The sequence below is a fragment of the Neobacillus sp. PS2-9 genome, from assembly GCF_030915525.1.
In the GTDB taxonomy this organism is placed as follows: Bacteria; Bacillota; Bacilli; order Bacillales; family Cytobacillaceae; genus Neobacillus.
This window is the reverse complement of sequence record NZ_CP133269.1, coordinates 25001-255686: the sequence shown is the minus strand read 5'-3', so window position 1 is coordinate 255686 and position 230686 is coordinate 25001. Positions and strand designations below refer to the sequence as shown.

At 41.6% G+C, this 230686-nt stretch carries 216 protein-coding genes, 5 tRNA genes, 1 rRNA gene and 1 pseudogene (2 of these 223 cut by a window edge); 48 read left to right on the top strand and 175 right to left on the bottom strand.

The genetic code is table 11. The annotated features are described in order from the left end of the window. Both RCG25_RS01255 and RCG25_RS01250 read right to left on the bottom strand, forming a co-directional pair. Nucleotides 1–16: the 5' portion of a hypothetical protein gene (locus RCG25_RS01255; protein ID WP_308081876.1), read on the bottom strand. 164 nt of this gene lie to the left of the window's left edge; 16 of the gene's 180 nt are visible here — the first part of the coding sequence; it begins with the start codon at nucleotides 14–16; its stop codon lies beyond the left edge, outside the window. 83 nt (nucleotides 17–99) lie between these two features. After that, nucleotides 100–426 carry a YflT domain-containing protein gene (locus RCG25_RS01250; RefSeq protein ID WP_308081875.1) on the bottom strand — a complete coding sequence of 109 codons (327 nt, stop codon included), beginning with the start codon at nucleotides 424–426 and terminating at the stop codon, nucleotides 100–102. Nucleotides 427–822: 396 nt separating this feature from the next. Here RCG25_RS01250 and RCG25_RS01245 point away from each other — a divergent pair, with 396 nt between their 5' ends. After that, on the top strand, nucleotides 823–1176 hold the full coding sequence (locus RCG25_RS01245) for an IDEAL domain-containing protein (RefSeq protein WP_308081874.1): 354 nt from the start codon (nucleotides 823–825) through the stop codon (nucleotides 1174–1176). Between the two features lie 96 nt (nucleotides 1177–1272). Then, nucleotides 1273–1527: a GlsB/YeaQ/YmgE family stress response membrane protein gene (locus RCG25_RS01240; RefSeq protein WP_308081873.1), complete on the top strand. Its 255-nt coding sequence runs from the start codon at nucleotides 1273–1275 to the stop codon at nucleotides 1525–1527. A gap of 99 nt (nucleotides 1528–1626) precedes the next feature. On the opposite strand, the gene RCG25_RS01235 is transcribed toward RCG25_RS01240, so the two are convergent. The 12 genes from RCG25_RS01235 to RCG25_RS01180 all read right to left on the bottom strand — a co-directional run bounded on the left by RCG25_RS01235 (nucleotide 1627) and on the right by RCG25_RS01180 (nucleotide 10385). Further along, on the bottom strand, nucleotides 1627–2133 hold the full coding sequence (locus tag RCG25_RS01235) for a DoxX family protein (RefSeq protein WP_308081872.1): 507 nt from the start codon (nucleotides 2131–2133) through the stop codon (nucleotides 1627–1629). Nucleotides 2134–2514: 381 nt separating this feature from the next. Next, a complete protein-coding gene (locus RCG25_RS01230) occupies nucleotides 2515–2736 on the bottom strand; it encodes a hypothetical protein (protein WP_308081871.1) in 222 nt (73 codons plus the stop codon). 97 nt (nucleotides 2737–2833) lie between these two features. Then, entirely contained in the window at nucleotides 2834–4357 is a 1524-nt protein-coding gene (cls, locus tag RCG25_RS01225) for a cardiolipin synthase (protein WP_308081870.1), read from the bottom strand. Between the two features lie 78 nt (nucleotides 4358–4435). Next, nucleotides 4436–5035 (bottom strand): PP2C family serine/threonine-protein phosphatase, encoded by a 600-nt coding sequence (locus RCG25_RS01220; protein WP_308081869.1) that lies wholly within the window; start codon nucleotides 5033–5035, stop codon nucleotides 4436–4438. Beyond that, nucleotides 5028–5822 (bottom strand): RNA polymerase sigma factor SigB, encoded by a 795-nt coding sequence (gene sigB, locus RCG25_RS01215; RefSeq protein ID WP_308081867.1) that lies wholly within the window; start codon nucleotides 5820–5822, stop codon nucleotides 5028–5030. Before sigB ends, RCG25_RS01220 begins: the two co-directional genes overlap by 8 nt. Continuing rightward, nucleotides 5788–6270 (bottom strand): anti-sigma B factor RsbW, encoded by a 483-nt coding sequence (gene rsbW, locus RCG25_RS01210; protein WP_308081866.1) that lies wholly within the window; start codon nucleotides 6268–6270, stop codon nucleotides 5788–5790. The genes sigB and rsbW overlap by 35 nt, the downstream gene beginning before the upstream one ends. 60 nt (nucleotides 6271–6330) lie before the next feature. Continuing rightward, nucleotides 6331–6645, bottom strand: a complete 315-nt coding sequence (locus RCG25_RS01205; RefSeq protein WP_308081864.1) for an anti-sigma factor antagonist — start codon at nucleotides 6643–6645, stop codon at nucleotides 6331–6333. A gap of 54 nt (nucleotides 6646–6699) precedes the next feature. After that, nucleotides 6700–7707: a PP2C family protein-serine/threonine phosphatase gene (locus RCG25_RS01200; protein WP_308081862.1), complete on the bottom strand. Its 1008-nt coding sequence runs from the start codon at nucleotides 7705–7707 to the stop codon at nucleotides 6700–6702. Between the two features lie 14 nt (nucleotides 7708–7721). Next, a complete protein-coding gene (locus RCG25_RS01195) occupies nucleotides 7722–8123 on the bottom strand; it encodes an anti-sigma regulatory factor (RefSeq protein ID WP_308081861.1) in 402 nt (133 codons plus the stop codon). A 3-nt stretch (nucleotides 8124–8126) separates the two neighbouring features. Beyond that, entirely contained in the window at nucleotides 8127–8489 is a 363-nt protein-coding gene (locus RCG25_RS01190; protein WP_308081860.1) for an STAS domain-containing protein, read from the bottom strand. 3 nt (nucleotides 8490–8492) lie between these two features. Beyond that, a complete protein-coding gene (locus RCG25_RS01185; RefSeq protein ID WP_308081859.1) occupies nucleotides 8493–9320 on the bottom strand; it encodes an STAS domain-containing protein in 828 nt (275 codons plus the stop codon). A 126-nt stretch (nucleotides 9321–9446) separates the two neighbouring features. Next, the gene (locus RCG25_RS01180) at nucleotides 9447–10385 is read right to left on the bottom strand and encodes a magnesium transporter CorA family protein (protein ID WP_308081858.1); all 939 of its coding nucleotides are present in this window, start codon (nucleotides 10383–10385) and stop codon (nucleotides 9447–9449) included. Nucleotides 10386–10548: 163 nt separating this feature from the next. Between RCG25_RS01180 and RCG25_RS01175 the strand changes: the two genes are divergently transcribed. Continuing rightward, on the top strand, nucleotides 10549–10815 hold the full coding sequence (locus tag RCG25_RS01175) for a hypothetical protein (RefSeq protein WP_308081857.1): 267 nt from the start codon (nucleotides 10549–10551) through the stop codon (nucleotides 10813–10815). A gap of 185 nt (nucleotides 10816–11000) precedes the next feature. Next, nucleotides 11001–11585, top strand: a complete 585-nt coding sequence (locus tag RCG25_RS01170) for a hypothetical protein (RefSeq protein WP_308081856.1) — start codon at nucleotides 11001–11003, stop codon at nucleotides 11583–11585. 748 nt (nucleotides 11586–12333) lie between these two features. Here RCG25_RS01170 and RCG25_RS01165 read toward each other — a convergent pair. Next, nucleotides 12334–13620 carry a hemolysin family protein gene (locus RCG25_RS01165; protein ID WP_308081855.1) on the bottom strand — a complete coding sequence of 429 codons (1287 nt, stop codon included), beginning with the start codon at nucleotides 13618–13620 and terminating at the stop codon, nucleotides 12334–12336. Between the two features lie 72 nt (nucleotides 13621–13692). Next, nucleotides 13693–15189, bottom strand: coding sequence for a mechanosensitive ion channel (locus RCG25_RS01160; RefSeq protein ID WP_308081854.1), 1497 nt, complete (start codon nucleotides 15187–15189; stop codon nucleotides 13693–13695). 220 nt (nucleotides 15190–15409) lie between these two features. Here RCG25_RS01160 and RCG25_RS01155 point away from each other — a divergent pair, with 220 nt between their 5' ends. Together RCG25_RS01155 and RCG25_RS01150 are read left to right on the top strand one after the other, a co-directional pair. Beyond that, nucleotides 15410–15718 (top strand): hypothetical protein, encoded by a 309-nt coding sequence (locus RCG25_RS01155; protein WP_308081853.1) that lies wholly within the window; start codon nucleotides 15410–15412, stop codon nucleotides 15716–15718. Between the two features lie 91 nt (nucleotides 15719–15809). After that, nucleotides 15810–15980, top strand: coding sequence for a CsbD family protein (locus RCG25_RS01150; RefSeq protein ID WP_308081852.1), 171 nt, complete (start codon nucleotides 15810–15812; stop codon nucleotides 15978–15980). A 347-nt stretch (nucleotides 15981–16327) separates the two neighbouring features. Here RCG25_RS01150 and nuoN read toward each other — a convergent pair whose 3' ends face one another. The 13 genes and pseudogenes from nuoN to RCG25_RS01080 form a co-directional block, all read right to left on the bottom strand. After that, entirely contained in the window at nucleotides 16328–17815 is a 1488-nt protein-coding gene (gene nuoN, locus RCG25_RS01145; protein WP_308081851.1) for an NADH-quinone oxidoreductase subunit NuoN, read from the bottom strand. 6 nt (nucleotides 17816–17821) lie between these two features. Beyond that, nucleotides 17822–19330, bottom strand: coding sequence for an NADH-quinone oxidoreductase subunit M (locus RCG25_RS01140; RefSeq protein WP_308081850.1), 1509 nt, complete (start codon nucleotides 19328–19330; stop codon nucleotides 17822–17824). Further along, entirely contained in the window at nucleotides 19327–21198 is a 1872-nt protein-coding gene (nuoL, locus tag RCG25_RS01135; RefSeq protein WP_308081849.1) for an NADH-quinone oxidoreductase subunit L, read from the bottom strand. The genes RCG25_RS01140 and nuoL overlap by 4 nt, the downstream gene beginning before the upstream one ends. 166 nt (nucleotides 21199–21364) lie before the next feature. Further along, nucleotides 21365–21679: an NADH-quinone oxidoreductase subunit NuoK gene (gene nuoK, locus RCG25_RS01130; RefSeq protein WP_308081848.1), complete on the bottom strand. Its 315-nt coding sequence runs from the start codon at nucleotides 21677–21679 to the stop codon at nucleotides 21365–21367. Then, the gene (locus RCG25_RS01125) at nucleotides 21676–22194 is read right to left on the bottom strand and encodes an NADH-quinone oxidoreductase subunit J (protein ID WP_308081847.1); all 519 of its coding nucleotides are present in this window, start codon (nucleotides 22192–22194) and stop codon (nucleotides 21676–21678) included. Before RCG25_RS01125 ends, nuoK begins: the two co-directional genes overlap by 4 nt. Beyond that, a complete protein-coding gene (nuoI, locus tag RCG25_RS01120) occupies nucleotides 22191–22610 on the bottom strand; it encodes an NADH-quinone oxidoreductase subunit NuoI (RefSeq protein ID WP_308081846.1) in 420 nt (139 codons plus the stop codon). The genes RCG25_RS01125 and nuoI overlap by 4 nt, the downstream gene beginning before the upstream one ends. Before the next feature lie 67 nt (nucleotides 22611–22677). After that, the gene (gene nuoH / locus RCG25_RS01115) at nucleotides 22678–23682 is read right to left on the bottom strand and encodes an NADH-quinone oxidoreductase subunit NuoH (protein WP_308081845.1); all 1005 of its coding nucleotides are present in this window, start codon (nucleotides 23680–23682) and stop codon (nucleotides 22678–22680) included. Further along, nucleotides 23682–24782: an NADH-quinone oxidoreductase subunit D gene (locus tag RCG25_RS01110; RefSeq protein ID WP_308081844.1), complete on the bottom strand. Its 1101-nt coding sequence runs from the start codon at nucleotides 24780–24782 to the stop codon at nucleotides 23682–23684. Before RCG25_RS01110 ends, nuoH begins: the two co-directional genes overlap by 1 nt. Nucleotides 24783–24785: 3 nt before the next feature. Next, nucleotides 24786–26196, bottom strand: a pseudogene (locus tag RCG25_RS26035) (NADH-quinone oxidoreductase subunit C). A 3-nt stretch (nucleotides 26197–26199) separates the two neighbouring features. Continuing rightward, a complete protein-coding gene (locus RCG25_RS01095; RefSeq protein WP_308081841.1) occupies nucleotides 26200–26712 on the bottom strand; it encodes a NuoB/complex I 20 kDa subunit family protein in 513 nt (170 codons plus the stop codon). Then, entirely contained in the window at nucleotides 26703–27077 is a 375-nt protein-coding gene (locus RCG25_RS01090) for an NADH-quinone oxidoreductase subunit A (protein ID WP_308081840.1), read from the bottom strand. The genes RCG25_RS01095 and RCG25_RS01090 overlap by 10 nt, the downstream gene beginning before the upstream one ends. A gap of 581 nt (nucleotides 27078–27658) precedes the next feature. Then, nucleotides 27659–29080 carry an aldehyde dehydrogenase family protein gene (locus RCG25_RS01085; protein ID WP_308081839.1) on the bottom strand — a complete coding sequence of 474 codons (1422 nt, stop codon included), beginning with the start codon at nucleotides 29078–29080 and terminating at the stop codon, nucleotides 27659–27661. A gap of 16 nt (nucleotides 29081–29096) precedes the next feature. Beyond that, entirely contained in the window at nucleotides 29097–30425 is a 1329-nt protein-coding gene (locus tag RCG25_RS01080; RefSeq protein ID WP_308081838.1) for an aminotransferase family protein, read from the bottom strand. Between the two features lie 192 nt (nucleotides 30426–30617). Between RCG25_RS01080 and RCG25_RS01075 the strand changes: the two genes are divergently transcribed. Beyond that, complete coding sequence (locus RCG25_RS01075) at nucleotides 30618–32021, top strand: sigma-54 interaction domain-containing protein (protein ID WP_308081836.1); 1404 nt, start codon at nucleotides 30618–30620, stop codon at nucleotides 32019–32021. Between the two features lie 347 nt (nucleotides 32022–32368). Here RCG25_RS01075 and RCG25_RS01070 read toward each other — a convergent pair whose 3' ends face one another. Both RCG25_RS01070 and RCG25_RS01065 read right to left on the bottom strand, forming a co-directional pair. Beyond that, nucleotides 32369–33088, bottom strand: a complete 720-nt coding sequence (locus tag RCG25_RS01070; protein ID WP_308081835.1) for a GntR family transcriptional regulator — start codon at nucleotides 33086–33088, stop codon at nucleotides 32369–32371. Nucleotides 33089–33225: 137 nt separating this feature from the next. After that, the gene (locus RCG25_RS01065; protein WP_308081833.1) at nucleotides 33226–34062 is read right to left on the bottom strand and encodes a sugar phosphate isomerase/epimerase family protein; all 837 of its coding nucleotides are present in this window, start codon (nucleotides 34060–34062) and stop codon (nucleotides 33226–33228) included. A gap of 212 nt (nucleotides 34063–34274) precedes the next feature. Between RCG25_RS01065 and RCG25_RS01060 the strand changes: the two genes are divergently transcribed. Further along, on the top strand, nucleotides 34275–35261 hold the full coding sequence (locus tag RCG25_RS01060) for an SIS domain-containing protein (protein ID WP_308081832.1): 987 nt from the start codon (nucleotides 34275–34277) through the stop codon (nucleotides 35259–35261). Between the two features lie 93 nt (nucleotides 35262–35354). Here RCG25_RS01060 and RCG25_RS01055 read toward each other — a convergent pair whose 3' ends face one another. The 41 genes from RCG25_RS01055 to RCG25_RS00850 all read right to left on the bottom strand — a co-directional run bounded on the left by RCG25_RS01055 (nucleotide 35355) and on the right by RCG25_RS00850 (nucleotide 73855). Continuing rightward, a complete protein-coding gene (locus RCG25_RS01055) occupies nucleotides 35355–36191 on the bottom strand; it encodes a PfkB family carbohydrate kinase (protein ID WP_308084073.1) in 837 nt (278 codons plus the stop codon). Nucleotides 36192–36260: 69 nt separating this feature from the next. Then, a complete protein-coding gene (locus RCG25_RS01050; RefSeq protein ID WP_308081831.1) occupies nucleotides 36261–37274 on the bottom strand; it encodes an SIS domain-containing protein in 1014 nt (337 codons plus the stop codon). A 109-nt stretch (nucleotides 37275–37383) separates the two neighbouring features. Next, nucleotides 37384–38295 (bottom strand): carbohydrate ABC transporter permease, encoded by a 912-nt coding sequence (locus tag RCG25_RS01045; RefSeq protein WP_374121055.1) that lies wholly within the window; start codon nucleotides 38293–38295, stop codon nucleotides 37384–37386. A gap of 11 nt (nucleotides 38296–38306) precedes the next feature. Continuing rightward, entirely contained in the window at nucleotides 38307–39182 is an 876-nt protein-coding gene (locus tag RCG25_RS01040; protein ID WP_308081830.1) for a carbohydrate ABC transporter permease, read from the bottom strand. Between the two features lie 98 nt (nucleotides 39183–39280). Next, complete coding sequence (locus RCG25_RS01035) at nucleotides 39281–40558, bottom strand: ABC transporter substrate-binding protein (protein ID WP_374121024.1); 1278 nt, start codon at nucleotides 40556–40558, stop codon at nucleotides 39281–39283. 424 nt (nucleotides 40559–40982) lie between these two features. Then, nucleotides 40983–41390: a F0F1 ATP synthase subunit epsilon gene (locus RCG25_RS01030; protein ID WP_308081828.1), complete on the bottom strand. Its 408-nt coding sequence runs from the start codon at nucleotides 41388–41390 to the stop codon at nucleotides 40983–40985. 21 nt (nucleotides 41391–41411) lie between these two features. Beyond that, nucleotides 41412–42833, bottom strand: a complete 1422-nt coding sequence (gene atpD / locus RCG25_RS01025) for a F0F1 ATP synthase subunit beta (protein WP_308081827.1) — start codon at nucleotides 42831–42833, stop codon at nucleotides 41412–41414. Nucleotides 42834–42966: 133 nt separating this feature from the next. Further along, on the bottom strand, nucleotides 42967–43824 hold the full coding sequence (gene atpG, locus RCG25_RS01020) for an ATP synthase F1 subunit gamma (RefSeq protein WP_308081826.1): 858 nt from the start codon (nucleotides 43822–43824) through the stop codon (nucleotides 42967–42969). 62 nt (nucleotides 43825–43886) lie between these two features. After that, nucleotides 43887–45395 (bottom strand): F0F1 ATP synthase subunit alpha, encoded by a 1509-nt coding sequence (atpA, locus tag RCG25_RS01015; RefSeq protein ID WP_308081825.1) that lies wholly within the window; start codon nucleotides 45393–45395, stop codon nucleotides 43887–43889. A gap of 24 nt (nucleotides 45396–45419) precedes the next feature. Then, nucleotides 45420–45956, bottom strand: a complete 537-nt coding sequence (locus tag RCG25_RS01010) for a F0F1 ATP synthase subunit delta (protein ID WP_308081824.1) — start codon at nucleotides 45954–45956, stop codon at nucleotides 45420–45422. After that, on the bottom strand, nucleotides 45953–46483 hold the full coding sequence (locus RCG25_RS01005; protein WP_308081823.1) for a F0F1 ATP synthase subunit B: 531 nt from the start codon (nucleotides 46481–46483) through the stop codon (nucleotides 45953–45955). Before RCG25_RS01005 ends, RCG25_RS01010 begins: the two co-directional genes overlap by 4 nt. A gap of 115 nt (nucleotides 46484–46598) precedes the next feature. Continuing rightward, nucleotides 46599–46823 carry a F0F1 ATP synthase subunit C gene (atpE, locus tag RCG25_RS01000; RefSeq protein WP_308081822.1) on the bottom strand — a complete coding sequence of 75 codons (225 nt, stop codon included), beginning with the start codon at nucleotides 46821–46823 and terminating at the stop codon, nucleotides 46599–46601. 72 nt (nucleotides 46824–46895) lie between these two features. Further along, entirely contained in the window at nucleotides 46896–47609 is a 714-nt protein-coding gene (atpB, locus tag RCG25_RS00995) for a F0F1 ATP synthase subunit A (protein ID WP_308081821.1), read from the bottom strand. 22 nt (nucleotides 47610–47631) lie between these two features. Then, entirely contained in the window at nucleotides 47632–48006 is a 375-nt protein-coding gene (locus RCG25_RS00990; protein ID WP_308081820.1) for an ATP synthase subunit I, read from the bottom strand. Between the two features lie 2 nt (nucleotides 48007–48008). Next, nucleotides 48009–48233 (bottom strand): AtpZ/AtpI family protein, encoded by a 225-nt coding sequence (locus RCG25_RS00985; protein ID WP_308081819.1) that lies wholly within the window; start codon nucleotides 48231–48233, stop codon nucleotides 48009–48011. A gap of 356 nt (nucleotides 48234–48589) precedes the next feature. Continuing rightward, nucleotides 48590–50812, bottom strand: a complete 2223-nt coding sequence (locus RCG25_RS00980; RefSeq protein ID WP_308081818.1) for a S8 family serine peptidase — start codon at nucleotides 50810–50812, stop codon at nucleotides 48590–48592. Next, entirely contained in the window at nucleotides 50812–51825 is a 1014-nt protein-coding gene (locus RCG25_RS00975) for a nuclease-related domain-containing protein (RefSeq protein WP_308081817.1), read from the bottom strand. Before RCG25_RS00975 ends, RCG25_RS00980 begins: the two co-directional genes overlap by 1 nt. A 364-nt stretch (nucleotides 51826–52189) precedes the next feature. After that, nucleotides 52190–52819: a uracil phosphoribosyltransferase gene (gene upp, locus RCG25_RS00970; protein WP_308081816.1), complete on the bottom strand. Its 630-nt coding sequence runs from the start codon at nucleotides 52817–52819 to the stop codon at nucleotides 52190–52192. Nucleotides 52820–53142: 323 nt separating this feature from the next. Next, the gene (gene glyA / locus RCG25_RS00965) at nucleotides 53143–54384 is read right to left on the bottom strand and encodes a serine hydroxymethyltransferase (RefSeq protein ID WP_308081815.1); all 1242 of its coding nucleotides are present in this window, start codon (nucleotides 54382–54384) and stop codon (nucleotides 53143–53145) included. A gap of 187 nt (nucleotides 54385–54571) precedes the next feature. Then, nucleotides 54572–55138 carry a TIGR01440 family protein gene (locus RCG25_RS00960; RefSeq protein WP_308081814.1) on the bottom strand — a complete coding sequence of 189 codons (567 nt, stop codon included), beginning with the start codon at nucleotides 55136–55138 and terminating at the stop codon, nucleotides 54572–54574. Between the two features lie 93 nt (nucleotides 55139–55231). After that, complete coding sequence (rpiB, locus tag RCG25_RS00955) at nucleotides 55232–55678, bottom strand: ribose 5-phosphate isomerase B (protein WP_308081813.1); 447 nt, start codon at nucleotides 55676–55678, stop codon at nucleotides 55232–55234. A 297-nt stretch (nucleotides 55679–55975) separates the two neighbouring features. After that, nucleotides 55976–56422 (bottom strand): low molecular weight protein arginine phosphatase, encoded by a 447-nt coding sequence (locus RCG25_RS00950; RefSeq protein ID WP_308081812.1) that lies wholly within the window; start codon nucleotides 56420–56422, stop codon nucleotides 55976–55978. A gap of 54 nt (nucleotides 56423–56476) precedes the next feature. Next, nucleotides 56477–57958 (bottom strand): C39 family peptidase, encoded by a 1482-nt coding sequence (locus RCG25_RS26030; RefSeq protein WP_374121023.1) that lies wholly within the window; start codon nucleotides 57956–57958, stop codon nucleotides 56477–56479. Nucleotides 57959–58089: 131 nt separating this feature from the next. Beyond that, entirely contained in the window at nucleotides 58090–58647 is a 558-nt protein-coding gene (locus tag RCG25_RS00935; protein WP_308081811.1) for a manganese efflux pump MntP, read from the bottom strand. 124 nt (nucleotides 58648–58771) lie between these two features. Continuing rightward, entirely contained in the window at nucleotides 58772–59815 is a 1044-nt protein-coding gene (locus tag RCG25_RS00930) for an L-threonylcarbamoyladenylate synthase (protein WP_308081810.1), read from the bottom strand. 184 nt (nucleotides 59816–59999) lie between these two features. Beyond that, nucleotides 60000–60446, bottom strand: coding sequence for a GNAT family N-acetyltransferase (locus tag RCG25_RS00925; RefSeq protein WP_308081809.1), 447 nt, complete (start codon nucleotides 60444–60446; stop codon nucleotides 60000–60002). Nucleotides 60447–60734: 288 nt separating this feature from the next. Further along, nucleotides 60735–61556, bottom strand: a complete 822-nt coding sequence (gene spoIIR / locus RCG25_RS00920; RefSeq protein ID WP_308081808.1) for a stage II sporulation protein R — start codon at nucleotides 61554–61556, stop codon at nucleotides 60735–60737. Between the two features lie 49 nt (nucleotides 61557–61605). Next, a complete protein-coding gene (locus RCG25_RS00915) occupies nucleotides 61606–61773 on the bottom strand; it encodes a hypothetical protein (RefSeq protein WP_308081807.1) in 168 nt (55 codons plus the stop codon). Nucleotides 61774–62121: 348 nt separating this feature from the next. Next, nucleotides 62122–62985 (bottom strand): peptide chain release factor N(5)-glutamine methyltransferase, encoded by an 864-nt coding sequence (gene prmC / locus RCG25_RS00910; RefSeq protein ID WP_308081806.1) that lies wholly within the window; start codon nucleotides 62983–62985, stop codon nucleotides 62122–62124. Beyond that, the gene (gene prfA / locus RCG25_RS00905; RefSeq protein ID WP_308081805.1) at nucleotides 62978–64051 is read right to left on the bottom strand and encodes a peptide chain release factor 1; all 1074 of its coding nucleotides are present in this window, start codon (nucleotides 64049–64051) and stop codon (nucleotides 62978–62980) included. The genes prmC and prfA overlap by 8 nt, the downstream gene beginning before the upstream one ends. A 121-nt stretch (nucleotides 64052–64172) precedes the next feature. Continuing rightward, complete coding sequence (locus tag RCG25_RS00900) at nucleotides 64173–64640, bottom strand: GNAT family N-acetyltransferase (RefSeq protein WP_308081804.1); 468 nt, start codon at nucleotides 64638–64640, stop codon at nucleotides 64173–64175. A 93-nt stretch (nucleotides 64641–64733) separates the two neighbouring features. Then, the gene (locus RCG25_RS00895; protein WP_308081803.1) at nucleotides 64734–65324 is read right to left on the bottom strand and encodes a hypothetical protein; all 591 of its coding nucleotides are present in this window, start codon (nucleotides 65322–65324) and stop codon (nucleotides 64734–64736) included. A gap of 75 nt (nucleotides 65325–65399) precedes the next feature. Then, a complete protein-coding gene (locus tag RCG25_RS00890; protein WP_308081802.1) occupies nucleotides 65400–65777 on the bottom strand; it encodes a FixH family protein in 378 nt (125 codons plus the stop codon). A gap of 108 nt (nucleotides 65778–65885) precedes the next feature. Continuing rightward, the gene (locus RCG25_RS00885) at nucleotides 65886–66503 is read right to left on the bottom strand and encodes a thymidine kinase (RefSeq protein WP_308081801.1); all 618 of its coding nucleotides are present in this window, start codon (nucleotides 66501–66503) and stop codon (nucleotides 65886–65888) included. A gap of 221 nt (nucleotides 66504–66724) precedes the next feature. Further along, entirely contained in the window at nucleotides 66725–66937 is a 213-nt protein-coding gene (rpmE, locus tag RCG25_RS00880) for a 50S ribosomal protein L31 (RefSeq protein WP_308081800.1), read from the bottom strand. Between the two features lie 313 nt (nucleotides 66938–67250). Further along, nucleotides 67251–68516, bottom strand: coding sequence for a transcription termination factor Rho (gene rho, locus RCG25_RS00875; RefSeq protein WP_308081799.1), 1266 nt, complete (start codon nucleotides 68514–68516; stop codon nucleotides 67251–67253). A 428-nt stretch (nucleotides 68517–68944) separates the two neighbouring features. Continuing rightward, nucleotides 68945–69907 (bottom strand): class II fructose-bisphosphatase, encoded by a 963-nt coding sequence (gene glpX, locus RCG25_RS00870; RefSeq protein WP_308081798.1) that lies wholly within the window; start codon nucleotides 69905–69907, stop codon nucleotides 68945–68947. Between the two features lie 86 nt (nucleotides 69908–69993). Next, nucleotides 69994–71280, bottom strand: coding sequence for a UDP-N-acetylglucosamine 1-carboxyvinyltransferase (locus RCG25_RS00865; RefSeq protein ID WP_308081797.1), 1287 nt, complete (start codon nucleotides 71278–71280; stop codon nucleotides 69994–69996). A gap of 272 nt (nucleotides 71281–71552) precedes the next feature. After that, nucleotides 71553–72203: a fructose-6-phosphate aldolase gene (gene fsa / locus RCG25_RS00860; protein ID WP_308081796.1), complete on the bottom strand. Its 651-nt coding sequence runs from the start codon at nucleotides 72201–72203 to the stop codon at nucleotides 71553–71555. Nucleotides 72204–72337: 134 nt separating this feature from the next. Continuing rightward, the gene (locus RCG25_RS00855) at nucleotides 72338–73195 is read right to left on the bottom strand and encodes a class II fructose-bisphosphate aldolase (protein ID WP_308081795.1); all 858 of its coding nucleotides are present in this window, start codon (nucleotides 73193–73195) and stop codon (nucleotides 72338–72340) included. 288 nt (nucleotides 73196–73483) lie between these two features. Next, nucleotides 73484–73855: a response regulator gene (locus RCG25_RS00850; protein WP_308081794.1), complete on the bottom strand. Its 372-nt coding sequence runs from the start codon at nucleotides 73853–73855 to the stop codon at nucleotides 73484–73486. 192 nt (nucleotides 73856–74047) lie between these two features. On the opposite strand from RCG25_RS00850, the gene RCG25_RS00845 reads away from it, so the two are divergent. Then, a complete protein-coding gene (locus tag RCG25_RS00845; protein WP_308081792.1) occupies nucleotides 74048–74581 on the top strand; it encodes a DUF2529 domain-containing protein in 534 nt (177 codons plus the stop codon). A gap of 225 nt (nucleotides 74582–74806) precedes the next feature. Here RCG25_RS00845 and RCG25_RS00840 read toward each other — a convergent pair whose 3' ends face one another. From RCG25_RS00840 to RCG25_RS00795, 10 genes are all read right to left on the bottom strand, one after another. Beyond that, on the bottom strand, nucleotides 74807–76402 hold the full coding sequence (locus tag RCG25_RS00840; RefSeq protein WP_308081791.1) for a CTP synthase: 1596 nt from the start codon (nucleotides 76400–76402) through the stop codon (nucleotides 74807–74809). A 297-nt stretch (nucleotides 76403–76699) separates the two neighbouring features. Further along, complete coding sequence (gene rpoE / locus RCG25_RS00835; RefSeq protein WP_308081790.1) at nucleotides 76700–77263, bottom strand: DNA-directed RNA polymerase subunit delta; 564 nt, start codon at nucleotides 77261–77263, stop codon at nucleotides 76700–76702. 175 nt (nucleotides 77264–77438) lie between these two features. Further along, entirely contained in the window at nucleotides 77439–77636 is a 198-nt protein-coding gene (locus tag RCG25_RS00830; RefSeq protein WP_308081789.1) for a hypothetical protein, read from the bottom strand. A 318-nt stretch (nucleotides 77637–77954) separates the two neighbouring features. Next, entirely contained in the window at nucleotides 77955–81203 is a 3249-nt protein-coding gene (gene icmF / locus RCG25_RS00825; protein ID WP_308081788.1) for a fused isobutyryl-CoA mutase/GTPase IcmF, read from the bottom strand. Between the two features lie 32 nt (nucleotides 81204–81235). Beyond that, on the bottom strand, nucleotides 81236–81907 hold the full coding sequence (locus RCG25_RS00820) for a TetR/AcrR family transcriptional regulator (protein WP_308084071.1): 672 nt from the start codon (nucleotides 81905–81907) through the stop codon (nucleotides 81236–81238). Between the two features lie 142 nt (nucleotides 81908–82049). Next, nucleotides 82050–83189 (bottom strand): acyl-CoA dehydrogenase, encoded by a 1140-nt coding sequence (locus RCG25_RS00815; protein ID WP_308081787.1) that lies wholly within the window; start codon nucleotides 83187–83189, stop codon nucleotides 82050–82052. Nucleotides 83190–83338: 149 nt separating this feature from the next. After that, nucleotides 83339–84469, bottom strand: coding sequence for an acyl-CoA dehydrogenase (locus tag RCG25_RS00810; RefSeq protein ID WP_308081786.1), 1131 nt, complete (start codon nucleotides 84467–84469; stop codon nucleotides 83339–83341). Between the two features lie 112 nt (nucleotides 84470–84581). After that, complete coding sequence (locus RCG25_RS00805; protein WP_308081785.1) at nucleotides 84582–85433, bottom strand: 3-hydroxybutyryl-CoA dehydrogenase; 852 nt, start codon at nucleotides 85431–85433, stop codon at nucleotides 84582–84584. A gap of 231 nt (nucleotides 85434–85664) precedes the next feature. Beyond that, on the bottom strand, nucleotides 85665–86852 hold the full coding sequence (locus tag RCG25_RS00800) for an acetyl-CoA C-acetyltransferase (protein ID WP_308081784.1): 1188 nt from the start codon (nucleotides 86850–86852) through the stop codon (nucleotides 85665–85667). Between the two features lie 293 nt (nucleotides 86853–87145). Then, nucleotides 87146–89257, bottom strand: a complete 2112-nt coding sequence (locus tag RCG25_RS00795; RefSeq protein ID WP_308084070.1) for a heterodisulfide reductase-related iron-sulfur binding cluster — start codon at nucleotides 89255–89257, stop codon at nucleotides 87146–87148. A gap of 178 nt (nucleotides 89258–89435) precedes the next feature. Between RCG25_RS00795 and cls (RCG25_RS00790) the strand changes: the two genes are divergently transcribed. Further along, nucleotides 89436–90638: a cardiolipin synthase gene (gene cls, locus RCG25_RS00790; RefSeq protein WP_308081783.1), complete on the top strand. Its 1203-nt coding sequence runs from the start codon at nucleotides 89436–89438 to the stop codon at nucleotides 90636–90638. A 72-nt stretch (nucleotides 90639–90710) separates the two neighbouring features. After that, nucleotides 90711–91667 (top strand): UV DNA damage repair endonuclease UvsE, encoded by a 957-nt coding sequence (uvsE, locus tag RCG25_RS00785; protein ID WP_308081782.1) that lies wholly within the window; start codon nucleotides 90711–90713, stop codon nucleotides 91665–91667. 56 nt (nucleotides 91668–91723) lie between these two features. Here the strand turns inward: uvsE and RCG25_RS00780 are convergent, their stop codons facing one another. The 5 genes from RCG25_RS00780 to speE form a co-directional block, all read right to left on the bottom strand. Further along, nucleotides 91724–91903, bottom strand: a complete 180-nt coding sequence (locus RCG25_RS00780) for an H-type small acid-soluble spore protein (protein ID WP_308081781.1) — start codon at nucleotides 91901–91903, stop codon at nucleotides 91724–91726. Nucleotides 91904–92213: 310 nt separating this feature from the next. Then, nucleotides 92214–93884, bottom strand: a complete 1671-nt coding sequence (gene argS / locus RCG25_RS00775; RefSeq protein ID WP_308081780.1) for an arginine--tRNA ligase — start codon at nucleotides 93882–93884, stop codon at nucleotides 92214–92216. After that, nucleotides 93881–94288 (bottom strand): YwiB family protein, encoded by a 408-nt coding sequence (locus tag RCG25_RS00770; protein ID WP_308081779.1) that lies wholly within the window; start codon nucleotides 94286–94288, stop codon nucleotides 93881–93883. Before RCG25_RS00770 ends, argS begins: the two co-directional genes overlap by 4 nt. 211 nt (nucleotides 94289–94499) lie before the next feature. After that, nucleotides 94500–95372 (bottom strand): agmatinase, encoded by an 873-nt coding sequence (gene speB, locus RCG25_RS00765; protein WP_308081778.1) that lies wholly within the window; start codon nucleotides 95370–95372, stop codon nucleotides 94500–94502. A gap of 83 nt (nucleotides 95373–95455) precedes the next feature. Then, nucleotides 95456–96283 (bottom strand): spermidine synthase, encoded by an 828-nt coding sequence (gene speE, locus RCG25_RS00760; RefSeq protein WP_308081777.1) that lies wholly within the window; start codon nucleotides 96281–96283, stop codon nucleotides 95456–95458. Between the two features lie 348 nt (nucleotides 96284–96631). Here speE and RCG25_RS00755 point away from each other — a divergent pair, with 348 nt between their 5' ends. Continuing rightward, nucleotides 96632–98692 (top strand): transglycosylase domain-containing protein, encoded by a 2061-nt coding sequence (locus RCG25_RS00755; protein WP_308081776.1) that lies wholly within the window; start codon nucleotides 96632–96634, stop codon nucleotides 98690–98692. A 281-nt stretch (nucleotides 98693–98973) separates the two neighbouring features. On the opposite strand, the gene RCG25_RS00750 is transcribed toward RCG25_RS00755, so the two are convergent. Continuing rightward, nucleotides 98974–99486: a YwhD family protein gene (locus tag RCG25_RS00750; protein WP_308081775.1), complete on the bottom strand. Its 513-nt coding sequence runs from the start codon at nucleotides 99484–99486 to the stop codon at nucleotides 98974–98976. A 14-nt stretch (nucleotides 99487–99500) separates the two neighbouring features. Beyond that, nucleotides 99501–100151 carry a site-2 protease family protein gene (locus RCG25_RS00745; RefSeq protein WP_308084069.1) on the bottom strand — a complete coding sequence of 217 codons (651 nt, stop codon included), beginning with the start codon at nucleotides 100149–100151 and terminating at the stop codon, nucleotides 99501–99503. Nucleotides 100152–100340: 189 nt separating this feature from the next. On the opposite strand from RCG25_RS00745, the gene RCG25_RS00740 reads away from it, so the two are divergent. After that, on the top strand, nucleotides 100341–100526 hold the full coding sequence (locus RCG25_RS00740; RefSeq protein ID WP_308081774.1) for a 2-hydroxymuconate tautomerase: 186 nt from the start codon (nucleotides 100341–100343) through the stop codon (nucleotides 100524–100526). A 35-nt stretch (nucleotides 100527–100561) separates the two neighbouring features. On the opposite strand, the gene RCG25_RS00735 is transcribed toward RCG25_RS00740, so the two are convergent. The 3 genes from RCG25_RS00735 to RCG25_RS00725 all read right to left on the bottom strand — a co-directional run bounded on the left by RCG25_RS00735 (nucleotide 100562) and on the right by RCG25_RS00725 (nucleotide 102802). Beyond that, the gene (locus tag RCG25_RS00735; RefSeq protein WP_308084068.1) at nucleotides 100562–101065 is read right to left on the bottom strand and encodes a YwgA family protein; all 504 of its coding nucleotides are present in this window, start codon (nucleotides 101063–101065) and stop codon (nucleotides 100562–100564) included. Nucleotides 101066–101140: 75 nt separating this feature from the next. Next, complete coding sequence (locus RCG25_RS00730) at nucleotides 101141–102439, bottom strand: HD domain-containing protein (RefSeq protein WP_308081773.1); 1299 nt, start codon at nucleotides 102437–102439, stop codon at nucleotides 101141–101143. A gap of 141 nt (nucleotides 102440–102580) precedes the next feature. Beyond that, nucleotides 102581–102802: a YuzB family protein gene (locus RCG25_RS00725; protein ID WP_307283366.1), complete on the bottom strand. Its 222-nt coding sequence runs from the start codon at nucleotides 102800–102802 to the stop codon at nucleotides 102581–102583. Between the two features lie 278 nt (nucleotides 102803–103080). Here RCG25_RS00725 and RCG25_RS00720 point away from each other — a divergent pair, with 278 nt between their 5' ends. Continuing rightward, nucleotides 103081–103824 carry an RsfA family transcriptional regulator gene (locus RCG25_RS00720; protein WP_308081772.1) on the top strand — a complete coding sequence of 248 codons (744 nt, stop codon included), beginning with the start codon at nucleotides 103081–103083 and terminating at the stop codon, nucleotides 103822–103824. Nucleotides 103825–103992: 168 nt separating this feature from the next. Here RCG25_RS00720 and RCG25_RS00715 read toward each other — a convergent pair whose 3' ends face one another. After that, nucleotides 103993–104823 carry an octanoyl-[GcvH]:protein N-octanoyltransferase gene (locus tag RCG25_RS00715; RefSeq protein WP_308081771.1) on the bottom strand — a complete coding sequence of 277 codons (831 nt, stop codon included), beginning with the start codon at nucleotides 104821–104823 and terminating at the stop codon, nucleotides 103993–103995. Between the two features lie 272 nt (nucleotides 104824–105095). Further along, nucleotides 105096–106067 (bottom strand): phosphate acetyltransferase, encoded by a 972-nt coding sequence (gene pta, locus RCG25_RS00710; protein ID WP_308081770.1) that lies wholly within the window; start codon nucleotides 106065–106067, stop codon nucleotides 105096–105098. A gap of 261 nt (nucleotides 106068–106328) precedes the next feature. Between pta and hemQ the strand changes: the two genes are divergently transcribed. Then, nucleotides 106329–107072: a hydrogen peroxide-dependent heme synthase gene (gene hemQ, locus RCG25_RS00705; RefSeq protein WP_308081769.1), complete on the top strand. Its 744-nt coding sequence runs from the start codon at nucleotides 106329–106331 to the stop codon at nucleotides 107070–107072. Nucleotides 107073–107306: 234 nt separating this feature from the next. Further along, the gene (gene gerQ / locus RCG25_RS00700) at nucleotides 107307–107786 is read left to right on the top strand and encodes a spore coat protein GerQ (RefSeq protein WP_308081768.1); all 480 of its coding nucleotides are present in this window, start codon (nucleotides 107307–107309) and stop codon (nucleotides 107784–107786) included. Nucleotides 107787–107839: 53 nt separating this feature from the next. On the opposite strand, the gene RCG25_RS00695 is transcribed toward gerQ, so the two are convergent. From RCG25_RS00695 to fdhD, 13 genes are all read right to left on the bottom strand, one after another. Then, complete coding sequence (locus RCG25_RS00695) at nucleotides 107840–108211, bottom strand: DUF423 domain-containing protein (RefSeq protein ID WP_308081767.1); 372 nt, start codon at nucleotides 108209–108211, stop codon at nucleotides 107840–107842. Between the two features lie 18 nt (nucleotides 108212–108229). Continuing rightward, nucleotides 108230–108580, bottom strand: coding sequence for a YwdI family protein (locus RCG25_RS00690; RefSeq protein ID WP_308081766.1), 351 nt, complete (start codon nucleotides 108578–108580; stop codon nucleotides 108230–108232). Between the two features lie 308 nt (nucleotides 108581–108888). Further along, on the bottom strand, nucleotides 108889–109908 hold the full coding sequence (locus RCG25_RS00685; protein WP_308081765.1) for a thiazole biosynthesis adenylyltransferase ThiF: 1020 nt from the start codon (nucleotides 109906–109908) through the stop codon (nucleotides 108889–108891). A gap of 6 nt (nucleotides 109909–109914) precedes the next feature. Next, nucleotides 109915–110151 (bottom strand): molybdopterin converting factor subunit 1, encoded by a 237-nt coding sequence (gene moaD / locus RCG25_RS00680; protein ID WP_308081764.1) that lies wholly within the window; start codon nucleotides 110149–110151, stop codon nucleotides 109915–109917. After that, on the bottom strand, nucleotides 110144–110611 hold the full coding sequence (locus RCG25_RS00675; RefSeq protein WP_308081763.1) for a molybdenum cofactor biosynthesis protein MoaE: 468 nt from the start codon (nucleotides 110609–110611) through the stop codon (nucleotides 110144–110146). Before RCG25_RS00675 ends, moaD begins: the two co-directional genes overlap by 8 nt. Next, nucleotides 110612–112546, bottom strand: coding sequence for a molybdopterin biosynthesis protein (locus RCG25_RS00670; RefSeq protein WP_308081762.1), 1935 nt, complete (start codon nucleotides 112544–112546; stop codon nucleotides 110612–110614). Between the two features lie 12 nt (nucleotides 112547–112558). After that, nucleotides 112559–113791 carry a molybdopterin molybdotransferase MoeA gene (glp, locus tag RCG25_RS00665; RefSeq protein ID WP_308081761.1) on the bottom strand — a complete coding sequence of 411 codons (1233 nt, stop codon included), beginning with the start codon at nucleotides 113789–113791 and terminating at the stop codon, nucleotides 112559–112561. Between the two features lie 27 nt (nucleotides 113792–113818). Next, entirely contained in the window at nucleotides 113819–114415 is a 597-nt protein-coding gene (locus RCG25_RS00660) for a molybdenum cofactor guanylyltransferase (RefSeq protein WP_308081760.1), read from the bottom strand. Between the two features lie 199 nt (nucleotides 114416–114614). Then, nucleotides 114615–115424: a formate dehydrogenase accessory protein FdhE gene (locus tag RCG25_RS00655; protein ID WP_308081759.1), complete on the bottom strand. Its 810-nt coding sequence runs from the start codon at nucleotides 115422–115424 to the stop codon at nucleotides 114615–114617. 269 nt (nucleotides 115425–115693) lie between these two features. Next, nucleotides 115694–116404, bottom strand: coding sequence for a formate dehydrogenase subunit gamma (locus RCG25_RS00650; RefSeq protein WP_308081758.1), 711 nt, complete (start codon nucleotides 116402–116404; stop codon nucleotides 115694–115696). Next, nucleotides 116397–117224, bottom strand: a complete 828-nt coding sequence (locus RCG25_RS00645) for a 4Fe-4S dicluster domain-containing protein (RefSeq protein ID WP_308081757.1) — start codon at nucleotides 117222–117224, stop codon at nucleotides 116397–116399. The genes RCG25_RS00650 and RCG25_RS00645 overlap by 8 nt, the downstream gene beginning before the upstream one ends. Beyond that, complete coding sequence (fdnG, locus tag RCG25_RS00640) at nucleotides 117224–120202, bottom strand: formate dehydrogenase-N subunit alpha (RefSeq protein ID WP_308084067.1); 2979 nt, start codon at nucleotides 120200–120202, stop codon at nucleotides 117224–117226. The genes RCG25_RS00645 and fdnG overlap by 1 nt, the downstream gene beginning before the upstream one ends. A gap of 84 nt (nucleotides 120203–120286) precedes the next feature. After that, nucleotides 120287–121066, bottom strand: a complete 780-nt coding sequence (gene fdhD / locus RCG25_RS00635; protein ID WP_308081756.1) for a formate dehydrogenase accessory sulfurtransferase FdhD — start codon at nucleotides 121064–121066, stop codon at nucleotides 120287–120289. A gap of 492 nt (nucleotides 121067–121558) precedes the next feature. On the opposite strand from fdhD, the gene pdxK reads away from it, so the two are divergent. The 3 genes from pdxK to bshB2 all read left to right on the top strand — a co-directional run bounded on the left by pdxK (nucleotide 121559) and on the right by bshB2 (nucleotide 123761). After that, on the top strand, nucleotides 121559–122395 hold the full coding sequence (gene pdxK, locus RCG25_RS00630) for a pyridoxine/pyridoxal/pyridoxamine kinase (RefSeq protein WP_308081755.1): 837 nt from the start codon (nucleotides 121559–121561) through the stop codon (nucleotides 122393–122395). Nucleotides 122396–122703: 308 nt separating this feature from the next. Beyond that, nucleotides 122704–123051 (top strand): YojF family protein, encoded by a 348-nt coding sequence (locus tag RCG25_RS00625; RefSeq protein ID WP_308081754.1) that lies wholly within the window; start codon nucleotides 122704–122706, stop codon nucleotides 123049–123051. A 38-nt stretch (nucleotides 123052–123089) separates the two neighbouring features. Then, a complete protein-coding gene (gene bshB2, locus RCG25_RS00620; protein WP_308081752.1) occupies nucleotides 123090–123761 on the top strand; it encodes a bacillithiol biosynthesis deacetylase BshB2 in 672 nt (223 codons plus the stop codon). A 786-nt stretch (nucleotides 123762–124547) separates the two neighbouring features. Here bshB2 and RCG25_RS00615 read toward each other — a convergent pair. Next, nucleotides 124548–125291: a Crp/Fnr family transcriptional regulator gene (locus tag RCG25_RS00615; RefSeq protein WP_308081751.1), complete on the bottom strand. Its 744-nt coding sequence runs from the start codon at nucleotides 125289–125291 to the stop codon at nucleotides 124548–124550. Nucleotides 125292–125531: 240 nt separating this feature from the next. On the opposite strand from RCG25_RS00615, the gene RCG25_RS00610 reads away from it, so the two are divergent. The 7 genes from RCG25_RS00610 to RCG25_RS00580 all read left to right on the top strand — a co-directional run bounded on the left by RCG25_RS00610 (nucleotide 125532) and on the right by RCG25_RS00580 (nucleotide 132203). After that, the gene (locus tag RCG25_RS00610; protein ID WP_308081750.1) at nucleotides 125532–125978 is read left to right on the top strand and encodes a cytochrome C; all 447 of its coding nucleotides are present in this window, start codon (nucleotides 125532–125534) and stop codon (nucleotides 125976–125978) included. 21 nt (nucleotides 125979–125999) lie between these two features. Then, complete coding sequence (gene nosZ / locus RCG25_RS00605; RefSeq protein WP_308081749.1) at nucleotides 126000–127865, top strand: Sec-dependent nitrous-oxide reductase; 1866 nt, start codon at nucleotides 126000–126002, stop codon at nucleotides 127863–127865. Nucleotides 127866–127953: 88 nt separating this feature from the next. Continuing rightward, nucleotides 127954–128532 carry a hypothetical protein gene (locus RCG25_RS00600; protein WP_308081748.1) on the top strand — a complete coding sequence of 193 codons (579 nt, stop codon included), beginning with the start codon at nucleotides 127954–127956 and terminating at the stop codon, nucleotides 128530–128532. Next, a complete protein-coding gene (nosD, locus tag RCG25_RS00595) occupies nucleotides 128529–129869 on the top strand; it encodes a nitrous oxide reductase family maturation protein NosD (protein WP_308081747.1) in 1341 nt (446 codons plus the stop codon). The genes RCG25_RS00600 and nosD overlap by 4 nt, the downstream gene beginning before the upstream one ends. After that, nucleotides 129833–130630, top strand: coding sequence for an ABC transporter permease (locus RCG25_RS00590; protein ID WP_308081746.1), 798 nt, complete (start codon nucleotides 129833–129835; stop codon nucleotides 130628–130630). The genes nosD and RCG25_RS00590 overlap by 37 nt, the downstream gene beginning before the upstream one ends. Further along, nucleotides 130627–131304, top strand: a complete 678-nt coding sequence (locus RCG25_RS00585) for an ABC transporter ATP-binding protein (protein WP_308081744.1) — start codon at nucleotides 130627–130629, stop codon at nucleotides 131302–131304. The genes RCG25_RS00590 and RCG25_RS00585 overlap by 4 nt, the downstream gene beginning before the upstream one ends. Continuing rightward, the gene (locus tag RCG25_RS00580) at nucleotides 131301–132203 is read left to right on the top strand and encodes a FixH family protein (RefSeq protein WP_308081743.1); all 903 of its coding nucleotides are present in this window, start codon (nucleotides 131301–131303) and stop codon (nucleotides 132201–132203) included. Before RCG25_RS00585 ends, RCG25_RS00580 begins: the two co-directional genes overlap by 4 nt. A 427-nt stretch (nucleotides 132204–132630) precedes the next feature. On the opposite strand, the gene RCG25_RS00575 is transcribed toward RCG25_RS00580, so the two are convergent. Together RCG25_RS00575 and RCG25_RS00570 are read right to left on the bottom strand one after the other, a co-directional pair. Continuing rightward, nucleotides 132631–133494, bottom strand: a complete 864-nt coding sequence (locus RCG25_RS00575; RefSeq protein ID WP_374121022.1) for a Cof-type HAD-IIB family hydrolase — start codon at nucleotides 133492–133494, stop codon at nucleotides 132631–132633. A gap of 62 nt (nucleotides 133495–133556) precedes the next feature. Further along, entirely contained in the window at nucleotides 133557–134225 is a 669-nt protein-coding gene (locus RCG25_RS00570) for a DNA alkylation repair protein (RefSeq protein WP_308081741.1), read from the bottom strand. Between the two features lie 104 nt (nucleotides 134226–134329). On the opposite strand from RCG25_RS00570, the gene RCG25_RS00565 reads away from it, so the two are divergent. After that, nucleotides 134330–134479 carry a hypothetical protein gene (locus RCG25_RS00565; protein ID WP_308081740.1) on the top strand — a complete coding sequence of 50 codons (150 nt, stop codon included), beginning with the start codon at nucleotides 134330–134332 and terminating at the stop codon, nucleotides 134477–134479. Between the two features lie 63 nt (nucleotides 134480–134542). On the opposite strand, the gene RCG25_RS00560 is transcribed toward RCG25_RS00565, so the two are convergent. The 5 genes from RCG25_RS00560 to RCG25_RS00540 all read right to left on the bottom strand — a co-directional run bounded on the left by RCG25_RS00560 (nucleotide 134543) and on the right by RCG25_RS00540 (nucleotide 141736). Next, nucleotides 134543–135643, bottom strand: coding sequence for a PRK06851 family protein (locus RCG25_RS00560; RefSeq protein WP_308081739.1), 1101 nt, complete (start codon nucleotides 135641–135643; stop codon nucleotides 134543–134545). A gap of 338 nt (nucleotides 135644–135981) precedes the next feature. Beyond that, complete coding sequence (gene ybaK, locus RCG25_RS00555) at nucleotides 135982–136458, bottom strand: Cys-tRNA(Pro) deacylase (protein WP_308081738.1); 477 nt, start codon at nucleotides 136456–136458, stop codon at nucleotides 135982–135984. A gap of 90 nt (nucleotides 136459–136548) precedes the next feature. Then, nucleotides 136549–139014, bottom strand: coding sequence for a S8 family serine peptidase (locus tag RCG25_RS00550; RefSeq protein ID WP_308081737.1), 2466 nt, complete (start codon nucleotides 139012–139014; stop codon nucleotides 136549–136551). A 234-nt stretch (nucleotides 139015–139248) separates the two neighbouring features. Next, nucleotides 139249–139896, bottom strand: a complete 648-nt coding sequence (locus tag RCG25_RS00545; RefSeq protein WP_308081736.1) for a response regulator — start codon at nucleotides 139894–139896, stop codon at nucleotides 139249–139251. Next, nucleotides 139871–141736, bottom strand: coding sequence for a GAF domain-containing sensor histidine kinase (locus RCG25_RS00540; RefSeq protein ID WP_308081735.1), 1866 nt, complete (start codon nucleotides 141734–141736; stop codon nucleotides 139871–139873). The genes RCG25_RS00545 and RCG25_RS00540 overlap by 26 nt, the downstream gene beginning before the upstream one ends. Before the next feature lie 625 nt (nucleotides 141737–142361). Here RCG25_RS00540 and RCG25_RS00535 point away from each other — a divergent pair. After that, the gene (locus tag RCG25_RS00535; RefSeq protein WP_308081734.1) at nucleotides 142362–144170 is read left to right on the top strand and encodes a TIGR04190 family B12-binding domain/radical SAM domain protein; all 1809 of its coding nucleotides are present in this window, start codon (nucleotides 142362–142364) and stop codon (nucleotides 144168–144170) included. A 32-nt stretch (nucleotides 144171–144202) separates the two neighbouring features. On the opposite strand, the gene RCG25_RS00530 is transcribed toward RCG25_RS00535, so the two are convergent. The 15 genes from RCG25_RS00530 to RCG25_RS00460 form a co-directional block, all read right to left on the bottom strand. Beyond that, nucleotides 144203–144910: an ABC transporter ATP-binding protein gene (locus tag RCG25_RS00530; RefSeq protein WP_308081733.1), complete on the bottom strand. Its 708-nt coding sequence runs from the start codon at nucleotides 144908–144910 to the stop codon at nucleotides 144203–144205. A gap of 1 nt (nucleotide 144911) precedes the next feature. Beyond that, complete coding sequence (locus tag RCG25_RS00525; protein WP_308081732.1) at nucleotides 144912–145691, bottom strand: ABC transporter ATP-binding protein; 780 nt, start codon at nucleotides 145689–145691, stop codon at nucleotides 144912–144914. After that, on the bottom strand, nucleotides 145666–146640 hold the full coding sequence (locus tag RCG25_RS00520) for a branched-chain amino acid ABC transporter permease (RefSeq protein WP_308081731.1): 975 nt from the start codon (nucleotides 146638–146640) through the stop codon (nucleotides 145666–145668). The genes RCG25_RS00525 and RCG25_RS00520 overlap by 26 nt, the downstream gene beginning before the upstream one ends. Nucleotides 146641–146655: 15 nt before the next feature. Beyond that, nucleotides 146656–147537: a branched-chain amino acid ABC transporter permease gene (locus RCG25_RS00515; RefSeq protein ID WP_308081730.1), complete on the bottom strand. Its 882-nt coding sequence runs from the start codon at nucleotides 147535–147537 to the stop codon at nucleotides 146656–146658. Nucleotides 147538–147799: 262 nt separating this feature from the next. Next, the gene (locus tag RCG25_RS00510; protein WP_308081729.1) at nucleotides 147800–148972 is read right to left on the bottom strand and encodes an ABC transporter substrate-binding protein; all 1173 of its coding nucleotides are present in this window, start codon (nucleotides 148970–148972) and stop codon (nucleotides 147800–147802) included. Between the two features lie 318 nt (nucleotides 148973–149290). After that, nucleotides 149291–150496, bottom strand: coding sequence for an MFS transporter (locus tag RCG25_RS00505; protein WP_308081728.1), 1206 nt, complete (start codon nucleotides 150494–150496; stop codon nucleotides 149291–149293). 389 nt (nucleotides 150497–150885) lie between these two features. Next, the gene (locus RCG25_RS00500; RefSeq protein WP_308081727.1) at nucleotides 150886–152769 is read right to left on the bottom strand and encodes a metallophosphoesterase; all 1884 of its coding nucleotides are present in this window, start codon (nucleotides 152767–152769) and stop codon (nucleotides 150886–150888) included. A 182-nt stretch (nucleotides 152770–152951) separates the two neighbouring features. After that, on the bottom strand, nucleotides 152952–153995 hold the full coding sequence (locus RCG25_RS00495) for a cell wall-binding repeat-containing protein (RefSeq protein WP_308081726.1): 1044 nt from the start codon (nucleotides 153993–153995) through the stop codon (nucleotides 152952–152954). Between the two features lie 181 nt (nucleotides 153996–154176). After that, on the bottom strand, nucleotides 154177–156039 hold the full coding sequence (locus tag RCG25_RS00490; protein WP_308081725.1) for an ABC transporter ATP-binding protein: 1863 nt from the start codon (nucleotides 156037–156039) through the stop codon (nucleotides 154177–154179). 1 nt (nucleotide 156040) lies between these two features. Next, a complete protein-coding gene (locus tag RCG25_RS00485; protein WP_308081724.1) occupies nucleotides 156041–157768 on the bottom strand; it encodes an ABC transporter ATP-binding protein in 1728 nt (575 codons plus the stop codon). A 319-nt stretch (nucleotides 157769–158087) separates the two neighbouring features. Further along, nucleotides 158088–158435, bottom strand: coding sequence for an ASCH domain-containing protein (locus RCG25_RS00480; RefSeq protein ID WP_308081723.1), 348 nt, complete (start codon nucleotides 158433–158435; stop codon nucleotides 158088–158090). Between the two features lie 76 nt (nucleotides 158436–158511). After that, nucleotides 158512–159309 carry an ABC transporter permease subunit gene (locus RCG25_RS00475; RefSeq protein ID WP_308081722.1) on the bottom strand — a complete coding sequence of 266 codons (798 nt, stop codon included), beginning with the start codon at nucleotides 159307–159309 and terminating at the stop codon, nucleotides 158512–158514. Nucleotides 159310–159330: 21 nt separating this feature from the next. Continuing rightward, nucleotides 159331–160128, bottom strand: coding sequence for an ABC transporter permease subunit (locus RCG25_RS00470; RefSeq protein WP_308081721.1), 798 nt, complete (start codon nucleotides 160126–160128; stop codon nucleotides 159331–159333). A gap of 6 nt (nucleotides 160129–160134) precedes the next feature. Then, a complete protein-coding gene (locus RCG25_RS00465) occupies nucleotides 160135–161019 on the bottom strand; it encodes an ABC transporter ATP-binding protein (RefSeq protein WP_308081720.1) in 885 nt (294 codons plus the stop codon). 12 nt (nucleotides 161020–161031) lie between these two features. Then, complete coding sequence (locus RCG25_RS00460) at nucleotides 161032–161655, bottom strand: TetR/AcrR family transcriptional regulator (protein ID WP_308081719.1); 624 nt, start codon at nucleotides 161653–161655, stop codon at nucleotides 161032–161034. A gap of 195 nt (nucleotides 161656–161850) precedes the next feature. On the opposite strand from RCG25_RS00460, the gene RCG25_RS00455 reads away from it, so the two are divergent. Together RCG25_RS00455 and pepT are read left to right on the top strand one after the other, a co-directional pair. Next, nucleotides 161851–162831: a nuclease-related domain-containing protein gene (locus RCG25_RS00455; protein WP_308081718.1), complete on the top strand. Its 981-nt coding sequence runs from the start codon at nucleotides 161851–161853 to the stop codon at nucleotides 162829–162831. A 281-nt stretch (nucleotides 162832–163112) separates the two neighbouring features. Further along, nucleotides 163113–164348: a peptidase T gene (pepT, locus tag RCG25_RS00450; protein WP_308081717.1), complete on the top strand. Its 1236-nt coding sequence runs from the start codon at nucleotides 163113–163115 to the stop codon at nucleotides 164346–164348. Between the two features lie 36 nt (nucleotides 164349–164384). On the opposite strand, the gene RCG25_RS00445 is transcribed toward pepT, so the two are convergent. Next, nucleotides 164385–165338, bottom strand: coding sequence for a phosphotransferase (locus tag RCG25_RS00445; protein WP_308081716.1), 954 nt, complete (start codon nucleotides 165336–165338; stop codon nucleotides 164385–164387). 264 nt (nucleotides 165339–165602) lie between these two features. Here RCG25_RS00445 and RCG25_RS00440 point away from each other — a divergent pair, with 264 nt between their 5' ends. After that, nucleotides 165603–165728: a DUF4023 domain-containing protein gene (locus tag RCG25_RS00440; RefSeq protein ID WP_308081715.1), complete on the top strand. Its 126-nt coding sequence runs from the start codon at nucleotides 165603–165605 to the stop codon at nucleotides 165726–165728. A 55-nt stretch (nucleotides 165729–165783) separates the two neighbouring features. Here RCG25_RS00440 and RCG25_RS00435 read toward each other — a convergent pair whose 3' ends face one another. The 4 genes from RCG25_RS00435 to RCG25_RS00420 all read right to left on the bottom strand — a co-directional run bounded on the left by RCG25_RS00435 (nucleotide 165784) and on the right by RCG25_RS00420 (nucleotide 171267). Then, nucleotides 165784–166404 carry a hypothetical protein gene (locus RCG25_RS00435; RefSeq protein ID WP_308081714.1) on the bottom strand — a complete coding sequence of 207 codons (621 nt, stop codon included), beginning with the start codon at nucleotides 166402–166404 and terminating at the stop codon, nucleotides 165784–165786. A 12-nt stretch (nucleotides 166405–166416) separates the two neighbouring features. Then, the gene (locus tag RCG25_RS00430) at nucleotides 166417–167589 is read right to left on the bottom strand and encodes an Alp7A family actin-like protein (RefSeq protein ID WP_308081713.1); all 1173 of its coding nucleotides are present in this window, start codon (nucleotides 167587–167589) and stop codon (nucleotides 166417–166419) included. A gap of 392 nt (nucleotides 167590–167981) precedes the next feature. Continuing rightward, on the bottom strand, nucleotides 167982–169727 hold the full coding sequence (locus RCG25_RS00425; protein WP_308081712.1) for a L,D-transpeptidase family protein: 1746 nt from the start codon (nucleotides 169725–169727) through the stop codon (nucleotides 167982–167984). Between the two features lie 400 nt (nucleotides 169728–170127). Further along, complete coding sequence (locus RCG25_RS00420; protein WP_308081711.1) at nucleotides 170128–171267, bottom strand: 1-propanol dehydrogenase PduQ; 1140 nt, start codon at nucleotides 171265–171267, stop codon at nucleotides 170128–170130. Between the two features lie 199 nt (nucleotides 171268–171466). Here RCG25_RS00420 and rluF point away from each other — a divergent pair, with 199 nt between their 5' ends. Beyond that, nucleotides 171467–172174 carry a 23S rRNA pseudouridine(2604) synthase RluF gene (rluF, locus tag RCG25_RS00415; protein ID WP_308081710.1) on the top strand — a complete coding sequence of 236 codons (708 nt, stop codon included), beginning with the start codon at nucleotides 171467–171469 and terminating at the stop codon, nucleotides 172172–172174. A 17-nt stretch (nucleotides 172175–172191) separates the two neighbouring features. Beyond that, nucleotides 172192–172818 (top strand): hypothetical protein, encoded by a 627-nt coding sequence (locus tag RCG25_RS00410; protein ID WP_308081709.1) that lies wholly within the window; start codon nucleotides 172192–172194, stop codon nucleotides 172816–172818. Nucleotides 172819–172857: 39 nt separating this feature from the next. Here RCG25_RS00410 and RCG25_RS00405 read toward each other — a convergent pair whose 3' ends face one another. Next, complete coding sequence (locus RCG25_RS00405) at nucleotides 172858–174501, bottom strand: thiamine pyrophosphate-binding protein (protein WP_308081708.1); 1644 nt, start codon at nucleotides 174499–174501, stop codon at nucleotides 172858–172860. A 14-nt stretch (nucleotides 174502–174515) separates the two neighbouring features. Beyond that, nucleotides 174516–177320 (bottom strand): EAL domain-containing protein, encoded by a 2805-nt coding sequence (locus RCG25_RS00400; RefSeq protein ID WP_308081707.1) that lies wholly within the window; start codon nucleotides 177318–177320, stop codon nucleotides 174516–174518. A 340-nt stretch (nucleotides 177321–177660) separates the two neighbouring features. Between RCG25_RS00400 and RCG25_RS00395 the strand changes: the two genes are divergently transcribed. From RCG25_RS00395 to RCG25_RS00380, 4 genes are all read left to right on the top strand, one after another. Continuing rightward, nucleotides 177661–179034 (top strand): glycosyl hydrolase family 28-related protein, encoded by a 1374-nt coding sequence (locus tag RCG25_RS00395; protein WP_308081706.1) that lies wholly within the window; start codon nucleotides 177661–177663, stop codon nucleotides 179032–179034. Nucleotides 179035–179179: 145 nt separating this feature from the next. After that, nucleotides 179180–179896 carry a (Fe-S)-binding protein gene (locus RCG25_RS00390; RefSeq protein ID WP_308081705.1) on the top strand — a complete coding sequence of 239 codons (717 nt, stop codon included), beginning with the start codon at nucleotides 179180–179182 and terminating at the stop codon, nucleotides 179894–179896. 41 nt (nucleotides 179897–179937) lie between these two features. Next, the gene (locus RCG25_RS00385) at nucleotides 179938–181365 is read left to right on the top strand and encodes a LutB/LldF family L-lactate oxidation iron-sulfur protein (protein WP_308081704.1); all 1428 of its coding nucleotides are present in this window, start codon (nucleotides 179938–179940) and stop codon (nucleotides 181363–181365) included. Continuing rightward, on the top strand, nucleotides 181365–182081 hold the full coding sequence (locus tag RCG25_RS00380; RefSeq protein ID WP_308081703.1) for a LutC/YkgG family protein: 717 nt from the start codon (nucleotides 181365–181367) through the stop codon (nucleotides 182079–182081). The genes RCG25_RS00385 and RCG25_RS00380 overlap by 1 nt, the downstream gene beginning before the upstream one ends. A gap of 114 nt (nucleotides 182082–182195) precedes the next feature. Here the strand turns inward: RCG25_RS00380 and RCG25_RS00375 are convergent, their stop codons facing one another. Further along, nucleotides 182196–182540, bottom strand: a complete 345-nt coding sequence (locus RCG25_RS00375) for a Na-translocating system protein MpsC family protein (protein ID WP_308081702.1) — start codon at nucleotides 182538–182540, stop codon at nucleotides 182196–182198. Nucleotides 182541–182919: 379 nt separating this feature from the next. Here RCG25_RS00375 and RCG25_RS00370 point away from each other — a divergent pair, with 379 nt between their 5' ends. Continuing rightward, nucleotides 182920–183582 carry a trimeric intracellular cation channel family protein gene (locus RCG25_RS00370; protein WP_308081701.1) on the top strand — a complete coding sequence of 221 codons (663 nt, stop codon included), beginning with the start codon at nucleotides 182920–182922 and terminating at the stop codon, nucleotides 183580–183582. 262 nt (nucleotides 183583–183844) lie between these two features. Here the strand turns inward: RCG25_RS00370 and rlmH are convergent, their stop codons facing one another. From rlmH to RCG25_RS00240, 26 genes are all read right to left on the bottom strand, one after another. Further along, the gene (gene rlmH / locus RCG25_RS00365) at nucleotides 183845–184324 is read right to left on the bottom strand and encodes a 23S rRNA (pseudouridine(1915)-N(3))-methyltransferase RlmH (RefSeq protein ID WP_308081700.1); all 480 of its coding nucleotides are present in this window, start codon (nucleotides 184322–184324) and stop codon (nucleotides 183845–183847) included. A gap of 100 nt (nucleotides 184325–184424) precedes the next feature. After that, complete coding sequence (locus RCG25_RS00360; protein WP_308081699.1) at nucleotides 184425–184583, bottom strand: CxxH/CxxC protein; 159 nt, start codon at nucleotides 184581–184583, stop codon at nucleotides 184425–184427. A gap of 148 nt (nucleotides 184584–184731) precedes the next feature. Beyond that, nucleotides 184732–185979: a S1C family serine protease gene (locus RCG25_RS00355; RefSeq protein ID WP_308081698.1), complete on the bottom strand. Its 1248-nt coding sequence runs from the start codon at nucleotides 185977–185979 to the stop codon at nucleotides 184732–184734. Nucleotides 185980–186115: 136 nt separating this feature from the next. After that, nucleotides 186116–186298, bottom strand: a complete 183-nt coding sequence (locus RCG25_RS00350; protein ID WP_308081697.1) for a multidrug transporter — start codon at nucleotides 186296–186298, stop codon at nucleotides 186116–186118. A gap of 43 nt (nucleotides 186299–186341) precedes the next feature. Next, complete coding sequence (locus RCG25_RS00345; RefSeq protein WP_308081696.1) at nucleotides 186342–187136, bottom strand: MBL fold metallo-hydrolase; 795 nt, start codon at nucleotides 187134–187136, stop codon at nucleotides 186342–186344. Between the two features lie 6 nt (nucleotides 187137–187142). Continuing rightward, complete coding sequence (locus RCG25_RS00340; RefSeq protein WP_308081695.1) at nucleotides 187143–187940, bottom strand: two-component system regulatory protein YycI; 798 nt, start codon at nucleotides 187938–187940, stop codon at nucleotides 187143–187145. Then, nucleotides 187927–189249: a YycH family regulatory protein gene (locus RCG25_RS00335; protein WP_308081694.1), complete on the bottom strand. Its 1323-nt coding sequence runs from the start codon at nucleotides 189247–189249 to the stop codon at nucleotides 187927–187929. Before RCG25_RS00335 ends, RCG25_RS00340 begins: the two co-directional genes overlap by 14 nt. Further along, on the bottom strand, nucleotides 189246–191072 hold the full coding sequence (walK, locus tag RCG25_RS00330; RefSeq protein WP_308081693.1) for a cell wall metabolism sensor histidine kinase WalK: 1827 nt from the start codon (nucleotides 191070–191072) through the stop codon (nucleotides 189246–189248). Before walK ends, RCG25_RS00335 begins: the two co-directional genes overlap by 4 nt. 8 nt (nucleotides 191073–191080) lie before the next feature. Then, nucleotides 191081–191791, bottom strand: coding sequence for a response regulator YycF (gene yycF, locus RCG25_RS00325; RefSeq protein WP_308081692.1), 711 nt, complete (start codon nucleotides 191789–191791; stop codon nucleotides 191081–191083). A gap of 585 nt (nucleotides 191792–192376) precedes the next feature. Next, on the bottom strand, nucleotides 192377–193828 hold the full coding sequence (locus RCG25_RS00320) for a peptidoglycan DD-metalloendopeptidase family protein (protein WP_308081690.1): 1452 nt from the start codon (nucleotides 193826–193828) through the stop codon (nucleotides 192377–192379). A 413-nt stretch (nucleotides 193829–194241) separates the two neighbouring features. Beyond that, nucleotides 194242–194314 (bottom strand) — tRNA-Phe (locus RCG25_RS00315). A gap of 159 nt (nucleotides 194315–194473) precedes the next feature. Continuing rightward, a tRNA-Asp gene (locus tag RCG25_RS00310) sits at nucleotides 194474–194550 on the bottom strand. 65 nt (nucleotides 194551–194615) lie between these two features. Beyond that, a tRNA-Glu gene (locus tag RCG25_RS00305) sits at nucleotides 194616–194687 on the bottom strand. A gap of 18 nt (nucleotides 194688–194705) precedes the next feature. Then, a tRNA-Lys gene (locus tag RCG25_RS00300) sits at nucleotides 194706–194781 on the bottom strand. A 276-nt stretch (nucleotides 194782–195057) separates the two neighbouring features. Beyond that, nucleotides 195058–196350 carry an adenylosuccinate synthase gene (locus RCG25_RS00295; RefSeq protein ID WP_308081689.1) on the bottom strand — a complete coding sequence of 431 codons (1293 nt, stop codon included), beginning with the start codon at nucleotides 196348–196350 and terminating at the stop codon, nucleotides 195058–195060. A 205-nt stretch (nucleotides 196351–196555) separates the two neighbouring features. Further along, complete coding sequence (gene dnaB / locus RCG25_RS00290; RefSeq protein ID WP_308081688.1) at nucleotides 196556–197908, bottom strand: replicative DNA helicase; 1353 nt, start codon at nucleotides 197906–197908, stop codon at nucleotides 196556–196558. A gap of 170 nt (nucleotides 197909–198078) precedes the next feature. Next, nucleotides 198079–198528, bottom strand: coding sequence for a 50S ribosomal protein L9 (gene rplI / locus RCG25_RS00285; protein ID WP_308081687.1), 450 nt, complete (start codon nucleotides 198526–198528; stop codon nucleotides 198079–198081). Further along, nucleotides 198525–200498, bottom strand: a complete 1974-nt coding sequence (locus RCG25_RS00280) for a DHH family phosphoesterase (protein WP_308081686.1) — start codon at nucleotides 200496–200498, stop codon at nucleotides 198525–198527. Before RCG25_RS00280 ends, rplI begins: the two co-directional genes overlap by 4 nt. Before the next feature lie 25 nt (nucleotides 200499–200523). Continuing rightward, complete coding sequence (locus tag RCG25_RS00275) at nucleotides 200524–201468, bottom strand: YybS family protein (protein WP_308081684.1); 945 nt, start codon at nucleotides 201466–201468, stop codon at nucleotides 200524–200526. 118 nt (nucleotides 201469–201586) lie between these two features. Continuing rightward, nucleotides 201587–201826, bottom strand: a complete 240-nt coding sequence (gene rpsR, locus RCG25_RS00270) for a 30S ribosomal protein S18 (protein WP_024030263.1) — start codon at nucleotides 201824–201826, stop codon at nucleotides 201587–201589. A 53-nt stretch (nucleotides 201827–201879) separates the two neighbouring features. After that, a complete protein-coding gene (gene ssb / locus RCG25_RS00265; RefSeq protein WP_308081683.1) occupies nucleotides 201880–202413 on the bottom strand; it encodes a single-stranded DNA-binding protein in 534 nt (177 codons plus the stop codon). A gap of 74 nt (nucleotides 202414–202487) precedes the next feature. Further along, nucleotides 202488–202775 carry a 30S ribosomal protein S6 gene (rpsF, locus tag RCG25_RS00260; protein ID WP_307283115.1) on the bottom strand — a complete coding sequence of 96 codons (288 nt, stop codon included), beginning with the start codon at nucleotides 202773–202775 and terminating at the stop codon, nucleotides 202488–202490. A 316-nt stretch (nucleotides 202776–203091) separates the two neighbouring features. Next, nucleotides 203092–204192, bottom strand: a complete 1101-nt coding sequence (gene ychF, locus RCG25_RS00255; protein WP_308081682.1) for a redox-regulated ATPase YchF — start codon at nucleotides 204190–204192, stop codon at nucleotides 203092–203094. A 332-nt stretch (nucleotides 204193–204524) separates the two neighbouring features. Next, nucleotides 204525–206513, bottom strand: coding sequence for a molybdopterin-dependent oxidoreductase (locus RCG25_RS00250; protein ID WP_308081681.1), 1989 nt, complete (start codon nucleotides 206511–206513; stop codon nucleotides 204525–204527). Between the two features lie 50 nt (nucleotides 206514–206563). Further along, on the bottom strand, nucleotides 206564–206761 hold the full coding sequence (locus RCG25_RS00245; protein ID WP_308081680.1) for a DUF951 domain-containing protein: 198 nt from the start codon (nucleotides 206759–206761) through the stop codon (nucleotides 206564–206566). A gap of 15 nt (nucleotides 206762–206776) precedes the next feature. Then, on the bottom strand, nucleotides 206777–207661 hold the full coding sequence (locus RCG25_RS00240) for a mechanosensitive ion channel family protein (protein ID WP_308081679.1): 885 nt from the start codon (nucleotides 207659–207661) through the stop codon (nucleotides 206777–206779). Nucleotides 207662–207820: 159 nt separating this feature from the next. Here RCG25_RS00240 and yyaC point away from each other — a divergent pair, with 159 nt between their 5' ends. After that, on the top strand, nucleotides 207821–208435 hold the full coding sequence (gene yyaC / locus RCG25_RS00235) for a spore protease YyaC (RefSeq protein ID WP_308081677.1): 615 nt from the start codon (nucleotides 207821–207823) through the stop codon (nucleotides 208433–208435). Nucleotides 208436–208476: 41 nt separating this feature from the next. Here the strand turns inward: yyaC and RCG25_RS00230 are convergent, their stop codons facing one another. The 11 genes from RCG25_RS00230 to rpmH form a co-directional block, all read right to left on the bottom strand. Next, on the bottom strand, nucleotides 208477–209193 hold the full coding sequence (locus tag RCG25_RS00230) for a DUF554 domain-containing protein (RefSeq protein ID WP_308081676.1): 717 nt from the start codon (nucleotides 209191–209193) through the stop codon (nucleotides 208477–208479). Nucleotides 209194–209302: 109 nt separating this feature from the next. Then, the gene (locus RCG25_RS00225; protein WP_308081675.1) at nucleotides 209303–210157 is read right to left on the bottom strand and encodes a ParB/RepB/Spo0J family partition protein; all 855 of its coding nucleotides are present in this window, start codon (nucleotides 210155–210157) and stop codon (nucleotides 209303–209305) included. After that, nucleotides 210150–210911: a ParA family protein gene (locus RCG25_RS00220; protein WP_308081673.1), complete on the bottom strand. Its 762-nt coding sequence runs from the start codon at nucleotides 210909–210911 to the stop codon at nucleotides 210150–210152. Before RCG25_RS00220 ends, RCG25_RS00225 begins: the two co-directional genes overlap by 8 nt. Before the next feature lie 449 nt (nucleotides 210912–211360). Beyond that, a complete protein-coding gene (noc, locus tag RCG25_RS00215; protein ID WP_308081672.1) occupies nucleotides 211361–212224 on the bottom strand; it encodes a nucleoid occlusion protein in 864 nt (287 codons plus the stop codon). 138 nt (nucleotides 212225–212362) lie between these two features. Beyond that, the gene (rsmG, locus tag RCG25_RS00210; protein WP_308081671.1) at nucleotides 212363–213079 is read right to left on the bottom strand and encodes a 16S rRNA (guanine(527)-N(7))-methyltransferase RsmG; all 717 of its coding nucleotides are present in this window, start codon (nucleotides 213077–213079) and stop codon (nucleotides 212363–212365) included. A gap of 59 nt (nucleotides 213080–213138) precedes the next feature. Continuing rightward, entirely contained in the window at nucleotides 213139–215025 is a 1887-nt protein-coding gene (gene mnmG, locus RCG25_RS00205) for a tRNA uridine-5-carboxymethylaminomethyl(34) synthesis enzyme MnmG (protein WP_308081670.1), read from the bottom strand. A gap of 52 nt (nucleotides 215026–215077) precedes the next feature. Further along, nucleotides 215078–216463 (bottom strand): tRNA uridine-5-carboxymethylaminomethyl(34) synthesis GTPase MnmE, encoded by a 1386-nt coding sequence (gene mnmE, locus RCG25_RS00200; protein ID WP_308081669.1) that lies wholly within the window; start codon nucleotides 216461–216463, stop codon nucleotides 215078–215080. 380 nt (nucleotides 216464–216843) lie between these two features. After that, complete coding sequence (gene jag / locus RCG25_RS00195) at nucleotides 216844–217467, bottom strand: RNA-binding cell elongation regulator Jag/EloR (RefSeq protein WP_308081667.1); 624 nt, start codon at nucleotides 217465–217467, stop codon at nucleotides 216844–216846. Beyond that, entirely contained in the window at nucleotides 217464–218237 is a 774-nt protein-coding gene (gene spoIIIJ, locus RCG25_RS00190; RefSeq protein ID WP_308081666.1) for a YidC family membrane integrase SpoIIIJ, read from the bottom strand. Before spoIIIJ ends, jag begins: the two co-directional genes overlap by 4 nt. Before the next feature lie 59 nt (nucleotides 218238–218296). Continuing rightward, on the bottom strand, nucleotides 218297–218638 hold the full coding sequence (gene rnpA, locus RCG25_RS00185; RefSeq protein WP_308081665.1) for a ribonuclease P protein component: 342 nt from the start codon (nucleotides 218636–218638) through the stop codon (nucleotides 218297–218299). A gap of 195 nt (nucleotides 218639–218833) precedes the next feature. Further along, nucleotides 218834–218968 carry a 50S ribosomal protein L34 gene (gene rpmH, locus RCG25_RS00180; protein WP_024031040.1) on the bottom strand — a complete coding sequence of 45 codons (135 nt, stop codon included), beginning with the start codon at nucleotides 218966–218968 and terminating at the stop codon, nucleotides 218834–218836. Nucleotides 218969–219665: 697 nt separating this feature from the next. Here rpmH and dnaA point away from each other — a divergent pair. From dnaA to RCG25_RS00135, 9 genes are all read left to right on the top strand, one after another. Beyond that, complete coding sequence (gene dnaA, locus RCG25_RS00175; RefSeq protein WP_308081663.1) at nucleotides 219666–221012, top strand: chromosomal replication initiator protein DnaA; 1347 nt, start codon at nucleotides 219666–219668, stop codon at nucleotides 221010–221012. Between the two features lie 208 nt (nucleotides 221013–221220). Beyond that, entirely contained in the window at nucleotides 221221–222357 is a 1137-nt protein-coding gene (dnaN, locus tag RCG25_RS00170; RefSeq protein WP_308081662.1) for a DNA polymerase III subunit beta, read from the top strand. A gap of 152 nt (nucleotides 222358–222509) precedes the next feature. After that, on the top strand, nucleotides 222510–222725 hold the full coding sequence (gene yaaA / locus RCG25_RS00165; RefSeq protein ID WP_308081661.1) for a S4 domain-containing protein YaaA: 216 nt from the start codon (nucleotides 222510–222512) through the stop codon (nucleotides 222723–222725). Nucleotides 222726–222742: 17 nt separating this feature from the next. Then, on the top strand, nucleotides 222743–223861 hold the full coding sequence (recF, locus tag RCG25_RS00160) for a DNA replication/repair protein RecF (protein ID WP_308081660.1): 1119 nt from the start codon (nucleotides 222743–222745) through the stop codon (nucleotides 223859–223861). 8 nt (nucleotides 223862–223869) lie between these two features. Next, nucleotides 223870–224118 carry an extracellular matrix regulator RemB gene (gene remB / locus RCG25_RS00155; protein ID WP_308081659.1) on the top strand — a complete coding sequence of 83 codons (249 nt, stop codon included), beginning with the start codon at nucleotides 223870–223872 and terminating at the stop codon, nucleotides 224116–224118. 74 nt (nucleotides 224119–224192) lie between these two features. Further along, complete coding sequence (gene gyrB / locus RCG25_RS00150) at nucleotides 224193–226121, top strand: DNA topoisomerase (ATP-hydrolyzing) subunit B (RefSeq protein ID WP_374121021.1); 1929 nt, start codon at nucleotides 224193–224195, stop codon at nucleotides 226119–226121. Nucleotides 226122–226211: 90 nt separating this feature from the next. Further along, entirely contained in the window at nucleotides 226212–228734 is a 2523-nt protein-coding gene (gyrA, locus tag RCG25_RS00145) for a DNA gyrase subunit A (protein WP_308081658.1), read from the top strand. 296 nt (nucleotides 228735–229030) lie between these two features. After that, nucleotides 229031–230565, top strand: a 16S ribosomal RNA gene (locus RCG25_RS00140). 106 nt (nucleotides 230566–230671) lie between these two features. Next, a tRNA-Ile gene (locus RCG25_RS00135) sits at nucleotides 230672–230686 on the top strand; it runs 59 nt beyond the window's last position.

The following is a 230686-nucleotide window of genomic DNA, read 5'->3' as shown; positions in this document are numbered from 1 at the left end:
AATTTGAAAATTTCATCTCGTTCCTCTCCTTTTTTTTAATAAAATTGAATCGATAGGAAACAAAAGACCCACACTTTTGCTTCCTATCAAGTTTTGACTTCATGCTGATTTTGTTGCTACAACGACCACTCGGCCATGATCCATTTCTTCCTCAAAGCGCTCAGCTTCTGCTTGCGACAAGCCTAATGACTCCAGCTTCGAGCGCAACTCATCTCCTCGTGAGCGAAACACATTGGCCATACTATCAAACAAGCCTTGTTCGGCGACACCAACATCGGTAAGATCCAGATTATCCGCTAGGTTCTCAGAGCGATTTTTATCGTGTGCCAATAAATAAATCTCATCCTTCGTATAACCCTGCGTCATCAACTGTTCAATTTCCTTCTTCGCTTGTACACCATTTTCAACGACTTTCACTGTTTCCATTGTTGTTTCCTCCTTGTGATTTGATGTAGCTGCCTTTTTCATTAGCAGCTTGTCGTTCTACATGTTATATAACCGCTCCTGAAAAATTAAAACCTATTAATTTTAAGGTTTTGTAAATTTGTCTGTTGATTTCCGCTCCAGGTGCTTCGCTTTCCGTGGGTGTTTCGGCGAGCCTCCTCGGAGAAAAGCGCCTGCAGGGTCTCCCCTGAACCATACTCCCACAGGAGTCTTCGCACCTTCCGCTCCAATCAACAGAGTATAAAAATCAACAATGTTCTTTAACATAACCAATTTTAAAAATTTTGAAGGGTTAAAAATGAATTCACTGTGGGTATATAGGAAGTAGATTTTTACAGACGAGCTAAAAGCTGCAATTATTATGGAGGTGTATGAAGGATGAGGAAACTTTTATGCAAAAACTGTGGAAACGCTGAATTTTACGTCATTAATATGCACGAAACATTGTGTAAGTGTGGTTGCCGATTATCGAAGCTCAGCGATTATCGCTGGGAGGAATCAAAGAAATGGAAAGAAGTCTATCTTGAAGAACAGAAAAGGCAAACCGAATTGATCTTTAAGATTAGTTTATTAAAAAGGAAAATCGACACCTGTCTGGATGTAGGAGACAAAGAGGGCTTCAAAAAGCTTACCTCAGAACTAAAAGCCTGCCAAACCGCGTTAAAAACAGGAACGCCAAACCCAAAAGCACGATTGCGCGAGAGGGTGCAGCATAATAGAGATATTGTTTAAATGAAAAAAATCGAAAATTGTTGGTTTAAGGTCCGCTAAGGCGGGTATTTAATAAGCAGAGTTACTTACTTGAAAAAAAGAAAGGAGAGAAATAACATGGGATTTATTTGGGCATTAATTATCGGAGGAATTATTGGCTGGTTAGCCGGACTTATTTTGGGGCGTGACTTGCCAGGTGGTATCATTGGAAATATTATCGCAGGGTTCATTGGAGCATGGTTGGGATCCTTCCTACTAGGAAGTTGGGGTCCAGAAGTCGGAGGCTTCTTTATCATCCCGGCTCTGATTGGTGCAATTGTCCTTGTATTTATTGTAAGCTTTATTTTAAAAAGCATGAAACGCACTGCGTAATCTAATCATTATCGGTTCAAACAACAACATCCCCCCTACCTATATAAATATAAAGAGACTGCAAACTAGTTGCAGTCTCTCTTTTTGTTTCCACCGTCGTTAAGCAGTTTTCTTATGTTTTACAGTACCCTTGTTCATTTTTCTGAAGTAAGGTACAACCCAACGGTCTAAACCGATTTTACCAGCGTTGTAGCCAGCTGTTAAGATAATGAAGCCAAGGAAGATGTCTCTAGGGTTGTGAGATACAGTGCCAGCTAAGAAGAAGCTGAAGTTCATGACGAGACCAAAGAACATAGCGGCAGTTGTTAAGCATCCAAGGATTAAGCCTAAACCAATTAATGTTTCGCCCCAGGGAACAAGAACGTTGAAGACATCGACGTTTGGAAGAGCAAAGTGTTTCAAGAAGTCAACGTACCAGCCAAAAACGACTGCGCCATCTGGACCTTTTACCGGGTTAGCAATGGCTCCTTTTAAGAATCCAGCAGCGTCAAATCCGCCAGTTAATTTATGGAATCCTGCAGTAAACCAAGAGTAACCGAGGTATAAACGTAAGACTGTTAAGATAACAGATGCAATTTTGTTTTCTCTTAAAAATTTGTTAAACATAAATGATTCCTTCTTTCATTTTTTGTTTTGTTCTTTATAGTTACAATATATTACTTTTTGCTTAAATAACATGGATATAGTGATAAGTTCACAGTTTGTTAGAAATGTTATGACAAAGATATGAACGAACTGATTTGTTCGCTATAAAACTATGGTTTTTATAACATGCCTGTTGATTTCCGTTCCAGGCGCGAGCGGTTCGTGGGCGTTTCGGCGAGCCTCCTCGGCGAAAAGCGCCTGCGGGGTCTCCCCTGAACCGTACTCCCACAGGAGTCTTCGCGCCTTCCACTCCAATCAACAGAATATAAAAATCAAAAATGTTCTTTAACACAACCTTACAAAAAAAACGCACCTACCGGAGGTGCGTTCGTTCGTTTCCGCTTATCGTTTTTTCTTTTTAGAAGGATCGAGGGCTGCTTGTTTATTTTTATTTACCTTTTCTAAGACCACTTGCACATGGACATTTTTCTCATCCACATTGGTTACTTTAGCAACCGTCCCTTTTAGCCCCTTAATCTTGATGGCTTCTCCTTCTTCCGGCACAGTCCTGAGCAGCTGCGTTAATAATACATTTTTGTTTTCTAAAAAATGAACAGCAAACATGATCGAATCACCTATTTTCATATGGTATGGTTAGAATTCCTTCTACCTAAAAATATTAGATTCGAGTGAAATTTAGACCTCCATCCAAAAGTTTGACTTACAACACCCCCGAAAACAGCCTGGCGAAGCTTTCTTTGAATTTGACCACTGGTTTCCTTTTGTAAAATTCAACAGCGCGAATGCGGCGGCAGTCGTTAAGGTCATCTTGGAAATGGTCAACCAGTTCGGCAATTGAGTCTGTTCCTGATAAAAACAAATTGACTTCGAAATTCAAATGAAAGCTGCGCATATCGAAGTTGGCGGTTCCAATCGAGGCCAGGTCTCCATCGACAATAAGGACCTTTTTATGAAGAAAGCCCTTTTGGTAGGAATAGATTTCTATTCCTGCACGCAGCAGTTCTGGAAAATAGGATTGCGTTGCATACTGGGTAAGAAACCCATCATTCGTTTCAGGTACCATTAAGCGTACCTGGATACCTTTCCTGGCGGCAATCCGAAGAGCCGTTTGGATGGACGGGCTCGGAATAAAGTAGGGGGTGGCGATCCAAATGGATTCTTTGGCCGAGGAAATCATTGCGTAATAGTGATCACTCATATCACGTGTTTCGGGACCAGTTGCGACAACGTGCACTAATCCATCACCGTCCACCAGTTTCGGTTCCAAATAGCGTTCATTTTTAAAAAAATTCTCACCTGAGGCATAGAGCCAATCTAGCAAAAAGACGGCATGTAATGTTTGTACGGCTTCCCCTTCTAGCATGAGGTGGGTGTCGCACCAAAAGCCAAAGTGGTCGTCCTCGCCCAGGTACTCAACCCCGACGTTTAAGCCGCCGACAAAGCCGATTTTTCCATCGATGACGATGATTTTGCGGTGATTTCGAAAGTTGAATTTTTGATTGATGAATCCTGCTTGGATTGGTAAAAAGGGGTGAGTCTGAATGCCAGCCTCCTCCATGATTTTCAGGTCGGCTGTGGAAAGGGAGAAGCTGCCGACTGCATCGTACATGAGACGGACTTCTACACCGGCCCTGACCTTTTCTGTAAGGATGTCAATGAGCTCTTTCCCCAGGCGGTCATAGCGGAAAATATAGTATTCGATATGGATAAAGTCCGTTGCTTGCTGAAGTCGGCGTTTAATTTCCTCGAAGGTTTCATCTCCGTTTTTCAATACTTTCGTTCTTGTATTCTGATTCCAGTTGGTTAAGGTTACCCGCTCCAAATAGTTTGCAAATTCACGCTGGTGCTCATTCAGCCCGGACATCGTCAGTGTTGCGGCCCCACCACTAGCCATCCCCCATTTCTGTTTGTTCAGCTCCTCAAACATTTCCCGGTCGAGGCTACGTTTCCTTTTAAACAGCTCGCCTTTATGTACCAGTTGGCCGGAATAGACGTAGAAGATGTAGCCCAGTATTGGCAGGAACACTAATATATACATCCATAGCAAGGTGTTTTGGGCTGGGCGGTTTTCGAGCCACAGTGAGACCACTGTATTTACAATCATGATGGTGTAAAACGTGAGGCAGAGCGCTTTCCAGTGAAAGGGGACGTCAGTGCACAACGCCACGTAGCCAAAAATCATCATCATGAGGACATAAACAAATTCGACCCTGAGTTTTTTCATATGCGTTTCTCCCTGCATCTTTTTATCTATGAAATACCCGTTCTACAGGAAAGCGAAACAAAAAAGCCGCCCACACTATTAAAATAGCTGGCCGACTAAAAAGGTGGCGTCATCTTTTCGCTTAGTCATATGCAGTTTTAAATGGTTGGACATATCTTCAATCGATTGGAATCGGGTTAGCTCCTGTTTAATCGAAGGTAGATGAAGTCCATCCGTATGCATCATAAATTTGGAGTTTTCTTCATAGGGAAAGGTATCAATTCGATAGGTTTGCGGCTTTCCTGATAAAAAGCCAGTAACAGGAATGGGATAAATATAGAGTCCTGAAGGAAGATAGAATACAAATTGAATGTTACCCACGGAGCAGTAGGTGACTTCCTTCCGTTGAAAATGGGCCTTTAAAACCGAAACGGTGGCGCCTCTCTTCAATTTCAGTGCTTGATTACAATAGTCCATCAGCACCTCGACTTCTTCATGATGGTGCTGCTCAATCACTTTCCTTACAGCATCCGATGACTGATTCGCGTACAGCCCGCTCCCTAGACCGTCAGCCACCGAACAGATAAAGTACTCGTCCGTTGCCTTCATGAAAAAACTATCACCATTAAAGCTATTTCCTTCTTTTTGAATTTGAAAGGCACGTGCTTGAACATATGCGTTGGCTTCATGATCAAGCATGAGTAACTCCTGAATAGGCATCCTTAACTAGTGCCTTTCGTAATTTTTCAATCGCCTTTTTTTGCAGACGTGATACATGCATTTGTGATATACCCAAAAACTCACCTGTTTCCTTTTGACTCTTATTTTCGATGTAGGTCCAGTGAATAATTTCTCTTTCTCGGTCCGATAACACATGGAGGACACTTTCAAGCATCATGCGTTGGTCCACTTTTTCAAAACCTTCGTCCTTCGATCCCATCACATCGAGCGCCGTAACCGTACTTCCCTCAGATCCGGTTTCGATTGGTTGGTCAACAGAAACGGATTGATAGCTTTTCCCCATTTCCATTGCTTCTAGCACTTCTTCTTCACTCACATTCAAATAATCGGCAATTTCTGGGATTTTCGGTGAGCGTTGATACAGATTGGTCAGCTCGTCCACTACAGTTTTAAGCTTCGGCCATAATTCCTTTACGCGTCTCGGCACATGGACACTCCATGTTTTATCCCGTAAGAATCGCTTGATTTCTCCAATAACTGTTGGGATTAAAAACGATTCAAATGACCGTCCAACATCTGGTTCGTAGCGCTTAATCGCTCCTAATAACCCAATCATCCCTACCTGCATGATATCCTCATGAAAGTCTCTGCCCTTTGAAAATTTATTGGCAAGACTCCCGACAAGAGCGGTATAATTCTCCACGAGGATTTGCTGCACCTCTGGAGAGCCTGTCTGCTGCACCTCGAGAATGAGGGCATCAATTTCTTCCTTAGTTCGCTTCACGGTTTGAGATGGTTTGGTCATGATTTTCACGCTCCCCACTTACATTCTTCACCATGAAGACCGTTACCCCAGACTGATTCGATACACGGACCTCGTCCATGAGCGTTTCTATCAAAAATAGACCTAACCCTCCTTCTGCCAAATCGTCCACTGTACTTGATTTTGTGTAAGGGCCTAGTTCTTTTTTCGTTTGGATAAAATTAAAGCTTTGTCCGTAATCGGCAACCATCATTTCTAATTTATCCGGGTAAATCCCAAAGCCGACGATGATTTCCCCACCTTCATCATTTCGGTAGGCATGCTGTACAGCATTCGTTGTTGCCTCACTAATGGCAATTTTTATATCCTCGATCTCCTCGTATGTAAATCCCATACGGCTCGCGATGCCTGATAACGTTAATCGGATTACCCCCACATAATCGGGTTTCGCTGGAATCTTCATTTCGATATAATCCATCACTTGGTTCATACTCCCCCACCTTTTCATATGCAAATAATTTTTGCCGTGTTTTTTTACTATCGTCCCGTTCTAATTGGTAGCAATGGTAATAATATTGCTTAAACCGGTAATTTCAAACAACCGTTTCAGTCGGTCAGAAAGGTCAACCAGTTTCAATTCGCCTTCATTTTTCTTCAGCTGTTTGAAAAGGCCCACAAATACACCTAGGCCTGTACTATCTAAATAAGACACATCCTTCAGACTGATGACAATCGATTGATTTTTCCCTTCTGCTAGAGGTAAAAGCTCATCCCTCAGTTGCGGTGCTGTAAAGGCATCAATTTCGCCTGCAATCTTTACGACTGTATCCACATTATTATGATATTTATCTATTAGTAGATTCATTTTCTGATCACCTCAGGATTATTTATTTTTTTACATACCCGCTTCAACAAAAGTCTAAACCTTTCTTTTTAAAATAATTAAAGTAAAATCGTCACGTATTTCAAAATTCTGAATTCTCTCGAGGTCACGATAGATATTTTCCACCATTTCTTGTGCAGGCAGATGCTGATATTTACGAATAAAATCCGTGATGACAGACCGTTCGATAAAGCCCTCTTCTGTTCTTGATTCAGTGACACCATCTGATAATAAAACAATCATATCGCCAGGCTCGACTTTTTTCTCATATTGATGATAGCTGGCATTCGGGTCCACTCCGAGGACGAGACCTTTTGCGAGGATGTCCCAAAATGTATCCTTGGACGATTGATAATAAAAACCTGGTTCATGACCGGCTGATGCATATGTAAAGGTATGTTCATGTGAATCATAGATACCATATAGCATGGTAATAAACATACTTGAATCGACATTGTTTTCTACGACTCTATTTAAATTTTCGAGCACATGTTGTGGATGGACACGTGACTCTAGCAGACTGTCCATCGCATATTTAATCATCGACATGCACAGAGCAGCAGGGATGCCTTTGCCAATGACATCAGCGACCGCAATACTGATTAACTGCTTGTCTTGAACAAATCGATAATAATCACCATTCATTTGCTTGGCAGGAATACTGATAGCGCCAATATCTAACACATCTATTTGGGGAATTTTCGTTTCTAAAAGGTTATCTTGAACGCTCGCAGCAATCTCAATTTCCGATCTGATTTCAAGCTGCTGGTCACGGAGGCTTTGATGTTCCTGGTAGGCTAAACCATAGTCCATCATTACCTCTAATAGAAAGTCGCAGGAAGCGAACACTTCTTGCGGGAGGTCGGGGAAAAGCTCCTTCAATGCCGTACAATGCACATTGATAATTTCTTCAGGGGAGATTTGGTGTTCCATTGCTTTTCGACTAAACTTTTGTCCTTGATATAGTGCTGCTTCGGTTGATTCTTTCAGATAGCTGTATAGTATGCTGCGATATTTTGATTGAAACATATCTTTGAAATCCATTTCTTCACACCCTCCTAGCGAAGCCATTTCACCACCTGAATGCTCGTTCCTTCTCCCACCTTAGAAGTAATGCTGAACTCATCCATTAATCGTTTCACCCCTGGTAATCCTGCCCCTAAGCCACCCGATGTGGTAAATCCATCTTCCATTACTTTTCTTATATCATGAATGCCTGGACCTTTGTCCGAAGCAATAACCTTTAAGCCGCATTTTCCTAATTCATACATGCGGTCAATTTCGATTTCGCCTGTTCCAGCGTACAGATAAATATTGCGGGCCAGTTCCGAAATCGCTGTTGTGATCCTTGCTTGGTCAACCGAACCGAATCCAAGCTCCTTTGCAACGTTTCTCCCAAGCTGACGCGCTGCAACGATATCCCATTCAGTTATGATTTTCACACAGGATTCGTTATCCATGCTTTACTCCCCCAACTCCCGCTGTAGTGTTTCCAACCCTTTTTCTAAATCTAGTGCTGTTCTCACATCTTGAAGGTGTATCCCTAGTTCTACTAGTGTGATCGCTACAGCTGGCTGGATACCCGTCAACACCACTTTTGCGCCCATTAGATGGGACATACTGACCACATCGCCAAGCACCTTGGCAATAAAGGAATCTATCACGTCCACAGAGGTCAAATCAATGACGACACCGCCCACTCCTGTTTCATGAATCTTGGAAAGGAGATCTTCCTGAAATTGTAAAGCGGTTTGGTCATCTAGCTCCCATTGAATTGAGATGAGCAGGCAGTTATATAACTTTAAAATTGGTATTCTACCATTCATTGCTTATTCCCCCACTGAGACGATTTTCCGATTTGTCATTTCCAATGCAGCGGCAACCCCTTTTTGCAGGCTGTTTTTCGTAACGACCTGATTAAGGTTAATCCCTAAGTTAACGATGGTTTGTGCTATCTCCGGTCGAATGCCGACGATTAAACACTTAGCCCCCACCAATCGTACCGCTTCTGACGCTTGAATAATATGATGGGCCACCATCGTATCTACTACAGGCACACCCGTAATATCTATTAACACCACTTGTGCATGATGCTTCACGACACCCTGCAGTAAATTTTCCATGATCCGCTTTGCTCTATCGGTATCGATTGTGCCGACCAATGGCATAACGGTGATATTGTCAAAAATCGGAATTAGCGGCGCTGACAATTCCTGAAGAGCAATTTTTTGCAAAGAAACCGTCCTTTGCCAGGACGATGCATAGTGATTGAGCACTTCTTTGTTAATCGGCGTTACCCACTTATCATAGGCCCAGCCGAATTCAATCTGTTCCTTTTCTGAAGACTCTCCCACCATGTGAAAAAACATAATTTTGGAAAACTCCATTAAGCTGTCCATAATAAAGTTTAGATTCCAGCCTAATTGGACCAATTTTTGCGCGAAATCTCTCATTTTGTTCTTCGCTTGGTTGTCCTGATTAATTAAATCATGAACTAATATATTAATATATTCATCGCCAATATTCGTATAGACTTGGTCGGTTATGACAGTTGAAAGTTTCTGCTCATCCATCGAGCTCATTTTTTCTACCCACTCTTGTAAAAGCTGTCCCCTGTTCGCTTGAATAAACTCAATCATTCGAGTTGCGTTTTCCATCTTACCTCTCCCATCCTACCTTTTTTCCTATTATTTCTAGTTACTATTATACCAATATACTCTATACAAAAAAATCACCATAATGGACTAGACCAAAAGTACTAGTTCTTGGTCATTTATTGTCCCTCACTTGAAAAAGGAGCCTCGTTTTTTCCCTTTTAATAGATCTCCTGTCCAGCCTTTGATCTTTAAATACGCATAGAGAAGGATGGTGGAGATGACGATGAGAATGATCGATAATGGATAGCCAAAGCTCCATTCAAGTTCGGGCATATGCTTGAAGTTCATACCCCACAAGGCCCCGAAAGCCATAATCGGGGTAAACACAGTGGTGATTACGGTTAGCGTTTTCGTGATTTCATTTCCCCGATGCGAGGAGATGACTTCCTCTAAATTGATAATGGAATCTAGTTCATGTTCGTATTCCTGGAGAAGGGTCAGCGCACGTTCAATCCGTTTGCAGGTCATTGGGAAAATTTTCCCCTCGCAGGGTTCATGAAGATTCACTTCTTCGATTGCCATCTTTAGCTCTTTGACCGGAATGAGGAGACTCTTCCACACTAATAGTTCGTGCCTGCGCAAATAAACGAGCTCGAGAATGCTCGTTTCATTTCGTTTGCGGATGCTCCAGATCAGGGTTTTTAGGTCCTCTTCAAACCGGTCAATTTCAACCAGCCATGCATTCATCCATTCTGCGATGAACAGCATGAAGCCTTCGACGGCATTGGTACTTTGGCTGATTTGACTTTGGAGGAGCTGGAGATCGATGTGTTTCAGGGTGCCCCAATCAAGGTCGATCGTTACCCATTGATCGGTGGTGACATAGAAATGAAAGAATTTGACATCATGTTCCTCTTCGAAGCTTTGTTTATAGATGAGTGTGCCTTTGACTACTTTTTTTCCATCAGGGGTGATGGATACCCTGAGGCAGTTGGTTTTGTTGTTTTGAATTTGTTGCAGCCAATCGATGCTGCTTTCATGCTCAAGGATGGGGGTGAGTTGCTCAATTTCCTTTTGTTTCGCCTGAACCCAGGTCCAGTTGGTTGGTGTACGGTAGGTGATCATGGCGGTCTCCTTTTTTTATGTTTAAAGTTCCCTGTTTGGTCGGAATTGAAACTTTTATGTTTGAGGGTTGAATTAGTGGGTATACATATTTCAAATAGAATATACGAATTGGTTGATGTAAATGGATGGATTTTGGAACTACTTTTTCTAGGAGGGATTTGTAATGAAGCAAGTGTTTGGAATGAAATCAATAGTAGCTGTGGGAATTGGTGCCTCTGCTGTGTGGTTGTCGTCAAAGCCAAACCGCGTCAAAGCAGAAACGGTACTGCGGGAGTGGAAGCGCAAGTTTCTACCCACTGTTTATGAAAAAGCTGAACAGTTGCCGATTGAAAAAGGTGCACACCCACATCCTCACGATATCGAAGACAACAACATGGTAAGTGAAGGCGCGCAGTACTCCGTCCAGTTCTATAATGAAAAAATACAATAATCTTTGGGGACAGTCCCCCACTGCTTTAAAGCGGTGGGGGACTGTCCCCAAATTGAGGTGGAAATATGGTCCTCTTCTTTTTACTGGTCTATTTTGTCATTATTACGGCGGTTATTGAGATTTTTGTGGTGCTGTTTCGTTGTACGGGCTTGAAGGTGGAAATCTCGCGGTTTCAGGTGATTTCGATGATGACAGGAACAGGATTTACGACGGGTGAATCCGAGCTGATTTTAGGGCATCCGATTCGAAGGAAACTGGCTATTTTTTTAATTCTGTTTGGCGCCTTCTCTCTTGCAGTCATTATTTCATCGATCAGCCAGTTCCTTTCCGAAGGACTTCGAACGAAGGAAATCCTAGCTGTGGCCATTGCGGTGTTGCTGGTCTTTGTTGTGCTACGTATGTCTCGAATGCAGCGTCTGTTGTCCACATTGTTTAACCGTCAAATGAAACAGAATGTGGAGCTCGTTGATTTGCCGGTGCGGGATGTGTTTTTATCCTCTAAAAAGGAAGCCGTGCTCAATCTGCCTATCTATAAGGAATCGTCGCTACATAACCGCACGATTCATGATGTCATTCCAGGACATCAAGGAATGGATTTCGTGGTCCTCTTTATTCAACGAGGCGGAATGAAATTGAGGAAAGATATCTACGGGGTGGTGCTCCATGAAGGTGACCAGCTCCTATTATTTGGGGATAAAAAAGTGCTGTGGTCGGCCTTTGAGCATGATTGGCGGGTTCTTGAGGAGAAGCGGAAGGACGAGGAAATGTAGACGGAATAAAAGGCGGAGGGGCATGCGCTGGAGCTAGATTCGAACAACTGGTTCAGTTACCACACTCGGACCTTTTTATAATTTCCAAACAACAAAAAAACCAACGGCATGAGACTAGCTGACCGTTGGTTTGCACATTTATTTTCCTGTTTGTGGGACGAATTCTAAGAAGCCCTTTATTTGTTCTGGCATGTATACCTGGCTCAAGTATCTTCTTTTCAAATTATGTGTTGATCCAGCCTTGAAGTACCTTTAATATTTCCTATTTTATATGTTTTTCTGTCTTACTCGTCACTTTCGATGAATTACTCGTCAAATATATGATTTACTCGTCGATTTTCTATTTTACTCGTCTAAATTCACACTTTACTCATCAATAACTCCATTTTACTCGCCAATCACGAAACTACACCCACTCTTTCATTAAAAAGCCAGGCGTTTAGCCTGGCTCTGGTATCTTCCTTCAAAAATATGTGTAGATTCTCTCTTGAAATGCCTTTAAAATTACCTCTTTTATATGATTTCTTTCTTACTCGTCACTTTTGATGAATTACTCGTCAAATATATAATTTACTCGTCGATTTTCTATATTACTCGTCTAAATTCACACTTTACTCGTCAATAACCCCATTTTACTCGCCTACTACTAAACTACAACCATTCCTCCATAAAAACACCACAGTTATCAAGGATTGTGGTGGTACAGAATTATTTACTTTTGAAAAAAGGTCCCGGGTAAGGACCTTTTTCATCGTCTCTCAATTTTTAGATACAAAATATGATACCCATCTACCTCTTCCACGGTAAACTCATAGCCCTCAGCTTCTACAGAAGCCCCCAACTCGACATCGCCATTTTGTTGTAGAAACCATCCGCCGATTGTATCGACGCCATCTTCCGATAAATCTGTACCGAGTAGATTGTTCACCTCACCGATACCCAGCTTGGCATCGACAACAAAATTATTTCCCGGAAATTCTCTGACCTCCGCGACTTCTTCGGCGTCAAATTCATCTCTTACCTCACCGACAATTTCCTCCAGGATATCCTCGACCGTCACTAACCCAGACGTTCCTCCATATTCATCCATCAAAATCGCCATATGCGCATGTTCCGATTGCATCTTCACCAACAAATCATGAATCGGAATCGACTCAATCGCCCGGATGACCGGCTGGATAAAGGCTGATAGCGTCCAATCTTGTTCCTTCTTCAATATAGAGGAGGTTAAAAACATTTTCACATTCAACACACCTAGAATATGATCCTTGTCCCCATCCATGACCGGAAAACGAGTATATTTTTCCGTCCTTACTGTTTGGATTACTTTTTGTAGACTATCGTCGACAGACAAACAAGACATCTCAGTCCGCGGAACCATAATTTCCTTGGCTGTCCGCTCATCGAATTCAAAAATATTGTTCAAATAGGTCCACTCGTTCTCGTTGATTTCTCCACTTTTAAAGCTTTCGGACAAAAGAATCCTAAGCTCTTCCTCCGAATGCGCTAGTTCATGCTCCGAAACCGGCTTCAATCCTACCATTCTTGTAAGCATGCGTGCCGAACTATTCAATAACCAAATAAACGGATACATGAATTTGTAAAACCACATCATTGGTGTAGCAAACAGCAGCGTAATCGTCTCCGCTTTCTGGATTGCCGCCGTCTTTGGCGCCAATTCTCCTGCGACCACATGCAAGAAGGTGACGAGAGCAAAGGCGATTCCTATCGATAAAATTCGGGTAAGTGATTCATTCAAGTGGAGGGCTTCCATCAACGGGTGCAGCAGCTTTTCTACCGTTGGTTCCCCAAGCCACCCAAGTCCTAATGCTGTTACTGTAATCCCCAATTGACAGGCTGATAAATACTCATCTAAATGAGATACCACCCTTTTGGCGGCAACCGCTCCCTTCTTTCCTTCCCCAAGCAATTGCTCTATTCTCGAAGGCCGAACCTTCACAATCGCAAATTCAATCGCCACAAAGAACCCGGTCAAAGCAATCAACAAAGCAATCGATACCAACTTCATCATCATAAATTATCCCACCTTACAGAGATGGGGTCAGTCCCCCACTGCTGTAAAGCAGCGGGGGACTGACCCCAAGTTTTACTCCTCGAGTTTTTGGTCTAGTTTGCGTAGATATTTGGCTGCGAAATCTTTTCCTCCGATTCCGAAGGCTAGTCCAAAGGCGAGGGCCAGTCCACCAAGGACAAGGATGAAGGCAGCATTGACAATGCTATGTGCGACACCGAGTTGGTCTAGTGCCATAAAGATGGTAATCGCAAACACAGCGTATTTCGCTACCGCCGCTAGTGTGCGAGAGTAGGTTTGTTTCAGCACATTCTGTAAGATTCGTTCCACCAAGTGCCCCACATATAAACCAATCCCCAGGATGACAAGGGCCGCAAACAGCATTGGTAAATATGCAATGACGCCGGTCGCGAGTGTCACTAAGAAGTTTAGATGTACAATTTGCAAGGCTTCCACTGTGAATAACAGAACCACTACGATTTTTGCCAGCAACCCTACCAACTGTGATAAGGTTGTCTTCGAAGCATCCGGAGTTAATGAGCCGACGCCCATTCTATGGAATAGACTATCAAACCTTACTCGCCACAGCATTTGGGTGACGATTTTCTCCACCATTTTTCCAAGCCAAATTCCTGCTAAAATCAACAACACGGCCACAGCGATGTTTGGAATCATCGACAGTACCGCACGAAGCATGCTGATTGCTGGTTCCGAAACGCCCTTCAAATCTAATTTTTCTAAAGCCGTAATAATTGTTGGAAGTAAGATTAAGATAAACGCGATATTTCCAATAATATTTGCAAGGCTCGCTCGTCCATCTACGGATTGATCGAAGCCTAAACGCTGACTTACTTTTTCCAGCCCTACGTTCGTTAATAGGTTTGTTAACACATCACGAACAATTTTGGCAATCAACCAGCCGATGAAAACAATCAATGCGGCTGCAAATAATTTCGGAATAAACGCGAGTAACACAGATAAGGTTTGCGCAAAAGGCTTTGAGATGCCTTCCATATGCAGTGCTCCTAATACTCCTGGTAAAAATAAGAGAAGTACTAAGTAGAAAATCACCTTCGAGATGCTGTTCACTTTATTCATCGCATCAATTTCACCTTTTGCCAGCTTCCGTTTCACTAAATGACTTTCTAAATTGAAGCGGGCTGCTGCTTTTGTGAAAAGATTGGACAGCAAGAACGCGACCACCCAGGCAAACAGTAAGATAAGTGCTGCTTTTAATAGATTAGGAATTGCCGCCGTAATGGTCGATAGCATTTGAACGAATGGTGTGGCAATAAAGCTTAAGCTCAACATATTAAAGAAGATCGTCCAAACTACTACTAATAAAAGATAGTAAACTATTTTTCCAATTATCGTTTCTGATGAGTATTTTCGCTTACCAAACTTTGAGAATAGCTTATCGTCAAAGCTGGTCTTTCTTAAGGCCGCTTCTACGCCTCGGCCAATCCACTTGGCGATCAGCCAGCCCACTAATAGCACTACTAATGCCATGATTAAGTTGGGAAGGTCTTGAAAATAAGAGGACCAGCCCATCATCATTTCGTTTACGTGCATATCATCTCTCTCCTTTTCATCAACTCGAATTTGTTCTGCTATCTGTTGTATTACCCCCTCTCCTCTTATTCAAACCAACAATCTAGCAAACAAACATTTTTGTAAAAATGTATTTAATGAAGGGGAAATTTTTTAAAAAAAGATAGGTTTTGAATTTGTTTTCGCTGGGAATATAGTCACCAACACAACGAAACACACAAATTACAAGGAGGAGACTTATATGATTACCAATAGGCGAAGCAAATTATTAGCGGGTGGTTTAGCGGTTTTGTTCACATTTGGCGGCTTAGCCGGTTGTGGCGACGGCGTCGATCAAGATAATGGCATCAGTGATGGCGAACAAAAGGACGCCATCGATAAAGATACCAAGAAGGCAACCGATACCTCCTTCAAGGATGCAAAGGATAATTTAAAAGAAGCAAAAGAAGATATTGAAAAGGAATTGAAGAAAGACGGCGTTGGCGATGGTGTCGACCAGGATAATGGTGTCAGCGATGGTGAAAAGAAGGACGAGCCTGACAACCTGTAATCTAAAAGGCTATTAGATCTTAAAAAACATGTTTAATACCATACCAATATTGGTATTTAAAATACTAACCAAAAACAAGGAGGACGACACAATGAATAAGGACCAAGTAAAAGGAAATTTGGAACAGGCCAAAGGCGAAGCAAAAGAGCAGTGGGGCAAATTAACCGACGATCGTTCAACCGAAGTCGACGGTAAAGTGGATAAGGTCAAAGGAAAAGTACAAGAAGGCTACGGCGATGTGAAAGATAAAATGGAAGATTAAAACGATTGGTAAAAACATTTTAAGATACCTGAAAAGTGCCAGACTCTGTACTGTTTGATGCAGGGTCTGGCACTTTTTTGATGGTTTGGCGGAATAATGTGAGATGTTGGCGGAATTTATGTAGAAACTGGCGGAATTTATGTAGAAACTGGCGGAATCCTCCATCTAATCGGCGGAATAACCATCAAATCTGGCGGAATCCACATACCAATCTTCTAACAAGCAACCATAAAAAAAGAAGAGGTTCCCCAACCTCTTCTTCTTGATATATAACCCCTTTATTTGAGCAGGCTGCCTTCCCCAAGGCAGTCTGCCGGTCCATCCATTTCCCCCAAAAACCAAAAACCTTACATATTGTTCAAGAAGTCGAGTGCTAGGTTTGGCGCTACTCCGAACAAGACGGAGCCGACAACCGCAACCAGCAGCACAACCACAATTCCAAATGGCACACGTAGCTTGCTTTCGTCCTTAGCTGGACGGAAGAACATCTGCGTCATGACGCCAAAATAGTAGAAATAAGAAACAACTGTTGTTGCAATCATGATCGAGGCGAGCACATAATGCGGAGTTCCGAAAAACGCTCCGACAAAGATGTTTAATTTTCCAATAAAGCCCGCTGTACCCGGGAAGCCTGCTAAGGAAACGAGTAAAATTCCCATTAACACTGCAAGAACCGGTGAGCGGCGGTAAAGGCCAGCAAAATCAGCAATCTTTGTTGAACCTGATTTTTCCGTCACCACTTGAATGATAGCAAAGGCACCAAGGTTCATCAGCATGTAAGCAAGCAAGTAGAACCAGATCGAGAATACTAAGTTCGCACTCATAGTTGTTATAGCCACTAGCACATACCCTGCATGGGCGATACTGGAATAGGCGAACATTCTCTTAATATCTGACTGCTTCAAGGCTACCACGTTACCGACAACCATTGTTACCGCTGCGATCACTGCTAAGTAGTCATGCATCTTGAACAGAATGGTTTCACCACCGGCTCCACCCTCTGGTGCTGCATTGTAAAACACAGCAATCAGGATACGAATGACGATGACAAAGCCTGCTGTTTTAGAAACTACGCTTAAGAAAGCAGTAACAGGTGTTGGCGCTCCTTGGTACACGTCAGGTGCCCACATATGGAACGGAGCAGCCGCGAGCTTAAAGGATAAACCAACGAAAATCATTAAGAAGGCGAGACCAAGTAAGTAGGTCTGTTGCGGATCACCAATCGCTGCAAGAGTTTGCGCGATCTTGAAAAGGTTCGTGGTACCGGTTAACCCGTACACATAACTCATTCCGAATAACGTAATCGCAGTGGAAATTCCGCCGTTGATGACGTATTTCATCGCAGATTCGTTGGATTCTACATGGTGTTTGCGAATACCCGCTAAAATATAAGAAGAAACCGTTAATAATTCTAATCCGATGAAAAGAGTGATTAAATCACCGCTAGAAGTCATAATCATCGCACCGAGCAACGCTGCTAAGAACAGGTAGTAAAACTCGCCGTGACTGTCTTCCAATCCATCCTTTTTCTCATAGCTGACAGCTAAAAATAGCACTAGCCCTGATCCGACAAGAAGCAATAGTTTAAAGGCCTTGCCAAAGCCATCAAGAGTAAAGCTGTCTTCTAAGATCGAAGTGACATCTGTGTTCAACAACCCGGCAACTGACACGATTGCTGCAAAAACTCCGAGAATGGCGATCCAGCCAAGCACTCGTCGGTCTTGTTTTTTCGGCATAAATAAATCAAGCAATGTTAATAGTGCTGACACACCAAGGATGATGAACTCCGGTGTCATGACACTCCATTCAAATGATTTCAATGTATCAAAATCCATCCTTCATCACCCCCCTAACCCTAGCATGATTGTTTCAAGTGTAGTTTGCAACGGAGAGCTTAGAACACTTGGATACACACCAATTAATACGATTAATAATGTAAGAACAAGAACTGGAATGAATTCCACGCCTTTTAAATCAACCACACCAGTAAATTCACGGTGCGACTTGCCGTACGTCATACCTAGAACCGCACGCAGTAAGTAGGCTGCCGTCATGATAATACCAATGGTACCAACTGCCGCAATCCACGGCATTTCTTTGAAAAGACCTAAGAACGCCATAAATTCGCTGACAAATCCAGACATTCCTGGCAGTCCGAGTGATGCCATCGCACCGGCAAGCAAGAAACCTGCGGCAATCGGCATTCCCTTCGCCATTCCGCCTAGATTTCCGATTAAAGATGTATCCGTACGTTCGTACAAGACACCCACCAAGAAGAACAACAACGCGGAAATCAATCCGTGTGAAATCACTTGGAAAATTGCACCCTGAACCCCTGCCTCATTCATCGCAGCAAGGCCAATTAACACGATTCCCATGTGAGAAATGGATGAATACGCCAAAACCATTTTAAAGTCTGTTTGAATGAACGCTAGAAACGCCCCGTAGAGTAGATTGATTACTCCAAGTACAGCAATGATGGTCGCAAGTGTCTCAAACTGCTTCGGAAAAATACCCATTCCAAAACGGATTAAGCCGTACGCACCAATCTTTAACAGAATACCAGAGTGAATCATAACGACTGATGGCGGTGCCTGAACGTGCACCTTCAGCATCCAGCTGTGCAATGGGAAAATCGGTAATTTCACACCAAACGCAATTAAAAGCGCAATCAGTAAGCCAAGCTTCAAATCACCCGTTACCGGTGTATTTGGATCGGCCATCATTTGTGTTAATAATTCAATGTTCGATGTTCCTGTTTTTGCAAACAGAATCATGATCACGATCAACAGAACTGCTGAACCTAAACCGTTATAAATCAAGAAGCTGTAAGCTGCTTTTTCTTTTTCAAAATAACCCCATTTTCCGATTAAGAAGAAGGTCGGAATGAGTGTTACTTCAAAGAAGATAAAGAACAGGATTAAGTTTTCAGCGGTAAACACGCCAAGCATGCCCACTTCTAAAAGAAGGAATAGCATGAAATAACCTTTCCATTCTTTTTTTATAAAAATGGAAGCAATGGATGCGAGTGTCGCAACAACCGCTGTTAAGACAACTAATAGAAGCTGGAAGCCGCTTAATCCAAGCTCGTAGTAAACTGAGTAAATCGGCTCGGAAATCCCGTTCATGCCGCGGAATTGAATCCATGGCACCGATACGGAAAAGTCGGCTAAATCCTTACCCCATTGATAATGGAGGTAGGCCGCTAATGCCAGGATTAAAGCTGGTAAAGTCGCTAAAAATCCGACTAGTTTAATTGATTTTTCCTGCGTTTTAGGCATGAATGCTAAAACCGCGATACCTAGTAAAGGGGAGAATACTAGGACGGAAAGGACTGCATGTAAATTCATCGTAGGTACCCCCCTGTTAATGCAAAGATGACGGCTAATACTGCAAGACCGATGAAGGCCACTGCGCCATAGGTTTGAACCTGACCGGTCTGCATCTTCGAACCTGTTTGACCAAGTCCTTGGACGATTCCGACTACGCCCTTCACTAGCCCTTCTACAAGGAACACATCGATGAAGCGTAAGAAGTAGCTGATTGCTTTTGTAGCGGCTACGACAGTCAATTGATAGAACTCGTCAACGTAATATTTGTTGAAAAGAATCGTATGCAGCGTGTCACCTGTGCCACTCAACCAGTTGCGGGCTAGTGAACGCTTATAGTACATCATATAAGCAAGGAAAATTCCTGCTAAAGAAACGAGTGTTGCTGCAATCATAATCCAGACTGGACCTTCGACATGGCCGTGGTGTGCAAGTGCTTCATTGCCGTCCACTAACCAATCGCCAAGGAACGTACCGAACCATGGAGTGTTGACGTAACCAGCGACCACTGCCAAGACACCGAGAAGAATCATCGGGAATGTCATGTTGGACGGTGATTCGTGAACATGTTTTTGATCGCCACGTGCTTCCCCAGTGAAAACTAGGAAGAACAAGCGGAACATATAAAATGCAGTCATAAAGGCTGCGATTAATGCTAGCAAGAAAAGGACTGGATGTCCGCCTTCCCATGCAGCGACTAAGATTTCATCCTTGGAGAAGAATCCGGAAAATAACGGCACACCGCTGATCGCAAGTGTTCCGATTAAGAAAAGCGGTCCGGTCAGCTTCAGCTTTTTCCAAAGCCCGCCCATTTCTTCAATGTTTTGTGTGTGAACCGCGTGAATGACAGAACCTGCTGCAAGGAATAGTAACGCCTTGAAGAACGCGTGAGTCATTAAGTGGAACACACCCGCCACATAACCGGCAGACCCTAGGGCAAGCATCATGTAACCAAGCTGTGAAACGGTTGAGTACGCTAATACACGCTTAATGTCCGTTTGCACAAGACCAATGCTCGCTGCAAAGATTGCTGTAAATGCACCGATTACGGCGATGGTAAGTAGTGCTGTTTGGCTTGCTAAGAACAGTGGGAATAGTGCTGCCACTAAATATACCCCTGCGGCAACCATGGTCGCTGCGTGGATGAGGGCCGAAACAGGTGTCGGACCTTCCATTGCATCTGGTAGCCAAGTGTGAAGTGGGAACTGACCTGATTTACCGACTGCTCCGATGAAAATAAGGATCGCAGTTAACGTAATCATTGTCGGTGAAATCTTTCCAGCTTCTACTGCGGCGAAAATATCACTATATTCAAAGCTTTTCGTTTCCCAGAATAGAAGAGACATCCCGATGAATAGGCCCACGTCCCCGATACGGGTCATGATGAACGCCTTTTTCGCAGCGGCCTTCGCTTCTTCTTTGTAAAAATAAAAGCCGATTAATAGGAACGAACCGACACCGACAAGTTCCCAGAAAATATAAGTTTGCAACAGGTTTGGTGAAAGAACCAGCCCAAGCATTGCAAAGGTAAATAATCCTAAGTAGGCATAGAATACTGGAAACCGCTCGTCTCCATGCATGTACCCTTTGGAGTAGGTATGTACTAAGAAACTTACGAGCGATACGATAAACAGCATTAATGCATTTAATTGATTCACTTCAAAGCCCGCTGTTAGATGCAGATCTCCTATCGTGAGCCAGTCAAATTTCGTGACGTAAGTTGGCTCTGAAAAGCGCTCAAATAACACAAGGATTGAATAGACAAGCGACGCCAGCGTGAGCAAAATCCCCACATAACTGCTTGCCTCCTTCAACCGCTTACCGAATAGAAGAAGGATCAAAAACGATAATAGCGGGAAAAGCGGTATGAGCCATGCATTCTCCATCATTATCACTATCCCCTTTATAGAACATGGTGCCTGACACCCTCCGTGGACAAATCCCTATTTTATCTTTCTAGAATGGACATCCTTCGCTAAGCGAAAGGTGTCCTCCTAAGGCGGACAAATGGGGCGGAGTGTCTTTTTGTGGTGCCTGACACCCAAAGTGCTCTATCTAGTTTTTCATTGTGTCCATTTCGTCGATGTTGACGGTTTTCTTGCTGCGGTAGAGTGCGATAAGAATCGCTAGTCCGACCGCTGCTTCGGCTGCTGCCACGCTGATTGCGAACAGGGCAAAGATTTGGCCTGTAATCGATGGCGCCAAACCGTATTTGCTGAAGGTGACTAGGTTAATGTTCACAGCATTCAGCATCAATTCGATTGAGATCAGGACGATTACTGTATTTCTTTTCGTTAACGCACCGTATAAGCCGATGCAAAACAGAATAAGTGCTAGTGCCAGGAAGGCTGAAGCGGGAACTGAACTCATTCCTTATCCGCCTCCTTTTTCTCATTTTTCGCCAAGATAATGGAGCCGACAAGGGCTACTAATAGTAGAACCGATGTTAACTCAAATGGAATGACATATTTTGAGTAAAGTGCCTTACCAATTTGTAACGTGTTATTTTCGTGCAGCGTGGATGGTGTCTGTTCGATGTTGAAATCGTAGATGCCAATATACACTGCAAAGGCAAAACCTACAATTCCTAAGAACAAGAGTAACTTTCTCCATCTGCCTGCTTTAGGTTCACTTTCGTCATCATGCCTCGTTAACATAATGCCAAACAGCATGATGATGGTGATCGCACCAGAATAAATTAAGATTTGTACGGCAGCTACAAATTCTGCGGATAGCAGAACGTAAATACCGGCGATTGCGACGAAAGTGAAAATCAGGGCAACAACCATATGAACCACTTTCGTTAGGTTCAACAGAAGCACGCCGCCGATGATCGCAACAAGTGCGAGTCCCATAAATGCGAGGAATTCGCCTGAGAAGGTCATGCTTTATTCTCCTTCCGTATGTTTTCGTCGTTTTCATCTAACCATTCAAGGTTCTTAAATAACATATCGCGGCTGTATTCAGCGAGCTCAAAGTTATTGGTCATGATGATGGCTTCAGTTGGGCAAACCTCCGTACATAGGTCACAAAGGATGCAAATCTCAAAGTTGATGTCGTATGTGTCGATGATTTTCCCTTTTTTCGTTGGATCGGGATGCTTTTTACCTGTCAGGTCAATACAATCGGTCGGACAGATATTCATACATTGATTACACACGATACATTTTTCCGGATAAAATTTCTGAATACCACGGAAGCGATCTGGCAGTGGAATCGGCTTATTCGGATAATCGTAAGTAACCTTTTCTCGCGTTAATTGTTTTAGGGTATATTTCAAGCCTTTTGCTAATCCAAGCACGTTTTTCACCCCTTTTACCTTTTAAGAATTGTTAGTGGTGGTATTGGTGTCAGGCACCTTTCCTGATTTAGAAAAATAATGATTTGATTAAAGCCGTTAGGAATATGTTGCCTAGTGCTATTGGCAAAAGTACTTTCCAGCCAAATTCCATTAGTTTATCGACTCGGAAACGTGGGAACGTGCTTCGCAGCCAAATGTAAACAAAGACAACCACACTGAATTTAAGTGAAAACCAAACTGCTCCAGGAATAAAGCTTAGGAAGCCAATTGGCGCTAACCATCCGCCTAAAAAGATAACTGTAATCAAAGCAGACATCGCGAACAAATACACATATTCAGCGAGCATAAAGAATGCCCAGCGGAATCCGGAATATTCAACATGGTAACCGGCAACTAGTTCGTTTTCCGATTCTGGCAAGTCAAATGGTGTCCGGTTTAATTCCGCAATCGATGCAATGAAAAAGACAATAAATCCAATTGGTTGCAAGAGGATGAACCATCCGTTCTTCTGTGCTGCCACAATCTCATTTAGATTCAAGCTTCCTGATAGAAGAATAACGCCTAAGACAGACATAACAAGCGGAATCTCATAGGAAATCATCTGGGCTGAGGCACGCATACCTCCTAAGAGTGCATACTTGTTATTCGATGCCCAGCCGCCTAGCAGCATACCAAAGGTAGTCAATCCAGAAACGGCAATATAATAAAGTAATCCCACACCGATATCGGCAAACTGAAATTTGTCAGTGAACGGCATCGTTGCTAGGACCATAAAGGATGGTGCAAAAGCAATGACCGGTGCAATAATAAATAATGGCTTGTCGGCTGCCTTCGGAATAATATCCTCTTTTAATAAAAGCTTGAGGACGTCAGCGACGGTTTGTAAGAGTCCCCACTTACCGCCGACTTGGTTTGGACCATGACGGAGCTGCATGTAACCCATTACTTTTCGTTCTGCTAAAATTCCGTAAGTAACGAAGCCTAATACGATTAAAAGTAAGACAGCACCGAGTAAAAAGAAAATCCCAAAGTTAGCCCAACTAGGACTTGACTGTAGCAATTCTTCTATCATTAGCCGTCAACCTCCCCAAGGACAATATCCACTGCCCCTAAAATAGCAATCATGTTTGCAATGTTTTCGCCCTTTAAAAGTTTTGGGAGAATTTGCAGGTTATAGAAGGATGGTCTTCTAAACTTTAAGCGGTACGGTTCTTTTTTACCATCGCTCGCAATATAACAGCCAATTTCACCACGTGGTGATTCAATTCGTACAAAAGCTTCACCCTTCGGCGCCTTAATAATCTTCGGCACTTTGGCAAGAATTGCTCCCTCTGCAGGAAATTGCTCCACTGCTTGTTCGAGGATTTTCAAGGATTCGGCGATTTCAGCAAGGCGTAGATGGTACCTAGCTAAGCAATCACCGTCCTCCGATGTTGGAACATCAAAGTCAAAACGGTCATAAATGGAATATGGTTCATCCTTCCGAAGATCCCATTTCACACCGGTACTACGAAGATTCGGTCCGCTAAGTGAATATTGGATGGCTTCTTCTTTTGTATACTTTCCGACGCCTTTAACACGGTCTAAAAAGATTTCATTTCCGCTGACAAGATCGTGGAAACCAGCAAGCTGACCGCGCATATATGGCACAAAGTCTCTTACTTTTTCAATCCATCCTTCTGGAGCATCCCACTTCACTCCGCCGACACGCATATAGTTAAATGTCAGTCGAGCACCCGTAAGTTCGTTTAGCATATTAATAATCATTTCGCGGTCACGGAATGCATAGATGAACGGACTTGTAGCTCCAAGGTCAAGAATATATGTACCCCATGCAACAAGGTGACTCGCAATCCGGTTTAATTCCATCGCAATGACACGAAGAAAATCCGCACGTTCTGGCACTTCAATCCCCATCATCGTTTCAACGGCATGACAAAGGACATAATTGTTTGTCATGGATGACAAGTAGTCCATTCGGTCTGTGTATGGAATAATCTGTGTATATTGCAGGTTCTCAGCAATTTTTTCAGTCCCACGGTGTAAATATCCGATAACAGGTGTCGCTTCAACAATGATTTCCCCATCAATTTTTACAACAAGACGGAACACCCCGTGAGTACTTGGATGCTGAGGTCCTACGTTTAGTATCATTTCTTCTGTTCTGATCATTGGTTACACCTCCACATCGTAAGGCTCATAATCTTTTCGCAGTGGATAGCCAACCCAATCTTCGCCGAGTAAGATACGACGTAAATCCGGATGTCCTGTAAACTTAATTCCTAATAAATCATAGGCTTCACATTCAGGCCATTCTGCGCCTGCCCAAAGCGGCTGCAAGGACTCGATGATTGGTTCATCACGGTCAATCTTCACTTTTAACGCGACGGATTGACGGTTTTTGTATGAGAATAAGTGAACATAAATTTCCATATGTGTTTCGAAGTCTGATCCATGAAGCTCTGATAAATAATCAAACCCTAACAGCTCATTGTATTTTAAAAATTGAGCCAGTTTAAAATATGTTTCACGTTTCGCTACAAGTGTTGGAACATCCTTTGAAAGTTTATTAATATAAGAATCTTCTAAAACATCAGATCCCATATTTTCTTCAATGACTTTCAAATATTTATCTAAAAATGGCTGATTGACTGAAGGCTTCTCTTCTGCTGCAGGGGCCGCTGTCTCTGCTTTTCCGCCTGCTGCTGCCTTTGCTTTGGCTGCCGCTGCTGCTTTCGCTTTTGCTTTAGCTGCTGCAATCGCCTTTGCCTTTTCATCATCGCCGCCTGCTGCCGCGTCCGCGTCTGCCATTCCGGCTGCTTTCGCCTTTGCTGCTGCCGCTGCCTTCGCTTTGGCTGCCGCTACTGCTTTGGCTTTTGCCGCTGCTGCCGCTTTTGCTTTCGCATCATCACCAGATGGTGCGTCATCTCCAGCTGCTTCAGGTGTGCCACCTAGCTCCATGGTTTTCCTCTTTGCTGCCGCTGCCGCCTTCGCCTTCGCTACTGCAGCTGCTTTTTCTTCGCAAGGTCATCCTCATCATTTCCACCTGCTTCAGCTGTTTCCTCCGCTGGTGTTGATTCTGATGCTGGTGCAGAACCTCCCGCTAGCTCCATCGCTTTTCGCTTGGCTGCTGCTGCCGCCTTTGCTTTCGCTACTGCCGCAGCTTCTTCTTCGCAAGGTCATCCTCATCATTTCCACCTGCTTCGGCTGTTTCCTCCGCTGGTGTTGATTCTGATGCTGGTGTAGAACCTCCCGCTAGCTCCATCGCTTTTCGCTTGGCTGCTGCTGCCGCCTTTGCTTTCGCTACTGCCGCAGCTTTCTTCTTCGCCATATCATCCGCATCAGAGCTTGCTGCAGGTGCCTCACTTGACGTGGCTGCAGGGCCTTCTGCTGCCTTCGTTACTGGCGCTTCGCTTGGCGGTGCGGCCGGAATTTCCGGTATCACTGGCTCAGCTGGTGATGGGGTTGCCTCCTGCTTAGGTGCAGCTTCCCCTGCTGCTTTTGCTGCCCGTTTCGCCGCCGCAGCTGCTTTCGCCTTCGCCACAGCCTCTTTCTTTAACTGTTCAAGATCCTTTTCCCCACTCATCGGTTAAATCACCTTCTTCCCAGTCTTCGCTTCATAGCGAATCTTTTCCTTTAATTTATTGATTCCATAAATTAAAGCAGCTGGGTTTGGTGGGCATCCAGGTATGTATACATCAACAGGAACGATTTGATCGACTCCTTTTACAACTGAATACGACTTTACATACGGCCCGCCAGCTGTTGCACAAGAACCCATTGCAATAACCCACTTTGGCTCAGGCATTTGATCATACAATCGGCGTAAAATAGGCGCCATTTTCTTCGTTACTGTCCCAGACACAATCATACAATCCGATTGCCTTGGAGACGTACGGAAAAATGAACCGGAACGGTCTAAGTCATAATTCGCTCCGCCTACACCCATCATTTCAATCGCACAACAAGCCAGACCAAATGTCACCGGATAGATCGAATTACTTCGAGCCCAGGCCTTAATTTGCTCTAGCGTAGTCATAAATACACTTCTTTGTAAATCTTCCATTTCCTTAGGTGAAATGCCATCTAGTTTTAAATCCATTGTAGCACCTTCTTCTTCCAAGCATACACTAGGCCAATTAACAGCATAATCACGAAAATTAACATCTCGATTAACGCAAAAACACCTAGCTTATCATAGGCCACAGCCCATGGATATAAAAACACCGTTTCCACATCAAAAACAACAAACATAAGGGCAAAAATATAATAGCGGACATTGAACTGTACACGGGAATCGTGAAATGGCTCAACACCGCTCTCATATGTAGTTAACTTCGCATCGCTAGGTTTATGAGGACGCAAAAGTTTACCTAAATATAATGCCACCACCGGCAGCAACACCCCAAGACACAGAAACGCAAAAACAATCAGATAATTATTCTGATATACATTAAGAAGTTCCATGTCTATCCCCTCCAATGTTGTAAATTTTCATACTAATGAATATTGTAACCGAATTCATTATAGCATTGTTACAAACCCATGTCGACAAGCCATTATACTTAAAATTGGAATTCTCCCGGAGCGAAAAAAACTCTATTTAAAGCCTTGAGACCTCGCTCTCAGAAAGGCCTTAAATAGGGAAATTTTTGCACTATTTCAGCCTCAACATCCTCGAAAGATAACATACCCAGACTCTGGTTCAGTTCCAAGACCAAATTCGGCAACAACACCTATTAAACAACACATAAAGATTTTAGACTGTGAGATTTGTCATTAATTGTTCACCTTCTACTATTTAAATTTATACCTTTTAGACAAATTCAATATCTAAACAATCCTCCTCCTTCAATTTTATTCAAAAAGCTCCTTTATCATGAGTACTTACATCAGATTGTCTCTTGTGTATCGTGAGGTTGAATATTTTTCCGATCATCAAACAAAAAGCCAAATAGCCAGGCATTTAGCCTGGCTCAACTTATTGCTTTTACCCTCATGAAAAACCTGACTACTTTTCTTGTGACAAAAAAGACGTTTCCTCTTTTTCAATTTCGATTAAAAATAACTAGTTTCTTTTCCGTCATTTCTTCAATAGCATACTTCACCCCTTCACGGCCCACTCCACTTTCTTTTACCCCGCCATATGGCATGTGGTCGACACGGAAGGTCGGGATATCATTAATCAATACACCGCCGACATGAAGGTCCTCTGCTGCATTCAGTGCCGTATGTATATTGTCTGTATAAATACCAGCTTGCAAGCCATATCGGGAATCATTGACTAATTGTATCCCCTCATTCGCATCTTTTACTTTATTTATCAGAACAATGGGTGCAAACACTTCTTGGCAAGACACTTTTTGGGAAGGATCCACCTCTAATAGGACTGTTGGCAATAAGACATTGCCCTCAGCAGTACCCCCAACAGCTATTTTCGCCCCATGATACTCTGCTTCTTTGATCCAGGACAAGGTCCGTTCTACATCCTTTGGGCTTATTAAGGCAGATATATCTGTTGAAGACTCCATTGGACTGCCGACTCTCAACCGCTTAGTGGTTTCAACAAATTTTCCCACAAATTCTTCATAAAGGTCCTCAACCACGTAAATTCGCTGTAAAGAAATACAAACTTGGCCTTGGAATGAAAAAGCGCCCATTACACATCTTGAGATGATATTATCCAAATTGACGCCTTTATCGATAATGACAGCGGCATTTGATCCTAGCTCCAATGTGACTCGCTTTAATCCAGCTTTGTTTCGAATGCCAATCCCTACAGCCGGACTTCCCGTAAATGAAATTTTGCTGACCCTGTCATCTTTGACAATCATTTCTCCTATTAAAGAGCCACTTCCGGTCACCACATTCAAGGCACCTGCAGGCAATCCAGCTTCCTCGAAAACTTTAGCGATGAAATAGGCCGACAGAGGCGTTTGATTTGCCGGCTTTAGGACAACGGTATTTCCTGCCGCCAAAGCAGGACCTACTTTATGGGCTACAAGATTCATTGGAAAATTAAACGGGGTAATCGCCCCAATCACTCCTATTGGCTCTAGGACCGTATAAGCAACACGTCCTTCCCCTCCTGGTGCAGCATCAAGTGGCAAGGTTTCACCGTGAATTCGTTTCGCTTCTTCAGCGGCAAACTTATAGGTTTGAATAGTCCGCTGAACTTCTCCCATGGCAATTGTCACAGGTTTAGCTGCCTCCAATGCAATAATCTCCGCTGCTTCCATGGCCCGTTCTTCCAGCAACTTGGCCACCTTTTCTAAAATAAATGCCCGCTGGTGGCACGGCATTTTTGCCATCGTTCTTTTCGCTTGATAAGCCGCTTCAATGGCAAGATTTGTCTCATCTTCATCGGCCGCGGCAACTCTCGCAATTTCTTCTCCGCTAAATGGCGCCACAAGTGATGTATACTCCTTTGCTTCTATCCAACTTCCATTAATAAATAAATCCTGTTTCATACCCTCATCCCCCGCATTATACTGTTAAATTTTGAGCGGCTTCCACTGCTAAAAAGGCGTCTGACAAAATCGTCATCATTTGTTCTATTTCTTCTTTGTTAATAGTTAATGGAGGAGCAAATACAATCTTATCCTGGTCATCAAAGACAACCGCACGAATTACCAATCCCCTTTTAGCTGCTTCCGAAACAATCAACGGAGCTAATGGAGCGGAGAAATGCTCATTTGTTTTTTGATTTTTTACAATTTCAATCGCTCCCATTAAACCTAGTGCTCTTACCTCGCCTATTATGCTATGTTTGCTTTGCAACTGTTTAAACCCAGCTAGCATCTCAATTCCCATTTGTTTCGCATTTTCTATTAGATTTTCTCGTTCAATGATTTCAAGGTTTTTCAAAGCAACACTGCAAGCCATGGCGTGGCCGCTATACGTGTAACCATGTAATAAGGTTCCTGTTGAGAGTTCTATAAAATCCTGATGCATTTTTCTCGACATCATCACACCGCCAAGCTGGGCATAGCCGCTTGTTACGCCTTTTGCAAAACACATCATATCAGGCACAACACCATAATGCTCGATTCCAAAATACGTACCTGTCCGCCCAAAGCCCGTAATGACTTCATCTGTAATAAACAAAATATGATTTTCGTCGCAAATCTCCCTGATTTCATTGAAATACTGTTCAGGCGCGATATGTACGCCACCAGCACCCTGGACGGGTTCAGCAACAAACGCAGCAATCGTTTCCGCTCCTTCTTTTTCGATTAACTCCCGAAGAGTAACCGGTGAAAAATTATCTACATAATAAAAGTCTGGTGCTAAAGAATTGGTAAAATCCCGAAACGGCTTTAATCCGGTTGCGCTTGTTGCTCCCATCGCCACCCCATGGTAGGACCTTGTTCTTGTAATAATTTTTTTCTTGCCCGGCAGTCCTTTTAATATCCAATAATGTCTTGCAAGCTTGTATGCGGTATCATTCGATTCAGAGCCTCCAGAAGTAAAAAAAGTTGCGGATAAATCCCCAGGTGCGATTTCTGCCAGTTTAGCAGCCAACCGGATAGCTGGTTCATTGCTGTAAGTTGAAAAACAAGAATTAAAGGCTAATTGGGTCATTTGTTCCATTGCCACTTTTCCTATTTCTTTACGACCATGGCCAATATTCACATTCCATAAAGAAGACATTCCGTCTATTACTCTCTTTCCTCTGATGTCTTCCAAATATATTCCTTCACCCTTAACAAAAATAAAGCCTGGACCATCAGTCTGCTGTTGCTGAATCGGTGAAGTCGGATGAATAAAATACTTTTTATCTAATTCTTCTAATTCCCGGATATATTCTTCCATTTATTGGACTCCCTTCCCATAATAGATTCTTTACTTTTTATAATGCAAAAAGCATGCCAACTTTTTTAAGTTGAAAAACCGAGGTTTCATGCAAGTTTGATTTAATTTTTAATCATTTTTTAATTTAATTATTGATTAACGTTCCGATTTAATTGAAAATTAAATCAACATTGATAAGAGGAGGAGCTTTGTTTGAAAGAAGAATTAAAGCTAGAGCTGGATAAAATCATTGAAACATCAAACAACAACATTACTATTACTGATGAAAATGGAATTATTTTGAGGTCCAATCCGCAACATTGGACCATGTACGGATTAGAAACCGGATCCTATATCGGAAAGTCCGTCTATGATTTAGAAAAAGAGGGAATTCTTTCCCCTTCTATTAATGCGCTTGTATTAAAAGAGAAAAAAATTGTACGCATTCTGCAGCATACAAAGCTTGGAAAGGTTATCATGTCGACTGGGTATCCTGTTTTTAATCAAGAAGGGCGATTAATTAGAGCCATCAGCTACAGCCAAGACCAAACAGAAATTGTGAAATTACAGGAACAATACAATCAGCTCCAAGTAAAAATTGCCGGCTTTCAAACAGAAGTGGAGGAGCTACGTGAAAAAGACGCAAGCAAGCGACCTATTCTTTTCCGAAGCACTAGTATGCAGCAAATTTTTAAGACCCTTCCGCGGGTGGCTGGAACCGATGCTACGATTTTATTTTTAGGTGAATCCGGTGTTGGAAAAAGCACATATGCCCGACATATACATGATTTAAGCGGGCGTCAAAAGGAACCTTTTATTGAAGTAAACTGCAGTACAATCCCAGAGACATTATTTGAATCTGAGATGTTCGGATATGAACCAGGTTCCTTTACTGGGGCCCTAAAGGCAGGAAAACAAGGGTTGATTGAACAAGCGGCTCAAGGAACCTTATTTTTAGATGAAATCGGCGAGCTTCCTTTAAACATGCAAGTAAAATTACTAAAAGTTCTTCAAGAACGAAAGCTTATGCGAATCGGCGGAAAAAAGGAGCTACATGTTAATTTCAGGCTCATAACTGCTACGAATCAAGACTTAAAGCAAATGGTTGACGAAGGGAAATTCAGACTGGACTTATACTATCGATTAAATGTCATTCCCATTCACATCCCTTCATTAAAGGAAAGAAAGGATGACATCACGATTTTATTAAAACATTACCTGCAATTGCTGAATACTAAGTATAAATTGTCTAAAAAGATGCATCCTTCCACTTACGAGCTTTTAATCCATTATGAATGGCCAGGAAATGTCCGTGAGATGGAAAATTTACTTGAACGTTTAATCCTTACTATTGAGGATGATATGATTTTGCCTAATCATCTACCTTTTTACTTAATGAAAAACATAAAGGAGATTTCAAATTCCTCTTGGGAGCATGTGAAGGCGAGCATCGAAAAATTGAAATTAAAGGATGCGCTGGAAGAAGTAGAACTCCAGTTTTTATCAAGGGCTTACAAGCAATGCAAAACAACCTACGAAATGGCTGAATACTTAGGTATCAGTCAGCCTACTATTATATATAAATTAAAAAAGTATAAAGACAAGCTTTCGTTTTAATATAAAGGCATTGTTTAATTTGTTTGTTGATTTCCGTTCCAGGCGCGAGCGGTTCGCGGGCGTTCCGGGAGCCTCCTCGTCGTTCCTCCTGCGGGGTCTCCCGAGACCGCTACTCCCACAGGAGTCTTCGCGCCTTCCACTCCAATCAACAGGTTATAAAAATCAACATTGTTCTTGCCAATATAAAAAGCCGAGATTCTTATAAGAAACCTCGGCTTTCTATATTAGGTTTTATTCAACTTGCCTGTTGATTTCCGCACCAACAAACATTGTGTCAAATCAACAATGAACTAATAACAGTTAGACATCAAAGCGCTTTCAATATATCAGCCTAAAATAAAATGAAACTATTGCTTCAAGATAAATTTATAACTGTCACCTAAAATATACTGTTTTCCTCTATGCACAGGCCGGTCGTTTTCATCGATGACCGTTGTATCCATGTAAAAGAGGGGTTCTCCACTTGCGATATTAAGAAGCTGCATTTCTTCATCGCCTGCCCTGACAATCTCTAACGAAAGTTCGCTTGAACCGGATGGTTTTACGCCCAGCTTTTCTTCCAATATCCTATAGACAGAACCCTCTAAATTTTCATTCAATAAAGAGTGATATTCTTTATAGGAAAAATAGTTGTTTTCAATCATTATTGGGGAATCACCGGCATATCGTACTCTTTGGATAAATAACAGCGCGTCACCATCATCAAGCTGAAGCATTTTTTTATCCTTTGATGTTGGTTGGATAATTTCCGTTTTAATGACTTTACTGCTTGCTTCCAATCCGTTTGCTTTACAAGCATCACTAAAGCTTAAAAAATGGACAATTTTCCTTTCAATTTTCCTTTTGTTAACAAAAGTCCCCTTGCCCTGCTTTTTTACAAGATAGCCTTCTTCAACCAAGTCGACAATGGCTTTTCTTACCGTAATCCTACTAATTTTATGTTCTTCACTTAACTCTAATTCAGTTGGAATTTTATCTCCAAATTTCAGTTCACCATTTATGATTGAACTGCGAATAGACTCCTTTAACTGGATATATAAAGGAATTTGATCATCCTGTTTTAACATCTGTTTCACCTGCCCCTATTACAGTATTTTGATCGAATGATGGACCATATTCCCTAAATCACTTTAAGCAGCCATGCTTCTTTATCATCGATATTAATAAGTATATATAATTTCATTTAAGCTATCAATTTTGTTTTTTACCTATCAATCACACGTGATAAGACCTCCAACGATCTTTCAATGGCAGCATCCGGAGCTTGCACATATTGATAGGATGTATATTCCAATGTCAGGAAGCCTTTATAGCCAATTTCACTCAGTTGATCCATGTATTTCTGTAAAGGAAGCACACCATCTCCCCAGACAAGATGGCCTTCCGGTTTCCCGTCAATAAAATGAATATGAACCAAGTCATCATTTAATAGGTTATGATAATCAAGAAAATCTTCGTTTGCTAGCGCCATAGGAATGGTATCAATCATCCCTTTTAGATAAGGGCTGCCCACTTCATCTAATATTGCTTTTAACGACTTAGCATCGTTAACCAAATTTGACTCTACTCTTGTTAATGGTTCAAACGCAAGGATTACATCTAATTTAGCTACTACACTGGTTAGTCTCTCCAAAGAATCTATTGTTCTTTTCCATGCTTCAAGTCTGTCTTCATTTTCATAGCCCCACCCTGGAGTAACCAACATCATAGGCGCCTCTAATTCTTTCGCTGCTTCAGCTGATTTGATAAAGTATTGAATACTATTTTCACGGATTCTTTTCTCTTTTGCTGCAAGATTAATTGGGTACACACACTGCTCCGGTGTAAAGCACACCACCGATAAATCTCTTCTATCTATTTCTTTTTTTACCCTTCGAATATCGTGGAGACTCATTTCTTCTACATAAAAATGAGGAGAAGCACCCCATAATTCAATATTTTTAAAATCATAACGAACCATTGCGTCTAAAAAGTATTCCAATGGATAGTGCTTGTAATGAAAATTCATTCCTGTGATTTGATCTCTCGTAATCTTGGACACCCAACCGCACCCTTCCTCTTGTTTAATTAGCAAAATATTCAAAATTAATATAACATTATATTATGTTTTAAGTCAATGTAACACAAATTGAATCTTACTAATAATTAATTTAATGTTCAAAAAACATTGACAATTAATAAATGGAGGGTTAGTATAATGTTATATAATGTATTATTATATTTTAAACTAAATGTTCTAAGGAGGAAAAATGAATGGTAAATTCACAAGTAGTTGTAGACCCACAGGTTCAAACTGTATTAGATGCTCTGAAAGGCCGTACGATTAACCATGTTTATTTTGTTGCATGTGGCGGTTCTTCTGCTATTATGTATCCAAACAAGTACATTATGGATCGTGAGGCAAAAAACATTACTTCAGATGTTTACAGTTCAAATGAATTCATTCATCGCAACCCTAGAAAACTTGGCGAAAATTCACTTGTTGTCTTATGCTCAATGTCAGGTACTACTCCTGAAACCGTAAAAGCAGCAGAATTTGCTCGTCAAAAAGGAGCATTGACAGTTGGTTTTACTAACCAGCCAACTTCCCCGCTTGCCCAAGAAAGTGAATTTGTTGTGAAATACGAATGGGGCGCTGAATCCATTGCATTTAATACAAATTTAGGTTTACTTTATCAACTAACTTTTGGTGCATTAAACGTATTAGAAGGAAACGATAAGTTTGACAAGGTGGCCAACAGTTTAACCAATCTACAAGCTGTATTTGAAAAATCAGCTAAGCAATACGAAAGTCAAGCTCAACAATTCGGCCAACAATACAAAGATGAAAAAGTCATATATACAATGGCTAGTGGCGCAAACTATGGAATTGCTTATTCCTACGCCATTTGTATTCTAATGGAAATGCAATGGATCCACTCAAATGCCATACACGCCGGTGAATATTTCCACGGTCCATTCGAGATTATCGATAAAGATGTACCCTTTATTATCCTGCTTGGATTGGATGAGACTCGTCCATTAGATGAAAGAGCTTTAGATTTTTCGAAAAAATATGGTGAAAAATTGGTCGTTTTGGATGCTAAGGATCTTGATTTAACTGGCATTCACGAAGATTTACAAGGCTATCTTGCACCGCTAGTACTAAATCATATCCTCCGTAAATATGCAGAACAACTGGCAGATGCCCGTAATCATCCGTTATCAAAAAGACGATATATGTGGAAGGTCGAATATTAAACCTTTGAAAGCTCTTGAGTTTAGACTCAAGGGCTTTACTTATATACCGTAAAAAGACCAGCCCCTACGGACCGGCCTCTTCATGGAAGTAGTTTAGCTAATCGTAATCTTGCTCTCCCTCTTCTTGCCATGGCCGAATGCACCGAAGCGTCCGCATGTCTCAGATGCGGCGGCGGCCCCCTTTTGCATTGCTACCTTGGCATCACCATGCTGTACATACTCCTTTAAGAACACAGCCACAAACGTATCGCCTGCACCAAGTGTATCGACAACGTCGGTCTGGACAATTCCTTGTTCATAGACCTGATGGGAATCGGAGAACAACGATCCTTCAGAACCCCTCGTTAGAATAACATTTGGCGTCCCTGCAACATGAACCTTCCTTATAAACGCTTCACATTCTTCTTTGGTGAAATCGCCTCCAGAGAAAATTGCATATTTTATATGCGGGCAGACCCGTTCTAAATAGTCATCATCATACCTGGTTGAAAAATCGAATGAAATATCAATATGCTTTTTCAATTCTGACAGTTCTGTTTCAATATGGCTGAATACGCTTGTATGCAACAGAGAAAAATTGCTGATAAGTCCCAGCTCGGACTCAGTAAAATTTAATTTCACTTGCTTTTGAATGCCGCCCTTGTTCGACCCTACAAACTTGCGATCCCCGTGCTCATCCAACGTGACAACTGCCTCACCGGACGGACCAAACATTTTGCGCACGTGCGATACATCTATGTTCTCAAGTTTTAACGAGTTAACGATATGCTCTCCTTCCTCATCATTCCCGACAATCCCGATATATGATACGTTCTCCACGCCATACCGTTTCCAAAATACAGCTACATTCACGGCATTTCCGCCCGGAAACATCTCGCCACGATCATCATAATAATCTACTACATTATCTCCAACCGCAATTAATCTCATATTCAAATCCTCCCATTCGTTGAATAAGAGAAAGATACAATATACAATTGTATCTTTCTCACAGCTATATTAATAAGCCACTGTACGATAATATCTTCTAATCTCTAACGAGTGATTTCGTTTGTCCTCTAAATGCACGCTGAGTCTTTGCAGCTGCGTAGATGTAACAATTGGTGATAAATATTTTCTAAACTCTTTGCTAATTCCCTCTAACTCGTAATCCCCAGTATCAAGAACGGTCAATTTCTTTGTATACTTCTCTGCAAAGCGCTCAACACGTTCCATCAGCGGGCGCGTTTCATCTTCACCCTTAAATAAAATAACACTTGTATCTTTTTCGACTATTTCCAATGTACCATGGAAGAATTCCGCTGCATGGATGGATTTTGTCTTGATCCACTGCATTTCCTCTAATACACACATCGCATAGGAGTAAGCGCGGCCCCAAGTACTGCCGGAACCAACCACCAAATGATAAGGCTCATCTTTATATGCACGCGCAAACGCTTCTGCTCTAGCTTCGAACTGTTCCTTTACCTCGATTAACTTTTCAGGAAGAGCTTCTAACTGGGAAGCAAATGCTTCATAGTTAGGAAAATCTCCATTTTTATTCATCAATTTAAAAATGAGTAAATAAAGAACTAACTGATTGGAATCGCTGGCAAAATCATTTTCCGCAAAATTCACTAATGGAAAATCTACTGTATCAGCAAGCGGCTTATTGTATTCACCTGTTAAACCGATTGTAGTTGCTCCTCTATCTTTACAATATTTCGCAGCTGCTACCGTCTCCTCTGTTGTACCGGATAGAGAAGATAGAATCACAAGTGAATCCTTCGTAAATTGTTTATGATTTTGTAGCGCAAATTCCGCTGCAATCTCAGCATAAGCTGGAATCGTCGATGTCGAGTTAATCATATATTCAAATGGATAAAAGGTTGCCACTGCCCCGCCTGATCCAATTAAGAAAATATTTTTATACCCTTTTTCGTAAACCTTATCCACAACTTTCTCAATTTCCTCTCTTAGACCCACTGCTCCTCCAGTTACTTGTAGATATTTTTCTCTGCTAAAATTTAGCATTACTTCCACTCCCTATCATTTTAGTGTAATACGTTATAATACGTTATATATAGTATACGTTTATTTACTTTTACCGTCAATGAACGTAAAGGGGAAACACTCCCCCCATTTATCCCTTTACGCTTCCATCCGCCAAACCGCGAACAAAGTATTTCTGCATGAAAATAAAGATCATAATAAGCGGCAGTGCTGAAATAACCAAACCAGCCATTAAAACTCCCCAGTTTGTATTAAGCGCATCTTTAAAGACTAATAAACCTGAAGTAATTGGCTTTACCTCTTCCGTTTGAATAAAGAGAATCGAAAATAAAAACTCATTCCACGCATAATAAGCGGTTAAAATGACGCCCGTAAATATGATCGGTTTACTCATTGGTATAAATATTCTTGCAAAAACATCCAAACTTGTCGCCCCGTCCAGATATGCTGATTCTTCCAACTCTTTTGGAATCGATAAGAAAAAGGACCGTATTAATAGAACGGTTAATGGAATCCGATAAGCAGTAAACGTTAAAATCAGGGCCCAATACGTATCAAAAATTCCGATCTTTTGAACTAATTCATAAAGAGGGATTAAACTGCTTTGCGGTGAAAACATCAGGCCGGCTGAAACGAAAAGCAGCAGGAATTTTCCGCCTTTGAGTTGATAACGAGTCAAACCGAAGGCACAGGCTGCACTGATTAAAACCGTCAAAATACATGTACCTCCCGTGATAATCAAGCTGTTGACGAAGTAGCTTGAAACCCCTTGTTCCCATGCGGTCGTATAGTTTGAAAAGAGCCATTCTTTTGGAAGCCCCCAGCTGTCATTAAAAATCTCGGCTGTATTTTTGAAGGAATTAATAACCATCCAAAATAACGGATAAGCAATCGTAACAAAGTAGAGGGTCAGGAAAAGAAAGATTAGCCCGACTGTTATCGATAAGCCTGGTTTTCTTTTGGAATTCTTCAAGTTTGTATTTGGAAACTTTAAGACCTTTCCTTCTTGACTAACCATTTGAGAATCTCCATGTGATTCCATCGGCTTCATCTTTACTCCTCCCCTGTTTTTAAGAACTTATTTTGGATAAAATAGAAAATTAGTGTAATACCCAGAATCACATTGGCAATCGCTGAGGCAAATCCAGGTTCATTATCGATAAACGCCTTCTGATATAGATATGTACTAAACACCTGTGATGAGTTGCTAGGACCACCAGCAGTTAATACATACACTTCACTGAACACCAAGAATGAGCCTGTTACCGTATAGATTAATAAAACAAACGTCATTTCTTTTACCTGAGGAACCGTAATGCTAAAGAATGTCCGGATTTTCCCTGCACCATCGATGGTAGCTGCTTCATATAATTCCCCAGGAACTTTTTGAACAGCCAACACATACAACATAACGGTATAACCTATACTTTGCCATTGGGAAACGGCGATGACTGCAAAAATAGACGTTTTTGGGTTCCCAAGCCACCCTTCAGTCCATGCATCTAAACCTATCAATCTTAGAAAGCTATTTAGTAAGCCCACATCAGGATTATAAATAAAGCTAAAGAGGATCCCAATGACAGTCATCGAAATGAGAACCGGGATAAAAAAGGTTGTTCGGAAGAAGGTGGAAAATCTCCTGAATATCTTATCTTCTAATATCGCTGCAATCACTAATCCAAGCCCAACCTGGAGGATAACGGAGATAATGGCGTATAGGAGATTGTTCTTAAGAACCGTAAAGAAGACGGGATCTTTAATCAAGCGGGTATAATTATCTAGTGAAACAAAGCTTCTATCTAATGTAAATGGATTCCATTCATAAAATCCATTCATGATATTTCGAACCAAAGGATAATATACAAATAGGGCCAGCATCAATAAGGCAGGTGCCATATAAATAAGCGGGACTATTCTAGTTCTTCGCATCTATACCCCTCCCATTACCAACATCTATTAAAATGTCGGTTTAATAGGACTCTAGTATTCCTACAAACCGACGTATTAATAGAATTCATTTTACTTTATTACTTTACTTGTTTTGCTGCATCTTGCACGGCTTTCATGATTTGTTCAGGCTTCATAGTGCCGCCAATCATAGCTTGAACTCCATCGCCATAAGGCTTAAAAATACGAGTATCTAATGCGCTATCTGTCCAGATAAGCATATCTGGCTGTTCTTTGATTAAATCCATCGCTTTCACTTCTTGTTCTGTTGCGGTATTCGCATTAACCGCTCCTTCAACTGTACTTGGCATACCAGTATCCTTTGCCAATTTTTCTCCGTTAGCTTTAGAAGTTAGAAACTTCAAGAACTCAACTGCTTCTTTCGGGTGGGCAGATTTACTGTGAACCATAAATCCTTCAGGGGCCCCGATTAAGCCTCCTTGATCGCCTTTACCGCCTTCGATGGTTGGTACTTTAAAGGAATCCCATTTAAATGTTGCATCTTTCATATAAGTAATTTCCTGTGTTTCTAGGAACATAATTGCTGCTTTTCCGCCAAGGAATAAGTTTCTTGCTTCATCATGCGCAGTCGCATTTGGATTTTCATTAAAGAAAGGTCGTAATTCATCAAGCTTCTTTAAAGACTCAACATAGCTAGGATCCGTGAACTCCGCTCCCTTGTAGCTTAAATCTTTTGCTAACACATCCTGCGGTACAATTCTCTGATTTAAAGCTGTTACATAGTGAGCAGCCGCCCAAGGCGATTTATTTCCTAAAATGATAGGCGTTGCTCCGCTCTTTTTAATCGTTTTAAGAACAGTGATAAATTCATCCCATGTAGCAGGTGCTTTTAAGCCTAATTTATCAAACACATCTTTGTTGTAGAGGAATAATTTACTGTCGGTAAATAGTGGAACACCATAGGTTTTGTCATCTTTTTGGAAGAATTTCACCTGTGATGCTATTAAATTGTCTGACCAAGCTTTGTCTTCTTGGTAGTATTTTGAAAGGTCTAAAGCTACGCCATCACGGATAAACTTCTGGCCATATTCACCAGCCCATGTGAAGAACACATCTGGTGGAGTCTTGCTTCCAAGAAGCACGTTAGCTTTTTGTTTGTAATCATCGTTTAATGCTGTTACCTGTTCAACATGAATATCTGGATGCTGTTTTTCAAACTCTTTAATAACACTATTAAAATATGTTTTATACGGCTCATTTGGCCAGCGGTAGAAAAATGTAATAGTTTTCTTGCCATTTTCAGACTTAGTACTAGTGCTCTTTGAGGAACATCCTACGATTAATGACATGACCATTAAAATACTGACTGCTACAGTAAGCCAACGTTTCACATACATACCCCCAATTATTTAATCTTTCTACGTCCTATTTAAAACGCTTTCATCTTTATTTACCTTCAGAAATAACTTTTGTTTATCAATCCCCCATTCAACAAATGCGTTATGTTATATCTCTTGTTGTATTATAAGATTATATTACATAATATAACGTTTGAAGTCAATATCTAAATAAGGGGAATTTTCTAATAATTATTTTTACTACAACTCGTTTTTTCACTATGTTACTTTTGCAGAACAACGGTATTCTACGATAGTTTAGTTATAAGTTAAAATACCATAAAATCAATAATTATAATAGTTAAACTATTATTAAATTTTATCCTTAAAATCTGCAATGACGTACTTAAAACAACATAGAAAAAAACCCCTTTGGCGGATCCTAAATAATCCGCCAAAGGGGTTTGATGAATATAAGATATTATTACTTTCTACCTTCCGATACGGCGAGGCGATTGATGGCACGTTGCAGGGCAAGCTCCGCACGTCTGAAGTCAATATGCTCAGCATGCTGATCGTGCATACGCTGTTCTGCACGTTCCTTCGCTCTTATTGCACGTTCAACATCAATATCGGATGCTTTTTCAGCCGTTTGCGCCAAAATGGTTACTTGATCAGGACGGACTTCTAAAAATCCACCACTCACCGCAACCAATTCCGTTTTTCCATCCTTCTTGAGGCGAACAACCCCAATTGCAAGAGGAGCAACCAACGGAATGTGACCAGGTAAGATACCTAGCTCACCACTTTGAGCCTTTGTACTAACCATTTCCACATCTGATTCATACACCGGGCCATCGGGAGTAACAACATTGACTTTAATCGTCTTCATTTTTTACCCTCCTGGCAGGATTTAGACCTCTACGCCCATGCGTTTTGCAGCTTCAATTACTTCTTCGATGCGTCCAACAAGACGGAATGCATCTTCAGGAAGGTGATCATATTTACCGTCAAGGATATCTTTAAATCCTTTAACCGTTTCCTTAACAGGAACATATGAACCTGGCTGTCCAGTAAACTGTTCAGCTACGTGGAAGTTTTGTGATAAGAAGAACTGTAGACGACGCGCACGAAGTACAACTAACTTATCATCATCAGAAAGTTCGTCCATACCCAGGATCGCGATGATATCTTGTAATTCCCGGTAACGTTGTAACGTTTTTTGCACACGACGTGATACCTCGTAATGCTCTTCACCAACGATTTCAGGTGACAATGCACGAGAAGTTGATGCAAGAGGATCCACCGCAGGGTAGATACCCATCTCAGAAAGCTTACGCTCAAGGTTAGTCGTTGCATCCAAGTGAGCGAAAGTTGTAGCCGGAGCCGGATCCGTATAGTCATCGGCTGGTACGTAAATCGCTTGGATTGATGTAACAGAACCTACGTTAGTAGATGTGATACGCTCTTGTAATTTACCCATTTCAGTAGCAAGAGTTGGCTGGTAACCTACCGCAGATGGCATACGGCCAAGTAGGGCAGAAACCTCAGAACCAGCTTGCGTGAAACGGAAGATGTTATCCATGAAGAAAAGAACGTCTTGTCCTTGCTCATCACGGAAATATTCAGCCATAGTCAAACCAGTTAAGGCAACACGCATACGTGCACCTGGTGGCTCGTTCATTTGTCCGAATACCATCGCTGTTTGCTTAATAACGCCAGAATCCGTCATTTCGTGGTAAAGGTCGTTACCCTCACGAGTACGCTCACCTACACCAGCGAAAACGGAAATACCGCTATGCTCTTGGGCGATGTTGTTGATTAATTCCTGGATTAATACAGTTTTACCTACACCGGCACCACCGAATAGACCGATTTTACCACCTTTAATATATGGCGCAAGAAGGTCTACTACCTTAATTCCAGTTTCAAGAATTTCTACCTCAGTAGAAAGATTTTCGAAAGTTGGTGCTTCGCGGTGAATCGAATCACGACGTGCACTTGCAGGGATTTCATCAGCAAGGTCAATGTGCTCACCTAAAACGTTGAATACACGTCCAAGTGTAATATCCCCTACTGGTACGGAAATCGGTGCACCTGTATCTGCTACCTCAACTCCACGAGTTACACCGTCAGTGGAAGCCATTGCAATCGTACGAACAGTATCATCACCTAAATGAAGGGCTACTTCAAGGGTTAAGTTGATATCAACTTCTGATTCATTACGCGCTTTGGAACTAATTCTTAATGCGTTATAGATCTCAGGCAGCTGACCGTTTTCAAATTTAACGTCAACGACCGGACCCATAATTTGAACTACGCGTCCTATGTTCATCTTTTTCCCTCCTAACTTACTCTTTTGAAAATGAACGTAGTTGGAGACTGAGCATCTGTTCACTCATGAACAAATGCTGCCTTCCCGTTCATTTTCTTTTTTTGCCCGCCGTATGGGCTAATTTTTAAAAATTCTATTCTAACGCCGACGCACCGCCAACAATCTCTGTGATTTCCTGTGTAATCGCAGCTTGACGTGCACGGTTGTAGCTAAGCGTATAGTTACGAATCATTTCTTTCGCATTATCAGTTGCATTTCTCATTGCTGTCATACGGGCAGCATGCTCACTTGCTTTACTGTCTAGAAGAGCACCGTAAATCAAAGCCTCTGCATATTGAGGCAGGAGAACTTCTAAGATTTCTTCTGGAGACGGTTCAAACTCATAAGAAGCCAGCTTTGAAGAAGTTGTGATATCCGTTAGCGGAAGAAGCTTCTTCTCCGTTACTTCCTGAGAAATGGCACTTAAATAATGACTGTAATACACATATATTTCATCAAACGTACCGTCAGAGAACATTCCTACCGTACTTGAAGCGATATCTTTAATATCTGCAAAGCTCGGCTGATCGGAAACCCCTATAATTTCAAGGGCTACATTCATACCGCGCTTAACAAAAAAGTCACGAGCTACTCGACCCACTGCAATAATCGCAAATTCATCATTGGATTTATGACGGCTTTGGATTGTTTGGTGTACGCGTCGAATCACGTTACTGTTAAATGCGCCTGCAAGTCCACGGTCAGAAGTCATAACGATATAACCGGTTTTCTTAACAGCACGAGCCTGAAGCATTGGATGGTTAATTCCTTTGCTGCCGATTGCAATTGATGCCGTTACTTCCTGGATTTTTTCCATGTAAGGGACGAATGATTTCGCATTCATCACTCCACGGTTCCATTTCGCTGCCGACGTCATTTCCATTGCTTTCGTAATCTGACTCGTCTTTTTGGTTGAATTTATACGATTTTTAATGTCGCGTAAAGATGCCATTGGTTCTCACCACCCTCATTCAAAGAATGTTTAGCTAAGAGCGCCCTTAGGCGCCCCCAATATTACTCGGAAACTGCAAACGTCTTTTTAAAGTCGTTGATAGCAGAAGCGAAATCGTCATCAGAAGGAAGATCCTTCGTCTTCGTAATATGGTCTAACACTTCTTTGCGGTTGTGATCTAACCAATTTAACATTTCTGATTCAAAACGACGAATATCTTGAACAGGGATATCATCAAGGAATCCGCGTGTTAACGCATATAGGATTGCCACTTGCTTTTCAACTGAAAGCGGTCTGTTAAGATCTTGTTTTAATACCTCAACGGTACGTGCACCACGAGCAAGCTTCGCTTGTGTCGCTTTATCAAGGTCAGAACCGAACTGAGCAAATGCTTCAAGTTCACGGTATGAAGCAAGGTCAAGACGCAGTGTACCTGCAACCTTTTTCATCGCCTTGATTTGTGCAGAACCACCTACACGGGATACGGAAAGACCTGCGTTGATCGCTGGACGTACGCCAGAGAAGAATAGGTCAGACTGTAAGAAAATTTGTCCATCAGTGATGGAGATAACGTTTGTTGGGATATAAGCAGAAACGTCACCTGCTTGTGTTTCGATAAATGGTAATGCTGTGATTGAACCTGCACCTAATGTGTCGTTCAATTTCGCAGCACGCTCTAATAAACGGGAGTGCAAGTAGAATACATCCCCTGGATATGCTTCACGACCTGGAGGACGACGAAGTAATAGGGAAAGCTCACGGTATGCAGCCGCTTGTTTAGAAAGATCATCATATACGATTAAAACGTGTTTGCCAGAGTACATGAACTCTTCCGCCATCGCAACACCAGCATATGGAGCTAAGAATAGCATTGGAGCTGGTTGTGAAGCAGATGCAGATACAACGATTGTGTAATCTAATGCACCGTTCTTACGAAGCGTTTCAACCGCATTACGTACTGTTGATTCTTTTTGACCGATTGCAACATAGATACAGATCATGTTTTCGGTTCTTTGGTTCAAGATTGTATCAATCGCAACAGATGTTTTACCTGTTTGACGATCACCGATGATTAACTCACGTTGACCACGACCGATTGGAACTAACGCGTCAATCGCTTTGATACCTGTTTGTAATGGTTCATGAACGGATTTACGAGCCATAACGCCTGAAGCTACTGCTTCAACAGGGCGAGTTTTTGTCGCATTGATTGGACCCATACCATCAATTGGTTGTCCTAAAGAGTTAACAACACGTCCAATTAGCTGCTCACCAACTGGAACCTCCATGATGCGTCCTGTACGGCGAACTTCTCCGCCTTCCTTGATCTCTGTGAAAGGTCCAAGGATAATAATACCGACGTTATTTTCTTCTAGGTTTTGTGCCATACCCATAACGCCATTTGAAAATTCAACAAGTTCTCCAGCCATGACATTGTCGAGGCCATGAACACGAGCGATACCGTCACCTACGGAGATAACTGTACCAACATCACTCACTTGAATTTCTGCCTGATAGTTTTCAATCTGCTTTTTAATCAGGGCACTGATTTCTTCAGCTTTGATGCTCATGAGTTTCACCCCTATCTACGAATCTTAGCTTAACAATTTACGTTCTAAACGGTTTAACTTGCCGCGCAAGCTTCCGTCATATATACGGTTTCCGATGCGGAGCTTTACGCCACCAAGCAATTCGGAATCTACGATATTTTCAATTCTTAATGATTTCTTGCCTATTTTTGCTGCAAATGTAGTAGAAATAGCCGCGCGTTCAGCATCTGTTAGCGGACGAATGCTGAATACTTCTGCCTCAGCAATTCCCATTTCATTATTTGACAGCTCAATAAACTGGTCTACCACTTCGACGATTTCATCTTCGCGGTGACGATCAATCAAAATTAACAATGTATTTAGTACATAGGAATTGATAGATACAAAAGCGGCTTTTATAACCTCTTTTTTCTTATCAATCGTTAGTTTTGATGATTTTAGGACAGCTTTCAAATCAGCATTGTATTGTAAAACTTCTTTTACTACACGAAGTTCTTCTTCTACTGTACTTAGAATCTGCTGTTCTTTTGCAATTTGAAAAAGAGCTGACGCGTAGCGTTTTGCTACCATAGAATTGCTCATCGCTCTTCTCCTGCCTCTTTGATATATTCGCTAATAAGTTGTTCTTGATCTGCTGCAGTTAATTCTTTCTCAATTACTTTAGAAGCAATTAATACAGACAGGGAAGCAACTTGTTCGCGAATAGCTGCAACTGCTTTTTCTTTTTGCTGCTCAATTTCAAGCTTAGCAGCTTCTTTAAGACGCTCTGCTTCCGTACGTGCTGCAACTACGATCTCTTCTCGCTGGATATCGCCTTGTTTTCTAGCGTTTTCCATTAAGTTCTGTGCTTCCGTACGTGCTTCTTTTAAAAGATTTCTTTGCTCTTCTAAAAGTTTTTTCGCTTCTAAACGACTATTTTCAGCCGCATTAATTTCATTAACAATGTGTGCTTCACGTTCCTTCATGATGCCCATTAACGGACCCCATGCGAACTTTTTAAGCAATGCTAATAAAATAATAAACATTAGTAATTGGAAGAAGATATCTCCAAAATTAATATGGGAACCGCCTTCAGCAGCAGTAGCCAATACAAAATTGCTTGTTAACACCCTGGGTTCACTCCTTTCAAGAGTCGCTAAACGATGAAAGTAACAACAATTTAACTAGACATAAATGAATGGCGAAGGATGTATGTATCTTCGCCATCTGGAGTTTTAATGATAATTACTTATTTAAAACCATGAACGCGATAACTACACCGATGATCGGTAATGCTTCAACTAACGCAACCCCGATGAACATTGTAGTTTGTAGTGTACCACGTAATTCAGGTTGACGAGCAACACCTTCTACAGTACGTCCTACGATAAGACCGTTACCAATACCTGCGCCAATAGCTGATAAACCAATTGCAATCGCTGCTGCTAAAATACCAATTGAACCTGTCATTTCGTTTTTCCTCCTTAAATGTATAAAAAAGTATAGTTTATTATTTTGTTCATGAGTAATGAACGGTTTATATTAATGGTCGTGACTCACTTTATGAGCCATATAAACCATTGTTAACATTGTGAAAATGTACGCTTGAATTGAACCTACGAAAATAGAGAAACCTTGCCATACTAGTGTTAATGGTACTGCTGCAATAGTTCCAGCAATCCCTTGATGCGCTAGTCCAGCTGCTAATAGGGAAAGAAGCAATTCACCAGCAAAGATGTTACCGTATAAACGCAAACCAAGAGTTAGCGTATTCGCGAATTCCTCAATAATCTTTAATGGGAAAAGAAATTTCATTGGGCTGAAGAAGCCTTCTGCATATCCTTTTACACCTTTTAGCTTTACACCATAGAAGTGCGATAACGCAACAACCATAACCGCTAACGTTAACGTAATCGTTGGGTCAGCTGTCGGTGATTTCCACCAAAGGTTTTCGCCAACTACGATTGCAAACGGAAGACCTAACATATTTGATACAAAGATATACATCAATAGTGTAATCCCAAGAATGTGGAATCGACCACCTGTCTTCCAATCCATTGTACTGTTGATAATTCCTTTAACGAAGTCCAAAATCCACTCAAAGAAATTTTGTACGCCAGTTGGTTTCATCGCAAGTTTGCGGGTAGCAAGGACTGCAATAAGGAAAACAATCGCACTTGCAACCGTAATCATTAGAATATTGGCCCCGTTAAACCAAAGCCCCATAAACTTAAAATCCGGAGTTCCGTGTTCCATGTAAACTCACCTCGTTTCCGCTTCATTTATGTACATGCAATGCATGATAAAAATAATCTATCATAATGACAATATAGGATGTCATCAATCCTATTACTAAACCCATCACATTGAAATACTCTGGATATCTCAATGCAATTAATGCCGCTATTCCACCTACTGCCATCCTGGAAAGCGACCCAAGTGAGCGGACTTTTTTGCCCTGTGATACCTTTTTATCAAAGTCTTCGGTTTTTCTAACTAATAACCAAAGATTTAAGAAACCAAAGCATGTCCCAAGAATCAACCCTAAGAAGATTGTTTGGTATGATGTAAATCCCCAGCCGAGAACATAAATGGACAACAAGTAAAAAATCCATTTCCGCTGTCTGTTGTACATGATTCTGAAATCTGGCATAGTTATTTATCTCCTGAATAGAAATGACGGATTGAAAGAAGCATGGAATAGGTGCCTGCTGCAAGTCCTAAAAGCAGTCCAACTATTAAGAAAATTGGTTCGGTACCCCAATGCCGATCCAGCCATCTGCCTGAGAAAATACCTATTAGAATGGAACCGACTAACTGGGAGACGATCGCGGACATTAAAGCCATAGCTTGTAATGGATTGCGGTTGTTTTTTCGCATGCTTATCGCATCCTCACTATAAGAGAATGTGAACCGGATAATAGTATGCAAATAGGCGGGAAACACCGTGGATAATAGTCTATTAATCCGATGAAAACCCTATCATTTTACACCCTTTGTTAGCATACAATAGGCATCTTTTAAAGTCAATGAATTTAGTGAATTATCCCACAAACAATTTCCCAAGATTTTTCTCTCATCAAATTTTAATTTACTCTATTATTGTAGTGGATTTTTTAAACTTTTTTTGACCATTTTGTGTCTATTTTGTGAACATTGTCACAGGAGGCGGATATCCGTGATTCATGGGGTGGACAAGCCGTTCGGATTTTGACTTGCCCATTCACTCGCATATTTTACTCTTTTTCCCTCTCGATGACGATCATCCGCTCGATAAAATCTTCCTTCCCAGCCTTTTTAGCAAACACCTTCACGAGGTACGTCCCAGCTTCCGGCAGCTGCTCAACCGGAATCACTTTCCGGATTAACCCTTTTTTCACGTTTGTCTTCGTATCCAAAAAACCAACAAACCGGTAATCCTCCGGGTTAAACAAGGCAATTCCAAACTCCTCTGCTCCGCCAGGCAAATACACCTCATACCGATACTGTCCACGATGATCGCTTTCACCAAAATCAAAGCCCATCACACGTGGATATCCCGGCTCCTCTAGTACATACAAATACGGAATGTGAATCGTCGATGAACCCGCCTGCATTTGAATATAACCGTCATGGACTTTTCGTAAAAACACTTTAGGGTCGACCGTTAACTCAACCGTCACCTCTTTCGACTCCTTTGGCCCAAGCGTGAACGATAACGGGAACCTCCAGTTCAGCCCCTCCATCCTCTGCGGAATCGAAAAGGAATACCGCTGCGTTTCTGAACTCCTATTTTCCACATGCAAAGTGGCCTGATGAACATCATGATCGTCACTATATTTCCCAAACCTCATACTGCTCGGCGAAACAAGCGAGGTCGCCTTGATCGCTTCATCTACTTGAATCCGGCCGGCACCCTGTTCGTACGTGCGGTAAAACCCTAGACTCTCATCAGCAGTAGAACTCATCTTTTCGGGCTCCAACTTCACAAGCGGTTTTGCCGTGTTCATCAACGCTGCTTTAATTTGCACCGGCGTCCAGTCCGGGTGCGCCTGCTTAATTAACGCACAGGCCCCAGCCACATGCGGTGCCGCCATACTCGTTCCCTGCAAAGACAAATAGCCGCCTGGAATCGTCGAATTTATGGCTACCCCCGGGGCAACAATGTCTGGCTTAATTTCCCACGTTCCCGTCACCGGCCCCCTCGAGCTAAAGTCTGCCAGCCGGTCCCGCTCCTCTACCACCGAGATTCTCGCCGCCACACGTTGTTTCTTTATTTCTTTTTGTAAAAAAACTCCGTCACCCTTCGATAGTGAACCCACTGGTAGGGTCAGCGGAGATTCCAGATTCCCAATGAAGCTTCCGCTCATATTATTGTAGATTAACACCGCTCTAGCTCCCGCTGCACGGGCATTTTCTGCTTTCTCAGTAAAGGTCAGTGTCCCCCGCTTCATCAGGACGATTTTTCCTTGAACATTCCTTAATTCCTCTTTCCTGCCGATACCGCCGTCCACCAGATCGACTGACCGGTCTAGCGCCCATTTAGCTGAGCCCTCCATCGGCTGAATCCGATATTTATTCCGGCTTCCTTCTATTAATAATAAAGGTATTTCCATCGTGGGTGTGGAGGCTCCGACCGAAATCGCTTTGGACGCCGTTCCCGGTGAACCAACCGTCCACACATTCGGTCCAGAATTCCCGGAAGCGGCCACTGCCACTATTCCCTTGTCCACTGCGCGGTTGAGGGCCATACTAATTGGGAGGTCCGGTCCATTGATATCGTTCCCGAGCGATAGATTCATAATATCAACTTTGTCTTTAATCGCCTGATCAATGGCCGCCAGTACCTGTTCAGTCGTCCCGCCGCCTCCCGGCCCAAGTGCCCGGTACGCCACAATTTTCGCCTCCGGCGCCACGCCTTTAATTTTTCCATTAGCCGCAATGATTCCCGCGACATGGGTGCCATGGATGGTTGCTTTCCCGATAGCGAGGGTTTCCATCGGATCGCGGTCATTGTCAACGAGGTCATGCCCGCCCGCATAGTTACGCTGCAAGTCGGGATGAGTATAATCGACACCCGTATCAATGACCCCAACCGTTACCCCTTTTCCGGTAAGGCGTTCGTCTTTTGCGTCAAAATAGCTGCGAACCTCTTCTCCGCCAATTATTTTGACACTTTCCTCGGTTTCTACCTGATACTGGGTCACCTGTGAGACATTCATAATATGTTGTTGATTGGTGAGTTTGGCGATGGTTTCGGCGGGACCTTGAACAGAAAACCCGTCTATTGCCTCTTTAAAAATTCGTCTTAGCTTGATGTCCCTGTACGGACGGATGAGTTGTGCGATTTCCTGATCCGACTGCGGCCGGTCTAAAATGATAATCGCCACGCTTTGTTCATTTGTAGGTTTTGGAATAGGAGGATGAATAAGAATTCTTGGAGTTTGAAAGGCAAGGAGCAACACAAGTATGAATTTCATCAATGAAAATCCCCTTTTTTCCTATCGTTTTCATTTAACGGGGAAAGTATGCAGTCTGGAGGAAGATAGTATTGAGTGGTTCTTCCGCTGCCAGAGACCTGAAGATGTAGTGTGTGAAGTAACCCCTTAGCTACTCCGCGTTTTTCAATTAATAAAAATTCCTGAAACTGTTTTAAAGTCATTTTTTCATTTAATAGAAGGAAATAATCTCTGACTGCGGGAAAATGAGCGTCTTTTGAATAGGCTTTACAGGACGGGCAAAACCATGTAGCCGACACTCTCAACATCGGTATTCTTTTGCAGGTGGGACATTGAACCCCAGGGACGATCTCCGTCCGGCCAATACCATACATTTTGAGAATTTCGGGATAAGAGGGGATATGCTCTGCTAATAAAAGCTGTGTCAGTTTATTATAGGATTTGCTTTTTAAAACAGGAGTTTGGTATTTTGCAGCAAGCTGATTGATTTTCTCCTCTAAACACTCTGCATAAATAATATTTTTAAAAATATGTTCATTACCTGGATTTGTTTTTAAAATGGTGGAGTTTCTACTGATTACAACTAAGTATTCTAGGGGGATTGGTGGGAGCCTATGGTTAATCATCCAATGAAGCAATTGATTCCGGTGCCGCCTTGCTTGAATGAGAGGATTAGTAATGCCTTCTTCAATATCCTTATAAATTCTTGTTACACTTTGAGTATGTTGATCGAAAAACAGCGTCCCAACAATGTTCTTTATTTCAAGAACTAATCCAAACATAAGCGATAACAGGATAGTATCCATTTGGAAAGTATTTTGGTTTTTCAGACGCAAGTCATTTATTATACCAAACTCCTCCTCCGGTAAATAGGATAGGTAATAGTCAGTATTCTTTTCACCCGCATAGCCCGTTTTCCAATTAATTAAGTCTTTTTCAATCTCCTTATAGCGGTAAAAACGGGTGTCCAATCTACGTAATAGTGCCTCCCGTTGTAAAAGCTGGATCGGAACAGGTCTTTCCTTTAAAATCATGAATCTTCCTCCTTTTTATTTTTTAACAGTTACCTTTTTCTAATGAAAAACCTAAAAATCCTTTATTTTTTGTAGGTAGATTTTGTGAACGATGACTTAAGGTAGGTTTTTAGGATGAATTCGGAGTTTGTAAACACAATTTCTTGGAAAATTGGGTGGTCATTTTTGTGATTGGCTTATTTTTCGGGTTGATTGGCTCATTTTTTCTTATGATTGGCTGATTTTTCCGAAAGACTGGATCATTTTCATACAACATTGGCTCATTTTATGCGTGTATTGGATATTTTTCCAACAATAACCAAATTCTCCGCCGAAAAAACAAATAAAAAAAAGCCGAACAACGTCGACTTTTCCCCAAATATCCTTATTTCGTTCCAAACAAACGGTCACCGGCATCACCAAGGCCTGGTACGATATAGCCATGGTCATTTAATTTCTCGTCTAACGCTGCGATATAAATATCCACGTCCGGGTGCTCCATTTTTACTGCTTCCACGCCTTCAGGTGCAGCAATCAAACACATAAATTTGATATTTTTAGCGCCGCGCTTTTTCAAGGAGTTAATCGCTTCATTAGCAGAACCACCTGTTGCCAGCATTGGATCTACGACAATGAAGTCCCGTTCTTCTACGTCACTTGGAAGCTTTGCATAATATTCAACTGGCTTCAGTGTTTCTGGGTCGCGGTATAGTCCAATGTGACCTACCTTTGCCGCTGGGATTAACTTTAAGATTCCGTCAACCATTCCGATTCCGGCACGCAGGATTGGCACTAAACCAATTTTCTTCCCAGAAAGAACCTTCGATTTTGTTTGGCACACGGGTGTCTCAATATTGATATCTTCAAGCGGCATGTCCCTTGTGATTTCAAATGCCATTAAAGTTGCCACTTCATCAACCAATTCTCGGAATTCCTTTGTTCCTGTGTCTTTATCACGTATGTAAGTCAACTTATGTTGGATCAGTGGATGGTCGAAGACGTATACCTTTGCCAAAAAAATCGCCCCTTTTTATAAAATTTATCAAATACTCCGTCTCATTTTACAGAAAAAAAGTGCAATGAGCAAATAGGAAAACGGTTACTTTTAGTAGTAAGAATTTTTCGAAAAAACAATATAACTAGCTTGTTAATTTCCGCTCCAGGCACTTCGCTTTCCGTGGGTGTTTCGGCGAGCCTCCTCGGCGCAAGCGCCTGCGGGGTCTCCCCTGAACCATACTCCCACAGGAGTCTTCGTGCCTTCCGCTCCTATAACAATTTTCCTTTAAATAAGTCAAAAAAAATCGGCCCCCAATTAACTGTAGGCCGATTCTGTGATGTTTAGTATTCTGGATAGAGTGTAAATTTACTTGTTAAGGCTTCTACGCGCCCGCGTGCTTCTTCTAGTTTCGCTTCATCTTCATGATTTTTCAAAGTGAAGGCGATGATGGATGCAATTTCGTCCATATCTTCTAGACCAAAGCCTCGGCTCGTTACTGCTGCCGTACCGATGCGAATACCGCTCGTTACGAATGGGCTTTGCGGATCAAATGGAATCGTGTTTTTATTAACGGTAATACCGATTTCATCAAGTACTTTTTCAGCTACCTTACCAGTTAAGTTAAGCGACTGTACATCCACCAATAGCAAGTGGTTGTCCGTACCGCCAGACACTAACTTCAAGCCTTCTTTTTGTAAGCTATCCGCTAAGCGCTTGGCATTGGTAATGATGTTGCCAGCGTATTCTTTAAAGCTGTCCTGCAGTGCTTCACCGAAAGCAACAGCCTTCGCCGCAATTACATGCATAAGCGGACCGCCTTGAATGCCAGGGAAAATCGACTTATCAATCTTCTTGCCAAATTCCTCTTTGCAAAGAATCATTCCGCCGCGTGGACCACGCAATGTTTTGTGAGTTGTTGTCGTAACAAAATCTGCGTATGGCACTGGGTTTGGATGCAATCCTGCTGCAACAAGACCAGCTATGTGAGCCATATCAACCATGAGGTAGGCGCCCACTTCGTCGGCAATCTCACGGAACTTTGCAAAATCGATTTCACGTGGATAAGCACTTGCACCCGCCACAATCATCTTTGGCTTATGCTCAAGTGCTTTTGCACGAACATCTTCGTAATTGATGCGGTGTGTCACTTCATCAACACCATATTCCACGAAGTTATATTGAATACCGCTGAAATTGACTGGGCTGCCGTGTGTTAAGTGACCGCCGTGGGATAAATTCATGCCAAGCACTGTATCGCCCTGCTCAAGAACGGTGAAGTAAACCGCCATATTGGCCTGTGCACCAGAGTGCGGCTGCACGTTTACATATTCCGCTCCGAAGATCGCTTTCGCACGTTCACGTGCTAAATCTTCGACAACATCGACATACTCACAGCCACCATAATAGCGACGGCCTGGGTAGCCTTCTGCGTACTTATTGGTTAGAACGGAACCTTGTGCTTCCATGACTGCTTCACTTACAAAGTTTTCTGAGGCAATTAATTCGATTTTAGACCGCTGACGACCTAATTCTTGTTGGATCGCTTGAAAAACCTGTTCGTCGGCTTGAGACAAATGCTTCATGATATTTCTCCCCCTTTTATGTATGCAAGCGTAAAAAATTTGAAAATTCCTTATTTATTTTAACACGTTTTTTCTCTATGTAAAAAATAAAGTCTGGAAAGTTGAGCGCTTGCTCAAAATTTTTAAAAAAATCCCCTACTCGGACGGTAAATAGGACCTGTTGTCCGGACCTCCTGAACAGAAGCCATTATGAACAGCTTTCGTTTGCATTCGTCCGTTCGTATACTGCTCTAGCGCCACCAATAAGCTTTGGCCTCGTTTTTGCTAGCGTTACATACGCATGTCCGACATGTTTCTGCATTACCCGCACCGGCACAGCCACATGTTTCATATGCATGCCAATCAGCGTATGGCCAATGTCCATTCCTGCATCCGCCTTCACGAATTCCACTACCACCGCATCATTAAGCTGCTCGAACGCATAGGTAGCCATCGCACCGCCCGCTTTGCGGACTGGAACCACGGAAACCTCGTCGAATCCGCGCTGTTCGGCGACGGACCGTTCTACAACCAACGCCCTGTTCAGGTGTTCACAGCATTGGAACGCAAATTGAATGCCTGTTTCAGACTGCAATTTTTTTAATTGACGAAAAATCATTTCGGCTACTTCAAGGGTTCCAGAGGTACCGATTCTCTCCCCGATCACTTCGCTTGTGCTGCAGCCGATCACCAACAACTGCCCCGACTTAAACGAAGCCTGTTCCTTGAATTCTGTAACTATTGCTTCCAATTGTTTTTCCCATTCCTGAATCATTGGACCCGACCTTTCTTTTTAGAAAGTATAAGTCTTTAAAGCCATCTTGCTTTTAAGCGCAAAACTACGCTCCACTCAAGCACAGCCTATTATTTACGCCTGCTTATTTTCGTATTCTGTAATTTTGCCTACTCGATTGGAGTGACGGCCGCCTTCAAACTCACCAGTCAACCAGATTTCAGCAATATCGCGTGCAAGTCCCGGCCCGATGACGCGTTCGCCCATGGCAAGCATGTTTGTATCATTATGTGCTCGTGTCGCTTTTGCACTGAAGGTGTCATGTACAAGTGCACAACGGATGCCCTTTACTTTGTTTGCAGCAATGCTCATACCAATACCTGTTCCGCAAATCAAAATGCCGCGGTCAAACTCACCGCTTGCGACCTTTTCTGCCACAGGCAGGGCATAATCCGGGTAGTCGACAGATGTTTCGCAATCACAGCCAAAATCAACGTATTCAATCTTTAATTCCTCAAGCAAGTTGGCGATTTCCTTGCGAATATTGACTCCGCCATGATCTGATGCTAATGCTACTTTCATCTTAAAAGCCCCCCTATTTTAGTCCATCTCTTCTATTAATTTTGACATACTGCTACAGAAATATAAAGCAAAACAAAATAAAGCTCTCTTAAAAAAGAGAGCCCTTTGGAACAACTAAGGTTTTAATTTTTGCTATATTAAACTTGCCTGTTGATTTCCGCTCCAGGCACGAGCGGTTCGTGGGTGTTTCGGCGAGCCTCCTCGACGCATGCGCCTGCGGGGTCTCCCCTGAACCATACTCCCACAGGAGTCTTCGTGCCTTCCGCTCCAATCAACAGGGTGTAAAAATCAACGTTGTTATTTAACATAGCCTAATTTTTCAATTGCTTTATCAATGAGTTGGTCGAGCTCACGAAATGTTTCTTCATAGATTGGCAGGCTTCCGCCGTATGGGTCGACAACATCGTGATTATACTTTTCTCCGGTGAATTCTTTTAAAGTAAACACCTTCATAATGGCATTCGGATATTGCTGCTGAATCGCATACTTATGTGACGAGGTCATCGTCAAAATCAGATCAGCCCATTCCACCTCTGCCGTGGTCAACAAACTCGACTGGTGGTTATGCGGTATGGCGTTGTTCCCTAGCACCGTTTTTGCATGTGAGGATGCCTCATTGCCGGTGGCCGCATATATGCCAGCCGATTTGACTTCCATCCCATCGAGGTTCTTGCTTTTCAAAATGGCTTCGGCCATAGGACTTCTGCATGTATTTCCCGTACAAACAAACAAAATATGCTGCAATGTGTCTGCCCCCTTTCCTCTATTATAAAACATTTTACCAAGTTTCCAACTTACTTACCGATAGGTGATGGCTTGTTTGCCCATTTGTACCCAGCCGCGTTTGAAGGCGCTGATCGTTGCCTTGCGGTTTTTGGTTACAGATAACGGGTCATTGAAATAGATATATTGGCTGTCATAGCCTGTCACAAGAACGCTGTGTTCCTTATAGGTAATGGATACTTTTCCTGTAGGTGTATTCCACGTTTGCCAATACTGTGATGGAACAGTATCAAAATACACATTATTGATGACCCACACCGATTTCCCGTTATTTAAATGCTTATAAATCTCTTCAAAATTGGAACCGGTCAAATCAACGACGCGATCTGGCAAATATTGATTCGCCAAATCAGCAATTGGTCCGTGATAAACAGCGAGACCCGGCTTGCTAAATGTGTACATATCACCAACAAACCCTGAATACGGATTACCGAAGTATACTTGTCCATTTGTTTTCGAATAAGGTGTCGGGTCCTTTCGCACCTGGGACGCCAACGTCATTTTAGACACGCTTTTTCCCGCATCCAGCAACATCATCGCCAGCGACGTGACCTCACAGCCGCGCGGAAGTTCCGGCATTTGAGCTACAAGAGGAACATCGAGCAGTACTGAGGAGACAGAACCGCCTGTTCCCAGATAGAAGCGGTCTTTCCCACTTTGAAGCCAGCTAGATTTTCTCATAGAACCATCTGTATTGAGATAGTACCACTTTCCACCCTCATAAAGCCAACCAGTCGCCATCGACCCACTTGAACCAAGGTAGTACCATTTGCCGCCAGTATAGACCCAGCCTTTTTTCATCGCACCATTACCCGCTAAATAATACCAGCGGTTATTGTCCTTCAGCCAGCCGGTTACCATTTGACCAGAGCCAGCCAAATAATACCAAGATCCAGCGTCAAACTGCCAGCCTGTCTGCATTTGTCCGCTTTGTGCAAGCAAATACCATTTACCACTGTCATACGCCCAACCGGTGGCCATGACGCCCGAACTTTTTAGAAAGTACCACTTGTCACTCTCCAATAACCAACCCGTTTGCATGGCACCCGTTGAATTTAAATAATAGCGACTACCGTTATCGTTGATCCAACCGGTTTGCTTTTCACCATTTGGACCAAAGAAATACCATACACCAGCTTCCTGAACCCAACCTGTAGTGGCTACCGTTATTTCCATTGCATATGTATGAATCCCATCATCAACACTAATTGTCAGGAGGCTGTTTGCCGGCTGCTTTACTACACCTACCTCAAACTTCCCCTCGCTATCCGTTTGGATGGAACCAAGGAGGACTTCTTTATTTTTCACTGTAACAGTGGCATTTGGGATTGTAATCCCTTTAATCACCGTCGTCTGATCTGTTATTTTTTCCAACAGTTGAATTTGTTGCTGTTCATTTGCACTTATCCTTGTTTCTGCAAAAGCTAGATTTGGAAAAATAGCTTGAGAGATAACTCCCAATGAAATACATAGATTCATCCAAAATTTCCGCTGCAACCTGTGCCCCTCCTCAAAAAACGTCTCATCTGCTTTATTTAGTAGATTGGTATGTTAAAAATTTACCAACTTCTATTCTACCATAATTGAGCCGCAATTTTGAAAGAGTTACCTCATTTGTAAGTAAATACCTACCACAATGGGAGGATCAGTTTTAAGCCGAACGCAAGTAAAATCGCCCCACCTAGCGCTTCACTATAGTTGCCAAGCCAGCCTTGTACCTTTTTTCCCAACAGCAAGCCTGCCCAGGTTAGAACAGTGGCCACGACTCCAAAGGAGATTAGCACAAGCACGATTTTTGCCCCGTAAATCCCTAATGTCAGACCCACAGAAAAACTGTCGAGACTAACACTTAAAGCAAATAAGAGTAAGCCGAAACCAACCGGCGTAATGACTTTTTCGTCTCCTTTTTTGAGGCTTGCCCATATCATCTGCAATCCGAGAACGATGAGTAAGAGTCCGCCAATTAAGCTGGCAAACGTGCCAAATTTCTCTGATAAAAATTTACCGGTTAGTAGACCCACAAGCGGCATCCATACATGAAAAATTCCAATGGTGATCCCAATCTCGAAGATTTTCCTCAGCCGCAGTTTGTACATCCCCATACCTAGCCCCACCGAGAAGGCATCCATGCCTAGCGCAAAGGCCATGATCACTAATGTAAGTAATTCTCCAACTAATTCAGACATTCTGTCCCCGCCCCCTTGGACTAACTAACCTAATCATATGCACGTCCAAACCAGTTTAGAAGTCACTAAGGGGAAATTGGAACTCTGTCTAAATGAAAAAAAGCACCGGGATTAATCCTGGTGCTTACTCGGTAATTAACTTATTTCCTGCTGCTTTTTGCAGTCGGTTCATGATTGCATGTCCTACACCAGTGCTCGGGAAGATTTCACTATAAATGATATCCACATCGGTCTCGTTAAATCGACGTAACGTATCATACAGTGCCGTCGCCACCGTCTCCAACTCTGCCCGTCTTCCACAGGCGAACACCACATCGGCATGGTAGAACTCCACATTCTCCACTGTCGTTAACACCCCGACCCGCAAGCCCTCCTGTCGCTTTTCTTCTACTAAACCTTGCAAAAACTCCCTTGTGCCTGACACCATATAAAGCGGTGCGTTCGGCGCATAGTGGCGATATTTCATTCCCGGTGCTTTTGGTTTTGCTGCCTCATCGGTTAACGCCGGGTCGACCCGTACCTCACCAATCACCGCCCCAAGCTGCTCCTTGGTAACACCGCCCGGCCGTAAAATAACTGGAACTGATTCCGTGCAATCGATCACCGTCGACTCCACACCCACCCCGGTCGCACCACCATCGAGCACTCCGGCAATTTTTCCATTTAAATCATCCATCACATGCACGGCATTCGTAGGACTCGGTTTGCCGGAGCTATTGGCACTTGGTGCAGCAATCGGCAAACCGCACACCTTAAGCAGCGCCAGCGCCACAGGATGATCCGGCATGCGAACCGCAACCGTCGCTAGACCGGCAGTCGCCTTCTCTGAAAGAACACCTTCTTTCTTTTTAAAAATAACCGTCAACGGTCCTGGCCAAAAAGCATCCATCAAAATCTTCGCTTTAGCAGGAATCTCCTTTACAAACCGGTTCAACTGTTCCCGGTCTGCAATGTGGATAATTAACGGGTTATCACTTGGCCGTCCTTTCGCAGCAAAAATCTTCGCTACCGCTTCATCACTTTCGGCATTCCCACCCAATCCATACACAGTCTCCGTCGGGAGGGCTACCACCTCATTTTCCCGTAAAAATTGAGCTGCATCCACAACTTGTGGATTATTTACGAGATTATCCACATACTTATCCACTTTCCAGACTTTTGTGTTCATAGTTATCCACCTTTATCGTAACTGAGCCTTTTATCGAAATTTGGCGAATCTAGGCACCTTGGCTCAGATTTTTGAACGAGTACGTTTGAAAGTATAAAAGAAGGTGGGTATAAAAACAAGGTTTATCCACAAATTGTGTATAAGTTTCCGAAAAAAGTGGATAACTTTGTGGATATATCCACATTTATAAAGAGAATTTTAAGAATAACGAGTTATCCACATTTAAAACGTGTCGAATGTGCTCTGATTGATAAAATCCTTCTGGTAATTCCTCACGAACGACCCGTTGAAAGCCCATTAATTCAAAAAACGGAAGAGCCACACTTTTATTTGTTGCCAAAAATAAGCTTCTCATTCCCTTTTCTTTCGCTAATTGCACCATTTGATCAAAAAGAACGAAAATTTCCTTATCTGCTTGTCCAGGTGACACGACCAGCGAGCGCAGTAACCCATCTTCACCGAACCCTTCCATGCCAAGTGACCCCCGCAACGAACCGTCCTCGTTCTCAAGAAGTAAAAAATGATCAATCGTCTCATCATTTAGTCCATCCGCACCAAGCTTCGCCCGTGATAGAAACTCTCTTAAATTTCCTAAATCCTCTTTACTAGCTCTACGAATTAATGCCTGCATCTCTTTTCCACCTCATTCATTTTCTTTTTCTACTCTATTAATATGAATAGGTAGGAAAAATAGAACAGTCCTATTCCGGGAATCTAGTAAATTTTTTCGCAACAAGAAAAGCGTAAGCGCCTCGATCAGCCCCGACAGGCAAATGTTCTTCGGCAAGAAAAGTCCGCCTTTTGACTTTTATTGCCGAAGGTTATTTGACCCGAGGGGCTAGGCGCTGGAGCTGGACAATTCTCGAAGTCGAATTATACTTTCCTATAATGAAAAAACCAGCTCCTTCTAGAAACTGGCTTAGTACATAAGTTTCTCCCACATTTCCACTACGAAGAATTTCACTTTCACCGGCTCTTCATCTTCTTCTGCGTACACAGGTGCATTTTTCTTCACTTGCTTTTTCGTCTTCTTTTCTTCTTTCTTAACTGCTTCCTTTTCTACCACATTCGTTTTTCTGTGCTCGACTACTTCTTGCTCTTCAGCCGCTGTAACCTTCTTATGATCAACCAACGCTTCCACTTCTTGATCCTGCTTTGCCTCCGCTTTCGGCTCCACTTCTTTATCTGCTGCCATCTCAGCCTTCGCCGTTTTCTCTTCCTCAAACCCGTTACTCACAGCCACACCATTTGAAAAATCGAGAAAGCATAATGGTGGATAAAGCACGCACCACCAGTTCGCTCCTTCACCCTTACCAAGAGTAATCAAGATCGCTTGATACTCGCCTGCTGGATATAAAAACTGTCCATAAAGCTTCGTTGGAAACTGTACCTTGCCAAACTCTACTTTTACCGACTGGTCAGAACCTTGCTCACGTACGGTCCTTTCCGCAATCTCTTGAATTTCTGGAAGCTTCGAATTGATGACCGTTCTTGCTTTTTCCATTGATGTTAAATCCTGAACCCACAGGGTGATCTGCGCATTCACCGCATCCCGTACCTTACGCTTAATCGCTTGGTCTGATTCTAAATCACTATTTGCTAGAATTCTGAGGCGAATCGCCTCCCCTGGAATCACAATCGACTCCTTCGCTGCAGCTTCCGTCTTCGGCATATATAAACTTAGGATTGTCCCTAACGATAAAACCACTAAATATCCCCAAACAACTAACTTGCTTCTCATCTCAGCACCGTCCCTTCGATATCTTCATTGTGGACAGATTGCCAGAATCTTAAACTAGTAAAATGATAAAAAATGCTATTTTTTCATAAGAACAACGAGTTGCTGTACTAGCAGCTATTAGGCTACGTGACCGAACCAGTTGCTGAACCGCAATTTGGGGCTCGTAGACACTTCCTACGTGACCTTTTCCTTTGTCCATCTGCTTTTTCGGGTTCATAGACACTTCCTATGCTACCTTTTCCTTTTTCCTTCTGCCTTTTCGGGCTCATAGACACTTCCTACGCGACCTTTTCCTTTTTCCCTCTGCCTTTTCGGGCTCATAGACACTTCCTACGCGACCTTTTCCTTTTTCCCTCTGCCTTTTCGGGTTCATAGACGCTTCCTACGCGACCTTTTCCTTTTTCCCTCTGCCTTTTCGGGCTCATAGACACTTCCTATGCGACCTTTCCCTTTTTACTACTACCTTTTCGAGCACGTAGACACTTACCATCGCTATCCCTTACATTGTCAAGTCATCCTTTGGTAGAGTATTAAAAACCTCCATAAAACAAAAAACTTCGAGGCACTAAGCCCCGAAGCCGATTTCTGCAAATACCATTCGGTCCTTGCCGTTAATATCATTGACCACTTCAACCTTCACATTCGAGAACGCTTTTCGAAAAAGCTCCGCTACCGCTTCGCCCTGACCGGCCCCAATTTCGAAACATACTAACGCGCACGGCGCCAGTACCTGTGGGAGCTCCACCATAAAGCGCCGGTAAAAGTCCAAGCCGTCCTCCCCAGCAAACAACGCACGATGAGGCTCATGCTCCGTTACCACTTCCGACATCGTCACAATATCACCAGTCGGAATATACGGCGGATTTGACATCACCACATCAAACGCTCCTCCGATAAACGGCTTCAGCAAGTCACCTTGGACAAACTCGACGTCCGCCTGTAGTCGAAGTGCGTTTTCCTGCGCCACCTTCAACGATTCTTCAGCAATATCAGAAGCAAAAACCGTTAGTGCAGGCTGTTCAAGCTTCATGCTAATCGCAATTGCCCCACTGCCGGTACCAATATCAACGAGCCTAATTTCTTGTTTTTCACTGAAAAGTCGTTTGATTAGCTGAAGAGTTCCTTCCACCAACTCTTCCGTCTCCGGTCTTGGGATCAGTACCTCTTCATTCACAATAAACTCACGTCCGTAAAAATCCTCTGAGCCGATAATGTATTGCACCGGAACACCCGCAACATGCTCACGGACTGCTTTTTCAAAGACTTCCCACACACCTGGAGCTAACTCATCGCGGATATTCGCAAACAACTGTGCCCGTGACATACCACTGAAATGACGAAGAAGCAGCTCCCCTGCATTCTCATCACGGCTATTCTCAACTAAAAAAGAAGAAGCCCAATGAAGAGCTTCAAAACCTTTTTTATTCATTAGATGCACTTTCCAGTCTTCTCGCTTGGTCATCCATAACTAACGCATCGATGATATCATCAAGCTTACCTTCCAAGATTTGATCCAGCTTTTGAATCGTTAAGCCGATTCGGTGGTCAGTCACTCGGTTTTGCGGGAAGTTATACGTACGAATCCGCTCAGAACGGTCTCCCGTACCAACGGCAGATTTACGCACGGAATCATACTCAGCTTGTGCTTCCTGCTGATACTTATCATAAATACGCGCACGTAAGACTTTCATCGCTTTATCCTTATTTTTATGCTGAGATTTCTCATCCTGAATCGAAACAACGATCCCGGTCGGAATGTGTGTTAAGCGAACGGCTGACATGGTTGTGTTAACGGACTGTCCGCCGGCACCGCTCGAAGCAAACGCATCAAAACGGATATCTTTATCATTGATTTCTACTTCTAATTCCTCTGCTTCCGGCAAGCAAACAACGGTTGCCGTCGACGTATGAATCCTGCCGCTTGATTCCGTTTCCGGAACACGCTGAACACGGTGGGCACCGTTCTCATACTTCAATTTGGAGTATGCACCCTGACCATTGATCATAAAGCTGATTTCCTTGTATCCGCCAAGTCCAGTTGGGCTGGCATCAAGGAGGTCAGTTTTCCAGCCCTGTGCTTCCGCATAACGGCTGTACATGCGATATAAATTACCAGCAAACAAAGCCGCTTCATCTCCGCCCGCAGCCCCGCGGATTTCAAAGATAACGTTTTTGTCATCGTTCGGATCCTTTGGAATAAGAAGAATCTTCATCTTTGCTTCTAGTTCTTCGATTTGGGCTTCTAGCTCGTTCACTTCTTCTTTTACCATTTCACGCATTTCGGCATCGAGCTTTTCTTCAAGCATTGCCTTCGCATCCTGAAGCTGTTCGCGAGCTTCTTTATATTCACGATACGTTTGTACAGTCTCTTGTATATCAGATTGTTCTTTTGAATATTCACGAAGTTTTTTTGAATCATTAATAATTTCTGGGTCGCTCAAAAGTTCATTCAACTTTTCGTAACGATCTTCCACAGATTGAAGACGATCAAACACAGCATTCACCTCGAGTTTTAGTCCATAACATTCTAATTATAGTATAGGTGAAAACCACAGTCAAAACCAATTTGCGGGAAAAAAATTTTTGCATCGAGTATTTTAAATTTGGAAAATTCCCTTAAAGATAAAAACTCATAACGATTAATTCTCCTTTTGGTCCCATTCTTCTGACGCCTTCATCCACAAATCCGCATTTTTTGTATAAGCCTTGTGCGGCTTCGTTTTTCAGATTCACCGCTAATACAAGCTCATTGATTTCACTAAAGTGTTCCTTCACAAAGCCAGGTAATAGCTTGAGTGCCTTTGTGGCGTAGCCCTTTCCAAGGTGGCGGGAATCGGTTGAAAAAGCTCTAATTAATATCGCATTCTTATTATCAGAGTAGGGTTTCACACCCTCATTTTTATGTAAATCAAAATACGTAACCAGCTGTTTTTCATCCATTGCCAAGATGGAATAGCGATCCACTTCCTCTTTAGAAAGCAGGATACAATCTAAGGGCTTTCCTGTAAAACGCAATTGATCTTCTGTTATTTGATATTGTTCGATATCCTGTTTAAATCCCTCATTATAAAAATAGAGCTGCATCCGAAAATCCCCTCTCCAAAGGAACGTTTGTTCTAATTTTATCAATCCCAGTAAAAAAATACAAATAAAAACATGCCCTGGAATCAGAGCATGTTATCTTCGGTCTTCTTTTACACGAACTTCGATATTGTAGCGCGGTAGAGCTTGTACAAGTTTGCGGTGGAGACGTGCTTGTGCGTCCATTCTTTCTTTATCAGAAAGCATGCCCTTTTTATAAACAGACACCCACATACGGTCCCCATTAATCCAAACAGAATCAGTGACAAATTCATTTGTCTTAGCAATCACTTGCTTGGCCTTGTAAGTGTCATTACCCGTATTTTTTCCGCCACCAGCTTCCGACCCACTTCCCGTCCTCTTTAGGTCAAGGAAATTTGGATTTTGGTTCGTAATATCATCTTCCACTAAATGCTGCTTGTTTTTGCCGCGGTCTGACAGATTGTCAGGGTGATTTTTGTCGTTGCTGCTGTTGCTCATATTATCCACGATGTCCCTATTTTTGGGCGTCGCCGTATCATCAATCGTATCCGGATCATCCGCATTGTTACGGGTGCTGGACATAAAATTTGGTGCCGTCCGGTCTTTCTTCAAATTATAGACCTCTTCATTCGCGCCACGGTTGCTCTGACAACCACTTACTAAAAATAACGTTGTGACGGAAAGAAACATCCACTTTTTCAGCATCTTACACCTCCCATTACTACTATCATGCCCGTCTAGAAGGTGAAGTTACGTTGTGAATTCCTTCCAAATCTTTCCCTACTTTGCTTGGTTAGAAACAATGGAGAATCTCTTTTCTCCCGTCCACTTTTTACCGTTATCATCAATTTGGATGGTGGCCGTATAGTCGCCTTCCATTTCGAAGGTAGCGATTCCCGTATACACACCGTTCGATGTTTCTTTCATATCCTTCATGGAAATATCTCCATGACTCATCATGTGCATATTTAAATCCGCACGAACCTTCGCACCCGTTACCAGCTTTCCCTCACTGTCCAGGACTTTAATTTGAATGGTAGAAGGCTGTTCAGGTGTAAATGATTTAGGGGTCAGTAGCTCAATTTGAAAATCATTTGAGCTACAGCCCGACATCAAAACCAATAAGAAACAAACGAACAAAAAAGCAAATTTTTTCATCCACCCACTCCCTTTCAATGGTAAATCTCGTTACTATACTATCCCCATAATAACGCAAAAAAGAGCCAGGACCTCATCCTGAACTCTTAATTTTTGGGACAGTCCCCACTAGTTGGTTGCTTCTTCTTGTAACACCGACCGATAAGAAGCTGTTTTTGGTACTTCGTGATGGTGACGGCAGCGTGGCTCGTATGCCTCGGAAGCGCCAACCAAGATTACCGGGTCATGGTATGATGCCGGACGTCCGTCAATCAAGCGCTGTGTGCGGCTAGATGGTGAACCACAAACCGTGCAAACTGCCTGAAGCTTTGTTACTGTCTCGGCAATCGCCATTAACGCAGGCATTTGTGCGAACGGCTCGCCACGGAAATCCATATCAAGACCAGCACAAACGACGCGGTGCCCGCTATCTGCTAGCTGCTGAACTACCCGGACAATTCCTTCGTCAAAAAACTGCACTTCATCAATCGCGATAATATCCATATCTGCTTCTACATGATGAAGAATCTCTATAGAATGGGAAATTGGCTTCGCATGAAAAGAAGAGCCATTATGGGAGACTACGGATTGTTCACTGTAGCGATTATCAATTTTCGGCTTAAACACAGCGATTTTTTGCTTCGCGAATTGAGCCCGTCTCACACGACGTATCAATTCCTCTGACTTTCCAGAAAACATACTGCCGCAGATAACCTCAACCCATCCGGTTTGCTTCATTAAATACATAAACGGCATCTCCTTCCTATAAAAACGAACCCTTTTTTAACGATACTTGTCCAAACTTTCCTATGTATCGCCGATCTATATTAAACAGAACTCTGTTACCTTCTTATTAATATCACTTTACCCTATATCGACCGAACTAACCAGCCGCCGGCAAGTGAAATTTCCTATTTTTTTCAATAAAAAACAGGCAAGCCGACTTTCTTCTTGCCTGTTTTGAGCGATTATTGTTGCTGTTGCTTAAGGCCGTATTTTTTGTTGAAACGGTCAACACGTCCGCCAGCTTCAGCGAATTTTTGACGACCAGTATAGAATGGATGACATTCTGAACATGTTTCAACACGGATCTCATTTTTAACAGAACCAGTTTCGAATGTGTTACCACATGCGCAAGTCACCGATACTGTTTTATAATTTGGATGAATTCCTGCTTTCATTCTTTTCATCTCCTTCCGCCCTGAATCTTTCGAAACAGAGTTATATAAGGTGCTTGTCTTTCAACAGGCACTGAATTACTTAAAACACACTGCACCCATTATAACAAGGGTACCCTTTTTTTGCAAGTTGGGATTTGCTGGCTTTTTGAACTAAGTCTGTTGATTTCCGTTCCAGGAGCGAGCGGTTCGTGGGTGTTTCGGCGAGCCTCCTCGGCGAAAAGCGCCTGCGGGTCTCCCCTGGACCATACTCCCACAGGAGTCTTCGCTCCTTCCACTCCAATCAACAGGTTGCTTGTCCCAATGGGTAATTTATTTACGACCGTCTTGTTTTTAGCTCTTCCCCAAGTTGGGCGAAAAATTCTTCGTTGGACTTTGTTTGGCGTAGTTTTTTCAGGAAACGCTCGGCAAAGTCTGGTGAATCAGACATGGACTTTCTGATCGCCCATAGTTTATCTAAATGATCTTTCGGAATCAGCAATTCTTCCTTACGCGTTCCCGAACGACGAATATCAAGCGCAGGGAAAATACGGCGTTCAGCCAGACCACGGTCAAGGTGAAGCTCCATGTTACCTGTTCCTTTAAATTCTTCATAAATGACATCGTCCATACGTGAACCTGTTTCCACTAGAGCCGTAGCAAGAATCGTCAAGCTTCCGCCCTCTTCAATGTTACGAGCCGCACCAAAGAAACGCTTTGGACGGTGGAACGCCGCAGGATCAATACCACCAGACAGTGTACGTCCACTTGGCGGAATAACCAAGTTGTATGCACGAGCCAGACGTGTAATGCTATCCATTAGAATCACGACATCGCGCTTATGTTCCACTAAACGCATCGCACGGTCAAGCACGAGCTCGGCCACTTTAATATGGTTTTCAGGCACTTCGTCAAACGTCGAGCTGACGACATCCCCCGCAACCGAACGTTCAATGTCGGTTACCTCTTCTGGACGCTCATCGATTAACAAAACAATCAGTTCAACATCCGGATGATTTGTCGTAACGCTGTTGGCGATTTCTTTTAACAGCATCGTTTTACCAGCCTTAGGCGGAGCAACAATTAATCCCCTTTGACCGAAACCGACCGGCGCCACGACATCCATGATTCTTGTAGAAAGATACTTTGGAGTTGTTTCGAGCTTCATTTGTCTGTCTGGATAAAGAGGCGTTAATGCCGGGAAGTAGACTCGTTCCTTTGCAGATTCTGGGTCTTCTCCGTTCACCGCTTCTACATGCAGCAAGCCATAGTAACGTTCATTTTCCTTCGGAGGACGAACCTTACCAGAGACCTTGTCCCCATTGCGCAGGTCAAAACGGCGGATTTGGGATGCTGAAATATAAATATCCTCTGAGCTTGGCGAGTAATTAATCGGGCGTAAGAATCCGAATCCTTCTGATTGGATAATTTCGAGAACGCCTTCCATGAAAAAGTACCCCTGTTGTTCTGCACGAGATTTTAGGATAGCAAAGATTAATTCTTTTTTTGTTAATTTGCTGTAGTAAGTTACTTTAAATTCGCGAGCAAGCTCGTAAAGTTCCTTCAGCTTCATATTTTCTAAACTTGAAATTGTTAAGTCCATTAGTACACCACACTTTTGAATTTTTCCATCAAATCCGCTTCTTTTCCATAGCGGGAGATCTTCCTGTTAGATAGTAATGAGATTAGAGGAATTGATGATTGAAGTAGAATGGAAATGAATAGAATTGCAGAAATTAAAGATAATAAAAACAATTACTATTTTACCCTGTGAATAAAAAATTAATCAACTAAATTTTTTGTTAGAAATATAAGGGTGCCTGACACCAAGTCGAATTGGTGCCTGACACCCGTTGCAGTTATGTCTATTTTACGGCTCTGTTACAGTTGATTTCCGCTCCAGGCGCTTCGCTTTCCGTGGGCGTTTCGGCGAGCCTCCTCGGCGCTTACGCCTGCGGGGTCTCCCCTGAACCGTAATCCTACAGGAGTCTTCGCGCCTTCCGCTCCAATCAACAATTTCTATAAAATAATTTATTTAATTACTAGGTTTGGTTTCTTTTTCAAGCTGTGACGGCCTTCGATGAAGCGGACTGTGCCTGATTTTGCACGCATGACGACTGAATGAGTAGAGCCGTATGAGCCTTTGAATTGAACGCCGCGCAGTAATTCTCCGTCTGTAACACCGGTTGCTGCAAAAATAGCATCGTCACCCTTAACAAGGTCTTCCATACGAAGGACACGGTTCACGTCTAATCCCATTTTGATACAGCGCTCAAGCTCTGCATCATTTTGAGGCAATAGTTTACCCATGATTTCACCGCCAAGACATTTCAAGGCTACCGCTGCAAGAACACCCTCAGGCGCACCACCGGAACCAAACAAAATATCTACACCCGTATTATCAAACGCCGTATTAATGGCACCTGCGACATCTCCATCATTGATCAACTTAATTCTCGCACCTGCTTCACGAAGCTGGGCAATAATATGCTCATGACGTGGGCGGTTTAAAACCGTTGCTACTACGTCCTCGATATCCTTGTTTTTCGCTTTTGCTACAGCCTTTAGGTTATCTAAGACAGAAGCATTAATGTCAACCAGGCCAACAGCTTCCGGACCGACAGCGATTTTTTCCATGTACATATCTGGGGCATGAAGTAGGTTGCCATTGTCAGCTACTGCTAAAACGGCAAGTGCATTCCAGCCACCTGACGCTAAAATGTTCGTTCCTTCAAGCGGGTCAACAGCGACATCCACACGCGGACCATAGCCTGTACCAAGTTTTTCCCCGATATAAAGCATTGGGGCTTCATCCATTTCCCCTTCACCAATTACAACGGTGCCTTTCATTGGAACCGTGTCAAAAACATCACGCATGGCTGTTGTCGCTGCACCATCTGCCTCGTCTTTTTTCCCGCGGCCCATCCAACGTGCTGATGCCAGGGCAGCTCCCTCTGTAACGCGGACAAGCTCCATCGTTAAACTTCTTTCCATCGATTCCCATCTCCCATGTTTTCGTTTGTTTTATCTCTGAAGGTTCTCTCTCAAACGGACACGATATTACACGTCGCTTCCGCCTTTTATGTGTTTTTCAGTTGCTCAACTTCTTCTTTCGTTAATGCTTCACGCCATACGGTCGCACCAAGCCCGTTTAATTTTTCAACCAGATTGCTGTAACCCCGGTCAATATGCTCGAGTCCAGTCACTTCCGTAATTCCTTCTGCTAAAAGGCCGGCGATGACAAGTGCCGCTCCTGCACGGAGGTCACTGGCCTTCACTTTCGCTCCTTGAAGCTGAATAGGGCCATTAATGATTGCGGAGCGCCCTTCCACCTTAATATTGGCGTTCATTCGTCTTAGTTCATCAATATGCTTAAATCGTGCACCGTAAATGGTATCGGTCACGACGCTAGAACCCGTGGCTTTTGTTAAAAGAGTCGTAAATGGCTGCTGCAGGTCGGTTGGGAATCCAGGATACACGAGTGTCTTAATATCAACCGCCTTCAAGTTATTTCCTCCATCGACAAACACTTGGTCATCGCTAGATTCTATGTGCACACCCATTTCACGAAGCTTAGCAATCAGCGATTCTAAATGTTGTGGAATCACATTATCGATAACCACACCTTCGCCAACTGCTGCACCAAGAATCATATACGTGCCCGCTTCAATCCTGTCCGGAATAATCGTATGACGGCAACCGTGTAAGGTGTCCACCCCATCAATGCGGATGACGTCGGTTCCAGCACCTTTTATTTTTGCACCCATGTTTGTTAAAAGCGTGGCTACATCAATGATTTCTGGCTCTTTCGCGGCATTCTCAATGATCGTCCGTCCCTTAGCTCGTACCGCTGCCAACATAATATTGATTGTTGCCCCCACACTGACCACGTCTAAATAGATGCGGGCACCGCGAAGCTCATCGGCGCGAAGATAAATCGCCCCTTGCTCGTTGGTAATTTGTGCACCTAAAGCCTCAAAGCCTTTAATATGCTGATCAATGGGTCTTGGACCTAGATGGCAGCCGCCTGGTAGTCCAATAACCGCCTTTTTGAAGCGTCCGAGCATGGCCCCCATTAAATAATAGGATGCACGAAGCATTTTCACCTTGCCATTTGGCAGGGGCATCGAAATCATCGATGAAGGGTCAACGGTCATTTCATCCTCACTGATTTGAACCTTCCCGCCGATTTCCTCAAGCAGATCCTTCAAAATCTCCACGTCCGAAATATCCGGTAAGCCTTCAATTGTAACAGGTGATTCAGCTAAGATCGTTGCAGGAATTAAAGCCACCGCACTATTTTTTGCTCCGCTGATTCGAACTGTCCCTTTTAACGGATACCCGCCCGCAATTTTAAGTTTTTCCATTTTTGACTCCCTTCTAAGCCCTATGTATCACAAGAATGGTCCAGTGATGATGGCCGGTGTACGTTGTGTGAAAATTCCCTCATAAGAATGCGCTTACCTTTTGGGGTATAAGTATCCTCACCTACGTAACATCCACCCAGGCTTTAGGTATATTTTTCCAACATTAAAAGCCAAATTCCGACAGCTTGTCTATCCTTTAGTTTACACGAAAATCCTATTTTCATGTATGCATATTAAAAAAAATTGCTCAAAAATGGAAAAACTGCGGTAAATTAGGCTTCCGTACGAGAATTCCAGTCTTTAAGGAATGCTTCAATTCCTTTATCTGTTAGAGGATGTTTTGTTAATCCCATTAATACATTGTAAGGAATGGTCGCAATATGCGCGCCTCGTAACGCAGCTTCTGTCACATGAATGGGATTACGGATCGAAGCAGCAATAATTTCTGATTCAATACCATGAACGGCAAAAATTTCTGCAATTGTAGAGATTAAGTCTAAACCGTTTTGACCGATATCATCTAATCTTCCTAGGAATGGGGATACATAAGTTGCACCTGCACGTGCTGCAAGCAATGCCTGATTTGCATTAAAGATGAGGGTAACGTTCGTTTTGATTCCTTCTTTTGTAAAAGCATTGACCGCTTTTAAGCCATCCGGAGTCATCGGAACTTTAACAGTAATATTTGGAGCAATGGCAGCTAGTTCTCTTCCTTCTTTAATCATACCTTCTGCATCTAATGCAATTACTTCTGCACTAACAGATCCAGGAACAAGCGCTGTAATTTCACGTAAACGGTCGTGGAAAGAAACGCCTTTTTCTTTAGCAACAAGGGATGGATTTGTTGTTACTCCAGCTAATAATCCAAGTTCATGGGCTTCACGGATTTCTTCTAAGTTCGCTGTATCGATAAAAAATTTCATGGTATAACCTCCAATTTTTCGACTAAATTTTCAGTTTTCTACTTACACACTGAAACCGCCCTCAAGGTAAGGGCGGTTTTAATTTTATCATAGTTGAGCAACCAACAAAAAGTGCCAAAAAGCGGCTTTTTTTATTAAGCTCTGCCTGAAGAACCGAATTCACGCATTTTGCCGATTACTGTTGCTTTAATCGCATCACGAGCTGGTCCTAAATATTTACGTGGATCGTATTCATTTGGTTTCGCAGCAAGTGTTTCACGTACCGCTTTCGCAGATTCGATTTGGTTTTCAGTGTTCACGTTGATTTTAGCTGTTCCTAAAGAAACTGAACGTTGGATATCCTTTGTTGGGATTCCAGTTCCACCATGAAGTACTAATGGGAGACCAGTGATGTTACCGATTTCCTCCATTTCAGCAAAACCAAGGTTTGGTTCGCCTTTGTAAGGACCGTGTACAGAACCTAATGCAGGTGCCAGGCAATCGATACCTGTGCGCTTAACAAGTTCTTGACACTCTTTTGGATCTGCGTAAATAACGCCTTCAGCTACTACATCGTCTTCCTGTCCGCCAACTGTTCCTAATTCAGCTTCAACAGAAACACCTTTTGAATGTGCATACTCAACTACTTTAGTTGTAATTTCGATGTTTTCTTCAAATGGGTGGTGTGACGCATCGATCATAACAGATGTGAAACCAGCATCGATTGCTTCTTTACATTTATCAAAGCTTGAACCGTGGTCAAGGTGAATAGCCACTGGTACGGTGATTTTTAAATCTTCCATTAAGCCTTCAACCATTTTTACAACAGTTTTGAAGCCTGACATATAACGTGCTGCACCTTCAGATACACCAAGGATAACTGGTGATTTTTCTGCTTCCGCAGCTTGAAGAATAGCTTGTGTGAATTCTAGGTTATTAAGGTTAAATTGCCCAACTGCGTAGCCTTCTGCTTTCGCTTTGTTAAGCATTTCTGTCATTGAAACTAAAGGCATTTCTTTTCCTCCTTAAATTGGGTTGAACTCCATTTCGAAAGACTGCTTTCCATATTAAAGGTTTCCCTCTCATAAGGTGTTTATGTATTCTTCGAAAAATGATGCTCATCCTGTTAAGATTCATATGTATCATATCAAAAGAAATAGAGAAATGCTATTAAACAACCACCAGTTTTGCAAACTGTCATAATGAAAGCGCACCCAAGTCACAGCAAGCGTTTTCACCACATCACTTGGTTATTTTTTTATAAAAAAAGGCAATCTTTTCGATGCCTCGTTTTGAAATGTTTAGTTCGTTTTTTGTGGGATATGTTTGCGAACCGCAGCACGGATATCGTCAATATCAAACGGTTTTGCGAAATGTGTAATTGCACCAAGATCCTTGGCCTCTTGAATCATATCCAATTCACCATAGGCGGTCATGATAATCACGCGAATCTCTGGATCAATCACTTTCATTCGTTTTAAAATTTCAATTCCGTCCATTCCTGGAATTTTCATATCAAGTAGTACAAGGTCCGGGTCATGCTTGGTGACGATGTCCAATGCCTGAACGCCGTTAGCTGCTTGAAATGTCTGGTATCCTTCCTTTTGGAACACCTCATTTAGCAAAATCCGAATGCCAAATTGGTCGTCTACAATTAAAATTTTCTCTTTCATACCTTCCACCTCTTCCTTGGTTATTTTATTTTGATTCATTTATCTATACATATCCTTATACCTATTCGACAGAGGGTGTCATTTTCCTTCTTGTATTTTGCTTGCTAAGCGATGATTTTTATGGTAATTTTTACCTAATTTTACATTATGGTAAAAAAGTCTATAATAGGAGGCGTGATAAGGAGGGTTACTATGTTAAAGATGTTTACTACCCAATTAACAGGCCTGTTCAAGCGGATTGAGGAAAAAGAAGAATTTGCGTTTGAGGATGGTGCCCGATTGCTGGCCCAAGCACCTGTTGGCGATGGGTCTATATATATTTTTGGTGGGGCTGAAATGAAGGCCGTGGAATTTGAAGCGTTAGAAGGCATGGAGCCGCTTAAGAGTGCAAAGGCGTTAACTCTTGAGCAAGTGGACGAGCTAAGCGATGCGGACCGCGTCATCTTGTTTAGTCGCACTTCCATGGATGAAGCCGCGGTGGCGGTTGCTGTGGCTTTGCAGAAAAAAGGGGTCCCCTTTGTGGCTGTTTCTACGGTAATGGAGGAAGCTGATGCAGGCGATTTAACAAGTTTAGCAGATGTACATATTGATTTACGGTTAAAAAAAGGGTTATTGCCAGATGATTTAGGCAATCGCTTCGGTTATCCGTCGTCGATGGCAGCCTTGTACGTCTATTTTGGGTTGAAATTTACGATTGATGAGATTTTAGCGGAATATTTTGAGTAAACGGCCTAGTTTGGGGCCGTTTTTTTGTTGATTTTGGGATTTCGTACCATTTTAGATAGTTTTTGTGTCATTTTGTCTATGTTTTGTGTCATTATTAATAGGTTTTGTGCCAATTTCATATAGTTTTGTGCCGTTTTCGAGGTGTTTTGTGCATTTATACAATTTATGGAAAATAACCAATTAAAAAAGACCAGTCCCCCCCACAGGAAAACTGGCCCACTCAAATTATTTTTGCAATGAAGCTTTAATAAAGTCACGGAACAACGGCTGCGGGCGCGTTGGTCTGGACACAAACTCTGGATGGAACTGAGAAGCCACAAACCATGGGTGGTCTGAAAGCTCGATAATTTCCACTAAACGGCCATCAGGACTAGTACCTGAGAAAATAAAGCCTTGTGCTTCCATTTCTTGACGGTAATGATTGTTAAACTCATAACGGTGGCGGTGACGCTCGTAAACAACCTCATCCTCATACGCCTCGAACGCCTTCGTGCCTTCCATCAAACGGCAAGGATACAGACCTAATCGCAATGTACCGCCTAAATCCTCTACATCCTTTTGTTCTGGTAGTAAATCAATAATTGGATGAGCTGTTTCCGGAACAAACTCAGCAGAATGTGCATCACTGTAACCAAGGACGTTACGTGCAAATTCAATTGTAGCCAGCTGCATGCCTAAGCAAATACCAAGGAATGGCTTCTTCTGCTCACGGGCATAGCGAGTCGCTTCAATTTTCCCTTCCACACCACGGTCGCCGAATCCACCTGGAACTAATACTCCATCTACATCAGCCAATAACTCAGCCACATTCTCGCGAGTTACATGCTCTGCATTGATCCATTTAATTTCTACTTCTGAATCAAACGCATATCCGGCATGCTTCATCGCTTCAACAACCGAAATATAAGCATCCTGGAGCTCAACGTATTTTCCGACAAGACCAATACGTGTCTTGTTGGAAAGACTAAGAACGCGGTCAACAAGCTGTTTCCACTCAGTCATTTCGGCTTCCTTCGTCTGTAGCTTCAAATGGTCACACACAATTTGATCCATGTTTTGCTCTTGAAGGGCAAGCGGAATGGAATAAAGTGTGTCTGCATCCTGACATTCAATAACAGCCTTGGCGTCAATATCACAGAACAAAGCAATCTTATCCTTCATGTCCTGTGAAACAGGCATTTCCGTACGAACAACAATAATATTTGGCTGGATTCCCAAGCTACGAAGTTCTTTAACACTGTGCTGTGTTGGCTTCGTCTTCATCTCACCCGCCGCTTTTATGTACGGAATTAGGGTACAGTGAATGTACATAACGTTGTCACTGCCGATGTCACTCTTCATCTGACGAATCGCTTCAAGGAATGGTAGGGATTCAATATCACCAACCGTACCGCCGATTTCAGTAATGACCACATCGGCATTTGTTTCATTACCGGCACGTAGGCAGCGCTCTTTAATTTCATTCGTAATGTGCGGAATAACCTGCACCGTCGCACCTAAATAGTCACCGCGGCGTTCTTTACGTAAAACCGTTGAATAGATTTTTCCTGTTGTCACATTGCTATACTTGTTTAAGTTGATGTCAATAAAGCGCTCATAGTGGCCAAGGTCTAGATCTGTTTCCGCACCGTCACCAGTAACGAATACTTCACCATGTTGATAGGGACTCATCGTTCCAGGGTCCACGTTAATATACGGGTCAAATTTTTGGATGGTCACGTTCAAACCCCGATTTTTCAATAAGCGCCCTAAAGAAGCAGCGGTAATTCCCTTTCCGAGTGATGACACCACACCACCGGTTACAAAAATATACTTTGTCATTAAAAATTCCCCCTTATTTACAGTTTGACCATTATTCAGTCTGTTTAGGATTTTTCATAAAAAATATTTTGGCCTGCTGAATGAACGCATCATCCATCAAGGCCGTCGGGTTCGTCAATCGTCATGAATTACTTACCTATCCTATAGACTAAAAAACGAAAAAACTCCATATTTCGGGAGTTTTTTTAAAATTAAAAAGCGCCCCACTAGGGAGCGCATATAAGTAAAGATTGATTTGTCCTTTTTTAAGGAGCCCAAAAAAGATAATACAAGGGCGAGAAAAAAAAGTCAAGCTGTTTACAAGTCTTCGTCTTCTTCCTCTTCAAAAACTTCTTCCTCATCAAGCTCTTCATCTAAGTCTTCATCTTCGTCTAGATCGAATTCATCCTCTTCAATGACGTCTTCATCAATTTCCAAATCCTCATCTTCATCAATGTCTAGATCGTCGTCATCATCAAGTAGATCGTCCTCATCGGCGAAATCGTCGAGTTCATCATATTCTTCCTCATCGATTTCATCGAAATCTTCAAGTTCGTCTTCTTCAACAACCTTCTTCGCCTTCTTCTTCTTCGGTTTAACCACAGTAACTACTTCTTCTTCCGCTGTATCAACCGGATACCATACGCGAAGTCCCCAACGATTATCTCCTAATGAGAGGAAGCGGCCATCGATATTCATGTCCGTATAAAACTGTGCAAGTCTTGAGCGAATTTCCTCTTTAGACATACCTACAGCATTTGTAATTTCATTAATTAGTTCATTGAAAGCGATTGGTTGCTTGCTATTTTTTAAGTATTCGTGAGCCATTTCTATGAGGGATAACTCTTGTAATTCCTCTTTTGAGTATTGTGCTAAACTCAATTTTGGCACTTCCTTTCTCTATTTAACACTCTTGTAGGAGTGATAACGGGCGTTTCTAGTCCAGCTTCAGCGCCTAGCCTCTCGGGGTCCTATCCGCTTCCGCCTTTCCGCTTTAAAGACATATTCTCCATTATAAACAATTTCTTCCCGTTTATGCTAGTTTCTAACTTATGTTTCACTTGATTTTTTCTTGATTGGACTTAGGTGTGTCACCATTTTCCTGATTTTTTAGCTTTTTGGTCTCTTTAATCGTGATCACCAAGAAGAAAATTGCTAGTAAAAGAAACGAGATAGCTCCTAATTGGCGCTGATAGAGATAGTTTAATGGCCAGGCAAATACAATTAAAATTAATAATATATGACTAACCTTCATCTACACTCACCTGCCAAATCTCTTAGAAGTTTTACACTAGTTTGATTATATAAGATAACGCTTCAATTTAACATGTTGTACTCAAAAATTTTTCCATAAAAACAAAGATTGGTGTCAGGCACCTTTGTGAACGTTTCACATGGTGCCTGACACCCTACATGTTCTAAATTTAATATAATATTACTTTGAGAATTGTCTAGCTACAGCGCCTAGCCCCTCGGGTCAAATAACCTTCGTCAAGAAAAGTAAAAAGGCGGACTTTTCTCGCCGAAGAACATTTGCCTTTCGGGGCTGAACAAGGCGCTTCTGCTTTTCTTTTTACATATTCCGACGGTACTGTCCGCCGACTTCGTATAGTGCACGTGTAATTTGGCCGAGGCTTGCGACTTGGACGGTTTCCATTAATGCAGCAAAAATATTGCCGCCAGAGACCGCTGCTTCTTTTAACCGCTTTAACGCCTCTGCCGCTTTGTCCGCATGCGCCTCTTGGAAGGAACGCAAATTATGAATCTGCAATTCCTTTTCCTCCGTCGTTGCCCGTGCCAACTCCATATTGTTGACCTCTTCCTCTGATGGAGGATTTGGATTCAAATACGTATTAACCCCAATAATCGGCAACTCCCCGGTATGCTTCTTCATTTCATAAAACATCGACTCATCTTGAATTTTTCCGCGTTGGTACTGCGTTTCCATCGAACCAAGCACACCGCCTCGGTCATTCAAACGCTCAAACTCCTGAAGCACTGCTTCCTCAACCAATTCCGTCAGCTCCTCAACGATAAACGAGCCTTGAAGCGGATTCTCATTTTTCGTTAAGCCATGCTCTTTCGTAATAATCATCTGAATTGCCATCGCGCGGCGCACCGATTCCTCTGTCGGAGTCGTAATCGCCTCATCATACGCATTAGTATGAAGCGAATTACAATTATCATGCAACGCCATTAACGCCTGAAGCGTTGTGCGAATATCATTAAAGTCGATTTCCTGCGCATGGAGCGAACGACCTGAAGTCTGAACATGGTACTTCAGCTTCTGGCTTCTCTCATTCGCACCATACTTATCACGCATTACGGTCGCCCAAATGCGGCGCGCCACACGGCCAATCACCGTATACTCCGGATCCAAACCATTGGAGAAGAAGAACGATAGGTTTGGAGCAAAATCATCAATCTTCATGCCGCGGCTTAAATAATATTCCACATAGGTGAATCCATTCGAAAGCGTAAACGCCAGCTGCGAAATCGGATTCGCTCCCGCTTCGGCAATATGATAACCTGAAATCGAAACCGAATAATAGTTGCGTACCTGATGGTCAATGAAATATTGCTGGATATCCCCCATCATCCGAAGGGCAAATTCCGTTGAGAAAATACACGTGTTTTGCCCTTGGTCCTCTTTTAAAATATCCGCCTGAACCGTACCGCGAACCGTACGAAGTGTATAGGCACGAACCTCCGCAAATTCCTCGACCGTTAACACGCGGCCAAGCTCCTCTTCCTTCCGCTTCACCTGCTGGTCGATTGCCGTATTCATAAACATCGCCAAAATAATTGGCGCCGGCCCATTAATCGTCATCGAAACGGAAGTCGATGGATGGCATAAATCAAAACCGTCATACAGCTTTTTCATATCATCTAACGTACAAACGCTAACGCCGCTCTCACCGACCTTGCCATAAATATCTGGGCGGTAATCTGGGTCCTCCCCGTACAACGTCACCGAGTCAAACGCCGTACTTAAGCGTTTTGCTGCATCATCCTTCGATAAATAGTGAAAACGGCGATTCGTCCGTTCCGGTGTACCTTCTCCGGCAAACTGGCGCTTCGGATCCTCTCCCTCACGCTTGAATGGAAATACCCCAGCCGTATATGGGAACGAACCCGGTACATTTTCCTGGTATACCCAGCGAAGAATTTCCCCGTAGTCCTTATACCTAGGTAAAGCCACCTTCGGAATATCAATACCTGATAAACTCTTCGATCTTAACACCGTAATAATTTCTTTATCGCGGATTCGTGTGACAAACTGGTCGCCAGAATAAGCTTCCTTCGTTTTCTCCCACGTACCCAAAATCTTTTTCGATTCAGGCGTTAACCGCGCTTCGGTTTCCTGCTTCACCACTTCTAACGCTGCCACTACCTCCGGCTGATCCTGAACAGCCGCAATCGCCCCTTCGAGCTGGAATAATTTCCGGGCAATACTCGCTTGCTCTTCCGCCTTCTTATGGTAGCCCCTAACTGTTTCAGAAATCTCTCTTAAATAGTAACGGCGGTCGGTTGGAATAATCACGTTCTGCATTTCCACCACGGCACTCTTACTAAAAGAAGTCACCCAATCTGTCGCCATTTTTGCATTGATTTTTTCCACTAACGCCGCAAACAGAGCGTTTGTGCCCGGGTCATTGAACTGACTCGCAATCGTTCCGTACACCGGCATTTCGGATGGGTCTTTTTCAAACAGCATATGGCTGCGCTGGTACTGCTTTTGCACCTGGCGCTTCGCATCCTCTGAACCTTTACGCTCATATTTATTGATGACAATTAAGTCAGCAAAATCAATCATATCAATTTTTTCAAGCTGAGATGGCGCACCGAATTCACTCGTCATGACGTACATGGAAACATCACATATTTCCGTGATTTCCGCATCACCCTGCCCAATTCCGCTCGTTTCCACAATCACCAGGTCAAAGCCCGCAGCTTTTGTCACCGCAACCGCATCCTTAATCGCAAGCGACAATTCATTTTTCGAACGTCTTGTTGCCAGACTTCGCATATACACATTCGGAGAGAAAATCGCATTCATACGAATCCGGTCCCCAAGCAAGGCACCGCCCGTTTTTTGCTTAGTTGGATCAACAGACAGAATCGCTACCTTTTTATCAGGAAGTTCATTGATAAAGCGGCGGATTAATTCATCCGTCAACGAACTTTTTCCAGCGCCACCTGTTCCCGTAATCCCGACCACCGGAATCGCCTTCTCGAGCGACTTCACTTGTTCAAGCACCTGTTCAGCTGCCGCAGCCGCTTCATTCTTTTTATCGACATGAAGCTCGGCTAACGTAATCAACTTGGCAATGGCATTTACATCCCCAGTAGGAAGCTTTTCAATTTGCTCAGCCGTATCCATGTCAACCGTTGAAAAATCGCACTCCTCAATCATTCTGTCAATCATGCCCTGTAAGCCCAGCAAACGACCGTCCTCTGGTGAAAAAATGCGCGCAATTCCATACGCATGAAGCTCATCAATTTCCCGAGGAATGATAACGCCACCCCCGCCGCCATAAATACGGATATGCGGTGCACCCTTTTCCTTTAACAGGTCATACATATATTTAAAGTATTCAACGTGTCCGCCTTGATAAGAAGAAATCGCAATCCCCTGCACATCCTCTTGAATCGCCGCGTTCACAACCTCCTCCACCGAACGGTTATGCCCAAGGTGAATAACCTCCGCCCCGCTCGCCTGAAGAATTCGCCTCATAATATTAATCGAAGCATCATGCCCATCAAACAAACTCGACGCCGTCACAAAACGGATATGATGCTTAGGCTGATAAGTTCCCATCGTACTCCCCCTTTTTGAAAAATGAACTCTATTTATCGGGTGCGATTCGTTTCGTTTTCCAGACGTTTTTCGGCACTCGTGACGTCGCCGCCAATCCCCGATAACAAAATCTCGGTCTGCAAATCAATGTACTCCTCGAGCGTAAATAATTTTCTAAGTGCCCAGCGGCGGAAGCCCCACATTTGCCCCTGAACAAAGATGTTATGTGCAATCAGCTCTACCTGCTTTTCCGTCAGCGTCAGTTCCCCGTTTTCCACGCAACGCGTGAGCAGATTTTCAAACATAGCCACCATTTCCATCTCTTTTTTCAACACATACGGAAGGGCGTCCCTAGATAGGGACTTCACTTCCTGATACATCACGAGCACTTCTGCCTGCATTTCATCCATGACCTGAAAAAAGTTGGCAATCCCAAGCTTCAAGCTTTCCAATGTTCCCTTTTTCAAGGCCAAGTCTTTCTGAAGTCGGTCACTAACATGATCATAAATGCTGTCACATACTAAATAGAGAACATCCTCTTTTGTGCGAATGTATTCATAAAGCGTCCCAATGCTAAAGCCCGCTGCCTTCGCAATTTCCCTCGTCGTCGTCCGGTGAAACCCCTTTTGTTTAAAAAGTGTCACGGCCCCTTTGATCATCTGATCGCGCCGCTTCTGAACCAGGCGCTCATCCTTGACCGAAGCCTGTACTTCCCGCTTTTTCATTCCCATCGACCGCCTCCTGTCTAGCTCCAGCGCCTAGCCCCTCGGGTCAAATAACCTTCGGCAGAAAAAGTCAAAATTCGGACTTTTCCCACCGAAGAACATTTGCCTGTCGGGGCTGAACAAGGCGCTTCCGCTTTTCTATTTATTTCGTAATCATTCTTGAAATAACTAGGCGCTGAATTTCCTGTGTACCTTCGTATATTTGCGTGATTTTTGCATCACGCATGAAACGTTCGACTGGATAATCCTTTGTATAGCCGTAGCCGCCAAACACCTGAACCGCTTCCGTTGTTACCTTCATCGCTGTGTCACCCGCAAATAATTTAGACATCGCGGACTCTTTTCCGTATGGAAGGCCCTTTGACTCCAACCATGCTGCTTGATAGGTTAATAGTCTTGCAGCTTCAATTCCAGTCGCCATGTCAGCTAGCTTAAAGCTGATTCCCTGCTGTGCGGCGATGGGTTTACCAAATTGTTGGCGTTCCTTTGCATAGTCAACCGCTGCATCCAATGCACCTTGCGCGATACCTACCGCTTGCGCTGCAATTCCGTTACGGCCGCCATCCAGTGTCATCATGGCAATTTTAAAGCCGTCGCCTTCTTCACCAAGTCGGTTGGCAACAGGAACCTTGCAATCTTCGAAAATAATTTCCGTCGTTGGTGACGAACGGATGCCGAGTTTCTTTTCTTTTTTCCCAACAGAGAAGCCTGGGAAGTCTTTTTCGACGATAAAAGCAGTTGTACCCTTTTGTTTGCTGGACGGATCAGTTAATGCAAACACCACATAAATATCAGCGATGCCGCCGTTAGTGATGAATATTTTTGAGCCATTTAGAACGTAATGGTCACCTTCTAAGCGAGCCGTTGTTCTCATGCCGCCCGCATCCGAACCGCTGCCAGGCTCTGTTAAGCCGTATGCCCCAATCTTGCTTCCTTCTGCCATCGGACGAAGATACGTTTGTTTCTGCTCTTCGCTGCCGAATTTGAAGATTGGCCAGCCAGCAAGCGACGTGTGCGCAGAAAGAGTCACCCCTGTTGATGCACAGACGCGGGAAAGCTCTTCAACGGCGATACAATAAGCTAAATAGTCACTGCCAATTCCGCCATACTCTTCCGGCCATGGAATTCCCGTTAAGCCAAGCTCCGCCATTTTGTCAAAAATCTCCCGGTCAAAGCGCTCTTCCTCATCACGCTCAGCCGCAGTCGGCGCCACTTCGTTTCTAGCAAAATCACGAACCATTTTCCGGATCATTTCATGTTCTTCGGTTAACTTAAAGTTCATTTTCAGGTCCTCCTTTGGGATATCTACACGTTTTTTGTATTTATCTACATACTTTTGCAATTTATCTACATGTATTGGTCGAATATCTACACACTTTTACAGTTTATCTACACGATTTGGGGAGATATCTACACAAAATCCATTTTTATCTACAAATACTTACTAATGACGATCCGCTGAATCTCGCTCGTACCCTCATAGATTTCGGTTACCTTCGCATCACGGAAATAGCGCTCCACCGGGTAATCCTCCGTATAACCGTAGCCGCCAAACACTTGGATCGCTTCGGTTGCTACCTCTACCGCTGTTCGAGTGGCAAACAACTTTGCCATTGATGCTTCCATTCCACATTTCACCCCACGGCACCGTAAATCAGCCGCGCGATAGACTAATAGTTTCGCAGCCTCCACACTTGTCGCCATGTCAGCCAGCTTAAAGCCGATTCCTTGCTGTGCCGCTATTGGCTTGCCAAACTGGTGACGCTCTTTCGCATAGGTCGATGCGGCAGACAGTGCGGCCTCCGCGATACCAAGTGCCTGGGTAGCGATGCCGATGCGACCGACCTCTAGGTTGGCCATGGCAATTTTAAAGCCTTCACTTTCGTTGCCGAGAAGATTTTCCACCGGAACACGCATATCTTCGAACGTAAGCTGTACGGTCCTCGAGCCGTGAAGCCCCATTTTGTGTTCATCCTTCCCGATAATCAGACCAGGGGTATTTTTTTCAACAATAAAAGCAGCAATGCCTTTTGTGCCCAACTTAGGTTCAGTGCTGGCAAACACAATATAAATGTCCGCCTCACCGCCGTTGGTAATGAATACCTTCGAGCCATTGATGACATAATGGTTACCCTTCTTAACCGCACGCGACTTCAAGCTTGCTGCATCTGAGCCAGCGCTCGGCTCGGTTAAACAAAAAGCCCCTAAGTATTCACATGAAGCTAACTTCGGCACATACTTTTGCTTCTGTTCCTCCGTTCCGAAATAAAGAATCGGGTTCGTCCCCACCGACGTATGCACCGATAAAATTACGCCCAGTGTGGCACTTACCTTCGAAATCTCATTGATGGCAATAATATAGGAGGTGAAATCCATCTCAGCCCCGCCGTATTTTTCAGGCACTGGAATCCCCATCAAACCAAGCTCGCCCATTTTACGGAGAATCTCTCGCGGGAACTCTCCTTTTTCCATCCTCTCGACGAATGGAGCAATTTCACTATTCGCAAAATCACGGACCATTTTTCGCATCATTTCTTGTTCTTCTGTGAATGTCAGATTCATTTGTCTCTCCCCTTTTTAAGGTGGATTCGTTTGCCAGGGGAGATCACAGAAGTGTATGTATCGCAGTGACCCACCTGGTTTTTGTGTATTTTTTTATAAAATGCTTCCGTTCCTATTCGTACGTGTAGAATCCACGTCCTGTTTTCTTGCCTAGCCATCCTGCTTTTACATATTTTCGAAGCAATGGACATGGACGGTATTTATCGTCGCCGAAGCCTTCATGGAGTGTTTCCATAATGTACAGGCATGTATCTAACCCAATAAAGTCAGCCAAAGTTAACGGCCCCATCGGATGATTCATGCCGAGCTTCATGACCTCATCAATCGCTTCCTTTGTTGCCACGCCTTCATACAACGTGTAAATCGCTTCGTTGATCATTGGCATGAGAATTCGGTTTGAAACAAAGCCAGGGAAATCATTAACTTCTACAGGCACCTTGCTTAACGTTTTTGTCATGTCTTCAATCACTTGATAGACTTCATCCGCTGTTGCTAGGCCGCGAATAATTTCCACTAGCTTCATCACTGGCACTGGATTCATAAAGTGCATGCCGATGACCTTTTCCGGACGCTTCGTCGCTGCAGCAATCTCTGTGATTGGCAGGGACGAGGTATTGCTCGCTAAAATGGTATGCGCTTGAGCAATTTCATCTAATTGAGCAAAGATTTTTGTTTTGATTTCCATATTTTCAACGGCTGCCTCGATGACGAGGTCTACTCCAGCAGAATCGGTTAGATCGGTTGAAACAGTAAGTCTTGCCAGCACTTCCTGCTTTTGCTCCTTGGTCATTCTGCCTTTATCGACGTTGCGGGAAAGGTTTTTATTAATAACCCCTAAGCCGCGTTCCACGAATTCAGGCTTTAAGTCATTTAATAACACGTTATATCCTGCTTGGGCACAAACTTGGGCGATTCCCGAACCCATTTGTCCCGCTCCAATTACCATTACCTTCGAAACCTTCATGTTTTCCCCTCCAGATTGGCCGGAGCGAGTCCGACCAAACGTATTTTTGTATAAATTAAACTAGGTTTTGTGCCGATTTCTAAGGTGTTTTATGTTTTGTGTCATTTTCACGGTATTTTGTGCCAATTTTGATGTGTTTTGTGCAAAAATCGGACTGATTTGTGCCAAAATCCCGGTGTTTTGTGCAATTAAACATTATTTGGAAATTATTAAACTACCAAAACGAACAAACTAAGCCTTCGGCACCTCAATCATCACCGCATCGCCCTGGCCACCGCCGCTGCAAATAGCTGCAATTCCAATTCCGCCGCCGCGGCGCTTCAATTCATGCATCAATGTGATGATAATCCGCGCACCGCTAGCACCAATTGGATGCCCTAGTGCGACCGCACCGCCATTCACATTGACCTTTTCCGGATCTAGCCCAGCAATTTTCCCACTTGCTAAAGCAACAGCAGCAAATGCCTCATTGATTTCAATTAAGTCAATCTCCTCCAAGCTTTTGCCCGTCTTCCTTAAAATCTCATTGATCACAAGGCCCGGTGTTTGCGGGAAATCCTTCGCTTCGACAGCGACAGCCGCATGACCAAGAATCACCGCACCGATTTCACGACCTTCACGAGCCGCGCGCTCCTTGCTCATCAACACGAGGGCAGCCGCACCGTCATTCACTCCTGGTGCGTTCCCCGCCGTAATGGTCCCCTTTGAATTGAATACAGGTGCCAATTTAGCAAGGCGTTCTAACGAAGTATCGTTTCGCGGCCCCTCGTCAGTAGACACAACAATCGGTTCCCCTTTTCGCTGCGACACTTCTACCGAGACGATTTCCTCCGCTAACTTCCCACTCTCAATCGCCTCAAGTGCGCGAACATGGCTTCGTAACGCCCACTCATCCTGCGCTTCACGAGAAATCTCCATTTCCTCTGCCGTTGAATTGCCGTATGTTCCCATGTGAACACCTGTAAAGCTGCAGCTCAAGCCGTCATGAATCATGAGATCCTTCACTTGTGAATCGCCCATTCTAAAGCCCCATCTTGCCTTTGGTAAAATGTACGGTGCGTTACTCATGGATTCCATTCCGCCTGCCACAATGACTTCCTCATCGCCCGCGCGAATAATTTGATCGGCCAACGTCACACTGCGCATGCCAGACGCACACACCTTATTAATCGTTTCTGTTTTAACTTCCCACGGCAAACCTGCATGACGAGCTGCCTGGCGCGACGGAATCTGTCCTTGACCCCCTTGTAAAACCGTTCCGAGGATAACTTCCCCTACCTCTTCAGGCTTAACGCCTGCGCGCACCAACGCTTCCTTTACCGCGATTCCTCCTAGCTGTGAAGCCGTGAAACTACTTAAAGCACCCCCAAGTTTTCCAAATGGCGTTCTTACTCCGCTCAAAATAACCGTTTTTCCCATTCAAAACACTCTCCCTTTTCCTAATATTCAGTCTTATATTTTTACAAAAATACCCCATCTGTTTCCGGCGACTGAACGCTCGCTCGAAAAAATCTCAAAAAATAACGCAAGCCAGATCGTTTAACAAAAAACTCACTGCCCACGTACGAAAATAAAAAAGGAAATGTAAGCGTTTTATTCTTACTTTCTATTTTACATAAAAAATAGCAAAAGTTGAAATGTTTTACACAAAATTCCTAAAATTTTGAATGAAAATCTCAACCTTTGCTATTCTAACTCATTGACAACCACACTTACGATGCGATTTCTTTCACTTCTCCACAAACTGCTTTTTCAAGCAACTCAGCCACATCGTAGGTTGCTACTTTTTCTTCCACCTCTTTAGCCTTTGTTCCATCTGATAACATCGTTAAGCAGTATGGACAGCCCGAACTGATGATAGAAGGATTGACAGCCAGCGCTTGCTCTGTACGACTCACGTTAATACGATGCCCGGTTTCTTCCTCCATCCACATCAAGCCGCCGCCTGCTCCGCAGCACATACCCGTTTCTCTGTTGCGCTCCATCTCCACCAGCTGTACGCCAGGAATCGATTTTAAGATTTCACGTGGTGGATCATACACATCATTGTAACGACCTAAGTAACAAGAGTCATGGAAAGTAATCTTTTCATTAACTGCATGCTTCGGTACCAAGCGCCCGTCACGAACCAGCTCATATAGAACCTCTGTATGGTGGTAAACCTCTGCCTGTAACCCGAAATCAGGGTACTCATTTTTGAAGATATTATAGGCATGCGGATCAATCGTAACGATTTTCTTCACTTCTGCCTTTTCAAATTCCTCAATATTTTTCGTCGCCAGCTCCTGGAACAAGAACTCATTTCCTAGGCGTCTTGGTGTATCACCAGAGTTTTTCTCTTTATTGCCTAAAATGGCGAATTTCACGCCTGCTTCATTCATCAACTTCCCAAAAGAAAGAGCAATTTTTTGGCTGCGGTTATCGTAAGATCCCATTGAACCAACCCAGAAGAGGTATTCAAATTCTTCGCCCTTTTTGTTCATTTCTTTAACAGTTGGAATCTCTACATCCTCGCGTACCTCACGCCAGCTTTCGCGCTCTTTACGGTTTAAGCCCCATGGATTGCCCTGACGTTCAATATTCGTCATCGCGCGCTGTGCATCGGCATCCATTTTACCTTCTGTTAACACTAAATAACGACGAAGGTCAATAATTTTATCCACGTGCTCGTTCATAACTGGGCATTGGTCTTCACAGTTGCGGCATGTTGTACATGCCCAAATCTCTTCTTCGGTAATGACCTCGCCAATCAAGCTTGGGCTATATGCAAGCGCAGCAGCCGTTTCTTCTGCACCTTGACCAGCTGCAGCTAGAGCAATTTGGTTTCCTTTTGTATTGGAAAAAGCAAACGTAGGCACCCATGGCTGCTTTGACGTTACCGACGCACCATAATTAGTGAGGTGGTCTCGCATTTTCACAATTAAGTCCATTGGAGACAGCATTTTACCTGTTCCGGTTGCTGGACACATATTAGTACAGCGTCCACATTCTACACAGGCATAAAAATCGATCATTTGGTGCTGGGTAAAGTCTTCAATTTTGCCAACCCCAAAGGATTCTTGTGTTTCGTCTTCAAAATCCACTTTCTTTAACTTACCTGGTTTTTCTAAACGGTTAAAATAAACGTTAGCCGGTCCAGCCAGTAAGTGCGCGTGCTTGGATTGCGGCACGTATACTAAGAAAGTTAATAAGAACAATAAGTGCATCCACCATGCCACATAAAAAATGGCGATGGAGGCTGTCTCTCCTATCCATGAAAAGCCCATTGCTATCAGGGAAGCTACCGGCTCAGTCCATGAAGCCTCTTCCCCGTGCCAGATGATGCCCATTCCATTTCCGACCAATACAGAAACCATAAGGCCGCCGATAAACAATAATACAAGCCCCGATTTAAAATTGCGCTTCAATCGAACTAATTTTTCCACATAGCGGCGGTAAAAAGCCCAAATCACCGCAACGAGGATCGTCAGTGTAACGATTTCCTGGAAAAACGTGAAACCTGCATATAGCGGTCCAAGTGGCAGATGTGAACCTGGGACAAGCCCTTTCCAAATAAAATCGATGGCGCCAAATTGAACGAGAATGAATCCGTAAAAGAACATAACGTGAATAGCGCCGCTCTTCTTATCCTTTAACAGCTTTTTCTGGCCAAACACGTTGACCCAAATTTTTTGCAGCCGCTCTTTGACATTGTTATCAAACTCGACCTTTTTCCCCAACTTAATAAATTCAATCCGAGTCTTAACCACATAAATAAATAGGCTAACAGCGTAAGCGGTTACAACTAAAAATGCAATGAGGTTAATCCACAAAAGAACATTCATCATTTAACGCCCCTTTCCCCAGTTCTTACAAGAAAATAGTAAATTTTCTGAACTCTATCTTACCTCTATTATATTATGAATGAGCATTCAGTCAACCAATTTTTGCAAAATTCGTTCGACTTATAGAAAAGAACCGGTTCGGAAACACTAATGAAACCGATTGGAGGAAAGATTCTACATGAGCTTGGCCATCTTTTTAAGCGCACTACTACTACTCATCATTATATGGCTCGTATTAGATTTTAGATTAGGACGAAAGAAGCATCTTTCTATTGTTAGTTATATGGAAACAAGCATCCTCCATGGCCATGTGGATATTTTTACACATGGAAAGGAATTATTCGCAGATTATTTCCGAGAAATTCGTCAAGCAACGAAGCATGTTCATGTGCTCTTTTATATTGTTAAAGATGATCCGTTCGGCCAGGAATTTCTCGCTCTTTTAAAAGAAAAAGCACGCCAAGGGGTGGAAGTGCGGCTTTTGATTGACCGTCTCGGCAGTTGGAGGATCAAGTCGTCAACGGTAAGAGCCCTTAAAGAGGCGGGGGTCAAATTTGCTTTTAGCAACCGCATTAAGTTGCCGTTTCCTTTTTACTCCTCTCAAATCCGTAATCACCGTAAAATTTCGATAATCGACGGGAAAATCGGCTATGTTGGCGGGTTTAATATTGGTAAGGAATACGTTGATCAAGACCCAAAGCTAAGTCCTTGGCGTGATTACCATTTAAAAATATTGGGTGAAAGTGTTCATTCATTACAAAGTGAGTTTATGATTGACTGGGCAGAGTATGGGGGTGAAAACCTCCAGCATCAACCGGCCTATTTCCCATCGCTTTCTAAGGGTCCTGTCCGCCATCAGTTTGTTCCAACCGAGTCCGGCATGTTAGAGGAAAAGTTTATCCAGGTGATTCGAAAGGCCCAACATTCCATTATTATCGGGAGCCCTTATTTTGTCCCAAGTACACGAGTCATGAAGGAATTGCTTCAAGCGATAAGCCGCGGCGTGTCGCTTACGGTTGTTGTTCCGTATACCGCTGACCATATGCTTGTTCAGGAAGGATCCTATCGTTATTTACGAGAAGTGCTGAAAAAGGGAGCGGTTGTTTATCAATATAAAAATGGGTTTTATCATGCAAAAACAATGGTGATTGACGATACGATTTGCGATATCGGCACCGCTAATTTCGATAACCGCAGCTTCTTATTAAACAAGGAAATCAACTGTTATATCTATGACCCTGCTTTTATTAAGCGTGTAAAGGAAGTTATCGAAAAGGACATCAAAGACTCCACGTTGCTGACTTTAGAAGTCCTAAACAAACCCAATCCATTACGTTCACTGAAAGAGAGTTTTGCCCGCTTAATCGCATTTTTCCTCTAAGGGGGGGACAGTCCCCCGGCGTAGTAACGTATTAAAGCAATGGGGGACTATCCTCAGAAGGGAGCTACTGATATGAAAATTCGTTTTGGCTATGTTTCGACTGCCATAACTTTATGGGATGCTTCTCCAGCTAAGACGCTCACCTACACCCGTTATCAGCAGCTTAGCCCCGAGGAGCGCACAGAAAAGCTGCTGGATGTGACGAGGCAAAATATCGAGCACACGAAACGAATGCTGTATTTCAATCTTGCTCATGAAATTGAAGTCTATCGGATGTCTAGCTCCATTGTCCCCCTTGCCACCCATCCAGAGGTGCGCTGGGACTTTACCACCCCCTTTCAAAAGGAGTGGGAAGAGCTTGGCGATCTGGTTCGGAACAATCACCTGCGGGTTAGCTTCCATCCGAATCAATTTACTTTGTTTACCTCGCCAAAAAACACTATTACTGAAAATGCAGTCATCGACATGAGCTATCATTATCAAATGTTTGAAGCGATGGGGATTGCCGATAAAGGCTTGATTAATATACATATCGGTGGTGCTTACGGGGATAAGCAGGAGACCTTGATTCGTTTTCACCAAAACTTAACCACCCTGCCGGCACATATTAAACAGGTCATGACGTTAGAAAATGATGATAAGACCTATACCGCAGAAGAAACGCTAGTGGTATGTGAAAAAGAAACCATTCCCTTGGTGTTTGACTATCACCACCATATGGCAAATCTGTCTGAAGCCCCGCTAGAGGAGCTGTGGCCGCGAATTGTCCAGACATGGGAGCATGTGCCGCATATACCCAAAATTCATATATCCTCACCAAAGTCAGAAAAGGAATTCCGCTCTCATGCAGATTTTGTGGATCCGGCATTCATTATGCCTTTTCTGCAGTTACTGAAAGAAACTGGACAGGATGTCGATTTCATGATTGAGGCTAAGTCGAAAGACCAAGCAGCATTAAAACTCATCGAGGATTTGAGTAAACTGCGGGGATATAAGCGGATTAGTGGTGGGACGATTGAAATAAAATAAGGGGGACAGTCCCCCAGCGGAGTGAAGCTTCACCGCACTGGGGGACTGTCCCCGTTTTATTCCTCTATTAGATTTAAAACAGGCACATCTCTTTCGTTCTCAGGGTCTTTTCTGGAATAAATCCGGGCCATCCTAGTGGTTTCATCCACGTTTTGAATAATCACTGGCGTTCCATCGTACGTCACATTAATCATATCGGCTGATTCCATAATTTCCTTTGCTCTTCCAACATTCATGCAATCGGTCACTCCTCACTCATAATTCTTTATTACTATCTGCATTTTATTGGGTATTATTCACTATTTTGGTCCTTTTTCATGGAACAATGTTACGTTTTCCTTTCTCCAAGACAGTGATTTACTCATTTGTTCCATTTACTCGTCTCTTTTTGAGGTTTACTCGTCACTTTTGAGATTTACTCGTCGATTTCCACCTTTACTCGTCTACTTTCACGATTTACTCGTCTTTTTACCACTTTACTCGCCAAACCCCTAAAAACAACAAAAAATGGCCCCCAAATCGGGAGCCACTTTCATAAATAACACTCTACATTTTCTCCGGAGCCGAAACACCAATCAGCGCCAGTGCATTCTTCAACGTAATCTGCACCGATCTTACCAACGCAAGGCGCGCCTTCGTACGCTCGACATTGTCCATATCCAGCACCTTTTCCGCGTTATAAAAGCTGTGGAACGTCGACGCTAAATCAAAGATATAGTTAGTGATGCGGTGCGGCATACGCTTAACAGCTGCCTCCCCGACAGCCGACGGGAACTCTCCAACCTTCTTCAATAAGTCCATTTCCTTTTCAGACGACACTAATGAAAAATCAGCCGCCTCATCCACCTTCACACCCTGCTCTTCCCCTGAACGCAGGATACTAGAAATACGAGCATGCGCATACTGTGCATAATAAACAGGATTTTCATTTGACTCAGACACCGCAAGATCCAAATCGAAATCCATATGCGTATCCGAACTGCGCATCGCAAAGAAATAACGAGTCGCATCGAGGCCAACCTCATCCACCAAATCACGCATCGTGACCGCCTTACCGGTACGCTTACTCATCTTCATCTTTTCCCCGTTCTTATATAGATGAACGAGCTGAATGATTTCCACTTCAAGCGTATCACGATCATAGCCCAATGCCTGAAGCGCCGCCTTCATCCGAGGAATATACCCGTGATGATCCGCACCCCAAATATTAATCAACTTTTCAAAGCCGCGGTCCAGCTTGTCCTTGTGGTATGCGATATCAGGTGTCAAATAGGTATAAGACCCGTCCTGCTTAATCAACACGCGGTTCTTATCATCGCCGAAATCCATTGAACGAAGCCAAGTAGCACCTTCTTCTTCATAGATATAGCCAGTTGCACGTAACGCGTCCAATGCCTCATCGATTTTTCCATTCTTATAAAGAGACGTCTCAGAATACCACACATCAAAGCCCACGCGGAAATCCTCAAGGTCCTTCCTCAACTTCTCCATTTCAAACTTCAAACCATACTCACGGAAAAACTCAAAACGCTCCTCCTCGGCAACATTCACATACTTATCGCCAAATTCATCAGCCAGCGCCTGTCCGATACCAACAATATCCGCCCCATGATAGCCGTCCTCCGGCATTTGCTTATCCATGCCAAGTGCTTGGAAATAACGAGCATCAACAGACTTCGCCAAATTATTAATCTGGTTTCCTGCATCATTAATATAATATTCCCGGGAAACTGCATAGCCCGCCTTCGCTAACACATTGCACAGCGAGTCCCCAACAGCCGCACCGCGAGCATGTCCAAGGTGCAAATCTCCCGTTGGATTCGCCGAAACAAACTCCACCTGAATCTTTTGGCCGCCGCCAACCGTAGTTTCCCCGTACTTTTCCCCAGCCTCAAGAACCGTTGGAATCAAATCCGTTAAATACGAATTATTCATATAAAAATTAATAAACCCGGGTCCCGCAAGTTCAATCTTTTCAATCGATGCCTTCGAGCGGTCAAAATGCTCAACCAACGCTTCCGCAATCATCCGCGGCGCCTTCTTCGCCACACGAGCCAGCTGCATCGCCATATTCGTCGAATAATCCCCGTGCGCCTTATCCTTCGGAGTCTCCAGGATTACATCAGGAATCTGGTCCTCCGTCGCAAGCTCTGCCTTCAGAACAGCCGCTCGAATCTCTTCCTTGATCTTACTTTGCGTCATCTCTACTATATTCATTTCCCATCCTCCTCAAAGGTAATTTCTAATCGATATGTACCACCGGGCGAACCCTGCATCTTAAAATCATACAATATATCAATCAAGCCTTGGCCATTTTTAAACGAATGCTCCAACCTTTTGGCCATCGTCAACGTTTCAAACACACCAAACGGCATCTCATAACTTCCGCGAAGCACCTTATTCAACCGAAACGGCAACCGCATCTTCACCGCACCGCCTCGTAAAATCAATGCGTCCTGATCCGCCACCTTCACAATCGTGCGAACACTACCTTCGTCCTGCACTTCCTCATATTTAAGAAACGAGGCACCATCCTTCTCAAGATAACGGCCAAACACCATCAACTCATAGGTTTCCTTGTCCCCGTCCTGCTCAATCGTCGTTTTCACCTTAATCTTCATTGGAATCTCATGAGTAGACAAACGAAACTGCACTTCCTTTTTTAAAAAGGAACTTTAACCTGTACTTTCGACTGGTTATAGTCCTCATAATTGACATAAGCGCGTCACCGCATACTTTTTCTATTATAAACATTGTCGTGATACAAATCAAAAGATGCCCGCCCCAATGGGACAGGCACCAATCAAAAAATTTTTATCTGGGAGTGTAAACTTACTTAACCCATCCTAAAATCATTTCACGGATTAACTTGCTCGCCGTGTTGGCTGTTTGTTCAGAAGGATCGTAAATTGGAGCAACCTCTACAAGGTCTCCACCCACGACGTTCACTTCGGAACGAGCAATCGCATGAATCGAAGCAAGAAGCTCTTTAGAAGTGATTCCGCCACAATCCACTGTACCCGTTCCAGGTGCGTGCGCTGGGTCCAATACATCGATATCAATCGTCACATACACCGGACGTCCGGCAAGTGTTGGCAGAATTTCTTTTAAAGGCTCAAGCACTTCAAATTTAGAAATATGCATGCCATTTTGCTTCGCCCACTCAAATTCTTCCTTCATACCTGAACGAATTCCGAAAGAATACACATTTTTCGGTCCGATATGCTCCGCAATTTTACGAATCGGCGTCGAGTGTGACAACGGCTCGCCTTCATATTCCTCACGCAAATCAGTGTGTGCATCAAAGTGGATGATCGCTAAATCAGGATACTTCTTATACATCGCCTTCATCACCGGCCATGAAACAAGATGCTCTCCACCCATACCAAGTGGAAACTTGCCTGCAGCAAGAATCGAATCCACATACTCTTCAATCATATCAATGCTTCGCTGCGGATTTCCGAACGGAAGTGGAATATCTCCCGCATCGAAGTATTTAACCTCTTCCAGCTCGCGGTCAAGGTAGGCACTGTACTCCTCAAGACCAATGGAAACCTCGCGGATACGAGCAGGACCGAAACGAGAACCCGGGCGGTAACTTACCGTCCAATCCATCGGCATCCCGTAAAGAACCACTTGACTCTCCTCAAAACTCGGATGACTCTTAATAAATACATTACCCGAATAAGCCTCATCAAAACGCATCAAAAATCCTCCTCCCGGGGACAGTCCCCCATCACTTTAACGCATCACCAAGTCGGGGGACTGTCCCCCTTATTTGTCACCCATTATTTCACTAAATCGCCAACGAATTTAGGCAATACGAATGCTGCTTTGTGCAGTTCTTTTGTGTAGTATTTTGTTTCGATTTCGTGGAAGCGATCTTCGCTTACTTCTAATGGATCGTATTTCTTTGAACCAATTGTAAATGCCCACAGGCCGCTTGGGTACGTAGGGATGTTGGCTACATACAAACGAGTGATTGGGAAGATTTCCTTTACATCGCGTTGTACGTTGCGAATTAAGTCCGCTTTGAACCAAGGGTTATCTGATTGAGCAACGAAGATTCCGTCTTCTTTTAATGCCTTTGAAATCCCAGCATAGAAGCCTTTAGTAAATAGGTTTACCGCCGGACCAACTGGTTCTGTAGAGTCAACCATGATGACATCATACTCGTTTTCGCTGTTCGCAATGTGCATGAAACCGTCGTCTACACGTACATCTACGCGTGGGTCTTCTAACTTTCCAGCAATTTCAGGAAGAAACTTCTTAGAATACTCGATAACTTTCCCGTCTATATCAACAAGCGTTGCCTTCTTCACGCTTGGGTGCTTTAACACTTCACGGATTACGCCACCGTCACCGCCGCCTACTACTAGTACATTTTCAGGGTTTGGATGTGTGAATAAAGGAACGTGTGCCACCATTTCGTGGTAAACGAACTCATCTTTAACAGAAGTCATAACCATGTCATCTAATAGAAGCATGTTGCCCCATTCTTCTGTTTCAATCATATCTAACTTTTGAAATTCTGTTTGCTCTGTATGTAATGTTTTATTTACTTTCATTGTGATACCAAAATTTTCGGTTTGTTTTTCTGTAAACCAAATTGACATATCCATCTTCCTTTCAATTCAACTCATTTTTATACATTCATATGATTACTAAGTAATCACTTCATTTTTTTATGCTACCCAAACTATTGAATTACAAACATAAGAAAAAGTCTAGCAAAATTTAAGAAAAATTTCATTTTTATACGAAAAATGTTTAAAAAGACTCTATTTTTTCAATACTATTACTATCTAAATTTTTTTGAGTAATGTCTAGCTGCAGCGCCTAGCCCCTCGGGTCAAATAACCTTCTGCAGGAAAAGTCAAAAAAACGGACTTTTCCTGCAGAAGAACATTTGCCTGTCGGGGCTGACCAAGGCGCTTCCGCTTTTCTAATTGGAGGTGATTTATATGGAAATCATGACTGATCAAGGGTTTCGGAAGACCATAAAATATTTGCGTGCCTTTATTATCATCAGTTTGATAGGCATGATTTGCATGCTTATTATCTTTGGTAGCATTCTGGCCTACGCAAAGATATTAGGTGCACCTCCGCTCGCGGTTCCGCAATCTACCTTATTTTTTGCAGATGATGGAACCTTGATTGGCGAAAGTAATAGTGGTCAAAAACGGTACTGGGTGCGGTTGAAGGATATTTCACCTGACTTAGTAAATGCGACCGTTTCAATTGAAGATAAAAATTTTTACGAGCATCATGGCTTTGATTTCAAACGAATTGCCGGTGCGGTGGTTGCCGACGTTCAAGCCTTTGCCAAAGTGCAGGGAGCCAGCACGATCACCCAGCAATACGCAAGGAATCTTTTTCTTGAGCACGACAAGACGTGGAAACGAAAGCTGCATGAGGCATTCTATACCATTCGCCTCGAAATGAACTATTCGAAAAAGGATATTCTGGAAGGTTATTTAAATACCATCTACTATGGCAACGGTGCTTACGGTGTAGAAGCTGCAAGCCAATATTATTATGGAAAAAAGGCAGCGGACTTAACCTTGGCGGAAGCAAGCATGCTCGCAGGCATTCCAAAGGGGCCAGGCTATTATTCTCCGCTCGCGTCAATGGAGCGAGCGAAAACCCGGCAGCATACTATTTTACAAAGCATGGTCAAAAACAAATACATTTCGAAAAAGACTGCTAAAACAGCAGTAGAACAGCCGCTCACCTTAGTGGGTGTTCATTCGACTCAAAAGGTGAAGGTTGCTCCTTATTTTCAGGATGCGGTCAAAAATGCATTGAAAAATCAATTACATTTAGATGACCGCACGATTGCTCTCGGCGGTTTAAAGGTATATACGACCCTTAACCTACACCAGCAGGAAGCAGCAGAACGCCAAGTCAATCAATATGTGGCTAGCACCTCTGAAATACAGGTCGGTTTAGTCGCAATGGATCCGAAGAACGGATATGTGAGGGCCATGATTGGAGGACGCGACTATGAGAAAAGTCCTTTTAACAGGGCGATTCAAGCCGTTCGGCAGCCAGGTTCTACCATCAAGCCTCTATTGTATTATGCGGCACTTGAGCAGGGGTTTACCCCTTCCTCGACCATGAGAAGTGAGTTTACAACTTTCCATTTTGATGACGGCCAGGCGGATTATACCCCGCATAACTTTAACAATAAGTATGCAGACGGAGAAATTACACTCGCTCAAGCGCTCGCCGTATCTGATAATATTTTTGCTGTAAAAACTCATCTATTTTTAGGAGAAGATACATTAATTAAGGCCGCCAAGCGGTTCGGCTTGTCTACAAAAATGGCAGAGGTCCCGTCGCTGGCGCTAGGAACCTCAGGTGTTCGTGTAATCGAAATGGCTAATGCCTACAGCCTGTTTGCCAACGGTGGAAAACGTGTAAACCCAACCTTTATTACAAGAGTTGAAGACTATAATGGCAATGTCATTTTTGAAAAAGAAAATCAGTCAGAAAAGGTATTAGACCCAGCTAAAGCGTATGTCATGACGCAAATGCTTACGGGGATTTTTGATTCAAAACTAAATGGGTATGCCAAGGTCACTGGAAGTACGGTAATCAAAAACATTACCCGTCCCTATGCAGGAAAATCCGGTTCTACCGAAACCGATAGTTGGATGATTGGTTTTTCGCCGCAGCTCGTGACGGCTGTGTGGGCAGGATATGATATTGGGAAGCCGCTTGAGCTTGTGGCAGAGAAGACGTACGCCAAGAAAATTTGGGCGAACTTTATGGAGGAAGCTTTAGATGGAAAGCCAGTCAAAGCGTTTAAACCGCCAAAAGAAGGAGTCGTCGGTGTTTACGTGAATCCGGAAAACGGCAAGCTGGCAACAAAGGATTGTCCAGTCCGCCGCTTCACTTATTACGTTGCCGGCACCCAGCCAACGGACTATTGCACCGATCACATCAAAAATCCTGATTCAACCAAGAAGAAGGACATTAAGAAGGTCCCTTGGTATAAAAAGATTATGCCTTGGAATTAGAAAAGCGGAAGCGTCTTGTTCAGCCCCGACAGGCAAATGTTCTTCTGCAATAAAAGTTGCTCTCTTTGACTTTTCTTGCAGAAGGTTATTTGACCCGAGGGGCTAGGCGCTGGAGCTGGACAATTCTCGAAGGCGATTTTTATACTTTCTTATTAAGCTAAATAGAAAAGCTCCGGAGTGCTCCGGAGCTTTTCTTGTCCTAGTTTTACGTGTATTCACACATTGTTTATCATACTATCTATTGTTTAAAAAAACTACCAAAAATTATCTTACGGTATTTTTTACTGAGCATTTAACCCTTGTTTCAGTTCGTCTGTAGAATTATTCCACAATACTTCATTATGATTTTTCAAAAAGTCCGCTAGCACCTGCTTTGACTTGTCATCCATATCAGCAACGATAATATGGCGTTTAAGCGACTTATCCATGCGGTTGACATGCTCTGGAAGCGATTTATAGCCACGGCGGATTTCGCGATCAACCGTCATATAACAAGCTGTCACACCGGCATAATAAGGTCCCTCTTCATGGCGGTCAATCGTCACCCATACCAGCCAATACGGCTTACCATTTGGAACCTCTTCTTTATTCGGTAAAAATTTGATTCCCTTCTCCACCACACTGCGGGCATGCATCGCACCTACATCGATTACCGCTTCTCCCGCATCGATATCAATGAAGACAGGCGACACATTATCAAGGCTCAACGCTCCTTTTCCAAACCCTTTATGGTTATCCATTGGATCGCTTTTCTTTATAATGTTAAAACCTAGCTTTTTCTTTTTTTCATCCATAGAACGGAACCCTCCTAAAAAAACATACTATAAAAGAAATTACTTAACCCTTCTAATACCCACGGGATGACGACACCAAAAATCGGCTGAATTGTAAATTGGTCCAGTGGTGTAATGACTAGTATTAAAAAGATTAAAACTCCATACTGTTCATACTGGGTCATTTTAGCACGAATATGATTCGGTGCTAAATCCTCCACGATCCGATACCCATCAAGAGGCGGAAGCGGGAGTAGATTAAAGATAAATAATACGACGTTCAGATTAATAAATATATTGAGGAAATCAATAAAATTATCAGATGGTATGGAACCAAAACGGTTTAATGCATACCAAACGATAAAGCCAATCGAAGCTAAGACTAGATTGCTTAAAGGCCCTGCAACAGAAACAAGAACGCCAGCCAGGCGCGGTTTTTTAAAATAGAACCGATTCACCGGGACAGGACGAGCCCAGCCGAAGCCGGCAATCAGAATCAAGATGGTTCCAAATGGATCAAGGTGATGAATCGGATTGAGCGTCAAACGTCCCTGTTGTTTGGCTGTCATGTCACCGAATTTATAGGCTACATAGGCATGTGCAAATTCATGAAAGGTGAACGCAAACATAAGCGTAATGACAACATAGGGAATCTCTTTTAGCGGATAGGCAAGAAAATGTTCCAAATTTTCCAATTGGTTTCTCCTTCCTTACTGTACGGAAGGCATGCCTCCGTTTTCTTTCTTCTATTATATTTCTTTAAGTATACATGAAATCGCTTGGAAAAAGAAAATCAAAAATGCCGACTATTATTGCACTTTTTTGCAGAATGAGGGAAACTTAAAACTAGTTACGTTTACAAGGAGGAAATGATCATGCCATACGTTACAGTCAAAATGCTAGAAGGACGTACCGAAGACCAAAAAAGAGCCTTAGTGGCTAAAGTAACTGACGCTGTCAGCGAAACAACAGGCGCTCCAAAAGAAAACATCACCGTTTTCATTGAAGAAATGAGTAAGAACCACTACGGCGTCGGCGGTGTCCGCGCTAGTGACAAATAAGAAAAAGTGGAAGCGCCCTTGCACTTCCACTTTTTTTACTGTACTTTCGACTTCAAGCTTTCAATATACTGGTATGCCTCATCAATTTCTGCTTCAGTATAGCGCTGGCTGCTTTTCAACGTAAATACCTTATTTGCAACCTCTTCCTTTGGAAGATTATCAAAATATAAAACCGTAGACACAAGCTCAAGAAATCTAGCATTCTGCTCATTCATATCCACGAGGCAATCCTGCAGGCAGGGCATGTCCACATTATTCATGCTCAAAAATTCTTTCCCAGCATCCGTAAGTGAGTAGCGATATTGAAAATACCCGCCCTTTTTCTCTTTTACTTCATTCAGAAAGCCCATATTACAAAGCTCTTCTACTCTAGTCGTCAATTCCTCAGAGTACGGTCCGTAAAAATGGAACTGGAATCGCTCCTGAAATGGAAATTCAACCTTTTTTGCAATATATATCATCTTTTGCAGCTTTTTTCTCCCCGTAATTTCGCCGGAAACTAAAATTGCCTGCATCAGCTTCGCATGATCTTTTAACAACATTCGTCATCTCCTACTCCATTTAAACAGGTCTCTTATTATCTACCATTCATGCCTCAAAGGGCCATCTGTCTATCAACTTTCCAAAAGAGCACGGATTTTCGCTTTACTCTCCTGACAGCCGGAATCACTCTCAAGAAAATCAGCTGGATAATAAAGCTTATGATCAGTTCTTCTTTTTCCCGAAATGGCATCCACAATCTCTGACTCTCGGGAAAGCTCCCGTAAATCTCCGTTTTTCATTAACAAATGAATCGGCAACCGTTCCTCTTCCTCACCCGGGCGATAAAAATCATACGGTAGGTCAGAAGATGAATCGACCACCAAATAATATTCAGGGTCCATTCCTGCCTTTTGAAATAAGGAAGTTAACTCAGCAAGCTTCTTGTATTCCTTCGCAGGGTCAAATTCTGCATATTTGAATAGATTGCGATTCACAAAACGAAGGCAAAGGTCGCTCAATATTGGGTCGGCCTCTTCCTGCCAAATTTGAAAATAATACATAATAACAGACTCATCTAATTTTAGATAGTCTTCTAATGTCGCTTTTTCATGAAAGAAGGACGTAAAGTGAAACGGTTCATATTTGAAAGAATAGTTTTCTTCAAATAACTGCTTCGCACGATGAAGGATTTTTGTCAAAATAACCTCCGCACTGCGGCTTACAGGATGAAAATAAACCTGCCAATACATCTGATAGCGGCTCATAATATAATCTTCGACCGCGTGCATACCGCTCTTTTTAATCACAACCTGGTCTTCTCTAGGCCGCATCACGCGTAGAATCCGTTCCATATCAAATTGCCCATAGCTGACACCGGTAAAATAGGCATCACGCTGCAAATAATCCATGCGGTCAGCATCAATTTGGCTAGAAATCAGACTCACAACAAGCTTTTTCTCGGATGTTTTTTCAATCACTTCTGCTACTTGAGTAGGAAAATCCGGTCCTACCTTCAAGAGCACACGATTGACTTCTGTATCACCTAAAATAATAGCGCGGGTAAAATCTTCGTGGTCGAAACCAAAGACTTTTTCAAAGGAGTGAGAAAACGGTCCGTGGCCCAGGTCATGGAGAAGGGCCGCACACAAGGTGAGAAGTCGTTCATTATCGTTCCATTCCGGCCTTCCTGCGAACACATCGTCGATAATCCGGCGGACGATTTCGTATACTCCCAGCGAATGGTTGAATCTGCTGTGCTCTGCACCATGAAAGGTTAGAAAGGTGGTTCCAAGCTGTTTGATTCGCCGTAAGCGCTGAAACTCTTTTGTTCCAATCAAGTCCCAAATCGCCAAATCACGCACGTGGACGTAGCGGTGGACAGGGTCTTTAAACACTTTTTCTTCACTCAGTTTTTCCGCCGAATATTGCATGGACTTCCCTCTTCCTCGTTGACTTTCTTTTTCCTATTATATCCTAAAAATCGGCAAAATTCTGCAGTAGTTTTCGACAAAATCAGTTCACACAACTCTAATAAAAAAAGAAAATCACCTTAATCAGTTGGCTTAAGGTGATTATTTTATCTTTTTATTTATTTTCTCCATTAATTCCTCTTCCGTTAATGCGGCAACCGGGCGGTTATTAACGAAGGCAAAGGTCTTTTTCCGGCCAGGTCCACAGTAAGACTGGCAGCCAATTTTGACTTCGGCATTCGGATCGCAATCTTTCAAACGAGGGATCAATGTCTTTAAATTCACGGCCTGACAATCATCGCAAACGCGAAATTCATTGGACATTTGGTACAACCCTTTCTACAATCAATCATTTATCTATTGTTTAGTATATCCATATTTACTCCAATGGTATTTTACAATTTCTTGTTTTTGAATGCAAGTTGCAATCTTTAGCAATCCCCATCACCAAGACTAAATCTTTCATTTAAAAAATCTAGTATCCTTTTAATCATTTTGGTATAAACCCTGAAAAACTTGTCCATCATAAGACTAGAACTTTAAAAAATTAGTCAGAAACAAGACTGCACTGTAAAGGAAATTATTTTAGGGAGTTGAAAAATATGAAAGTACGTCAAGATGCATGGACAGATGAAAATGATCTATTATTAGCTGAGACTGTCCTTCGCCATGTAAGAGAAGGAAGTACACAGCTGAATGCCTTTGAAGAGGTGGGTGACAAGCTGAACAGGACTTCTGCTGCCTGTGGCTTCAGATGGAACGCAGTGGTTCGTCACACGTATGAAAAAGCATTGCAATTAGCTAAAAAGCAGCGGAAACAAAGACAAAGAGTGCTAGGAAAAGAACAAGGTGGCAAGAAAAAGCTTCTATATAGCCCACAGATTAGTACTACTGAAGAATTTGAGGCACTACCGCTTTCTATGGAAATGCCAGTGGAAACAACGGTTGAAATGCCAGATATGACAGCAGAAATGGCCACTGAAACCTATGTAAAACCAGCAGCACCAAGCTATAAGCCAGCACCAGCAACTTCTGGAGGACTAACGCTTGATTCAGTTATATCTTACTTACAAAACTTTCATCATGCCAATCTGCAAAATGAAGCATTAAAAAGTGAGAATGAAAGATTGAAGCGAGAGATCACCGAATTAAGGAAGCAAAATGAAGAGTTATCCAATAAGATTGCCGGACTCGAGCAAAATACAGAGACCATTCAAGAAGATTACGAGACCTTAATGAAGATTATGAACCGTGCCCGCAAGCTCGTTTTATTCGAAGAAGAAGAAAGACCTGCTACAAAATTTAAAATGGACCGTAACGGGAACCTAGAGAAGGTAGCGGAATAAGAGAGATTTTTGGGAGAAGAGAACAAGCGCAGCATCCCATTTTAGAAAAGGATGGCCCAAAAGGGTCTGACCTCACGTTAATTTCTTAATATATAGTGAATCTTTAGGATAAGTTCAGCTATATTATTAAGGTTGTGGGGTCTGACACTTTGTTTTGGGACATCCTTTTTACCTTTCCGCTATCTTTTCATTCCGCTCGACAACCCTTTGATAATATCCGGGAAATAATGAGAGTTCATATTCGTTTAGTTGTCCGGCAACTAAATAATCACTATTGCTTTTTAACTCGTTTAATAGGCGCAGCATGACATCCCCAATCGTGAAATGGGTGCCAAGTAATTCTGAAAGAGAAGCCATAACTTCTGGCACAATTTGAGGGTATTCAAATTTGGTTGGTTCCTCTTTTTTTGCCCGCTGGTAAAATTGCTTTACCAACTCCGCCCTTGCCTTACCACTGCCATTGACGCAAAGGTAAATTTGAACAGCAACACCTTTTTTCAGCCGTCGCTGGGAGATACCGGCGAATTTTTTCCCGCCAATACTAAGGTCATAGCTTCCAGGACAATAGGATCCGACAATTTCTCTCGCCTCTATTCTGTGCGAAAAATCAGCAAACATGTGCTGAATCAAGTCCCACATCGCATCATAGCCGCGGTTTATATCAATACCCTTTTCAGCCTCTGGAAAAATTAACGAGATATTGAGGACGCCTTCATCCAAAACGACCGCCAAGCCACCGGAGTTCCTAACAATAGACTGATAGCCCTCTTGCTTTAAATAGTCGATGCCTTCCTGTAAGAATGGCAGTTTCGTATCCTGTATTCCTAGCACTACGGTATTGTGATGAACCCAGGTCCGCGCTGTGGCTGGTGCATTTCCGGTTCCCACCGAGGCACACAAGGTATCATCCGTGCCAAAGGATTGTGTTGCTTGAAAATGAATGCCAACTGCAGACTGGTCAATGATTCGCCACTCTGGCTGGCGCAGTAAACCTTCCATTCGCCTAACTCCTTACCCGTCAGATAGAGTTATTTTATCAAAAACCGTCGAAAGTAACCAATTTCGTTGGAAAGTAAATTTTATCTACACACTTTTTGCACATATCTACACAAATTTAGAACATATCTACACATTTTTATCTTATATCTACACAAATCCGAAAGATATCTACACATTTTAGTAATATATCTACAAATTTTAGTAATATATCTACAAATTCACCACAAAAAGAGCCAGCCCACCTCGGACTAGCTCTCTAAAGCCAACTCTTCCTATAATCCTTGTGCAGCTGTAATCAATGCCAGCTTGTACACATCTTCTTCGTTACAACCGCGTGACAGGTCGTTAACCGGTGCATTTAACCCTTGTAAAATCGGGCCAACTGCCTCGAATCCACCTAAACGCTGTGCAATCTTGTAGCCGATGTTTCCTGCTTCTAGGCTTGGGAAAATAAACACGTTCGCATCCCCTTGCAGCACAGAACCAGGCGCCTTACTCTTTGCTACAGATGGAACAAAAGCCGCATCAAATTGGAACTCGCCGTCCAATACTAGTGAAGCATCACGACGCTTTGCCTCTTCCACTGCTGCAATCACTTTTTCTGTTTCAGGAGACTTCGCTGAACCCTTTGTTGAAAAACTCAACATGGCAACACGTGGCTCCATATCGAACATTTCAGCTGTTTTCGCGCTTTCAATCGCGATTTCTGCTAAATCATTGCTGTCTGGTGCAATATTGATAGCACAATCCGCAAATACATACTTCTCGTCCTCACGAACCATAATGAACACACCAGAAGTTTTCTTAACGCCTTCTTTTGTTTTAATAATTTGCAAGGCAGGACGCACTGTATCTGCAGTCGAATGTGCCGCTCCACTGACAAGACCGTGTGCTTTCTTCGTATATACGAGCATCGTGCCGAAATAGTTTTCATCTAGTAAAATCTTACGTGCATCTTCTTCCGTTGCTTTTCCTTTGCGGCGCTCAACAAACGCAGCCACAAGTTCATCCATACCCGCATAGGTTGCTGGATCATAGATTTCAGCAGCATCTAAAGAAACGCCAAGCTCACTTGCTTTGGCCTGCACTTGTTCAATGTTACCTACTAGAATCGGTGTGATTAATTTTTCCTCTGCTAAACGGGCTGTCGCTCTAACAATCCGCTCGTCTAAGCCCTCTGGAAAAACAATACGCAAATCACGGCCGGAAACTTTTTGTTTTAACCCTTCAAATAAATCACTCACAATGAAATCCTCCCTTTTAAAAAAACTACCCCTATTAGCATACTTTACCAAAGTAAAATTTCAAGCAACGCACATCACAGATAGCGGTTTCATCGAAATGTTTTTGTTTTCAAAAAATTACACTCTCGTTTTTACTATGTACCCATTTTAATAAAAATATCCACTTATCTTCAATTAAGGTTTTATTGAGGCTTCACTTGGTCAAACTATGTTATAGTTAAGAGTGTTAATAAGAAGAATCATTATTTAGGAGTGATTTTAATGAGTGAAGCAGCACAAACGCTTGACGGATGGTATTGCCTGCATGATTTCCGTACAGTTGATTGGACAACGTGGAAGATGCTTTCAAGTGATGAGCGCCAAGCCGCTATCCATGAGTTTCTAAGTCTAGTTGAAAAATGGAATCAAACACAGGAACGTAAAGAAGGCAGTCATGCTTTATATACAATTGTTGGTCAAAAGGCTGATTTTATGATGATGATTTTACGTCCAACAATGGAAGAATTAAATGCGATTGAAACAGAATTTAACAAAACAAAATTAGCAGAATTCACGATTCCTGCTCATTCTTATGTTTCGGTTGTGGAGTTAAGTAACTACCTGCCAGCAGGAGAAGATCCATACCAGAACCCACAAATTTTGGCGCGCCTTTACCCGATGCTTCCAAGAACGAAGCATGTTTGCTTCTATCCAATGGATAAGCGCCGTCAAGGCAATGACAACTGGTATATGCTTCCGATGGAAGAACGCCGCAATATGATGCGCAGCCACGGAATGATTGGTCGTACATATGCAGGGAAAGTTAAGCAAATTATCACGGGTTCTGTTGGCTTCGATGACTACGAATGGGGAGTTACCCTGTTCGCAGAAGATGTTCTACAGTTCAAGAAGCTTGTCTATGAAATGCGCTTTGATGAAGTAAGTGCTCGCTACGGCGAATTTGGAGCCTTCTTCGTTGGGAACCTTCTCGAAGAAGAACGCGTATCCACATTCCTTCACGTATAATACAGAAAGTTCTCAGGCCATGGCTTGAGAGCTTTTTTGTTTTCCTGCCAAAAGCCAGTCATATTTCCCTCAACCCCTTCATACTATTTAAACAGCGAGTCTCAAATAAAGCTCCGTATGTCTCATCAAGGTGAGGTGAGAAAAAAGTAGCATCCCAACTGTAACCATGTGGGCTTCTTTGGAGTATGAATAAACTGTTGGGCGATTCGTTCAATTATTTTAGGAGGGGAAAAGATGAACCAATATAACAATCCACAAGGATTTCAGCCTTATACTGGAGTAGCTGGACAAAACCGTGCACAACCTATGGGGGGAGGGCAAGGCTTCCCACAATTCCCACCACCATCAACAGGACAGATGCAGCAGCAAATGGGGCAAATGCCGCAAATGCCTCAAATGCCACCAGCTGGTGGAGGCGGCCAAGGTATGCTTCCAATTGAGCAATCGTACATTGAAAATATTCTTCGTTTGAACAAAGGAAAACTTGTTAGTGTCTTTGCAACCTTTGAGGGTAACAATCAATGGAACGCAAAAGAATTTAAAGGAATTATTGAGGCGGCAGGAAGGGACCATGTTATTTTAAGTGATCCGCAAGCAGGTACTCGTTTCCTAATTCCGATGGTTGCGGTCGATTACATTACGTTTGCTGAAGAAATCGAATATGAATATCCATATGGTGCAGCACCAGGCTTAGGTACTTACCCACCAAGATAATAAATTTCATGTAAAAAGGCATTGGGTCTTCAGCCCAATGCCTCTTGCTTTACTTAAAAATGTTTAACCGCTCCAACAATCATCAGTATCCATGCCGCTAAGAAGCATACTCCGCCAATTGGTGTGATGGCTCCCAATACGCCTACTTTTGTTAAGCTTAATGCGTACAAGCTGCCGCTGAATAGGATGATTCCCGCTAACATTAACCATCCGGACCAGGCAAATTGTGAGCTTGCTGCTACTTTTCCAAGAAGTAGACCAATAATTAATATGCCGGTTGCGTGAAACATTTGGTAGGTCACGCCTGTTTTCCAAATCTCAAGGTAATGAGCATCTAGCTTGTCCTTTAATCCATGTGCTCCGAAGGCACCAAGTGCGACTGCTAAAAAGGCATTAATGGCCCCGATTACGATAAAAGCTTTCATTTTGTATTTCCTCCCATTTTAAAAATCAAATAATGAATCTCCGTTTGCTTCGTTGTCCATTTCTAGTTTTTTTCCCTGTTGGACGGGTGCCGGTTGTTGAAAGATGGGTTGATTCATGATCGGCTGTTGAAAAACTGGCTGTGCGGCCACTGGCTGCTGATAGGCAGGTTGTGTTTGTAATGGCCTCGCGGCTGCAGGAGCGTTCAACGGTCGTTCACTCTGTGCTGCTGGCTGATCATCCAGTATCAATTCGCATAATATTTTAATAGAGTAAACCTTTTCCCGCAAGCTTTCTTGCATTTGAGCTGTTTTTGCTTGTTTTAATTCTTCTTCTATTTTAGTTAAGAGCTTTTGGATGGATATGTTCATTTGTGACACCTCTATTTTCAGTCTCGTTTCTATTCTACCTGATATTCGACTATTTTACGAAAAATTGACCCAGCCACCGTTCGACATGTTCCACGTGAAACAAGTCGAATATCGTACTCTTTATAAAGTCTGTTGATTTCCGTTCCAGGCGCGAACGGTTCGTGGGCGTTTCGGCGAGTCTCCTCGGCGTATACGCCTGCGGGGTCTCCCCTGAACCGTACTCCCACAGGAGTCTTCACGCCTTCCACTCCAATCAACAGGATGCCATATCGCAAAAATCCCGCACCATGAACTGGTACGGGTTTCTTTTATCCTAATATTCGTTGATAAATAGATTTTGCGTGTGTTAAATCTTTGGTTCCATGGACCAAAGCGCGGCCATCTTGAAAAATAACCAGCCGTTCTTCGCCCATTTCCACAGACAGCAGATAGGGATTGCCTTTCACTACATAACCTAGTGAGTTAAGCTGCCCGGCAAGCCGTTCCAAGGAAATTTCACTAGCAGCCGCAGGTCGGATTTGCACGGTATCGCGGCCGCACAGCACCGTCGTTTTCGTCATATTCTCATAATCGAGATACGGATACGTTCGCTCCTCGCCGCATGATAAGCAGCCAGCAAACTTCGCCTTCGACATCTTTAAACTCGTATATTCATTTCTCCATAAATCAAAACTGACAAACGATGTGCGGACCGCATCATAATCTTCAACCAGAATCTTTAGCGCTTCCGCGGTTTGATGCGCAATAACCATCTGTACAGCCGGAGAAATAATGCCACCTGTATCACAGGTCAGCCCCTGGAGCGGAATCGATCGTAACAGGCAGTTAAGACAAGGTGTTTTCCCTGGAATAATGGAAAAACTCATCCCATAGCTGCCGACACACGCACCGTAGATCCACGGAATATTGTATTTTTGCGATACATCATTCATCGCCATCCGCGTCTCAAAATTATCGGTTGCATCCATCATCAAATCCACGCTAGCTACCAATTCCTCCAGCATTTCAGGAGTCGCATCACCGATGATTGCCCGAATCTCTACGTCGGAATTGATGGCACGCAGGCGTTTTTCTGCAGCCGCAGCCTTCGGTAGCTTTTCAGCGACATCTTCCTCCGTATAAAGTTGCTGCCGTTGCAAATTACTCGCTTCCACATAATCCCGGTCAATAATCGTCACCTTGCCCACACCAGACCGGGCCAAAACCTCTGCACTTCCCGACCCTAACGCTCCGGCGCCGATAATTAGTACATGTTTTTTCCGAATCTTCTCTTGCCCCTCTTTACCGATCCCTGGAAAAAGAACTTGCCGTGAATACCTTTCATCCATACTAAATCAGCCCCCGCTAACCGGAGGAATGAACGCAATGACATCACCATCAGAGATAACCTCATCATTGGAAGCAAACTCTTCATTAATCGCTGTCATCACCGTATCCATTTTAGGCAAGTTATAGTTGGCGGATAACTCTGCTTTTAACTCCGCGACCGTTTTACCGCTTGCATCGATAGTAAGAAACTCCTCACCGCCGACTGCATCACGTAAATGGGCAAAAAATAGTACCTTATTCATTCAAGTCACTCTCCTCAGGCTTGCCGCTTGGATAAGCGACTGTTTCTAGCTGATTGCCCATCCATTCTTCGCCGTCTTCCCAATGCTCTTTCTTCCAAATAGGAACAATTTCCTTAATCCGTTCAATCGCATAACGGTTGGCTTCATATGCATCTGCACGGTGTGGGGTAGAAACGGCAATCACTACCGCTACATCAGTAATATCTAAACGACCGACACGGTGGGTGATTGCGACGCACGAACCTTCCCAGCGCTGTTCAATCTCGGTACCAATTTGCTCCAGCTTTTTCACAGCCATGGCTTCATATGCCTCATAAATGAGAAACAACGTTTTCTTTCCCTTTGTTAATTCACGGACGGTACCAATAAAGGTCGTAATCGCACCCGCCTCACGCTGAACTACTTTATCAATCACTGCTTGGATATCAATTGGTTCCTTTGAAATCTCGAACATTTTCATTTATTTCACCTCTTCAGACAAGCGCTTTGGCTCTGCATTTTCCACTACTTGATAGCCGCCAATCTTTTCTACCTGTTCTTTAAATGCAGGAGACTGGATTAACTCAACTAGCTGTCTTCCGTTGTCACTTTCATAAAAGCTTCTTGTCATTACTAAATCATATTCTTCATCGGCAACAGGAATAAATTCCAGGTCCATTGCCTTTGCTGCAGGATAGATTCCGAGTCCGGCACCATAACGATCACCCTTGACCTCTGCCGCTACGGCAAGATGGGAGAACATTTCACGCTCATAGCCAATAATGTCCTCCGAGGAGAGTCCCTCTTCCGATAGCAAGAGATCAAACAGAATTCTTGTACCGGCTCCTTTTTGGCGATTGACGAAATTCACCTTACCTCTAACCAAATCTGCCACGTTTTCTATTTCAAGTGGATTTCCTTTTGGTAAAATCCAGCCTTGCTTTCTTTTTAAAAATGGATACAGAACCACGTCTTGACCTGCTAGAATTTTGTTTACATATGAAACATTATATTGCTTTGTGCTTGGGTCAAGCAAATGAATGCCCGCTACATGGGCCTCACCTTTTCGAATCGCCATAATCCCAGCCATACTGCCGACATGAGATGAAACAATTTTTCTATCTGTATGCACTCGTTTCAATTGCGATGATAATAGATCAATCGTCAAATCGTGACTGCCGCTAAACACAATGGAGTTTCTCACTTCTTCCAGCGGTCTTAACAGCTCCACCTCAGCAAAGTCTCCTTGCTCATAGCCAATGATATTTGGCGGGACGATCAATAGGCCATCTGCTCTGACATACGACATCGTTACCCCTGCCGCCCTTGTCAGTGGATTAGCAACAAATTGGCCATTCACATAGCCGATATTCATTCGAACAAAGTCCTCTGCACCCATGGACGAGACAATGCGGCGGCCAAGCTTAACCGTTACTGTCTGTCTTTTGGGTTCAGGAATTTCTAAGTACTTACACACCAGTGGACGGACAAACCACTCCAAGGCCAAATAGGCGGAGACCGGATATCCTGGAACACCAACGACGATTTTCCCATTTATTTTTCCTAAAATAACAGGCTTTCCAGGCCGTGCGGCGACCCCATGGGTAAAGACGGTGCCAATTTCGCCAATAATGTGCACCGTGAAGTCCTTCCGTCCTGCAGAAGAACCGGCATTGATGACAATAATATCGGAGGTTTCCGATGCTTCCAAAAGGGCATTTTTTATTTTCTCAGGCTCGTCCTTCACAATCGTATGAAGCTTCGGCTCTCCGCCCCACTCTTTAATAAAATTAGCAAAAACCGTGCCATTGAATTCAATAATGTTCCCAGAAGCTAGCTCTGAATCTGCCTCTACCAGTTCATTCCCGGTCGGTATAATCGTCACCACTGGTTTTTTCACGATCGGAATGACCGTTTGCTGTGCAGCTAGTAACACGCCTAAATCCGCTGGCCTTAATATATGTCCTTGCGGGAACAGCATTTCCTCCTGAACGATATCTTCACCAATTGGGCGGATATGCTGCCAAGGTGTGGCTGGCTCAATAATTTCAATCGTTTCCTCATCGATTACATCCACATGCTCAATCATAATCACGGCATTAAAGGGGGATGGAATCGCATTGCCTGTATCTACATAGCAAAATTGACTGCCTTTTTTTAGTTGCAGTGGATTTTGTTCATGTGCTTGATAGGTACTTTCTGCCACCACAGCAATGCCATCCATCGCTGACGCATGATAATGCGGCATCGAAACCTTTGCAAAAATCGGTTCAGCCGTTACTCGTCCCAAAGCTTCTGTTGCTGAGATATATTCCGTTTCAGAGGGCAGCTGTTGTGCCGCAAGAATTTCTTCTCTCGCTTCCGCTCGGGGTTTATCTTCTAAATAAATTTTCCGCTTATAATATGTCTGCTCCATTTGACCTTCCCCCTATCGTGATGCAATCACAGGAACGTATTCACCCTGTGAAATTCCCTCTTTTTCCGAACTAATCTCAACTATTCCATCGCTCTTAACTAGTGTGGTGATTAAGCCTGATTTTCCGATAATCGGCTCCGCCCACCATTCTCCCTCTTTTTCAACTAAACGGACACGAATATAATCAGATCGACCCGGGGAGGATGGGATGTTCTTTGTGATTCTTGCAAAAATCCGCTCAGGTTTCCGCTCTACTTTTTCCCCCATCAGCTTTCGTAAAATTCTTTCACCGAATAAACGGAAAATAATCATCGCAGAAGCAGGGTGTCCCGGTAGCCCAATGACTGGTTTTCCATCTGCCATAGCAAGGATGGTTGGTTTCCCTGGTTTAATGGAAATTCCATGGACAAATACTCCCGGATCCCCTAAGGATTGAATGACTTCAGTTGTATAATCCTTTGCCCCAACAGAGCTTCCTCCAGAAAGAATCAGGCAGTCCACTTGATCGTAAAGCTCTCTCGCTTTTTGACGGAAGATTTCAAAATCATCCCTCACAATCCCACCGTAAACAACTTCCACATTCCATTCTCGAGCTAACCCTGAGATGGTTAAATGATTGATATCTCTAATTTGGCTTTCTTGGAGGGTTTCTGTTTGATAAGGAACAATTTCATCTCCGGACGATAGGTAGCCGACTTTCAATTGACGAAAGACCGTTACATGGGTAATCCCTAAGGAGGCCAAGGCCCCTAATTCCTGTGGACGAAGCTTTGTCCCAGCGGTTAGGAGGGTTTCTCCTTCTTTAATATCTTCACCGGCTCTAATCACATTTTCGCCTGGTGCAATTTGTTTATACGTATTTAAGAGACCATCGAGGTCCTCGCAATGTTCAATCATTATGACACTATCACTGCCAGCAGGCATCATCCCGCCAGTTGGCACATAGACAGCACTGCCCGGGCCCACCACAGATTGAGGGACTTCACCCATCTTCACTTCCCCAGTTACAGTAAGGAATCCAGGCATTGATTCAGAGGAACCATACGTATCCTTCGCTTTTACAGCATATCCATCTACAGTTGAGCGGTCAAAGCTCGGGACATTTTCCTTGGCCACGACCGGCTCGGCAAGAATGTAATGGAGCGCTTCTTCCAGCGTCCGCACCTCTTTCGTAGGCGTTACCGGTATATATTCCTCAATTAAGGCAAATGTTTCTTCCACTGTTTTTACTTTGAAAAATTGCATGGTTCCCCTTTTCCCCCTTGTGTTCATCTAATCTGCTTCGGCCCACTTTTTTGCATCTTCGTACTCATTTGGGTGATTCATATTAAAAAAGACCTTATCAAGATCTAGTAGGCTATTCGATTGCAATTCTCTTTCAGTAACGTACAACACCTGTAAGCGATCCAGAAGGTGCTTCATTCGAAGTGTTCCTTCTTCAATGCACCCAGCCACTTTACTTGCCATCTCCTTTTTAAAGACAGCAAAAAGTGGGTGCTGTATTCCATTAATCACGGGTATGACGGCATCATAATGGCTGCATAAGTGGACGAGTGCTTGCGCCAGTTCTCCTGAGACAAACGGCATATCACAGGCGACAATAAAATTCACATCGTAATCCGAGTGATTCAAGCCAGCATGTACTCCAGCGAGCGGCCCCATACCAGGATAATGGTCTTTTACCATCTTCAATCCTAAAAATTCATAAGATTCAGGATTGTTCGTTACTAGAATTATATCATCAAAGAGGGGCTTAAGCGTATCTGCAATTCTTTCGATGTTTGTTTTCTTGTTTATTTTTAGCAGGGCCTTGTTTGTGCCCATCCTGCTAGATTTTCCACCTGATAAAATAATAGCCGCAGCCTTCACCTTTGCACCTTCTTAGTTTTTGTCTCTGTTAACTCGTCTGTTGATTTCCGCTCCAGGTGCGAGCGGTTCGTGGGCGTTTCGGCGAGCCTCCTCGGCGCATGCGCCTGCGGGGTCTCCCCTGACCCGTACTCCCACAGGAGTCTTCGCACCTTCCACTCAAATCAACAGGATGCCAAAATCAACAATCTTTTAACAAAGCCTAATTATCTACTTTTTTCACACCTACCGCGTTATATCCATTTTCTTGAGCGACGAAGTCTAAATGGATGCTGTTCAAATCTAGTAATGCGGCAGAGGGTTTGCTGATATATTGTCTTGTATCAATAATTTTAATATAGCCGTTACACTCATCGCAAACTTGAATTTGCGAAACAGCATCGCCTTCAATCGTTAAAAACTGAATGGTTTTGTGATCTTCATTGCCGCAATGCGAGCATTCCAGGCGCCTTGCATGCCAGTGTGCCAAACAGCGTGGGCAGTGCATCACTTTTTTCCCTTCTTCCTCAAGAGACGCTATTCTTACCGGTTCACCACAGACAGGGCAACCGGCTTCTGGAACAGCCTTATCTATGTCCTTTTGAATCTTTTCAGCGGTTACTTGTAAATAAGGGCGAAGGGCTGTTTCAGCCAGGAATTGTGGAATCCATTCTTCCAGGCCATTTTCATCTGCAAAACGAACAAAATACGCTTGATTGAAGGAAAATGCCTCTTCAATCCATTTCACCGCTACTTCTTCATTTAATAGATTACCAATACTAGCTAGTTTTAGCTCTAGTTCTGGATTAAATCTTACTAGCGTGGAATTTATTTCCTCTATCCACTGTTGGAATAGTGAAATTTCAAAATCAATAGCCGTTAATGCGGCAACTGGTACCCCTGCGGCCATCGCTGCCTTATCTAGATTGGGCCTAATGGTCTCCCTATCTATCTGTTGTTTCCACTGTTCTTGAAGCTTCACAATTTCCTTCTGCAATTCCTGGTACTCTTTTGAAACAACGGATTTAATCATCGTTGCTGCACCTCATTCTTTTATTTTTGTCTCTGTTAAACTTGCCTGTTGATTTACGCTCCAGGCACTTCGCTTTCCGTGGGTGTTTCGGCGAGCCTCCTCGGCGCTTGCGCCTGCGGGGTCTCCCCTGAACCATACTCCCACAGGAGTCTTCGTGCCTTCCGCTCCAATCAACAGGGTGTAAAAATCAACACTGTTCTTTAACACAGCCTTATTTTTAAAAGGAAAGGCTGTCAGATTACCGACAGCCTTTCCCCAATTTGTTGTTATTAAGCCCCTTTTTTCTTCTTGTTGCTTGGGTCATCTAGTTTAGGGAAGTTGCCTTTTTTCACTTCTTCTTCATACCACTCTGTGTAGTGTTCTTTAGCCCACCAAGCAGGAACCTTTCCAGTGACAACACCGGAGTATCCTGGTCTTGAGTTCTTATGAACGACACTCAAATAAATATGTCCGACAACAACCGCAATGGCTAGGCCAAAGCCGAAGTTGTGGAAGAAGTAGCCCCACTGTACTACCGCTCTTGGGAAAAATTGTGGGAACCACATCGGAAAGCCAGATCCAATAATCATAATCGCCGTAACAATTTGGATGATAGAGTTGATCTTCTCACCAGCGTTAAAGAATGTTTGTCTGACATGCTTAAATTTGAAGCCGAAAAGTTCTTTCACAAATTCAGTGAAGAATTGAAGATCTCTTTTTTTCCAGGTAATAAGCTCTTTCATCCAGCGCTTAAAGCCTTTAAAATCAAAAATTACCCAAATAACTGTAGGCGTAACAAATGCAACCGCAAAGATTCGGTGAAGAAGACGTGCTCCTTCTGGACCGCCTAAAACAGGATACAGCCAGTCAAAGAATTCCGTGTACATAGGCAGTGCCGTAATATAGAGTGCAAAGAATGATATGGCATTGACGGCGTGTGCCCAAACAAAGGCCTTCGAAAACCGCTTTACTTGGACGGTTGGCTTTTGTTTTTTACTCATGGCTACCACCTCCATCTTGCTTCTCGTCTTTGCCTTCTTTATTAAATAAACGGTTGGTAATGAATGCACCCACAACAGCCATGGTTGTCGCACCAAGCATCATTTTACCGATTGGCTGTGCGTAATCCTTCCAAGCCACTGCTGAGGTAGGAACCTTTGGATTTTCCGGTAACCCATATACAGATGGCTTCTCTGCCAGCACATAAACAGTGTGTGTGCCGCCTACCCCTTGTGGGTTGTATACCATGGCATTTGGGTAACGATCCTTGATTTCCTTCACGCGCTTTTCTGCTTTTTGAATCATAGCCTCCGCATCACCAAACTCCATCGCTCCTGTGTGGCAGGTGGTTACGCAGGCAGGCTGCAGGCCTTCATCTAAACGATCCGTACACATCGTACATTTATGCGACTTCTTGTACTCTTTACCATTTTTATCTTTATAAGTCTTTAAAGAAATTACTTCAAATGGACAGTTCTGAACACAATAGCCACAGCCTACACACTTGTCTTGATCGATGACCACAGAGCCATACTTTGTATAGCTGATGGCATTCTCAGGACACACCTTTTCACAGGCAGCATCTGTACAATGGAAGCAGGAGGAGTGACGGAATAGGTATTCTAAATCACCTTTTCCATTTTCATGTTCAATATATTGTAAGACATTCCATGTATCTGCTGTTGTTTTCGCATGAGATTGCACACTTCCTTGGAATTCCGTTGGCTCCGCCGGAAGGTCGTTCCAGTTTTTACAGGCCACCATACAGGCACGACAGCCATCACACTTGGTTACATCAACATATTTTACATATTTCGTCATTAGTCCGCCCTCCTAACATCACAGAGGAATGCTTTGTATTCAGGAATCATCGTATTGGCATCCCCAATATGTGGAGTCAGGCGGTTGGCTGTATCTCCTGTTGCAAACCCTTTATAACCAAAGTGCCATGGCATTCCAATTTCATGGACCTTCTTACCGTTCGTAAGGATTGGTTTAAATCGTTTCGTCACCATCGCGTAGGCTTTAATTTCCCCGCGCGCGGAGCTGACGACGATCTTATCTTTATTTTTGATGCCTTTTTCTTTAGCAAGTTCTTCGCTCATTTCAATAAACATATGACCTGCTAGTTCAGAAAGCCATTCCTGGTTCCTTGTCATGGAGCCAGACTGCCAGTGTTCACTGACACGGTAGGTGGTTGCAATAATCGGGAATTTCTTTTTATCGCCTTTTTTATTGAAGTCACCTTCAATGACCACTGTTGCTGGGTTTAGTTGAATCTTAGAAAAAGCATTCGCCACTGGGCTTTCAAATGGCTCATAATGCTCAGGGAATGGTCCATCATTCAAGGTTGGTGCAAATAATAGCGCTACACCATCTTTGTTCATCATGAATGCTCCTGTTCCACCTGGCTCTGTTGGCCCTAAAACTGGTTTAAAGTCTGGAACGTCATTTCCGACCCATTTTTTCTGAGCAGCATCCCACCAGATGACGGCCTTTTCCTTACTCCATGGCTGACCACTAGGATCGGCTGCTGCACGGTTGTAAAGAATACGACGGTTTGAAGGCCAAGCGTATGACCAGTTCAAATAGTTCGCGCCGCCCGTGTCCTTGTTATCGCGGTTCTTGGATTTGTTTTTGCCTTCTTCAGGGTAGAAACCGGAATAAATCCAGTTACCACTTGAGGTGGTTCCATCATCTAGTAAAGCACCAAAACCAGCGATTAATTTACCTGTTTTTAAGTCATAGCCATTAATTTCTTTAGCAACTAGATCAATATCAGGTACATCCCCTGTTCCATAGTTCCAATCTAGAGCTAAGAACGGCTTGTCTGCTGATTTAGGACTGTTCGCATATAATGCTTTCAGTTTTAAGGCTAATTCATGAATGATATCAAGGTCTGGTCTTGCTTCGCCACGTGAATCAATCGCTTTCCAGCGGTATTGCATCCAGCGGGAGCTGTTTGATACACTACCTTCTTTTTCAAATGAAGCAGAGGCTGGAAGTAAGAATACTTCTGTGTTGATTTTTGCAGGGTTACTGCCTGCTTCTTTTTGCCAGAAAGCAGACGTTTCTGTTTCCCAAAGGTCTATGGCTACCAACCATTTAAGGTTGCCAAGCGCTTCTTTTTCTTTTCCTGCATTCGGTCCGCCGACCACTGGGTTCGTACCGAATAGGAACGCGCCGTCTAACTCACCCTTATACATCGCATTAAATAAATTGATGTGGGAGTAGTTTTTGTTTCCTTTTGGCAGGAATTGATAACCGAATTCGTTGTCCTTTGTTGCATTGGCACCGTACCAAGCTTTCAGTAAGCTTACTACGAATTTCGGCTTATTGCTCCAGTAGCCTGTTTTTGGTGTTTCTTTGTCCAGGTAGCCTTTAAGTGTGGCATGCTCTGGAACTGTGGCTTTAGGTGCGCCCAGGTAACCTGTTAAGTTATCAAATAATAAACCAAAGTCGGTTGAACCTTGAACGTTTGATTCACCGCGCATCGCGTTGATTCCACCGCCAGGTAGACCAATGTTGCCTAATAGAAGCTGTAAGATCGCATAAATACGGACGTTTTGAGAGCCGACCGTATGCTGAGTTGTTCCCATTGCATACATAATCGTACCTGCTTTTCCCACCTTAGCGGTAGAACAGAAGGCCTCACAAACCTTTAAGTAATCTTCTTTTGGAGTTCCTGTGACCGTTGTTACCGTTTTTACATCATATCGGGAATAATGTTTCTTCATTAGCTGGAATACGGAGCGCGGATGGGTTAATGATGCATCCTTCACTGGTTTCCCGTCTTCTGTAGTTTCTATTGCCCATTTTGTTTTGTCATATGCCCGTTTTGCTTCATCGTATCCGGAGAACAGGCCATCGTTAAAGTCATAACCCTCTTTCACGATGAAAGCGGCATTTGTATAGTTAACAACATACTCTTTGTGGATGAGATTGTTTTCTAATGCATAATTAATCATCCCGCCAATGAACGGAATATCCGTACCTGAGCGAAGCGGAGCATACACATCTGCCTGTGCCGACGTTCTAGTGTAACGTGGGTCCACACTGACGATCTTGCCGCCTTTTTCCTTTGCTTTTGTCAGCCATCTAAAGCTAATCGGATGATTTTCTGCAGGGTTTGCCCCAATAATCAACGCACAATCAGTATGCTGCAGATCATTCCAATGGTTAGTCATTGCTCCACGACCAAATGTAGGTGCCAGACCGGCAACCGTAGAACTATGTCATATTCGTGCCTGGTGCTCTAAATAGGTTACACCAAGCCCTCTCATTAATTTTGATAGCAAATAAGTTTCTTCGTTATCAAGTGCTGCGCCGCCAAGGCTTGCAATCTTTTCTGTTTTATTCACGGTGATGCCATTTTCAACTTCAACAAATGAACTGTCGCGTGTTTCTTTTGTTCGTTTGGCAATGGTGTCTAGCATCCAATCCCATTCTTTTACCTCCCACTTATCGCTTCCTGGAGCACGATAAAGTGGTTTGGTTAATCGTTTTTCAGATGTATATAATTGTCTTAATGTGGTTCCTTTGCTACAAAGCTTACCTTCGTTAATTGGGTTATCCGGATCCCCTTCCGTATAAACCACAGTATTATCTTTGGTGTGAACGAGGATTCCACATCCGACACCACAGTAGCAGCAAATGGTTGGTGTTACAGTAGCTTTGGCAATTTTGAATTCTTTTGTTTTCGCGTAGGCCTTCTTTTCATTAAAGCCCAGTTCAACAACAGCAAGAGTAGCTGCAGTCGCACCTGATAGCTTTAAAAATTGCCGGCGATTTAAGTTCATTTCAACCATCACTAATCTCCTTCCCAAAATTGATTAGAACATCCCGTATTTCCCTCTCTATTTCTCTTCATCATTTACTCTACGTTAGGAATTCCCCCCTTCAATGCTTCTCTCTAATGGCAACTCGGCCGTTACATCATTGATCACTCGGCCATTAGTGGTATACACCGTGGCCATTTTCCCTCTTAAATAGCCAATCACCTCAATATTTAAAAATTTTGCCAGTTGTACAGCCTGCTTGGTGGCTGCCGTACGTGAACCGATAACAGGAAAGCCAAATTTCGCTGCTTTTGAGAGCATTTCATATGAAACCCTGCCGGTTGTGAGTAATATTAACCTTTCAGGCTGTAACCGTTTTCTTATTGCGTAGCCAATAATTTTGTCTACGGCATTATGACGTCCAATATCTTCACGAATCGTCAACATGCCCTCTTCATCGATAATGCAGGCTCCATGCATTCCGCCTGTCTCCAGGTAAAGATCTGAATTCTGGGCAAATTCACTTCTCTTTTTTAAGAGATAGCTCAATTGATAAGTCTTATCCGAAGCGACTCTGTCAAAATTCTTCACATCTGTCATAGAAAAGAAGGTAACTCCTCTACCACACCCCGCGGTATAATGCTTCTTTTTTGAAAAAACTTGTTCTTCGTCAAAATGGGAGCTGAGAGAAACGTGAATGCTGCCCATTTCCTCATTGATTAAGATGGATTCAATATCACTTGCTTCCTGGATAAATCCTTCAGAAAACAAATATCCATAGGTCCAATCCTCTAGGTCGTATTTGGTTAATTGAAAAACGGCTATTTCATACCCGTTAATGATCAAGGAAATTGGATACTCATCGGGACAACCCTTGCGGTTCATTGTTTCCCCTCCCCATTAAGATTTTCTTTATTTATTGTAAAAATAGGACCAATTACCCTCAGCGACATTTGTCACTTTGTCGAAAAGTGTAACTCCACCAAAGTGGATTATTCCTGTTAGCTCCTGAGCATAAAACTATTTCGCTTCTAGAAACAGTAAGGTTTCCTTGTTCGTTTCAAATTTGTGTCAGATTTCTAACATTTTGCAAATCAACAAGGTAACCAATGTATTTATATTATTTAGCAGGTTTTTGTAAGCGATTGCATTTCAGTTCCTTCCCTATGTCATCATCGTACTTTCCTAGATTTTTTTTGAAAGTAATATTTATCACGCTAAATGCATGCAAATAGTACAAATGGTCTAATTGTCATTTTTCTGTCAAGGATTGACCTTTTTAACCGAACAAACAAAAGACAGTGCAACATTTATGTTATATTTTTGGAAATGAATTATAATAAGAAAGGCAGATACATTGAAGGAGGAGAGTACATAATGACAATTAAAAAAGTAATGACGATTGCAGGATCTGATACAAGCGGCGGCGCAGGCATTCAAGCCGATTTAAAGACATTCCAAGAGCTTGGCGTATACGGCATGACGGCGTTAACAACGATTGTAACCATGGATCCAAAGGATTGGCACCACAGTGTGTTTCCCATTGCAGTAGATACATTAGAGACTCAATTGGAAACTGTTCTATCCGTTGGAATTGACGCGATGAAAACAGGAATGCTTGGAACCGTTGAAATTATTGAATTAGCTGCAAGAAAAATTGATGAAAACAAGTTGGAAAAAGTAGTCATTGATCCGGTAATGGTTTGTAAAGGCGAAGATGAGGTATTGAATCCGGAGACAACAGATGCAATGCGCGAGTTTCTTTTACCACGTGCCTTAGTCGTTACGCCTAACCTTTTTGAAGCAGGACAGCTTGCTGGAATGAAGACACCGCGTACCGTCGAGGAAATGAAAGAAGCGGCAGTGAAAATTCATGAGCAAGGTGCTAAATTTGTGTTAATTAAGGGCGGCAGCAAACTTCACTCTGAAGAAAAAGCGGTTGACCTACTGTATGATGGAAAAGAATTTAAGCTTTACGAGTCCGAAAAATTTGAAACGACGTTTACTCACGGCGCAGGTTGCACGTATTCGTCAGCAATTACTGCTGAGTTGGCAAAAGGGAAATCTGTATATGATGCAGTAGATGTGGCAAAGGAATTTATTACAGCTGCGATTCAGCAAGGCTTCCGCTTAAACCAATTTGTTGGTCCGACTTGGCACGGTGCGTACCGCGGTGCGGAGTCTGTTACTGAGTATTGTGAGGATTGCGAATAATACCATTGAAAGAGGTTGGCGTTCATGCAACCTCTTTTTACATTATCAGAAAGTGTAAAATCCGACTTTGAGAATTGTCCAGCTCCAGCGCCTAGCCCCTCGGGTCAAATAACCTTCGGCAAAAAAAGTCAAAAGGCGGACTTTTCTTGCCGAAGAACATTTGCCTGTCGGGGCTGATCAAGGCGCTTACGCTTTTCTTAAGCATTCATTTCGCATTTTTTAAATGATTTTAGTATGATAGTTACATTATTAAATAAGAATAGTTTATAGATTCTGCTTGTGGATCAAAGGGAAGGAGGTCATTAGGCATGGAGTTAGTGGAGTTAAGCCGTGTCCAAGAGGCCATTAATGGCTTTGCAAACAAAGATGTTTATATTCACCTTGAAACAACCAATGGTGCTTATGCATCACATAAAGATCAATCTTTCTTTTCCGCTGGAGCCTATATTCGTAACGCCCTTGTTCGTTATGAATTGGGAAAGATTACAGGAAATGGTCCGTATCGCGTCGGTCTAAAAATCAACCTCGGTTGGATTTACGCAGAGGGGATTACCCACTTTGAAATCGACGAAGAGAACCATCTATTATTAGCCGGCCATGACCATGAAGGAAAGCTGGCCGTTGCCCTTGAAATCAGCCATACTCCATTTGAGTAAGGAGTGCTGAACAGTTATCTCGGAAAGGAGAATGAACTATGAAAAAAGAGCGCCATGTCTTGGTTGTTTTTCCTCACCCTGATGATGAGGCTTTTGGTGTATCAGGTACGATTGCGACTCATGTTCAGAATGGAACCCCTGTTACCTATGCTTGTTTAACATTAGGGGAAATGGGAAGAAATATGGGCAATCCCCCTTTTACCAATCGGGAAAATCTTCCTAAAATACGAAAGCAGGAATTGAAGGAGGCTGCCCACGTACTGGGTATTCAAGACCTTCGTATGCTAGGGTTCCGTGATAAAACGATTGAATTTGAAGATGATGAGAAGCTGACTAACACGATGTCAGCTTTAATAGACGAACTGAATCCATCGTTAATTATTACTTTTTATCCAGGCTATTCCGTCCATCCCGACCACGATGCCACCGGTGCGGCGGTTGTGAGAGCGGTTGAGAAGATGCCTGCCGCTGTAAGGCCGACCTTACACTGTGTCGCTTTCTCTAATAATTGTGTCGAAGAGCTTGGGGAACCGGATATTATCAACAATATCACGCCTGTTGGCCAAACAAAGCTCGCAGCCATCCAAGCACACCGTTCGCAGACAGAGCAGATGTTTATTGGTATGGAAGAGAAGCTAAAAAATCAAGACCCTCAAGTCATGATTTGGATTAATAACGAACGTTTTTGGACCTATAAGTTTGCAAACTAACAGCCCTTCGCGATTGAAGGGCTTTTTTTTCATTGGGATTATATTACTTGTTTCTCTTTCCTTTGACTTTTTGGGTAACGTAGACTGTTTCTAAGTTACCCTTTTCCCTTTTTCTTGGCCTGTTCGGTCACGAAGACTGTTTCTACATCTTCACTGTTGCCACAGGGAAAAAAGCAAACGGTCTCGTAGTGGAGCTCTATGCGACCGGTGTCACTGGAAAAAATAGCAAACGGTCTCGTAGAGGCGCTCTATGCGACCGTTACCTCTCGAAAAAGTGGCAAACGGTCTCGTAGTGGCGCTCTATGCGACCGGTGTCACTGGAAAAAATGGCAAACGGTCTCGTAGAGGTGTTCTATGCAACCTTTGCCTCTCGAAAAAATGGTAAAAGGTCTCGTAGAGGCGTTCTATGCGACCGGTGTCACTGGAAAAAATGGCAAACGGTCTCGTAGAGGTGTTCTATGTGACCTTTGCCACAGGAAAAAATGGTAAAAGGTCTCGTAGAGGCGTTCTATGCGACCGGTGTCACTGGAAAAAATGGCAAACGGTCTCGTAGAGGTGATCTATGCGACCTTTGCCACAGGAAAAAATGGCAAACGGTCTCGTAGAGGCGTTCTACGTTACCCTTTCCCCTTTTTCTTACCCTGTTCGGTAACGTAAACCACCTCTACGTTACACGCTCCTCTTTTTCTTCCCTTAATTGGTCACGTAGACCTCTTCTACGTTACCCATTCCTCTTTTTTCTTCCCTGTTCGGTCTCGTAGACCAGCTTCTACACCTTTTTCTATTCTAATACTCCCGATGCAGCAGCGTACAAAGACCGCACCAATCCAAAATAACAATTTTTCTAGACTTTAAGTCAATTAATCCTTCTTTCTTCAACTTCGAAAACACGCGGCTGACGCTTTCCCGAGTTGTCCCCACCACCGTCGCAAACTCCTGAACCGTCAAAGGAATCTCAATATCCCATCTGCCTCTCTCTGTGTTAAACTTCTCACCCAGCCGTTCAAGAGTCTTCACCGTTTTTGCATACACATCCAACAAGGCAACATCTCTTAGCTGAGACGTCATCTCCCTTAAACTATCACTCATATAGCGAATCATTTGCATCGCAAGCTCAGGTTCATTATATAAATCCCTCTCTAATTCCAGTTTATCCAAGAACAGAATCTCTCCGTCCTGCAGCATCGTGGCTGTTGCCGGATACTTAGCTGTTTTTTGCGTAAACAAACCCGCCTCAGCAAACACATCCCCTTTTTGCTTCACACATACGATGATTTCATTGCCGTTCTCATCCTGCTTTGTCAGCTTCACCGCGCCCAAACGGACAAAATAAACCCCTCTCGCAATCTCATCCTCTGAAATAATCCTGGTCCCTTTTTTAAAGGTAAAAGTCTGAATCCGTTTTTCAATGACTTGCAGAGATTTAGGCGATAAATCCTTAAAGATGACAATTTTCCGCAGTAGATCGATATGCTTCCCCTCTTGATAAACCGATAAATGTAGATCCTTTAAACACTCAGACTCTCTCACTTTCCCCACCACCTCTTCATTCACTCATTTCTACCATTCATTGTAAGTAAGTTCCAACCAAGATGTAGTGATGAGATTCACAAAACGTTCATTTTTTTAAAACAGCAACAAAACAGGACTTTACTATCCCATTCACAAAACGTTCATAAACAAAAATAAAACTGTGCTGTACATCACAATTTTCCGGTTGCAATCCCTTTAGGATGAAGGTGTTCATTTGATAAAAAAGGAGGGGACAGAATGAATAAGGCAATTTTAAGCTTCGTCATAAGCGCCGTACTCGGCTTTGGTCTTGGCTACCTTGTTTTCGGCGTCATTATGGGCGCTTCTGAACAGCCATCACAAACAGCCCAAACAGAAACAAAGGCCACAACCGAAACCAAAGAAGAAAGTACCGCTGCTAAAGAAACAAGCAGTGCATCTGTTAGCGAAGACAATATCCTTAGCAAAAAGGGATGTCTTGCTTGCCACAGTGTGGAATCCTTAAATATTAAAGCTGGTGCAGTAGGCCCAGACCTTTCACAGGCATTTGTCAACGTTGAAGGTAAGCACGGCAAGCCCATTGAAGAATTCTTGAAACAACCAACATCAGCTGTTATGTCTGGTGTTATCAGCAAAAACCCATTAACAGATGACGAGCGGAAGCAGGTTTTAGATCTTCTTAAGCAAGCATCAGAAGCAAAATAATGAAAAAGGTGGTGTAATTATATGAAAAAATGGATTCCGATCGCGTCGGGATTACTCGCAGGGTTTGTAGCAGCTACGATATCGTTTGCTGATTTTTCAACGAAAACAAACACAGAAGCTGCATCTAGCACCAAAAGCAACGCTGAAAAGGTATATGTTCCATTTGGTGAAAAAGATGATTATTATCTTTTTGCCTCTGGAGGTCACTCTGGACAAATGTTTATTTACGGTGTTCCCTCCATGCGTAAAATAAGAACCATTCCCGTTTTCTCACAAGATTCTGCAACAGGTTATGGTTTCGATGAGCATTCAAAAAAATTAATGGGCGGTTACACTTGGGGAGACCTTCATCACCCAGCCTTCTCAGAAACAAAGGGTGACTATGATGGTAAATGGATGTTTGCAACCGACGTAGGTAATAGCCGAGCAGCAGTTGTCGATTTAAAAACATTCACAACAAAAGACATTATTAAGGTTCCAAATACAGCTGGCCCTCACTGTGCAGCATTCGTTACCGAAAACACAGAGTATATGTTCTTACCTACTCGTTTCGCAGTGCCGCTTGGGCAGAAGTATGAATCACTTGATGATTACAGTGCAAAATATCGCGGTGTCATGTCTGCCGTCACGTTTGACGAGAAAAATGTAAAGTTAAACATTGGTTATCAGGTGGCTCTTCCACCTTGGTCCTATGACCTTTCCGATGCAGGGAAAAAAGGCTCTGCTGATTGGGCAGTTATGACAACGTATAATACGGAAGAATCAACAACAACAATGGAAATTAATGCATCACAGGCAGACCGTGACTATATCGTTCTGTTCAATTGGAAAGAGCTTGAGAAGATGGTCAAAGAAGGTAAGTACGAAGAGGTTGATGGCCAAAAGATGATCTTCCCTGAAAAGCAAAAGGGCGGAATTTATTTAGTTCCTGTTGCGAAATCACCACACGGTGTGGACGTTACTCCTGATGGAAAATACTTCATTGCTTCAGGAAAACTTGCACCTGCAATGACAGTTTTCTCTTTTGAAAAAGCATTTAAAGCGGTTGAAAATAAGGACTTTGCTGGTGAAAGAAACGGAATTCCTATCCTTAACTATGAATCTGTTATGGAAAGAGAAGTTAACCCAGAAAATGCTCTTGGACCACTTCATACACAATTTGACGATAAAGGCATGGCTTATACAACCATGTTCATTTCATCTGAAATTGTTAAGTGGGATCCTAAAACAGGTAAAACATTAGACCGTGTACCTGTGCAGTACTCGCCAGGACACTCTGTTTCCGCTGAGGGAGATACCGTAGCACCTGATGGTAAATGGCTCATTGCATTAAACAAGATTGCTAAAGATACGTACTTGTCAGTTGGTCCTTCACATCCAGAATCCATGCAACTAATTGATATTAGCGGCAAGATGAAGGTTATCATGTCTGCACCAGTAGATCCTGAACCACACTATGCTCAGATGATTAAAGCAGACAAAATCAAGACAATTAATGTATATCCAAAGGATACGAAGAATAAAGACGCAGTTTACAAACAAAGTGAAACAAAAATTGTTCGTAAAGGAAACGAAGTACATGTGTATGGCATTGCCATGCGCTCAAGATTTATTTTTGACGCAAAATCCAAACGCCCTGACGTCATTGAAGTGAATCAAGGTGATCATGTATTTATCCATTTAACCAATATCGACTTCGATGAAGATATTACCCACGGTTTTGCCATTAATAGCTATGACTTAAACATGGAAGTACAGCCTGGTCAAACAAACACAATGGAGTTCACCGCTGATAAAGCAGGAACCTTCCCACTCTATTGTACGAATTTCTGCTCTGCACTGCATCAGGAAATGAACGGCTACTTCCTTGTTAAGCCGAAGAACTAATGTCATGAATGGCGAGGCTGACTTAGCTGCAACGTGGTCAGCCTCGCCTCCATTTAATTTAGTTAACAGCATATTAGGAGTGATTAACTTGAATGATAGTAAGAAAGGTAGTAAATTTTCGGTTACTTCCTCTTTATTGATCACATTATCTGCCGTTTTGATTGTTATCTCCATGTTTTTCCCATGGTGGAAAATGGTTTTTTACGCACCACAATATCCCGAAGGGTTAAATATTATTGTGTATCCGAACAAACTTAAAGGAGAAATCGACATTATCAACGGTCTAAATCACTATATTGGAATGTCAAATTTCAGTGAAAAGAATTTCCCGGAACTCTCCTACCTTATTTATATTATCGGCGGATTAGCTGGCCTAACTCTTTTAACTGCTATTCTTCGAATGAAGAAAGTCCTTTATGGATTAATAGGAATCATTGCCCTTGTGGGTGTCACTGGGATCTTAGACCTCCACTTTGCACTGCAACGATATGGAACAAACTTGAGCTCAAAAGCTCCCATTAAAATTGATCCATTTGTTCCTCCGATTATTGGGGAAAACACGGTTGCCAATTTTATCACACACAGTATGCTTGGCACAGGGATCTATTTTGTGATTGCTGCCTTTATTTTATTATTAATTCCTTTATGGAAGGATCGAGTAAGATGAAAAAATTAGCGCTCCTATCTCTCATTTTTTCTCTCTTTTTACTTATGAAACCCGAGAAAAATATGGCGGCCGAAAACTTACAAGCGTTGATCGACAGCATGAAAGAAGGAGCGGTATTAAAGCTCGAGGATAAAACGTATGTAGGTAATATTGTTATTAATAAACACATGACAATAGTAGGCTCAAAGAAAACCGTGATTAAAGGAGACGGAACGGGGAATGTCATTTCAATCAAAGCCCCCCATGTGAAGCTGAGCCATCTTACCGTTACAAATAGTAGTATGAATCGGAACTCTGCAGAAGAGTATGCAGCAATCAAGGTTTATACAAACAATAATGTGGTTGAACACATTCATATCCGTCATTCCTTTCACGGGATTTATTTAAGCCAGGCTCACCACAATACCATTCGATATAACGATATTATAGGCATGGGCAAAGGCGAAATCGCCGCTCAAGGAAATGGCCTGCACATTTATTACGCAAAAGATAACTTACTTTCTCATAATACAATTGAAGGCACGCGTGATGGCATGTTCTTTGATTATGCTAATAATAATAAAATCTTGGATAATAACATTAGTAATACTAGATATGGCTTACATTATATGTACTCTGATGAAAATATTTTTAAACGAAATATTTTCACCATGAACACAGGCGGCGCAGCTGTCATGAACTCGAATCATCTAACACTTGAAGACAATCAATTTATCGTTAACTATGGAAATCAATCGTTCGGCTTATTACTCCTACAAGCCAATGATAATTATATAAACAATAATACGTTTTACATGAACCAACGAGGCATGTATATTGATCAATCAACTAAAAACACCATTATTAAAAACAAAATCATTCAAAACCAAATTGGGATTGAGCTTTGGGCTAGTTCCAATGACCAAATTTTCTCGCTAAACAAGATTACTGAAAATACCCTACCTGCTGTCACCCTTGGTGGAAAAGGAGACAGCAACTTTTGGAGTAAAGATGGGAAGGGAAATGACTGGGGAACCGCTTTTCCGCTCACTGATTTAAATCAAGACGGAATTGGCGATTTTAAGGTAACCTATCATTCTTCTCTCCATCAGCTGATCGAGGACCAGGAATTGACCAATCTATTTTTAAAAAGTCCTGCCATTAAAATCTATGAAAAAATTAATGCCACTTTAACGAACGACGAAGTCATGTTTACGGACCCACATCCGTTAGCAGCTGAAAAAAGCAGTCATTTATCTGTTCTACTCACTGTTATCGGCCTGCTGGTGGTTTTCATTTTATTAAAAGGGAGACATTTACTATGCATTACATTTGGAAGGAATGGAAGGAAAATATAAGAGGAAAAGGACTATGGCTTTCCTTAAGTATCATCGTTCTCATTTCAATCAGTATATTGTTTCGTTCCTCTGTCCTTTCATTTGATAAAGGCTTTTATGTTCTCTTAATCAATCTATTTGATACAATTATTTACTTTATCCCGATCCTTTGCTTATTCATCGGGGCCTTCTCCATTTTTCAGGAAAAGGAACAAAAAACGTTAATCATGTTACTAACGAAAAAAGACAATTTTTCTACCTTCTTCGTAAAAAAATGTCTGGGACTGTATACCGTGGTTTTAGTCCCGCTTCTAGCTTGGTTTTTCTTCTATTTACTATTGTTAAAGTTTAATTTTCAACTTGATATGAAAGCCTACTTTATCTTTGTAGTAGCCATAACCTGTTTAGCGTTAGTGTTTTTACAAATGGGTGCAGCCATTGGCAGCTTCAGCCGTTCGCGGATGCAGATTATCGGTTATACCATTTTCGTCTGGTTTTATTTCTTCTTTTTACATGATTTTATCTTGCTCTCATTTTTACCTGACGTGACCCATGAAAATGTAAAACTCTTTTCATCCGCCTACTTTTTAAATCCATTACAGGCAGTGAGGATGTTCCTCGAGACGGGAATGGGCGTGTATTCCTTCGGCCATATGTCACGACTCCTGCAGGCCTTTATGTGGACAAAGCCCGTATTCTTTTTACTGGGAAATCTAGCGTTTTGGCTTATGGTTTCCTACTCAACTGCCATTTTGTTCAACCGGAAGGAGGGGTATGAATGATTAAAGTATCAAATTTAAACCAATCCTTCGGGAAAAAGCTTGTATTAGATGCAGTTACTGTTGAGATTCAGAAAAATGAAATCTGTGCCCTTGTCGGCCGCAATGGAGCAGGGAAATCCACCTTTATCAATAGCCTTCTAGGGCTCTTACCCGTTAAGCAAGGGACGATTGCCATTAATGGAGTTGAAGTGACGAAGAAAAATAACGAATGGAAAAAGGCCATTGCTTACTTACCGGAAAAATTTATGCTCTATCCCATGCTGACAGGTCTTGAGAATATGACCTTTTTCGCAGAAGCGGTGTTTAAACAAGCGGATGCGGAGCGTATTCAACAGGTGTTGACCGCCGTGAGACTGTGGGACGACCGCGATGTCCAGGTAAAGAAATATTCCAAGGGAATGCTGCAGCGCCTAGGTCTGGCGATTACCTTGTATCAAGATTCATCTCTTCTGATTCTAGATGAACCGACAAGTGGCATTGATCCCATGGGGCGAAAGGAAATCTTAGAGGTGTTAGGCTCTCTTCAAGATAAAACCATTTTGCTTTCCTCCCACCATTTGGATGAAATTAAGCAGGTGTGTACTCATGTGGCTTATTTAGATGATGGAAAAATGGAAAAATATACAGTAGAGGAATTTTTAAACACTCATAACCTAGGAGGAATCGGCTCATGAAGACACGAACCATGCTCGTCTTACTGCTGCTGCTCAGTTTAATAACCGGCTGCAGCAGTGGCCCTGATTATAAAATCGATGTGACGAAGGAGCTTTACTATCAAAAGGATACCGCTATGCCGTTTGAAATAAAGGTAACGGAGAACAAGAAAGCGGTTAAAGGTCTGAAGGTTACCACGCAATTATCGATGACCAATATGGATCATGGGTCTTACGACGTAAAGCTTACTGAAGGAAAAAACGGAACCTATACAGGTAAAGTGAATCTGCCAATGGGCGGCAAATATGAAGCAGCGTTTACGTTAGAAAAAGACGGAAAAAAGACAGAAAAGGTCATCGACATTAACGTAACGAAGCCTAAGGGAGTAGCTAAAATCAACGGAGAATGGGTTACGAATGAGGATGTAGCTTTCTATCAATTCATTAATCAATTGCAGCTGGAAATCAACCGTGAGGCGGCGAAGAAGAAATACACAGGTAAACAATTAGAGGAAGAGTTGGCCTACTTAGAATCGCAGGAGAAAGTAAATAACAATAAGAATCAAGTCTTAACACAAATTATCCGACTCCGCTCAATGGCGATGCTTGCGAACGAAAAAGGTCATCAGGCAACGGCTGTCGAAGTGGATGAAGCCTTGGGTAAAGCCCGCGAACAGTATAACCAATATGATTCTGCTAAAAAGTTAATTACCGAATATGGTGAAGAGAAGTTCTGGACGACTGAAAAACAGCAATACGAGATGATTGTTCTTGCGCAAAAGGTCCAAAAAGACCTGATTGCAAAGGTCAAAAAGGAAAACCCAACCTTCGGCGAGCAGGAAGTATATTTCCAAGCCCAAAAACAATACGAAGAACTCCTCGTCTCCCAAGTCAACTCATTGAAGATTGAGATCTTGTAGGGTGCCATGCACCTAAAAATCCCGGGAGACTGGTCTGATGAAAGACAAATCTTCCGGGATTTTACTCTGTAATGTCCTTCATTTTGTTTATGAAAGACAAATCTATTTGGGTTTTAGCCAAAAATGTCCTTCATCCACCCTATGAAGGACAAATTCACCTGGGTTTTAGCCAAAATTGTCCTTCATCCACCTTATGAAGGACAAATCTACCTGGGTTTTAGCCAAAATTGTCCTTCATCCACCCTATGAAGGACAAATTCACCTGGGTTTTAGCCAAAATTGTCCTTCATCCACCTTATGAAGGACAAATCTACCTGGGTTTTAGCCAAAATTGTCCTTCATCCACCCTATGAAGGACAAATCCACCTGGGTTTTAGCCAAAATTGTCCTTCATCCCCCTGTACTTACCCATAGACCGCTCCCTTACCTATAATACCTCCAAAATCGCTTTCGCCACACCATGCTCGTTGTTGGGAGCTGTCACTGCATCACATAAAGACTTTATGTACGAGCCCGCATTGCCCATCGCAACCGATCTTCCTGCTGCTTCAAACATCGAGACATCATTAAAGTTATCACCAATTGCCATCGTCTCCGATAGCTTGATTCCTTTTGCTTGCACAAAAGATGCAAGCGCAATGCCCTTTTGAGCATTCTTATTGGTAATTTCCAAGTTCTCATGACCCGAGGTGGATACAGCCAGGTCGTCCAACTCAGCAAGAGATTGGTTAGCTGTTTCCAATTTGTCTGCATCAAAATCGAATGCTAAGAATTTATAGATTTGATAGTCATTACTGGAAAATAGAACCTCATAATCTTCAATGGTATGAATTAAGCCATCACTTATTCTTGCTCCCGCTGCCTTCACAATCTCTTGGACATTTGCTTCTGGATTTGCACTGACAACGATGTCGACTAGAATGGAGACTGCCTTATCCGCATCAATCGTATAGGCTCCCTTGTCGGTGTACACTTCAAAATACACGTCTTTTTCAACCAGCTTTGCTGCTACTTTTCTTGCCAACTCTTTACTAATTGGAGTCGCTGCAAGAACTTCACCATCTTTCGAGCGCACCTCCGCACCATTCACACCAATCACCGGGCAGTTTAAACCGGCTTCTGCTAATACATAGGTTGCTTCCTGATAGGATCTGCCCGTTGCCACAATAAATTCAATTCCTTGTGCCTGTGCTTTTAAAATCGCTTTTTTATTTTCTTCACTGATGGTTTGTGTGGAATTCAATAATGTTCCATCCATGTCTGATGCAATACATTTAATCAAGAGTCTCACCTTCCAAAATTTTTCATTATGCCCATTCTAACATGAATAGTTAAACCGTATCGTTTAAATGCTCAGTCTACATATTTGCTTCCTTCTCTTACGCTTAACGGGGCAAGACTGTTTTCATTGATAAACTGCTTCACCGAGGACGGATTGGTTTTGGAGTATTCCCTAAGCGCCCAGCCAATGGCCTTTTGGATAAAAAATTCCTTACTGTCAGAATTGCTCCTTATGTATCGGTACAGCCGCTCTTTATCGGTTTTCTCTTTGTATTTTAACTGAAAAAGAATCGCCGTTCGTCGCAACCACATATTGTCATGTTCTGCCCAGTCGTCAATCGTTTCCTCAATGATTTCCGGAAACTTCTCTGCTATTTTTCCCACCGGCTTTGCCGCAATTGCATCCACCGTATCCCACCAGGATTTCTCCAATACTAGTCTTTCCATTAAGGCCAAATCCCCTTTTTGCAACTTCTTTAACGATTTTTCTATGTAGGTTAAGGCCATATATTGATATTCTCTTTCATCTTTTTCCCAAAGCTCTATAATAAATTCTTGATCGAATGGCTCTTTCAATATTCCTGCTTCTTTGAAAAATACCTTTTCCAGCTCCTTCCGGATAGGAGACTTGATTCCTAAAAAAGGGAAATGATTCTTCATATACTTCGTCATCGGCCCCGCCTCTCGTTCGTTGCGGTACGCTTCAAACAGATTTGTTACCTTTTCTATTTTGGTTGGCAAAAAAAACGCCCCTTCCCATTACTGTTTTTTCCAGTTTACCCTTTATTTATTAGCATGAAAACACATCCAAACAGCAAACTACAAATAACAAGGAGGGATGAACCATGACTAAGAAATACAACAAAGGTAGCAAAAATCAAAATTCCCCTCAAGCAGGGCATGCGGAAGCAGAGTTTGCGACTGAATTTGTAAGTGGCGATAACAGTAAGGGCAAAAAAAGCAATCATACGCAAAAGAAGAAACAAAAGAAATAAACAGGAAAAGGGGTCAGACCCCACTATGATGTAGTGCGGTTTGACCCCTTTAACATGCTATTATTAAACGGTAGAAGCCGCTAAATTCTTAATTTCCTCAGCAATTTTACTTTGAATTTTTTCAACAACCGAGAAGTCCATCGCAGCTACATAAATTTCTTCAAGCTCATCGTGCAACTCTTTTGCTTTAGCTAGATAGCTGGTCGCTTCAGTCATTTTATTTTTGTACTTAGCAGAAATTTTACTGATAAAATCAGCAAAAATTTCGTCTGTTCCAGGTTCAATCAAAAGTTCATACATGTCGAGGATTTCGTCGCCATCACGGCTCGGAAAGTATTCATGTGGTGCCGTACTATCAAAAATAGCGATGCCGAGCTCTCTGAAAATACACATATCGAGGCTATTTGGATCAAAGCCGCAGTGATAAATCTCTACATCCACACCACGTTCCTCGGCCGCAGCTGCTAGTTTTTTCAACATCGTTGATTTCCCGGAACCAGGGCGCCCTTTAATAAAGTAGCGTTTAGGAATCTCTTCTGTTAAGTTCGGAACGAAATCAACCGCGCCTTTAGGTGTCGCTGCACCTAAGAATCGATGACGGACATCAGGCGTTTTATTCAATCTCATTTTCCCAAAGAAGGTGTCAATTAATTTTTTTGTTAATTGATCAGCCTTTTTAAAATCCATACTATTAATATAAATTTTTTCCCAATCATCATGAATTTCTAATGCTTCCTTAAATGTTGCGTAGGCCTTTTGAAAGGACTGGCTAATCTGTCTGGTGAGCTTTTGAATCACATATTTTTGCACACTAAGAGCACGGGCATTCCAGGCTTCACCTAGGTTTATATATTCTTCCACTGCTCCAGGTGCATTCGGCTCAATGACATGCGGTGCGGTTCCATCAACGATCCCGACTTTTAACGCTGGAATGAGCACGCCATCAATGGAATTATTATCAGAGGAACAATGTAAAAACTCTACATCATAGCCCTGTTCCACCCATTCGTTGCCTATTTTTTTCATCAATGAAGATTTACCTGTCCCTGGACCACCTTTTAAAATAAACAACCGATCTAGTCCTTGAAGATTGGAATCGTAAAGGTTATGGAAACCTCTGGCTGTGTTCCCGCCAGCAAAATAATTTCTAATTTTCCCTGCCACTTATCAACACTCCCTTTTACGCTACTCAACTGCGCCTCGTTTATCCTCTAGTCATATTTAATGGCCAGTTATTAGGTGAGATATTTACACCCTATCATATGCGCTTCTGGGTTATAGGTGAGTGCCCATGGAAAAATTCATTTTATTCTCATTTTGCTCTGTTAAATTTGTCTGTTGATTTCCGCTCCAGGCGCGAGCGGTTCGTGGGCGTTTCGGCGAGCCTCCTCGGCGCATGCGCCTGCGGGGTCTCACCTGAACCGTACTCCCACAGGAGTCTTCGTGCCTTCCGCTCCAATCAACAGGGTATAAAAATCAACATTGTTCTTTAACACAGCCTCTCATTTAATGATGTCCAGAATCTCTGCCTTTGTTACTTCTTTTAATACATTAGGCTCCACTACTATTTGAACGCCAATCTTCCCTGCGCTGACCACCATCTCAGGCAACTCGCTACAGCTTTCGTCCAAAAAGGTCTTGTATTCTTTTTTCATCCCGATAGGGGAGCAGCCACCACGGATATAGCCTGTCCACTTTTGAATATCCTTTACAGGAAGCATCTCCATGCTTTTTTCACCCGCTGCTCTTGCTGCCTTTTTCAAATCCAATTCCTCGGCAACTGGAATGACGAACACATAAATATGTTTGCTTGGGCTTTGTGCCACGAGCGTCTTATAGACTTCCTTTGGCTCCCGACCGATTTTTCCCGCTACAGAAATCCCGTCAATTTTTCCATCCTTATTATCGTATGTAAGCATGTCATACTTGATTTTCTTCGCATCCAGTATGCGCATTGCATTGGTTTTAGCTTGTGCCATGATCATCATCCTCTAACTATTTATACTAATTATAGTATATCAATTTCTTCCATTAAAAAGGAGAGCTGCTTGTGACAGCTCTCCTTCCTATTATTGAAACCAGGCCTGATAGTAACGCGTTACGGCGACCGCATAATCGCCTCTTGTTACCTTTTTGCTTGGCTCAAAGCTGGCTTCAACGGTTGGGACTAAATCATATGTTCCTTGTTTCACCTGGAAGATGGCATTAAGGATGTTCAGGTCAAGTGCCAATTGAACATAACCTCTAAGCGCTACGGGAATAGAGGAGCTATCCTTAATTGGAACTCGTTCACCCTTGTAAAGTACCGTCACATCTCCTGTTTTTTCTTTGGCTTGTTTTTCTAATCCAAGCGCTTGAACAAGGGAGTATGCCAGTTCTGCGCGGTTGACCTCACCGTTTGGATTAAAATTGCCGTTTGTATCGAGAAGCATAACGCCACCCTGTGTTTGAACCGCATCACGAATGACCGCTCCTTTTGCCACAACTGCTTTCGCAAATGGCCCATCACCTGCTGACACATCCTTTAAAGCTGGAGTCTGGCTTTGCCTCACTCCAGTCCCCATGACTAAATAATGTCCTAGTTCCTTTCGTAAAAGGTTTTGCTTTGGTTTGTATGATCCATCCGCATATCCATCAACCAGTCTTTCACTTACAGCCATTTGGATGGCAGAAGCTGCAGGATCGCCAGAAATATCCTTCAGGCCGGTGTAGCCGCTCACCTTCGCCATAGAAACCGTTCCTTGAATGGTTTCGGGCAATCCAACACCAACTGGGTTAGATTCGTCGCCATGCAGCCCGTCAATTCTAACCTTCCACTCTCCAGCCATGGGTGAATTGACGGAAGCCGTCCGATCAGGATAAAGGGCGAACAATAAGCTGATTCCCGAGCTATACTCTGTCCCGTCTGGAGCGACTAAAATGAGATTCACAGGGTTTCCTGTTTGCCCAAGCAATCCGGTTGCATCCATTCGAGCAGAGAGTTGGGAAACTCCTTCTGCGACTGAAAATGAGTAGGTGTTTGACGATAATAATATTGGATTATACTCCACCTCAAAAGGAGATCTCGTGACTGTTGATTTAACATTGCTATTGAATGTTTGATAGGCGTTTACGGTTGTGCCATATTGGTTTCCAAACAGGACAGCATCAAGTGCGGCATAGGCATTCACATAGCCGGTGCCCACTTCCCATGTTTCATAGCCAGGCATATTTGTAGCTGTATCCTGTAAAATTTTCTTGATTTCATCTGGTGACAACGTGGGCTTTACCTCTAACATGAGCGCAGTAATCCCTGCCACATGCGGTGTTGCCATAGAGGTACCACTCATGGCTGTATAATATGGCAGGTAGGCTGGTTCAATTAGCTCCGCATCTGTTGTTGCACCTAACGTTGAGACGGGGGCGAGAACTCGAGTTGAAATAATATCGACTCCTGGTGCGGTCACACTCGGTTCATCCTTCCATGTCCACGTCTTACCATCCATTTCAAAGGTACCACCGACTCCCTTTGTCCCTCTTGAAGAAAAATCTGCCAGTGATCCATCTTTTTCTCCGGCAGCCACAGAAATGACCCATGGAGCTTTTGCGTAAGGGTTATGGGTGTTTTCTCCCGGCCCTTCATTCCCTGCTGCGAATAAGACGGTAATGCCACGGTCGTGGGCTGCCTTACTGGCTATATTAATCGGATCATTAGGATCAAAGTCGCCTGATGAACCCCAGGAATTTGTAATCACTCGAATATTATATTCAGATTGATGGGTGATAGCATAATCGAAACCGCCAATGCCATCAAGAACAAAGAGGGCTGCACCTGAACCGTAACCTATTAAACTAGCACCTGGAGCAACCCCTTCATATTTCCCTTTTGAGCTTTCTCCTGTCCCGCCAACAATACCGGCAACATGCGTACCGTGTCCCGAATTAGAGTCCGTGTTTGGCACATTTTCTACATAAGTGATTGGCAGTAAACTAGGCTCCAAGCTGTTTAAATTTGTACTTGCCATTACGTTTTGGACTAGGTGACTGCCAAATTGCAGATCTTTATGCGTTCCATCCACACCGCTGTCGTTGATTACCACACCAATCCCTTTTCCCGTTATCGGCAATCCTCCATTTGCCTTTTGCATCGCTGTATCTGTTCGTACTTTATCTACCCCTGTTAAACTGGTCGCATCTGCATTGTAATAAGTGAGCTTACGATTTAAATAAATCGACTTTACTCCCGGAGAAGCAGCGAGTTTATTGATTTGATCCTTCGTTGCAAGTATCCCCGCCATTGGTAAAGCATTCATTGAAAGTCCTTTGGAGATTCCTAGACTGTTTAACAGATTAAGTTGGTCTTTTGTTGGAGCGCCCTTTCCATCAAAGGTCACTATGACCTGTAATGGGTCTACGGCTGTATCGAGTGCTTTGAGCAATTTACTATCGATGATAGCAGATGTCCCTTCAGCGTTCGCTTTTGATAGACCAGGAATTACAAGTGATACTAGTATGACGAGAGTAAGAAAGACTGATAACCACCTTTTCTTTTTCACAATCCATTCCCCTTTTCTACTAATAGTTGTTAGGTCTATTGTCTAAAAAAGGAGACGATAACACTATTCAGCAAAGGGAGTAATTACCGTAAGAATAAGTACTAATTTGTTTTCGTACTTAAGTTATAGGACATAGTCCTGTTGGTCTTCGTGCCTTCCGCTCCAGTAAGCAGAAAAGGGTCAGGCATCATGTGATGGATTCACATGGTGTCTGACCCCCTTTACAGTTTCCTTTTATGCTAATGGGACGAGCTGGTTTTGGACGGCGTAGATGACGACTTGTGAACGGCTTTTTACGCCGAGTTTTTTGAAGATGTTGCTGACATGGATTTTTACGGTTTTATCACTGATATATAGACTTTGCGCAATCTCTTTGTTATTCATTCCTTTAACCAGACACAAAAGCACTTCTTTTTCCCTTCCGGTCAGCACGGAGTCGGTCTTTTCTTCGATAGGCTCTGCCTTCTGTTGTTGGAAACCCAGGAACTTCTTTGTCATAGCAGGGTGAATAACCGACTGACCATTAGCAACCGCACGGATCGCATCAATGACATGCTGTGAAGGAGCATCCTTCAGAAGATATCCATCCGCCCCTTCGCGGATGGCTGACATAAAGAACTCATCATGATCATGCATAGTCAAAATGAGAATTTTAACAGCCGGATAACGCTCTTTTATCACACTTGTTGCTTCTATGCCATTTTTTTCAGGAATATTAATATCCATTAGAATGACATCCGGTAGAATCTCATCCACCTTCGCAATCGCATCATTCCCATTTACCGCCTCTGCCACTACTTCAATATCGGCTTCCATTCCTACTATGTTTTTAAGACCATCACGCAATACCGCATGATCATCGACTAGCATAAGCTTGATCACGTAAATCACTCCCTTCAATTCCCATTCTTGGTACGGTTAACGTAATCTCTGTTCCCGCTCCTTCTTTACTGTCTACTTGGAGCGAAGCTTGGATTTTCTCCGCCGCCTCATTCATATGCAGGATTCCAAAATGGGGGTGCTGCCTTGCTTTAATCATCGCCTGGAATAATGAAAATCCCTTCCCATTATCCTTAATTTTTAATAGAACATGCTCCTTTTGATAGCTTAATAAAATGTCAATCTTCGTTGCCTCTGCATGCTTAAGGGCATTCTGCATACTCTCTTTGCAGATATCGAATATAATTTTTTCCACCATAGGGCTGAGCTGAAACTCAGGGCCGCGGGTATCAAATGATATGTCCATGTTTGAATCTCGTTGAATCGCGCTGATTTTTGAGGCAATTGCCGACAGCAGCCCCACGCGTTCTGTTGGATATGGGCGAAGAGCATAGATCGATTCCCTAACTTCCTTTAAGCTTCTCCTCAGCTTTTCCGTGCTTTCTACCATTAGTCGGAACGAGTCATCTGGCATTTTAGTGAATTTCCGAGTGGCTGTCTCCAAATTCATGATGGCCCCTGCTAATGATTGAGCCACCCCATCATGAATATCACGCGCAATTCGATTTCTTTCTTCTAAAATCAGCCTTTTTTCCTGTTCAGCAAACAGCCATTTCGTCTTAATTAAGACGGCTAACTGATTGGCAAGGGTAGCCGCTGACTGCCTATCTTCTTCCGTAAAGCTTTTTGACCGAACTCTTCCAAAGACAAACATACCAACCAGCTCATTTTCAAGCACTAATGGGGCATATAATAACGACCCCACTTCTTCTGAAAATATTTTTCCCGCAGGCCCCGCGTCCTTTTTCGTATGATGGTAAACGGTTAACTGCCTAGTTTTATCAAACGCCAGAGCCGCTTCATCTGTTAAAATGATTTCATCCATAACTAATCCTGAGGCAAACCTTAGATTCCAACCCTTTTTTTCTCTTTTCCATAAAATCCAGGCATCCACATCTATAAATTCCTGAAGATTATTGGCTAAAAAAGATAACCAATCTGGTGCTGCAATTTTTTTATTAAGTTCAGAAGAGATACTAAATAGTGCCTTTAATTTTGATTTCTCCTTCTTTAAGTTAGCAATAATGGAACTTAATAGTGCAAAGCACACTAATGGAGCAAAAAAGAAAAAGAACGAAAAGACATCAATTTCTCCTCTATTTTGATTTCCAAGAAAATAAAAAAGGACTAGGTATCCATATGAAAGTAGGAAACTATTCAATTCCTGCAGCGTTTTCCGCTTCCATATACGGAAGTTATAGAGCTGAGGTCTAATCGTAAGCAATACATCAACAATTAAATTATTAACAAGATAAAAAGGCAGGATAAGCAGGCTAAAGTGAAGAACTCCTTGCAGGAATCTTGACTGTAGTTCAATTGTTAAAAATGATAAAAACCATTGACTGATTAAGTGTGCAGTATAAAAACTGATAAGTAGCAAGGCAGGATTAAAAAACACAATCCTGAGCGGCCTTCTTTTATATAGATTAATCATTGCCACGATACATCCATAGGAAAGAACTGTATATGAAAGGCCATCCATTACATAAATGGCATACACGAGTGGAAAGGAAATCGTAACGGTGCCTTTCCAAACTGGCAATGGAAAAAACTCGACAATCAGTAGAAAAACAACTAATAAAGCAAGAATCATTGTTTCATTAGGTGCCGTTATTTTTGCTAGTCCAAATTGGATAAAGATCCAAATGCCAATAAGGGAGACGCACAGTAAAAAGTACCTGGATAACCGTTCCTTTTTTTGCGAATTGGACGAATTATTCATTCATTTCTCTCCTTCATCCGCTTTTGATTTGATATCTAAATTTTCTGTTAATTACTGTTAGTTTAATGGAAATATTCTATAAACACAATAAAAGAGGAGCCATGATAATAAAAATAAAGCTGAAATTTCCCAATAGGACAAAGAAAAGCGGAAGCGCCTTGATCAGCCCCGACAGGCAAATGTTCTTCTGCAAGAAAAGTCGTTCTTTGACTTTTATTGCAGAAGGTTATTTGACCCGAGGGGCTAGGCGCTAGAGCTGGACAATTCTCGAAGTCGAATTTTATACTTTTTTATTACAAAGAAAAACCCAGACCGGTCCAATGAAACACACTGACCGATACTGGGCCAAACCGTTTCCGGCTTGTAAAATGATTATGGCACAGTTTCCCTTTTTTTTATATTTGCTAAAAGGATTATTCTTCTCTACTACCTTTGTATTAATGAGTACAAGTCTATGGTTAGGGTCCTAAATTCAACTGGGTTTATCCACAAAATCACCCAAATATTGTCACCCGTTTGTCACTCTATCAACCAATAAGTATAGTAAACTAAAATTATAAACCCTACCTTATACTCCATTGTGAATATCTTCACAAATCAACCATCTATTTTAAGAGGTGAAATTATGAAATATGATTTAGTTCTCCTGCATGCACCCAGTGTGTACGACTTTAGGAAAAATGCTTTGCTTGCAGGCCCAATAAGTGATGTTGTTCCGTCATCACCTGTGTTTGAAATGTATCCCATTGGATTGACAAGTATTGCGGATTACCTTGAAAGATATGGCCTGCGGGTAAAGATCATCAATATTGCCAATCGGATGCTGATGAATTCATCATTTGATGTCGAAGCAAAATTAAGCAAAATCCAAACAAAAGCATTCGGAATAGACCTTCATTGGCTCCCGCATGCACATGGCAGCATTGAACTTGCCAAAATAGTAAAAACCCTTCATCCGCAAACACCCATCATTTTTGGCGGGTTATCAGCCACCTATTATCATAAAGAGTTAATTGACTATCCATTTATCGACTTTGTTATGCGTGGCGACTCTACCGAAAAGCTGATGCTTCTCCTGATGAACAAAATTGAGGCAGGGAACACTCACTATGCTGATATACCCAATTTAACTTGGAAAAAAGGCAGTGAGTACGGCAACAATCCAATTACGTATGTACCTAAGGATTTAGATGATATAGACATTCCTGGCTATCGCTACACCATTCGCTCCGTTTTCAAATACCGAAATTTCCTTGACCCCCTTCCTTATAACGGATGGCTTCAATATCCTAACACAGCGCTGTTAACAGCGAGAGGATGTACACAAAACTGTTTGATTTGCGGGGGATCAAGAGAAGCTTATGATCAAAACTGTAACCGCAATTCACTTGCCCTACGATCACCAAAAAAGTTAGTGGAGGACATTCAATTTATTTCACGGTTTAGCCGCGCACCCATTTTCATTCTTCACGATCTTCGGCAGGGTGGTCGTGAATATGTAAATGAGTTTTTTAGCCGCCTTAAAAAAATCAACCTAAAAAATGAAATCGTCTTTGAACTGTTCCAGTATGCCGACGAAGAATTTTTCAAGCAAATGAATGAAAGTGTGCCCAAATATAGTATTGAAATCACCCTTGAGACACATGATGAGAAAATTAGGCGTTACAATGGGAAGTTCAGCTGTACCAATCAAAAGGTCATAGACACCCTTAACTTTGCTCTAAAGAATGGCTGTAAAAAAATCGATTTGTTCTTCATGGTGGGGATCCCAGGACAGACGTACCAAAGTGCCATCGAAAACATCGATTTCTGTGAAACGATTCATCTGGCCTGCCATCAGGATCCAAGAGTCTATTACTTTGTGGCACCGCTTGCTCCATTCCTAGATCCTGCAAGCCCTGCTTTTGAACATCCAGAGCTTCATGGCTATAAAAAATTCTGCCACACCCTTGAAGATCACCGCACAGCGATCACTCAGCCTTCCTGGAAGCATATGCTTAGCTATGAAACAAAAGATATGACCAGGGATGATATCGTGAATGCCACCTATGAATCTGCTAATAAATTAAACGAGTTCAAGCTTCAATATCATCTAATTGATCAAGAGGGATATCAAGAAATCAATGGGAAGATTGAGAAATCAATGGCCTATATAGAAAAAATCGACCAAGTGTTGTCACTCCCTAAGGGAGATCAGGCAGCGGAATTGGTTAAAATTCAAAAGGAGATAGAAGAGTTAAATAAATACAGTATTTGCGGAAAGAATGAGCTAAAGTGGGAGGTTCAAAAGAATTATGCCAATTTCTTTTCACTCGCTTTAGTGGGATTAGAGCAGCTTTATCAGGATTACTCCAACATCATTCGAGCGAAATTAAGTCCAAAACAAAGGTTTCAATTCACACTTGATGCAGAGCGTCAAAAATTAAAAGTATAAAGAATGAAAAAAAGGGGTTCAATCCCCTTTTTTTAATGCCCGCCTAAATAGGCAGCTCTTATTTGGTCTGATTGGCTCAGCTCTTCAGCGGTACCTGCAGCCACTATTTTTCCTGTCTCGATGACATAGGCACGGTCAGCAATGGATAATGCCATATTCGCATTTTGCTCAACTAGTAATACAGTCGTTCCTTGCTGATTGATTTCCTCAATGATCTTAAAAATGGTTTTTACCAACAATGGGGCAAGACCCATGGATGGCTCATCTAATAGCAAAAGGCGCGGCCTTGCCATTAATGCACGACCCATCGCAAGCATTTGCTGCTCCCCACCTGAAAGTGTACCCGATTGCTGCTTACGGCGCTCTTCCAATCGTGGGAAAAGCTGATAGACTTTTTCAAAATCCTCACGAATGCCTTTCTTGTCTTTTCGTAAATAGGCACCTAATTCTAAATTTTCCTCAACGGACATATTTTGAAATACTCGACGCCCTTCAGGAACCTGAGAAATTCCTCTCTTAACGATGGATTGGGCAACCTTCCCAGCTACGTGTTCATTTTCAAACACGATTTCTCCGTTCTTAGGCTTCAGGAGACCAGAAATCGTTTTTAAAAGCGTACTTTTACCCGCACCATTTGCCCCAATCAGTGTGACGATTTCTCCTTGATTGATCTCGAGGGAAACCCCCTTCAATGCATGAATATTTCCATAATAGACATTCATATCCTTTATTTTTAGCATATTAAGAGACCTCCTCGCCAAGATACGCTTCGATGACTTTCGGATTATTTCTGATTTCTTCTGGGGTACCATTAGCAATCAACTGACCATGGTCAAGGACATAGATTCGTTCACAAACTCCCATCACTAGAAGCATGTCATGTTCAATTAATAGAATGGTTAATGAAAATTTCTCGCGAATGAGGGCGATTAAATTCATCAATTCCTCGGTTTCCTGCGGGTTCATACCAGCTGCCGGTTCATCCAAGAGCAATAACTTTGGATTCGCAGCCAGTGCTCTAGCAATTTCCAGACGGCGCTGCTGTCCATATGGTAAGTTCTTTGCTTTCTCATGTAATACATCGTCAAGCTTAAAGATTTTTAAAAATTCAATCGCCTTTTCTTCCATCTCCTTCTCGCCAGAAAAGTGGGAAGGGAAGCGAAGAATGGAGCTGAAAATGGAATGCTTTGACTGAGAATGATAAGCAACCTTTACATTATCAAGTACGGATAATTCACTAAACAACCGGATATTCTGGAAGGTACGGCTGATTCCCTTTTTCGTAATCCGATAAGGAGCTAGACCGTTCAATTTTTCTCCCTCTAATGAAATACTCCCTTCAGTCGGAACATACACACCTGTTAGCAGGTTAAAGAAGGTTGTTTTTCCGGCACCGTTTGGGCCTATTAAACCGACAAGTTCACCCTGTTTTAATTCCAGGTTTACATCAGACACCGCCTTCAACCCGCCAAATCGGATTCCTGCATTTTCAACCTTAAGCAACTGTGTTTTTGCTGCCATGCTGTACTCCTCCTTTAGCGGATTTACTAGATTTAAAGAATGAAGTAATCTCTTTTGTGCCCATTAATCCTTGTGGACGATAAAGCATCATTACGATTAAGACTAAGCTATAGATGACCATCCGTACCTCTGGATAGTTTTGAAGATAGGTAGAGATAATAGTCAACAGGACGGTAGCAATGACAGCACCAGACATACTGCCTAAACCACCAAGTACAACGAAAATTAAAATATCAAAAGACTTTAAGAATCCAAAGTTGGTTGGTTGAATAATATAAAAGTTATGTGCAAAAAGAGCACCAGCAATTCCCGCGAAAAAGGCCCCAAGCGCAAAAGCAGCTACTTTATAATAAGTAGTATTAATCCCCATCGCATCGGCAGCAATTTCATTTTCTCTAATGGAGATACAGGCTCTTCCGTGTGTAGAGTTGGTGAAGTTGGCAATGACAATAATCGTCAATACGACACAGCCAATCAACCACGGCCATGTGGTCAAATGAGATACAGTCATCCCGCTGGCTCCGCCTACATAATCAATGTTCAAAAAGACAATTCGAACAATTTCACCAAAACCAAGAGTAGCAATGGCTAAATAATCTCCTCTTAAACGGAGGGTAGGGATCCCAATGATTAGACCTGCAACTGCTGCTGCTAATCCACCGACTACTAATGCTACTGGAAACGGCATACTTAATTTCATCGTCATAATCGCAGATGCATAGGCACCCACTGCAAGAAACCCGGCATGTCCAATGGAAAACTGGCCAGTAATCCCAATAATCAAGTGAAGACTTACCGCTAAAATAATATTAATTCCCATAAAAAACAGTGTATTTACATAAAATTGATTGAGTGTTCCGCCTGTAATTAAAAATTGCATCACTACTGCAAAAACAACGGCTAAAACGATTGAAGTCCAAAAAAACTTTGCCTGTTTAAAAATAGTCATCGTAGAAGCCTCCCCCTATACCTTTTCCCTGACATTTTTACCAAATAAGCCTGCTGGTTTGAAGATTAAAATTAAGATTAGAACAATGAATGCAACTCCATCACGCCATAAAGAATAGCCTGCCGCACTAACAAACGCTTCAATTGTACCTAAAACTAACCCGCCTGCCATCGCTCCAGGAATAATTCCGATTCCGCCTAAAACAGCAGCAACGAAGGCTTTCAGTCCCGGTATAATTCCCATCAGTGGTTCAATCTTTGTATAGTACATTCCAAAAATAACCCCAGCTGCACCTGCTAGAGCAGAACCGATAGCGAAGGTAGCAGAAATCGTGTTATTGACGTTAATCCCCATCAATCTTGCTGCATCCATATCATGAGAAACAGCACGCATCGCTTTTCCAATTTTCGTTTTATGAACAATGAATTGCAGAAGAATCATTAAGACTATGGATGTTCCTAAAATAAGGATGGATTGTCCACTAATTTTTACACCAAACACATCTAAGCTCTTGATTGGAACCAAATTACTTGGATATGCTTCTGGCTGTGCACCACGCGCATAAATCGTTCCATATTCGATAAACAAGGACACACCAATGGCGGTAATCAAGGCCGCAATCCTTGTCGCGTTTCTTAAAGGTTTGTACGCAATCCGTTCAATCAGCACCCCAAAAATCGCACATGCTACCATGGAAATAACTAAGGCAGGAAAAAATCCTAAATCTAAAATAGTAATAGAATAAAAGCCTATAAATGCACCGACCATGAATACGTCCCCATGGGCAAAGTTAATCAGTTTGACGATTCCGTATACCATTGTGTATCCAAGGGCGATTAATGCATAAATGCTCCCCAGGGATATTCCGTTGACTAATTGTTGTATAAATTGTTCCATGTCCAAACACTCCCTTAAAAGGACTTCAACTTGCTCTTAAAATGGGAATAGGGAGACATCCATGCTCCCTATTCATTTGCCCATTATAAAATTTATTGAACCTGTTGGCCGTTATCATGCGGCTCTGTCAATTTCCTGTCTAGCTCCAGCGCCTAGCCCCTCGGGTCAAATAACCTTCGGCAATAAAAGTCAAAAGGCGGACTTTTCTCGCCGAAGAACATTTGCCTGTCGGGGCTGAACAAGGCGCTTCCGCTTTTCTAATTTAAGGATTTACTTTTACTTTGAATTGTTGTTCACCGTTTACGTACTCAAGGATAACGGCTGCTTTGATTGGATCGTGATTTTTATCAAGCTTCATCTTTCCTGATACAAGCTCAAGTCCATCAGTTTCTGCAAGTGCCTTCTGAATTTTCTTAGAATCACTGCTTCCTGCACGCTTAATCGCATCAGCAATAAAGTACACAGTATCATAACCTAAAGCATTGAAAGCATCCGGTGATTTACCATCATATTTCGCTTTGAATGCCGAAACAAAGTCTTGTACTTTCTTGTCACTATCACCTGATGAATAGTGGTTTGTAATAAATGTATTCTTTAATGGATCCGCGCCGCCAGCAATTTTTACTAGAGTAGGAGAATCCCAACCGTCGCCACCCATAAGTGGTACATTTAGACCAATTTCACGAGCTTGCTTAATGATTAGGCCCACTTCTTCATAGTATCCAGGAATGAATACATATTCTGGATTCGCCGCTTTGATATTTGTTAAAGTAGCATGGAAATCTGTATCCTTTGCCACGTATGCTTCTTCTTTTACAATTTTCCCACCATTTGCCTTAAATGCCTTCTTGAACGCATCTGCAAGTCCCTTTGCATAGTCACTTGAGCTGTCAATAAGGATCGCCGCATTCTTAACCTTTAATTCTTTTGCTGCAAAGTTCGCTGCAACTGTACCTTGGAATGGGTCGATAAAGCATGTACGGAAAACAAAGTCACTTACTTTTCCATCTTTATTTGTAATAGTAGGGTTTGTACCTGTTGGCGTAATTAATGGAATCTTATTATCCTGCGCAATTTGTACCTGTGCAAGCGTATTTGTACTTGTTGCCGCACCGATGATTGCTGAAACCTTGTCTTGTGTGGCTAATTTAAGTGCACCACTTGTTGCTTCTGATGCCTCTGATTTATTGTCAAAAGTCACAAGTTTTAGTTTCTTTCCATCAATACCTTTTTTATTGATTTCTTCAATTGCAAGATCGATACCTTCTTTTTCTGATTGACCGTAAGAAGCTACTCCGCCTGAGAGCTCAAGGTTGGCTCCAATTTTAATTGTATCTCCTCCACCATCACCACTAGTAGTCGAGTTACATCCTGCCATTACGCCTGCTGCTACCATAAATGACATAAAAACACCAGCTAATTTTTTCTTTCTCATGGCTTTACCCCCTGTTTTTTAAAAAAATTTTCCCAAGATAGTTGCTCTACTGTTTGCAATAAAGATAATATTCTGAAAACATTGTACAAAATATTCAGAGGTTCGTCTAGTAGGAAAGTCCATTATTTTAAAATAATTTTGAAAATAATGAAAATTAATCTTTTCCTGCCCTAAAAGGCTTTACTTCGGTAAAGTGAATAGAAAATTACTTTTAAGTTGAAAGTAACGCGGCAAATGAATTATTTTGTCTAAATATGATTCTTTCCTCTGCTAATGTGAAAAAGAGATTCCTGTAAGGGAATCTCCTTCTTCTAATTATTATACTAATTCTTTCTTTTTGGTTTCCTTTCCCAAAACGAAAACGGCCAATGCACCAATAAGGATTGAAATACAGAAGATTGTAAAGATCGTGGAAATCGCTACTTTTTGTGCAACAAGATTTCCTACTAATAATGGTCCTAAAACGCCGCCAATTCGTCCAAAGGAAGCTGCCATTCCTGTTCCTGTCCCACGAATAACCGTTGGGTATTGTTCAGGAGAATATGCGTACAGACCACCCCAAGCCCCGAGGTTAAAGAAGGATAACAGAATGCCTGCTGTCATTAACAGTGCCGTCGACTCAGCTGTTCCAAAGAAGTACGCACTAATGGCCGTTCCAATTAAATAAACAACCAATACAAACTTACGGCCAAATTTTTCAATAAACCAAGCTGCTGTAAAATATCCTGGTAATTGGGCAATTGTCATAATCAGCACATATTCAAAGCTTTTAATTAAGCTAAATCCTTTCATGACCATAACACTTGGCAGCCATAGAAACATTCCATAGTAAGAGAAGACTACACAAAACCAAACAATCCATAACATGGCCGTTTGACGGCTATGTTCTTTAGACCAAAGCTTTGCGAAGCTTTCCCATGCAGAGATTTTTTCTTTTTTCTTAATCGCCTCAAAGCGGGGTGAATCAGGGAGACCCATTCGCAAATAAAGTGCATAGAAAGCAGGAAGGGCACTGATAAATAAAGCTACCTGCCAGCCAAACTTTGGAATCACGAAATACGATATGATGGCTGCAATCAACCAACCGGCTGCCCAGAAGCTTTCCAACAGCACAACTATTCTGCCGCGCTTTTCAACTGCGACACTTTCTGATACGAGGGTAGAAGCTACAGGAAGCTCTCCGCCTAAACCCGCACCAATAATAAACCTAAATACTAAAAAGACAGCTAATGTGGAAGCAAATGCGGATGCTCCACTACCAACTGAAAATAACAATAAGGTAATGATAAAAACATTTTTCCTTCCAATTCTGTCAGCCATTAAGCCAAAAACGAGTGCCCCAACAGCCATACCAATCGAGTTGATACTGCCAATCCAGCCCATTTGTTCAGGTGTTAACTCCCATTCCACCTTTAAGGCAGCAATAATGAAGGAAAGCATACCAACATCCATTGCATCAAACATCCAGCCCATCCCGGCGATTCCGAGCAGCCTTCTTTCTGATATTTCTTTTTTGTTTTTCATATTGTTCCCCCTATGTTAAAGCCTGTACTTACATTATTACCCAAATCCCACTTCTTTAGGTATACAATGTAATCTAGTAATCAACTGTATTCTAACAAGTGTCTTTACACTTGTCACGATAAAATATACAAGAGGGAACATTTTTCTAAAAAATGACTTTGTTAAACTTGCCTGTTGATTTCCGCTCCAGGCACTTCGCTTTCCGTGGGTGTTTCGGCGAGCCTCCTCGGCGCCTGCGCCTGCGGGGTCTCCCCTGAACCATACTCCCACAGGAGTCTTCGTGCCTTCCGCTCCAATCAACAGGGTGTAAAAATCAACACTGTTCTTTAACACAGCCAAAAAAATAAGAGAGAATGCAAAAAGCACACTCTCTCTGTTACTAACGGAAATTAATGGATCCAAGCTCCGTCCTTACCTAATTTGTAAGTCCCTATTTGAGTATTCACAGCCAGTTTTCCATCATCATAAAGGTAATACCACTTATTTCCTATATAAACCCAGCCAGTTTTCATTAATCCATTAATATCTAAATAGTACCAGCTTCCATTAAAGAATAACCAGCCTACTTGCATGACTCCACTGCTTTTCAAGTAGTACCAATTTTCCTTATCTAAGACCCAACCTATTTTCATCACACCTGTTTGGTCAAGATAATACCAATAGCCTCTATCCCTTATCCAGCCTACTTGTTTTGCACCACTAGATGAAAGGTAATACCATTTATTTTGGAGACTTAACCAACCTGACTTCAAGCTGCCATCATTATTGAGATAATACTCTATACCATTTTCCGTCAGCCAGCCTGTTACCATAGCTCCGCTATCACTAAGGTAATACCACTTATTCAGATCCTTAATCCAACCCTTCTGCATGACACCGCCCGAATTAAAGTAATACCATTTATCCTGAACCTTTAGCCAGCCTGTCACCTTTTGTCCAGTTTGGTAGTTATAATAATACGTATTATTCCCTTCTTTGACCCAGCCGTTGTACTTGTCCGTTTTTAAGCTAATTTCTAAAGGATTGAGTGACACATTATTCCATGCATCAACAGCTGAAACCTCTAATGTATATTCTGTATTTCCTGTTAAATTAGTTATTGTAGTGGAGTATACTTGATCGCTTTGATCTTCCCAAAACTTTGTATACTGTGTTTGAACCGCTTCCCCGTTAAGTTTGATGATATATTTATCTATCTGTGTATTGTCTTTAGCTGCAGGCCATGAGATGGTTGCTGTTGTTGCTGTAACCTTATTAACTGATCCTGAATCAGAATTATTAAAGTAAGGAAATTCTGTATCATCCACCGTTTTTGTATAAGGTAACTTAATTGTAGTCTGATTAATCCATGTGTGATTGCTAAATTCCCTTGCTTTTATTTCTACCTTGTTATCATACACATTTACCAATAATCCCTGTGAAAATTCTGCTGGTGCATTACCATTTTCGTAAAGAGTATAGGCTAGAGATCCTGTATCAGCCATGGTAAAGCCATCCTGATAAACGGAACGTGGATGATTTAATAGATAGTGTAAATGTCCTGTGAATAATATTGCCTGCGGATATTTCTGTAGGATTCCTTTTAATCTACCATCCCTTAAATTACCGCCCCATTCTTCACTTCCATACACCGTGTCATCAATTGGCTGATGAAGAAAAACAAAGATAGGCTTTTTTGGGTCAGTTTCCACACTTAATGTATTTTCTAACCACTGATACTGCTCATCAGATAACACAGCATAATCGTGATTGTTAGGATTGGTGACTTTTGATTCTTCGCTACCTAAAACAATAAAGTGATATTTTTTAGAATTTACGCCTTCAATCCATTTATCATAGTAGAGGCCAGGCATACCTGTGTTAGTTATAAACCGATCGATAAACATCTGATCTGTAAAATAAGGCTTTGGCCAATAAATGCCCTCATAGAATTCATGATTACCCATTGCTAGAACTCTTTCAGCATCTTGATTGCCGTATCGACTTAGTATCTGATTAAATATCTCATACTGTCTATCAAGTCCTTGGTCAGTTAAGTCACCCACAATAGCTAGTGCTTGATAATTAGGAGCAAGCATTTTGAATTCCTGTAAAGCAGTTTGAAATCTCATTTGTCGGTTTTCAATGCTCTCATTGATATGAACATCGCTCATAATAGGAATTTGTAAGTTTGGAGTTGAATTGCTCGGTGTTAACTCATTGGCTTCTGCGGGGATTTGAAATAAAGCTAAGGTGATAATGCCAATCCATGCTGCTGCAAGCTTTTTAATCATTAGTTTGACTCCTTGTCTCGTTACAAAAGTAATCAACAATTATAGTAATTTATTCATCTACAATTATATCCATTTTACATAATAGCATACTATTACATTACGTATTTAACATATTTATTACATTTTAACAAATTTGTCCAAAAAAAAGAGAGTACCTATAAAGGATACTCCCTCGTCTTTAATTAATGAATCCAAGCTCCATCCCTACCAATTTTGTAAGAACCAATCTTTGTATTTGCTGCCATATGACCATCGCTATATAAATAGTACCACTTATTAGATACATTCACCCAGCCTGTTGCCATTGCACCACTACCAGTTAAGTAGTACCACTTGTTTGATAACTTAACCCAGCCTGTTGCCATTGCACCACTAGCCTTTAAGAAATACCATTTACCGCCTGATTTTACCCAGCCAGTTTTCATTACACCTTTGCTATCAAGGAAATACCAAGTACCCTTATCCTGAGCCCAACCTGTTGCCATTGCACCGGTTTGGTTTAAGTAGTACCATTTACCACCTGATTTTACCCAGCTTGATTCTGCCATTGCACCACTTGGATTTAAGAAGTACCATTTGCCGCCTGTCATTACCCAGCCAGTTTTCATAACGCCATTTGTTCCAAGGTAGTACCATGTTCCATTGTCTTCAGCCCAACCTGTTGCATAAGCAGTAGGAGAGTCACTGTTCGTACCAACAAATACCCATTGACCGTTTTTCTTTACCCATTCAGTTGTATTAAATACAACATTAAAGGTAGTTTGGTTTCCAAGTTCGTCGTTTAAGAAACCTTGGATTGGTAGATCGTCAGAAGCTACATCTTTAAGGTCTTGGACAGTGAACAAGTAATTTCCACCATCATAAAGGCCGTCATCCTCGTTACCACGATTTAACCAACCTTTGTACTTCGTAACATCTAAAACAGCTTTCCCGTCTACAAATTGTAGATCTGAATCATCATCAGAATCCGAGAGTAAAGAAACTGTTTTAGCAGCTGTTGTAGAATAAAACTCAATTTTTTGAACTTTAGATTTTCCGCTTTTTCCTACAAAATTGAAAACGAAGTTGTTACCCTTCTTTTCAGCTTTGACTTCACCGCTATCAGTAAAAAGAGAAACGCCTGAAAGCTCAGCTTTCGTAGCTGCCGCTGCATGTGACACACTTGTTGGCAGCACTGCTAATAGAAAAATGAATACTAGACTTGTAAATGCTAAAATCTTTTTCACAGTAATCCTCCTATATGTATGGTTCGTACTTTTCTATTAATTAGCAAGAATACCAATTTATTAGAATAGCAATATTCTTATTTTACATAAAAATCCAAAAAACTACAAGATTTTCTTTCCCCTTTTCTTATTTTAAGAAAATGAATACAGAAAAAAATGAGGTAATAGCTTACCCCATTTTTCAATCAAGTGCACCTTCTACATTTTTAAATTGATTATAAAACATTTGATGGTATCGGCCCTTAGCTTTCATTAATTCATCATGGTTGCCTTTTTCAATAATCTCCCCATGATCAATGACCATGATGGTATCGGCATCACGAATGGTATTTAAGCGGTGGGCAATGATAAAGCTCGTTCGGTTCTCCATCAAGGAGAGCAAGGCCGCTTGTATATGAAGTTCTGTTCTCGTATCAATACTACTTGTGGCTTCATCTAAGATTAGTAGGGAAGGTTTGGCTAAAATCACCCTCGCAATGGCCAATAACTGCCGCTGGCCCTGACTTAGATTACCTCCATTTTCTGATAGGGCCGTTTCATACTGCTGTGGTAACCGCTTAATAAACCCATCCGCATTAGCCATTTTTGCCGCTTGCTCTATTTCTTCATCGGTAGCATCCGGCTTCCCATATTTAATGTTGTCTTTGATGGTACCTGAAAACAAATACGTATCCTGAAGCACAAATCCAAAACATTTCCTCAGACTATCTCTTGTATATTCACGAATATCCCGGCCATCAAGGAGAATTTTCCCGTCCGTCACATCATAAAATCGGGTCAGCAGATTCACAATCGTTGTTTTTCCCGCTCCTGTTGGCCCAACTAAGGCAGTACTGCTGCCAATATGGGCTTCAAAACTAACATTTTTTAAAATTGGCACATCAGATCGGTAACCAAAGCTGACATTTTCAAATACGACATGACCTTTTGGATTTTCCAATATGACAGCCGATGGAAGGTCTGCAGGCTCCTCCTGCTCATCCATGACTTCAAATACCCGTTCCGCCCCAGCCACACCAGATTGCAAAATATTAAAGATGTTAGCCAAATCATTTAGCGGTCTAACAAATTGTCGGGAATAGGTAATAAAGCTGGCAATCGCTCCAACCGTAATTAAGCTTTTAACCGCTAGGACGCCGCCAATAACAGCTACAATGGCAAAACCAAGGTTGTTGATGACATTCATGATCGGCATCAAGAAGCCCGACCAGATTTGTGCCTTTAAGCCCACCGCACGGAGCTTTTCATTGACAACATCAAACTCTTCAATAACCTTCTCCTCATGATTAAAGGCTTTGACTACTTCAATTCCAGAAATAGTCTCCTCGATGTGTCCATTTAATGTGCCTAACTGAATTTGTTGATTCTTAAATAACACGCTTGTTCGTTTGGCAATCGTCCTTGTTAGTAAAAAAACAAGCGGTACCGTTAATAAACTAGCTACAGTTAACAATGGACTTAAAATTAACATCATGATTAGAGAACCGCTAATAATCATCAGTCCCGACATGAGCTGCGTGGTCGATTGGGAGATCGTATTGCTCACATTATCGATGTCATTGGAAAGTCTGCTCATGAGTTCTCCATGTGTCCTTGAATCAAAAAAAGAAACGGGGAGCTTTTGCAACTTTTGAAACAAAGCCTCTCGCAATCGTTTCACCACTCGTTGAGCCACGCCAGCCATCAGCCATCCTTGTAAAAAAGTAAGAATGGCATCCGCCACATACGCACAGGTGAGGACGATAATCATTACTTCTAACAGATTAAAATCCACTTTCCCGGATTTTAGGGTCATAGCATCTACCGATTTTCCAATAAGGAACGGAGCAAGTAGCATCAGAACAGAGTCAATTAAAATAAAAGTAAAAATAAGGGTCAGCATCTTCTTTTCATTTCCAAAGTAATGCCAAAGTCGCTTTAATGTCCCTTTAAAATTTTTAGGTTTCACCACGGGACCACGGCGGTGACCCGCTCCAACGCCACCAGGTCTAATCGGCGGCGGGGTAGGGGCGGTGTCCCCAGTCTGTACATTCCCTTGTGACATCTTACAACCCCTCCTTGCCGATTTGAGATTGGTAGATTTCCTGGTACACTTTACACGTCTCGATTAGCTCCTGATGGGTACCAACCCCAACTAGTTCTCCGTGATCAAGAACAACGATTTTATCGGCATCCATGATAGAGGTAATTCGCTGGGCAATTAGTAAACAGGTAAGCCCTTTAGCATACTTTTTTAAGGCTGCTTTGATTTTCGCCTCCGTTGCTACATCCACGGCACTTGTACTATCATCAAGGATTAAAATCTCCGGTCTTTTTATTAACGCTCTGGCAATCGAAATCCGCTGTTTCTGTCCGCCGGAAAAATTAACCCCACCTTGGCCAATTCTTGTGTGATACCCTTCAGGTGAAGCATTGATAAAGTCGTGGGCTCCAGCCATTGATGCTGCGGCTACCATTTCTTCCTCGGTTGCATCCTCTTTTCCCCAGCGGAGATTTTCCGCCACACTTCCCGAGAATAAGATGTTTTTCTGCGGGACAATCGCAATTTTCTCTCTCAACTTCTTAGGATTTACTCGTTGAATATTTTCACCATCTACTTTTATCGTCCCACTGTTGACGTCGTAAAAGCGGGGAATGAGTCCAACCAAAGTACTTTTCCCTGAACCAGTTGAACCAATAATTCCAACTGTTTCTCCAGGATGGATGGTGAGATTAATATGTTTTAGAATGGGTTCACCTGTTGTTCCTTCGTAGGCAAAGGTCACATCTTCAAAATCAATTCTTCCTTTTTCCGTTTGACTATGAATGTCCTCCTGATCCCAGGTAAAGGAATCTTCAAGTAAAAAGACTTCGTCGATTCTCCCTGCTGAGGCCTTTGCCCTGACAAACATATTGAATACCATGGAAATCATCATCAAAGAAAATAAGATTTGGGTCATATAGTTGGTAAAAGCAATAATATGGCCAACCTGAATTTCGCCGGAATCCACGCCTAACCCACCAATCCAAAGGACGACAACAATGCCCAGATTGACTGTCAGCATGATCGCCGGGCTAAAGGTGGCCATAAGGCGGCTAGCTGTGACAGATTGATCCTTAAAATGATCATTCGCCTTGCTGAATTTACTAATTTCTACATCAAAACGATTAAAGGCCTTTACCACACGAACCCCTGATAAATACTCCCTCATCACAGAATTCACCCGATCCAATGCCATTTGTACCTTGGAAAATAGCGGGAATCCTAATTTTAGGTTAAAAATAATTAATAGCGCTACAATAGGCACTACCACAGCTAACACAACGGATAAATGCAAATTCAACCGCGTCGCCATTATTAAGCCGCCAATCGCTAAAAGCGGAGCTTTTACAAAAATCCGCATCAAACCATTAACGAATACCTGCACTTGTGTCACATCGTTTGTCAGACGAGTAATTAAGGACGCGCGGTCAAATTTATCGAGGTTTTTAAACGAAAGGGATTGGATTTTTTTAAATAAATCGGACCTTAATTCTGTTCCAAAACTTTGTGAAACAATGCTCGCTAAGACACTCCTCGTTGATGCACTCACTGCACCAAAGGCAGTGATCAACAGCATCAGTCCACCCATTTTTAATATATAATGTATGTCTCTATTCGCTACTCCCTCATCAATGATTTTTGCCATAATCGTGGGCTGCAGCAAGTCACTGACCGCCTCAAAGGTGAGAAATAAGACTGCTAAACAAAAGGTTTTCCAATATTTCTTTGTGTATTTTGAAAGAAACTTCATGATTCCACCCCAACCTGTCAGCCAACTTTAATAATGCTATTATAGTTTTGTTTTCCTTTATTAAACAAATAATTAGACTCTAGAAATATTTGTTCTGTACTATAAAGTGTCTGTTGATTTCCGCTCCAGGCGCTTCGCTTTCCGCGGGCGTTCCGGGAGCCTCCTCGTCGTTCCTCCTGCGGGGTCTCCCGAGACCGCTACTCCCGCAGGAGTCTTCGCGCCTTCCACTCCAATCAACAGAGTGTCAAGATCAAATTTAACATTAACTCACCTAGGGCATAAAAAAAGAGACTGATCTGGCAGTCTCTTTTTAATCATATTATTCTTGAACTGGGCTGAATTCATGTACCCATACGCGCATTTGCGGCAGCCATGGCATTCCTGGATGGATGCTTAAGATGGATTGTTTGTATTCTTCCACATTGTTAAAGCCCTCGCGGCGAGCATCATCGTCAGTTAATTCACCTAAACTCTGTGAGTACACCTTATCAACGACAAATTGACGGCCCTCAAGAGTCATAATTTCACCTGGATCCGCGTATCTTCCATTTCTGCGAGTCGCTGTCTTTTCACCAGCTAAAACCTTTTTCACATCTTCTTCCATTGTCACTAAACGCTCAACGGAACATGATTTTGGTGGTAGTGTATTGTTTTCATGTTGTGTCATGTATTTATCCTCCTTTTTCCAATTCATTTTCTTATATTAACACTATTGTTAAATGAATAAAAGGAAGGGGGGAGTTTTACCCGTTTAAATCTCTTTTTTTATAAAAAGCAAAGGTACCATAAGTAAGGACTGCAGTGATAATGAGTGATAGAACAACAGATACAACCTCCAGCCCATCACCAACCATCATATGCTTTGCTTCGAAATATTTAAAAGGGGTCAGGTATTTAAGCGCGTCCAGATTCTCATTTAAGTCAATCACAATCGAGAGGACAAATGTAAGCAAAAGAATGGCTGTAGCCAAGGATGCTGCTGTTTTCGGCCGCTTTTTAAAGGCAGAAACGGCACTGCCAATGACCATAAACAACAGCTGCAATATAAACATGCCCAGCATGGTTATCGCGATATCCCCGTTTATCTTTTCACCGTCGCTGACTTTCCCGACAATGACGACCGATGATGCAAACGTAACGAGATTAAAAATGGCGATATTCGTGAAGGCAGCCAACAGCTTGGCCGTAATGATTTTTTCCCTCGATACGGGTTTGACGAATAAAAACTCCGAGGTTTTATCACGTTCCTCCTTAGCAATAATAGTAGCCCCAAGCATCGCAGCATGTATGGAAGACATCAAAACCAAATATAAAAACAGCATGCCATAATACCCACTCGCCTTGGATAAATCAAAGGCACCAACCCCCATGATGGCTTGCATGGACTTAGGCATATCCGCCATCAAGTCATTCATCGATTGCCCTGACGAATACAAACTAGAGTATTTATTCATACCCGATGCCACCATGAGGATGACTCCAATGCACCAAAAGAATAGCGATTTCCGGTGAGATTTTAATTCTTTTCGATAAATATTCATGAGTTAATCCCTCCATTTACCTTAAACAGCATGGATATCCTTTTTGGAATAAACAAAATAACTCGCACAGGTGGCCACCACAATCACCATCAATCCCGTGAACATAAACGATGTTTCATATGCTGAATGTTTTAAGATATAGGCCGTATCAAAATATTTAAAAGGAGAAATGTATCGTTTTCCTTCCTCTCCTGAAGTCGCACTAAGCATGCCTAAAAAATAGAAGGCAAACACGGTACTAAGAGATACCGTCAACACGGATTTAATTTTAGGGACTACAACCGAAAGAATGATTCCTAATGCCAAAAAGATCAGTTGAATAAAAAAGACAGTAAGTGACAGCAAGATTAGTAGTTTTAAGCTGAAATCCTCCGTCTTCACTTGCGATGCAATGATTGCCGCAGCCGCAATATAAACTATATTTGTTATGACGAGGGACGAGAAGGCCGCCAACAGCTTAGATGTTACAATCGTTGTCCTTGTAACTGGCTTCGTTAAAAGAAAGTCAGCCGTTTTTTCACGGACCTCCTTGCTGATAATGGACGTTCCGAGATTCATAGCCTGAATGGCACCGCAAAGGGTGATAAACGATAAGGCGTAACAATAGAATCCGAGAATAGAAAACAAATTTTCCAGATTCAAACCGATTGCTTTCCTTACCCCTTCAGGATAACCTTCCAAAAGCTTTTTGAACTCCTCGGCATCACGCGCAAACGCAGGGAACATAGACATGAACAGCAGGGTAACCAGAATTAACGATACCGTCCAAATAATCGTCGATTTCCGATAGGCTTTTAATTCATGGAAAAAGATATTCATCGTTCCTTACGCCTCCTTTTCGTAGTAATGCATAAAGATCTCCTCAAGATCTGGCTCTTCGATCCAAAGATTCGCAATCTCAATATCCGCTATCTTTTTCATGATGGTATTAATATTTCCTTTAAAAATAAAGCTCGTCACGTGGTCCTTTACGGTTAAATTATTGACACCACTGATATTGAAATACTCAGGGTCCTGTAGGACTTTTGATTCAACTTTGAACTTTTTGTAGGTATTTTCCTTTAAGGTACTAATCTTTTCGACGGTTACGATTTTCCCTTCTTTTATGATAGCAACTCGATTACATAGTCTCTGAACTTCACTAAGGATATGTGATGAAAAAAGAATCGTTGCTCCTTTTTTATTTTCTTCCTCCAGCAATTCAAAGAATTTTTGCTGCATAAGTGGGTCTAGGCCGCTCGTCGGCTCGTCTAAGATGATAAGCTTTGGCTCATGGAGCAGTCCCTGGACAATTCCAACCTTCTTTTTGTTCCCTAAAGAAAGGTCATCGATTTTTTTATTCAGATCCAAGTTCATGATTTCCGCTAATTCTTTGATTCTCTTACTGCAATCCTTTTTATAAAAACTAGCTGAATAGTTTAATAGATCCTTTACTTTCATATTGTCATAGTAAAAAACCTCTGATGGAAGGTAGCCAATTTCCCGTTTTATTTCCGGGGCAAACTTAACGCAATCCTTCCCAAAGATGGTCGCACTGCCGCTGGTTGGATAAATCAGCGACAGCAGTGTTCGGATGGTGGTTGATTTTCCTGCACCGTTGGGCCCAATGAAGCCGAAGATTTCGCCTTCCTCCACATGAAAGCTAATATCGGTGATGCCTCGTGATTTTCCATACATCTTTGTCAGATTATTAATTTCAATCACATTCATCGTCACAACCCCCTATTTATAAAAGCACTTAATGAGTATTTCAAAATAATCTTCTGCTTCCTTTTGGACCTTTTGATAATCAATTTCATAATTAGGTAACAACTTTGCTTTGTAAAGTTCCTCGTCACTCAATTTCTCAAAGGTCCAGGTAATAATCTTAAAGATTTTTTGAATATCGATGTCGTCCCTAAACTTGGAAATGTCAATGCCTTCGTAAATTTTTCCGATATTGATGTGATTTAGTTCTCTGACCTTCTTCTGCATCTCTGCTTGTATGTCAGCAGCATCATCCATATACGCTTTTTCGACAAAATTAAAGAGGTCAGGGTATTGGGCCAGGAGTTCCATTTTGATTAAAATGGACTGGCGGATTCTCTGAAAGAAGTCTGTTTCTGATAAATCGATTTTTTTGTAAAAGTCATCCGTGATGAGTTCCACGGAAGAATCGAATAAAAAGAGAAATAGCTGCTTTTTGTTCTGAAAATAATGAAACAGCAACCCTTTTGAAATGCCTGCTTCCTTCACAATTTCATTGGTCGAGGCGTTGCTATATCCCTTTTGAGCAAATTCTTTGATTGCGGCATTAATAATTCGATTTTGTTTATCTGAATCGAGGTTGAGAAATTTGGAATACATACTTGAGTCCTCCTTGTAAGGCGTTGACCACTGGAGTCAACTACATTCTACTCTGATTGACTACAGTGGTCAATGGTGGTCAACCTTAATTTTTTACAAAAATTTGTATTTATTGTGCTGGTCATAGTATGGGATGTTCGAAAGTGATACGATCATAATGTAAGGTTTATTTTTCGGAGGTGACGTATCGTTTGTATGAAGAATAGAGATCACTCTTTAACACTAGAAGGGCTAGTTGCCGCTCAGAGCCGTTTATCTGCTGGCCATCCGTTGCTCCCAGTTATGGCAGCTAAACAGTCTTCTGTAGAGGCAGGAATTGGCGGGGAGGAACGCGTTGCTGAGATTTTCCGCCGGCATAGCTTTTCATTTGCCAACCACTTATTCCACGATTTATCCCCCTCATCCAATGAGAATTTCCAAATGGACACTGTTGCTTTGACACCTTGGTTTGGTGTGCTTTTAGAGGTGAAAAATATTAGCGGGGAACTGGAATTTAAGGATAATCCGCCACAGTTGATTCGAACCAAGGAGGATGGGCATAAGGATGGCTTCGAGAGCCCCGTTGTTCAACTGGAACGTAATCATGATTTATTGGGGACATGGCTACGTTGTCGAAACATCCGTCTCCCCATTTACGGTGCGGTCGTCCTCGCGTACCCCAAACAAATCGTTGCTGTTCCTCCAGTGAAAACAAAACTGTTATTCCCCAGCTTGATTCCACCATATATACGAAGTCTTCCACAACAAGGAAGAAAGTTAGATCACGAAACATTTAACTGGCTTTCGGCTGAACTCCTCCACAGCCATCAACCCTTTATTCCTAAGCCCATTTCTGAAGCATATGGTATTCCATTGAAGGATTTTAAACCAGGCGTAAGGTGTGGGAGGTGCGGCAGGATAGGGATGGTGAAGCTGCCTCGAACGTGGTATTGCCCTTTTTGTGAGGCAACCGATCACCTGGCCCACGAGCGAAATTTAAGGGAGTGGTTTTTGATTTTTAAGAGGACGATTACGAATCGGGAGTGTAGGGAGTTTTTGGGGGTAGATGATATGCAGCTTGCAAAGCGGATTTTAACAAGCATGGATTGGCCGAGCACAGGAACTTTTCGGAACAGGACATATGAGATCAAACTTAGTGACGTAAGTAAGAAAGGGAATATTATTATCCGACAGTAACTTGGGCTCATACGTCAGTTTCTCCACCTTATCCAACAGTAACTTGGGCTCATACGTCAGTTAAATCGGCCTATGACAGTTATTTCTCCTTATCCGACAGTAAACGGTTCTTATGCGACAGTTATCCAATCTCATACGACAGTAATGGGAACTTATCCGACAGTAACTCATATCGCCTCACCCAAAATCCACCCCATCCACACACCCACAATATGATGTAACCCCTCCCAGAAAGTGGTATGATAACCTTGAATCATACTTAAAAAGGGGAGTGCAGTGAATTGAAAAATGAGCTTATTGAAAGATTTACTTCCTATGTAAAGATCGACACACAATCCAATGAGAGCAGCGAGACCTGTCCATCGACAGAGGGTCAGTGGACATTAGCCCACATGCTCGTCAACGAATTAAAATCCATCGGTATGCAGGACGTAACAATCGACGAGAACGCCTACGTGATGGCGACCTTACCTGCCAACACCGAGAAACCAGCAGTTCCTGTCATTGGCTTCCTTGCACACGTCGATACAGCAACCGATTTCACTGGAACAAACGTCAACCCGCAGATCGTTGAAAACTACGATGGCGGTGAAATCATCTTAAACCAAGCACTAAATGTAGTCATGTCACCAAAAGATTTCCCAAGCCTGCCTACCTATAAAGGACACACATTAATTACCACAGATGGCACAACCCTTCTTGGTGCGGACAACAAAGCGGGCATCACCGAAATCATGACAGCTATGGCGTACCTCATCAACCATCCAGAAATCAAGCACGGTGCAGTCCGCGTTGCGTTCACACCGGATGAGGAAATTGGCAGGGGGCCACATAAGTTCGACGTTTCGGCGTTCAATGCAAAGCATGCCTACACGGTCGATGGCGGTCCGTTAGGGGAGTTAGAGTACGAAAGCTTTAATGCTGCCGGAGCAAAGATTACTATCAAGGGCAACAACATCCACCCAGGATCAGCCAAAAACAAAATGGTTAGCTCCATGAAAATCGCCATGGAATTACATAGCAAGCTACCGGTAGAGGAGGCGCCAGAGCATACAGAAGGATACGAAGGTTTCTACCATCTGATTTCATTTACCGGTGATGTCGAGCTTACAAAGCTGAACTACATTATCCGTGACCATGATCGCGAAACCTTCCATGCTAGAAAGGCCACCCTCGAAGGCATCGTGAATGAGTTAAAAGAGAAATATGGTCCAGAAAACATCACCCTTGAACTGAATGATCAATATTACAACATGAAGGAAAAAATTGAACCGGTCATGGAAATCGTTGACATTGCCCACGAAGCAATGGTGAGCTTAGGCATTGAGCCAATCACCAAACCAATTCGCGGCGGTACGGACGGCTCACAGCTTTCCTATATGGGACTACCCACACCAAATATTTTTACCGGTGGCGAAAACTTCCACGGCAAATTTGAGTTCATTTCCGTCGATAACATGATCAAGGCTACCCAAACAGTCATCGAAATCATCAAGCTAACCGAACAAAAAGCATAAAACAAAAAGAAAGCTAACCCATTTACAACAAACGGGTTAGCTTTTTTCGCATATGAAAAGAGCGGCAGCACACTGCTCCAGACTCAAAATCGTCTCTGTTAATTGTCGCTCCAATTGTTCTTTTGGCCACTTGGCATCCTCTGCATGTAAATCCTTTTGAATAAGAAGAAGCATCCAAACAGAGAATACAGCAGAGAATAAATAATATTCCTTTAAAAACTGCTCTTCGTCTATTGCGAATTCAACTTGGGCCATATACGCACTCAGGATTTGCTCTCGAAACTGAGGCGTAATTCTCTTCGGAAAAAGAGGATGAGACATATCAATGACATGGTACAAATCCCAGTGAGGCGTATTTAAGTGTGTGTGCTCCCAATCCAGGATCATCAATCGCTGATCAACAACAGCAAAGTTCCCAACATGCAGATCTCCATGGGATAAAACAACCCTCTTGGAAAACTCAAATTTCTCGAGAGTCGTGTACACTAGCTCGACCAATCGCTGGTCTAATGACAAGCCTGACAATTGCTGCATGAAGGCATGCTTCATGTGAAGCACATCTGTTATGATGTCTTCAAAATGAGGCTTCAGTCCTGCTGAAGGAACATGTGAGAGGTTTTCAATCGGGAGTGAGTGCCACCAAGCCACCCACTTCATCACACCTAACACACTTTCCTCATTAAAGTTGTGGGTGAGTGCGCCAAGGTCCTCAAGAATCATCCAATTTAACTCTGGTTGCTCGCTGATCGTATGTGAAATAATTTTTGGGAAAATAGCAGGGAATTGGAGGAGGACATTCTCATGCACCCACACCTCCTGCCCTAATTGACCATTATTCGTCAAAGGTTTAAAAATATAGCTCACCGTTGGAGACAAATAAAATCTTTCTACAAACCTTCCATTCATCCCTTTATAGAGTTGTTCTTTTTTCAAAATTAATTCATCATTTAATGTACCGTCGGCGCGGACAATATTAGCAGGCAGCTCCATCAACCCACCACCCTGTTCCTCTATTAATAGTTTCATAGATTTATTTTTGGCGTATGTTTCCACTATGAATATAATGTTTATTCAACACTCATGGCAAGTAAATTTGCTTGTCAGTAGGAAATCCCTATTATTTATTCATATGACCCCAGACTCCATTTCAATCCAACATTTTTCTTAAACTTGGGTGAATGTAGATGATTACATATTTCTTCTGCATCTGGTCACACTAACAATGGTTCAGTTTACAAAAGGAGGATGTTGCAGATGGATAACAAGAGTACGCATGAATTCGTTGAAGATTTACATGAAAAACAGCAAAAAGATGAGAAAAATAAGGAACGTCAAAGCAGGGCACATCAAAGCCAACGACTGCCAAATAAACAGCACTAATCCGGTAAACGCAAACGGCCAGACCCTCTGTGAAAGGTCTGGCCGCTTGACTCCATCATTTATTCATATTAGCCAAAAACCCGCCAAGCAGGTCTTCGACATCATCTTCTTCATCTGGTTCATCTTCCACAACCGGTGGTGCTTCTATTGGTTTCGCACTTTCCCAATCAAAGTCATTGAGATCATCATCCATATCACTCAAATCGATGGGTGGGGGTGCTTCTTCTACAGCCGCCGCGGTTTCTTTAAAACCACCAACCTCAATTGTAGAAATTGGTTGTTTCTCGGGAAATATTTTTTCCTGAAGATATAGGGCTTCCTCAATATCCAGCGATTGGCTATTTAAAGATGCAAGTAACGACGTCGCCCGCACAGGGTCCGAAATGAGCTGAAAAAGAATACTTCCCAGCAAGGCCTCCGAGTGCTCATGCTTCAACCAGTCCCTTTGGGCCTTCGTCAATTTGTGGGGAAGGGGAATCGTAATGGTCTCCTTTTCCCTTGAAGAAGAGTGGCTCACACCTTGCATTACGAATTCGGCAATTTTACTGGAAAAATTCCTTCGTTCGGTTTCTTTTATTTTTTGCAAATGCTTAACAATATGTTCTGGGGTATCAGAGGGGACGCGAAAGGAAATCGCTTGGCCCCTCTTAATTTCATTTGCGGCAGCTTTCTTCATAGAATCACCTTATTAACTTTTTACTGGTGCTTTATCTGTAGCTGCTTTTTGTTTCTCTGATTTTCTTACAAAATCCATAATTAGTTTGTAATACGCATTGGCCATCATCCAAATGCTTTCTTTTTCATCCTCAAAGAAATCAATGTTGTACCCGTCCAAATTGTTATTTAATGTCTTAAGATATTCTTTTAACACATTGGCCCCGCCGCCAACAAAATAACAGATTTCCGTTTGGGAATTCCGCTGCCATACATTACGTAATAAACGGTACTGCTTTTTGGCTAAATCGAGCAAAATCCGATCTGTAATGTCATGCACACTTGTCCGGCTTCCTTTCACCATAATATGGTTGCGGTCATTTTTCTTCGTGATAATTTCCACGACATCGCGGCGGCTGTCGAGCTCAACGCCATGCTTCGTTCGAATCTCTTCACGAATTGCTTCTAGTGATTCAGACACTCCTAGGTTAAAGCCCTGGGCTTTATCATCATCAACATTTCGATTCTTAATCACAGCGATATCAGTGGATAAGCCGCCGATATCTTGGATTAAAATCCGTTTATCGAGTAAGTCTTTATTAATGATTTTTCCACCATTATCCATTACTAAGTTAATATAGGCGGCAAATCCTTCTGGATAAACCTTTACCTCATCAAATTTTATATTCACCTTTAGTCCTTGGTATTTTGGTGTCACAAGAAACTCAATCTGGTGAACGGAACCAATTAACTTGGAGCGATACCCCGCATCTTTCCCTTCCTTTACCTCACGAAGGGGGAGACCGGTTCCTAATGTATAGTTCGCATCAATGACATTCTTTGTTTTTGAAAAAGGGCGACTTTCCTGCACTGCATCCAATGCCAAAGTAGCAAACAACATGACAAGGGTTTGATCTTCTTCAGATTTACTGCTGCCAGGGTCTAATTCAGTGGCGTTATTACTTTTCGTAGCAAGGTGACCGATACGGTAAATGGCATTATTCTCCTTTAGGGCAGGGGAGTGTACCTTAATATGAATGCCATCTAAAGGGTTTTTATTATCGAGTTCTTCTATCCCAATGACAGGGCGATCCTCTGTGTCTCTAGCTATAATGTTTGGAATATTTAATTCATACTCTAACTCGCCGAAAAGGGCCTTAATGGAGTCATTTCCCACATCTACTGCAGCGATTCTGGACTTAGTCATACACATCATTCCTTTTCATTTAATAGATTTATTCTCAAAATCTAGTTACTTTCTATAAGGCTAAAGGAGATTAATAGATTGTTCAATGACACAGGCAGAAAAGAAATATAAGTGTAAAGAAGTAAACAATATGTAAACTTTGGTAGACATGTATACTTTTTTGTATACACGAATTACAAGATTGTACACATGTTGATTTACTGGGAAGTAAACAGGTTTGTAAACATGTAAACGTATTTGTAAACATTTTGTTTACAAAAAGTACACGTGTATACAAATCTGTAAACAATAGAGTATTGTTACAAATATTACTTAAATGCAAAAAGAATCCAACTCAAAAAAATAAAGGCACCTTCATTAAAAGGTGCCTTTGCCTTTATCCTACTCTCTGATTACTGCATTACCTTCCAGAACTCGCCTGCTACCACTTGATAGCCTGTTACGCTTAGGTGAATATTCTGTGGGTTTGGCAGGTATTCCGTGAAATTAGCGGTATTAATCACTTGAGCCGTCGGCACAAATGTATCACCATTCTTAACAGCCTGTGCCTGAATTTGTCCATTCATTGCTGTTAATAATTGTTCAAATTGTGCTTTTTGTTGAACATCAGTTACATATGGGAATGGATTGTAATAGCCCATTACATATACCTTAACTTTTGGATTCAACGCGTCAATAGTGCTTAAAATACCATTTAACTTTGCGGCAATGGTAGCTATTGTTGCTGGTGCATCTGCCGGTTTGGTTTGAATCACTGGAAGCAAGTCATTTGCACCGATATCAATAGTCACGTGTGTTGCTTCTTTAATTTCCTTTTGAACTTCTGCTTTACCTAAATCTGCAATTACATCATCTGTTTTATAACCAGAAACTCCGTAGTTTACGAAGTCAATTAATTGATAGGTCTTTGCAAATTTCTCTGCAATATAGTTCGGATATCCCCAATTTGGGTCAACTCCATTTACCGGCTTTTTATCTTCTCCCAATGGAGTCATTCCAGCTGCTAGGGAATCCCCTAATGCCACATACTCAACTTGAATCCATGATCCATCAGCACCAAGTTTATAACCGTTAATTACTGTATTAGCCGCCATTGAACCAGATGTGTTGAAATAGTACCATTTTCCTTCAATTTCCTTCCAGCCTATACCCATAACTCCGTCACTGTTTAGGAAATACTTACTACCATTTATTTCTAACCAGCCTGTTTTCATTGCTCCGCTTGTTTCTAAGTAATACCATTTACCTTTATCAAGCATCCAACCAGTTCTCATAGCACCACTATTCTGTAAATAGTACCAAACAGCACCATCTTTTAGCCAACCAGTAACCATAGCCCCCGAATTACTTAGATAGTACCTATTGTTTTTTTCCTGCAACCAACCGGTTTTCATCGCACCTGAAGAATCTAGATAGTACCACTTTCCACCAGTGTATACCCAACCCGTTTTCATAGCTCCACTTTTATCAAGATAATACCATTTTCCATTTGTTAATACCCAGCCAGTCTTCATGACACCAGAACCGTCAAAGTAGTACCATGTGCTGCCTTGTGATAACCAACCGGTTTTAGCTGTTCCGTTCAAATAGTAGTACCATTTCCCACCATTCAAGACCCAACCATTTGTTGTTGCTGAATACCCATTCGCTTTAGCAATCGCATCAAAGCTACTGCTAGAATAAGTGATAATGACCGTTGTATAAAGTTGAACTTGCTCATACAGCCAACGAACTTCTTCATTATGCATTCGTACACAGCCGGAGCTTACATATTTTCCAATAGAGCTTTCATTATTGTTACCATGGATACCATACGTTGTACCATATGTACCTCTTGCTTCTAACCCCATCCATCGATCACCTAATGGGTTACGTGGATCTCCTCCAGGAATTCCTCCCTTGTAATAAGGACGATTCTTAATCTTTGTTACAATCCTAAATTTACCTTCAGGGGTTAAATCTCTTGACCTCCCTGTAGCTACCCTAAATGTTTTTACTAGCTTCCCATTATCGTAAAATGCTAGGGTGTTTGTTTTCTTGTTGATAATAAGTAATTGCGAACTTGCAGCCTCTGAGTGCGGCAGGTTAAAGAAAAAGATACTAAATAAGAGTACAAAAATGACTGATAATTTTTTCATATCTATCTCCTCACTAATGGTAATTACTAATAAGTTAACATTTTAGAACTTATTTTTTTGTCAGAATTTGGAGGAGAATTCGTAGTTTTTTAGTATTTTTTTAAAAAAATAGTAAAATAGTCTTTGAATCATTCGACACTCTGTTTTTTTATGATGGCTTTGTTAAAATTGCCTGTTGATTTCCGCTCCAGTCGCGAGCGGTTCGTGGGCGTTTCGGCGAGCCTCCTCGGAGAAAAGCACCTGCGGGGTCTCCCCTGAACCGTACTCCCACAGGAGTCTTCACGCCTTCCGCTCCAATCAACAGGGTATATAAATCAACATTGTTCTTTAACTTAGCCTATATAATAAAAACACCCTTAAAAGAAAAAAAAGCATCCCCCTGTAGGGATGCTTAAAAAAATTAGTAGAGCTTTTCAACGATGGTTTCGATTTCTTTGTTTGTTGGAATTCTTGGATTGGTTGCCGTACAACCGTCCTTCAATGCTGCTTCACTGATCGTAGTCAAGGCTGCCATCACTTGTTCCTTTTTCAGACCGCATGCCCGCAGGCTTGTTGGCATTTGAAGCTCTCTTTTTAATTGGTTAATATGCTGAATCAGACTATTAATACTGACTCGAACGTTGGCCGCTGGCAGACCAGATACTCTAGCAAGCTGTGCATATTTTTTTGCTGCTGCACTAAAAGATTGGTGAGTCAGCCCCTGCAGCCCAGCATTATATTCAATAACAGGAGTGAGTAAAAGCGCATTCATTCTTCCATGTGGAATATGAAATTGTGCACCACACACATGGGCAATACTATGATTGATTCCTAATCCAACCATATTAAAAGCTAATCCTGCTAAACACGAAGCGTGATGGACTTTTTCACGTGCCTCTAAATCATTACCGTCCTTATAGCAGCGCGGTAAATAATCAAAAATAAGCTGGACAGCTTTTTCGGCAAAAGCATCTGAGAAATCATTTGCCTTCGTTGATACATATGCCTCAATGGCATGGGTTAAGACATCCATTCCTGTGTCGGCCGTAACCGTTGGAGGTACAGACTTAACAAGATGGGTATCTAAAATTGCCTCATCTGGTAATAAAGCATCAGAAACGAGTGGATGCTTCACATGATTTACTTCATCCGTAATAACCGAGAAGGACGTCACTTCTGTTCCTGTGCCGCTTGTTGTCGGAATGGCAATGAATTTCATATCCTTTTGCTGTGGTGATAATCTAATTGCAAAATCCTTCATCGCCTTGGCTGCATCAATAGCTGAGCCTCCGCCAATAGCTATCAAAACACTAGGATTGAACTCCTGAATCACTTTTACTCCTGCTGCCACTGTTTCAATCGGAGGATCCGGTACGATATCACTGAAAATTTGATACTCATTATCTTTAGACTGAAGTCGATTAGTCACTTCTGCTGTCATTCCAGACTTTTCAATAAAAGGGTCGGTAACAATAAAGATTCGTTCCGCTGTTATTTGGTTGAGTCGATCTAACGCATGTTCCCCAATAAAAATCTTTGTTCGAAAAGAAATCTCTTCCATTCAAATTCTCCTTGGCATATAGTCAATTAGGGTACCACTTACTATTAATCTACTAATTTAACTATACTATGAGGCCTGACCTGATTCAAATGACATTTTCGTGTATAAGAGGGTGGTAGGAATCAGTGGGAAGCTTGAAAATCCAGCCATTGTTCGTTATTCTTAAATCTACAATTACCACTTAAGGGTGTGTCGTACTATGCGTATTAATAAATTTATTAGTGAATCTGGAAAGTCTTCAAGGCGTGGAGCGGATAAATTAATTAGTGAGGGTAGAATCACCATTAATGGGAAGGTGGCACAAATCGGCAGCCAGGTTGAGCCTGGAGATGATGTAAGAATTGATGGCAATCCCATTAAGGTCACAAACAATTATGTATATATTGCTCTAAATAAGCCTGTTGGTATTACCAGTACAACCGAACGTCATGTAAAGGGTAATATCGTTGATTTCGTTAATCATCCATTACGGATCTTTCATATTGGGCGACTGGATAAAGAGTCAGAAGGGTTAATCCTGCTTACGAACGATGGTGATATCGTCAACGAGATATTACGTGCGGAAAATAAACACGAGAAAGAGTATATTGTTACTGTGGACAAGCCAATTACCCCTGAATTTTTAAAGAGGATGTCTGGTGGGGTAGAGATACTTAATACCAAAACACTTCCTTGTAAGGTGATTCAGCTATCTAAGTACGTCTTTCAAATTATTTTAACTCAGGGGCTTAACCGCCAAATTCGGCGGATGTGTTCAGCTCTCGGTTACCAAGTGGTTAGACTTCAGCGAACTCGAATCATGAATATCCATTTAGGAAATTTACCAGTTGGACAATGGCGCGATTTATCTAAAAAAGAATGCAATCAATTATTCCTTGAACTTAACTATGAACCAAAGGAATGGTAACACGAGGGGAGAAAACAATGATTCAAACAGACTCAAACATGACCAAGATAGAAATGATGGATCACTTCCTGGAATCCTACGGAGGTAACTTTGGTTATACAGAGGTGCGAGATATCGTAAAATCTCTTTTCGGACTTGATTTAGAGACAAAAACGGTCATCTCTAGAGAATTTATAGCATCTTTGTCACTGGGTGAAGCTTCCCATACAGCCAAATCAGTATTAGATGCTTATATCCATCAACACGAAAAAGAGGTATCTGGCGCAGATATTCGCAAAACAATCAATGCACTTTTTGGCATTAATTTAGACGCTATTTCTTCCTTAGAGCGAGCAAGAATTTCCATTTACTCAAAGGGACAGTGGGTCGTTCAAAAAGAAAATGACTTATTTGTTGTACATACAGGCCCTGGAGATATTGATGTCAAAATCTACCCGACTGCATATTTTGCTAAAAAAACAGAACTATCGGGGGTTCCGATAGAATTACAACAAGCCTTAACAAGACTCGGATACAGCTACGATAACGAAAACGCCTGTAGTATTTACAGTAACCCTACAGGTGAAGCTGTCCAGGATGAATTTAAAGGCCGGACCATGGGAACCATTATGAAAGTCATTCAGGATTATTATCCTTATTTGTAAAAAAGTCATATAGGGCTTCCCTATATGACTTCTTTCTATTTATTTTCCGAACGATGATAAAAACTTCACCCGGTCGCCCATCGGTGGAACATTATTATCGGTCAATGCTATTTCTAGCAGAGCAGGTCCCTTTAGATCCCATAAGCTGTTAATGACATTCTGATTAAGGTCTTCTAGAGCGGAAACCCTAAAGCTTGGAATATTCATTGCAGCTGCCATTGCACTTATATTGATTGGTTCCTGTTCAAAGGACGGATGGGTACGTTGGAATTGTAATGAATGTCCGTGATATACCATTCCTAAACGAGCATTATTCATGACAACAAACAAAATAGGAAGGTTATTTTCTTTCGCTGTTAAAATTTCCATTCCATGCATGAAAAAGCAGCCATCCCCGGTAATACATACGACAGGGCGTTCAGGTTCAGCTAGTTTGCTGCCGATAGCTGAGCCAATTCCAGTTCCCATAGCGCCAAAATGAACATTAATATTAAAACTATCCGAATCTATTACCTTCATATAATGAATGACATAGGACATAAATTCACCAATATCAATGGTATATCTAGTAGATGAAGGTAAGCAGTTTTGAAGAGTTAACAAGACATTTTTCGTATTATATTCTTCCACATTCACAGCAGTATCTTCCCGCTTATCAACGACACACTTTGGCTCTTTCCTCGTTATCCCAAGCGTTTTTAATTCTTCAATTAAAAATAATAAACTTAAATGAATATCACCTAATATCGGCAAATCAATGGGATATTTTCGATTAAATACGGTTTGGTCGAAATCCATTTGTAGGGTGAAGCGATTCTTTGTCAGGCTGCCATTATAGTTATTGGTCGCCGTTTCACCTAAACTTGAGCCAACAATTAATAAAGCTTCACCATCGCCTTCCGTTATTAGTTTTGATGCAGCCTCATGGCCGGCAAAACCGAACACTCCTACTAAAAGCGGATGGTCTTCAGGAATATATCCTTTTGCTTGCGGCGTAGTCACAATCGGCCAATCTAGCATTTCTGCTAACTCTATTAATTGCTCCGTAGAGTTCCTCATACCCTGTCCTGCAAAAATATAGCCCTTCTCTCTAGCAAGCAATTCTTTCGCTGCCATTTTTATGAAATCAAGCTCAGGAACAATTGGATTTCTCTTAGGTGGATTCGGAATTTCATGATCTTGTACTTGTTCGTGTTGAATATCAATTGGTATCGCAATATGGACAGGACCAGGCACACCTGATAATGCTATTTCCGTAGCTATTACTACTTGGTTTAGTAACTCCCTGGAATCCTTAACTGTTACACTATATTTAGTAACCGAACGGAAGATAGGTTCAGCATCTAGTTCCTGGGAGGCATTTAGTCCTTCAGTGTTGACAGGTACAGCACCCGTTATAAACAACACAGGTAGATGTTCTCTCATGGCGTTCGCCGCACCTGTTACTAAATTGGTTCCGCCTGGCCCACTGCAGCCGATGACAACACTTAATTGATCACTATATTTTGCGTAAGCAGCAGCCATATAAGAAGCCGCTCCTTCATGCTTCGTGACAATTGGTGTTATTTCCGGCATATCGTATAGTTCATCAAATAATGCATTGACTGAACCCGCTGGAATCCCAAAAATATGTTTTACCCCATACCCTTTTAAATATTCTAATACACTGCGTGCTGCCTTCATGACAATCCCTCTTTTCACTTATCTTTATCTACGGTAGAGAAAAAGTTTTGTATTATTTCCTGAGCTGTTACTGGTCGGCTGAAAAAATAACCTTGCATCATATGACAATTTCGAGTGGCTAAAAATTCTGCCTGTTCCTTCGTCTCGACACCTTCCGCAATGACATTGAGGCTTAAATTTTGAGCCAACATAATAATCGTATTGGTAATGGCTGCATCATCATTGGTCATGTCTTGTACAAAGGACTTATCAATTTTCAATGTATTAATTGGAAGGTTCTTCAAATAACCTAGTGAAGAATAGCCTGTACCAAAATCGTCAATGGCAATATTAATACCTAAACCTTTTAATTTCTTCATGGTCTTTAAGGTTAACTCAGTATTTTTAACAATTAAATTTTCAGTAAGCTCTAGGTGTAAATACTCAGGCGATAGTCCAACCTTCTTTAAAGCATTCTTAACAATCGAGAATAAGTTGTTCTGTTCAAACTGTCGTACGGAAAGATTTACAGACATACTGATAAAAGGATATCCTTGGTCATGCCATTCCTTTAACTGTCTGCAAGCCTCCTTCAGCACCCATTCACCAATTGGTACAATTAGACCCGTTTCTTCCGCAATCGGAATAAATTTATCAGGTGCAATCATGCCATGCTCTGGGTGATTCCAACGAAGTAAGGCTTCTACTCCTTCTAGCTTTTTCGTTTGATAATTAATTTGGGGCTGATAATATAATACTAATTCTTTCTGTTCTAATGCCTTGTACAAGGCATTCTCAAGTTTAATCGTCTCAAACGTTCGTGTATCCATTCCCTCACTAAAGAAATGATAACTATTACCAGAAATTTCTTTTGACTTATACATGGCCGTATCCGCATTTTTGATTAAAATTTCTGTTGTATCACCATTATCAGGGAATAAACTAATCCCAATGCTTGTTTTAATATAGATTTCACTATCTATTAAGTAAAAAGGCCTTGAAAATGAATCTATGACTCGATTCACTACTTTTAACACTTCATTTTCATTCTTAATATTAGGTAAATAAATCGTAAATTCATCGCCACCCTGCCTTGATACGGTAGCTGTTTTTGGCACACAGTTACTCAAACGCTCGGCAACCTCACGTAGCAACAGATCCCCAAAGCTATGACCAAGGGTGTCATTGACAAACTTAAACCGGTCTAGGTCCAAGTAGAGAACGGCTAGTTTTTCTCCATTCATCTGCGCATAAGTAATCCCTTGATTAAGCCTGTCTTTTAACAGAACTCTATTTGGTAATTCTGTTAAACTATCAAAATAGGCATGGTACTTAATCTCTTCCTCCAATTGTTTCCTTTGGGTGATGTCCTTAAAGGTAACTACTTCCCCTACAATTTTGTCACCCTCTTTAATAGGAGTGATTACATATTCAACCGGAAAGCTCGATTTGTCTTTTCTGATGAACCGATCATCTTTATAAAAATGGTCCCAGTTTCCATCAAAAGGGGTGGGCACATTATTATGTCCTTTTTGGTCACTTCCATTTGAAAAAATTCTCGTGGCAGATTTCCCTATTAAATCGCCTTTTGCATCGTAGCCTAACATAGAAGCTCCCGCAGGATTACAAAAAGTTATATTTCGCTCAAGATCTAACCCAAATATTCCATCACCTGCAGAGTTAAGAATCAATTCCTTTTCACGGCTAAGCTGCTTTAACTCAGTGACAACTTTTTCAAGTTCTTGATTTTTTTCCGTTATTTCTGAAGTTCTCTCCTCAATAATGACTTCTTGTTTCTCCATATATAAGAGGTTCGATAACGTGGAAGCTGTCGCATCAACAATGGATTGTGCCAGTTGTATTTGCGTTTCGGAAAACGAAAAATGATCCTCACCAAGATCAACAACAGAAATTTGCCCTAACACTTCACCCATAGAAACTAAGGGAATCATAAAAAGACCTTTCATCCCGAAATTGCGGCATACATCATGGTTCGGTCTCTCATCTGCATATACATCAGGAATCAAGATTGGTTTCTTTGTTTCAATAACCTCTTGCATCACCGCATCATTGCTTTGGTCAATTTTTATTTTATTATGTGTCCTAATCCATTCTTCTTCAGTCCAATCACTATCTTTACTTAATTTAGCCGGCCGAATCCGTTTCTCTGCTAGAGGATCGAGTAGGTGAACACCTATATTGTAATTATCTAATACCTTTCCTATGTAGGAAAAACACGTATCTAGGCTTTCTTGCATGGAGGAACACATCGATAAATCACGTGTTACATCAAGAAGCAATTGCTTTTCTGTAATAAGATTCTCTTTATGTGTTAAGTTGTTGGCATTTTGGATGGCCACAGCAGCCATATTGACGTAGGCTTCAACGGTTTGAATTTCATCGGCTGTTAAATTCATCGGCGTTCCATAATCAAATAAAAAAACCAAGCCAAATAGCTCTTCTTCAAAAGAGATGGGAAGAACTAATAATGATTTAATTTGAAATCCATCAACAGCCCTTGGATCAGGTCGGTCATCCTTTGAAGTGTCAGGTATATAAATGGCCTTGTTTGTTTCAATTACTTCTTTTGCTAACAAATCATATTCCGTATCAATGATATGCATATCCAATGTCCAACCATTAATGATCTCTGGCTTTCCTACATATCCTCTGAATTTCCCATCCTCCTGTGGTAAATATATCCCAACAGAATCACATTGAACGATTTCTTCAGAAATGGCGATTGTTACTTGTTCCAGTACTTCGCGTAAATCAAGCTTCGTATTAATCATTTCAGTAATATTGGCTAGTCGTGAATATCTTGTCTGCTCCTTTAACATTCAAACACTCCCGGTCATACTATTTCGACAAATTTCCCTATGTTTTTCATTCTACACCAGGTCTCCACCCATTTAATACAAGGATTACATAATTATCATAAATTTTCCTCATTTCCATACTTTTTACCTGCTTTATACCTATTAATCAAATCCACAAATTAGTGATTTAGTACCAAAGTACATATGTTAGCATTCCGTTTAAATACTCAATGGAAATTATTTAGCGAGGGTCAAACTGAACTAAAGACCCAACGTGACAAAATGTAATTTTTTCCTTTAAAATAGTTAAATAGAGAACGTCACCACGATCAAACACCAGCACTAAAAAAGGGTGATTTATATGAAAAAAATGAATCTATTAATTATATTTTTTACTTTTATAGCACTTTTTTTGCTAGTTGGTGCCTATTTACAGATGGGTAAACCTAATTTTCCTTTCAGTTCTAGTATAAAGGTTAGTGTGATGGACTATGGTGCAAAAGGGGATGGCACTACAGAAGATACCGCAGCATTCCAGAAGGCAATTACTGCCGCTGCATCGAAGGGCGGGGGGGATGTTTACGTACCCGCAGGAACCTATATAGTAGGACCAATTTTTTTAAAATCAAATGTCAATTTAGTAGGCGAAAATCGTGACGTGGTGACATTGAAGCTATCCGAACGAGCAAACGACCAAAAGCAAACCCGGTTGGTGAATATAAGTGAAGTGCAAAATGTTCAAATCAAAAAAATTACCCTTGACGGCAACTTTGAAAAACACAAGAATGGCATCGAACATATGCACACACTCTTTATTTGGGATAGCAAAAATATCACGATCGACAACAACAAGATGCAAAATGCCGTAGGGGATGGAATTTCTGTTAGCGGTTCAATAAAAGCAAGCAACAATATAACCATATCTAACAATATAATCCTGAATAACCACCGGTCCAATATCGTGGTGGAACAAGTGAATCATATCAAAATATTTAACAACATAAGCAAATCAACCGTTGGACGGCCCACTTTGCATTTTGAACCATGGGAAAAAATCAACCTTTATGATGCAAAAATTTATCATAACACCTTTGAAACCAATGCAAGTGATACCTATACCATTCAGATTGAAGGCACTAAAGGAACAGGGAATTACTTTAATAACATAGATTTTTACAATAACACGGTAAAAGGCAGAAACGGCAGATTCATGATAAAAGAAACGAAGGGTGCTAAGATCCACAATAATACATTTTTAATAAAAGAAATGTATATTTGGTTTCGCAACGATGGGCTTCAGATTTCAGATAATACAATCAAGACGGAGAATGGCTTTGTCATAGAGGGATACCTTGGTCGTTCAGTCGGTACAATAATCGCAAAAAACAAAGTATCCACCATGGACGATGGAATTACAATTAAGACCAGTTCAAAAGACACAACTTTCACAGGAAACACCTTTACCGGAAAAGAAGACGGCAAAGCGATTTATTTATGGGCAAAAGGAAAAAACATTTCAAACACAATTTTCAAGAATAACACCTTTATTAACTTTAATAGTGGTATTACAACTGCCTCTTATAACCACTATATAGTGGATGGGGTAGAAGTAACTGAGAATACCTTTGAAAATATTAAAGACTACACTATTTATGCCACAAGAGAATCCAGCCGAAATGTAAGTGTTGGGAAAAATAAATACACTAACTCCGGTAAAATCTATATTGAACACTGAATCTCAGAAAACTATTCTATCTCCTAGTATCATTAAGAATGCATAATATATATATTACTTTTTTCTAATAAATCATCTGATGATCTGTTAATCATCTAAGTGAATGACTAGTGATAAGTTGCAATAATTGGAGGAGTGGAAGAACATGAAGGTAAGTCTTTTCGCAACATGTTTAGTAGACATGTTTCAAAGCAACGTCGGAAAAGCAACAGTAGAATTGTTGGAACGCCTTGGATGTGAAATTGATTTCCCCGAAAATCAAATCTGTTGCGGTCAGCCATCCTATAATAGTGGTTATGTAAAAGATACAAAAGATGTAATGAAACGGACAATCGATACGTTTATGGATGCTGAATATGTCGTATGTCCTTCAGGGTCCTGTGCTTATATGCTTACTGAATACCCTCATATATTTGCAGGCGATCCAATTTGGGAACCAAAAGCAAAAAAATTAGCAGATAAAGTATATGAATTAACGCAATTTATTGTTGATGTTCTAAAAGTTGAAGATGTCGGTGCAAAGTTCAATGGAAAAGTGACCTATCATACATCATGCCACATGACAAGATTACTTGGGGTCGTAGAAGCACCCATGACATTGCTAAAAAACGTAAAAGGTCTTGAGTTTACGGAGTTGCCAGGAAAAGAACAGTGTTGCGGTTTTGGAGGAACCTTTTCTGTTAAAATGGGTAAAATTTCAGAGCAGATGGTTGATGAAAAGGTTCAGCACGTTGAAGAAACAGGAGCGGAATATCTAATTGGTGCAGATGCAGCCTGTTTAATGAATATTGGTGGCCGTATGGAAAGACTCGAAAAAAAAGTTAAAGTATTACATATAGCAGAAGTATTAAACAGTCATTGATGAAAACAAAAGGATATCATCTTTGAACGGAGGGGCAACAAATGGCTTTGAAAATTAGCTCCGAAAACTTGAAAGAGCGACTCGATCACGAGCTTCAAAATGACTTTATGCGAGGTGCGGTTGCAGGTGCACAAGATGGAATGGGTGTAAAAAGAAGAAGACAAGTTGATGCACTTGGAAATTGGGAGGAGTGGCGGAAACACGGTGAAGAAATCCGCCAGCATGTTTTGGAGAACTTGGATTACTATTTGGAACAACTAAGTGAAAATGTCGCAAAACGCGGCGGTCATGTTTTTTTTGCAAAAACAGCAGAAGAGGCAAGAGACTATATCGCAGGTGTTGTTAAAAAGAAAAATGCCAAAAAAATTGTAAAGGCAAAATCCATGGTCACAGAAGAAATCAGCTTAAATAAGGCTTTGGAACAAGAAGGCTGTGATGTTGTAGAGACAGACCTCGGAGAGTACATTCTGCAAATTGATGACCATAATCCGCCATCACACATTGTCGTTCCGGCACTACATAAAAACAAGGAACAAATTCGCGATGTTTTTGCCAAGAAATTAGGCTATACGGGATCATCAAAACCAGAAGAATTGGCAGCATATGCACGTGAAGTGTTACGGCAAGAATATTTATCAGCCGATGTGGGTATCACCGGCTGTAACTTTGCTGTGGCTGAAACTGGTTCATTTAGCCTTGTAACAAATGAAGGTAATGCAGACCTTGTTACTGCTCTGCCTAAAACGCAGATTACAGTAATGGGAATGGAAAGGATTGTTCCTACATTCGAAGAGATGGAAGTTCTTGTAAGCATGTTGACAAGAAGTGCGGTAGGACAAAAACTTACTAGCTATATTACCGTATTGACTGGACCAAGAGAGGAACTTGATGTCGATGGACCTGAAGAGTTTCACCTTGTCATTGTTGACAATGGAAGGTCTGATATTTTAGGAGGCGACTTCCAATCTATATTGCAGTGTATTCGCTGCGGAGCTTGTTTAAATGTTTGCCCGGTTTATCGTCATGTTGGCGGTCATTCATACAATTCGATTTATCCGGGACCTATCGGAGCGGTTCTGACTCCTCTGCTTGGAGGATATGATGAATTCAAGGAACTTCCATATATGTCCTCACTTTGTGGTGCATGTACAGATGTTTGTCCGGTTAAAATCCCATTGCATGAACTTCTTCTTAAACATCGCCAAGTCATCGTTGAACAAGAAGGAACGGCACCATTTTCTGAAAAGTTGCTCATGAAAGCATTTGGTTTAGGTGCAGCTTCTCCAGCACTATATAACATTGCGTCCAAAATGGCACCAACGGCTATAAGCCCATTCACCGCTGGAGATAAAATCTCTAAGGGGCCTGGGCCAATGAAGGCTTGGACGGAAATTCGTGAGTTTCCTGCTCCGAACAAAGAGAGATTTAGGGATTGGTTTAAAAACCGTGATAAAGGAGGTAAAAAATAATGGAAGGAACCATTCAAAATCGTGATCAGTTTTTAAATACAATTTCTAAAAGGTTAGGACGAGAACGCCTTACATCCGTTGAACCTCCTAAGTGGAAATTTCAACCTCAACATGAGGTTTTTAAAGATGCAACACAAGACGAATTAGTCGGTATTCTAGAGGATATGTGTAATGAAATTCACACTACTTTCTTTAAAACAGACAAAAAAGGATTACCAGACATTTTAAATCAAGTTGTCACAAATTATGGCGGCGGTCCAATCCTGACATGGAAAGATAAGCGCTTTGAAGAGTGGGGACTTCGTGATTTATTTCATAACGAATGGCCAAGCAATAAAATTGATGTCCATGAATGGGACTACAAAAAGGGTGAAGAAAATATTCAAATTGCTGAAAAGGCAAATGTGGGTATTACCATCAGTGAAATTACACTTGCTGAATCTGGCACAGTCGTTCTTTATAGCAATGAAAATAGAGGCAGATCCCTAAACTTCCTGCCAGCTACCTATATTGCCCTCATTCCAAAGAGCACCCTTGTTCCTCGGATGACTCAGGCTGCAAAGAAAATGAGGGAAATTGAACTTAAAGGCGGTAAGGTACCTTCTTGTATTAACTTTATTACAGGACCGAGTAACTCTGCCGACATCGAACTAAATCTAGTTGTTGGTGTTCATGGACCAATTAAAGCATCCTATATATTAATCAATGATTTATAGAAAAAATCCTGTCGAATGTCGGCAGGATTTTTTCATAAGATTATCATCTAAAATAAATGTTTCTCGGTGTATTAAATGTTGTTCTGTTATATTAACAAAAAATCCCCTTGGTAATTAATCAATCTTTTTTTCAAAAATAAATACAGATACGGCCATATCCTCTTCAATCTTTGCATCTGAAAATAAATGAAGCAGCTTTGAACCTATTATCTCCTCTATTCCTTCTGGTATTTTCTGCTTATAAATATCCCGAATCATTTCGGTTCGGGCACTATGAATTACTTTTTTACCCTCTTGGGATTTTGCAATAAATTTTTCTGTCGGAGTTAGGATGCCATACATAGTTGTGATAGCCATATTATCCACGAAGTGAGTAAAAATTCGCTCCGGTCCCTTTCCATAAATCTCTTTCCTCATTTTCCGTACAATATCATTAAATGCTGTCTCCTTTTTCCCCATGCGCTCTCCTCCTAACCATTCGGTACGATACAACAAAGTCTACAAAAAATTTAACCAGTCCTAAATTTGTCTTGTTTTTCTGCCTGAGAGGAGTATAATCAATGCAGTTGAACAAAATTCAGACAAATTTATTGATGGAGCCCTAATAAAACTTTTTGTTAGAACTCTATTTATTATTACCAACGGAATGATTTATTAGTAGGCAATGCTAATTGATTACTCCACCACGAAATGTCGTCTTATGAGACGATTTCTTGTGGTGGAGTTTTTTGTGTAATCTGGAAAATAAGTCACTCTTGCAAAGTTTCTTCCAACGATTGCATTTGCGTCTGAAGAGAGTAGGAAAATAAATTATTTATATCAGGAGGTCTTTAAAGGAATGTCTTGGATAGTCCTACATTTTATCGGAATAATTTCATATGCAGCAAGCGGAGCTTTTGTAGCCCTTGAAGCAGAATATTCCTTTGTTGGGGTTTACGCATTGGGATTAACCACAGCCTTTGGGGGAGGGATCGTTCGAAATTTGATTATCGGTGTCCCAGTTTCAGAGCTTTGGGACCATTCCATCATTTTAACGGTTTTATTGACGCTGACATTCATCGTATTATTACCGCTAAAGTGGATTAATCATTGGAAGCGGTGGAGTTTATTTTCTGATTCCATTGGGCTTGCTTCCTTCGCCCTTCAAGGAGCAATGTCAGCCCAAGAGGTTTTTACTAATGATTTGGGCGTAATGGTCTTGGCGTCGATGTTTACCGGCATTGGAGGGGGGATGATTCGTGACATCATCGCGGCTCGAAAACCCCTTGCTTTAAAGGAAGAAATTCATGCGATTTTAACGATTTTATGTGCCATATGTATTTGGCTGGGATGGAGCACCCCTATTCAGTTGACCCTGATTGTCCTTATTGTTATAGCTTTACGTATGTCTGCTATTCGCTATAAGTGGCGGTTCCACCTGCCCTGCAATCATAAAAAGGATAGAAAAACACAGATACGTATTTCTCTAGGTAGGAAATCTATAAAAAAAGCCAATCTATGAAAAAGGCAAATAAAGATTTTCCAGCCCAATTCCTATCAATCTCACTTTACTATTTAAATTTTATAAACCATATAAAGCCAATTACTATCACTAAATGGGTAAGGAAAGAATCTCTTCTTATCGAATTGGAGAATTATATAAAGATTAATCCTAAATGATTTAGGATATAGGAAAGATTAACTAAATAAAAAAATAAAAATGCAAGTTGAATTTTTTTAATCGGAAAATTAGCTTGCATTTTTATATTCCACAAACACCTCATTTACTTATGATACGGTTCATTCCTATTAATCCGAAAAGCACGATAAATCTGCTCAACCAGGATCAGTTTCATTAGCTGGTGGGGAAAGGTCATCCGGGAAAAAGAGAGCTGCTCGTTTGACCTTTTCAACACTTCCTCACTTAACCCTAACGAGCCACCGATTACAAAAGCAATCTTGCTTTTTCCGTACGTCGCTAATTTATCTAACGTATCTGCTAGCTCCTCCGATGATTGCAATTTTCCTTGGATCGCTAAAGCTATTACATATGTATCTGGGTTAATTTTAGCAAGAATTCTTTCTCCCTCTTTTTGCTTAACCTGCTTCATTTCTAGCTCACTTAATTCTTCTGGCGCTTTTTCGTCAGCTACTTCTACTATATCAATTTTTGCATACGCAGAAAGTCGCTTTACATATTCCTCAATCCCAAGCTTTAAATATTTTTCTTTCAATTTACCAACCGTAACAATCGAGATATTCACAATCCACAGCCCTTTTATTTTTATTACAAACAGTTTACAAACAACTTATCCACAGAAGTTATCCACATATCCACATTATTTGCCCACATATTGTATGGAATCATTTGTTCGCTACCATATATACAGCTGTATTTTGGCAGTATTCACAGCTTGTTGATAAGTTATCCACATCAATTTTTGTTAATACCGGAAACGTTTCGTATTCATCCACAACCGTATCTAACGCAACATCTACATGTTCATCACAGCAATAAATCATTTACTATTCACCTTCCTAAACCTATTAAATCTGTTATTCCTATTGTTAACTTTATAAGCAGTCGTCATACGGCTACTTAAATAACTCATACATCATACCATATGAAAATAATAAACAGACAGGTGAATCTACCACCTGTCTGCTTCTATTATTGTAGTTTTTCTCCAGATAGCGTTAACGTAGTCTCTTTTAACTGGCCATCTCGATAATATTTAATCTTCATTTTCTCGCCAATCTTCTTTTTCTGGTACAAATGTTTACGAAGATCGATCACGTCATTTATTTTCTGCCCATCCATTTCCACGATTACATCCAGTTCTTTTAATCCAGCTAAGGATGCAGGAGAATTCGGCACTACCTGACGAAGAGCTACTCCGTAATTTACATCTCGTGGAAGCTTCAACGCCTCTTCCTGATAATATGCAGGAATCTCAGATACGGACTTTAAATCGACGCCCATATATGGACGTTTAACCGAACCAAATTTCTCAAGGTCATTAATAATCGGCTTAGCTGAGTTAATTGGAATCGATAGACCAATTCCTTCAACGGCTTCTTGAGATATTTTCATTGAATTAATTCCAATGACTTGGCCTGCGATATTAATCAAGGCCCCACCGCTATTACCTGGGTTAATCGCTGCATCTGTTTGAAGAACCTCCGACTGCCAATCGATAATGCCATCTTGATTGATATCTACCGGAATGGTCCGTTTAATCCCTGAGATAATCCCTTGTGTAACCGACCCAGAAAACGTAGCACCTAAAGGATTTCCAATAGCAATAACAGGTTCACCCATTTTCAAGCTATCTGAATCTCCAAATTCAGCAATTTTTTTTATTTTGCTGGCATCAATTTCAAGCACCGCTAAGTCTGTCCAAACATCACTTCCAAGCAATTTAGCTGGGATTTTTGTTCCGTCTGCCATACTTACCTCGAGTTTTGTGGCTCCTTCTACTACATGATGGTTCGTCACGACAAAGGCTTGATTGCCTTCTTTTTTATAAATAACACCGGAACCAGTTCCCGCAGCTTCCTCTGAATTATCCCCATTCCCATTGTCAGACCAGAAGCTGGTTGACTGAATGTTGTTAATTCCAACCACTGCATCTGCTGCTTTATCAACTGCTTTTGTGGTATTTGTATTGACGTCATAAGCAACTTGCCTTTGGACGATATTTTGCTGATTTGTATTCGTGTTGTTATTTTCTGTTCCTGCATTTTGAGCTGGATTAATCTCATAAGGCAGAACACCTTGATTGGACAAGGCTGGAATGGAAATGATAACCAAAATGGCTCCAAGTATAGCACCAACTAAGCTAGCGAGAAAGATCCCGCTTTTTTTTCCTTTTTGTTCCCGATAGCGTCCTTGTGAATGATCGTCATAATAACCCAATTTACACCATTCCTCTCTTTCGAAAAGATTGCTAACTACTATTTTGGCTTATAATAACAATTATACTCGTTCTTCCTTAAATTTCTAAAGAACGGCTAAAATTTAAGAAAAACTTACGACTTTGTTCATAATTTTTTCATAAAGGTTCTTTTAACAGGTACCTGTTGATTTCCACTCCAGGCACTTCGCTTTCAGCGGGCGTTCCGGGAGCCTCCTCGTCGCTCACTCCTGCGGGGTCTCCCGAGACCGCTACTCCCGCAGGAGTCTTCGTGCCTTCCGTTCCAATCAACAGGTTTAATTTAACCTTAGCTATTTTCATACCAAAAAAGCTCCCTGAATGGAAGCCTCTTTCGAAACAATTATTATACTGCTGTTAATATGGTTGGTGTTTTTGGGTCTGTGTCATAAAGGTCAAATTGTTCTCCGACGATCATTCCGCGGCTTTCTAACGTTTGAGCCACGGCCATCTTTGCTAGGTCTTTCATATTATTATCAAGACTTAAATGGGCCAGATACACACGTTTAGTTTGGTCACCCACCACATCACTCATCGCATAGGCTGCATCTTCATTAGACACATGCCCCACATCGCTTAAAATTCGACGCTTAATGTTCCAAGGATATCTTCCCATCCTGAGCATCTGTACATCGTGATTGGATTCAAAAATATACACATCGGCGTTAGAGATGATCCCCTTCATTCGGTCACTTACATAACCTGTATCCGTAATCAGGACCAGTTTTTTTCCTGAATGATGAAACACATAAAACATCGGTTCAGCTGCGTCATGAGAGACGCCAAATGATTCTATATCCGTTCCACCAAAGCTCTTTACTGTTTCCATATCAAAAACAAACTTTTGCTCCGTTGGGATCGCTCCTACAGAGCTTTCCATTGCACGCCAGGTTTTTTCATTTGCGAATACGGGTAAATGATACTTACGTGCAAGGATGCCAATGCCTTTAATATGATCACTGTGCTCATGGGTAACAAAAATGCCGGAAAGCTTACTAATATCACGGTCAACTTGTGCAAATAAAGACTCCATTTGCTTCCCACTGAAACCAGCGTCTACAAGGAAGGAATGCTCATCTGATTCCACATAGAGAGCATTCCCTGTACTTCCGCTTGCCAGAATGCTATATCGTAAAGACATTCTACTTCACTCCACTTTACTATTTTCATCGCTGTTAAATTCTATAATCTGACCTTCAAATGCATTCACAAACAGGCTTTCCTTATCATCAACAACAAAACGCCAGGTTGGCGCTAACACTTGGGATGCCGCCAACTGAACAAGTGTCGAATAACCAAGTTCAACTTTAGTAATTTTACTCTTCGGTTTTAGATTCCCTTTAGAATGAAGGGTTTCAATTGCCTTTAACGGAGTAAGAATCTCTTCCTTCCCCATAAGCTTTTCAATTCCTTCAAGATAGGTTTGTTGATAAGAGACAATTTGATTATCTGTATTAATCGTAAAGGTAATCATCCCGTTCCTATTTTTAAATAAGGGAAAATTATCATATTGTTGATAGTAAGTAACTGTATTTTTTTTGTCGTTCTTCTCCCAAAATTGATAATGCTCACCGTAGAGAATATTTTCCTTTAAAAAGTTGGCAAGCTCTGCTGGTTCAAACTTGGAACTTAGCTGCACCGGCTTTTCAAGTGTAGCTTCAAGGGTAGTCCCAGGCCCCTTTAAAGAAGGTGTTTGTCCCTTTAGCTTGGCCAAATCCCCTTTTGCAAAAGTCTTCGGCTTAGCGCTTAGATACTGACTCTTTACTGGTTCCTTTGGAAGCTCTACATACTTTATCTCGTCGGTTTTTAATCGTTCTTCAAAGGATGCTTCCGTTTTGATTTCATACTTATTGGCATCACGAATTTTCATGAATTGAAATAACAAATATACATCTAAAATCAAGAAGGTTAAGATAAAAATGGTTTTAATTTTACTCCAATCCATGCTTCGAGCCTCCTAGATCATCCATCGTAATTTGCCCCCACGTCTTATCATATCGATAAAACCAGGTAGGTTCTAAGAGGATCAATTTATTCTCCTCCGAATCCCTTTCTATTCGATAGCCTAGAATCAATTCCTCAAGAAGCTCTGGTTTAAAGTTCTGCTTTTTTTGTAAAAACTCCACTATTTCATGACCTGAAGGCTGCGTCACCTTTTTCATTTCAGTTGTTAACGGTAGATTAAGTGATATGAAGGAGCGAACATATTTTTCTATTTCATCTCGTCCCCATTCTTCATATATCTCTGACAACCCTCTGTCATTATAAACTGGGTAGCCGTCAGTACTGTACAATCGGAACGTAACGGAACGATTATATTCGCTTTTAGAAACATATCGATAAGGACCTGTCCACCCGCCATGCTCATTCACGAAATCGATGCTCCGCTTGACTAAATCATAGGAGCTATCAATATAAGTATCTTCCGGAATAGGGTTTACATATTGAAGCATACTTGTATCATAATTAATCGTCATCTTACTAGAATCATTTGCGTACTCTTCCCCATTTGAGATAAAGCTTTTTTGCACATAACTTGGATCATTAAACAGCGCATCCTTGAATTCCTCTGAGTTGATAGCTACCGGTAAATATTTATAAGTAGTCATCTCTGTTTTTCCTTCAGGAAGGTAAATCGTTCGCCTTTCAGATGATTCAAAGGCAAAAAATTCAGGATACCGATTCGCATTTTTGTAAAAATCATGATTAAATCCGCTCAAATTAACGGAAGAGATCCGACTTAAATACACCTGTTGATTTTCGGAGGAAACAAAATAAACGCTTCCCGTGTCCTTCTCCGAATTATCAACATCGATAATAATACGGTTAAAATTGAAGGAGGGGACCTTTTTTCCTTCAATATTTAATACACTGCGATAAAGTTCAATGGGAATTTCCCCTGAATAAATGATTTCTGCATTGCCATCCTTACGAGCTAAATCGTTAATATTCCCAACTTTGTCAGTCACATTTTTCACATCAAAAAAGGACCATTTTCTTAGTTCCTTGACTATCTTGTCTAATTCCACTGGATTGTTCGTACCATAGTGCTTGCCCTTCAAATGGAATAAAATCTGGTTAGGACTGACAATACTTTGAACCTCTTGTTTTTCACTTACCGTAACCTCTTTCACGGTATTCCCATTTTCCATCGTGTCATAGTTAGGTTGATAGGTCCAAAGGTTCCAGGTTAAAAGTATACTAACCAAGACTAGTATGGTTAAAATCCATGATTTAATATTTTCGTATCTCATGACCATTCATCCTCTTCTGAACGCTCATATGGTAAGGAAAACGCAATAGTCGTTCCTTTTCCTTCCTCACTAGAAGCCCAAATCGAACCTCCATGAGCATTGACCATTTCCTTCGCAATGGCCAGACCCAGGCCTGTCCCACCTAATTTACGGGTCCTTGCTTTATCAACACGATAAAAGCGGTCAAAAATCTTTCCGATGTTTTCTTTTGGAATTCCTACACCTTGGTCTTTGACACTAACAATAATTCTATTTTCTTCTTCTTTGATGGAGAAGGTCACTTGTCCACCTTCAGGAGAGTACTTTAAGGCATTCGAAATGATATTATATAAGACCTGTGTCATCTTATCCTCATCAATTTCAATAAATATGGCATGGTTAGGAAGCTTTCTTTTAAAGGTAACATTCTGTTCCTTGGTCATTTCGAACCTGTCGATGATTCGGTGATAGAAGTCAACAAAGTTGACCCATTCTATCGTAAGCCGATAATCTGTACTATCCATTTTTGAAAGCTGTAAAAGGTCATTCACGAGTCGGATCATTCTCTCCGTTTCAGTCCGTGTTACTTCTAGGAAATCCGGTGCAATCTCCTCATCCTGCCAGGCACCATCAGCTAAGGCTTCCAAGTAACTCCTCATCGTGGTTAAAGGTGTTCTTAGTTCGTGTGATACATTGGCTACAAACTCTCGTCTCTCGGCATCAATTTTTTCCTGGTCCGTAATATCATGAAGAACAGCAATCAGTCCATTAACAAAGCCGGTTTCCTTTTGGATAACGGAGAAATTCGCACGAAGGAAATAGCGCTCCGATTTCGTACTGTAATCTAGGATTAATGAATCCTTCTCCTCGAGTAAGTCTTCAAATGTATTCGTGTCATCTAAGTTTAGAAGGGACACAATCGGTTGGGATAGAACTGTTTCACGTGAAACATTCAACAGCTTGGCTGCTGGCTCATTGATTAAAATGACTCGCCCTTTCCGATCGGTAGCTATAACCCCGTCTGTCATATAAGAAAGAACCGACGAAAGCTTTCTCCGTTCCCCTTCAGTCATGGCTTGTGCTTCTTGAAGCTTTTTCGTCAGGTTGTTAAAGGTAATCGCCAGTGTGCCAATCTCATCGTACCCATACACTTTTACTTTCCGTGAAAAATTCCCTTTTGCCATGGCTAATGCCTGCTTCTTCATATCGGCAATCGGTCTTGTAATCGTCTGGGCTAATAAAATTCCTAAAACGGCAGTAATCGATAGAGCAATCGCCGTTCCTGTGGCAAAAATACCATTAATAGTTTTCATTTGTTCAAACACATTTTCTATTTTTGCGACAAGGTAGATGGCCCCAATGACTTTTTTTCCTGATTTAATTGGGGTAGCGAGAACCCAAATTCGGTCCCCTGTATGCGGGTCAATTTGGATGACACTTTGGTCTTCTTCCATCACCATTGATTGTTTAATCCTAAGCTCTGTTGTTCTTTGCCCAACGAGCCCCTGATTGTTGGTGTTGGAAGTGCCGAGAATTTTAAGAGATCTATTTTCAATTACCCGCACCTCAGAAATATCCCCCGCATCAAAGTCTCGAAGGATTTTCCTAATATCTTCTTCGACTGTTGGATCCTCTGGAGTACGCTCTTTTTTCATTTCTTCCACAATATTATAAGCAAGCAAATTCACGCGCTCTTTTAATGATGTCTGGAAGTTTGTCCTAAGCGTTTCTTCCAGCTGCTTTACAAAATACACGCCGATAATTTGCATAGCAACTAATATAAGCAATACATAGATGATGACAAATTTTACGTGTATTGACCGAAAAAAACCAACCTTTTTCATCAATGATATTACTCCTGTTCAGGATTCCGTAAATAGTATCCAACTCCGCGACGGGTAACAATCCATGTTGGGTGACTTGGGCTATCCTCAATTTTTTCACGCAAACGTCTAACCGTTACATCTACCGTTCTCACGTCTCCATAATAATCATAGCCCCATACGGTTTGCAGGAGATGTTCTCTCGTCATAACTTGCCCGATATGCTTTGCTAAATAAAAAAGCAACTCAAACTCACGGTGCGTTAATTCAATCGTCTCACCGCGTTTGGAAACCACATAGGCATCTGGATGGATCACGAGGGAACCAATTTCAATTTCATTTGACTCATTTTCAGCATCAGGCTGTGCCAATACTTGTTGGTGTCTACGTAAGTTTGCTTTCACACGGGCAATTAATTCCCTTGTGCTGAACGGTTTTGTTACGTAATCATCTGCACCTAGTTCTAGACCTAATACTTTATCAATTTCAGAATCCTTCGCTGTCAGCATAATAATCGGCATTTCGTACTTTTTACGAACTTCCCGACATACCTCCATACCATCTCTTAATGGGAGCATAATATCTAGAAGAATTAGATCTGGCTGTATCTCTTCCACTAATTCGAGTGCTTCATTTCCATCATAGGCGCAATAGACAACATATCCTTCTTTTTTCAGGTTGAACTGCAAAATATCTGCAATTGGCTTTTCATCATCCACAACAAGAATTTTCTTTTCCATACCATTGCTCCTTTTTTTATCAATTATCTATTCAATCACAAGTTGTTAAAAGTCATAACTATACTATTTTACTTTACCATTTTATTAGCATAAATTCATCTTTAACTAGCATTTGGCAAGATTGGCATGTTATACTTTTCCACTTTTGTTATTTTTATAAGGCTTTTGTAAACTGATCTGTTGATTTCCGCTCCAGGCGCTTCGCTTTCCGTGGGCGTTTCGGCGAGCCTCCTCGGCGCTCACGCCTGCGGGGTCTCCCCTGACCCGCACTCCCACAGGAGTCTTCGCGCCTTCCGCTCCAATCAACAGGTGTGTTAAAACGATATAATGCTTTAACATGGCCTTTCATAAAAAGTAAAAGTCTCTAGTAACGACTAGAGACCTTTCATTTATATTATTTTGGCTCTGTTAACCTTGCCTGTTGATTTCCGCTCCAGGCACTTCGCTTTCCGTGGGTGTTTCGGCGAGCCTCCTCGGCGCATGCGCCTGCGGGGTCTCCCCTGAACCATACTCCCACAGGAGTCTTCGTGCCTTCCGCTCCAATCAACAGAGTGTAAAAATCAACACTGTTCTTTAACATAACCATTATTTTAAATAAGTAAGTGGGTTAACTAAGCTTCCATTTTTATATACTTCGAAGTGAAGGTGGACGCCGGTTACGTTTCCTGTTGCACCCATGATTCCAATTGCTGTGCCTTTAGAAACAGTTTGTCCTACTTTTACGTTAATCGATGACATGTGGCCATAAAGCGTACGGAAACCATTTTTATGGTCGATAATGACTTTATTTCCATAGCCACCTGAATCCCAACCAGCAGAAACAACAACGCCATTATCCGCAGCCTTAATAGTCTTGTTACTTGGTCTCGCAATATCAATCCCTTTATGCATTTTTCCCCAGCGATAGCCAAGCTTACTGGATACATACCCACCAACGGTTGGCCAGGCAAAGGAACCCTCCCCACGAGATGGGATTGCTTTCGTTCCTTTAATAACAATGTGATTGATTGGCTGCTGTAGAATTTGTTCACTTGTTTGATCTTTTTTAATGGTTACGCCATTTTGTTCTGATAGTAAATAGTTTACTAAGCGGGATCCGTTTTGTCCTGCTTGCTTTTCCTTGGTTTCACCTTTAGGCATAGATGAATCCTCAACTACTTCATTCGTAAATGCTATTTCTTCCTTTAGATTAGCTTCTTTATCAACAATGACAGCAACATACGGTTGTAGAACCGTAACATTTAATTCCTGGCCAATCTTCAAAAGAGTTCCAGCCGTCAGACCTGGGTTTAATGCCAGGATATCATCCTGACTTAAGCCATGGTTCGAAGCAATTGTTTCGAGAACATCGCCCTCTTGAACAATATATTTCTTTTCCTCTAACGTACCTTTTTGTAAAAACGTTAAAGCTTCCGCACTAGACATTATTTTTTCCGGAGCAATATTTTCCGTTTTAATGGAAACATCTTTAGATAATCGAACGTCTAATAACCGGGTTTCATTTTCCTTTAATGCGGGTAAAGAAGGAGTAGCTGACGCTTTTCTAGACTCCAATTCGTTTAATTGCTCTTCAGTTACGTATTGAAGCTTCAGTTTCTTTATGACATCCTTGGCTTCCTCTTTATTGTCTAAATAAGCAATTGGTTTTCCATCAATAACGATGGCTGATGCCTCCGCTTGCAGTTGAAATGACTTTTTAATAGTTTGAAGTGTTTCTTGATTATCGGCAGAAGCACGGAAAACCTGTTCAGGTATGTACTTGACCTGTGGACCAAATTTTAGTGTGACATCCTTGAGGGATTTTCTGGCTGTTATAACTTCCTCGTCCACTAATTGATCGACTATATTTTTATCAGTAACATTGCCGATATATGTACCATTCAAATAAACATGATAAATGGTGGTTAATTTCGATGAAGTAGCAAGTGCAACTGGCCCATTGCTAAAGGCAACGACAGATGCAGCCAATACAGTAATAATGGTCGTTTTAAGTAGTAAAAACTTTTTTGTTTTCGCTATTTTATTAAAAAATAACATCTTTTCCTCCTAAACCACGGTAAAACCCTCTTACTCTAGTACTTTTGACTAACAAAGAATTTCCCAGTATTTTAGACCTTCTTTACTTTACCATAGTTTGATTTAAAAAGATTAATAGTTGATATAATGTAACAAAAATGTATAATTGCTGACATTTTTCTACTTTTTTTAAGATTAATCAGTCAAATTAACTCAAATTTTCTTTGGATTTTAAAATATGGAGTAGGGTAGAATTCCTATAATATCAAGGATTACAATAGTCCTAGAGTAATAGATTTCTTTTTATAAAATAGGACAAGCGAATTATTCCTGTTTTGTAAAATAAGAGGGATATTTATTACAAAAAAATTACAAAAATGTGTTCTGTGAGGGAATAAAAAAAGAAGCCTGCCGAAGCAAACTTCTTTTTTGGATGGCTCAGGACGGAATCGAACCGCCGACACAAGGATTTTCAGTCCTTTGCTCTACCGACTGAGCTACTGAGCCATATTAAGATGATTCACTAATCTTTAATTGAGATAAAGACCTTTGCTCAAAAGAACTTCCGTTCTTTTTCGCAAATTGCCGCAGAAGCGTAATCAGGATGTGAGCAATCTGCTCTACCGACTGAGCTACTGAGCCATAATAAATTTTGTAATATGTAAATGGCGGTCCGGACGGGACTCGAACCCGCGACCTCCTGCGTGACAGGCAGGCATTCTAACCAACTGAACTACCGGACCATTATAAATTGATCGTCAGCAAGGAAACCGTCCTTGCCAGTCACTTACTGACAATCAAATGCCGATGACCCCTACGGGATTCGAACCCGTGTTACCGCCGTGAAAGGGCGGTGTCTTAACCGCTTGACCAAGGGGCCATACTAAAAATATTTAAATGGTGAGCCATGAAGGACTCGAACCTTCGACCCTCTGATTAAAAGTCAGATGCTCTACCAACTGAGCTAATGGCTCTCGAATGAAGATGATTCACTAATCTTTTATTTGCGACGGATGCCCACGCCTCAGAAAGCATATTCAAGTAGCAGCTCGGCGTGTGCCCTGATGCTATTTCTAAGAAGCTTACTCGATCGTGCTCTACCAACTGAGCTAATGGCTCTCGTTTATTTCTTTGTCGTATCGTGGCGACGCTTTTTATAATAGCATGGATAATACTATTTAGGCAATACTTTTTCAAAAAAACTTTTTAAATAATTGAAGCCCTCAAATTTGAGGGCTTCTCACTATGTTTTAAACTTGTCTCCAAGGGCTTCTTACTACGTTTGTTTGATTACGGTCAGGTCCTACAGAGAAAGTTGTTAATGGCACTCCTGTTAGCTGCGTTACACGCTCTACATAGTGGCGGGCATTAACTGGAAGTTCGTCTAATGCTTTCACTCCTGTAATATCTTCTGTCCAGCCTGGTAATTCCTCATAAACTGGCACACACTCTGCTAAAATTCGTAAATTTGCAGGGTATTCAGTAATTAACTCATCCTTATAGCGGTATGCCGTACAAATTTTCAATGTTTCGATGCCAGTTAATACATCGATTGAGTTAAGTGAAAGGTCTGTTAATCCACTGACACGGCGGGCATGACGGACAACTACACTATCAAACCAGCCAACACGGCGAGGGCGTCCTGTTGTTGTACCGTATTCACGACCTACTTCGCGAATTTGATGTCCAATTTCATCATGTAGTTCAGTTGGGAACGGACCATCACCCACACGGGAAGTATAGGCTTTACATACTCCTACTACATGCGTAATTTTAGATGGACCAACACCAGAACCAATCGTTACTCCTCCAGCAACAGGATTCGAAGATGTAACGAATGGGTATGTGCCTTGGTCAATATCAAGCATAACACCTTGTGCACCTTCGAAAAGAACACGTTTGCCGTCATCTAAAGCATCATTTAACACAACAGATGTATCACAAACATAATGCTTCACTTGTTGGCCGTATTCATAGTACTCATCAAGGATTTCTTCCTTGGTAAAACCTGTTGTTTCATATATACGTTCAAATAGACGATTTTTTTCTGCTAGGTTTTGTTCAAGCTTTTCTTCGAAGATTTCACGATCTAATAAATCAGCCATACGAATACCGACACGAGCAGCTTTGTCCATGTAAGCAGGACCGATCCCTTTTTTAGTTGTACCGATTTTATTAGCACCTTTGCGTTCTTCTTCCACTTCATCTAATTTGAGGTGGTAGGGAAGAATGACATGTGCGCGGTTACTAATGCGAAGATTATCCGTTGTAATTCCTTTTTCATGTAAATAAGCAAGTTCATTAACCAGTGCCTTCGGATCGACAACCATACCATTCCCAATTACACATGCTTTTTCTTTATAGAAAATCCCTGATGGAATCAGGTGTAATTTGTAGGTTTCTCCATTAAATTTTATGGTGTGGCCTGCATTGTTTCCACCTTGATAACGTGCAATGACCTCTGCATTTTCAGATAGGAAATCAGTAATTTTTCCTTTTCCTTCGTCTCCCCATTGCGTACCAACAACCACTACTGATGACATAAAAGGCACCTCCGAAATTTTTGCTTTCAGTAAATATTTATTATTCCCTCAGATAGTTTATCAATTTAACGAGTAAAAATCAACAAAACACGAACAATTTATAACAAATTTTATATTATGTTCGTAAAATATTAATTTACCATTCTATTAATCTTCCAACTTGGAAATAAAAAAGGCTAGCCAAGAATGGCTAACCTTCAAAAATCTATGCACCTGGCGGCTCATACCGCGTCTCGAGATTGACGAACTTATTATATTCCTTAACAAAGGCCAACGCTACAGTACCAGTTGGGCCGTTACGCTGCTTGGCAATAATGATCTCAATGATATTTTTATTCTCCGATTCCTTATCATAGTAATCATCACGATATAAGAAGGCAACAATATCGGCATCCTGCTCGATACTTCCTGATTCACGGATATCGGACATCATCGGACGCTTATCTTGACGCTGTTCCACACCACGGGAAAGCTGAGAAAGAGCAATAACAGGAACCTTCAGCTCACGGGCTAACTGCTTAAGGGAACGGGAAATTTCCGAAACTTCCTGCTGACGGTTCTCACCTGATCGGCCGCTTCCCAAAATCAACTGCAAGTAATCGATTAAAATCATGCCTAACCCATGCTCTTGTTGCAAGCGACGGCATTTTGAACGGATATCACTAATTCTAACACCAGGGGTATCATCGATAAAAATCCCTGAATTTGATAGACTACCCATTGCCATAGTCAGCTTGCCCCAGTCATCATCCGTTAAGGAACCGGTACGCAGCCTTTGCGCATCAATATTACCTTCCGAACAAAGCATACGCATTACCAGCTGTTCTGCACCCATCTCAAGACTGAAAATAGCTACATTTTCACCCGTCTTCGTCGCTACATTGGAAGCAATATTCAAAGCAAATGCCGTTTTACCTACAGAAGGACGAGCACCTACAATAATTAAGTCATTTCGCTGGAACCCGGCTGTCATTCTGTCTAGCTCAGCAAATCCGGTAGAAATCCCCGTAATCTCTCCTACACGATTGTGCATTTCTTCAATATTGTCATACGTACGGACAAGGACATCTTTAATATTATGGAACGCTCCTGCATTCTTTCTCTGGGCAACTTCCATAATACTTTTTTCCGCTTCACTTAAGAGTGCTTCAACCTCATCCTCACGCGAATATCCATCGGTTGCGATATTCGTTGCCGTACGAATCAGTCTTCTAAGTAACGATTTTTCTTCTACTATTCTCGCATAATACTCAATATTGGCTGCTGTAGGTACAGAACCTGCAAGCTCACTTAAATAACTCACACCACCGGTATCTTCTAAAAGCTTGGCTGCTGCCAGCTCCTCCGTCACGGTAATCAAGTCAACGGCTTTTCCTTGATCATTTAAGTTGAGCATCACATTAAATATTTTTTGATGTGCAGCACGGTAAAAATCTTCAGGAATCAAGATTTCCGATGCCAAAGTTAAAGAAGAAGGCTCTAAAAAGATAGCCCCTAAAACAGCCTGTTCGGCCTCTATATTTTGTGGCGGCATGCGATCCGCGAATAAATCATTCATTTATAAAAAACCTCCTATTCTAGTAGGATGATTTTAAGTAATAGTCTAAAAGTATTATATCATATCCTAAAAAGAAAAAAGTGATCAGCTAAGACCGATCACATCATTGATAACTTTTATATCTTAACATGGTTTCCTACCAATTCACACTGGCAAATTTTATCCCTGTACTATTTTATTTCTTTAACAGAGACAGTTAATGTAGCTGTTACTTCGTGGTAAAGCTTTACTGGAACCTTTGTGTGGCCAAGCGTGCGAATCGCATCAGTTAGTTCCATTTTACGCTTATCAATTTTAATTCCATGTTTCTTTTGCAATTCTTCTGCAATTTGCTTTGTTGTAATGGAACCAAAGAGTCTTCCACCCTCACCAGCTTTAGCCGTTAACTCCACCGTAATTTTATCCAATACTTCTTTCAACTTTTTCGCTTCGGCTAGTTCTTCTGCCGCTTCCTTTTCTTGTTTCTTTTTTTGGGCATCTAAAGAACTGACATTAGCATTATTTGCTTCAACAGCTAAACCTTGTTTAATTAAAAAGTTATGTGCATAGCCATCAGCTACATTTTTCACTTCACCTTTTTTACCTTTTCCTTTTACATCTTTAAGAAATATTACTTTCATTCTTTTTTCACTCCTTCAAAATATTCATCAATTGCCAGCTTTAACTTTGTTTCCGTTTCGTTTATCGTTAAGCCACTAAGCTGGGTCGCTGCATTCGTAAGGTGACCGCCACCTTTAAGGCTTTCCATAATCACTTGGACATTGATGTTTCCTAGTGAACGTGCACTAATTCCTATAACACCTTCACTCCTTTTGGAAATAACAAAAGAGGCGAGAACTCCATCCATCGTTAACAAAGTATCTGCTGCTTGCGCAATAATGACTTGATCATTCAGTTCATTTTCATTTCCTTTTGCTATAGCCACTCCCTCACGATAAAAAGAAACAGATTCAATCAGCTTGGCCCGTTTGATATATGTATCTACATCTTCTTTTAAAAGCTTTTGGACTAAAACTGTATCTGCACCATGGGCACGTAAGTAGGAGGCTGCATCAAACGTCCTGGACCCTGTCCGTAAGGAGAAACTCTTTGTGTCGACAATAATCCCTGCTAATAGAGCAGTGGCTTCGATCATCTCAATTTTACCTCTTTTAGGCTGATATTCCAAAAACTCCGTTACTAGCTCGGCAGTAGAAGATGCATAGGGCTCCATATAAACAAGCAATGGATTGGCAATAAAATCCTCACCACGACGATGATGGTCAATGACCACCACATGGTCTATTTTATTTAACAGTCGCTCTTCCATGACTAAGGCAGGCTTATGTGTATCCACAATCACTAGAAGGGTTTTTTCTGTAGACATTTCTAATGCTTGCTCTGGACCAATAAAATGTGAATATAACTGCTCACTCTGGCGTATTTCTTCCATGAGCCTTTTACCACCATTGTCCAGTTCTGACGTATTGACCACAATATATGCTTCTTTTTGATTCATTTGCGCTACTTTATAAATGCCAATACTGGAACCAATAGAATCCATATCAGGGTTTTTATGCCCCATGACAATCACTTTATCACTGGCCGTAATTAAATCCCTCAAGGCATGAGAAATGACACGTGCTCTTACCCTTGTCCGTTTTTCAACAGGATTTGTTTTTCCACCGAAGAATTTCACTTTCCCATTTGGCAGTTTAATGGCTACCTGATCGCCGCCTCTGCCGAGAGCTAAGTCAAGGCTTGATTGTGCTAATGCTCCCAATTCAGGTAAAGAAGTAACACCTGTTCCAACCCCGATACTTAAGGTAAAGGAGACATTCTGCTTGGAGGTCATTTCTCTTACATCATCAAGAATAGTAAATTTGCCCTTTTCAAGAGAACGGAGAATTCCTTCACTAAACACAGCAATAAATCGCTCAGAGGAAACCCGTTTGAGGAAAATTCCATTATCCTGAGCCCATTTATTTAGGATAGATGTCACGAGATTGTTAATACTCCCTCGCATTTGGTCATCCATACCCTGTGTCAGATCATCGTAATTATCTAAGAAAATGGTGCCAATAACCGTCCGTTCATCCTGGTACTTTTTTTCAATTTCTTTTTGTTCGGTAACATCAAAAAAGTATAATAGCCGCTCTTCACGTTTGTGGATGACACGAAACTTCCGTTCATGAAGAGTAATAATTTCCGTTTCCACTTCCTGTTTAATCAACGGAATGAGTGAATCTGCCACATCATAAAGCGATCTTCCAACTAATGTTTCTTCATCAAAGTATGAGGCCAGGAAAGGGTTGGTCCACTCAACGAAATACTCCTCATTAATGAGCATAATCCCAATTGGCATTTCCATAAGCGCCTCTTCGCCAACCTTTTTGACTCGGTAGGAAAGGGTTGAGATGTATTCTTCCATTTCTTTTCTTTGGCGACGCTCAATAACAAACATATAGTAGAGAGGGAAAAACATTAATAATAACCCGGCCACACTTAATATCCAGTTATATAATAACAGGACAATGAGCAGTACCACTGTAACGCCAATTAACCCATAAAAGGGATAACGGATTGACCGCTTTTCTAAAAATGCAGGCAAAGTTTTCAGCTCCTAGTCGTGAATCTTACTCTTTCTTTTCAAATTGCCTTCGAAAATCAAAGCCTAAATCAGTAATGCCCAATACCATTATTATATAACGGACTATTGGAATCATCAAAGTAAGAATTACAACAAGCACACCAAGTCCCTTTGCAACCGACCTTTGGTGGAAAATATAGAATAAAAAAGCAAGACCCTGTACTGTCATTATAATTTCTAAAAGGTATTTAGCATTAATTAATACGGAATATACATATGTACCCTCATGCGGGTGAAACAGCAGCATCGCACCTAAGGAAATTAGATAATACCATAAAAGACTTTTTGGCAGGGATAGATTGCGGAAACTCCCCCATGGCTGGACATTTACACCAAACCTTTTTACAACCGGAAAGCTAATCCATTGAATGAAAAACGAAGCAGATACCGCAGTGAAAATCAGATACGATGGAGCAAGAGTCGTAATTTGATTTATCATTAGGTTACCCTGCTCTTGTAATTTCTCAAGTTGCTCCTCTTGCCCTTGCGTCTTTAATATCTCTTCAGACTGTTTCACTGATTCATTAACAGAGGTTTTCAATTCATGAATAATATCCAATTGGAAAAAAGCAGCCGAAACACTATAAAAAATAACCATTCCTATTGTTAGGATAAGGGTGCTAGCAAGTAAAATAAAATTCCGACTCTTGTTTTTTTGCACCAGATAGCCAATGACCACTCCAGCAGATCCATGGATCAACATAAGGGCTAGCCCCCTTAATGAGCCAGCAAAAAAGGAGATAAAAACAGCTGCTATACAAAAGGCTGTGATCATTTTTATATTATTTTTCGCTGAAAATAATATAAATGGTATGGGTATCGCAATGACGACGAACCCCCCTACAATAGGAACGTAAGTACTTATTAAGATAAGAGCTGCCATCGAAGCTAAAAGAATGGCACCCTCTGTTAGTTTATGTACATTTTTCACTTCTTCACCTCTAATTATGAAAGCTATCCTCTTATTTTAGACTACAAGAGAGTTATGATTCAACTTTATAAAAAGGAAAAAGGCAGTAAGGGCGACCCTTACTGCCTTAGAAAGCTTATTATTCTCCAGCCACGAATGGTAATAATGCCATTTGACGTGCACGTTTGATTGCAACTGTTAGTTTACGTTGGTATTTAGCGCTAGTACCAGTTACACGACGTGGTAAAATTTTTCCACGCTCAGAGATGAATTTTTTAAGTAAATCTACATCTTTGTAATCGATGCGAGAGATGCCATTTGCTGTGAAATAGCAAACCTTACGACGCTTTGCGCGACCGCCTTTACGTCCTCCTGCCATGAAAATTCCCTCCTTTATAATTTTTTTATTTATTCACGTTCGATAAAGGTTGTTTAGAATGGAAGATCATCATCGGAAATGTCAATTTGTCCATTTCCTGCAAATGGATCTTCATCCACACGAGTAAAACCTTTATTTTGGTTTTGGTTTTGGTTTTGGTACTGGCGCTGATTCTGATTGCCGCCTCCGTATTGGTTTCCTTGCGGTTCCCGTGGGGGTGCACCGAAATGATCATTGTCGCCTCTTCCACCGCCGCCACCAGACGAGCTTTTAGGTTCTAAGAACTGAACGCTCTCTGCTTGAACCTCTGTAACGTAAACACGTTTACCATCTTGTCCTTCATAGTTGCGGGTTTGAATACGACCATCAACACCTGCAAGACTGCCCTTTTTCAAGAAGTTCGCTACATTTTCAGCCGGTTTACGCCAAACAACACAATTAATAAAGTCTGCTTCACGTTCACCTGCTTGACTAGAAAATGGTCGATTAACTGCTAGAGTAAAGGTAGCAACAGGAACCCCATTTGGCGTATAGCGCAAATCAGGATCTTTTGTTAAACGGCCAACAAGCACGACACGATTCATCATCAGAATCAACTCCTTTTCTTCCAGGGATTGTTCCACATGAAACATTCTTCACCTGAAAAAATTTTATATTAATATTAAGCTTCTTCTTTAATTACGATATGGCGAATGATATCTTCGCTGATTTTTGCAAGACGAGAAAATTCTTGTACTGCATCAGCTGAAGATGTAGTTTTAGCGATTTGGTAGTATCCGTCACGGAAATCGTTGATTTCGTATGCAAGACGGCGCTTACCCCAATCTTTTGTTTCAGCAGTTTCCGCACCATTGTCAAGAAGAATTGTGTTAAAACGCTCAACTAGAGCCTTTTTCGCTTCCTCTTCAATGTTTGGGCGGATGATGTACATGATTTCGTACTTATTCATCACAGTCACCTCCTTTTGGTCTAAACGGCCCGAATGGGCAAGGAGCAATTATTCATTACTCACAAGTTAAGATTATAGCATAGAAAAACAGGAAAAGCAATGTTCTTTCCCTGTTCCCATTTTTACCTATTTACATTGATTTAAACATGTAACCTAGTCTGTTGATTTCCGCTCCAGGCACGAGCGGTTCGTGGGTGTTTCGGCGAGCCTCCTCGGCGCAAGCGCCTGCGGGGTCTCCCCTGAACCATACTTCCACAGGAGTCTTCGTGCCTTCCGCTCCAATCAACGGGATGCCAGTTCAACAATATGCTATAAACTATACATTGAAACGGAAGTGGATGACGTCGCCGTCTTTTACTTCGTACTCTTTTCCTTCTAGGCGGACTTTTCCAGCTTCTTTAGCTGCGTTGTGGCTTCCTGCTGCTAGAAGGTCATCGTAGGATACTGTTTCTGCACGAATGAATCCACGTTCGAAATCAGAATGAATGACACCCGCACACTGAGGAGCCTTCATTCCTTTTTTGAATGTCCAAGCACGAACCTCTTGAACTCCTGCTGTGAAATAGGTAGCTAAGCCAAGTAAGTTATATGCAGCACGGATTAACTGATCTAGACCTGATTCTTCGATGCCAAGCTCAGAAAGGAACATAGCCTTTTCTTCACCCTCAAGCTCTGCAATTTCTTCTTCAATTTTCGCACAAACCACGATTACTTCAGCATTATCAGCTGCCGCATATTCACGAACTTTTTGTACATATTCATTATCAGAAGGATCAGCAATATCATCTTCACTCACATTAGCTACATACAGAACAGGTTTAATCGTTAAAAGATGTAGACCTTTAACTAATTTCATTTGTTCCTCTGTGAAATCAACCGTACGAGCAGGTTTCTCTGCTTCAAACGCATCACGAAGCATTGCAAGTACTTCGAATTCTGCTGCTGCATCCTTATCTTTTTGCTTAGCCAATTTTTCAACGCGGCTAATACGCTTTTCCACGGATTCCATGTCTGCAAGAATTAACTCCAAGTTAATGACTTCAATATCATCAATTGGGTCCACTTTTCCAGAAACGTGTGTGATATTTTCATCTGCGAAGCAGCGAACTACTTGGCAAATCGCATCTACTTGGCGGATATGAGATAGGAACTTGTTTCCTAACCCTTCACCTTTACTTGCACCTTTAACAATCCCAGCAATATCGGTAAATTCAAATGCTGTTGGAACAGTTTTCTTAGGTTGAACAAGCTCAGTTAATTTTTGTAAACGGTGGTCAGGTACTTCTACAATTCCTACGTTTGGATCAATCGTACAGAAAGGATAGTTCGCTGATTCCGCTCCTGCCTGTGTGATTGCATTAAATAAAGTAGACTTACCAACGTTCGGTAAACCTACGATACCAGCTGTTAAAGCCATGTCCTTCACTCCTCATATTAAAAATCGATCTATTTTAGGCTATGTTAACTTGATTGTTGATTTCCGCTCCAGGCACTTCGCTTTCCGTGGGTGTTTCGGCGAGCCTCCTCGGCGCAAGCGCCTGCGGGGTCTCCCCTGAACCATACTCCCACAGGAGTCTTCGTGCCTTCCGCTCCAATCAACAGGGTATAAAAATCAATACTGTTCTTTAACATTGCCCTATTTAAATTAAAATTGAGTCCATTAATCAATAAATAGTCAAGCCTTTCACAATTATAGGCATTTGTAAGAAAAAAGACAAGGATGAAAAAACTGCTACCCATAGGCAGCAGTTAGTTCACTTTTTCAATATTTACTAGACAATCAAATAATGTGCTTCCTAGACCATTATCCGATTTCCTGTTAGAGGTTAGTTTATTTACCGATCCGCCGAATTCTTTCCAAATTCCCTCATCAATATTAATCGTATTGGGATGTGCCGCTGCTAAGACTGAAATAAACCCACTTACTTCTCCTCGCTCATTCCATACCCTGACTAAATCGCCATTTTGTAGTTTTTTCTGTTCTGCGATATTGGATGCAACCTCAACTTTTACCTTTGGCTTAGATGGGAGGAGGTGATAATTTTGCGAATGATTCGAGCGTAAAGGATGAATCGTTAACAAATGGTACGGAAAGTATTCGGCAAGCTTTGGATTTTTCCATTTGGATTCTTCCGGTACAGATAGCTTTAAAGAACCACCTAGCAACGAAGTAAATTCAAACTTTCCTGTTGGCGTTTGAAAACGATAGTCCTGCCAAGGAATTTTATCAACAGGTAATTCTAATGTTTGCTGTTCTTTTAATTGTTCAAACGTAACACCTTTTTTCTCTAAGGATTGGAAGGTCATCTTCAGCCATTCTTCTCTTGAAAAATTAAAGTCCTCTCCGAATCCTAAGCGCCTTGCTAATTCTGTCCAAATCCATAAGTCAGACTTTGCCTCACCAGGAGAAGTGACCAGCTTAGGTCCATAATTCACATAATGATGATACATGGAGGAATAATAAATATCCTCTTCCTCAAAAGCAGTGGTGGTTGGCAAAACATAATCAGCTAATCTTGCAGTGTCCGTCATAAACTGTTCAATCACCACAAGCGTTTCAACTGAAGAAAATGCTTTCTCCACCACATTAGTGTCTGGAACCTGGGTAATAGGGTTCCCGCATGTTACGATGATCATCTTAATTTCTGGGTCAACTGCCGCCAGTACCTCTTCCGCCTGCTTCATAATTGAAAATTGCCGATGATTTTGTTTTCGACTAGGCAGAGTTAACTCATCAAACACAAAGCTTTGACCTACCTGCAGATTTGCATAATTGGCACCGCCGCCGGCAACTCCTATATTCCCACTAATCGCCACTAGTGCATCGATGAAACGAATGGTATTCCCGCCGTTTGTATATCTTTGCAAACCTAAACCCATATAAGTAGCGGTTGGCTTATCTGCATAAATTTGAGCTAATTGCGTGATTACCTCTAAGGGTACTTCCGTCATTTCACTCAATTGTTCCATTGAGATTTCTACTAGGAGTGCAGCTAAGTCTGGGAATCCATGTGTATATTGTTCGATAAACTGTCGGTCTTCCAATCCTAAGCGGAGCATTTCTTTAATAATTGCAGCTGCTAATAATCCGTCCATTCCTGGTTTCACTGAAATATACTGATCGGCTATTTTTGCCGTTGCATTATAGAGAGGATCAATCACATAGATTTTAGCCCCTTTTTTCTTCACTTCTAAAAGCTTTTCATAAAAGTGCATGTTTGTTCTAGAGACATTTCTTCCCCAAATAATGATATGTTTGCTGTTAGTAATGTCCTCAGGTTCGTGGCTATAAGCATTCCCAAAATCCCATTTTTGCGCTTCAATACCTGCCCCCCAACAAAGTGAGCCGTATAGTTCGGTTACCCCGCCAAAACAATTAAAAAAGCGTTGGTCCAAGTTTTTTAATATCCCATTATTCGCGTAATCATGACTATGCAAAACAGCAGTTGAGCCGTACTTTTCTTTGATTCCCTTTAATTTTGCAGAAATTTCGTCAAGGGCCTGCTCCCAGGAGATCTGCTCAAATTGTCCATTGATCTTCTTTAAGGGGTGCAATAGCCTTTGGCTTGAGTTGGTTCTCGTTTCGAGCATCCTGCCTCGTCCACAAATTTTTCCCTTTGTAATTGGATGGGAGGGATCACCTTCCACTTTCACAACCTTGTAGTTCTCTACTGTTACGTTAAATCCACAGCTATCCCAACAATTTAAAGGACACGCTGCCTTTCGAATCTCCTTCAATATCTCCACCCCCAACCTTCTGTTCTATGTCTAAAAAAAGAAGCACGGGCTTAACCCTCATGCTTCACTAAAGTCTTTTTCATTTTCCTTCCAAACTCTTTTCTTGGGATTAATACGCTATGTCCGCAGCCTTCACATTTAATCCTGATGTCCATTCCGAGGCGGATGATTTTCCAGCGATTCGTTCCACAAGGATGTTGCTTTTTCATTTCAACGACATCATTTAAGGCAAATTCTTTTTCTTCCATCGAACTTCCCCTCCTTTACACCCCAGGTTCTTTCGTCACTCTAGGATCCTTTGAGTACATGACCATACGCGGATACGGTATTTCAATTCCGTGCTCATCTAGGTGTAGTTTAATATCTTTACGAATTTTCCTTGAAACTGCTGTATGCTGCATCGGCAATGTTTCAGCCACAATCCTGACGATTACCTCTGAAGGTCCAAAGCTTTGAATCCCTAAATAATCTGGTGTTTTCACTAACTCCTCATATTTTTCTGGCATTGTTTCAAGTGATTCTCGAATAACCTTTTCAGCTTTATCTATATCCTCTTCATAAGCAATCCCGACATCTATAATTGCAAGGCTGTTATTAAGGGAAAAATTTGTTACCTCCATTATACTACCATTAGGTAAAATATGGACCTCACCTGTCCAGCTTTTTAATTTAGTTGTTCGTAAACCAATTGTTTGGACATTACCCTCGAACTGTCCAAGACGGACATGGTCACCAACTGAAAATTGATCTTCAAAAATAATGAAGAAGCCAGAAATCACATCTTTCACCAAGTTCTGAGCACCAAAACCAACGGCTAAGCCGACAACTCCTGCTCCTGCAATCAGTGCTTTCACATCAATTCCAAGTACTGAAAGAATCATCATTGCAGCAATAAAATAAATAACGTAGGAAAGGATGTTATCGAGAAGCTTGGAAAGTGTCTCTTCTCGTCGTACCGAGGTAGTCAACGGGGAGAGATTTCTAATTTTAAATACATTGTGTATGGCTACTTTCCCAATACGAATTAAGATGTTGGAGATAATAATAATGGCAATAATTTTTAGAAAACCTTCACCCATGTTTAACCATGTGTCTTCGTTCTGAAATTTATCAACTACTTTTTGGATTCCTTTTTCAGTAATACTCATTCACACACCATCCTTACATCCATAATACCTCATCTATTTTAACAATTTTTCTAGTTAGATAATAGCATTGTGATTTTTCTTTTTCTGCCTTGTTATGTATAGAATCCCTGAATTTTCCGTATAATAGTAAAACTATTCAAAATTTAGGGAGTGGGCCGAGTGAATCTGAAAACAAACCTTTTTGACAGGAGGGCCAAAGCACGCATTAGTCACGATGACCTTCACGCTGCTGAACATTTAGCGGAAGAGTTAATTGATTATATTCCTAGTGTAACCAAACGCCCAATTGTTTTTATTTGTATTGGAACAGACCGCTCTACAGGCGATTCATTAGGACCACTTGTCGGAACATTACTGGAAGAGAAGAATCTCAAAGCTTTTCATGTGTATGGCACATTAGATGACCCGATTCATGCGGTGAATTTAGCTGAAAAGTTGAAAGAAATTCAAGCAAAATATGTTGATCCTTATATTATTGGTATAGATGCATGTTTAGGCCGAATTAAGAATGTCGGCGTGATCCAAGTTGGTACTGGACCCGTCAAGCCCGGTGCAGGTGTAAATAAGGAACTTCCGGCTGTGGGGGATATACATATCACAGGCATTGTGAATGTCAGCGGATTTATGGAGTTTTTTGTACTACAGAATACACGATTAAATTTAGTCATGAAGATGGCTAAAACGATTGCAAATGGCATTTACCAGGCAAGCCTGCTTTACCCAAAGAAAAACTGGACGGAATTAAATTGGGTAGAAGAAGAGAGGACTAATTAAAAGAGCAACCGGCACGTACCGATTGCTCTTTTTAATTCCATTTATTGGAAGAATCGATGATAATTATACATAATCGTCACGATAATCCCAACTATGACAATCCCCGGCAACAAATTAGCCACTTTAATCTTTGTCATGCCTGTTAGATTCAAGCCGATGGCAAAGATCATGACTCCGCCTGTAGCAGTCATTTCAACAATAAATTGATCCATTAGTGCCTGTGGAACGAAACGATCAATTTGAGTTGCAAATAAGGCTATCAACCCTTCATACAGCATGACTGGAACAGCAGAGAAGATCACGCCAATTCCTAGAGTAGTAGTTAGGATTAGTGCGGTAAATCCATCAATCAATGATTTCATATACAATACATCATGATCACCCCGAATCCCGCTATCAAGTGCGCCAAGGATCGCCATTGCTCCAATGACAAAGATGAGAGTGGCAGTAACAAATCCTTCGGAAATGCTTCCTTTTCCATTTGACCCAACCTTTGATTCAAGCCATTGTCCCAGATCATTTAATTTATCTTCTAATTTTAAAAGTTCTCCAGTTACAGCTCCAACGACTAAGCTGATAATAACGATTAAGAAGTTTTCACTCTTTAAGCCCATCTGAAGTCCCAGTACCATCACGGACATGCCGATTGCATACATGACCGTTACTTTCATTCCTTCAGGGATTCGGTTTAATGCTTTTCCAATTAGAGTACCGATAATAATTAACAGTCCATTCACCAATGTGCCTAATAAAAACATGATTGTTACCCCTTTTTTCGCCTCTCGAAATAATATTAGTATTAAACTATCACTTTTCTGCTAGATTGAAAAGAATTTTCTCAAAAAAATAAACCATCTAGGAGATGGCTTACAAGGTTTCTTCGCGATCTAGCATTTCTAGGATTCGCTCGAGGTCCTCTTGTGAGAAAAATTCAATTTCAATTTTTCCTTTATTCTTGTTTTGTTTAATGTTCACAGTGGTTCCAAAGCGCTCACGAAGAACATGCTCGCGTTCCTGTAAAAAGACATCTTTTTTCTTTTCTGGCTTTTTTGTTTCACGTGAAACATTATCATTTAGTTGTTGAATTAATTTTTCTAACTGACGGACATTTAATCCTTCCTGGATGACCTTTTCAACGATAGCAGGTAATTTTGCCTTTTGCCTAAGTCCTAACAAGGCACGTCCATGTCCCATTGTGATTTTCTCAGCTGAAATTAATTCCTGAATCTTTTGCGGAAGAGAAAGGAGGCGGATATGGTTCGCGATATGTGGTCGGCTTTTTCCTAAACGCTTGGCTACTTCTTCTTGCGTCAGCTTTAACTTTTCCATTAATGTTTGGTAGGCTTGGCCTTCTTCAATTGGGTTTAAATCTTCCCTCTGTAAATTTTCCAACACCGCTAATTCCATCATTTGTTGCTCAGATAATTCACGAACAACAGCTGGAACAGTTTCCAGTTTTGCTTCCCTTGCAGCACGAAAACGTCGTTCCCCTACAACAATTTCATAGCCTCTAATACTCTTTCTAACGACTAGAGGCTGTAAAATTCCATGTTCGATGATCGAATCTCTTAATTCATCGATCGCTTCTTGGTGGAAGGTTTTTCGGGGCTGGTAAGGGTTGGGACGCAGTTCTTTCAGCTTAATTTCTTGGATTGCTTCTTCCTTTCCAGGTTCAACATTCGCAAAAAATGCATTCAGGCCTTTTCCTAAACCTTTAGCCATTCGATACCACTTCCTTTGCTAAATCTAAATACACTTCCGCTCCACGGGATTTTGAATCATAAGTAATGATTGGTTCCCCGTGACTTGGAGCCTCACTTAGACGCACATTTCTTGGAATAATGGTTTTGTAGACTTTATCTTGGAAGTATTTTTTGACTTCTTCAATGACTTGAATCCCGAGATTCGTTCTCGCATCAAGCATCGTTAGTAAGACACCTTCAATTTTTAAATCCTGATTTAAATGTTTTTGCACCAGTCTAACAGTATTTAATAATTGACTCAGTCCTTCTAACGCATAATACTCACATTGAACAGGGATAATCACCGCATCAGATGCTGTTAATGCATTAAGAGTTAATAATCCTAAGGATGGAGGACAATCAATAATAATATAATCGAACTGATCTTTTACCTCTCCAAGCGCACGTTTTAAACGCACTTCTCTTGAAATAGTAGGAACCAATTCAATTTCAGCCCCTGCTAATTGAATAGTTGCTGGTATAGCATATAAATTATCAACGGATGTTGGCTTTATAACATCCTTTGCTTCTACATCATCTACTAACACATCATAAATACACTGTTCTACTTCTGCCTTTTCAATTCCAACCCCACTTGTTGCATTGCCTTGCGGGTCTATGTCTACCAATAACACACGTTTCCCTATGTATGCTAAGCAGGCTCCTAGGTTGACGCTTGTTGTCGTTTTACCGACTCCGCCTTTTTGATTCGCGATTGCAAGGATTTTGCCCACGTTGTCACCTACCTTAATTCTTAAAAAATTTTAAACTCATATTCTATCAAAAGTTAATTATTATTAATTATCTAACATATGTTTAGGAATGTAAAATTCCATTCCTTTATTTTATCATGAAATGATTTCGTTGTTATTTATTTTCTAAAAATATTCCAATGTATAATATGGATATTTTTTACAATAATTAACACAAAGAAAGGTTTAAATTAAAAAATGCACCATAACCTTGTCTGTTGATTTCCGCTCCAGGCGCGAGCGGTTCGTGGGTGTTTCGGCGAGCCTCCTCGGCGAAACGCGCCTGCGGGGTCTCCCCTGAACCATACACTCCCACAGGAGTCTTCGCGCCTTCCTCTACAATCAACAGGATGCCATATTAACATTGGCTTTTTAATATTTAAATATAATTCCATAAAAAAAAACCAAACTTTTCAGTCTGGTCTTAGCACTTATTTTTTCTTTGGAATGCGGATGGTGAATTGGTAGAATTCTTCAAATTCTTCTTCTTCGGCATCCAAGTTGATTCCACTATCTGTTACCATTGATAACGATTGGCGAATCGTATTGACCGCTATTCTCATATCTTTACTAAAAGCCTTTCGCTTCGGCTTCGGCTTTTCATTTTTTTGTTCCAGCATCCTGACAACGCGTTCTTCGGTTTGCTTCACATTAAAATTCTTTTCAATCACTTCTGCCAATAGCATAACTTGTTTTTCCGGATCTTTTAATGGAATAAGTGCACGAGCATGGCGTTCAGTAATGACTTTATTTAATAACGCCTCTTGAACAGGCTGTGGTAATTTAAGAAGACGCAGCTTATTAGCGACTGTTGATTGTCCTTTACCCAGTCGCTGTGCTAATGCCTCTTGTGTCAAATTATGGAGCTCAAGCAGCTTTCCATATGCAATCGCTTCTTCAATAGGAGATAATTCTTCACGCTGTAAATTCTCTATCAGTGCAACAGAAGCCGTTTCAGTATCCGATAGATTTTTTACAATTGCAGGGGCTTCATTCCAGCCAAGCTTTTTCATCGCACGCCAACGGCGCTCCCCGGCAATAATTTCAAATCTATCGATATCAAACTCCCTGACGACAATAGGTTGAATGATACCATGTATATGAATGGTTCTTGATAGCTCTTCAATTTTGTCTTCATCGAACACCGTTCGAGGTTGGAACCGATTTGCTACGATCTGATTAATCGGTATTTTCCTTATTTCCTCGTTTCGTTCGATATCTATTTCCTGCTCAAACTCAACCTCTTGTTCTCCCTTATCGCCGAGGCCAAAAAAGCGTGTAAACGAATGCTTCATCCCCAACACCACCTTTACGAAACTCCCTATTACTTATTCTCTATACAAATAATTTCTTCCTGCCTAGGATACCATTTTTATAGAAAAATTGTTAGCTTAACAAAATAACTTTACCTCGCGCCTTCCGCTCTAATCAACCTATTCGATCGGCGATTTTCCTGGTGTTCCTGGCTTCCGAGGATATTTCTTTGGCGTTTGTTTTTCCTTTTTAATGATTAAAATATTTCGTTCACTCTCTTCGAGTGGGAGCGTAAAGGTGAACACCTTTTCCACTTTTCCACCAAGAGTAGTGATGGCCTTTTGGCCTGTTCCTAATTCATCCTGGGCATGGGCTGCCTTCATAGCAATAAATGTCCCTCCGACTTTTACCAGCGGCAGGCAAAGTTCACTTAAAACAGACATTCTGGCAACCGCTCTAGCTGTAACCACATCAAAGGCTTCCCGATAACTTGGATTGACCCCAAAGGTTTCCGCACGATCATGAACAAAATGAACGTTATCTAATTTTAGAACGGTAGCAAGATGATTTAAAAATGAAATTCGTTTATTCAAGGAATCAACAATGGTTACCTCAATTTGAGGATATACAATTTTTAACGGGATACTTGGAAATCCTGCACCTGCTCCAACATCACATAGATGAAAAGGCTTGGTAAAATCAAAATAAAAGGATGCAGCAATGGAATCATAAAAATGTTTTAGATACACTTCATGCTTTTCCGTTATTGCTGTTAAATTCATTTTTTCGTTCCACTCGACAAGCGTTTCAAAATAGGTCTGAAACTGTTCAAGTTGCCTATCTGTAAGAGTAATTCCCTTTTCCTCCAGGCTTGCCTTAAATTGTTCGATATCCATAGACCATCTTCCTCACTAACTGTTCAGCCCCAGCATCATATGCTGGGAACTGTTTAAAATTATTCATGAACTTTTGCAATACGGCCTTGCTCCAAATAAACGAGGAGAATTGAAATATCAGCTGGATTAACACCAGAAATACGGGATGCTTGAGCAATTGATAACGGTTTGATTTGCTTAAGTTTTTGTTTAGCTTCTGTTGCTAAACTGTTAATCGCATCATAATCAATATTTTCAGGGATTTTCTTATTTTCCATTTTCTTTAAGCGTTCAACCTGCTGAAGTGATTTTTCAATATAGCCTTCGTACTTAATTTGAATCTCTACTTGCTCTTTGATTTCATTGTTTAATTCAATCTCACTCTTCGAAAGCTGTTCGACTAATTCATACGTCATTTCTGGTCTTTTTAGCAGATCCGCAGCATGAATTCCATCCTTAAGTTCACTGCCACCCACACTTCGAATGACTGCCTGAACTTCTGTAGATGGTTTAAGAATGATGGACTGTAATCGTTCCTTTTCCGCTTCGATTGCTGCTTTTTTTACTAAAAATGCTTCATAGCGCTCATCACGAATAAGACCGATTTTATGACCAATTTCAGTCAATCTTAAATCCGCATTATCATGACGTAATAATAAGCGATATTCTGCTCTAGAGGTCAACAAACGATAGGGCTCGTTTGTCCCTTTTGTGATCAAATCGTCAATTAACACACCAATATACGCATCAGATCGGCTCAAAACTAATTCTTCTCGCTCTAATGCCTTAAGACCCGCATTAATACCGGCCATTAACCCTTGACCAGCCGCTTCCTCATAACCAGATGTTCCATTGATTTGTCCAGCCGTATATAAATTTTTAACAACTTTAGTTTCTAATGTCGGCCATAGTTGTGTAGGAACAATGGCATCATACTCAATGGCATAACCCGCTCTCATCATTTGAGACTCTTCTAATCCTGGAATTGTTTTAAGAATTCGATGCTGTACATCTTCAGGCAAGGAGGTCGATAAACCTTGAACATATACTTCCTTCGTATTTCTTCCTTCTGGCTCAAGGAAAATCTGATGACGAGGCTTGTCATTAAATCGAACAACCTTATCTTCAATGGAAGGACAGTATCTTGGACCTGTACCTTTAATCATTCCAGAGAACATCGGTGAACGGTGTAGGTTATCATCAATTAATTGATGAGTTCTGTCATTTGTATAAGTCAACCAACACGGCAGCTGATCGGTAATGAATTTTGTCGTCTCGTACGAAAACGCTCTTGGTACTTCATCACCTGGCTGTATTTCAGTTTTGCTATAATCAATCGTATTACCATCTACTCGAGGTGGTGTACCTGTCTTAAAACGGACAAGTTCAAAACCAAGCTCTTCTAAATGCTCTGATAGCTTGATGGATGGTTGTTGATTATTCGGACCGCTCGAATACTTTAATTCACCAAGGATAATTTCCCCGCGAAGATAGGTTCCAGTTGTGATAACAACTGTTTTTGCAGAATAAGTGGCCCCTGTTTTTGTGATGACCCCTTTAACCATTTCATCTTCCACAATTAACTTTTCAACCATACCTTGTAGTAACGTTAAGTTCGGTTCTTCTTCAAGTGTTTTCTTCATTTCATGCTGGTAATCAAATTTATCCGCTTGTGCTCTTAGTGCACGGACTGCTGGCCCTTTTCCCGTGTTTAACATCCGCATTTGGATGTAGGTTTTATCAATATTCTTGGCCATTTCCCCACCTAGAGCATCGATTTCACGCACAACAATTCCCTTTGCGGGCCCTCCAACAGAAGGATTACATGGCATAAAGGCAACCATATCTAAATTAATTGTAATCATTAATGTTTTTGCACCTAGTCTAGCAGAGGCAAGTCCGGCTTCACAGCCAGCATGTCCCGCACCTACGACTATAACGTCATACTTTCCTGCTTCGTATTGCATGTTGTTCCTCCTTTTCCGTAAAAAAACGGAACTTGCTTTGAACCTTACTTATCTATTTCCCTAAACAGAACTGTGAAAATAATTGATCAATGAGGCTTTCATGGACACTTTCACCAGTAATTTCTCCAAGTAATTCCCATGACCTTGTTAAATCTATTTGAACGATATCAATTGGAGTACCTGTTTCTACTCCTTCAATTGCTTCTTCGATCGCATGTAGACTTTGGTTTAATAGCGCTATGTGTCGAGTGTTTGAAACATACGTCATGTCACCTGATTCAATGGAACCTGCAAAGAACAATGAAGCTATTGCTTCCTCCAATTCATCGACACCATGGTCTTCCAGTAAGGAGGTCGTCACCATTTTATGACCTTCCGCAAGCTGTGTTACTCTTTCCATATCAATTTCTTGTGGGAGGTCTGTTTTATTAATAATGACAATGACATCCATTCCCTTAACAACCTCAAAAAGGTTTTCATCCTCTACGCTCAGTTTGTCAGAGTAATTCATGACAAGCAAAATCAAATCAGCTTCTTTTAAAACTTGACGGGAGCGCTCCACACCAATTCGTTCGACAATATCCTCTGTTTCCCTAATTCCTGCTGTATCTAGTAGTCTTAACGGTACACCTCGAACATTCACATATTCCTCAATCACATCACGAGTCGTACCGGGAATATCTGTAACAATGGCTTTATTTTCATGTACTAGGCTATTAAGTAAGGAAGACTTCCCAACGTTAGGCCGTCCTACGATAACGGTAGATAAACCTTCTCGTAAAATTTTCCCTTGCTGCGATGTTTGTAGAATCTTTTTAATTTCCTCCTGTACAAAGGCCGCTTTTTCTAGCAGCATATGATGGGTCATTTCCTCCACATCATCATATTCGGGGTAATCAATATTCACTTCAACATGAGCAAGGATTTCTAAAATTTCCTGTCGCAATCTCCGGATAAGGTTTGAAAGGCGCCCTTCCATTTGACTAAGAGCTACATTCATGGCCCGATCCGTCTTCGCCCTAATTAAATCCATTACGGCTTCTGCCTGTGATAAATCAATCCGTCCATTCAAAAAGGCTCTCTTTGTAAATTCACCTGGTTCGGCTAACCTTGCCCCATGATTCAACACATGCTGCAGTACTCGATTGACGGATACAATTCCGCCATGACAGTTAATTTCAACAACATCCTCTTTCGTAAAAGTCTTCGGTCCCTTCATCACTGAGACCATTACCTCTTCTACAACTTGGCCATCTTTAGGGTCAAACAGATGTCCATAGTGAATGGTATGGGATGTCATCTCTACAAGTCTTTTCCCGCCAACACCTCTAAAAAGCTTATCTGCAATTTGAATGGCATCATCACCGCTCAGTCGGACAATCGCAATAGCACCCTCTCCCATTGGCGTTGATATCGCCGCAATCGTATCCAACTCCATGATCTTCACCTCACATAAAAAAATTTATCTATATAATAATCGGAAATTTTTTCTCAAATTATTAGAATACCACATGAATCCTCGTTAACAAAGCAATCAAATTATCCACAACCGAAAAATGTCTATTTATTATTTTAACTTATCCACATGTGAATAACAATAAAACGAAAACTCAAAGTTAAGTTAGTTATCAACACTAAGAAAAGAGGAAGCGCCTTGGTCAGCCCCGACAGGCAAATGTTCTTCTGCAAGAAAAGTCGTTCTTTGACTTTTATTGCAGAAGGTTATTTGACCCGAGGGGCTAGGCGCTGGAGCTAGACAATTAAAAAATCCCACAAAAAAAGACACCCTAGTAATAGGATGTCTTTTACGAACGACAATTACCTTCTAACTGGAGTAATCACCACAAAACGATGTGGCTCAGATCCATCAGAAGAAGTTTTTACACGTTTGTTTTCCGACAAAGCGGTATGAATGACTTTACGCTCATAGGAAGGCATGGGTTCTAAGGAAACTTCTTTTCCTGTTTTCACTGCCTTTTGTGCTAGACGATGGGATAATTGAATCAGTGTTTCACTTCTTCTATTTCGGTAATCTTCAGCATCGAGGACTACATTTAAATATTGGTTGGAAAAGCGATTAATCACAAGCTGTGTCAAATATTGCAATGAATTTAAAGTTTGACCTCTTTTTCCAATTAATAATGCAATCTTTTCTCCAGTCATCACAAAAGTAACTTGTTTGCCCTCACGTTTAATTTCTACTTTAGCAGGTGCCCCCATTTGTTCACTCACTTGAGAAAGAAATTTCATTGCTTCTTCGATTGGATCAATGATTACCGTTACTTTCACTATTGCTGGACGTGATCCAAAAATACCGAAAATCCCTTTTTTACCTACGTCAATAATGTCAACATCTGTGCGGTCTTTGGTGGTATTTAATTGAGCTAAAGCTGATTCTACTGCTTCTTCGACAGTTTGTCCTGTAGCAGTTACCTGTTTCACTTTTTTGCTCCTCCCACATTACCGGTGGCGTTTGCCCTTAAATCCGGTCCTTTAATAAAATAGGTTTGAACAATCATAAAAATGTTACCAACAACCCAATACAATGAAAGGGCAGCTGGGAAACTAAATGCAAAGAAAACAATCATGATCGGCATCATCCAAAGCATCATTGCCATTTGTGGATTGTGTTCTTGGCCAGCCATCATCAATTTTTGCTGAATAAAAGTGGTAATACCAGCAATTATCGGCAAAATGTAATAAGGATCCTTTTCTCCAAGATCAAACCATAAGAAATTATCTGAAGCAATTTCTCTTGTTCTTGAAATAGCATGATAAAAACCAATCAAAATTGGCATTTGAACAATTAATGGAAAACAGCCGGCCATTGGATTGACACCATGTTTTGAAAATAGCGCCATTGTTTCTTGCTGCAATTTTTGCTGTGTCTTTTGGTCTTTCGAACTATATTTCTCACGAAGGGCCTTCATTTCTGGCTGGAGAGCCTGCATCGCTTTTGAGCTTTTCGTCTGCTTAATCATTAATGGCAGAATAGCTAGTCGAATAACAATGGTTACGACGATTAGCGCGAGACCATAGCTGCCTCCTAGTAAGTGTGCTCCTTCTTTAATCAACCAGGATAGTGGATAGACAATGTATTCATTCCAAAAACCAGTACTTTCAGAAGTAATCGGCTTTTTGATTTCACTACATCCGGTTAAAAATACAAAGACAAAACTCATACCGAACAAAAGTAATATTCGTTTCTTCAACCAAATTTTCCTCCTTGCCAATATATAAATTTTTTTATGTATATTTTATGGGTATTTTATCATTTTTTAAGCACTTTTCCCACCTTAAGGACATGGGTTAAGCTTTTTTTTACTTCAAAAAAATCCATATCAGCAGTAGGCTTCCGCGCAATAATGACATAGTCCTTTCCAGCTTCTAGCTGGTCATTCAGTTCAAAGATAGCTTGTCTGACATACCGTTTGATTCTATTTCTAGTAACAGCATTTCCGATTTTTTTACTGACTGACAAACCGATGCGGAAGTAGTCCTGATCTGCTTTTTGCAGAGAGTAGACAACAAATTGCCTATTAGCAAATGAATGCCCTTTTTGAAAGGCAGCTTGGAACTCTTTATTTTTCTTTACTCGAAATTCTTTTTTCATCAATAAACACCTTCAGTCTCTGATTGGCTCAGGTAAGATAGTTCAATTTCTACTATAACCATTCGTAGTATTCAAATATGCTCTATTTTCTAAGCCGAAAAGGACTTTTTTTTGTTAATCGGCGAATTTTCTAATCAAGGGGAAGATCTCTTCCCCCCTTTAATTAGAAAAAAAGACCACTGACTCTTCAGTGGTCTATGCTGATAATACTTTTCTTCCTTTTTGACGACGACGAGCTAGAACCTTACGTCCATTAGCTGAGCTCATACGACTACGGAAACCGTGAACTTTACTATGTTTACGACTATTTGGTTGATATGTTCTTTTCATTATATGACACCTCCCTGAGGAATAGCTGACAATTTTAAACGACAGTCTAACTTATTATAAAGAGGTCAACATAAAATTGTCAACCACTCTCCAACTATTGTTTCCCATTTCCAATTTTTTTCGAATATGAATTATCGATTTTCCAGAAACTATAATTAGAAAAGTGAGGCACACTAGACAAAGTGAATAGTTCTAACCCGAAAATTTAGTTGTGGATATTATTTCGACATTTTTTTCATTATCCACACAACATATTGACAGGTTTTGCACAAATTATCTACTTGTGGACAAATTTTGTGCACACGTTGTTCTGGTTGTGGATAAACTGCGAAAAGGCATTGCACCACAAGCAATTATTTGATATTATATTTGTGTTTTCACTCTGAATAACTTTATCCCCCAAATTAATTATCCACAATTTGTGGATAACATGTGGATAGTTTATCCAAGCACTATGTAAAAACTTGTCCACAAGGGGTGGATATTGTCGAAACTCCACATTTATTCCTTATTATATGTTTTCCACAACCAGTGTTTCGTATATTTATAAATTAATAGGTTGTACAACTTGTATAACCTGTGTTTTTTAACGGAACTTTAGTCAAGTAGATTACAAAAGTACAAGCGGTCGTTTACGAAAGATGAGCCGCAGGAGCTGGACAATAAAGAAAAAAAGACGATTAAGGAGGGATACTAGTTGGAAAATATTGCGGATCTTTGGAATGCTGCCCTAGCCAATATTGAGAAAAAGATAAGCAAGCCTAGCTTTGACACCTGGCTTAAGTCAACAAAGGCCCATTCCCTTCAAGGCAATTTGCTTATCATAACAGCACCCAATGAATTTGCGCGTGATTGGCTGGAAGAGCGTTATTCTCAGTTAATCTCTGGTATTCTCTATGAAATTACCGGAGAAGAGCTATCAGTAAAGTTTATTATTCCGCAAAACCAGAATGAAGCAGAGACAGATGTGCAATTACCGCCAAAAAAGGTGAAAAAAGAGGATGATCACGGTGATTTTCCTCAAGGTATTCTAAATCAAAAATATACATTTGATACATTCGTTATCGGTTCTGGTAACCGTTTCGCCCATGCAGCATCACTTGCGGTAGCTGAGGCGCCAGCAAAAGCATATAATCCGCTATTTATTTATGGGGGCGTAGGATTAGGAAAGACCCACTTAATGCACGCAATTGGCCATTATGTTTTAGATCATAACCCTTCCGCGAAGGTCGTTTATTTATCATCAGAAAAATTTACAAATGAATTCATTAACTCGATTCGTGACAATAAAGCAGAGAATTTTCGCAATAAATATCGAAATGTAGATATTTTACTTATAGATGATATTCAGTTTTTAGCTGGAAAAGAATCAACCCAAGAAGAATTTTTCCATACATTTAATGCATTGCATGAAGAAAGTAAGCAAATTATTATTTCTAGTGACCGGCCGCCAAGAGAGATCCCTACACTAGAGGATCGTTTACGTTCCCGTTTTGAATGGGGCCTAATTACAGATATTACTCCCCCTGATTTAGAAACAAGGATTGCGATTCTTCGTAAGAAAGCAAAAGCGGAAGGATTAGATATTCCCAATGAGGTCATGCTCTATATTGCCAACCAAATTGATTCAAACATTCGTGAATTAGAGGGAGCATTGATTCGAGTAGTTGCCTATTCATCCTTAATTAATAAGGATATAAATGCAGATCTAGCTGCAGAGGCATTAAAGGATATCATTCCAAGCTCTAAACCTAAAGTAATTACGATTCTTGAAATTCAACGGGTCGTTGGGGAATACTTTAGTATTAAACTAGAGGACTTTAAAGCGAAGAAACGGACCAAATCTGTTGCGTTTCCTAGGCAAATTGCCATGTATTTATCCCGCGAATTAACAGACTACTCCTTGCCTAAAATAGGAGAAGAGTTTGGTGGACGCGATCACACAACTGTCATTCATGCACATGAAAAAATCTCAAAGCTGCTTCAGACAGATGCACAAATGCAAAAGCAAATGAAGGAATTACATGATTTATTGAAAGTGTAATTATTTTTTTTGCATTTTCTATTTAATAATGTGAATAACTTCTTACCTGTTGTACACAGTCTGTCCACATGTGGATAGGCTGTGTTTCCATTGTAAAATGTCAGTTATCCACATACTAACAGGCCCTACTAGTACTTCTACTATTTTTTTTAAAAAATAATATTATATGTTACAGCTAAAAAAATATGCCTAAACGGAGGATTTTGATATGAAATTTATAATCCAACGAGACCGCCTTGTTCAAAGTGTGCAAGATGTTATGAAGGCTGTCACAACAAGGACAACCATTCCAATCTTGACCGGGATTAAAATTACTGCGACTGCTGAAGGAGTAACGTTAACAGGTAGTGATTCTGATATTTCAATTGAATCATTCATTCCAAAAGAGGATGCTGGGGATGAAATTGTTGAAATTAAACAAGTAGGATCGATTGTTCTACAAGCCAAGTTTTTTAGCGAAATTGTTAAAAAGCTGCCTACAGACTCAGTTGAAATTGAGGTACTTGGTTCACTTCAAACCGTTATTCGATCTGGAAAATCCGAGTTTAACTTAAATGGTTTAGATGCAGAGGAATACCCTCACCTTCCACAAATTGAGGAAAATAATAAGTTTCATATTGCTACCGATCTTCTAAAAGCGATGATTAGACAAACACATTTTGCAGTGTCCACCTCAGAAACACGCCCCATCTTGACAGGTGTAAACTGGAAGATCGAAAATGAGGAACTAATCTGTATTGCAACAGATAGTCATCGTCTGGCATTAAGAAAAGCAAAAATCGAAACGGAGAATAACGATAGCTATAATGTTGTTATTCCAGGCAAGAGCTTAAATGAATTAAATAAGATTATTGATGACTCCAATGAACTAATAGATATTGTTATTACAGAAAATCAAATATTATTTAAAGCAAAGCACTTACTATTCTTTTCAAGATTGTTAGAAGGAAATTATCCTGATACGTCTAGATTGATTCCAAATGAGAGTAAGACCGATGTAACGGTTAACACGAAGGAATTCCTTCAAGCGATTGATCGTGCTTCCCTATTAGCACGTGAAGGAAGGAATAATGTGGTTAAGTTCTCTACGATTGAGGATGGAATCATTGAGGTTTCCTCCAATACTCCTGAAATAGGAAAAGTTGTAGAAGAGATTCAAAGCTCATCCATTGAGGGAGATGATCTAAAAATCTCCTTTAGCGCGAAATATATGATGGATGCATTAAAAGCATTAGAAGGAACGGATATCAAAGTAAGCTTCACAGGAGCCATGCGCCCCTTCTTAATCCGGCCTCTACATGACGAAAGCATCTTGCAGTTAATCCTACCTGTAAGAACATACTAATCAATAAAAAACTACAGATGGCCGCCAATTAAATGGCGGCTTTCTTTACTTATAAAAAGTAAAATGATTTCTTTTTTTGGTTTTCTTTGTATCCTGATGATTTTTTTAGTAAAATAAAGTATTGAGACCATTTTAGAAATGAGGGTGACAACATGCCTGAAAAAGTAAAGCTGGACACAGAATTTATTACATTAGGTCAATTTTTGAAATTAGCTGATGTAATTCAAACGGGTGGAATGGCAAAATGGTTTTTGAGCGAACATGAAGTAATTATAAATGGTGAACAAGATCAAAGAAGAGGTAGAAAGCTTCGAGCAGGTGACAAAGTCCAAATTGCTGGCTTTGGGGAGTTTGTGGTTACCGACTAGCTAAAGGATGCGTTGCCATGTATATTGAAAAATTAGCCTTAAATAATTATCGAAACTATGAAGAGCTATTCGTGGAATTTGAAAATAAAGTAAATGTTATCTTAGGTGAGAATGCCCAAGGGAAAACAAATGTGATGGAATCCATTTATGTCCTCGCCATGGCAAAATCACACCGGACATCTAATGACAAAGAACTTATTCGCTGGGACCAAGAATATGCTAAAATAGAGGGACGGGTTCAAAAACAACATAGTTCTTTGCCTATGCAGCTAATTATTTCGAAAAAGGGAAAAAAGGCAAAGTGCAACCATATTGAACAGCAAAGATTAAGTCAATATGTGGGCAATTTGAATGTGGTTATGTTTGCACCAGAAGACCTTAATATTGTTAAAGGCAGTCCACAGGTGCGAAGACGGTTTATTGATATGGAGATTGGGCAGGTTTCGCCAATTTATTTACATGATATGAGCCAATATCAAAAAATACTCCAACAACGCAATCATTATTTGAAAATGATGCAAATAAGGAAACAAACGGATCAAACCATGCTTGAAATTTTAACGGAACAATTCATCCAAATGGCAGTGAAAATTGTCACAAAGCGGTTTGAATTCCTCCGTTTACTTGAAAAATGGGCAAAACCAATCCATCAAGGGATTTCAAGGGGGTTAGAGAACCTGGAAATTACCTATAAGCCTTCGGTAGAGGTATTAGAAGAACAAGATTTGTCGAAGATGATAGCATGCTTTGAAGAAAAATTCGCGAAGGTCAGAACGAAGGAAATTGAAAGAGGCACTACCCTTTTTGGGCCTCATCGTGATGATTTATTATTTTTTGTGAACGGAAGAGATGTTCAAACCTTTGGTTCACAGGGACAACAGCGAACAACGGCCCTTTCGGTAAAGCTTGCAGAAATTGAGCTAATCTATTCTGAAATTGGTGAGTACCCTATTTTACTGCTTGATGATGTGTTATCCGAATTGGATGATTACAGACAATCCCATTTACTTAATACCATCCAGGGAAAGGTTCAAACATTTGTGACAACGACAAGTGTGGAAGGGATTGACCACCAAACATTAAAGGAGGCTTCAACCTTTGTTGTTGAGGCTGGAGCGATAAGGAAAGTAAACTGAGGTGAACTATGTATATTCATATCGGGGAAGATCTTAATATTAGGGCTAAGGATATTATTTCTATTTTAGATAAAGAAAGTGCCCATCAATCGTCACTTGTCGAGGAATTCCTAGAGCACCATCAGGAAAAGGTAATTAATTTGTCTAAAAACCCTTATAAGTCAGTTATTATTACCCATGAAAAAGTATACCTATCCCCGATTGCCTCTGGAACTTTAAAGAAACGTTCAAATCAAATGAGTATACATGAATTTTAATATAAACATTCTTTTATTGTTTTAAACAACGAAAATATAGATATATTTTTGTCAGAAGGTGCAGGTGAACTAGTATGACTATCGAACAAAATGCGGTTCAGGAACAAGCATACGGTGCGGATCAAATCCAAGTCCTTGAAGGCCTTGAAGCGGTTAGAAAAAGACCTGGTATGTATATTGGATCAACTAGTGGAAAGGGTCTTCATCATCTAGTATGGGAAATTGTTGATAACAGTATTGATGAGGCACTCGCTGGTTACTGTGATGAGATTAATGTCTTAATTGAAAAAGATAACAGTATTACTGTCAAGGATAATGGCCGTGGAATTCCGGTTGGTATTCAAGAAAAGATGGGCAGACCCGCAGTTGAAGTTATTATGACGGTACTCCATGCCGGCGGTAAATTTGGCGGTGGGGGTTATAAGGTTTCTGGGGGCCTTCATGGTGTTGGTGCTTCAGTTGTTAATGCCCTCTCTACTGAACTTGAGGTATATGTCCACCGTGATGGGAAAATTCACTCGATTAAATTTGAGCGAGGCGCAGTTGTTCAAGAATTAGAGGTTATTGGTACAACTGATCAAACGGGTACAATTACACACTTTAAACCCGATGGAGAGATTTTCACTGAAACATTAGTATATGAATATGACATTCTCGCTACTCGTCTTCGTGAATTAGCCTTCTTAAACAAAGGAATTAAAATCACTATTGAAGATAAGCGTGTTGAAAATAAACAGAATGAATACTACTACGAAGGCGGAATTAAATCGTATGTTGAACATTTAAACCGCACGAAGGAAGTCATTCATGAAGAACCGATATATATTGGCGGGGAACGCGATGGTATTAGTGTGGAAGTTGCCCTTCAGTACAACGAGGGCTACACTGATAGCATTTATTCTTTTGCCAATAATATTCACACCTATGAAGGTGGAACACATGAATCCGGATTTAAAACAGCCTTAACAAGAGTTATCAATGATTATGCAAGGAAAAATAGCCTAATCAAAGAGAATGATACGAACCTATCAGGGGAAGATGTCCGTGAAGGGTTAACAGCGATTGTTTCCATCAAACATCCTGATCCACAATTTGAGGGACAAACAAAGACAAAACTCGGTAATTCAGAAGTTAGGGCTATCACAGATACGGTCTTTGCCGGCCACTTTGAAAAATTCCTCTTAGAAAATCCAACGGTAGCGAAAAAAATCGTTGAAAAAGGTTTGATGGCGGCACGGGCCAGACTTGCAGCTAAGAAAGCTAGGGAATTAACGCGCCGGAAAAGTGCTCTAGAAGTATCGAGCTTACCAGGTAAACTTGCGGACTGCTCTTCAAAAGATCCCTCAGAGAGTGAAATATACATCGTTGAGGGTGATTCTGCGGGAGGTTCAGCGAAGCAAGGACGGGACCGACACTTCCAAGCAATTCTACCCCTAAGAGGTAAAATTCTTAATGTTGAAAAAGCACGTCTTGACAAGATTCTGTCTAACAACGAAGTAAGAGCAATGATCACAGCCATTGGAACTGGAATTGGCGAAGATTTCGACATTTCAAAAGCCCGTTATCATAAAGTTGTAATTATGACAGATGCCGACGTAGATGGTGCGCATATTCGGACACTTATCTTAACCTTCTTTTATCGTTATATGAGAAAAATCTTAGAAGCGGGCTATATTTACATTGCACAGCCACCTCTTTATAAGGTTCAGCAAGGGAAGCGTATAGAGTACGCCTATAATGATAAAGAACTTGATAAGATTTTTGCGGAGTTACCAGCAGCACCGAAGCCAAATATTCAACGTTATAAAGGTTTGGGAGAGATGAATCCAGAACAATTATGGGAAACAACGATGGATCCATCTACTAGAACCATGCTTCAAGTGAGCCTTGAAGATGCGATAGAAGCAGACGAGACATTTGAAATGTTAATGGGCGATAAGGTAGAACCACGCCGTAACTTCATTGAAGCAAATGCGCAATATGTAAAGAATCTAGATATTTAACTAGATATAGATTAAGGGGTAGAGGGATGACCACTATCCTCCTTTTTCTTTTACCTAGCCCTTAGTGTGATCCAATAGGAGGTACAAATTATGGCTGAAACACCAAATTCTCAAATAAAAGAGATTAATATAAGTCAAGAGATGAAATCTTCCTTTCTTGACTATGCGATGAGTGTTATTGTTTCTCGTGCCCTTCCGGATGTCCGTGATGGGTTAAAACCAGTTCATCGCCGTATTCTTTATGCTATGCATGATTTAGGAATGCATTCGGACAAACCATATAAAAAATCTGCTCGTATTGTTGGGGATGTAATCGGTAAGTATCACCCACATGGTGATTCTGCTGTTTATGAAACGATGGTACGTATGGCACAGGATTTCAACTATCGTTATATGCTCGTTGATGGGCATGGTAACTTTGGTTCTGTGGATGGTGACGCTGCAGCAGCTATGCGTTACACAGAATCAAGAATGTCTAAGATATCAATGGAATTATTAAGAGATATAAACAAAGATACTATTGATTATCAAGATAACTATGATGGTGAGGAAAGAGAACCGGTTGTTTTACCAGCTAGGTTTCCAAACCTATTAGTTAATGGAACGACGGGTATTGCGGTAGGTATGGCTACAAATATACCACCACATCAGCTTGGGGAAGTTATCGATGGAGTGTTAGCAATCAGTCATGATCCAGAAATAACTACTCAGGAGTTAATGGAAATTATCCCAGGTCCTGATTTCCCAACAGGCGGAATGATTCTTGGCAGAAGCGGTATTCGGAAGGCTTACGAAACTGGCAGAGGCTCCATAACAATCCGAGCTAAAGTGGAAATTGAACAAAAGTCTAACGGTAAGGAAGTTATCATTGTAAATGAGCTTCCATATCAAGTAAATAAGGCGAAGTTAATTGAGAAAATTGCCGAATTAGCTCGTGATAAAAAAATTGAAGGCATCACTGATCTGCGGGATGAATCTGACCGTAGAGGAATGCGAATCGTCATTGAAGTTCGGAAAGATGCGAATGCAAATGTCCTTTTAAATAATTTATATAAACAAACGGCACTTCAAACCAGCTTCGGAATTAACACGCTAGCACTTGTTGGTGGACAGCCGAAGGTACTGAGCCTAAAGCAATGTTTGGTTCACTATCTGGATCATCAAAGAGTAGTTATTCGAAGAAGAATTGAATTTGAATTACGAAAAGCAGAAGCACGTGCCCATATTTTAGATGGCTTAAGAATTGCTTTAGACAATCTTGATGCGGTTATAAATTTAATTCGAAGTTCACAAACAACGGATATTGCACGTGAAGGTTTAATGACAACCTTTAATCTTTCTGAAAAGCAGGCACAAGCGATCCTTGATATGCGTCTACAACGTTTAACGGGATTAGAAAGAGAAAAGATTGAAGAAGAGTATCAAAACTTAGTGAAGCTAATTGCAGAATTAAAAGCAATTTTAGCGGATGAAGAAAAGGTTCTTGCCATTATCCGTGAGGAATTGACTGAAATTAAAGAGCGCTTCAATGATAAGCGCCGTACCGAGATTGTAACAGGCGGACTTGAGAATATTGAGGATGAAGACTTAATTCCTCGTGAAAATATTGTCATTTCATTAACCCATAATGGTTATATCAAACGTCTACCTGTATCTACATATCGTGCCCAACGACGTGGTGGTCGTGGTATACAAGGCATGGGAACAAATGAAGATGATTTCGTTGAACATTTAATCACCACATCAACGCATGATACAATTCTTTTCTTTACCAACAAAGGTAAGGTATATCGATCAAAAGGGTACGAAATACCTGAATATAGCCGAACAGCTAAAGGAATTCCAATCATTAACTTGCTTGGGATCGAAAAAGGTGAATGGGTAAATGCGATTATTCCTATCGAGGAATTTGTCGATGATTGGTTCCTCTTCTTTACCACAAAAGAAGGGGTGTCTAAACGTTCTCCGTTAACATCATTTGCTAATATCCGTAATAACGGACTCATTGCTTTGAGTTTACGTGAAGGTGATGAGCTAATATCTGTTCGTCTAACGGATGGCAACAAGCATATGATCATCGGAACGAAAAAGGGTATGTTAATTCACTTCACTGAAACGGATGTTAGGTCTATGGGACGTACCGCAACAGGAGTAAAAGGGATTACTCTAGATTCTGATGATGAAGTTGTCGGAATGGAAGTTTTAGAAGAGAGCAATGATGTTCTTATTGTAACCAAGAATGGTTATGGTAAACGTACTCCTGCATCGGAATATCGTATCCAGGGAAGAGGCGGTAAAGGAATAAAAACCTGCCAGGTGACTGAGAAAAATGGTCCACTTGTCTCCATGAGAGCAGTGACAGGTGAAGAAGACCTTATGCTTATCACAACCGGTGGTGTACTCATTCGAATGGATGTAGCTAGTATTTCTAAAATGGGTCGAAGCACGCAAGGTGTCAAACTTATTAGTATGAAAGAAAGCGATAACGAATTCGTTGCAACAGTAGCGAAGGTTGAAAAAGAAGAAGAGTCTCAAGAGGATGACAGTAATGACGTTGAAGGTAACGTGGTCGAAGAAAACCAAGATGTGAATCCTTCTGAGAGTGAAGAATAATAGAAAAAAGGCTGACTCAAAAATCAATGAGTCAGCCTTTTTTTATTAATTATATATTGATACAAGATGGTACAGCTGGTATAATATTTTAAGTCGACATGGCGTTTCTAATTTACAAATAGTAAAAAAGAAAAAAACGTTGACTTTAGATATTGTACATGATATATTTATTGAGTCGCTTACGAGCGGTTAGGAAAATTTGTTCTTTGAAAACTAAACAAACAAAAACGTCAACAAACAAAAATTATTAGTTTCTTATGAAACTAAGCCAACGTAACAAAATGAGCTAATCAACTTTCTTGGAGAGTTTGATCCTGGCTCAGGACGAACGCTGGCGGCGTGCCTAATACATGCAAGTCGAGCGAACCACTTCGGTGGTTAGCGGCGGACGGGTGAGTAACACGTGGGCAACCTGCCTGTAAGACTGGGATAACTTCGGGAAACCGGAGCTAATACCGGATAATCCTTTTCCTCTCATGAGGGAAAGCTGAAAGTCGGTTTCGGCTGACACTTACAGATGGGCCCGCGGCGCATTAGCTAGTTGGTGAGGTAACGGCTCACCAAGGCGACGATGCGTAGCCGACCTGAGAGGGTGATCGGCCACACTGGGACTGAGACACGGCCCAGACTCCTACGGGAGGCAGCAGTAGGGAATCTTCCACAATGGACGAAAGTCTGATGGAGCAACGCCGCGTGAGCGATGAAGGCCTTCGGTCGTAAAGCTCTGTTGTTAGGGAAGAACAAGTACCGGAGTAACTGCCGGTACCTTGACGGTACCTAACCAGAAAGCCACGGCTAACTACGTGCCAGCAGCCGCGGTAATACGTAGGTGGCAAGCGTTGTCCGGAATTATTGGGCGTAAAGCGCGCGCAGGCGGTCCTTTAAGTCTGATGTGAAAGCCCACGGCTCAACCGTGGAGGGTCATTGGAAACTGGGGACTTGAGTGCAGAAGAGGAAAGCGGAATTCCACGTGTAGCGGTGAAATGCGTAGAGATGTGGAGGAACACCAGTGGCGAAGGCGGCTTTCTGGTCTGTAACTGACGCTGAGGCGCGAAAGCGTGGGGAGCAAACAGGATTAGATACCCTGGTAGTCCACGCCGTAAACGATGAGTGCTAAGTGTTAGGGGGTTTCCGCCCCTTAGTGCTGCAGCTAACGCATTAAGCACTCCGCCTGGGGAGTACGGCCGCAAGGCTGAAACTCAAAGGAATTGACGGGGGCCCGCACAAGCGGTGGAGCATGTGGTTTAATTCGAAGCAACGCGAAGAACCTTACCAGGTCTTGACATCCTCTGACACTCCTAGAGATAGGACGTTCCCCTTCGGGGGACAGAGTGACAGGTGGTGCATGGTTGTCGTCAGCTCGTGTCGTGAGATGTTGGGTTAAGTCCGCAACGAGCGCAACCCTTGATCTTAGTTGCCAGCATTCAGTTGGGCACTCTAAGGTGACTGCCGGTGACAAACCGGAGGAAGGTGGGGATGACGTCAAATCATCATGCCCCTTATGACCTGGGCTACACACGTGCTACAATGGATGGTACAAAGGGCTGCAAGACCGCGAGGTTTAGCCAATCCCATAAAACCATTCTCAGTTCGGATTGTAGGCTGCAACTCGCCTACATGAAGCCGGAATCGCTAGTAATCGCGGATCAGCATGCCGCGGTGAATACGTTCCCGGGCCTTGTACACACCGCCCGTCACACCACGAGAGTTTGTAACACCCGAAGTCGGTGGGGTAACCGTAAGGAGCCAGCCGCCTAAGGTGGGACAGATGATTGGGGTGAAGTCGTAACAAGGTAGCCGTATCGGAAGGTGCGGCTGGATCACCTCCTTTCTAAGGATATAAGCTGGACATATGAGCCAGACAAAACATGTTTGTTTGATTGTTTTTGTTTGCTTAGTTTTGAGAGTGCAAATTCTCAATGAAATATTCGTAGTGGGGGCCTATAGCTCAG

Excerpts from the sequence above, each read along its gene's own strand:
- fdhD (WP_308081756.1), bottom strand. The coding sequence starts at position 121,066 with ATGAACCGCAAGGGTTGTCCCGATGAGTATCCAATTTCCTTGATCATT.
- RCG25_RS01140 (WP_308081850.1), bottom strand. The coding sequence starts at position 19,330 with ATGAATTTACATGCAGTCCTTTCCGTCCTAGTATTCTCCCCTTTACTA.
- RCG25_RS01050 (WP_308081831.1), bottom strand. The coding sequence starts at position 37,274 with ATGCTAAATTTTAGCAGAGAAAAATATCTACAAGTAACTGGAGGAGCA.
- RCG25_RS00795 (WP_308084070.1), bottom strand. The coding sequence starts at position 89,257 with ATGAATGTTCTTTTGTGGATTAACCTCATTGCATTTTTAGTTGTAACC.
- ybaK (WP_308081738.1), bottom strand. The coding sequence starts at position 136,458 with ATGGCACAAGCTAAAACCAATGCAATGCGCATACTGGATGCGAAGAAA.
- sigB (WP_308081867.1), bottom strand. The coding sequence starts at position 5,822 with ATGACCAAACCATCTCAAACCGTGAAGCGAACTAAGGAAGAAATTGAT.
- RCG25_RS00845 (WP_308081792.1), top strand. The coding sequence starts at position 74,048 with ATGTTAAAGATGTTTACTACCCAATTAACAGGCCTGTTCAAGCGGATT.
- nuoK (WP_308081848.1), bottom strand. The coding sequence starts at position 21,679 with ATGAGTTCAGTTCCCGCTTCAGCCTTCCTGGCACTAGCACTTATTCTG.
- RCG25_RS01070 (WP_308081835.1), bottom strand. The coding sequence starts at position 33,088 with ATGTTAAAACAGGATGATCAAATTCCTTTATATATCCAGTTAAAGGAG.
- RCG25_RS00900 (WP_308081804.1), bottom strand. The coding sequence starts at position 64,640 with ATGCAGCTCTATTTTTATAATGAGGGATTTAAACAGGATATCGAACAA.
- RCG25_RS00685 (WP_308081765.1), bottom strand. The coding sequence starts at position 109,908 with ATGGATGAAAGGTATTCACGGCAAGTTCTTTTTCCAGGGATCGGTAAA.
- RCG25_RS00490 (WP_308081725.1), bottom strand. The coding sequence starts at position 156,039 with ATGTCACAAGGGAATGTACAGACTGGGGACACCGCCCCTACCCCGCCG.
- RCG25_RS00840 (WP_308081791.1), bottom strand. The coding sequence starts at position 76,402 with ATGACAAAGTATATTTTTGTAACCGGTGGTGTGGTGTCATCACTCGGA.
- RCG25_RS00460 (WP_308081719.1), bottom strand. The coding sequence starts at position 161,655 with ATGTATTCCAAATTTCTCAACCTCGATTCAGATAAACAAAATCGAATT.
- cls (WP_308081870.1), bottom strand. The coding sequence starts at position 4,357 with ATGAAAAAACTCAGGGTCGAATTTGTTTATGTCCTCATGATGATGATT.
- RCG25_RS00335 (WP_308081694.1), bottom strand. The coding sequence starts at position 189,249 with ATGAGATACGAAAATATTAAATCATGGATTTTAACCATACTAGTCTTG.
- mnmE (WP_308081669.1), bottom strand. The coding sequence starts at position 216,463 with ATGGAGTTGGATACGATTGCGGCGATATCAACGCCAATGGGAGAGGGT.
- RCG25_RS01190 (WP_308081860.1), bottom strand. The coding sequence starts at position 8,489 with ATGAATGGTAGAATACCAATTTTAAAGTTATATAACTGCCTGCTCATC.
- RCG25_RS00650 (WP_308081758.1), bottom strand. The coding sequence starts at position 116,404 with ATGAGTAAAAAACAAAAGCCAACCGTCCAAGTAAAGCGGTTTTCGAAG.
- RCG25_RS00410 (WP_308081709.1), top strand. The coding sequence starts at position 172,192 with ATGATTCAAACAGACTCAAACATGACCAAGATAGAAATGATGGATCAC.
- RCG25_RS00755 (WP_308081776.1), top strand. The coding sequence starts at position 96,632 with ATGGAAATCATGACTGATCAAGGGTTTCGGAAGACCATAAAATATTTG.
- nosD (WP_308081747.1), top strand. The coding sequence starts at position 128,529 with ATGAAAAAATTAGCGCTCCTATCTCTCATTTTTTCTCTCTTTTTACTT.
- gyrB (WP_374121021.1), top strand. The coding sequence starts at position 224,193 with ATGACTATCGAACAAAATGCGGTTCAGGAACAAGCATACGGTGCGGAT.
- RCG25_RS00440 (WP_308081715.1), top strand. The coding sequence starts at position 165,603 with ATGGATAACAAGAGTACGCATGAATTCGTTGAAGATTTACATGAAAAA.
- RCG25_RS00395 (WP_308081706.1), top strand. The coding sequence starts at position 177,661 with ATGAAAAAAATGAATCTATTAATTATATTTTTTACTTTTATAGCACTT.
- RCG25_RS00340 (WP_308081695.1), bottom strand. The coding sequence starts at position 187,940 with ATGGATTGGAGTAAAATTAAAACCATTTTTATCTTAACCTTCTTGATT.
- walK (WP_308081693.1), bottom strand. The coding sequence starts at position 191,072 with ATGAAAAAGGTTGGTTTTTTTCGGTCAATACACGTAAAATTTGTCATC.
- RCG25_RS01185 (WP_308081859.1), bottom strand. The coding sequence starts at position 9,320 with ATGGAAAACGCAACTCGAATGATTGAGTTTATTCAAGCGAACAGGGGA.
- RCG25_RS00225 (WP_308081675.1), bottom strand. The coding sequence starts at position 210,157 with ATGGCTAAAGGTTTAGGAAAAGGCCTGAATGCATTTTTTGCGAATGTT.
- RCG25_RS00820 (WP_308084071.1), bottom strand. The coding sequence starts at position 81,907 with ATGAAAAAGCGGGAAGTACAGGCTTCGGTCAAGGATGAGCGCCTGGTT.
- hemQ (WP_308081769.1), top strand. The coding sequence starts at position 106,329 with ATGAGTGAAGCAGCACAAACGCTTGACGGATGGTATTGCCTGCATGAT.
- RCG25_RS00590 (WP_308081746.1), top strand. The coding sequence starts at position 129,833 with ATGCATTACATTTGGAAGGAATGGAAGGAAAATATAAGAGGAAAAGGA.
- RCG25_RS01170 (WP_308081856.1), top strand. The coding sequence starts at position 11,001 with ATGATGACAGGAACAGGATTTACGACGGGTGAATCCGAGCTGATTTTA.
- RCG25_RS00670 (WP_308081762.1), bottom strand. The coding sequence starts at position 112,546 with ATGGAGCAGACATATTATAAGCGGAAAATTTATTTAGAAGATAAACCC.
- RCG25_RS00505 (WP_308081728.1), bottom strand. The coding sequence starts at position 150,496 with ATGAAAAACAAAAAAGAAATATCAGAAAGAAGGCTGCTCGGAATCGCC.
- RCG25_RS00420 (WP_308081711.1), bottom strand. The coding sequence starts at position 171,267 with ATGGAAGAGATTTCTTTTCGAACAAAGATTTTTATTGGGGAACATGCG.
- yycF (WP_308081692.1), bottom strand. The coding sequence starts at position 191,791 with ATGGAAAAGAAAATTCTTGTTGTGGATGATGAAAAGCCAATTGCAGAT.
- gerQ (WP_308081768.1), top strand. The coding sequence starts at position 107,307 with ATGAACCAATATAACAATCCACAAGGATTTCAGCCTTATACTGGAGTA.
- RCG25_RS01235 (WP_308081872.1), bottom strand. The coding sequence starts at position 2,133 with ATGTTTAACAAATTTTTAAGAGAAAACAAAATTGCATCTGTTATCTTA.
- RCG25_RS00695 (WP_308081767.1), bottom strand. The coding sequence starts at position 108,211 with ATGAAAGCTTTTATCGTAATCGGGGCCATTAATGCCTTTTTAGCAGTC.
- uvsE (WP_308081782.1), top strand. The coding sequence starts at position 90,711 with ATGAAAATTCGTTTTGGCTATGTTTCGACTGCCATAACTTTATGGGAT.
- ychF (WP_308081682.1), bottom strand. The coding sequence starts at position 204,192 with ATGGCTTTAACAGCTGGTATCGTAGGTTTACCGAACGTTGGTAAGTCT.
- nuoL (WP_308081849.1), bottom strand. The coding sequence starts at position 21,198 with ATGATGGAGAATGCATGGCTCATACCGCTTTTCCCGCTATTATCGTTT.
- RCG25_RS01080 (WP_308081838.1), bottom strand. The coding sequence starts at position 30,425 with ATGGAAGAATATATCCGGGAATTAGAAGAATTAGATAAAAAGTATTTT.
- RCG25_RS00525 (WP_308081732.1), bottom strand. The coding sequence starts at position 145,691 with ATGGCAGCAAAAACACAGTTGCTTAAGGTTGAAAATGCAGGAATCCGA.
- RCG25_RS00565 (WP_308081740.1), top strand. The coding sequence starts at position 134,330 with ATGACTAAGAAATACAACAAAGGTAGCAAAAATCAAAATTCCCCTCAA.
- rpsF (WP_307283115.1), bottom strand. The coding sequence starts at position 202,775 with ATGAATAAGTACGAAATCATGTACATCATCCGCCCAAACATTGAAGAG.
- RCG25_RS00740 (WP_308081774.1), top strand. The coding sequence starts at position 100,341 with ATGCCATACGTTACAGTCAAAATGCTAGAAGGACGTACCGAAGACCAA.
- RCG25_RS00530 (WP_308081733.1), bottom strand. The coding sequence starts at position 144,910 with ATGCTAAAAATAAAGGATATGAATGTCTATTATGGAAATATTCATGCA.
- RCG25_RS01205 (WP_308081864.1), bottom strand. The coding sequence starts at position 6,645 with ATGAATCTACTAATAGATAAATATCATAATAATGTGGATACAGTCGTA.
- speB (WP_308081778.1), bottom strand. The coding sequence starts at position 95,372 with ATGCGTTTTGATGAGGCTTATTCGGGTAATGTATTTATTAAGAGTCAT.
- RCG25_RS00585 (WP_308081744.1), top strand. The coding sequence starts at position 130,627 with ATGATTAAAGTATCAAATTTAAACCAATCCTTCGGGAAAAAGCTTGTA.
- atpB (WP_308081821.1), bottom strand. The coding sequence starts at position 47,609 with ATGGAACACGGAACTCCGGATTTTAAGTTTATGGGGCTTTGGTTTAAC.
- glpX (WP_308081798.1), bottom strand. The coding sequence starts at position 69,907 with ATGGAAAGAAGTTTAACGATGGAGCTTGTCCGCGTTACAGAGGGAGCT.
- RCG25_RS01030 (WP_308081828.1), bottom strand. The coding sequence starts at position 41,390 with ATGAAGACGATTAAAGTCAATGTTGTTACTCCCGATGGCCCGGTGTAT.
- RCG25_RS01150 (WP_308081852.1), top strand. The coding sequence starts at position 15,810 with ATGAATAAGGACCAAGTAAAAGGAAATTTGGAACAGGCCAAAGGCGAA.
- RCG25_RS00455 (WP_308081718.1), top strand. The coding sequence starts at position 161,851 with ATGAAGAATAGAGATCACTCTTTAACACTAGAAGGGCTAGTTGCCGCT.
- RCG25_RS00515 (WP_308081730.1), bottom strand. The coding sequence starts at position 147,537 with ATGGAACAATTTATACAACAATTAGTCAACGGAATATCCCTGGGGAGC.
- RCG25_RS00810 (WP_308081786.1), bottom strand. The coding sequence starts at position 84,469 with ATGAATCTGACATTCACAGAAGAACAAGAAATGATGCGAAAAATGGTC.
- RCG25_RS00240 (WP_308081679.1), bottom strand. The coding sequence starts at position 207,661 with ATGAGTATTACTGAAAAAGGAATCCAAAAAGTAGTTGATAAATTTCAG.
- RCG25_RS01165 (WP_308081855.1), bottom strand. The coding sequence starts at position 13,620 with ATGATGATGAAGTTGGTATCGATTGCTTTGTTGATTGCTTTGACCGGG.
- nosZ (WP_308081749.1), top strand. The coding sequence starts at position 126,000 with ATGAAAAAATGGATTCCGATCGCGTCGGGATTACTCGCAGGGTTTGTA.
- rpmH (WP_024031040.1), bottom strand. The coding sequence starts at position 218,968 with ATGAAAAGAACATATCAACCAAATAGTCGTAAACATAGTAAAGTTCAC.
- dnaN (WP_308081662.1), top strand. The coding sequence starts at position 221,221 with ATGAAATTTATAATCCAACGAGACCGCCTTGTTCAAAGTGTGCAAGAT.
- RCG25_RS00885 (WP_308081801.1), bottom strand. The coding sequence starts at position 66,503 with ATGTATTTAATGAAGCAAACCGGATGGGTTGAGGTTATCTGCGGCAGT.
- RCG25_RS00855 (WP_308081795.1), bottom strand. The coding sequence starts at position 73,195 with ATGCCTTTAGTTTCAATGACAGAAATGCTTAACAAAGCGAAAGCAGAA.
- RCG25_RS00370 (WP_308081701.1), top strand. The coding sequence starts at position 182,920 with ATGTCTTGGATAGTCCTACATTTTATCGGAATAATTTCATATGCAGCA.
- RCG25_RS00390 (WP_308081705.1), top strand. The coding sequence starts at position 179,180 with ATGAAGGTAAGTCTTTTCGCAACATGTTTAGTAGACATGTTTCAAAGC.
- RCG25_RS00645 (WP_308081757.1), bottom strand. The coding sequence starts at position 117,224 with ATGACGAAATATGTAAAATATGTTGATGTAACCAAGTGTGATGGCTGT.
- RCG25_RS00770 (WP_308081779.1), bottom strand. The coding sequence starts at position 94,288 with ATGAAGATTAAGGTGAAAACGACGATTGAGCAGGACGGGGACAAGGAA.
- RCG25_RS00720 (WP_308081772.1), top strand. The coding sequence starts at position 103,081 with ATGAAAGTACGTCAAGATGCATGGACAGATGAAAATGATCTATTATTA.
- rpiB (WP_308081813.1), bottom strand. The coding sequence starts at position 55,678 with ATGAAAGTAGCATTAGCATCAGATCATGGCGGAGTCAATATTCGCAAG.
- RCG25_RS00975 (WP_308081817.1), bottom strand. The coding sequence starts at position 51,825 with ATGATTTTAAAGGAAAGACCTGTTCCGATCCAGCTTTTACAACGGGAG.
- mnmG (WP_308081670.1), bottom strand. The coding sequence starts at position 215,025 with ATGCAATACGAAGCAGGAAAGTATGACGTTATAGTCGTAGGTGCGGGA.
- RCG25_RS01095 (WP_308081841.1), bottom strand. The coding sequence starts at position 26,712 with ATGGATTTAAAACTAGATGGCATTTCACCTAAGGAAATGGAAGATTTA.
- RCG25_RS00425 (WP_308081712.1), bottom strand. The coding sequence starts at position 169,727 with ATGAAAAAATTATCAGTCATTTTTGTACTCTTATTTAGTATCTTTTTC.
- RCG25_RS00405 (WP_308081708.1), bottom strand. The coding sequence starts at position 174,501 with ATGAAGGCAGCACGCAGTGTATTAGAATATTTAAAAGGGTATGGGGTA.
- RCG25_RS00925 (WP_308081809.1), bottom strand. The coding sequence starts at position 60,446 with ATGCAGGCATTAATTCGTAGAGCTAGTAAAGAGGATTTAGGAAATTTA.
- glyA (WP_308081815.1), bottom strand. The coding sequence starts at position 54,384 with ATGAAGCATTTGTCTCAAGCCGACGAACAGGTTTTTCAAGCGATCCAA.
- speE (WP_308081777.1), bottom strand. The coding sequence starts at position 96,283 with ATGTCAATTTGGTTTACAGAAAAACAAACCGAAAATTTTGGTATCACA.
- atpG (WP_308081826.1), bottom strand. The coding sequence starts at position 43,824 with ATGGCATCTTTACGCGACATTAAAAATCGTATAAATTCAACCAAAAAG.
- cls (WP_308081783.1), top strand. The coding sequence starts at position 89,436 with ATGAGCTTGGCCATCTTTTTAAGCGCACTACTACTACTCATCATTATA.
- RCG25_RS00475 (WP_308081722.1), bottom strand. The coding sequence starts at position 159,309 with ATGAATATTTATCGAAAAGAATTAAAATCTCACCGGAAATCGCTATTC.
- RCG25_RS00610 (WP_308081750.1), top strand. The coding sequence starts at position 125,532 with ATGAATAAGGCAATTTTAAGCTTCGTCATAAGCGCCGTACTCGGCTTT.
- RCG25_RS00360 (WP_308081699.1), bottom strand. The coding sequence starts at position 184,583 with ATGATTTATTGCTGTGATGAACATGTAGATGTTGCGTTAGATACGGTT.
- RCG25_RS00295 (WP_308081689.1), bottom strand. The coding sequence starts at position 196,350 with ATGTCATCAGTAGTGGTTGTTGGTACGCAATGGGGAGACGAAGGAAAA.
- rsbW (WP_308081866.1), bottom strand. The coding sequence starts at position 6,270 with ATGAACCAAGTGATGGATTATATCGAAATGAAGATTCCAGCGAAACCC.
- glp (WP_308081761.1), bottom strand. The coding sequence starts at position 113,791 with ATGCAATTTTTCAAAGTAAAAACAGTGGAAGAAACATTTGCCTTAATT.
- RCG25_RS01200 (WP_308081862.1), bottom strand. The coding sequence starts at position 7,707 with ATGGATTTCAAAGATATGTTTCAATCAAAATATCGCAGCATACTATAC.
- argS (WP_308081780.1), bottom strand. The coding sequence starts at position 93,884 with ATGAATATAGTAGAGATGACGCAAAGTAAGATCAAGGAAGAGATTCGA.
- RCG25_RS00445 (WP_308081716.1), bottom strand. The coding sequence starts at position 165,338 with ATGGAGCTGCCTGCTAATATTGTCCGCGCCGACGGTACATTAAATGAT.
- RCG25_RS01085 (WP_308081839.1), bottom strand. The coding sequence starts at position 29,080 with ATGAAACAGGATTTATTTATTAATGGAAGTTGGATAGAAGCAAAGGAG.
- RCG25_RS00675 (WP_308081763.1), bottom strand. The coding sequence starts at position 110,611 with ATGAAAATGTTCGAGATTTCAAAGGAACCAATTGATATCCAAGCAGTG.
- rho (WP_308081799.1), bottom strand. The coding sequence starts at position 68,516 with ATGGACTTAACAATTTCAAGTTTAGAAAATATGAAGCTGAAGGAACTT.
- atpE (WP_308081822.1), bottom strand. The coding sequence starts at position 46,823 with ATGACAGGTTCAATTGGTATTTTAGCAGCAGCGATTGCAATTGGTTTA.
- bshB2 (WP_308081752.1), top strand. The coding sequence starts at position 123,090 with ATGAAAAAAGAGCGCCATGTCTTGGTTGTTTTTCCTCACCCTGATGAT.
- RCG25_RS00385 (WP_308081704.1), top strand. The coding sequence starts at position 179,938 with ATGGCTTTGAAAATTAGCTCCGAAAACTTGAAAGAGCGACTCGATCAC.
- spoIIR (WP_308081808.1), bottom strand. The coding sequence starts at position 61,556 with ATGAGAAGCAAGTTAGTTGTTTGGGGATATTTAGTGGTTTTATCGTTA.
- dnaB (WP_308081688.1), bottom strand. The coding sequence starts at position 197,908 with ATGAATGATTTATTCGCGGATCGCATGCCGCCACAAAATATAGAGGCC.
- gyrA (WP_308081658.1), top strand. The coding sequence starts at position 226,212 with ATGGCTGAAACACCAAATTCTCAAATAAAAGAGATTAATATAAGTCAA.
- RCG25_RS00960 (WP_308081814.1), bottom strand. The coding sequence starts at position 55,138 with ATGATTCAGGAATGGGAAAAACAATTGGAAGCAATAGTTACAGAATTC.
- RCG25_RS00345 (WP_308081696.1), bottom strand. The coding sequence starts at position 187,136 with ATGTCTTTACGATATAGCATTCTGGCAAGCGGAAGTACAGGGAATGCT.
- rplI (WP_308081687.1), bottom strand. The coding sequence starts at position 198,528 with ATGAAAGTAATATTTCTTAAAGATGTAAAAGGAAAAGGTAAAAAAGGT.
- RCG25_RS00535 (WP_308081734.1), top strand. The coding sequence starts at position 142,362 with ATGAAATATGATTTAGTTCTCCTGCATGCACCCAGTGTGTACGACTTT.
- RCG25_RS00935 (WP_308081811.1), bottom strand. The coding sequence starts at position 58,647 with ATGTCTGAATTAGTTGGAGAATTACTTACATTAGTGATCATGGCCTTT.
- nuoH (WP_308081845.1), bottom strand. The coding sequence starts at position 23,682 with ATGATAGAAGAATTGCTACAGTCAAGTCCTAGTTGGGCTAACTTTGGG.
- RCG25_RS01160 (WP_308081854.1), bottom strand. The coding sequence starts at position 15,189 with ATGCACGTAAACGAAATGATGATGGGCTGGTCCTCTTATTTTCAAGAC.
- RCG25_RS00465 (WP_308081720.1), bottom strand. The coding sequence starts at position 161,019 with ATGAATGTGATTGAAATTAATAATCTGACAAAGATGTATGGAAAATCA.
- RCG25_RS00470 (WP_308081721.1), bottom strand. The coding sequence starts at position 160,128 with ATGAATATCTTTTTCCATGAATTAAAAGCCTATCGGAAATCGACGATT.
- RCG25_RS01060 (WP_308081832.1), top strand. The coding sequence starts at position 34,275 with ATGGTAAATTCACAAGTAGTTGTAGACCCACAGGTTCAAACTGTATTA.
- atpD (WP_308081827.1), bottom strand. The coding sequence starts at position 42,833 with ATGAACATAGGACGCGTAGTTCAAATTATGGGTCCGGTCGTTGACGTT.
- RCG25_RS00800 (WP_308081784.1), bottom strand. The coding sequence starts at position 86,852 with ATGGGAAAAACGGTTATTTTGAGCGGAGTAAGAACGCCATTTGGAAAA.
- RCG25_RS01040 (WP_308081830.1), bottom strand. The coding sequence starts at position 39,182 with ATGCGAAGAACTAGAATAGTCCCGCTTATTTATATGGCACCTGCCTTA.
- icmF (WP_308081788.1), bottom strand. The coding sequence starts at position 81,203 with ATGGGAACTTATCAGCCTAAGCATCATATCCGTTTTGTGACGGCGTCG.
- recF (WP_308081660.1), top strand. The coding sequence starts at position 222,743 with ATGTATATTGAAAAATTAGCCTTAAATAATTATCGAAACTATGAAGAG.
- RCG25_RS01010 (WP_308081824.1), bottom strand. The coding sequence starts at position 45,956 with ATGAGCAATTCTATGGTAGCAAAACGCTACGCGTCAGCTCTTTTTCAA.
- RCG25_RS01045 (WP_374121055.1), bottom strand. The coding sequence starts at position 38,295 with ATGGAATCACATGGAGATTCTCAAATGGTTAGTCAAGAAGGAAAGGTC.
- RCG25_RS01195 (WP_308081861.1), bottom strand. The coding sequence starts at position 8,123 with ATGGATAACGAATCCTGTGTGAAAATCATAACTGAATGGGATATCGTT.
- noc (WP_308081672.1), bottom strand. The coding sequence starts at position 212,224 with ATGAAGCATTCGTTTACACGCTTTTTTGGCCTCGGCGATAAGGGAGAA.
- moaD (WP_308081764.1), bottom strand. The coding sequence starts at position 110,151 with ATGAATAAGGTACTATTTTTTGCCCATTTACGTGATGCAGTCGGCGGT.
- RCG25_RS00435 (WP_308081714.1), bottom strand. The coding sequence starts at position 166,404 with ATGAAGAAAGCTGCCGCAAATGAAATTAAGAGGGGCCAAGCGATTTCC.
- RCG25_RS01055 (WP_308084073.1), bottom strand. The coding sequence starts at position 36,191 with ATGAGATTAATTGCGGTTGGAGATAATGTAGTAGATTATTATGATGAT.
- RCG25_RS00750 (WP_308081775.1), bottom strand. The coding sequence starts at position 99,486 with ATGGATGAAAAAAAGAAAAAGCTAGGTTTTAACATTATAAAGAAAAGC.
- RCG25_RS00730 (WP_308081773.1), bottom strand. The coding sequence starts at position 102,439 with ATGCAATATTCGGCGGAAAAACTGAGTGAAGAAAAAGTGTTTAAAGAC.
- RCG25_RS00380 (WP_308081703.1), top strand. The coding sequence starts at position 181,365 with ATGGAAGGAACCATTCAAAATCGTGATCAGTTTTTAAATACAATTTCT.
- RCG25_RS01245 (WP_308081874.1), top strand. The coding sequence starts at position 823 with ATGAGGAAACTTTTATGCAAAAACTGTGGAAACGCTGAATTTTACGTC.
- prmC (WP_308081806.1), bottom strand. The coding sequence starts at position 62,985 with ATGAATAAAAAAGGTTTTGAAGCTCTTCATTGGGCTTCTTCTTTTTTA.
- RCG25_RS00500 (WP_308081727.1), bottom strand. The coding sequence starts at position 152,769 with ATGATTAAAAAGCTTGCAGCAGCATGGATTGGCATTATCACCTTAGCT.
- rpmE (WP_308081800.1), bottom strand. The coding sequence starts at position 66,937 with ATGAAAGCAGGAATTCATCCAAATTATAAAACAGTATCGGTGACTTGC.
- RCG25_RS00245 (WP_308081680.1), bottom strand. The coding sequence starts at position 206,761 with ATGGAAGAAAAAGAATTTGCCTTAAATGATGTCGTTGAAATGAAAAAG.
- RCG25_RS01250 (WP_308081875.1), bottom strand. The coding sequence starts at position 426 with ATGGAAACAGTGAAAGTCGTTGAAAATGGTGTACAAGCGAAGAAGGAA.
- RCG25_RS00655 (WP_308081759.1), bottom strand. The coding sequence starts at position 115,424 with ATGATTAAATCCGTTGTTTCAAAAGAGTACCAGGAATTGCAGAAGGAA.
- RCG25_RS00625 (WP_308081754.1), top strand. The coding sequence starts at position 122,704 with ATGGAGTTAGTGGAGTTAAGCCGTGTCCAAGAGGCCATTAATGGCTTT.
- RCG25_RS00930 (WP_308081810.1), bottom strand. The coding sequence starts at position 59,815 with ATGAACACAAAAGTCTGGAAAGTGGATAAGTATGTGGATAATCTCGTA.
- RCG25_RS00980 (WP_308081818.1), bottom strand. The coding sequence starts at position 50,812 with ATGAAATTCATACTTGTGTTGCTCCTTGCCTTTCAAACTCCAAGAATT.
- RCG25_RS00725 (WP_307283366.1), bottom strand. The coding sequence starts at position 102,802 with ATGTCCAATGAATTTCGCGTTTGCGATGATTGTCAGGCCGTGAATTTA.
- RCG25_RS00850 (WP_308081794.1), bottom strand. The coding sequence starts at position 73,855 with ATGAAAGAGAAAATTTTAATTGTAGACGACCAATTTGGCATTCGGATT.
- remB (WP_308081659.1), top strand. The coding sequence starts at position 223,870 with ATGTATATTCATATCGGGGAAGATCTTAATATTAGGGCTAAGGATATT.
- RCG25_RS00715 (WP_308081771.1), bottom strand. The coding sequence starts at position 104,823 with ATGGAAGGTTTACTGCGCCAGCCAGAGTGGCGAATCATTGACCAGTCT.
- RCG25_RS01035 (WP_374121024.1), bottom strand. The coding sequence starts at position 40,558 with ATGTATGTGAAACGTTGGCTTACTGTAGCAGTCAGTATTTTAATGGTC.
- RCG25_RS00430 (WP_308081713.1), bottom strand. The coding sequence starts at position 167,589 with ATGACTAAGTCCAGAATCGCTGCAGTAGATGTGGGAAATGACTCCATT.
- RCG25_RS00985 (WP_308081819.1), bottom strand. The coding sequence starts at position 48,233 with ATGCGAAAAAACAACCGCAATCCATTACAAGCTATGGCTTTAATGTCC.
- RCG25_RS00865 (WP_308081797.1), bottom strand. The coding sequence starts at position 71,280 with ATGGAAAAACTTAAAATTGCGGGCGGGTATCCGTTAAAAGGGACAGTT.
- RCG25_RS01125 (WP_308081847.1), bottom strand. The coding sequence starts at position 22,194 with ATGACCTTCTCAGGCGAATTCCTCGCATTTATGGGACTCGCACTTGTT.
- rpsR (WP_024030263.1), bottom strand. The coding sequence starts at position 201,826 with ATGGCAGGAGGACGTAAAGGCGGTCGCGCAAAGCGTCGTAAGGTTTGC.
- RCG25_RS00690 (WP_308081766.1), bottom strand. The coding sequence starts at position 108,580 with ATGAACATATCCATCCAAAAGCTCTTAACTAAAATAGAAGAAGAATTA.
- pdxK (WP_308081755.1), top strand. The coding sequence starts at position 121,559 with ATGACAATTAAAAAAGTAATGACGATTGCAGGATCTGATACAAGCGGC.
- RCG25_RS00815 (WP_308081787.1), bottom strand. The coding sequence starts at position 83,189 with ATGAACTTTAAGTTAACCGAAGAACATGAAATGATCCGGAAAATGGTT.
- RCG25_RS00540 (WP_308081735.1), bottom strand. The coding sequence starts at position 141,736 with ATGAATAATTCGTCCAATTCGCAAAAAAAGGAACGGTTATCCAGGTAC.
- rsmG (WP_308081671.1), bottom strand. The coding sequence starts at position 213,079 with ATGGATATCGAACAATTTAAGGCAAGCCTGGAGGAAAAGGGAATTACT.
- RCG25_RS00320 (WP_308081690.1), bottom strand. The coding sequence starts at position 193,828 with ATGTTATTTTTTAATAAAATAGCGAAAACAAAAAAGTTTTTACTACTT.
- RCG25_RS00895 (WP_308081803.1), bottom strand. The coding sequence starts at position 65,324 with ATGCTGAAAAAGTGGATGTTTCTTTCCGTCACAACGTTATTTTTAGTA.
- RCG25_RS00780 (WP_308081781.1), bottom strand. The coding sequence starts at position 91,903 with ATGAATGTTGGAAGAGCAAAGGAAATTATGGAATCAGCCGATATGATT.
- RCG25_RS00915 (WP_308081807.1), bottom strand. The coding sequence starts at position 61,773 with ATGAACCCGAAAAAGCAGATGGACAAAGGAAAAGGTCACGTAGGAAGT.
- RCG25_RS01155 (WP_308081853.1), top strand. The coding sequence starts at position 15,410 with ATGATTACCAATAGGCGAAGCAAATTATTAGCGGGTGGTTTAGCGGTT.
- RCG25_RS00990 (WP_308081820.1), bottom strand. The coding sequence starts at position 48,006 with ATGCCAGATTTCAGAATCATGTACAACAGACAGCGGAAATGGATTTTT.
- RCG25_RS01090 (WP_308081840.1), bottom strand. The coding sequence starts at position 27,077 with ATGGAACTTCTTAATGTATATCAGAATAATTATCTGATTGTTTTTGCG.
- RCG25_RS00510 (WP_308081729.1), bottom strand. The coding sequence starts at position 148,972 with ATGAGAAAGAAAAAATTAGCTGGTGTTTTTATGTCATTTATGGTAGCA.
- RCG25_RS00805 (WP_308081785.1), bottom strand. The coding sequence starts at position 85,433 with ATGAAGGTTTCGAAGGTAATGGTAATTGGAGCGGGACAAATGGGTTCG.
- RCG25_RS00400 (WP_308081707.1), bottom strand. The coding sequence starts at position 177,320 with ATGTTAAAGGAGCAGACAAGATATTCACGACTAGCCAATATTACTGAA.
- rluF (WP_308081710.1), top strand. The coding sequence starts at position 171,467 with ATGCGTATTAATAAATTTATTAGTGAATCTGGAAAGTCTTCAAGGCGT.
- yaaA (WP_308081661.1), top strand. The coding sequence starts at position 222,510 with ATGCCTGAAAAAGTAAAGCTGGACACAGAATTTATTACATTAGGTCAA.
- ssb (WP_308081683.1), bottom strand. The coding sequence starts at position 202,413 with ATGATGAATCGTGTCGTGCTTGTTGGCCGTTTAACAAAAGATCCTGAT.
- RCG25_RS00830 (WP_308081789.1), bottom strand. The coding sequence starts at position 77,636 with ATGAAGGTTAGTCATATATTATTAATTTTAATTGTATTTGCCTGGCCA.
- RCG25_RS00520 (WP_308081731.1), bottom strand. The coding sequence starts at position 146,640 with ATGACTATTTTTAAACAGGCAAAGTTTTTTTGGACTTCAATCGTTTTA.
- nuoN (WP_308081851.1), bottom strand. The coding sequence starts at position 17,815 with ATGGATTTTGATACATTGAAATCATTTGAATGGAGTGTCATGACACCG.
- RCG25_RS00480 (WP_308081723.1), bottom strand. The coding sequence starts at position 158,435 with ATGACACAACATGAAAACAATACACTACCACCAAAATCATGTTCCGTT.
- RCG25_RS01230 (WP_308081871.1), bottom strand. The coding sequence starts at position 2,736 with ATGTTTGCTGTTCATTTTTTAGAAAACAAAAATGTATTATTAACGCAG.
- RCG25_RS01180 (WP_308081858.1), bottom strand. The coding sequence starts at position 10,385 with ATGATCACCTACCGTACACCAACCAACTGGACCTGGGTTCAGGCGAAA.
- fsa (WP_308081796.1), bottom strand. The coding sequence starts at position 72,203 with ATGAAATTTTTTATCGATACAGCGAACTTAGAAGAAATCCGTGAAGCC.
- rnpA (WP_308081665.1), bottom strand. The coding sequence starts at position 218,638 with ATGAAAAAAGAATTTCGAGTAAAGAAAAATAAAGAGTTCCAAGCTGCC.
- RCG25_RS01110 (WP_308081844.1), bottom strand. The coding sequence starts at position 24,782 with ATGATCAGAACAGAAGAAATGATACTAAACGTAGGACCTCAGCATCCA.
- RCG25_RS01240 (WP_308081873.1), top strand. The coding sequence starts at position 1,273 with ATGGGATTTATTTGGGCATTAATTATCGGAGGAATTATTGGCTGGTTA.
- RCG25_RS01175 (WP_308081857.1), top strand. The coding sequence starts at position 10,549 with ATGAAGCAAGTGTTTGGAATGAAATCAATAGTAGCTGTGGGAATTGGT.
- RCG25_RS00485 (WP_308081724.1), bottom strand. The coding sequence starts at position 157,768 with ATGAAGTTTCTTTCAAAATACACAAAGAAATATTGGAAAACCTTTTGT.
- RCG25_RS00890 (WP_308081802.1), bottom strand. The coding sequence starts at position 65,777 with ATGAAAAAATTTGCTTTTTTGTTCGTTTGTTTCTTATTGGTTTTGATG.
- RCG25_RS01220 (WP_308081869.1), bottom strand. The coding sequence starts at position 5,035 with ATGCTTGATCATGAAGCCAACGCATATGTTCAAGCACGTGCCTTTCAA.
- RCG25_RS00230 (WP_308081676.1), bottom strand. The coding sequence starts at position 209,193 with ATGTTTTTATTAGGCACATTGGTGAATGGACTGTTAATTATTATCGGT.
- RCG25_RS00580 (WP_308081743.1), top strand. The coding sequence starts at position 131,301 with ATGAAGACACGAACCATGCTCGTCTTACTGCTGCTGCTCAGTTTAATA.
- atpA (WP_308081825.1), bottom strand. The coding sequence starts at position 45,395 with ATGAGCATCAAAGCTGAAGAAATCAGTGCCCTGATTAAAAAGCAGATT.
- RCG25_RS00375 (WP_308081702.1), bottom strand. The coding sequence starts at position 182,540 with ATGGGGAAAAAGGAGACAGCATTTAATGATATTGTACGGAAAATGAGG.
- RCG25_RS00350 (WP_308081697.1), bottom strand. The coding sequence starts at position 186,298 with ATGAAAATAGCTAAGGTTAAATTAAACCTGTTGATTGGAACGGAAGGC.